Origin of the sequence: Streptomyces sp. NBC_00322 (genome assembly GCF_036147535.1) — a bacterium.
GTDB lineage: Bacteria > Actinomycetota > Actinomycetes > Streptomycetales > Streptomycetaceae > Streptomyces.
The window spans coordinates 8129355-8360040 of the sequence record NZ_CP108019.1 but is presented as its reverse complement, the minus strand read 5'-3'; the positions used below and the strand labels follow the sequence as shown (position 1 = coordinate 8360040).

General features: G+C 69.2%; 184 protein-coding genes and 5 pseudogenes (2 of these 189 only partly in view). 94 read left to right on the top strand and 95 right to left on the bottom strand.

Going from position 1 to position 230686, the window contains the following annotated elements:
- Window positions 1-1053, top strand: partial view of a CBM96 family carbohydrate-binding protein gene (locus tag OG905_RS38020; RefSeq protein WP_328681717.1) — the 3' portion only. Its footprint begins 348 nt before the window's first position; only the last 1053 of its 1401 coding nucleotides appear in the window; its start codon lies off the left edge, out of view; it ends in the stop codon at window positions 1051-1053.
- A gap of 264 nt (window positions 1054-1317) precedes the next feature.
- On the opposite strand, the pseudogene OG905_RS38015 reads toward OG905_RS38020, so the two are convergent.
- The 4 genes and pseudogenes from OG905_RS38015 to folE form a co-directional block, all read right to left on the bottom strand.
- Window positions 1318-2870: pseudogene (locus OG905_RS38015) on the bottom strand (ISL3 family transposase).
- Window positions 2871-2914: 44 nt separating this feature from the next.
- The gene (locus tag OG905_RS38010; RefSeq protein WP_328681714.1) at window positions 2915-3568 is read right to left on the bottom strand and encodes an NUDIX hydrolase; all 654 of its coding nucleotides are present in this window, start codon (window positions 3566-3568) and stop codon (window positions 2915-2917) included.
- 73 nt (window positions 3569-3641) lie between these two features.
- Window positions 3642-4865 (bottom strand): MFS transporter, encoded by a 1224-nt coding sequence (locus OG905_RS38005; protein WP_328682820.1) that lies wholly within the window; start codon window positions 4863-4865, stop codon window positions 3642-3644.
- Window positions 4866-5064: 199 nt separating this feature from the next.
- Complete coding sequence (folE, locus tag OG905_RS38000) at window positions 5065-5598, bottom strand: GTP cyclohydrolase I (RefSeq protein WP_328681712.1); 534 nt, start codon at window positions 5596-5598, stop codon at window positions 5065-5067.
- A 278-nt stretch (window positions 5599-5876) separates the two neighbouring features.
- Here folE and OG905_RS37995 point away from each other — a divergent pair, with 278 nt between their 5' ends.
- The 7 genes from OG905_RS37995 (at window position 5877) to OG905_RS37965 (ending at window position 11610) form a co-directional block, all read left to right on the top strand.
- On the top strand, window positions 5877-6002 hold the full coding sequence (locus OG905_RS37995) for a hypothetical protein (protein ID WP_328681710.1): 126 nt from the start codon (window positions 5877-5879) through the stop codon (window positions 6000-6002).
- 366 nt (window positions 6003-6368) lie between these two features.
- The gene (locus tag OG905_RS37990) at window positions 6369-7397 is read left to right on the top strand and encodes a serine/threonine-protein kinase (protein WP_328681708.1); all 1029 of its coding nucleotides are present in this window, start codon (window positions 6369-6371) and stop codon (window positions 7395-7397) included.
- The gene (locus OG905_RS37985) at window positions 7384-7839 is read left to right on the top strand and encodes a hypothetical protein (RefSeq protein WP_328681706.1); all 456 of its coding nucleotides are present in this window, start codon (window positions 7384-7386) and stop codon (window positions 7837-7839) included. The genes OG905_RS37990 and OG905_RS37985 overlap by 14 nt, the downstream gene beginning before the upstream one ends.
- Before the next feature lie 87 nt (window positions 7840-7926).
- Window positions 7927-8883: a hypothetical protein gene (locus OG905_RS37980; protein ID WP_328681705.1), complete on the top strand. Its 957-nt coding sequence runs from the start codon at window positions 7927-7929 to the stop codon at window positions 8881-8883.
- Window positions 8873-9637: a vWA domain-containing protein gene (locus tag OG905_RS37975; protein WP_324975816.1), complete on the top strand. Its 765-nt coding sequence runs from the start codon at window positions 8873-8875 to the stop codon at window positions 9635-9637. The genes OG905_RS37980 and OG905_RS37975 overlap by 11 nt, the downstream gene beginning before the upstream one ends.
- Window positions 9638-9652: 15 nt before the next feature.
- Entirely contained in the window at window positions 9653-10447 is a 795-nt protein-coding gene (locus OG905_RS37970) for a PP2C family serine/threonine-protein phosphatase (RefSeq protein ID WP_328681701.1), read from the top strand.
- A complete protein-coding gene (locus tag OG905_RS37965) occupies window positions 10444-11610 on the top strand; it encodes a hypothetical protein (protein WP_328681699.1) in 1167 nt (388 codons plus the stop codon). The genes OG905_RS37970 and OG905_RS37965 overlap by 4 nt, the downstream gene beginning before the upstream one ends.
- A gap of 133 nt (window positions 11611-11743) precedes the next feature.
- On the opposite strand, the gene OG905_RS37960 is transcribed toward OG905_RS37965, so the two are convergent.
- Window positions 11744-11983 carry an ArsR/SmtB family transcription factor gene (locus OG905_RS37960; protein ID WP_328681697.1) on the bottom strand — a complete coding sequence of 80 codons (240 nt, stop codon included), beginning with the start codon at window positions 11981-11983 and terminating at the stop codon, window positions 11744-11746.
- 911 nt (window positions 11984-12894) lie between these two features.
- Between OG905_RS37960 and OG905_RS37955 the strand changes: the two genes are divergently transcribed.
- Entirely contained in the window at window positions 12895-14292 is a 1398-nt protein-coding gene (locus tag OG905_RS37955; protein WP_328681696.1) for an alpha/beta fold hydrolase, read from the top strand.
- 242 nt (window positions 14293-14534) lie between these two features.
- On the opposite strand, the gene OG905_RS37950 is transcribed toward OG905_RS37955, so the two are convergent.
- The 4 genes from OG905_RS37950 to rph all read right to left on the bottom strand — a co-directional run bounded on the left by OG905_RS37950 (window position 14535) and on the right by rph (window position 20590).
- Complete coding sequence (locus OG905_RS37950) at window positions 14535-15314, bottom strand: calcium-binding protein (RefSeq protein WP_328681694.1); 780 nt, start codon at window positions 15312-15314, stop codon at window positions 14535-14537.
- A gap of 65 nt (window positions 15315-15379) precedes the next feature.
- The gene (locus tag OG905_RS37945) at window positions 15380-16030 is read right to left on the bottom strand and encodes a calcium-binding protein (RefSeq protein WP_328681693.1); all 651 of its coding nucleotides are present in this window, start codon (window positions 16028-16030) and stop codon (window positions 15380-15382) included.
- Window positions 16031-16990: 960 nt separating this feature from the next.
- On the bottom strand, window positions 16991-17707 hold the full coding sequence (locus OG905_RS37940; RefSeq protein ID WP_328681691.1) for a MerR family transcriptional regulator: 717 nt from the start codon (window positions 17705-17707) through the stop codon (window positions 16991-16993).
- Between the two features lie 282 nt (window positions 17708-17989).
- Entirely contained in the window at window positions 17990-20590 is a 2601-nt protein-coding gene (rph, locus tag OG905_RS37935; RefSeq protein WP_328681689.1) for a rifamycin-inactivating phosphotransferase, read from the bottom strand.
- A gap of 829 nt (window positions 20591-21419) precedes the next feature.
- On the opposite strand from rph, the gene OG905_RS37930 reads away from it, so the two are divergent.
- Window positions 21420-21617 (top strand): hypothetical protein, encoded by a 198-nt coding sequence (locus OG905_RS37930; RefSeq protein WP_328681688.1) that lies wholly within the window; start codon window positions 21420-21422, stop codon window positions 21615-21617.
- A 390-nt stretch (window positions 21618-22007) separates the two neighbouring features.
- On the opposite strand, the gene OG905_RS37925 is transcribed toward OG905_RS37930, so the two are convergent.
- Both OG905_RS37925 and OG905_RS37920 read right to left on the bottom strand, forming a co-directional pair.
- Window positions 22008-22523, bottom strand: a complete 516-nt coding sequence (locus OG905_RS37925; RefSeq protein WP_328681686.1) for a GNAT family N-acetyltransferase — start codon at window positions 22521-22523, stop codon at window positions 22008-22010.
- A gap of 346 nt (window positions 22524-22869) precedes the next feature.
- Entirely contained in the window at window positions 22870-23100 is a 231-nt protein-coding gene (locus tag OG905_RS37920; RefSeq protein WP_328681684.1) for a hypothetical protein, read from the bottom strand.
- A gap of 474 nt (window positions 23101-23574) precedes the next feature.
- Between OG905_RS37920 and OG905_RS37915 the strand changes: the two genes are divergently transcribed.
- Window positions 23575-24390 carry a DUF899 domain-containing protein gene (locus OG905_RS37915; RefSeq protein ID WP_328681682.1) on the top strand — a complete coding sequence of 272 codons (816 nt, stop codon included), beginning with the start codon at window positions 23575-23577 and terminating at the stop codon, window positions 24388-24390.
- A 123-nt stretch (window positions 24391-24513) separates the two neighbouring features.
- On the opposite strand, the gene OG905_RS37910 is transcribed toward OG905_RS37915, so the two are convergent.
- Window positions 24514-24951 carry a hypothetical protein gene (locus OG905_RS37910; RefSeq protein ID WP_328681680.1) on the bottom strand — a complete coding sequence of 146 codons (438 nt, stop codon included), beginning with the start codon at window positions 24949-24951 and terminating at the stop codon, window positions 24514-24516.
- 1272 nt (window positions 24952-26223) lie between these two features.
- Here OG905_RS37910 and OG905_RS37905 point away from each other — a divergent pair.
- Entirely contained in the window at window positions 26224-26361 is a 138-nt protein-coding gene (locus tag OG905_RS37905; protein ID WP_328681678.1) for a hypothetical protein, read from the top strand.
- Window positions 26362-26618: 257 nt separating this feature from the next.
- Entirely contained in the window at window positions 26619-27236 is a 618-nt protein-coding gene (locus tag OG905_RS37900) for a hypothetical protein (RefSeq protein ID WP_328681675.1), read from the top strand.
- Window positions 27237-27542: 306 nt separating this feature from the next.
- Here the strand turns inward: OG905_RS37900 and OG905_RS37895 are convergent, their stop codons facing one another.
- On the bottom strand, window positions 27543-27839 hold the full coding sequence (locus OG905_RS37895) for a hypothetical protein (protein ID WP_328681674.1): 297 nt from the start codon (window positions 27837-27839) through the stop codon (window positions 27543-27545).
- 104 nt (window positions 27840-27943) lie between these two features.
- Between OG905_RS37895 and OG905_RS37890 the strand changes: the two genes are divergently transcribed.
- Together OG905_RS37890 and OG905_RS37885 are read left to right on the top strand one after the other, a co-directional pair.
- Complete coding sequence (locus OG905_RS37890; RefSeq protein WP_328681672.1) at window positions 27944-29599, top strand: LuxR C-terminal-related transcriptional regulator; 1656 nt, start codon at window positions 27944-27946, stop codon at window positions 29597-29599.
- Window positions 29600-29711: 112 nt separating this feature from the next.
- A complete protein-coding gene (locus OG905_RS37885; protein WP_328681670.1) occupies window positions 29712-30026 on the top strand; it encodes a hypothetical protein in 315 nt (104 codons plus the stop codon).
- Window positions 30027-30208: 182 nt separating this feature from the next.
- Here OG905_RS37885 and OG905_RS37880 read toward each other — a convergent pair whose 3' ends face one another.
- From OG905_RS37880 to OG905_RS37865, 4 genes are all read right to left on the bottom strand, one after another.
- Window positions 30209-32158, bottom strand: a complete 1950-nt coding sequence (locus tag OG905_RS37880) for a diguanylate cyclase domain-containing protein (protein ID WP_328681668.1) — start codon at window positions 32156-32158, stop codon at window positions 30209-30211.
- A 381-nt stretch (window positions 32159-32539) separates the two neighbouring features.
- Window positions 32540-32845, bottom strand: a complete 306-nt coding sequence (locus OG905_RS37875; RefSeq protein WP_328681665.1) for a hypothetical protein — start codon at window positions 32843-32845, stop codon at window positions 32540-32542.
- Window positions 32842-33450, bottom strand: coding sequence for a SigE family RNA polymerase sigma factor (locus tag OG905_RS37870; protein WP_443044041.1), 609 nt, complete (start codon window positions 33448-33450; stop codon window positions 32842-32844). The genes OG905_RS37875 and OG905_RS37870 overlap by 4 nt, the downstream gene beginning before the upstream one ends.
- On the bottom strand, window positions 33447-35018 hold the full coding sequence (locus OG905_RS37865) for a sodium:solute symporter family protein (RefSeq protein WP_328681663.1): 1572 nt from the start codon (window positions 35016-35018) through the stop codon (window positions 33447-33449). The genes OG905_RS37870 and OG905_RS37865 overlap by 4 nt, the downstream gene beginning before the upstream one ends.
- A 172-nt stretch (window positions 35019-35190) precedes the next feature.
- On the opposite strand from OG905_RS37865, the gene OG905_RS37860 reads away from it, so the two are divergent.
- The 4 genes from OG905_RS37860 (at window position 35191) to OG905_RS37845 (ending at window position 38942) form a co-directional block, all read left to right on the top strand.
- Window positions 35191-35421, top strand: a complete 231-nt coding sequence (locus OG905_RS37860) for a DUF3311 domain-containing protein (protein ID WP_328681661.1) — start codon at window positions 35191-35193, stop codon at window positions 35419-35421.
- 58 nt (window positions 35422-35479) lie between these two features.
- A complete protein-coding gene (locus OG905_RS37855; protein ID WP_328681659.1) occupies window positions 35480-37600 on the top strand; it encodes a carbon starvation CstA family protein in 2121 nt (706 codons plus the stop codon).
- Window positions 37597-37785, top strand: a complete 189-nt coding sequence (locus OG905_RS37850) for a YbdD/YjiX family protein (RefSeq protein WP_328681657.1) — start codon at window positions 37597-37599, stop codon at window positions 37783-37785. Before OG905_RS37855 ends, OG905_RS37850 begins: the two co-directional genes overlap by 4 nt.
- Window positions 37786-38003: 218 nt before the next feature.
- Complete coding sequence (locus OG905_RS37845; protein ID WP_328681656.1) at window positions 38004-38942, top strand: glycoside hydrolase family 16 protein; 939 nt, start codon at window positions 38004-38006, stop codon at window positions 38940-38942.
- A gap of 112 nt (window positions 38943-39054) precedes the next feature.
- Here OG905_RS37845 and OG905_RS37840 read toward each other — a convergent pair whose 3' ends face one another.
- The 3 genes from OG905_RS37840 to OG905_RS37830 are packed head-to-tail and all read right to left on the bottom strand — an operon-like array spanning window position 39055 to window position 41737.
- Window positions 39055-40140 (bottom strand): DUF7405 family protein, encoded by a 1086-nt coding sequence (locus OG905_RS37840; protein ID WP_328681655.1) that lies wholly within the window; start codon window positions 40138-40140, stop codon window positions 39055-39057.
- Window positions 40137-40784 carry an NAD(P)H-binding protein gene (locus OG905_RS37835; RefSeq protein ID WP_328681651.1) on the bottom strand — a complete coding sequence of 216 codons (648 nt, stop codon included), beginning with the start codon at window positions 40782-40784 and terminating at the stop codon, window positions 40137-40139. The genes OG905_RS37840 and OG905_RS37835 overlap by 4 nt, the downstream gene beginning before the upstream one ends.
- 2 nt (window positions 40785-40786) lie before the next feature.
- Window positions 40787-41737, bottom strand: coding sequence for a zinc-binding dehydrogenase (locus OG905_RS37830; protein WP_328681649.1), 951 nt, complete (start codon window positions 41735-41737; stop codon window positions 40787-40789).
- 147 nt (window positions 41738-41884) lie between these two features.
- Here OG905_RS37830 and OG905_RS37825 point away from each other — a divergent pair, with 147 nt between their 5' ends.
- On the top strand, window positions 41885-42823 hold the full coding sequence (locus tag OG905_RS37825) for a LysR substrate-binding domain-containing protein (protein WP_328681647.1): 939 nt from the start codon (window positions 41885-41887) through the stop codon (window positions 42821-42823).
- Window positions 42824-42994: 171 nt separating this feature from the next.
- On the opposite strand, the gene OG905_RS37820 is transcribed toward OG905_RS37825, so the two are convergent.
- The 6 genes from OG905_RS37820 to OG905_RS37795 form a co-directional block, all read right to left on the bottom strand.
- A complete protein-coding gene (locus tag OG905_RS37820; RefSeq protein ID WP_328681645.1) occupies window positions 42995-44056 on the bottom strand; it encodes a 3-oxoacyl-ACP synthase III family protein in 1062 nt (353 codons plus the stop codon).
- Window positions 44057-44078: 22 nt separating this feature from the next.
- On the bottom strand, window positions 44079-44816 hold the full coding sequence (locus tag OG905_RS37815; RefSeq protein ID WP_328681643.1) for an HAD family hydrolase: 738 nt from the start codon (window positions 44814-44816) through the stop codon (window positions 44079-44081).
- On the bottom strand, window positions 44813-45898 hold the full coding sequence (locus OG905_RS37810; protein WP_328681641.1) for a ScbA/BarX family gamma-butyrolactone biosynthesis protein: 1086 nt from the start codon (window positions 45896-45898) through the stop codon (window positions 44813-44815). The genes OG905_RS37815 and OG905_RS37810 overlap by 4 nt, the downstream gene beginning before the upstream one ends.
- A 100-nt stretch (window positions 45899-45998) precedes the next feature.
- A complete protein-coding gene (locus OG905_RS37805) occupies window positions 45999-47009 on the bottom strand; it encodes a ketoacyl-ACP synthase III family protein (RefSeq protein ID WP_328681639.1) in 1011 nt (336 codons plus the stop codon).
- Complete coding sequence (locus tag OG905_RS37800; RefSeq protein WP_328681637.1) at window positions 47006-48565, bottom strand: FAD-dependent oxidoreductase; 1560 nt, start codon at window positions 48563-48565, stop codon at window positions 47006-47008. Before OG905_RS37800 ends, OG905_RS37805 begins: the two co-directional genes overlap by 4 nt.
- Before the next feature lie 87 nt (window positions 48566-48652).
- Window positions 48653-50047 carry an MFS transporter gene (locus OG905_RS37795; protein WP_328681636.1) on the bottom strand — a complete coding sequence of 465 codons (1395 nt, stop codon included), beginning with the start codon at window positions 50045-50047 and terminating at the stop codon, window positions 48653-48655.
- Window positions 50048-50269: 222 nt separating this feature from the next.
- Between OG905_RS37795 and OG905_RS37790 the strand changes: the two genes are divergently transcribed.
- Window positions 50270-50671 carry a nuclear transport factor 2 family protein gene (locus OG905_RS37790; RefSeq protein WP_328681634.1) on the top strand — a complete coding sequence of 134 codons (402 nt, stop codon included), beginning with the start codon at window positions 50270-50272 and terminating at the stop codon, window positions 50669-50671.
- A gap of 49 nt (window positions 50672-50720) precedes the next feature.
- Entirely contained in the window at window positions 50721-53198 is a 2478-nt protein-coding gene (locus OG905_RS37785) for an alpha/beta fold hydrolase (protein WP_328681632.1), read from the top strand.
- A 139-nt stretch (window positions 53199-53337) separates the two neighbouring features.
- On the opposite strand, the gene OG905_RS37780 is transcribed toward OG905_RS37785, so the two are convergent.
- Window positions 53338-54243, bottom strand: a complete 906-nt coding sequence (locus OG905_RS37780; RefSeq protein WP_328681630.1) for a helix-turn-helix domain-containing protein — start codon at window positions 54241-54243, stop codon at window positions 53338-53340.
- 390 nt (window positions 54244-54633) lie between these two features.
- Between OG905_RS37780 and OG905_RS37775 the strand changes: the two genes are divergently transcribed.
- From OG905_RS37775 to OG905_RS37765, 3 genes are all read left to right on the top strand, one after another.
- The gene (locus tag OG905_RS37775; protein ID WP_328681627.1) at window positions 54634-55467 is read left to right on the top strand and encodes a helix-turn-helix transcriptional regulator; all 834 of its coding nucleotides are present in this window, start codon (window positions 54634-54636) and stop codon (window positions 55465-55467) included.
- Between the two features lie 272 nt (window positions 55468-55739).
- Window positions 55740-56558: an alpha/beta fold hydrolase gene (locus tag OG905_RS37770; protein ID WP_328681625.1), complete on the top strand. Its 819-nt coding sequence runs from the start codon at window positions 55740-55742 to the stop codon at window positions 56556-56558.
- A 226-nt stretch (window positions 56559-56784) separates the two neighbouring features.
- Window positions 56785-57927: a N(5)-(carboxyethyl)ornithine synthase gene (locus tag OG905_RS37765; protein ID WP_328681624.1), complete on the top strand. Its 1143-nt coding sequence runs from the start codon at window positions 56785-56787 to the stop codon at window positions 57925-57927.
- Between the two features lie 197 nt (window positions 57928-58124).
- Here the strand turns inward: OG905_RS37765 and OG905_RS37760 are convergent, their stop codons facing one another.
- Window positions 58125-58526 carry a DUF4234 domain-containing protein gene (locus tag OG905_RS37760; RefSeq protein ID WP_328681622.1) on the bottom strand — a complete coding sequence of 134 codons (402 nt, stop codon included), beginning with the start codon at window positions 58524-58526 and terminating at the stop codon, window positions 58125-58127.
- Between the two features lie 409 nt (window positions 58527-58935).
- Between OG905_RS37760 and OG905_RS37755 the strand changes: the two genes are divergently transcribed.
- On the top strand, window positions 58936-60126 hold the full coding sequence (locus tag OG905_RS37755) for a damage-control phosphatase ARMT1 family protein (RefSeq protein WP_328681620.1): 1191 nt from the start codon (window positions 58936-58938) through the stop codon (window positions 60124-60126).
- 60 nt (window positions 60127-60186) lie between these two features.
- Here the strand turns inward: OG905_RS37755 and OG905_RS37750 are convergent, their stop codons facing one another.
- Window positions 60187-60843, bottom strand: a complete 657-nt coding sequence (locus OG905_RS37750) for an O-methyltransferase (protein ID WP_328681618.1) — start codon at window positions 60841-60843, stop codon at window positions 60187-60189.
- Window positions 60844-60909: 66 nt separating this feature from the next.
- Between OG905_RS37750 and OG905_RS37745 the strand changes: the two genes are divergently transcribed.
- The 3 genes from OG905_RS37745 (at window position 60910) to OG905_RS37735 (ending at window position 62768) form a co-directional block, all read left to right on the top strand.
- Window positions 60910-61539 (top strand): TetR/AcrR family transcriptional regulator, encoded by a 630-nt coding sequence (locus OG905_RS37745; protein WP_328681616.1) that lies wholly within the window; start codon window positions 60910-60912, stop codon window positions 61537-61539.
- 13 nt (window positions 61540-61552) lie between these two features.
- Window positions 61553-62014, top strand: a complete 462-nt coding sequence (locus OG905_RS37740) for a hypothetical protein (protein WP_328681614.1) — start codon at window positions 61553-61555, stop codon at window positions 62012-62014.
- A gap of 235 nt (window positions 62015-62249) precedes the next feature.
- The gene (locus OG905_RS37735; RefSeq protein WP_328681613.1) at window positions 62250-62768 is read left to right on the top strand and encodes a DUF3592 domain-containing protein; all 519 of its coding nucleotides are present in this window, start codon (window positions 62250-62252) and stop codon (window positions 62766-62768) included.
- A 188-nt stretch (window positions 62769-62956) separates the two neighbouring features.
- Here OG905_RS37735 and OG905_RS37730 read toward each other — a convergent pair whose 3' ends face one another.
- Window positions 62957-64705, bottom strand: coding sequence for a S8 family peptidase (locus OG905_RS37730; protein WP_328681612.1), 1749 nt, complete (start codon window positions 64703-64705; stop codon window positions 62957-62959).
- Window positions 64706-65441: 736 nt separating this feature from the next.
- Here OG905_RS37730 and OG905_RS37725 point away from each other — a divergent pair.
- From OG905_RS37725 to OG905_RS37715, 3 genes are all read left to right on the top strand, one after another.
- Window positions 65442-66662, top strand: a complete 1221-nt coding sequence (locus tag OG905_RS37725) for an MAB_1171c family putative transporter (protein ID WP_328681611.1) — start codon at window positions 65442-65444, stop codon at window positions 66660-66662.
- Between the two features lie 219 nt (window positions 66663-66881).
- A complete protein-coding gene (locus OG905_RS37720) occupies window positions 66882-68066 on the top strand; it encodes an MAB_1171c family putative transporter (protein WP_328681608.1) in 1185 nt (394 codons plus the stop codon).
- On the top strand, window positions 68063-69514 hold the full coding sequence (locus tag OG905_RS37715) for an FAD-dependent oxidoreductase (RefSeq protein WP_328681607.1): 1452 nt from the start codon (window positions 68063-68065) through the stop codon (window positions 69512-69514). Before OG905_RS37720 ends, OG905_RS37715 begins: the two co-directional genes overlap by 4 nt.
- Before the next feature lie 79 nt (window positions 69515-69593).
- Here the strand turns inward: OG905_RS37715 and dnaK are convergent, their stop codons facing one another.
- Window positions 69594-71474, bottom strand: coding sequence for a molecular chaperone DnaK (dnaK, locus tag OG905_RS37710; protein ID WP_328681605.1), 1881 nt, complete (start codon window positions 71472-71474; stop codon window positions 69594-69596).
- 360 nt (window positions 71475-71834) lie between these two features.
- Here dnaK and OG905_RS37705 point away from each other — a divergent pair, with 360 nt between their 5' ends.
- The 5 genes from OG905_RS37705 to OG905_RS37685 all read left to right on the top strand — a co-directional run bounded on the left by OG905_RS37705 (window position 71835) and on the right by OG905_RS37685 (window position 77898).
- Entirely contained in the window at window positions 71835-72830 is a 996-nt protein-coding gene (locus tag OG905_RS37705; RefSeq protein WP_328681603.1) for an ABC transporter permease, read from the top strand.
- 40 nt (window positions 72831-72870) lie between these two features.
- Window positions 72871-74634, top strand: coding sequence for an ABC transporter substrate-binding protein (locus tag OG905_RS37700; RefSeq protein ID WP_328681601.1), 1764 nt, complete (start codon window positions 72871-72873; stop codon window positions 74632-74634).
- 110 nt (window positions 74635-74744) lie between these two features.
- Window positions 74745-75755: an ABC transporter permease gene (locus OG905_RS37695; RefSeq protein ID WP_328681599.1), complete on the top strand. Its 1011-nt coding sequence runs from the start codon at window positions 74745-74747 to the stop codon at window positions 75753-75755.
- A 26-nt stretch (window positions 75756-75781) separates the two neighbouring features.
- Window positions 75782-76855: an ABC transporter ATP-binding protein gene (locus OG905_RS37690; RefSeq protein ID WP_328682817.1), complete on the top strand. Its 1074-nt coding sequence runs from the start codon at window positions 75782-75784 to the stop codon at window positions 76853-76855.
- 26 nt (window positions 76856-76881) lie between these two features.
- Window positions 76882-77898, top strand: a complete 1017-nt coding sequence (locus OG905_RS37685) for an ABC transporter ATP-binding protein (RefSeq protein WP_328681598.1) — start codon at window positions 76882-76884, stop codon at window positions 77896-77898.
- Window positions 77899-77950: 52 nt separating this feature from the next.
- Here OG905_RS37685 and OG905_RS37680 read toward each other — a convergent pair whose 3' ends face one another.
- Entirely contained in the window at window positions 77951-78790 is an 840-nt protein-coding gene (locus OG905_RS37680) for an alpha/beta fold hydrolase (protein ID WP_328681596.1), read from the bottom strand.
- Between the two features lie 129 nt (window positions 78791-78919).
- Here OG905_RS37680 and OG905_RS37675 point away from each other — a divergent pair, with 129 nt between their 5' ends.
- Complete coding sequence (locus OG905_RS37675; RefSeq protein WP_328681593.1) at window positions 78920-80422, top strand: DUF6056 family protein; 1503 nt, start codon at window positions 78920-78922, stop codon at window positions 80420-80422.
- On the opposite strand, the gene OG905_RS37670 is transcribed toward OG905_RS37675, so the two are convergent.
- The 3 genes and pseudogenes from OG905_RS37670 to bla form a co-directional block, all read right to left on the bottom strand.
- On the bottom strand, window positions 80397-81374 hold the full coding sequence (locus tag OG905_RS37670) for a glycosyltransferase family 2 protein (RefSeq protein WP_328681591.1): 978 nt from the start codon (window positions 81372-81374) through the stop codon (window positions 80397-80399). The genes OG905_RS37675 and OG905_RS37670 overlap by 26 nt on opposite strands.
- 212 nt (window positions 81375-81586) lie before the next feature.
- Window positions 81587-82147, bottom strand: coding sequence for an HAD domain-containing protein (locus OG905_RS37665; protein ID WP_328681590.1), 561 nt, complete (start codon window positions 82145-82147; stop codon window positions 81587-81589).
- Between the two features lie 65 nt (window positions 82148-82212).
- Window positions 82213-83134 (bottom strand): annotated as a pseudogene (gene bla, locus OG905_RS37660) (class A beta-lactamase).
- Window positions 83135-83348: 214 nt separating this feature from the next.
- Here bla and OG905_RS37655 point away from each other — a divergent pair.
- Window positions 83349-83864, top strand: coding sequence for an SAM-dependent methyltransferase (locus tag OG905_RS37655; RefSeq protein ID WP_328682815.1), 516 nt, complete (start codon window positions 83349-83351; stop codon window positions 83862-83864).
- A gap of 114 nt (window positions 83865-83978) precedes the next feature.
- On the opposite strand, the gene OG905_RS37650 is transcribed toward OG905_RS37655, so the two are convergent.
- On the bottom strand, window positions 83979-84503 hold the full coding sequence (locus tag OG905_RS37650; protein WP_328681589.1) for a GNAT family N-acetyltransferase: 525 nt from the start codon (window positions 84501-84503) through the stop codon (window positions 83979-83981).
- Window positions 84504-84643: 140 nt separating this feature from the next.
- Between OG905_RS37650 and OG905_RS37645 the strand changes: the two genes are divergently transcribed.
- Both OG905_RS37645 and OG905_RS37640 read left to right on the top strand, forming a co-directional pair.
- The gene (locus OG905_RS37645) at window positions 84644-85351 is read left to right on the top strand and encodes an NAD-dependent epimerase/dehydratase family protein (RefSeq protein WP_328681588.1); all 708 of its coding nucleotides are present in this window, start codon (window positions 84644-84646) and stop codon (window positions 85349-85351) included.
- Window positions 85352-85475: 124 nt separating this feature from the next.
- Entirely contained in the window at window positions 85476-86096 is a 621-nt protein-coding gene (locus OG905_RS37640; RefSeq protein ID WP_328681586.1) for an L-threonylcarbamoyladenylate synthase, read from the top strand.
- 18 nt (window positions 86097-86114) lie between these two features.
- Here the strand turns inward: OG905_RS37640 and OG905_RS37635 are convergent, their stop codons facing one another.
- The 6 genes from OG905_RS37635 to OG905_RS37610 all read right to left on the bottom strand — a co-directional run bounded on the left by OG905_RS37635 (window position 86115) and on the right by OG905_RS37610 (window position 94721).
- Window positions 86115-88187 (bottom strand): SpoIIE family protein phosphatase, encoded by a 2073-nt coding sequence (locus OG905_RS37635; protein WP_328681584.1) that lies wholly within the window; start codon window positions 88185-88187, stop codon window positions 86115-86117.
- Window positions 88188-88402: 215 nt separating this feature from the next.
- Window positions 88403-88795 carry a tetratricopeptide repeat protein gene (locus OG905_RS37630; protein ID WP_328681582.1) on the bottom strand — a complete coding sequence of 131 codons (393 nt, stop codon included), beginning with the start codon at window positions 88793-88795 and terminating at the stop codon, window positions 88403-88405.
- Window positions 88796-88814: 19 nt separating this feature from the next.
- Window positions 88815-89936, bottom strand: coding sequence for a flavin-containing monooxygenase (locus OG905_RS37625; protein ID WP_328681580.1), 1122 nt, complete (start codon window positions 89934-89936; stop codon window positions 88815-88817).
- Between the two features lie 126 nt (window positions 89937-90062).
- On the bottom strand, window positions 90063-91709 hold the full coding sequence (locus tag OG905_RS37620; RefSeq protein ID WP_328681578.1) for a helix-turn-helix transcriptional regulator: 1647 nt from the start codon (window positions 91707-91709) through the stop codon (window positions 90063-90065).
- Window positions 91710-91815: 106 nt separating this feature from the next.
- Window positions 91816-93747: an NAD-binding protein gene (locus tag OG905_RS37615; RefSeq protein ID WP_328682813.1), complete on the bottom strand. Its 1932-nt coding sequence runs from the start codon at window positions 93745-93747 to the stop codon at window positions 91816-91818.
- A 116-nt stretch (window positions 93748-93863) separates the two neighbouring features.
- On the bottom strand, window positions 93864-94721 hold the full coding sequence (locus OG905_RS37610; protein WP_328681576.1) for a type 1 glutamine amidotransferase domain-containing protein: 858 nt from the start codon (window positions 94719-94721) through the stop codon (window positions 93864-93866).
- Between the two features lie 102 nt (window positions 94722-94823).
- Between OG905_RS37610 and OG905_RS37605 the strand changes: the two genes are divergently transcribed.
- Both OG905_RS37605 and OG905_RS37600 read left to right on the top strand, forming a co-directional pair.
- Window positions 94824-96356 carry an HD domain-containing phosphohydrolase gene (locus tag OG905_RS37605; RefSeq protein ID WP_328681575.1) on the top strand — a complete coding sequence of 511 codons (1533 nt, stop codon included), beginning with the start codon at window positions 94824-94826 and terminating at the stop codon, window positions 96354-96356.
- Between the two features lie 237 nt (window positions 96357-96593).
- Window positions 96594-97028 (top strand): nuclear transport factor 2 family protein, encoded by a 435-nt coding sequence (locus OG905_RS37600; RefSeq protein ID WP_328681574.1) that lies wholly within the window; start codon window positions 96594-96596, stop codon window positions 97026-97028.
- A gap of 99 nt (window positions 97029-97127) precedes the next feature.
- Here the strand turns inward: OG905_RS37600 and fusA are convergent, their stop codons facing one another.
- Window positions 97128-99230 (bottom strand): elongation factor G, encoded by a 2103-nt coding sequence (gene fusA, locus OG905_RS37595; RefSeq protein WP_328681572.1) that lies wholly within the window; start codon window positions 99228-99230, stop codon window positions 97128-97130.
- A gap of 671 nt (window positions 99231-99901) precedes the next feature.
- On the opposite strand from fusA, the gene OG905_RS37590 reads away from it, so the two are divergent.
- A complete protein-coding gene (locus tag OG905_RS37590) occupies window positions 99902-100177 on the top strand; it encodes an isoamylase early set domain-containing protein (RefSeq protein WP_328681570.1) in 276 nt (91 codons plus the stop codon).
- A 226-nt stretch (window positions 100178-100403) separates the two neighbouring features.
- Here OG905_RS37590 and OG905_RS37580 read toward each other — a convergent pair whose 3' ends face one another.
- Entirely contained in the window at window positions 100404-101840 is a 1437-nt protein-coding gene (locus OG905_RS37580) for an amidase (protein ID WP_328681568.1), read from the bottom strand.
- A 306-nt stretch (window positions 101841-102146) separates the two neighbouring features.
- On the opposite strand from OG905_RS37580, the gene OG905_RS37575 reads away from it, so the two are divergent.
- The 3 genes from OG905_RS37575 to OG905_RS37565 all read left to right on the top strand — a co-directional run bounded on the left by OG905_RS37575 (window position 102147) and on the right by OG905_RS37565 (window position 106939).
- Window positions 102147-104276, top strand: coding sequence for a SpoIIE family protein phosphatase (locus OG905_RS37575; RefSeq protein WP_328681566.1), 2130 nt, complete (start codon window positions 102147-102149; stop codon window positions 104274-104276).
- Between the two features lie 2 nt (window positions 104277-104278).
- Window positions 104279-106714, top strand: a complete 2436-nt coding sequence (locus OG905_RS37570) for a SpoIIE family protein phosphatase (protein WP_328681563.1) — start codon at window positions 104279-104281, stop codon at window positions 106712-106714.
- 78 nt (window positions 106715-106792) lie between these two features.
- A complete protein-coding gene (locus tag OG905_RS37565; RefSeq protein WP_328681562.1) occupies window positions 106793-106939 on the top strand; it encodes a hypothetical protein in 147 nt (48 codons plus the stop codon).
- 34 nt (window positions 106940-106973) lie between these two features.
- On the opposite strand, the gene OG905_RS37560 is transcribed toward OG905_RS37565, so the two are convergent.
- The 11 genes and pseudogenes from OG905_RS37560 to OG905_RS37510 form a co-directional block, all read right to left on the bottom strand.
- Window positions 106974-108791 (bottom strand): hypothetical protein, encoded by a 1818-nt coding sequence (locus OG905_RS37560; RefSeq protein WP_328681560.1) that lies wholly within the window; start codon window positions 108789-108791, stop codon window positions 106974-106976.
- A 2-nt stretch (window positions 108792-108793) separates the two neighbouring features.
- A complete protein-coding gene (locus OG905_RS37555) occupies window positions 108794-114055 on the bottom strand; it encodes a hypothetical protein (protein ID WP_328681558.1) in 5262 nt (1753 codons plus the stop codon).
- Window positions 114048-117392, bottom strand: a complete 3345-nt coding sequence (locus OG905_RS37550) for a hypothetical protein (protein WP_328681557.1) — start codon at window positions 117390-117392, stop codon at window positions 114048-114050. Before OG905_RS37550 ends, OG905_RS37555 begins: the two co-directional genes overlap by 8 nt.
- Window positions 117393-117519: 127 nt before the next feature.
- Window positions 117520-120936, bottom strand: coding sequence for a DUF6603 domain-containing protein (locus tag OG905_RS37545; protein ID WP_328681555.1), 3417 nt, complete (start codon window positions 120934-120936; stop codon window positions 117520-117522).
- Window positions 120929-122590, bottom strand: a complete 1662-nt coding sequence (locus OG905_RS37540; protein WP_328681554.1) for a hypothetical protein — start codon at window positions 122588-122590, stop codon at window positions 120929-120931. The genes OG905_RS37545 and OG905_RS37540 overlap by 8 nt, the downstream gene beginning before the upstream one ends.
- A gap of 173 nt (window positions 122591-122763) precedes the next feature.
- A complete protein-coding gene (locus tag OG905_RS37535) occupies window positions 122764-124344 on the bottom strand; it encodes a hypothetical protein (RefSeq protein ID WP_328681552.1) in 1581 nt (526 codons plus the stop codon).
- A gap of 402 nt (window positions 124345-124746) precedes the next feature.
- Window positions 124747-125928, bottom strand: coding sequence for a 4-hydroxybenzoate 3-monooxygenase (locus tag OG905_RS37530; protein ID WP_328681550.1), 1182 nt, complete (start codon window positions 125926-125928; stop codon window positions 124747-124749).
- Between the two features lie 121 nt (window positions 125929-126049).
- Window positions 126050-126292, bottom strand: a pseudogene (locus OG905_RS37525) (dioxygenase family protein); the annotation flags it as partial.
- Window positions 126291-127481 (bottom strand): thiolase family protein, encoded by a 1191-nt coding sequence (locus OG905_RS37520; protein WP_328681548.1) that lies wholly within the window; start codon window positions 127479-127481, stop codon window positions 126291-126293. The pseudogene OG905_RS37525 and the gene OG905_RS37520, both read right to left, overlap by 2 nt.
- A 44-nt stretch (window positions 127482-127525) precedes the next feature.
- On the bottom strand, window positions 127526-128170 hold the full coding sequence (locus OG905_RS37515) for a CoA transferase subunit B (RefSeq protein ID WP_328681547.1): 645 nt from the start codon (window positions 128168-128170) through the stop codon (window positions 127526-127528).
- The gene (locus OG905_RS37510) at window positions 128170-128925 is read right to left on the bottom strand and encodes a CoA transferase subunit A (RefSeq protein ID WP_328681545.1); all 756 of its coding nucleotides are present in this window, start codon (window positions 128923-128925) and stop codon (window positions 128170-128172) included. The genes OG905_RS37515 and OG905_RS37510 overlap by 1 nt, the downstream gene beginning before the upstream one ends.
- 176 nt (window positions 128926-129101) lie before the next feature.
- Here OG905_RS37510 and OG905_RS37505 point away from each other — a divergent pair, with 176 nt between their 5' ends.
- Entirely contained in the window at window positions 129102-130769 is a 1668-nt protein-coding gene (locus tag OG905_RS37505; RefSeq protein ID WP_328681543.1) for an IclR family transcriptional regulator domain-containing protein, read from the top strand.
- Window positions 130770-130895: 126 nt separating this feature from the next.
- Here OG905_RS37505 and OG905_RS37500 read toward each other — a convergent pair whose 3' ends face one another.
- The 4 genes from OG905_RS37500 to OG905_RS37485 form a co-directional block, all read right to left on the bottom strand.
- Window positions 130896-131660 carry a YqjF family protein gene (locus OG905_RS37500; RefSeq protein ID WP_328681541.1) on the bottom strand — a complete coding sequence of 255 codons (765 nt, stop codon included), beginning with the start codon at window positions 131658-131660 and terminating at the stop codon, window positions 130896-130898.
- Between the two features lie 67 nt (window positions 131661-131727).
- On the bottom strand, window positions 131728-132744 hold the full coding sequence (locus tag OG905_RS37495) for an NAD(P)/FAD-dependent oxidoreductase (RefSeq protein WP_328681539.1): 1017 nt from the start codon (window positions 132742-132744) through the stop codon (window positions 131728-131730).
- Complete coding sequence (locus OG905_RS37490; protein WP_328681537.1) at window positions 132741-133268, bottom strand: isoprenylcysteine carboxyl methyltransferase family protein; 528 nt, start codon at window positions 133266-133268, stop codon at window positions 132741-132743. Before OG905_RS37490 ends, OG905_RS37495 begins: the two co-directional genes overlap by 4 nt.
- 13 nt (window positions 133269-133281) lie before the next feature.
- Window positions 133282-134337, bottom strand: coding sequence for a type III polyketide synthase (locus OG905_RS37485; RefSeq protein WP_328681536.1), 1056 nt, complete (start codon window positions 134335-134337; stop codon window positions 133282-133284).
- 120 nt (window positions 134338-134457) lie between these two features.
- Here OG905_RS37485 and OG905_RS37480 point away from each other — a divergent pair, with 120 nt between their 5' ends.
- Window positions 134458-135327, top strand: a complete 870-nt coding sequence (locus OG905_RS37480) for a UbiA family prenyltransferase (protein ID WP_328681534.1) — start codon at window positions 134458-134460, stop codon at window positions 135325-135327.
- 17 nt (window positions 135328-135344) lie between these two features.
- Here OG905_RS37480 and polX read toward each other — a convergent pair whose 3' ends face one another.
- A complete protein-coding gene (gene polX / locus OG905_RS37475; RefSeq protein WP_328681533.1) occupies window positions 135345-137078 on the bottom strand; it encodes a DNA polymerase/3'-5' exonuclease PolX in 1734 nt (577 codons plus the stop codon).
- A 225-nt stretch (window positions 137079-137303) separates the two neighbouring features.
- Between polX and OG905_RS37470 the strand changes: the two genes are divergently transcribed.
- The 3 genes from OG905_RS37470 to OG905_RS37460 all read left to right on the top strand — a co-directional run bounded on the left by OG905_RS37470 (window position 137304) and on the right by OG905_RS37460 (window position 142275).
- On the top strand, window positions 137304-139316 hold the full coding sequence (locus OG905_RS37470; RefSeq protein WP_328681531.1) for a serine/threonine-protein kinase: 2013 nt from the start codon (window positions 137304-137306) through the stop codon (window positions 139314-139316).
- 98 nt (window positions 139317-139414) lie between these two features.
- A complete protein-coding gene (locus OG905_RS37465) occupies window positions 139415-141163 on the top strand; it encodes a glycosyltransferase family 2 protein (protein ID WP_328681529.1) in 1749 nt (582 codons plus the stop codon).
- Window positions 141160-142275: a glycoside hydrolase family 26 protein gene (locus OG905_RS37460; protein WP_328681527.1), complete on the top strand. Its 1116-nt coding sequence runs from the start codon at window positions 141160-141162 to the stop codon at window positions 142273-142275. Before OG905_RS37465 ends, OG905_RS37460 begins: the two co-directional genes overlap by 4 nt.
- Here OG905_RS37460 and OG905_RS37455 read toward each other — a convergent pair.
- On the bottom strand, window positions 142205-143290 hold the full coding sequence (locus tag OG905_RS37455) for an ArsR/SmtB family transcription factor (RefSeq protein ID WP_328681525.1): 1086 nt from the start codon (window positions 143288-143290) through the stop codon (window positions 142205-142207). The two genes, OG905_RS37460 and OG905_RS37455, sit on opposite strands and share 71 nt — an antisense overlap.
- Window positions 143291-143483: 193 nt before the next feature.
- Between OG905_RS37455 and OG905_RS37450 the strand changes: the two genes are divergently transcribed.
- Both OG905_RS37450 and OG905_RS37445 read left to right on the top strand, forming a co-directional pair.
- Window positions 143484-143939 (top strand): peptidoglycan-binding domain-containing protein, encoded by a 456-nt coding sequence (locus OG905_RS37450; RefSeq protein WP_328681524.1) that lies wholly within the window; start codon window positions 143484-143486, stop codon window positions 143937-143939.
- A 225-nt stretch (window positions 143940-144164) separates the two neighbouring features.
- A complete protein-coding gene (locus OG905_RS37445) occupies window positions 144165-144557 on the top strand; it encodes a hypothetical protein (protein ID WP_328681522.1) in 393 nt (130 codons plus the stop codon).
- A 93-nt stretch (window positions 144558-144650) separates the two neighbouring features.
- Here the strand turns inward: OG905_RS37445 and OG905_RS37440 are convergent, their stop codons facing one another.
- A complete protein-coding gene (locus tag OG905_RS37440) occupies window positions 144651-145877 on the bottom strand; it encodes a PP2C family protein-serine/threonine phosphatase (RefSeq protein ID WP_328681520.1) in 1227 nt (408 codons plus the stop codon).
- A 390-nt stretch (window positions 145878-146267) separates the two neighbouring features.
- On the opposite strand from OG905_RS37440, the gene OG905_RS37435 reads away from it, so the two are divergent.
- On the top strand, window positions 146268-146630 hold the full coding sequence (locus tag OG905_RS37435) for a hypothetical protein (protein ID WP_328681518.1): 363 nt from the start codon (window positions 146268-146270) through the stop codon (window positions 146628-146630).
- A 235-nt stretch (window positions 146631-146865) separates the two neighbouring features.
- The gene (locus OG905_RS37430) at window positions 146866-147744 is read left to right on the top strand and encodes a C40 family peptidase (RefSeq protein ID WP_328681516.1); all 879 of its coding nucleotides are present in this window, start codon (window positions 146866-146868) and stop codon (window positions 147742-147744) included.
- A gap of 86 nt (window positions 147745-147830) precedes the next feature.
- Here OG905_RS37430 and OG905_RS37425 read toward each other — a convergent pair whose 3' ends face one another.
- Window positions 147831-148010, bottom strand: a complete 180-nt coding sequence (locus OG905_RS37425) for a hypothetical protein (protein ID WP_328681514.1) — start codon at window positions 148008-148010, stop codon at window positions 147831-147833.
- 164 nt (window positions 148011-148174) lie between these two features.
- Between OG905_RS37425 and OG905_RS37420 the strand changes: the two genes are divergently transcribed.
- On the top strand, window positions 148175-148783 hold the full coding sequence (locus tag OG905_RS37420; protein ID WP_328681512.1) for a GOLPH3/VPS74 family protein: 609 nt from the start codon (window positions 148175-148177) through the stop codon (window positions 148781-148783).
- A 483-nt stretch (window positions 148784-149266) separates the two neighbouring features.
- On the opposite strand, the gene OG905_RS37415 is transcribed toward OG905_RS37420, so the two are convergent.
- Window positions 149267-150253: a chitinase gene (locus OG905_RS37415; protein WP_328681510.1), complete on the bottom strand. Its 987-nt coding sequence runs from the start codon at window positions 150251-150253 to the stop codon at window positions 149267-149269.
- Between the two features lie 309 nt (window positions 150254-150562).
- Between OG905_RS37415 and OG905_RS37410 the strand changes: the two genes are divergently transcribed.
- The 4 genes from OG905_RS37410 (at window position 150563) to OG905_RS37395 (ending at window position 153848) form a co-directional block, all read left to right on the top strand.
- Window positions 150563-151075: a MarR family winged helix-turn-helix transcriptional regulator gene (locus tag OG905_RS37410; protein WP_328681509.1), complete on the top strand. Its 513-nt coding sequence runs from the start codon at window positions 150563-150565 to the stop codon at window positions 151073-151075.
- Window positions 151072-151737, top strand: a complete 666-nt coding sequence (locus OG905_RS37405) for an NADPH-dependent F420 reductase (protein ID WP_328681508.1) — start codon at window positions 151072-151074, stop codon at window positions 151735-151737. Before OG905_RS37410 ends, OG905_RS37405 begins: the two co-directional genes overlap by 4 nt.
- A gap of 74 nt (window positions 151738-151811) precedes the next feature.
- Window positions 151812-152870 (top strand): LLM class flavin-dependent oxidoreductase, encoded by a 1059-nt coding sequence (locus tag OG905_RS37400; protein ID WP_328681507.1) that lies wholly within the window; start codon window positions 151812-151814, stop codon window positions 152868-152870.
- A 114-nt stretch (window positions 152871-152984) separates the two neighbouring features.
- A complete protein-coding gene (locus OG905_RS37395) occupies window positions 152985-153848 on the top strand; it encodes an ATP-grasp domain-containing protein (RefSeq protein WP_328681506.1) in 864 nt (287 codons plus the stop codon).
- 109 nt (window positions 153849-153957) lie between these two features.
- On the opposite strand, the gene OG905_RS37390 is transcribed toward OG905_RS37395, so the two are convergent.
- A complete protein-coding gene (locus OG905_RS37390) occupies window positions 153958-154653 on the bottom strand; it encodes a L,D-transpeptidase (RefSeq protein ID WP_328681504.1) in 696 nt (231 codons plus the stop codon).
- A gap of 239 nt (window positions 154654-154892) precedes the next feature.
- Here OG905_RS37390 and OG905_RS37385 point away from each other — a divergent pair, with 239 nt between their 5' ends.
- On the top strand, window positions 154893-155297 hold the full coding sequence (locus tag OG905_RS37385) for a hypothetical protein (RefSeq protein ID WP_328681503.1): 405 nt from the start codon (window positions 154893-154895) through the stop codon (window positions 155295-155297).
- Window positions 155298-155534: 237 nt separating this feature from the next.
- On the opposite strand, the gene OG905_RS37380 is transcribed toward OG905_RS37385, so the two are convergent.
- Window positions 155535-156149, bottom strand: coding sequence for a TetR/AcrR family transcriptional regulator (locus tag OG905_RS37380; RefSeq protein ID WP_328681502.1), 615 nt, complete (start codon window positions 156147-156149; stop codon window positions 155535-155537).
- Between the two features lie 156 nt (window positions 156150-156305).
- On the opposite strand from OG905_RS37380, the gene OG905_RS37375 reads away from it, so the two are divergent.
- The 4 genes from OG905_RS37375 (at window position 156306) to OG905_RS37360 (ending at window position 159559) form a co-directional block, all read left to right on the top strand.
- Window positions 156306-156764, top strand: a complete 459-nt coding sequence (locus OG905_RS37375) for a cupin domain-containing protein (RefSeq protein WP_328681501.1) — start codon at window positions 156306-156308, stop codon at window positions 156762-156764.
- A gap of 57 nt (window positions 156765-156821) precedes the next feature.
- Window positions 156822-157622 carry an alpha/beta fold hydrolase gene (locus OG905_RS37370; protein ID WP_328681500.1) on the top strand — a complete coding sequence of 267 codons (801 nt, stop codon included), beginning with the start codon at window positions 156822-156824 and terminating at the stop codon, window positions 157620-157622.
- Window positions 157623-157635: 13 nt separating this feature from the next.
- Window positions 157636-159057: an MFS transporter gene (locus OG905_RS37365; RefSeq protein WP_328681499.1), complete on the top strand. Its 1422-nt coding sequence runs from the start codon at window positions 157636-157638 to the stop codon at window positions 159055-159057.
- Between the two features lie 76 nt (window positions 159058-159133).
- Window positions 159134-159559, top strand: coding sequence for a DUF3592 domain-containing protein (locus OG905_RS37360; protein ID WP_328681498.1), 426 nt, complete (start codon window positions 159134-159136; stop codon window positions 159557-159559).
- A 46-nt stretch (window positions 159560-159605) separates the two neighbouring features.
- On the opposite strand, the gene OG905_RS37355 is transcribed toward OG905_RS37360, so the two are convergent.
- From OG905_RS37355 to OG905_RS37345, 3 genes are read right to left on the bottom strand one after another with little or no spacing between them, the layout of a single operon-like run.
- Entirely contained in the window at window positions 159606-162146 is a 2541-nt protein-coding gene (locus OG905_RS37355) for an ABC transporter permease (RefSeq protein ID WP_328681497.1), read from the bottom strand.
- A 3-nt stretch (window positions 162147-162149) separates the two neighbouring features.
- Complete coding sequence (locus tag OG905_RS37350) at window positions 162150-162923, bottom strand: ABC transporter ATP-binding protein (RefSeq protein WP_328681496.1); 774 nt, start codon at window positions 162921-162923, stop codon at window positions 162150-162152.
- Window positions 162920-163168 carry a hypothetical protein gene (locus OG905_RS37345; RefSeq protein WP_328681495.1) on the bottom strand — a complete coding sequence of 83 codons (249 nt, stop codon included), beginning with the start codon at window positions 163166-163168 and terminating at the stop codon, window positions 162920-162922. The genes OG905_RS37350 and OG905_RS37345 overlap by 4 nt, the downstream gene beginning before the upstream one ends.
- Window positions 163169-163369: 201 nt before the next feature.
- On the opposite strand from OG905_RS37345, the gene OG905_RS37340 reads away from it, so the two are divergent.
- From OG905_RS37340 to OG905_RS37330, 3 genes are all read left to right on the top strand, one after another.
- Window positions 163370-164644, top strand: a complete 1275-nt coding sequence (locus tag OG905_RS37340; RefSeq protein WP_328681494.1) for a sensor histidine kinase — start codon at window positions 163370-163372, stop codon at window positions 164642-164644.
- Window positions 164632-165291, top strand: coding sequence for a response regulator transcription factor (locus OG905_RS37335; protein ID WP_328681493.1), 660 nt, complete (start codon window positions 164632-164634; stop codon window positions 165289-165291). The genes OG905_RS37340 and OG905_RS37335 overlap by 13 nt, the downstream gene beginning before the upstream one ends.
- 150 nt (window positions 165292-165441) lie before the next feature.
- A complete protein-coding gene (locus tag OG905_RS37330) occupies window positions 165442-166620 on the top strand; it encodes a serine hydrolase domain-containing protein (RefSeq protein WP_328681492.1) in 1179 nt (392 codons plus the stop codon).
- Window positions 166621-166665: 45 nt separating this feature from the next.
- Here OG905_RS37330 and OG905_RS37325 read toward each other — a convergent pair whose 3' ends face one another.
- The gene (locus OG905_RS37325; RefSeq protein WP_443044040.1) at window positions 166666-169299 is read right to left on the bottom strand and encodes a SpoIIE family protein phosphatase; all 2634 of its coding nucleotides are present in this window, start codon (window positions 169297-169299) and stop codon (window positions 166666-166668) included.
- 402 nt (window positions 169300-169701) lie between these two features.
- Between OG905_RS37325 and OG905_RS37320 the strand changes: the two genes are divergently transcribed.
- The 4 genes from OG905_RS37320 to paaN all read left to right on the top strand — a co-directional run bounded on the left by OG905_RS37320 (window position 169702) and on the right by paaN (window position 176046).
- On the top strand, window positions 169702-171591 hold the full coding sequence (locus OG905_RS37320) for an ABC transporter ATP-binding protein (RefSeq protein ID WP_328681489.1): 1890 nt from the start codon (window positions 169702-169704) through the stop codon (window positions 171589-171591).
- A gap of 247 nt (window positions 171592-171838) precedes the next feature.
- Window positions 171839-173332 carry an APC family permease gene (locus tag OG905_RS37315; RefSeq protein ID WP_328682811.1) on the top strand — a complete coding sequence of 498 codons (1494 nt, stop codon included), beginning with the start codon at window positions 171839-171841 and terminating at the stop codon, window positions 173330-173332.
- A gap of 35 nt (window positions 173333-173367) precedes the next feature.
- Window positions 173368-174342, top strand: a complete 975-nt coding sequence (locus tag OG905_RS37310) for a hypothetical protein (RefSeq protein WP_328681488.1) — start codon at window positions 173368-173370, stop codon at window positions 174340-174342.
- Between the two features lie 6 nt (window positions 174343-174348).
- A complete protein-coding gene (gene paaN, locus OG905_RS37305) occupies window positions 174349-176046 on the top strand; it encodes a phenylacetic acid degradation protein PaaN (RefSeq protein WP_328681487.1) in 1698 nt (565 codons plus the stop codon).
- A gap of 14 nt (window positions 176047-176060) precedes the next feature.
- Here the strand turns inward: paaN and OG905_RS37300 are convergent, their stop codons facing one another.
- Together OG905_RS37300 and OG905_RS37295 are read right to left on the bottom strand one after the other, a co-directional pair.
- Window positions 176061-177017, bottom strand: coding sequence for an aldo/keto reductase (locus tag OG905_RS37300; protein ID WP_328681486.1), 957 nt, complete (start codon window positions 177015-177017; stop codon window positions 176061-176063).
- Window positions 177018-177026: 9 nt separating this feature from the next.
- A complete protein-coding gene (locus OG905_RS37295) occupies window positions 177027-177794 on the bottom strand; it encodes a transglutaminase domain-containing protein (RefSeq protein WP_328681485.1) in 768 nt (255 codons plus the stop codon).
- Window positions 177795-177899: 105 nt separating this feature from the next.
- Here OG905_RS37295 and OG905_RS37290 point away from each other — a divergent pair, with 105 nt between their 5' ends.
- Entirely contained in the window at window positions 177900-178043 is a 144-nt protein-coding gene (locus OG905_RS37290; protein WP_328681484.1) for a hypothetical protein, read from the top strand.
- Window positions 178044-178086: 43 nt separating this feature from the next.
- Window positions 178087-179829: an ArnT family glycosyltransferase gene (locus OG905_RS37285; protein ID WP_443044039.1), complete on the top strand. Its 1743-nt coding sequence runs from the start codon at window positions 178087-178089 to the stop codon at window positions 179827-179829.
- Between the two features lie 15 nt (window positions 179830-179844).
- Here the strand turns inward: OG905_RS37285 and OG905_RS37280 are convergent, their stop codons facing one another.
- Window positions 179845-180576: a GntR family transcriptional regulator gene (locus OG905_RS37280; protein ID WP_328681483.1), complete on the bottom strand. Its 732-nt coding sequence runs from the start codon at window positions 180574-180576 to the stop codon at window positions 179845-179847.
- Between the two features lie 134 nt (window positions 180577-180710).
- Window positions 180711-183071, bottom strand: coding sequence for a collagenase (locus OG905_RS37275; protein ID WP_328681482.1), 2361 nt, complete (start codon window positions 183069-183071; stop codon window positions 180711-180713).
- A 208-nt stretch (window positions 183072-183279) separates the two neighbouring features.
- Here OG905_RS37275 and OG905_RS37270 point away from each other — a divergent pair, with 208 nt between their 5' ends.
- Window positions 183280-184644, top strand: coding sequence for an aminopeptidase P family protein (locus OG905_RS37270; RefSeq protein WP_328682807.1), 1365 nt, complete (start codon window positions 183280-183282; stop codon window positions 184642-184644).
- Here the strand turns inward: OG905_RS37270 and OG905_RS37265 are convergent.
- Together OG905_RS37265 and OG905_RS37260 are read right to left on the bottom strand one after the other, a co-directional pair.
- Window positions 184631-185776 (bottom strand): PP2C family protein-serine/threonine phosphatase, encoded by a 1146-nt coding sequence (locus OG905_RS37265; protein ID WP_328681481.1) that lies wholly within the window; start codon window positions 185774-185776, stop codon window positions 184631-184633. The two genes, OG905_RS37270 and OG905_RS37265, sit on opposite strands and share 14 nt — an antisense overlap.
- Before the next feature lie 143 nt (window positions 185777-185919).
- A complete protein-coding gene (locus OG905_RS37260; protein WP_328681480.1) occupies window positions 185920-186414 on the bottom strand; it encodes a peptidylprolyl isomerase in 495 nt (164 codons plus the stop codon).
- 259 nt (window positions 186415-186673) lie between these two features.
- Here OG905_RS37260 and OG905_RS37255 point away from each other — a divergent pair, with 259 nt between their 5' ends.
- On the top strand, window positions 186674-187252 hold the full coding sequence (locus OG905_RS37255; RefSeq protein WP_328681479.1) for a hypothetical protein: 579 nt from the start codon (window positions 186674-186676) through the stop codon (window positions 187250-187252).
- 45 nt (window positions 187253-187297) lie between these two features.
- Here the strand turns inward: OG905_RS37255 and hypE are convergent, their stop codons facing one another.
- The 8 genes from hypE to OG905_RS37215 all read right to left on the bottom strand — a co-directional run bounded on the left by hypE (window position 187298) and on the right by OG905_RS37215 (window position 197356).
- Complete coding sequence (gene hypE / locus OG905_RS37250; RefSeq protein WP_328682806.1) at window positions 187298-188374, bottom strand: hydrogenase expression/formation protein HypE; 1077 nt, start codon at window positions 188372-188374, stop codon at window positions 187298-187300.
- Window positions 188375-188405: 31 nt separating this feature from the next.
- Window positions 188406-189530, bottom strand: a complete 1125-nt coding sequence (gene hypD, locus OG905_RS37245; protein WP_328681478.1) for a hydrogenase formation protein HypD — start codon at window positions 189528-189530, stop codon at window positions 188406-188408.
- Window positions 189527-189850 carry a HypC/HybG/HupF family hydrogenase formation chaperone gene (locus tag OG905_RS37240; RefSeq protein ID WP_328681477.1) on the bottom strand — a complete coding sequence of 108 codons (324 nt, stop codon included), beginning with the start codon at window positions 189848-189850 and terminating at the stop codon, window positions 189527-189529. The genes hypD and OG905_RS37240 overlap by 4 nt, the downstream gene beginning before the upstream one ends.
- 53 nt (window positions 189851-189903) lie before the next feature.
- On the bottom strand, window positions 189904-192309 hold the full coding sequence (gene hypF, locus OG905_RS37235; RefSeq protein ID WP_328681476.1) for a carbamoyltransferase HypF: 2406 nt from the start codon (window positions 192307-192309) through the stop codon (window positions 189904-189906).
- Window positions 192306-193070 carry a hydrogenase nickel incorporation protein HypB gene (hypB, locus tag OG905_RS37230; protein ID WP_328681475.1) on the bottom strand — a complete coding sequence of 255 codons (765 nt, stop codon included), beginning with the start codon at window positions 193068-193070 and terminating at the stop codon, window positions 192306-192308. Before hypB ends, hypF begins: the two co-directional genes overlap by 4 nt.
- 3 nt (window positions 193071-193073) lie before the next feature.
- Complete coding sequence (gene hypA / locus OG905_RS37225) at window positions 193074-193469, bottom strand: hydrogenase maturation nickel metallochaperone HypA (protein WP_328681474.1); 396 nt, start codon at window positions 193467-193469, stop codon at window positions 193074-193076.
- Window positions 193470-193670: 201 nt separating this feature from the next.
- The gene (locus tag OG905_RS37220) at window positions 193671-195479 is read right to left on the bottom strand and encodes a fatty acyl-AMP ligase (RefSeq protein WP_328681473.1); all 1809 of its coding nucleotides are present in this window, start codon (window positions 195477-195479) and stop codon (window positions 193671-193673) included.
- 80 nt (window positions 195480-195559) lie between these two features.
- Window positions 195560-197356: a fatty acyl-AMP ligase gene (locus tag OG905_RS37215; RefSeq protein WP_328681472.1), complete on the bottom strand. Its 1797-nt coding sequence runs from the start codon at window positions 197354-197356 to the stop codon at window positions 195560-195562.
- Window positions 197357-197662: 306 nt separating this feature from the next.
- Between OG905_RS37215 and OG905_RS37210 the strand changes: the two genes are divergently transcribed.
- On the top strand, window positions 197663-198970 hold the full coding sequence (locus OG905_RS37210; protein WP_328681471.1) for a beta-ketoacyl-[acyl-carrier-protein] synthase family protein: 1308 nt from the start codon (window positions 197663-197665) through the stop codon (window positions 198968-198970).
- On the opposite strand, the gene OG905_RS37205 is transcribed toward OG905_RS37210, so the two are convergent.
- On the bottom strand, window positions 198954-199667 hold the full coding sequence (locus OG905_RS37205; protein WP_328681470.1) for a response regulator transcription factor: 714 nt from the start codon (window positions 199665-199667) through the stop codon (window positions 198954-198956). The two genes, OG905_RS37210 and OG905_RS37205, sit on opposite strands and share 17 nt — an antisense overlap.
- A gap of 199 nt (window positions 199668-199866) precedes the next feature.
- Between OG905_RS37205 and OG905_RS37200 the strand changes: the two genes are divergently transcribed.
- Both OG905_RS37200 and OG905_RS37195 read left to right on the top strand, forming a co-directional pair.
- Window positions 199867-200958, top strand: coding sequence for an AraC family transcriptional regulator (locus OG905_RS37200; RefSeq protein ID WP_328681469.1), 1092 nt, complete (start codon window positions 199867-199869; stop codon window positions 200956-200958).
- 173 nt (window positions 200959-201131) lie between these two features.
- Window positions 201132-201548, top strand: coding sequence for a VOC family protein (locus OG905_RS37195; RefSeq protein WP_328681468.1), 417 nt, complete (start codon window positions 201132-201134; stop codon window positions 201546-201548).
- Window positions 201549-201641: 93 nt separating this feature from the next.
- Here the strand turns inward: OG905_RS37195 and OG905_RS37190 are convergent, their stop codons facing one another.
- Window positions 201642-202220, bottom strand: a complete 579-nt coding sequence (locus tag OG905_RS37190) for a TetR/AcrR family transcriptional regulator (RefSeq protein ID WP_328681467.1) — start codon at window positions 202218-202220, stop codon at window positions 201642-201644.
- Window positions 202221-202286: 66 nt separating this feature from the next.
- On the opposite strand from OG905_RS37190, the gene OG905_RS37185 reads away from it, so the two are divergent.
- On the top strand, window positions 202287-203117 hold the full coding sequence (locus tag OG905_RS37185) for a class I SAM-dependent methyltransferase (RefSeq protein ID WP_328681466.1): 831 nt from the start codon (window positions 202287-202289) through the stop codon (window positions 203115-203117).
- Between the two features lie 71 nt (window positions 203118-203188).
- Here the strand turns inward: OG905_RS37185 and OG905_RS37180 are convergent, their stop codons facing one another.
- Both OG905_RS37180 and OG905_RS37175 read right to left on the bottom strand, forming a co-directional pair.
- Complete coding sequence (locus OG905_RS37180) at window positions 203189-204169, bottom strand: NADPH:quinone reductase (protein ID WP_328681465.1); 981 nt, start codon at window positions 204167-204169, stop codon at window positions 203189-203191.
- Between the two features lie 20 nt (window positions 204170-204189).
- Window positions 204190-204768 carry a PadR family transcriptional regulator gene (locus OG905_RS37175; RefSeq protein WP_328681464.1) on the bottom strand — a complete coding sequence of 193 codons (579 nt, stop codon included), beginning with the start codon at window positions 204766-204768 and terminating at the stop codon, window positions 204190-204192.
- A 572-nt stretch (window positions 204769-205340) separates the two neighbouring features.
- Between OG905_RS37175 and OG905_RS37170 the strand changes: the two genes are divergently transcribed.
- The 5 genes from OG905_RS37170 (at window position 205341) to OG905_RS37150 (ending at window position 213089) form a co-directional block, all read left to right on the top strand.
- Entirely contained in the window at window positions 205341-206549 is a 1209-nt protein-coding gene (locus OG905_RS37170) for an MFS transporter (protein WP_328681463.1), read from the top strand.
- Window positions 206550-207277: 728 nt separating this feature from the next.
- The gene (locus tag OG905_RS37165; RefSeq protein WP_328681462.1) at window positions 207278-207739 is read left to right on the top strand and encodes an ATP-binding protein; all 462 of its coding nucleotides are present in this window, start codon (window positions 207278-207280) and stop codon (window positions 207737-207739) included.
- A 336-nt stretch (window positions 207740-208075) separates the two neighbouring features.
- Window positions 208076-209590, top strand: coding sequence for a SpoIIE family protein phosphatase (locus OG905_RS37160; protein WP_328681461.1), 1515 nt, complete (start codon window positions 208076-208078; stop codon window positions 209588-209590).
- Between the two features lie 528 nt (window positions 209591-210118).
- On the top strand, window positions 210119-210592 hold the full coding sequence (locus OG905_RS37155; protein ID WP_328681460.1) for a hypothetical protein: 474 nt from the start codon (window positions 210119-210121) through the stop codon (window positions 210590-210592).
- Window positions 210593-210683: 91 nt separating this feature from the next.
- The gene (locus tag OG905_RS37150) at window positions 210684-213089 is read left to right on the top strand and encodes an NB-ARC domain-containing protein (RefSeq protein ID WP_328681459.1); all 2406 of its coding nucleotides are present in this window, start codon (window positions 210684-210686) and stop codon (window positions 213087-213089) included.
- On the opposite strand, the gene OG905_RS37145 is transcribed toward OG905_RS37150, so the two are convergent.
- The 4 genes and pseudogenes from OG905_RS37145 to OG905_RS37130 all read right to left on the bottom strand — a co-directional run.
- Window positions 213067-213597, bottom strand: a complete 531-nt coding sequence (locus tag OG905_RS37145) for a gluconokinase (protein ID WP_328681458.1) — start codon at window positions 213595-213597, stop codon at window positions 213067-213069. The two genes, OG905_RS37150 and OG905_RS37145, sit on opposite strands and share 23 nt — an antisense overlap.
- 1228 nt (window positions 213598-214825) lie before the next feature.
- Window positions 214826-216181: a chloride channel protein gene (locus tag OG905_RS37140; protein WP_443044038.1), complete on the bottom strand. Its 1356-nt coding sequence runs from the start codon at window positions 216179-216181 to the stop codon at window positions 214826-214828.
- A 400-nt stretch (window positions 216182-216581) separates the two neighbouring features.
- Window positions 216582-216866, bottom strand: coding sequence for a hypothetical protein (locus OG905_RS37135; RefSeq protein WP_328681456.1), 285 nt, complete (start codon window positions 216864-216866; stop codon window positions 216582-216584).
- 302 nt (window positions 216867-217168) lie between these two features.
- Window positions 217169-217319: pseudogene (locus tag OG905_RS37130) on the bottom strand (IS701 family transposase); the annotation flags it as partial.
- 189 nt (window positions 217320-217508) lie between these two features.
- Here OG905_RS37130 and OG905_RS37125 point away from each other — a divergent pair.
- Both OG905_RS37125 and OG905_RS37120 read left to right on the top strand, forming a co-directional pair.
- Window positions 217509-220124, top strand: coding sequence for a glycosyltransferase (locus tag OG905_RS37125; protein ID WP_328681455.1), 2616 nt, complete (start codon window positions 217509-217511; stop codon window positions 220122-220124).
- Window positions 220124-221575 carry a radical SAM protein gene (locus OG905_RS37120; RefSeq protein ID WP_328681454.1) on the top strand — a complete coding sequence of 484 codons (1452 nt, stop codon included), beginning with the start codon at window positions 220124-220126 and terminating at the stop codon, window positions 221573-221575. Before OG905_RS37125 ends, OG905_RS37120 begins: the two co-directional genes overlap by 1 nt.
- A 116-nt stretch (window positions 221576-221691) precedes the next feature.
- Here the strand turns inward: OG905_RS37120 and OG905_RS37115 are convergent, their stop codons facing one another.
- Entirely contained in the window at window positions 221692-222723 is a 1032-nt protein-coding gene (locus OG905_RS37115) for an HNH endonuclease (protein ID WP_328681453.1), read from the bottom strand.
- A gap of 1111 nt (window positions 222724-223834) precedes the next feature.
- Here OG905_RS37115 and OG905_RS37110 point away from each other — a divergent pair.
- A complete protein-coding gene (locus OG905_RS37110; protein ID WP_328681452.1) occupies window positions 223835-224185 on the top strand; it encodes a peptidoglycan-binding domain-containing protein in 351 nt (116 codons plus the stop codon).
- 281 nt (window positions 224186-224466) lie between these two features.
- Window positions 224467-224841, top strand: a complete 375-nt coding sequence (locus tag OG905_RS37105) for a hypothetical protein (protein WP_328681451.1) — start codon at window positions 224467-224469, stop codon at window positions 224839-224841.
- A gap of 52 nt (window positions 224842-224893) precedes the next feature.
- On the opposite strand, the pseudogene OG905_RS37100 reads toward OG905_RS37105, so the two are convergent.
- Window positions 224894-225084 (bottom strand): annotated as a pseudogene (locus tag OG905_RS37100) (transposase); the annotation flags it as partial.
- A gap of 99 nt (window positions 225085-225183) precedes the next feature.
- Entirely contained in the window at window positions 225184-226140 is a 957-nt protein-coding gene (locus tag OG905_RS37095; RefSeq protein ID WP_328681450.1) for a LysR family transcriptional regulator, read from the bottom strand.
- Between the two features lie 114 nt (window positions 226141-226254).
- Here OG905_RS37095 and OG905_RS37090 point away from each other — a divergent pair, with 114 nt between their 5' ends.
- The 4 genes in view from OG905_RS37090 to OG905_RS37075 are tightly spaced (at most 10 nt apart) and all read left to right on the top strand, a layout consistent with a single transcriptional unit that may run on beyond the window.
- The gene (locus tag OG905_RS37090) at window positions 226255-227127 is read left to right on the top strand and encodes an FAD binding domain-containing protein (RefSeq protein WP_328681449.1); all 873 of its coding nucleotides are present in this window, start codon (window positions 226255-226257) and stop codon (window positions 227125-227127) included.
- 1 nt (window position 227128) lies between these two features.
- The gene (locus tag OG905_RS37085) at window positions 227129-227650 is read left to right on the top strand and encodes a (2Fe-2S)-binding protein (protein WP_328681448.1); all 522 of its coding nucleotides are present in this window, start codon (window positions 227129-227131) and stop codon (window positions 227648-227650) included.
- Window positions 227647-230019 (top strand): aerobic carbon-monoxide dehydrogenase large subunit, encoded by a 2373-nt coding sequence (locus OG905_RS37080; RefSeq protein WP_328681446.1) that lies wholly within the window; start codon window positions 227647-227649, stop codon window positions 230017-230019. The genes OG905_RS37085 and OG905_RS37080 overlap by 4 nt, the downstream gene beginning before the upstream one ends.
- 10 nt (window positions 230020-230029) lie before the next feature.
- A protein-coding gene (locus tag OG905_RS37075; protein WP_328681444.1) for an XdhC family protein crosses the window boundary here: on the top strand, window positions 230030-230686 show its 5' portion. 270 nt of this gene lie beyond the right edge of the window; only the first 657 of its 927 coding nucleotides appear in the window; the start codon lies at window positions 230030-230032; its stop codon lies beyond the right edge, outside the window.

Genomic DNA, 230686 nt, shown 5'->3' with positions numbered 1-230686 from the left:
TCGGAGACCGGCACGACCTGGAACAACAAGCCTGCCATCGACGGAGTGACCCTTGGCAGCCTCGGCTCGGTCGCCAAGGACACGTGGTACGAGATCGATGTGACCGCGCTGGTCACCGACAACGGCACCTTCAGCATCGGTGCGACCTCCAGCAACGCCGACGGCGCCTACTACGACTCGCGGGAGAGTGGCGCCGACGCCCCGCAGTTGGTGATCACCACCGGCACCGGCCCCTCGCCGAGCCCCACCTCCACCCCGCCTCCCACGGGCGACCCGGTGCTGGTCGGCGCCGGTGACATCTCCAACTCCGGCTCCGGCGACACCGCGACCGCCAATCTGCTGGACGGCATCCCCGGCACGGTGTTCACCGCCGGTGACAACGTCTACGACAGCGGCACGGCTTCGGAGTTCGCCACGTACTACGACCCGACGTGGGGCCGGCACAAGGCGCGCACCAAGCCGGCGCCTGGCAACCACGACTACAACACCTCCGGCGCCACCGGCTACTACGGCTACTTCGGCGCCAGCGCCGGACCGTCCGGGCGGGGCTACTACTCCTACGACCTGGGCAGCTGGCACGTGGTCTCGCTGAACTCTGAGGTCAGCATGTCCGTCGGCTCGGCGCAGGAGCAGTGGCTGCGGTCAGACCTGGCCGGCAGCACCAAGTCGTGCACACTCGCCTACTGGCACAAGCCGCGGTTCACGTCGGGCGCCAACCATGCTCCTGAAACCTCCACCGGCCCTCTCGTCCAGGCGCTCTACGACAACAACGCCGACGTGATCGTCACAGGCCACAACCACCAGTACGAGCGTTTCGCTCAAATGAACCCGAGCGGCCAGCTCGACACCGCCCGCGGCGCCCGGCACTTCGTCGCCGGCATGGGCGGCGCCAGCCACTACAGCTTCGGCACCATCCTGCCCAACAGCCAGGCCCGCAACAGCGACACCTACGGCCTGCTCAAGTTCACCCTGCACTCCAACAGTTACGACTGGCAGTTCGTGCCCGAGGCCGGCAAGACCTACAGCGACAGCGGCACCACCAGCTGCCACTGAGCGATCACCTCTCGCACGACGCGGGGGCTGTCCGCAACCAAACCACGGACGGCCCCCGCTGACTGCTCACACGGCGTACATCCCCCGCTCTGGCCAGCCTCCTTGGTGGCCAAGCCGGTGGCCGTTCCCGCGGATTTCCGCATCGACCTGTAGGCGCATCAGACAACCCCGCTGCTTTACTGGTCACCGGCCGCATCTTCCATGATCAGGAGTTGCACCGTTCGCTTGGCCCTGGCTCACATTCGGTGGTGGCGGAGGGTGACGCTATCCGAGGAGGATGCGGTGGCGGAGGAGCGGGAAGCCTGCCCGGCCGTACATCTGCCGCGCGATCAGCTTGGTTTTGGTGTTGACGCCCTCGGTGGGTCCGTTGCTGTGCGGGAGGGTGAGAGCGGCGATCACAGCGTCACGGTCTCGCTCCAGCCCTCGGGTGAAGGCGTGCAGGTGCGGCAGATCGGCCGCGCGGACCTGGGCGATCCAGAACTCGAGCGTGTCGGCATTTCCTGGGTGTGGCTTCAGGAGCTGGGCGAAGGTCCGGATGTGGGCGGCCAGTTGTGTCACCTCGGGGCAGGCGGCGGTGAGCCGGGCGAGGAGGCCGTGATGCTCTGACGTGAGGTTGTCGGGCCTGGTGAGCAGCATCCGGGCGAGCCTGCGCGCGGAGATGTGGCTGCGTTCGGCGTCCGCGCGGCCTTGGTTGATGTACTTGTGAAGCAGGTTGACGCAGCCCGTGAACCCGAGGCTTTGATCTCTTCGAAGAGGTGCAGGACGGGGACGGCGAAGTCTTCGGCCCGGCGTTTTCGCAGGTGCTCGCGGTAGGGATCGACAAGGCTGGCCCGGTACTTGGGGACGCGGAGCATCCGCTCGGGTCGGTCGGCGCGGGCGTAGCGCTTGACGGTGTTCAGGGACAGTTGCAGGCGGCGGGCACATTCGAGCAGGCCCACGCCCGCCTCGAGGAGGTCGTGGACCTGGTGCCAGCGCTCCAGGGTGGTCTGGGCGCGGGGCCCGTCGTACAGGGGTGCGTCCAGCACGGTGGCCCAGCAGCCGCTGTGCGCCTTGACCTCGCTCAGGGCGCCTTCGCACAGGTTGTGCCACAAATGCCAGCGATCAGCGACCTGTGTTGCCTTGGGCAGGGCGCGGCGGATGGCCTCGGCGTAGGTGGCCGAGCCGTCGCGGCACACGATCTCGACGCCCGGATGGGTCCGCAGCCACGATTCCAGGGTGTCGGCCGTGCGGTCGGGCAGTACGTCGATCCGCTCATGGGTCTCGGCGTCGATCACCACGGTGGCATAGCGGTGCCGCCGGCGCAGAGCGAAATCGTCGACGCCGATCACGCGAGGCACCCGCCCGACGGCCAACGGGATGCGCAACAGGGCGCGCAGGGCAGTGTGACGCGACAAGCCCACCGCGAGTATCGAAAGCAAACGTGCCCCCGCCCGGCCCGCTAACTCTTTGACCACGGCCTTGACTTGCCTGGTCAGACGGGCTGTGCGTCGCTGGTATCGCTCCAGCACGCCAGGCACCTGCTCGCGGAAGGTGTGACGGCAGCCGCGCGTGGGACACACCAGGCGCCGCACCCGCACACGGACCACCACCCGCCGCCCGTCCACCGGTACGTCGGCCACGGTCCGCAGGTGAAAGCCGTGCACACGATCGGACGGCGCCCCGCAACCCGGACACGGCACCGGTTCCTCCGGCGTCCGTGCCCGCACCAGAATCCGCTCGGCCTCGTCGGTCACATCCTCGATGGCCAGCGGCGACAGACCCGAAAACACCACATCTACAAGCTCGTTGACATCACGCACGCCATGCCAACGACCCATCACAACCCTCCGTCACCACCGAATGTGAGACAGGGCCGTTCGCTTCACAGCCCCTCCCCGGGAGTGCGCCCGACGGCGTACAGGAGTCTGTCGGAATACCGATCGATCATGTGCTCCACGGCGAACGTCGGCTGGGCGGAGAGTGCTTGGTCAAGAGTGAGCCAGAGGGGCGCCTCACCTTCCTCGTTCACCGTCAATTCCCCCTGAGCTCCGGCTGCCCGGTGGTCGTCGACGTCCAGCAGATAGGCGTGCCAACGATGGGCGTCGGAGCCCCTCCTGCACATGTCTCCGTTGAGATGCTCGTCCGCCACGAGCCGGAGGTCCCCGTGCGCGTCGCGGATTCCTACCTCCTCCCAGAGCTCCCGCGCTGCCGCGCGCTTGGGGTCCTCTCCGCGTTCGACATGGCCTGCGGGCACGGTCAGACGGTAGGGAAAGGCAGTTCTCTGGAAGAAGAGAAATCTCCCTCGTGGGTCCCGTACGAATACGCCGGCACTCTCATGCCAGTACTCGCCGTCTGAATCGGTCCACCAGCAGATGCGGGGATCGACGACGACGGCTCTTTCGGCCTCGCGGCCGCACGAAGCGCAGGTGCACCGTTTCCTTCCGGCCACGACGATCCATTCGACGGTCTCGGCGTGGCAGTACAGGCAGTACTCGCCATGGGTGTCGTCCCGCAGTGGGAGGAAGTCGATTTTCATCCTGCCCCCCTTTCAAGGAGAAGGCCGCCGCCAGCCGAACGGCATTGAGGGAACCCCCACAGCCGTGGCTCGGTCAGATTCTGTTGCGGTTGGGCTTGCTGACGTCCGGCGCCTTCCGCAAGGGCTCCGATCCCTCCCCCACGTCCACACCGTCCCGTGCGTCGAGCGATCGGGACACGTCGTCTGCAGTGCCGGTCGCGGACGTGCGGGCGCCGGTCAGCAGAAGGACTGTGCCAAGTCCGCCGAAGACGAAGGTCACGGCTGCGACGGCGCCCCATCCCGCCGCAGCGATGGCCAGGCCGAAGACCGGTGGTCCCAACAGCATGCCGACACTTCCGAGTTGGTTGAGGATGCCATTGGCGACATCGACATGCTCAGCACGGCTCACCGCGGCGGGGACGGCAGCGAAGACTGCGGAGATCAGCAGTCCGTCGACGAGGAGAACAAGCGTGGCGGCGGCCCCGCTGACCGCGAGTGGGAATTCGGCCGAGAAGGCGGGGAGGCAGGCTCCCGGCATCAGTACGCCCAGCGGGACGAGCGAGGAGAGGCCCCAGCCGCGCCGCAGCAGCCAGCTGGCGGCAAGCCCCCCGACCGCGCTACCCAGGCAGACGAGTGCCACCACGGTACCGGCCACCGTCGGCGTTACCTCTCGGCGCTCGGTGAGGAAGAGCGGGAGGACCATCACCACACCGACGCCGACCAGCGACAGGCTTCCGTACGCCGCGCCGAGCCTCAGCGGCCCGTTCCACGTGCCGACTGCACGATGAGGGTACTGGACGGGCGTCCTCGGCAGCCGAGGCAGGACGGTGGTGAGCACTCCGGCCATGATCAACGGCCCGAGCGCTGTGAGGGCCAGCCATCGGTTCCACGTCCACTGGGATGCCAGGACACCGCCCATGGCCGCGGCGATGGCAAGACCCATCGGAACGCACGTCCCCCACAACGCGAGCGCTGCGGATCGGATGCCGCCCTGCGTCATGCGGGTGAGAACGACTGGACCCGCCACGAACACCAGCAGGTAGCCGACTCCTTCAGCGACACGCGACACCAGCAGCAGGCCCCAGGATCCGGCGGTCGCGCTCGTGGCGGTTGCCACCGACATGACGAACAGGCCCCAGGACAGGGCCCGGTGGGCGCCGAAGCGACGGATCCACCATCCCGCCGGAATGCCGAGGACTGCGCTCACGGCCGTAATGCTCGATGTGGCCCAGGCGAGCTCACCGGCTGACAACCCCAGTGACGAACGCAGGGCGGATCCCGCCGGTGAGACAGCACCCAGGCCGACTGCCGCCACCACGCCGGCGAGCCATGTCGCCACAACGTACTTCCAGGGTGACGTCGGCACGCGGCGGTGGCTGCCTCTCTTCCTGTCGCGCACGGGTTCTCCTTGTGGTGGCCGGCGTGTTGTCCCGCACGGCGGTCGTCCAGGGCCGGGTGACCGGTGTCGCGTGACGGGAGGGTCGTCCCTTGAGCACCTCCCGCCACGCGAGTCCGGATCAGTCGTCCAGGCCGAACTTGCCCAGCAACTCCTGATGGCCCGCCACATATGAGGTGTCGGTGATCACGGTCTGGTCGGAAGGACCGCGGCTGCACATGCACAGGTGGCGGCTACGGGAGGTGACTCGCACGGCTTTTGCGCCGCCGGAGGACATGATCTCTTCTGCGATCTCCTTGACGAGGTACTCCTGGATCTGGAAGCGCCGGCTGAACGCCTGGACCAGGCGAGGGAATTTCCCGAGTCCGAGAATGCGGTCACCGGGGACGTAGGAGATGTCGACCTTCCCGAAGAACGGCAGGAAGTGGTGGGCGCAGATCGAGAAGAAGTTGTTCTCCTGGACACGCACCACGCCGGTGTGCTCGCCGTTCACCAGGCAGGTGGTCTTGAGGATCTTTGAGGTGTCGATCTCATAGCCGCTCAGCAGCTCGCGATAGGCCCGGACGATGCGGTCTTCGCACTCCGGGCCGCTGTACCACCCGAGCGCCCTCGTGTCGGTGGTTACATTTGTTTTGAGCCAGTCTTCAATGGTCACCTGCGGCCTCCATTCCCACTTCCACCAAGGGCTCCGAAACCCGGTGGAGTTATTTCACTATCCACCCAGTTGCATTCGTTGAGAACATCGCCCGCATGGCTGACACTCGATCAGCCCAATGCGCGGGTGATATTCTAATACCTAAGTATTCAAAGCCGCGGAGAAAATTAACGTTTCCCCTATGCTTGAACCGGGTGGCTGGCGGGAACCCGGCGCCCGAATGGCAAAGAAAAGGCGCCTGTTGAGCGCCGGAGCACGGCCAGCTCATTCTGCCCGTCGTGCAATGCCTCAACACTGCGCCCCAGGGCAGCGTCAAGGTCACGGGGCACGGTGTGAAGGTGACCGTCACCGGCGACGCCGGTGACGACCTGACCATCAGCGTGGTCAACCCGTCGGCTCCCTGACGGCGCGGCGCCACGGTGACGGTCGCCGGGACATCCCCGCGGTGTCCCGGCCCCGGAGCCGACGGCAGGCGTCAGCCCAGGTCGCGGATCGTGCCTGGGAACTGGTTGATCAGGGACAGACCCCAGATGAACCGCTCCGCCAGCACAGGGACAGGTTCGCCGCGACGACCTCCGCGGGTTGACGATGCCGCCCCCAGCAGTCCGGCCTCGTTGCGGCGGCCGAAGAGGTTCTCCGCAGGTCCGGCCCCGCCTGTTCGCCCTGTCCGTCAACGGGCTGCTGGGCGGGAAGCGCTGACGCTGCGGCGAATATGCGCGTGGAGGGAACCCCGGCGGGGTTTTCGCGGAACAATCTGCCTATCCACGGCGGTGTGCGTAGGCCGCCGAAGCCTTGGAACGGGGGTGGCGGAGTTGCGCACACCAGTGAGCGATCCGCAGTGCGTCGGGCCCTATCGGATCGTGGGCAGGTTAGGTTCAGGCGGGATGGGCTGGGTCTATCTGGGGCGTTCAGCGAGCGGGCGGGCGGTGGCCGTCAAGGTCGTACGGCCGGAGCTTGCGGACGATCAGGAGTTCCGCACACGCTTCGCCCGCGAGGTGGCCGCCGCGCGGGCGGTGAGCGGGGCGTTCACGGCCGCGGTGATCGACGCCGATACGGACGGGCGGCTGCCGTGGCTGGCCACCGTGTATGTGCCCGGTCCATCCCTGGCGGAGGCGGTCACCCGGCACGGGCCGTTCCAGGAGTCGCAAGTGCGGCGGCTGGGCGCGGGGCTGGTGGAGGCGCTGCAGGTGATTCATGCCGCCGGGCTGGTGCACCGGGATCTGAAGCCGTCGAACGTACTGCTGGCCGAGGACGGGCCGCGGGTGATCGACTTCGGGATATCGCGGTTTGCCGGGTCCAGTGCGATCACCCGCCCCGGAGTGATGATCGGTACGCCCGCGTTCATGTCGCCCGAGCAGATGACCGGGGGGCCGGCCGGTCCGGCGAGCGATGTGTTCTCACTGGGCGGCGTGCTGGCCTTTGCCGCCACCGGCAACGGCCCCTTCGGAGGCGGTCAGGGTCTGCTGTACCGGGTCGTCCACGAGGAGCCCTCGCTGGACGCGGTCCCGGACGGGCTGCGCGATCTGATCGGGCGGTGTCTGGCGAAGAGACCGGAGCCCCGGCCTGCGCTCGCCGCGCTACTGGACGAGCTTTTGCTGCCACGCCCCACGCGGTCCAGTTGGCCGCCCCCGTCCGTCGCCGAGTCCATTCGTGTCCGTACGGGCGAACTGGCAGGACGCCGGGCCGGTTCGGCGGGCACCTCCATTCCGTCCTGTCTGCTGCTGCACGCCCAGGCGCTGCTGGACGCCGGGCTGACCGACCGCCTGGTGGTCGAGGCGGTGAGCCGTGCGGGAGGCTGAGACGGCAGCGGGCGGCGGACTCGAACTGGGCACCAACTGGCGGCGACTGGTGGACGGCTGGACGGCCGCGGGCAATATCCATTCCGTCGCGGACACCACGTCAGTCTCCATGGAATTCAATCTTCCAGAGGTGGGGCGGGTGGTGACGGTGAGGTTTATGACGACGACCAGACTGCTCGTCGCCTTCATGACGGACGGCCGTTTCCTCAAGCCCGAACAGCTGGCGCTGGCCGCCGCGGCGGCGAACGCCTGGAATACCGAACAGTTGCTGCCCATGCTGTCCGTCTGGGACGTCAGAGGGCCGCAGCCCTGCCTTGCGGGCGTCTGCTCCTTGCCGCTGACCTGCAGGATGACGCAGTCGGACTTCAACACACTGGCCGCGGACTGGGCTGGACGGGCCCGCCAGATGTTCACCCGCTGCCATCAGGTGTTCCGGCTCTGAGAGCGGTGAGTTATTACGCCAATACCGGTTTAAGAGCAGTCGGTTCACCGTAGAATCACGGTGAATTCCCGGGCCGTAGGGGGCAAGATGGGCCGGAAACGGGTGGGCGCGTCGCTGTTCACCGCATTCCTCGCGCTGCTGATCGCGACGGCGATTCCCGGCGCTTCTTCCTGGGCGGACCCGACGGCCACGTGCAAGGCCGACCGTCCCGGCCTCGGGGCCGACCTGCTGCGCTGCTGGTCCGACGCCGCGAAGGCCGGCGGCGGCCGCACGGTCGTCGTGACCCTGCATCAGCCGCTGCGTCTCGACGTCGCGGCGAAGGACTTGCAACTGGTCCGCCACAAAAAGGCCTTCAAGAGCGGGGAGTTGGTCGTCACCCTCCCGCCGAAGAGCGAGAGCGGCGCGGGCGGGACCGTGCTCCTCGTGCTGGCCGGCCATCGGATCGTGGGTGGGGACAGCGTCATCACGCAGCTGGACAGCGGGACCGTCGCGGCGCTGAAGAAGGCCGATGCGTGCGACGCCCTGTGCAACAAGGCAGCTTCCGGCACGGTCAGGGGCAGCGAACTCATCAAGGCGAAGCTGGCCGCCGACCGCTACGCCGTCATCACACCGGAGACCGAGAGCTCGGGTCCGTACTGGGTACTGGTCGCGCTCACCGCCGCGCTGGCCGCGCTGATACTCGTCTTCGCCTGGGCCGTCAGGCGCTCCAAGGGGCCGAAGGCAACGGCGTACAACTCTCACCCGCCCGTCCTCCCCACTGGTGGCCGCGCCGCCGCCCCGGCGCCGCTCCCACATCCCCCGCGGCGTGCCCGCCGCCCCGTAGTCGTACCGGGCGGTCCGCTGCGATCGGCCGTCGTACGCACGGAACTCCATCCCCAGGGGTACGTCGAGCTCGACCACTGCCTGCACCGGGCGACATGGGCCGACGACGACCGGTCGCCGTCGGCACTCGGCTGCCTCGTCGACGTGGCCGAGCAGGAGTCGGGAGTGCTGCTGGCCTTCCCGTCCGCGAGCCGTGAGACCAGGAGTAGCCATGCGAAGTGACCAGCCGCCCAAGACACTTCCGATGGAGTACGCCGACATCGAGTTCGAGAACAACGCGCAGCGCCTTCCCCTGGTGCTGTGTCTCGACATCTCCAGCTCCATGGCCGGCCCGCCCATACAGATGCTCAACGACGCGCTGCGGGGGTGGACGCAGGAGCTCCACGACGACGTCAGCCTCAGCTACAGCGTCGAGGTCGCCGTGGTCACCTTCGGCGGGCAGGGTGTGGGCGCCTGGAAGGGACCGCATCTGCTGGACCCCCGGACGCCGACCAGCCCGTTCGTACCGGCGCACATGTTCAGTTCGCCGCAGTTCGTGGCCTCCGGGGTCACGCTGATGACCGAAGCGCTTGAGCTGACCATGCGGATCGTGGCGTCGCGCAAGGCCGAGTTGCGGCAGAGCGGGCTGCAGTACTACCGCCCGCAGATCTGCATGGTGACGGACGGGCTGCCGACGGACGCGACGGGGCATCAGACCGAGGCGTGGCGGCGGCTGGTCCCCGTACTGAGAGCCGAGCAGGACGCTCGGCACTTCCGCTTCTACGCGATCGGGGTCGGCGGAATCACGGAGCGGGGCGAGGACGTCCTGCGGGCCCTGGCTCCGACGTTCAACGCCCGGCTGCAGGGCTTCCCGTTCCGGGAACTGCTGCAAATGATGTCGGCCAGTGCGAACGCCGAGCAGAAGGGCGCCGGCGACGAGGTCTTCGAGAAGATCTTCAGCCAGTTCAAGACACAGCGCCCGGCCTGGGAATCCTGAGCGGGGGCGGGGATCGTGGACGGGCGCGCCGGGTGGCGGCTGCACGGGATGAGCGTGGAGGGGTACCGCCACCGGCGGGAGGGGGTCCCATGCCAGGATGCCTGGCACCATGCCGTCACGGGCCCGCCCGATGCGCCCGTGGAGGTCCTGGCGGTCGCCGACGGGGCAGGCAGCCGCCCGCGTTCCGATCAGGGCTCGAAGCTCGCCGTACAACTGGCGACGGCACGGTTCGGGCGGCGGGCGCCCGGGCGTTCCGCGGAGAGCGGGAAAGCGGTGCGTGCGCTGCTGGCCGGCGCTTTCCGCGATGTGCGTGAGGAGTTCTTCCGGCAGACACGAGGCGAGGCTGATGACTTCGCCACGACGCTCACCGTGGTGGTGCTCACGCCGTCCTGGCTCGGGCATGTCAGCGTCGGCGACGGCTTCGTGATCCTGCGTGCGGGAACGGAGGACGGCGAGCCGCAGTTCCATTTGCTGCCCCAGCCGGACACCGTGAGCGAGTACAGCAACGAGACCGTGTTTCTCACCTCGCCCGACGCCGAGCACCGGACGCAGGTCGACTGTGTGCGCGACGACGGGATCGACGGTGTGCTGCTGTCCACGGACGGGCTGGCGCAGGCGGCGCTGTCCTGGTCCGGCGGGCGTCCGCAGGCTCCGAACGCCTCCTTCGCCTCGGCGGTGCTGCGCTCCCTCGACCAGCCGGGGCCCGTCCCGGAGGAGGATGACGAGGCATTGGCCACGCTGTTGCGCTCGGACCGGCTCACCGCCCTGAATGGCGACGACAAGACCCTGCTGAGGGCGGTACGGCCATGACCGGGCCACGGGTGTATCTGGGCGCGGAACACGTCGTACTCGCCGAGGAACCCCTTAAGGGGGGCGGCCAGGCGGCCGTGTTCCTCGTGCTCGGCCGCGCCGATCTCGTGGTCAAGCTCTACCGGGAGCCGCCTGGCGCGGAGCAGGAGCGGCGGCTGGAGAGCATGCTCACGGTGTCCCCGCTGGGCGGCCGTCCCACGGACCGCAGCCAGCCGCCGGAACTGGCCTGGCCCACCGCGCTGGCCCACGGGTCCCGCGGGGAGTTCCTGGGGTACGCAATGCGGCGGTTCGGCGAGCCGGACCATGTGCAGCTGATCGGGCTGTTCACGCGGTCGCAGCGGCTGCGGCTCTTCCCGCCCGAGACGGACTGGAAGTTCCTGCTGGGGGTGGCCTGGAATCTGGCGTTCATGACCGCGCGCATGCATCACCAGGGCCTGATCATCGGCGACTTCTCCAGCAACAACGTCGTCGTCGACAGGAACGGCTTCGTCACCTTCCTCGACTGCGACTCGATCGCGTTCAACGATCCGGCCTCGGGCGAGCTCTTCCCGTCCCTGATGCAGACCGCGGACTACTCGGCTCCGGAGCGGCAGGCCGGCGGCCCCGCCACCCGGTCCAGTGACGACTTCGCACTGGCCGTGCTCATCTACCAGTTGCTGACCGCCGGGAACCATCCCTTCGGCGGCGTACCGCACGACAGCGACTCCGAGGCCACGGTCAAGGACAACATCGCCGCCAGCTGCTCCTACGTGGTGTGGCCGGACCGGGTCCTCGTGCCGCGGGCCGTGATCGAACCGACCGTGCTGCCGCCCTCGCTGCTCGAGCTGGCGCGCCGCGCGTTCGGTCCCGGGGTGCAGAATCCGCCCGCCCGGCCGGCTGCGCAGGAGTGGCTCAAAGCGCTGGACGGCGAACGCTCACAGATACGCAACTGTGCCGAGCGGCCGCGTCACAGTTACGGCTCCCATCTGGGCGCGTGCCCGTGGTGCGCCCGCGCGGCGGCGACGGGCCAGGATGTGTTCAATCCGCCGTCGACAGTCCCCGGAGGCGCTGGAGGCCCGGCGGGCGCCGTGCCGCAAGGCCAGGGCGGGTGGAGGCCCTCGGCAAAGACCGTGGCGGTCCTCGTCGCGGTCCTCGTGCTGATCATCCTGGTGGCGGTGCTGTGAGGTAGCGCCCAGTCAGGAGCGAGCCGCGCGCCCCAATCCAGAGCGGGCGGCCATCGCCGAGCAGTCGCGCGTGGCACCACCGCACCCGCACCCGCAGGCGAACGTGGACGGGCGACGGCATCACCTGCCGTGTCTACCGGCTCCCGGACAGACGCGAACCCGCCGGCGTGCGGCGGTAGAGCACCGCCCGTCCGGACCGGGCGCGGACGACGAGGCCCGCCCGGTGCAGCACGCCCAGGTGGTACGAAACCGTGGCGGGACTGAGGAAGTGACGTGCCGCGAGCTGGGCGGTGGAAGCCGGTCGTGCCAGCGCCGCGAGCAGCCCGGCGCGGGTGGGTCCGAGCAGCCTGGCCAGTTCGGCGGAGGGTGCCACCGGCCACGGTGGCCTTGTCGCGCACGGGATAGGCCACCATCGGCGGCCTGCGTCCCGCCCGCACCGGATCCACGGCCACGGCCGGCTCCGGCGCAACCAGCGACGGCACCACGACCACCAAGGGCACGGTCAGCTCGATCGTGAACCGGCTGTCCACGCACAGCGTGCCGTCAGCCCACCGGATGCCCGGGTGCAGGGAGTTGAAGAGCCCGGCCGCGCCGCGCCGGGCCAGCACGCCGGCGCACCGGTCGACCTCCGCGTCGAGGGTGGTCTTCGCGGCCTCCCAGTGCGGGGCGAAGGCCAGGCCCCAGTAGCGCCGCAGTTCGTCCGCGGCCTGCCGCGCAACGTACTCGCCGCCCCGCGCCACCGCCCGCCGTACCGCTGCGGGCAGCTCCGATCCGGCCAGGCCGTTGCACGGGCGTCCGTCGCGCAGCGCCGCCAGCTCGCCCAGGACGCGCTCGGGCGCAGTGGACCGGACCCGCTCGAGCTCCTCCTCGACGGTGGGCGAGGGCCCGGACGGATGCGGACTGAGGAAATCCGGCACATAGCCGCCACCGTCCAGGGCCAGCTCCGACAGCAGCGGCAGCCGTGCACGGCGCAGCACGCGGCGGGCGCGTGTGACCCACGGATCAGCATCAGGGCCCGGGCGCAAGCCCCATGGCAGCAGCGTCGCGGTGACCTCGTGCAACGGTGAGACCGCGAAGCGGGAGTGAGCCAGCCCGGTGGCGTCCACGGTGAGTTCGATCATGGTCCTCCCCGCCGTCCCTTCGAACCTGCTCGAATCGTGGCACGGAAGCTCGCCGTAAGGAGCCTGCTCGGCGCAGTCTGGTGGCCGACGGAGACGAGGGGGCGCGGGCGTGCGACGGACACAGGGAATGCCGGGGATGCGGGGAACACCGGGCGTATGGGGGGTGCGGAGACCCAGAGCGCTGGCGACGGTCGCTCTGGCCGCCGTCAGCGTGCTGATGTTGTCGGGGACGTGCACGTCGACGGCGCAGGACCGGGCGGCTGCGGCGTCGGCCGGGGAGAGCGGGGGACTCTCCGGCGCCGCGGCCTGCCCTGGCTTGGAGGGCTACACCTGCGCCACGTTGACGGTCCCGCTCGACCACAGCGGCGGCGTGTCGGACCGGCTGGGCCTGAAGGTCGCGATGGCGGACAACGTGAAGGCCCCGAAGGGCGTGCTGCTGTTCCTGACGGGCGGTCCGGGGCAGCCGGGTGTGCCGTTCGTGGAACGGCTGAGCAAAAAGCTGACGCCGTTGCTGCAGGACTACCGCCTCGTCATGGTCGACCAGCGCGGCACCGGCGACAATGCGCTGCAATGCCCGCAGCTGCAGAAGGAGATGGGGTCGTCCGATCTCACACCGCCCACCGTGCGGGCGGTGACGGACTGCGCCGTGGCCATCGGCCCGGACCGCCGCTTCTACAGCACGAGCGACACGGTCGCCGACCTGGAGCTGCTGCGCCGGGCGCTGGGCGTGCCGAAAATGACGCTCGACGGTGTCTCGTACGGCACGTACACCGCTGAGCGGTACTCCCTGACGCACCCTCAGCACGTGGCGCGGCTGGTGCTGGACTCGGTGGTGCCGCAGACCGGCTACGACCCGATGGACCGCGCCGCGATGCGAGCAGCGCCGCGCGTGTTGACGGCGGCATGCGAGGCGAACGGTTGCGATACGGATCCGACGGCTGATCTGGCCAAGGTGGTGGACACGTACGACAACGGCGTCGATGTCCTCGACGCGCTGACCACCTGGGAGTTCGTGGACCCGGACTACGCGGCGATGATCGACGTTCTGCACAAGGCGGCGGGCGGCGATCCCGGACCGCTGCGGGGCCTGATCGCGGGTGTGCGGCAGGGAAGCGCGGCGACCGCGGAGGAGCTCAGCCAGGGGTTGCATGCCTCGACACTGTGCCTGGACGGGCGCTATCCGTGGGGCAGGTCGGACACGCCGGTGGCAGGGCGCCAGGAAGCTCTGGAGAAGGCGGGCGCGGAGCTGACAGCGGCCGACTACGGCCCCTTCGACGCCAATACGGCTACCGGCCTCGGCTCGATGCTCAGCTGTCTGCACTGGCCGCGCACGCCGGCGCCGCCGCTGCCGCCGGAGCACCGCCGACTCCCTGGCATACCGGTACTGCTGCTCGGCGGGGACCGGGATCTGTCGACGCCGCTGGAATGGCTGTACGACCAGAAGAAGCTGACGCCGCGAGCTCGGGTCGTGGTGGTGCCGGGTGCCGCGCACTCGGTGCAGACCAGGGCAGCGAGCGACAAGGGCCGTCAGGCGGTGTTCGACTTCCTCTTGCGGCGCTGACTGCGGGGTGGCTGAACGCGCGAGACGGACAACGACGGGGGACAACGACGGGGGCTCCGACCATCGATCCGGTCGGGGCCCTCGCCTGCCCTCGTGGGCGGCTGCCGAAGGGACGTTCGGCAGGATGCCCGGTCAGCGTCCGCGAAAGGCCGCCGTCACCACCCTGCGGTGTCGGGCCACGCAGCTGCGTGGCCCGACACCTTTCGGTCATCCGGCGGATCCGTCGGATGACAGGCGATTGCTCAGGGGCAGTTGATTGCCGTGTCGCCGGTATCGCGGTTGCAGGTGTCGAAGCCCAGGCCGCCGTCGAGGCTGTCGTTGGCGATCAGGTTGTCCACGGCGTTGAGGGTGTCATTGCCCTCGTTACCGTTGTGCGTGTCGTTGCCCCTGCCTCCGGTGACCGTGTCATTGCCCTGGTCGCCGTTGAGGGTGTCGTTGCCGTCGTCGCCGTTGAGGGTGTCGTTACCGGCATTGCCATTGATGGTGTCGTTGCCGGCCAGCCCGGAGATGGTGTCGTTGCCCGGGCCGCCGTTGATGGTGTCGTTACCCGGAGTCGCCAGCAGGCCGAAGGAGGCCGGGTCGTCGCCGACGAGCCGGTCCGCCCGAGGACCGCCGTTGAGCCGGTCGTCGCCCGCGCCACCGACCACCGTCCCCGTAACGTCAAGGTTCGGGGAGATGGTGACATCGTCATCGGCGTCCTTGGCGTTGACCCGAACCGCCGTGATGGGCAACGGGCACTCGGCTGTGTGTGCCGACGTCAGCTGACAAGGAGCGACGGCGGCCACAGTATCCCCTGTGTCCGTGACCACGACAACGTTGCCGCGCCGCCGGACGGTGATGTCGTTCGACACACCCTCGTCGGCTGTGACGACCAAGCTGTCGCCAACCTCCTCGACGACCGTGGTGCCGACGAGGACTTCGGCCCCCGGCTCCGCACCGGCCGCGGCGGAGGCGCCGACCTGCGGAGCGAGGACAAGTGCGCCGATTGCCACCATCATGGTGCAGATGCGCCGCGCTTTCATCGGTGTCCGCCTTTCGCTTCGTCCTGCCGCATGCCGGGATCTGGTGTGCTGCTCACACGCGCTCATCAGGGGCAACCGCTGACGTTGTCGCCCAGGTCGGCCCGGCAGTCGTCCACTTGAGGACCCCCTTCGACATAGTCGTTGCCGCTGACGTTGTCCACGGCGTCGATCGTGTCCCGACCGCTCCCGCCGTCGGCGTAGTCGTTGCCGGCGCCGGCGACGATCTGCTCATTGCCGCTGCCACCGTCGATCACATCGTTTCCGGCGTTGCCGTTGATGATGTCCGCGCCGCCGCGTCCCTCGATGGAGTCGTTGCCGCCGCCGCCGAAGATCCTGTCCGCTTCGGCTCCCCCGGTCAGCGTGTCGTTGCCTGCGCCACCCGAGAGGAAGTCGGAGCCCTCGTCGCCTTGGAGGGTGTCGTTGGCGGACCCGCCATAGAGGTAGTCGTCGCCCGGGCCGCCGATCAGCGTGACGCCGACGTTCGCCAGGGAGGAGGTGACATTGTCGGCCTGGTCGCCTGCGTTGACCACGAGTTCAGTGGTGTCGGCGGCCGGACACGCGACTTCGGTCGCGCTGATTGCGATGCAGTCGCCGGACGGTGCGACCGTGTCTCCGGTGTCCCTGATCCTGATGCTGGTGCCGGTCTGCCAGACGGTGATGGTGTTCCCCCGTCCCACGCCGGCGACGACAGTAATGGTCGTGCCGGTCTTGTTCACCAGCGTCGTAGCGAGAATGCCTGGCGGCGGTGCGGCGGAGGCCGCACCAGCCCCGCCCGTGAGGCACAGAATGGAACCGCACGTTGCCAGAAGTGCGACGGTGCGAAAAAGCCCTCTACTCATGGCCAACCCCCCTAAGAGTTGGGAACGTTGAATTCGGTACTGCGGCCGGCCGCATTGCGCGGGGAAATGTCAGGTTCGAAAGCGCTGGCGTGATGGATCCGGCCCATCCGGACTTCGATGCCCGGATGTCCTTGCAGCCGTCAGCAGTCGTCAGCAGTCGTCGATCATCCCCTCCCTCTCCTGCCCATGCGCCGGCGCCTACCCCGCCGATGAAGCATCAGGAACGTCCGGCCACCACAGCATGCCGGGATACGAAACCCAACCGAAGGCGAATTAACGCCATTACCGCATTCACTGTCTCCGCGCGTGGACCGCCATCCGGACCGGGCCGGGGATCAACCTTTGGACGCGCCGACGGTCGGATTCTCATCAATCGGGAGTGCAAACTGGACGGTTAGTCCGTACTGCATTGAACTATTTCCCGGCGCGGGGCGAGCGGCCTTCGAAAATGATCTGGAAGGTATTGAGGGGCGCCGTCCCATTCGTGGCCCCGGGCGGCGTCGGCCCTTGCCCAGTGGGGTGTCCGATGTCCCGCAGCAGACACACCGGCGGCAGCGGACTGAGCCTGTCCATCAACTCCGCGTACACGCTGACCAGTGGGTTGACAAAATCCGTCATACGACCGAACCCTAATGAGGCTTCAGCAGGCACATCCGGCGCAGGTGGCACTCTGAGGCGACCGCGATGCGCCCCGGCCTGGCCACGCCGATGGACTGGTCGAGTTGGAGCCTCGATGTGCTCCACAAAGGCGCTTGAGTCGCAGAGAGTCGTCCAACACGGTGTTGGGTCACTGAGGTACAGGGCGATAACGGCATGACGTCCAGGTCGCGTTGGGCGTCATCCGGTATGTCCGAGCTGGTTCAAGTAGGTATGCAGGGCCGCAGAGGCCCTGAGCCGGTCGAGACTTCGGCGGTGAAGGTCCCGTGCCCGATGGGTCAGCTCGCTGAGGACGCGCTCGGGGCTGCCGGTCGTGCGCAGTTCATTCAGGACTGCGTTGACGGTCGCGAGCGGGTAGTTGCCTCGTCGTAAAAGCGCGATGACGTGCGCTGCGTGCAGCTCCGAGCCGCTGTAGAGGCGGTATCCCGTGGACGGTTCGCGGTCCGGCCGCAGGAGACCGCGGGATTCCCAGAGCCGGAGTACGGGTGGCCGCACACCGACGGCACAAGCGACCTGGCCGATGCGCATGCCGCGATGCGCGGTGGCGGAGGAGGTCGCTTGCTGCGCCAGGACGGTTTCCAAGACGTCGTGCACTGCCGCCAGTTCGCTGCGTTCCCGGCTGAGTCGGGCATGGCTTGCATCGAGGGCGGCCAGTGCGCCTTCCAGATCGCCGTTGTGGACAGCAGACATGACGATCCGGGCGGTCGTCCAGCCGTGGCCGGCGGCTACCTCTCGGGCCGTGGCAAGGGCCTCAGCGTGTGCGCTGGTGAAGATGCGGTAGCCACTAGCGGTGCGTTCGACCGGCGGGAGAAGCCCCATCTCCACGTAATTGCGGACCTGCTGCACCGAGATCCCGGCGCTCCGCGCAAGGTCGATGACTCGCAGCCGGTTCCCCACATCGCCTCCCCCTCGCACACCGGACGCGCTCACCCTAGCCGCGGGCTATCACGAGGGGCGCTGTCCGGTAGGTGATCGAGAAAGCAGAAAGTGCCTCTGAGCTGCAACGATAGGACGTGCTGAGGGTCCTGTACGTGGTAGCGGAAGAGGCACTTCCCAGGTGAAGAACAATTACGGGTCGTGTCTGCGTGTGCGCGTTGCGGGCGGCGGTCGTGGGATGGTCATCAACTGCTTGGCGCTGTTTAGTCGGAAGTTACGGATGGGGCTTCTCGGTGTGGTCGGTCAAGGCAGGATCTCGACGTACCCGTCGGTTCCGTGCACGCGGATCCGCTGCCCGTCCCGGATCAGCCGGGTGGCCTGCTCCACGCCCACGACGGCCGGCAAGCCGTACTCCCGGGCGATCACTGCGCCATGGGTCATCAGGCCGCCCACCTCCGTCACCAGGCCCGCGATTCCGACGAACAGCGGCGACCAGCTGGGGTCCGTGAAGGTCGTGACCAGGATGTCGCCCGCTTCGAGATCGGCCTCCTCCATGTCAAGGATGACGCGGGCCCTTCCCTCGATGGTCCCGGCGGAAACCCCTAGGCCGATCAGGCCGCCGGCCGGCACGTCGTCGCGCCGGTACGCCCCGGTGACGGCCTCACCATCCGACGTGAGCACCCGGGGCGGTGTGAGCGCGTGGTACGACCGGAACGCGTCCTTGCGCTGCTGGATGAGCTGGTCATCCACCTGGTTCGAGCGCACGACGTCGTGGAGCTCCTGGAACGTGAGGTAGAAGATGTCCTCCTTCTCAGGAAGCACGTTGGCCTGCACGAGGCGCTCAGCCTCCTCCAGCAAGGCCTGCTTGTACACGAAGGAGCGGCTGACGATGCCGTACTTCGGGTACTCCCGGTACCCGATGAAGGTTCTGACCCGGTCGATCATCCGCTTGGCCTCGTCGGCCTTTTGGTCCCCGTCCGGCAGGGCCCGCAAGCGTGACAGCACGTCCTGTTCCTTCTTCTGCGCTTTCTGCCGCCCTTGCTCGAAGCGCCGCTCGGCGGCGCCCGGCTCGAAGTTCCTGACGTTGTCGAGGATCACGGGCACGAGCGTGGTGGGGCGCTCGCGCCAACGCGGCCTCGTGATGTCGATCTCGCCGACGCAGCGCATGCCGTACCGGTCGAGGTAGGCCTCGATGGCGTCGCGCGCTTCCGTCCCGCCCTCGAGCTTCGCCAGCTCGTCCAGGAAGCCCTCGTCCTCGACGCCGCCCTGCAGGAACGCCACCACCTCCGACTGCGGGCGGATGACGTCGGCGACGTCGAGCAGCGCCAGTCCCATCTCCGACGTGACGTTGTCGGGGGCGGACAGCGTGAGCGTGTCAGCCGCGTTCTTCTCGCCCAGCCACTCCTGCAGCTTGTCGTTGAGCCACCACGTGGCCTCCATCCCAGCCATGATCGCCTGCATGCTCAGCGGATCACTGAGGACTCGCTTGTGCTCCTGGAAGGCCTTCAGCAGGAAGTCGAACAGCGACGGTCCGGTCTTCGTCCGGATGTCGCGCTCCAGGGCGGCGATGGACACCTGGCTGCGCTCGATCAGCTCGGCGACGATGGCCGGATCGGTCTCGATCGGTGCGGGCGCGCCGCCGGCCGACGGCCCGCCGGGACCCGCGTCCGGGAGCGACGGGACGAAATCGTCGCGGTCGAGGACGGTCTCCAGAGCGTCCCTGATCAGCGGATCGCCTCTCCCCATGAGGTCCAGGAGGCCGGCGCGGCTCGCGGGCGAGGCCAGGCGCCGGGTGACGTCGACGAACAGCCTCCCGCCGGCCTCGTGCATCGGCACCATGGCTGTCAGCTGCCACATGGAGAACCCCAGAGGCTTCATGGGGTCGGTCATCATCTGCTGATGACCGACGGAGACGTAGACGTGATTCTCCTGGTCGTCGGTCTCGGGGATGGGGAACAGCGTCGTGATCGGCCGGCTCTGAACGATCTGGAAGTCGTCGTCGACCAGGCACCATTCGATGTCCTGTGGGCTGCCGAAGTGCGCTTCGATCCGCCGCCCGAGCTGCACGAGCCGCACGGCCTGCGCATCCGTCAGCGCCGGCTCCTCCTGCCGCTGCGAGTCGATCGCCACCTCCTGCGTACCGCCGGCCGACAGGGCGTGAACGGCACGCTGTTTGGCGGCGATCGCCTTGGCGACGACTTCGCCGTGCCGCACCTTGAAGACGTCCGGGTTCACCAGGCCGGAGACCAGGGCCTCGCCGAGGCCGAAGCCGGCGTCCACGGTGGCGACCTTCCGGTTGCCCGTGACGGGGTCGGCCGTGAACAGGATGCCTGCCGCATGCGGGAAGACCATCTGCTGCACGACCACGGCCATGTGGACCGTACGGTGGTCGATGCCGTTCCGCTGACGGTAGGTCACGGCCCGGTCGGTGAACAGCGAGGCCCAGCACCGGCTGACGTGCTGGAGGATCGCCGTCGGCCCCACGACGTTCAAATACGTGTCCTGCTGACCGGCGAAGGAGGCAGTCGGAAGGTCCTCTGCAGTCGCGCTGGATCGGACGGCGCAGGCGGCTTGCTCGCCGAGCTGGGCGGGCGCGCGGATGATCGCCGCCGCGACGTCGCCCGGGATGGCAATCCCTTCGATGGTCCGACGGATCTCCGCGCTGAGAGTGCGGATCGCCTCCCGGTCGTCCGGGTTCAGCCGCGACAGCTGATCGAGCCGATCGTCGATCGACGGCGCTTCCGCCATGACCCGCCGGAAGGCATCCGTCGTCACGCAGAAGCCGGCCGGCACGCGGATGCCTTCGATCCGCGACAGCCCGCCCAGATGCGCGCCCTTGCCGCCAACGACCGCGACCTGCATCTCGTCAACCTCTTGAAGATCCAACACGTACCGCTCAGTCATTGCGATACCTCCGAGGCAGCCGTGCTCCGTTGCACTGTGGTGGCCGATCGAATCACCGGCGCCTCCAACTCTGTCGAACCTCTTGTCGAGCACGTCCTCATCCCTGGTTGCCTTCCCTCCGACGCGTCGGCCGGCCGCTCCGCCCAGTCGGGCGGCGCGCACCCCCGCACCTCCGCGCCGAGCACTCGCAACTGCACTGCGGGTCCCACCACTGGTTCGACGTCACCGCGTCCCCCATACGTCGACAACAACACACGCACGTCGTGCCCTCATTTCCGCAGGTTGTGGCATCGGCCGACGATTCTGCGCCGTGACCCGGGTCTTGCGGCAAGCCCCCCAGCGCGCTATACGTTGAGAGTGGCAAGGAGAGAGCTCTCCTTGCCTTTGCCTTTTGCCGTCCCATGGGACTGACAAGCTTCTCGCGAAGCGGTGGCGCGCCGCGTACGGGTACGCGTCGTTGGCCCAGGCGGATGTCCCATCGGCCTACGGATGCAGCCGCGGAACCAGAAGTTCTTTCCCTTGTCGGCAAGGCCCGAACGTCGAGCGCGCCGCCATCTCCCGGAGGTCGTCCCGCCACGCGAGTGCTGAGCCAAGCTCGCCAAACGGACGCTTGACGGTCGCCGTGGCTCACATCGGGCGGCACCCAAGCGAACGGCCCCGCGCCACCCCTAGCGCCTCACCCCCGGTTGAGACTTTTCTGGCATATCGATGCACTGACCAGCAGTGGTGGTCTCCAAAGTATCCAATAGCGATTCAATGAAACAATTGACACCGCAGGGTCCTGTCCGATGGCCGGGCCGAACAGATCGCTGATTGGGAGGCGAGGAACGTGAAGTTCGTCCTCGAGGTCAACATGGTTGACGGGTGGTTAGCGGAGGATGCCGCAGGTGAGTTGGGCCGCATCCTCCGATACTGGGGCGGGAACCTCCACCATTACCCGCTGAAGCCCGGCGATGGTTCGGCCATCTACGACTCGGACTACCGCGAGGTCGGCCAGTGGTGCATTGTCGCGACCACCGAGACCTGATCCACTCGTCCGGATGGTCCCCGGGGCTTGCACCCAGCCTGCGGAGGGCGGAGTTGGTTGGTCCGTCAGGTCCGCCTGTCGCAGTGCGAAACGGTGCGGTGACCGCGCGGTTGGCGAACACCACACTTGACTGCTGGTCACCTTAGCCTTCAAGGAAGACGACCGAGCCCGTGAACGAGTCGGGAAGCCGACCGAGCGCAGGACCCGTCGCCATGAACCAGTCCAGGCTATTGGCGGAGTCCTGGTCGGCCGCCGGGGCCGCACCGAACCGGTCCCAGTCCTCTTCCGTAGGCGGGATCAGTGAGCGTCGACGCCGCCGACACCGAGAAACTCGCCCACTTCTGAGCCGAGGTGAGTTACGCCGTTCCCGCACAGGCCGTAGGGGCTCTGCTACAGCGGAATGTGGACGTCAAGGACTGGCCCGGGGGTGCGGACGGGCGGTACGTCCAGACTCTTCAGGACGTGAAGCATCGGTGTGTTGACCGCGGCGACCGCAGCGGTCAGGGTGTGGTGGCCGGCGCGGCGAGCCACATCGGCCGCATGTGCGGCCAGCGCGGTGCCCAGTCCCTTGGACTGCCACTCATCCTCGACCAGCACGGCGAGTTCGCCCACCCCCGGCCGGTCGGTCCGCATGACATTGGTCATGGCGATGATGCGGTCCCGGCACTCGGCCGTGGTGGTCACCAAGGTGGTACCGCGCTCCGGGTCGGACAGCAGCCGCCAGCCGGCCGGAGACAGCTCAGGCTTACCCGCGTGGTAGCGCAGGGCTCGGCTGCCGCGCGAGCAACGGCGATGCAGCGCCTGGACCAGTCCAAGGTCATCGGGCGTCACCTCCCGGGTCCGAGTGGTAGTGCCGTCGGTCAGCGTGATCGGGTGTGCGGTGCCTCGAGGCCCGGCGTCGGGCATTCGGCAGTCTCCTCAAATCGCGAACCAGACGGATGTGCCACGGAGTACACCGGAGCGCCCGTCCCCCGTTGGCACAGGGCAATCTTTTGCCACTTCCCCGGCCGCCTCAAGAGGGGTTCACGCCATACCGATCACACACAGCACACTCCGCATCACGGAACGCAGCGGAAGGGGACTCCCCGACCCAGCGTTCGCCTTGTTCTCTGCGTCGGCGAGGAGTCCGCGCCGCCCACCTAACACCCGGATCGGCAAGTGACGGTCGCCCAACTGGCCCTTTTCGCAACGCAGTCGGTGCTCCGGTAGGAGCGCACCCGGCAGATGCTCAGGGGAGAACCGTGACGGGCCTTCAGACCGTGGGGGCGCGCCCGTCAACGACGGGGCTGTGGTCGGCCGGGGCTTGCCGTCCGTCCGGGGGGACGTCCGCCCGAGCGACCGGGGCCCAGGTCGAGTCGCTCGCGGAGCCACCGTCCTGCGCGGCGTCCGCCAACCGCGACATCGCCCGGTGGTAGCCACGGCCCGATCCGGCACCCATCCGCACGATCAGCTCATCGACGAGCTGGGCCATCCCGGAGGACATGGCCACAAGCTGGAGGGCAGGTATCGAGGGCGGTAGGACGGGCCTCGCTGTCGAACATGCATGCCCGTCCGGGCAAACGTCACCGTCCGTCGCGAAGTAGCGGAAATCGCTGACTACGGGAACGGGGCGACGCGTCAGCGGACTCTCGGCCCCGGCCGGCGGGGAGCTGCCAGCGGCGTGACAGGCGGCCCAGCGTGATGTGGCCGAAACTGAAAACACGTAGACCTCGAGACGGGGTCCGACCGCGATTTCAAGATCTCCAGGGGCTTCCCAGCACCTGTCGGTCATCGTCGCCCGGTTCTGCCAAGCTTGAAGAGCCAGCGCGTCTGTGAACTTGTCGGCCCTACGTGGTCCGTGCAGGCTCGGCCGAGGGCCCCCCGCCGCGATGAGTTCCGGCCGGGTCGCGAGTCTGTTCTGGTGAGCCTCGTAGGACGTCGTACGACGCTGCCCGGCACGAGACACCACGGAGGACACATGACGACCACGCCCGGCAACGCAAGCAGCAACCTCCCCGGCAAGCCGCCAGTCGTCGACCTGGCCACCTGGCAGGCGGCGCGCGAGGAGCTGCTGGTCCGCGAGAAGGCGCACACCCGTGAGGGCGACGCGATCGCCGCGGCCCGGCGGCGGCTGCCGATGGTCGATCTCGACGGCGCGGTCGAGGTCATCGGCGTTGACGGGCCGGTCGCGTTCCTCGACCTGTTCCAGGGGCGCGACGAGCTCGTGGTCTACAAGCACATGTGGTACGACGACGCGCCGCACCAGGGGCAGTGCGAGGGCTGCACCACCACGGCCTGGCACGTGAAGGACGCCGTCTACCTCAACGCCCGGGGCGTCTCGTTCGCCGTCCTGACCTCGGGCCCCTGGAACGAGGTGGCTCCCTACGTCGAGTTCATGGGTTACACCCAGCCCTGGTACTCGGTGCGAGGCGCGGAGGCGCCGGTCGGCGGAGAAATGGGGCACATCGTCTGTTTCCTGCGCGACGGCGACCGCGTGTTCGTCACCTACTCCACGACGGGCCGTGGCAACGAGCCGGTCAACGGGTCCCTCGCCCTGCTCGACATGACGCCCTACGGCCGCGGCGAGGCATGGGAGGACAACCCCGAGGGCTGGCCCGTGATCGGCGATGTCGGCGAGGGGCACCCGTCCGAGGGCCGCCAGGCCTGCTGGTACTGGCGCTCGGACGCCGACGGCGTCGCCACCTGGGGCCCGACCAGCCGGCCCGTGCCGCAGTGGACCCGCCCCGGCGCGACCCCCGTGGAGACCCTCGGCCGGCACGGCCACCACCACTGACGCGCCTTCGTCGACAGTGTCGGTCGTTCCCGGTGAATCACCGCAGGCGGGCCGTCGTCGCAGGGCCGCACTTTGGGGGAAGCGCCCGGGTCGGCCGCCGACCCGGGCACCCAGTTCGCGCCTCTACTCCGTGAACTGGAAGGTCCATGCCTGACGTCGATCGTTAACGTCGAGTGGCCTCAGGGCAGTTCGGGGAGGGAAGATCCTCAGCAGGCTGAGGTCCAGGGCCAGTTCCTGGCCGTCGACGGGGCCTCCCGGGACGACAACGTGGAAGGTGTGTGGCTGCGCGCTCTGGTAGAGCGCCCACTCGCGGGGCTCGGGGTACCCGACGACCGGCTTGTTCATCTCCGGGTCGCCGTCGAAGGACAGATACGTTTGGGTCCTGAGATTGCGGATCGTGCAGTTGCCGTTGCTGAGCTCCTCAACCTGCCATTCCTGCTCGCCGGGGTTGCCGGTGGGCAGCAGCAGGACAACGGGTGTCTTGGGCTCCTCTCCGTCCAGCGTGAGCAGTTGCTCGCCAGGACGGGCGATCATGTAGAGGCCGTTCGGTACAGGCGACAAGGCCGACTCCACTTCTGACGTGCGGCGCCCCCCAGCGGGATGCCGCCGATCTTTTGGGCCTCCGAATCCCTTCCCCGCCAACGCACGCCAAAGGTCGGAAAAGCTCTGCGTCACCCTTCAGGAGTACACCGCATTCGTCCCGGCGTTCGACCAACATCGAAGGTGTCCTCGGGTGCCTTCAGCGGCGTGTCCGATGGCAGTTGCTCTGCCGATCCCATTTCCGCTGACAAATAGCGTGTCGATCCGGCGACAACTACGGTGCCTTACTAATGCGATAACGCAGGTCGACAGCTCCTCACCCACCAACTCGCCGCCGACTGGACGAACTACCGCCACCAGCGGTGGCCCGCCTCGACCAACCCCCACCTACTGGTCAGCCAGAAGACCGCCCTCGAACCCGACCACCGGGCCGTCAGCATCGGCCTCCTGAGCGGAGCCCTTCGCCAAGGGCTGCCCCTGAGCGGTCTTCGCCGAGACCGCATCTTCAACGAGGCGTCCGAAAGCGCCGACCCCCTCGGCGTGGCGAACTCCGACCCCGCGCTCTGGCTCCGAGACGCCCTGCTCGCCGTCGGCGCGCGGAACGTGAGGCGACGGCCCTGACGCGAGCGAGCAGGTAGCGCGAACTATCAGGAAACCAGCCCTCGAATGCGGTCGCGGCAGCCATCCGCCTGCCGCTGCCCGCTTCACCTGACCATGCCACTGAGGAAGCCACGCATCCGATCGTTGCCACTCCCCCAGACGCGTGAACGCTGCTCATCGTTCACCGGATACGCCACGTCTCGGCTTCCTCGTCGACTTCGTGGGTTTGCGGCCCGACGGGAGACCGCGGTGTGCGCGGTGCGGGCCCCTTCGACGCAGCGTCGGGGGGCCACGCCCTCCCTCCGCGGCCGGCGGACGGCCAGGGAGCAGCCCCGTTCCCAAGAGCGCAGTCATGTCAAGACGACGAAGGCCATGCGCGGGATTGCCCCGGGCACCCGGAGTAATCGCACACCTCACCCGTTAATCGTCGCGAGCACCATGGGAACGGAAATCAGAGCCCGCTGTGCCCGCTCCCCCTGTTCCATCGCGAACGGAGTAGTCCGCCATGCCCCTCGACCTCGCAAACAAATCGCCGATCGGTCCGAAGGGACGCCAGAGCAGCATCCAGAACCAGTTCGAGTTCATGCAGCAGTCCTGGTGCAACGATCCCAAGTTCCTGCGTGTCCCGAGGTGAGACCGAATCCGGCGGGCGCTCTGGATACCGGGCTCGACCCGATCATCGGGCAAGGTGAGGTGACAGAACAGGAATGGCCGCAGAAGCACGGCAACGACGAGCGGATCAGGGCCACTCTCAAGCAGTCGGTCACGATGATGGGCGGCGAGTACTTCTTCATGCCCAGCCTGAGTTTCCTCGAGAAGGCCGGCGCATAGCGCTGCACCCCCGCTCCGCTGCAGCAGCGGTGGCAGCAGGCGAAGCGGGGCTCCACTCGAGGTTCCGAGTGGAGCCCCGCAAGGGCTTGCCATCCAATCGCCGACCACCTCGATGACGCCTGACCGGAATGAAGCCGCGGAGCGACCCGACCGAAGGTCTGCCAACCGGGCGGCTCCCTGGATGGTCCACCAGTGCGTCAGGCTGAAGGTGCGATATGCGCGAACATCGGTGGCTCGGACGAGAGGGAGGAGAGACCGTGGACGAGCTTGACACTCAGGAATCCCGGAAAAGCACATCGGCCGGCACAGGCGACCATGGCGCCCCCGCCCAGGCAGGGGTCATTGGCATCGGGCTCGCCGCCGTGCTGACGTTCGCACTCGCTCAGGGCTCCTGGGAGTGGTTCGCCGCATACATCGGAGTGACGCTTCTCGCGGTGATCTTCTCCGCCTATCGCCTGCCGCCGTGGACGCCTGGGCTCCGCTCTGCGTACACGCAGAATCTGGTCGCATACTCGCTGGTGGTGGGCCTGTGCGTCGCGATCGCTCTGGCCCCGATGCTGCAGCGCTCGGCGTGGCTCCTTCCCATGCCACGGACCCGCAGCGACTGCCGGAACATGGGCAAGTACGAGAGCCTGCAGGCAGAGGCCGCGCTGGCCAACCTCGCCAGTCGCGACGGTGCCGCCCTGGCTTACGCGCAGGACAGGCAGAGCCATGAAGCCACTGCCGACTGCCTGGCATCCACCACGACCCGATGGCTGCCAATGTATGGACTCGGGGCGGCCGTACTGGCGGGTCTGGGAACGTGGTCTTTCGGCCGTACCCGGGTGCTGAGGGAAGCGGACCTGGCCACCCGAACACCTCGTCGTCGGAGCTGACCAGCTGCACGTCATCGAGCAGAACATCGGCATCGACACTTGCACCTTGGGGGGCCGGGAGATGCCCTGGGACGGTGTCCGTACTCGCCGACCCAGACCACAGAAGCCGCGCAGCCAGTTTGGTCAGCCGGGCAGTCACCCAATCAAGTTCAGTAGCAGGGCAGTAGGCGCCGCCCGCACCCACCGGGAGACCGAACGCGATGGCGCGGGACGGTCAGGTGCCGGATCGCGACGGGGGAGGCGCGACCCGGCACCCAGCTTCGAGCCTACGCCGCCAACTTCGCAGCGGTGGGGCGATGTGCTAGTTCAATACGCAAGGGCCGCGGCGAGGTGTGGTTGGTCGCAGACGTCGGTGCCAGCCCGTTGCCCGCTGACGAGCCGTGGGGGTATCTGGAGTGGGTGCGCTGCCGGCAGTCCGGCGAAGGATGGTGGGACTGAGCCCGGTCGGCGGTTGCTGTTGGCGGCCTGGTCGATCTTCTCCGGGATGACCGCCTTGGTCTTTCGTTTGCGCAGGTGGGCGCGGTTGGCGCCGCGACGAGTAAGCCTCGTCGCGACGACCGCGCCGGGCCGGGCGCGCGGGCGGCCGGCGCGGCCGCGGGCCATGACCTTCTCCAGGACCGGGATGATGCGGGGGTGTCGGCCGCGTGTCCCTCGGTCAGGTCGAAGGAGAGCGGGCGACAGCGGGGCGGCGGGTCGATAATCGACATGTGCCGGATCCCGACGTCCTGCTGGAGCAGGGCCGCGCGTGCGCGCAGCGCGAGGCGTGGCTCGAGGCGTACGACGCGCTGAGTCGCGCCCGTGCCGCGCGGGAGCCGGCCGCCGCTGACCTCGAGACGCTCGCCCGCGCGGCGTACATGCTGGGGCGCGACGAGGAATACGTGGCTGCGCTCGAGGCGGCGCACCGAGCCCATCTCGAGGCCGGACGCGCCCCCTCTGCAGCCCGGGCCGCGTTCTGGATCGGGCACAGTCTGCTGTTCCGCGGGCAGGGTGCGCGCGCAGCAGGCTGGTTCGATCTGGGCCGGCGGCTCGTCGACGAAGCGGGCGAGGACTGTGTGGAGCGCGGCTACCTGCTGATCCCCGTCTGGCTGCGGCAGATGGGGAGGGGCGACTGGGAGGACGGGTTCGCCACCGCCGTCGAGGCGGCGGCCATCGGCGACCGCTTCGGCGACGCGGATCTCGCGTGGCTGGCGAGGGACGACCAGGCCCGGGCGTTGGTCAAGCAGGGCAGGACGGAGGAGGGCCTCGGTCTCGCCGGTGAGGTCCTCGTGGTGGTCAGCTCCGGGGCGCTCTCCCCGGTGGTGAGCGGCATCGTCTACTGCAACACGATCGACTACTGCCACGACGCCCACGAGATCCGGCACACGCGCGAGTGGACCGACGCGCTCGCGGCCTGGTGCGCGGCCCGCCCACAGATGGTCGCCCACAACGGCCTGTGCCTGGTGCACCGCGCGGAGATGCTCCAGCTGGAAGGTGCCTGGGACGACGCGGCGCGCGAGGCCAACGTGGCCGCGGAGCGGTTCACCGACGGGATGCTCAACCGGATCGCGACCGGGAAGGCGCACTACCGGCAGGGGGAGATCCACCGCCTCCGTGGGGACGTCGACGCGGCGGAAGCGTGTTACCGCGCGGCCAGCTTGCTGGGCTGCGACCCGCTGCCCGGGCTGGCCCTGCTCAACCTCGTCCAGGGCCGGGTCGACGCCGCGGCTGCGGCGATCCGGCGGGGCCTGGTCGAGCAGGTGGAGGCGCTGCAACAGGCGGCCCTCCTCCCGGCGTACGTCGAGATCATGCTGGCGCTGGGCGACCTCGACGCGGCACGGGCAGCCTGCGAGCAGTTCGAGCTGATCCTCGGGCGCCATCGCACCGAGGCCCTTGTTGCCGCCCATGCCCACGCCCGCGCGTCGCTCGATCTCGCCCGTGACGAGGTCGAGCCGGCGCTGCGGGGCGCCCGCCGGGCGTTCGAGGCCTGGGCCGACCTCGGGGCGCCGTACGACGCGGCGCGGGCGAGGGTGCTGGTGGGCCGGGCCTGCCGGGCCCTCGGTGACGAGGAGTCGGCCGCGCTGGAGCTGGAGTCCGCGAGGACGGCCTTCGCCGGGCTGGGTGCGGCGCCCGACCTGGCCGCCGTCGAGGCGCTCGGCACTCCGTCTCGGGACCGGCACGGTCTGTCTGCGCGGGAAGTCGAGGTGCTGGGGCTGCTGGCGGGCGGGCTCAGCAACAAGGAGATCGGCGAGCGGCTCGTGATCAGCGAGCACACCGTGGCGCGGCACCTCCAGAACATCTTCGCCAAGCTCGACGTGGGGTCGCGGACCGCGGCCAGCGCGTTTGCGTTCGAACACGGGCTGGTCCGCGCCAGTGGTCGTTCCTGACCACGGGTCGGGTCACCGAATGGTGGGTTCGAGCGATGCCGGACCCCGCTCCGTCTCCGTAGCGTCAAGGCCATACCGGCCCCGCCGGGACCGCAGGACGAAGGAGACCGAGATGTACGTCGTGGCCCAGCATGCGATCCAGGACCCCCGCACCGCGTTCCCTCGTGGAGAGCGGCTGCAAATCGGGGACGGCGCTCCCGAGGGGGTCCGGGTCCTGCAGTTCTACCCCAGCACGGACGCCTCGCAGGTGGTGTGCCTCTGGGAGTCGCCCTCCTTGGCGACGGTCCAGGAGTACGTCGACACGACCCTGGGCGACTCGAGCACCAACAGGTTCTTCGAGGTCGCGGCCGAGCCGGCGTTCAGCGAGCGGCCGCTCGGTCTGGCTACGGTGCCGATGATGCATCGTCGAGAGGCCGAATCCCAGTGACCCACTTCCATTATCTGGCGCGGAGGAGCGGGACGAGGTGGGCGCCGCTGACGGCTCGCCAGCTGGCCAGGGCAGCCGCGATCAGCTCGCGGGGCACGCCTGGTCCGCTACGCCCCCCGGGCGCACGGGCAATCCACCGGCGACCCCAGCGTGGGCGGCGCCGAGCGCGTCCTCGTGTTCATCTACATTCTCGTGATGGCGGGAAGCGAGGTCTCGCAGTGGATGTAGCGCGGCTCCGGGCGGTGGATGCGGATGCGACCCTTCCCTGCGGCCTTGGCCTCGTACATGGCCAGGTCGGCGTTGTGCAGGAGTTCGTCGGGCGTGATCCCGGGAGTGGCAACAGCGATTCCGATGGAAGCCGAGACCACCGCATCAGTGCTGCCGATGCGGTATGGCTTCGCCAGGGCGGAGAGGATCCGCTCCGCAACTTCCCTGGTCCGGAACTGGCATGCTCCCGCCTCTCCCTCCAGCAGTGCGGCGAACTCGTCGCCGCCCAGACGGGCGGCCGTGTCTTCAGCACGTACCGATGCCTGAAGCCGACGGGCAGCCTGGACGAGCACGGCATCTCCTGCAGCGTGTCCGGCCGAGTCGTTGACTGCCTTGAAACCGTCAAGGTCCAAGAGGAGCAGCGCAGGCGGGGTCGTGGCAGCGGTCCTCTTCCGTAGTGCGTGCGTGACTCTGTCGGCGAACAACGCCCGGTTGGACAGGCCGGTCAGCGCGTCATGGAATGCCAGGTGCTCAAGCTGTGCCTGCACCGCGGCCCGCTCGGTCACATCACGGCTGTTGAAGATCAGCCCGTCGGTGTGGTGGCTGATCGTCGACTCGACGTGGCGCCATCGCCCGTCAGCGGCCAGAACCCGACAGGACACGTAGCCGCCCGGGCCGCGGGCACCCGACTCGGTCTCCTGGCGCAGTGTCTCGACGGCTTGCATCAGCTGGTCCAGGTCGTCGGGGTGGGTGTACAGCGGCAGGCGGGCGCCTACGAGATCCTCCGGCCGGTATCCGAAAACCTGGCGGACGGCCGGACTGACGTAGAGCACGCGACCCTCCAGACTGACGATGGTGATCACGTCGCTCGACCCATCGACCAGCGTGCGGTAATGGGCTTCACGTGCTGCGGCCTCTCGCGTGATACGCAGATGGTCGGCGTGGGTGACGCCTTGTCGGGCGCCGAGCCCAAGAAGCACGGAACCTGCCAGGACGACCATCACGACATCGGTGTGGCCGCCGGCAAGGGTGTGCGCCGCCATGGCCAGCACGCAGACGACCACAGGCACAAAGGCCGCCACTACCCCGACGACAGGCATCTCCCGCTGGTCGACTCCCACCACGCTGGCGCCGCCGGGCAGCCACGGCGCGGCGGCGACGAGGAACAGTCCGGTCATCGAGCATGTCGCCGCGAGTGGCATCCCGTACCAGATGCCAGGTGCGGTCAAGAGGATGCGCAGCATGTCGCTCATCGCCAGGAGGACGAGGGCCACGGCCGACACGGTGAGCGATGTGCGCTCCCCGCGTCTCAGGCAGAAGCGCAAGGCGACCAGGAGTCCCAGGACCAGGATGTCCGTCACGACGCGGGCGAGACCCAACAGCGACCCCGACACATCACCCCCTTGGTCGGCGCGATGCATGAGCAGCACCCAACTCAGCGTGAGCAGCGATCCTGCGATCATCCATCCGTCCAGGAGCCGCCGTAACCAGACCAGGGTCGGGCCGCCGTCCGCCGCTGCCACCACCAGTCCGGCGACACCCAGCCCAAGACAAACGGTGAGCCCTGCAACTGCCAGCAGCTCAACCACAGAAGAGAGAACAGAAGAGCGTCTTGCAGACGAAGCGAGCTGCCCCAGTACCAGGTGGTGAAGACCGCCCCCTGCCACCGAAGCAGCGAGCAACATCATGCGAGGACGCACCCTGTCCGGCGCCGTTCGGCTACGGGCAAGCAGCGAGAGGGCTGCCACCGCGTGCGCTGCCGGCACGCCAATGTCGGCCCCCAGCAAAGCGGCCGCCGTCACACCCGCTCCCCCTGCGGCGGTAACCGCAGACCCAAAGCACAGGGCCTTGCCCGCCCCTGCTACTTGCAGTCGGCCGACAGAGGTGGCGCGAATCGAACCACCCCGACCGGCCCCTCCCTGCATCAAGCGAACCCCCGCGGGTGATCGAGCTCAGAAGGGCAGACACAAGCTCCCTGGACAGCTCCGTGGACTACTCAAGTGCGATAAGAGGGTAGAGGGATCTATTGCCCGAGTCGTATGACCGCGTGGGAGTTTCACCTGAAATAACGACAGCTTCTGTGCGCCGATGACGTCGGCGACGTCGAGCTGGTAAGCAAGACCCGGCAGCGTCCCTTCTGCAAGTGCTGTACTGAGGCGAATCCTTTCTGGCGCCCCGTGGGTGACGCTCGGTCGATCCGGCGAGCAGTGACCGCTACCTCGGGCAGGTCTGCCGGGCTGCCCGGCCGGCGACACCGAACACCCCCTCTTGCACTACGTCCTTGCTGGTCCCTACGCACTACACGTTCAAGGGCTGATGACCTGCCGGACCGGCGTGTGGGGTGCGGAGGCGACCGGGCTGTGGGCACCGTTGAAGATCGCGCCCGAGCCGGAAGGCGTCTGGTTGAGTACCCAGAGACCGATCAGTACGGCGAGGGCGAAGACGACCGTGATGAGGACCGCCAGGACCAGGCGGCGCCTGCGTTCCCGGCGGAGCCAGTCGCCACGGGCGGTTCGATAGGCGTCGGGGGCGGGCCGCACTTGGTGGGCGAGGACCTCGAGAGTCTCGCGGAGCTGCTTCTCAGTGCCGGGGGCACCCGGGGTGGTGCTCATCGCCGTGTCTCCATCGCCTGGGTGAGAGCGGCGAGGCCGCGCGCCGTATGGGTCTTGACCGATCCTGCCGAAATACCCATCGCGTCAGCGATCTCACTTTCTTTCAGGCCCAGCCAGTGCCGCAGCACGAGGGCTTCGCGCTGCCGGGCGGGCAGTTGCTGGAGGGCGTCGACCAACACCCGCTGGTCGTCACGGAGCAGCGCCGAATTCTCGGCGGAGGCGACCGGGTCGGCCGGCGGTGCCTCTGCGTGCCGACGGGCTACCTGGAGATGACGTATCCGCATCCGGGTCAGATTGCAGACGGTGGAGCGCAGATACGCCTCCGCTGATTCGGCGTCACGCAGTTTCCGCCACCTCCGGTAGATCTGGTAGAACGCCTCGGCCACGATGTTCTCGGGATCGTCGGCGCCCAGCAGCGCGGCGAGGCGGAGCATCGAGGTGTAGTGAAGGTCGAAGAGCCGGGCTACGGCCGCCTCCCGCTCCGCTTCCGCGGTTCCGGCGGGATCGGCTGTACTTGCCGCTGACACGCCTGCCGGCCCGGCCACCTGCGGGGGTGGTGAGGGGACGCCGGCGGTCACGGGCCGGACTGTCCGTCTTATGCTCATGCCTTGCTCGCTCCCGTCTCCGGACGGCGCCTGACTGTCAGCCGACGTGGCAGCGCGGTGGAGTCCGCGCCCCGGGGTGTGCCGATCCGGTCCAGTACCGCCGTGCCGGCCAGCGCGACGGCCAGGTTGAGGATCAGAGCGGCCAGCCCCGCGTAGATCTCCATCGCATGACCGGACATGCCGGGCAGGCCGAGCGGTACGACGGGCGAGAAGCCCTCCCGTACGACCATGACCGTGCCGAACAGCATCCCGGCGGCCCACCCTGCGAGCAGCGCACGGTGGTGCAGCCGGCGGGTGAACAGCCCGATGGCCACCGCGGGGAAGATCTGGAGGATCCAGACACCGCCGAGGAGCTGGAGGTTGATGGCGTCCTGGTCCCGCAGCCCGAAGACGAACGCGACTGCTCCCGCCTTCGCCGTGAGGGAGACCGCCTTGGCGATCCGGACCTGACGCTTGGGCGTGGCGGTGGGGTGGAAATACTCGGTGTACACATTGCGTACGAACGAGGTCGCGGCCGCGATCGACATGACTGCGGCCGGGACCAGCGCCCCCACGGTGATCGCGCCGAAGACCAGACCAGCCAGCGGCGCCGGCATCAGGCGGTCCACCAGGATGGGAACCGCGGCCTCGGCGCCACCCTCGGGGGCCTCGACGCCCGAGGCGAGCGCCGCGATGCCGAGCAGCCCGAACAGTGCGAGCACCGCGGTCCAGGCAGGCAGGGCAACGGCGACCCGGCGCAGGACGCGCGGGCTGGAGGCGGCGAAGGCGGCGGTAAGGACGTGCGGGTACATCAGCAGGGCAAGCGCCGACCCCAGGGCCAGGGTGGCGAAGGCGGGCTGCTGGTCCGGTGAGAGGACGAGGGATGCGTGGCCGGCGTCCGGGCCGGAGAGGCGGCGGGCGGCCTGGTCGAAGACGGCACCGGGGCCGCCGAGGCGGGCCAGGACGAGCCAGCTGACGGCGAGTACCGAGCAGAAGACCGCCACGCCCTTGAGCGCCGATATGACGGTGGGCGCGCGCAGACCGTGCCGATAGGTGGCGACCGCGAGACCGGCGAAGATCGCGGCCATTGCCAGGTCGCCGGTGGCGGCACTCGGGTAGAGCCCGCCCGCGGTGAGTACGGCGCGGATGCCCAGGAGCTGCAGGGCGAGGTAGGGCATGGTGGCGAGGATGCCGGTGAGTGCGACCACCAGGGCCAGCGGGCCCGAACCGTAGCGTCCGCGGACGAAGTCTGCGGCGGTGACGTAGCCGTGGTCCCGCGCCGCGCTCCACATCCGGGGCAGCAGTACGAAGGCGAGCGGGCAGACGATCACGGTGTAGGGGAGGGCGAAGAAGGCGGGTGCCCCGTTGCCGTACACCAGGCCGGGTACGGCGGCGAAGGTGTACGCGGTGAAGATGGTGCCGCCCAGCAACAACCAGGTCCAGACGGTGCCGAGGCTCCGGTCGGCCAGCGCCCAGCCTTCCAAGGAGGGCAGGTCGTCGTTGGCGTGCAGGCGGCGCGCGGTGACGGCGAGCAGCGACGCACCGCCGATGACGGCGAGGAACGCCGCGGCCATGGGACCTTCGGTCATCGGTCACCGTCCTTGGTGTCCTGGGAGTGCGCGAGCCCTGTCGCATACGAGTTGCGCGAAGGGCCGGCTGCGATGACAGGAAAACCAGGGAAATCTCATCGAAATCTTCTGTCAACCGAATCACGGACGCCGGCAACTCTTGCACAGACCGACAGGAATGAGGAGGTCACCCGTGGTACGGATCACGCTCCCCCGCCACCACCACGTCTGGCGCCGGGCCGCGGCCGGTGTCTGCCTCGTCGCTCCCGTCGTTGCCCTGCTGTGGGTGCCCTGGTACGCGCAGGACCGGCCGCAGCTGGCCGGGGTGCCGTTCTTCTACTGGTACCAGCTCGCCTGGGTGCCGGTGTGCAGCCTCGCCCTGCTCGCGGCGTATCTGCTGACCCGGCGTCCGCCCAAGCCCTGACCCGTTCCCGCTTCTCCTCACCCTTCTCACTCCTGACCCGCCGAGCCGAGGATCCTCCATGCCAAAAAACATCCAAGTGCGTCCGAAATCGATTGTTTTGTGGACTTTTGTCGCCCTGCTCGGCGCCTTCGCCTGGGGCATGGTGGCCCTGGCCCGGGGCGAGGAGATCTCCGCCGTATGGCTGGTGGTCGCGGCCCTGGGGTCGTATGCCATCGCGTACCGCTTCTACTCACGCTTCATCGCCCGGCGCGTGCTGAAGCTCGACGACAGTCGAGCCACCCCCGCCGAGCGACTCGAGGACGGGGTCGACTTCCAGCCGACCGACCGCCGGGTCCTGCTGGGACATCACTTCGCGGCGATCGCGGGGGCCGGGCCGCTGGTCGGGCCGGTGCTGGCGGCCCAGATGGGGTATCTGCCGGGGACCATCTGGATCGTCGTCGGGGTGATCTTCGCCGGGGCGGTGCAGGACATGGTGGTGCTCTTCCTGTCCATGCGCCGGGACGGCAAGTCGCTCGGCCAGATGGCCCGTGAGGAGATCGGCAAGGTGGGCGGGGCCGCGGCGCTGATCGCGGTCTTCGTCATCATGATCATCCTGCTGGGTGTGCTGGCGCTGGTCGTCGTCAATGCCCTCGCGCACTCCCCGTGGGGCACCTTCTCGGTCGCCATGACCATCCCCATCGCCCTCTTCATGGGCTTCTACATGCAATACCTGCGTCCCGGACGGGTGACCGAGACGAGCCTGATCGGCGTCGCGCTGTTGCTCCTCGCCATCGTCGGCGGCGGCTGGGTGGAGAACTCCTCACTCGCCGACGCCTTCACCTGGAGCCCTACGACTCTCGTCTTCTGCCTGGCCGGCTATGGATTCGTCGCCTCCGTCCTGCCGGTGTGGATGCTGCTCGCGCCGCGCGACTACCTCTCCACCTTTATGAAGATCGGCACGATCGCGCTGCTCGCGGTCGGCGTGCTGGTGGCCGCGCCGAAGCTGCAGGCCGAGGCGGTGAGCGACTTCGCCACCTCGGGCACCGGACCGGTTTTCGCCGGCTCCCTCTTCCCGTTCCTGTTCATCACCATCGCCTGCGGCGCTCTGTCCGGCTTCCACTCGCTGGTCGCTTCCGGGACCACCCCGAAGCTGATCCAGAAGGAATCCCAGGTACGGATGATCGGCTACGGCGCGATGCTGATGGAGTCGTTCGTCGCGGTCATGGCCCTGATCGCCGCCTCCGTCCTCGACCCGGGGCTGTACTACGCGATGAACGCCCCCGCGGGGCTGCTCGGCACCACCGTCGAATCCGCCTCGCAGGCGGTCGCCGGCCTCGGCTTCACGATCACACCCGAGCAACTGACCGCCGCCGCGAAGGCGGTGGAGGAACAGACGCTGATCGCCCGCTCCGGCGGGGCGCCCACACTGGCGGTCGGCATGTCGGAGATCTTCTCCGGGGTCTTCGGCGGGGCGGCGCTGAAGGCCTTCTGGTACCACTTCGCGATCATGTTCGAGGCACTGTTCATCCTCACCACGGTCGACGCGGGCACCCGGGTGGGCCGCTTCATGCTCCAGGACATGCTCGGCAACGTCTACAAGCCGATCGGCCGCGTCAACTGGAAGCCGGGCATCTGGATCGCCAGCGCACTGGTCGTGACCGCTTGGGGCTACTTCCTCTACACCGGCGCCACCGACCCCCTGGGCGGAATCAACCAGCTCTTCCCGCTCTTCGGCATCGCCAACCAGCTGCTCGCCGCGGTAGCCCTCACCGTCTGCACCACCGTCCTGGTCAAGTCCGGACGGCTGCGCTGGGCCTGGGTCACCGCCGTCCCCCTGGCCTGGGTGGTCGCCGTCACCTTCACCGCCGGCTGGCAGAAGATCTTCTCCGACGACTCGCGCGTCGGCTTCTTCGCCCAGCGGCACAAGTACGCCGACGGAATCGACGCGGGCACGGTGCTTCCTCCTGCCAAGACCATGGACGACATGCACACCGTGGTCACCAACTCCACCGTCGACGGCGTCCTCATCGCCGTCTTCATCCTGCTGGTCGTGACCGTGATCGCCAACGCGGCCGTGGTGTGCGCCCGCGCCCTGCGCTCGCCCGCCCAGCTGCCCACCACGGAAGCGCCGTACGTTGCCTCGCAGCTCGAGGTACCGGTGCCGGGGCCCCGCAAGGAGCTCGCCGGAGTCCGCGAATGACGCTCCGTCACGTACTGGACGGACTGCGCTGGTACGTGCGGGAGTTCACCGGCGAGGCCGCATACGACCGCTACTGCGAACGTCACCGCCGCAACCACCCCGACGCCCCTGTCCCCACTCGCCCGGAGTACGAGAAGCTGCGCATCGCGCACCGAGAGGCTCACCCGAGCAGCCGCTGCTGCTGACCGACCCGGGGTGCCGCGCCGTTGCCCGGTGGCGGCACCCCACTCCCCTTGGTTCGGGGACCCGTTCGCGCAGCTGTCTCCGTAACGCGCACTGGCTTGAGCCAACCCGGCTGTCGTGGCGCGCCACGTACCAACCGGGCATCGCCGCACATAAGGTGCGGAAGCATGGATGTCGGAGCAGGGATCGGTCGCCACCACGGCGCGGGAAGCAGGTCTCGATGAAGCTGCCGCTGCGCAAGGGCCGCACACGCCGCACGGTGGGCGTCGCGCTGGCTGCCTGCTGCCTGAGCCTGGCCCCGCTGAGTGCGGGTGCCCCGGCGTCTGCCACGCGCGTGTGGAGGCTGGAGTTGGCCGACGAATTCGACGGGGCAGCGGGCAGTCTGCCCGACGCCGACAAGTGGATCATCGATCTCGGCACCGGATACCCCGGCGGTCCACCCCAGTGGGGCACCGGCGAGGTCCAGACCTACACCGCGGACCCGGCCAACCTCAGCCGCGACGGCAACGGCAACCTGCGGATCACACCGCTGCGGGATCGTGCCGGGCGGTGGACCTCCGGACGCATCGAAACCCGCCGCAGCGACTTCCAGCCTCCCGCCGGCGGAAGACTGCGCATCGAGGCCCGCATCCAACTCCCCGCCGTCACCGGCCCCGCCGCTGAAGGCTACTGGCCCGCCCTGTGGACCATGGGCGCGCCCTTCCGCACGGGCCAGGCACCCTCACCCGCTGCCGGCGAGTTCGACATCATGGAGAACGTGAACGGCCTCAACCGCATCTGGGGCGTCATGCACTGCGGCACCCCCACCGGCGGCCCGTGCAACGAAAGCACCGGCATCGCCGCAACCACCAACTGCCCCCGCACACGCTGCACCGGCCACTTCCACACGTACACCCTCGAATGGGACCGCACCACAGAGCCCGAGCGGCTGAGCTGGTACGTCGACGGCAGTCTCTACCACACCGTCAGCTCGGCACAGGTGGACGAGGCCACCTGGAGTGCCGCCACGGGCCATGGGCACTTCATTCTCCTCAACCTGGCCATCGGCGGCGGCTTTCCCAACGCTCTCGCCGGAAACAGCACACCCACCCCGAGGACCCGCCCCGGCAGTCCCATGCTCGTCGACCGCGTCACCGTCCTCACCAGCGGCACGGCCTGACGACCCTGGGTACGGATCCTGCCGTGCCTCGTTGTCAGCGCCACGGAACTCGGCCATGAGAACTCGCGAGGCGGCGGTCCCGATGACGCAGCTGACGCCATCCTGCCGGGTATCAGGGCGTGGCTGAGGTTCGTGCCGAGCGACAGGGAAATGACCTCGTGGCGCGCGGCGGAACGGCGAAGGTCGCCCGGCTGCGGACCTCGATGAAGCCGTTGATGCCGTTGCGGCGCCGGACTCCGACGGCGGGGTGGTGGGGAGGTGCGTCTGCCGCGTTCATCACCGCGCGGGTCGCGTGGAAGTCCTCCATCGTGCGCTGCAGGGACACGAAGTGTGTGCCGGGTGAGCCGTGGTCGAGGGTGGCGAAGTCCCTGCGGTTGATACGGGCGCGGCCGTTCAGGCGGGCCCGTCCGGTGGCCTGGGCGTGGCCGACGAGTCCGTGGGACGCGGCCGTGGCGGGCAGGTCGTCCGCGTCGCTCCGCGCGTCGTCCACCAGTTTCCCGGCGGCTTCGGCGCTGACACGGGGGGAGAACATGTGGGCGCTGCGGGTGTCCGCGTCCTGCTCGTACCAACTGTCGATGTCCAGCGTCAGATAGCTCACGTGCATCGTCGTCCCACCGGCGAGCGGCCCTTCGGTGATGGTGATGCTGTCCTCGTCGGCCTGGTTGCCCCGCAGACCCGAGTGGAAGCCGAGCATCAGCGGCGCGCTGTGAGGCAGGCCCGCGCCGGGCAGGCGCCGGGCAGGCAGGCCACGGCCCACGAATCCGGTGCGTACCTCGCGCAGCCGCAATCGGGTTCGCTGGTCGAGGGGGCCCGCTCCGAAGAGACGGCCGCTGATGTCGGCCAACAACTCCTCGTCGTCGCTTGCGAGATGAAGACAGGCATCGATCTCTTCGAGGACGGGATTCTCCCAACGGGCCATGGGCAGCGGCCGCCCCACCGGGGAGCGGCGCAGCGGGGTGTGCCGCTCGAACCAGCCGGGTCCCCAGGCCAGAGCGGTGAGCAGCCCGTCCGGGCCGTACGGGAACTCCGCCTCAAGACTCTGGAGCGCACCCTCCAGCCGGGCGGCGTCCTCCGGCGTCGGCGTACCCACGACGTCGAGCATCAGCAGCCGGTGGAACAGTGGTGCCAGCGGCCGGCCATCGGGATCCGTACGGAACGTCGACTCCCAGGCGTGCTGGGCTTCGGGGAGCGAGGTCATGAGAGGTCCTCGGGGTCGGGGCCCGGCTGGTCGTCCTTGTCCGGGCGGAGGCGGGCGAACGCCGCGGCCCAGTCCGCGACCGGCTCCCCGGGCTCGTTGTAGAGGGCGAAGGTGGTGGAGCGGGCCGCAGGAATCTCGACCGCCGCCACGAGCGTGGCGGCGATGTCGGCACGGGCCACCATGCCGTCGGGCCTGGGGTGCTGGGTGAAGGTCAGGGCGTGCGAACCCGGGGGGTCGTCGGTGAACCAGGTGGGCCGCACGATCGTGTAGGGCAGGCCACCGGCGCGCAGCTCCTCCTCCGCGGCGACCCGGCCCGGCAGCAGCGCGTCGTCGATCCGGTTGAGGGGGTGGGCCGGCCCGTGGCCGACGGCGAAGGAGCTGAGGAGCACCAGATGCGGCGGTTCGCCGACGGGCGTGGCCGCGGCCATCAGAGTGCGTACGGCCTGGTGCGTGTGGCGCCAGGCGTTGCCGCGCCGCGGGATGAGGACGATCGCGTCCGCACCGTCGAGTGCCCGGCCGACGGCGGGATCGTCCCCGAGATCGGTGAGTTCGACGACGCCATGGCCCCGCTCCCGGGCCGCGCGGGCGACCAGCAGACCGGTGGACCCGCGATAACCCGATGCGGCGACCACGATCCGGGCCACGGTCACGCACCTTCGTCGACGGTGAGCGCGGCCTTGCCTGCCACACGGCGCTCCCGCAGGGCCTCCATCGCTTCGGGGAGACGCTCCCATGAGCCCGTCCAGCCCACGACAGGATCCATCTGCCCGGCGGCCATCAGCCGCAGTAGTACGGAGATATCCCCGCCAACCGGTTCCCCGGAGCCGAACACCCAGAACGGGTGGAGCGTCTGACGGACATGCGGAACGAAGGAGGAGATCGTCAGAGCGGCCGGCAGCCGCGAGGACGTGCCCAGCAGCACGATGTGCCCCAGCGGGGCGAGCAGTTTGAGCGCCGTCGTCAGCACCTCGCCCCCGACGGACTCGACGATGAAGTCGAACTCCCCTTTCAGACTGCCGAGTTCATCGATGACTGTCCGTGCCCCGAGCGCCGCCACGTCCAGCGACCTGTGACTGCCGGTCAGTGCCGTCACCTCGGCACCCGCGGCCGCCGCGAGCTGGACCGCGAACGACCCGACGCCGCCGCTCGCACCGGTGATCAGCACCCGCTGCCCCAACAGCGCACCGCCGCGGCGCAGCGCGCGCAGAGCCGTCAGCCCGGCCACGCCCAAAGTCGCCGCCTGCGGCACCTTCACCGTGTCCGGCAGGGGCGCGATCCGGTCGGTGGGGACCGCCACGTACTCGGCCCAACCGCCGAAGTCGACCATCGCCGCCACGCGGGTCCCGGCCCCCGTACCACTTCCGTCGGCCGCGGCGCGGACCACGGTTCCCGCGAGGTCCTGCCCCGGGCGCCACCCCTCCTCACGCCGGGCGAACAGGCCCAGCTCCCCGCGGTTGACGGAGAAGGCTCCGACCCGTACCAGCGCTTCCGCGGGCCCGGGTATTGGCGCCGGTACGTGCCGGAGGTCCGGGCCTTCGGGCGTGCCGACGTAGGCGCGCATGGTCGCGGGGGCAGTGGGGAGAGGGGTTGGGTTCATGACGTTCACGCTAGGAGCGCGGGAGTGCCGGAGGGAAAGACCGGTGTGCTCTCGACTCATAGGCAACGCTTCTGAATCCCGGCCCCGATTCCCGATTCCGATGCCGTTCCCGATTCCGGCGACTTCCGCGTGCCTATTCTGGTGGCGATGACACCTGAGGCGAGATTGCTCCGCTACTTCCTGGCCGTTGCAGAGGAGTCCAATTTCACGCGGGCGGCCGAGCGGCTGCACATCGCGCAGCCCGCCCTGAGCGCGCAGATCCGTCAGCTCGAGGCCCAGCTCGGCGTGCGGCTGCTGGACCGTACGACGCGCAGGGTGGAACTGACTGATGCCGGACGAGCGGTCCAGGATCGTGGAGCCGCCGCGCTCGCAGCGCTCGACGAAGTCTGGGACGCCGCGCGGCGAGCGGGCCGCGGTGAGTTGGGCCGGCTGCGGCTCGCCTACAGCACGAGCACCGGCTACGGCACGGTCCCGCAGCTGGTCGAGGCCATGCGCGCCCGCCACCCCGAGGTGCGCGTGAGCGCCGAGCCGGTGCGTACGCCCGATATCGCGCGCGCGGTGCTCGACGGTCAGGCGGACGCGGGCGTCGCGCGTACGCCCGAGCCGGTCGCGGGCGTACGGCTGCACCCGGTGCGCCGGGAGCGACAAGGCGTGCTCCTCGCGGCCGGGCACCCGCTGACGGCCGGCGCGCCCGAGAAGGTGGAGCTCGCGGCCGTCGCGGAGTTCCCCGTGGTGGTGCATGCGCGGGAGGCGAATCCCGCGCACTACGACCAGGTGGTCGAGATGTTCCGCCGGGCCGGTGCGACGCCCCGGCTGATCGAGCGGTCGGTCTCGTTCGACCCCACACAGCGGGTGCTGCGTGACGGGCACACGGTGGGTCTGGTGGGTGAGGGGATGGCGGACGGCCTGGCCGACTGGCTGCGCTGGGCACCGGTGGCCGGCCCTGTGGACGAGCTGGTGACTCAAATCGTCTTTCCGGAGGGCGAGTTGCCTCCTGTGACGGCGCGCTTCGAGGAAGTCGCGGCCGCTGTCGCCGAAGAGGCAGGTTGGCTCACTTCGGCGGGCGGTGCGGGCGGGGCGGCCTGAACCGGATCCTCGGCGGCCATCCAGTGCCGCGTCGCTTCCAGGAGTGCAGCGATGACGGCCGCCCTCTCCTCCTCGTCCGGAACGCGGGGTGCTGTCTCGTACACAGTGGCTTCTCCCTTCTGAGTCGGGCCGCCCGATCCCGCACCCGTGGGCGCTGGACCGGGCGGCCTCTCACACGGCGCCCCTGGGGGCGGGGATGAGGCCGGCCAGGGACTGCGCCGTCCCGTGCCGTGCGTGCCGGGTCGGGGCCCAGTCGACCAAGGACGCCCCCACGGACATGCCGCCGCCGAAGGCAGCCAGCAGGACGCGGTCGCCGACGGCCAGTCGACCCTGCCGGTGCGCCTCGTCGAGGGTGACGGGGACGGAGGCGGCGCCGGTGTTGCCGTACCGCTCCAGCGTCAGATGCAGCGCGGCTGATCCGAGCCCCAGGTCGGGCCAGACCTCCGCGAGCATCACCCCGTTGGCCTGATGCGGGACGAAGTGGTCGACGGCGTCGCCGGTGACCCCTGCGGTGGCGAGCAAGTCCCGTACGGCCGCAGGCAGTTGCTCCTGCACGAAACCACGCACCCCTCGCCCTTCCATCCGGAAGTGGTGGTCGCCTCCGGCGAGAGTCGCCGGGGAGGCTGGGAGCCGGCTGCCGCCCGCCGTCACGCCGATGAGATGGTGCTGGTCGCCCCGGGTGAGCAGGCTGGTCCTGATGACCCCCTGCCCCTGGTCGACCGGCCCGATGACCGCAGCGCCCGCACCGTCACCGAAGAGGGCGGCGGTTCTGCGGTCGGAGTAGTCGAGGATGCGGGAGTAGATGTCTGCCCCCACGACCAGGCCGTATGACGCCCGTTCGTCCCCCTGGAGCAGCCGCTGGGTGACGGTGAGCGCGTAAATGAAGCCGCTGCACACCGAGTTGAGGTCGAAGCCCGCCGCGTTCCGCGCGCCGAGCAGATTCTGGACGATCCCGGCCGTCGCGGGCTGCGGCTGGTCCGGTGTCGAGGTGGCGACGACGATGTACGACAGGTCCGCCGGCCGCAGTCCGGCCTGATCCAGCGCCCGCCTGGCCGCCTCGGCCGCCAGGTCCGAGGTGGCTTCCCCCGGGGCGGCCCGGCGACGCTGACGGATTCCCGTCTTGCGGACGATCCATTCGTCCGTCACCCCGGCACCCCGTGCGATCTCCTCATTCCCCACCACGGTGGCAGGGAGGTAGGACCCTGTGCTCACAATCCCGATCGGGCCGTACATATCGCCTCCTGGAGTCGGGCGGTCATCGGACTGCGGTCGCTTCTGCCGGGGCGGGAGCCGGAGCCGGAGCCGGGGTGTGGCCGGGGACGATCCGCTGCCAGCCCGCACGAGCCGCGTGGTCCGCGAGGACGGGGTCCTCCCCTACGACGACCGGCCGGCCCACCGAGGCGAGGAGGTCGAGATCGCTCGAGTGGTCCCCGTAGGCACTGCACTCCGCGAGGTCGAACCCCCTCACGGCCGCGGTGGCCCGCGCGGCGCGCCCCTTGGCTGATCCGATCATCGGGGTGAGCACCTCTCCGGTGAGCCTGCCCCGGCGGATCACCGGCCGGGTGCCGATGGCCCAATGGGCGCCGAGATGTTCGGTGACCGGCTCCAGGCAGGCGAAGAACGAACCGGACAGCAGGACCACGAACTCGCCCTGCTGCAGGTGGCGTTGGAGCCGACTCCGCGTTTCGGGGATGAACAGACTCCCCTTCTCCTGCTCGGCGGTGAACCACTCGCGGCCGGCTCGGGCCAGCTGCTGTGCGCTGTGACCCGCGTAGAAGCGGTAGTAGTGGCGGTTGATGTCCTTACGGGGCACCCCCAGCCCGGCCGAGTGGCGCAGTTCGGCGAACAGACGCCCGTAGGTGGCCTCGGGCTCGCCCCGCCTGCGCAGATAGAACTCCAGGAAGCTGAACATGCTCTTGACGTTGATCAGCGTCTCGTCCACGTCGAAGAAGGCGGCGGAGGACTGGCGTACGGGCGGATTCAGGTACCTCATGACCGGAGCCCGAGGCGGCTGAGGGTGAGGGAGAAGACGCACAGTGTCTCGCCGTCCTGGTCGGCCACGACCCGCACCGGCAGCCGGCCGGCGGACCCGGCCGCGGCGCGGTCCACCTCCACGGTGCCGCCCTGCGTGTAGTACACGTCCTCGTCGGTGGCCGGGGCTTGGCGCTCCTCGCCCACTTGGGAGGTGATCACGGTCGTCTTCTCCAGCTCACCGAACTGGCTGAAGACCACGGACAGGGCTGTGGGGAGGGTCTTGGAGGGGGACATGCCGCGGGCCTCCAGCGCGGTCAGCAGGGCGATCTGCCGCGCGGCCTCCGCGATCACCATGCCGGGGAGGTGGTCCTGGGGGTGGTCGAACATGCTCGGGTGGTCACCCGGTATCCGCAGCACCGCCCGCGCGGTGTCGTCCTCGGTCTCGGCGTCGGCGAGCACCACATTACGAGGGTTGGTCCGGCCGACGAGGTACGGGTCCACGGCCGTGGCCGGCGTGGTGTCCTCGTGCGTACCCGATGACGGCAGCGGCATTCCGCCGCGGTTCTTCAGCCGCAACTCCACATAGTCCGCAGGTGACTTGAACCGCAGGCCCACGGAGGCGGTGCCGATCTCGATCCGCCCGACGAACAGGCCGATCTCGTAGTCCAGTCCAGTGGTACGGCCCTCTCGCCGACGGTGGGCGACGACCGTCACCCGCATCGACAGCGCACAGGGGGCCGCCCCCACGGCTATGCGTTCCAGGCGCGTCAGCTGGATGCGCAGATGAGTGAGGATGAACTTGTGGTCGGCCGGGACCCCGTAGAACTCATGGGCACCGGCCAGGCAGGACTGCCTGCACGCCTCCAGGAGCAGCACCGGGTCGTAGGCGCTGGGGCGCAGCAGATGGTCACCGTAATAGGCGTGGGAGCGCGGGAGTTGAGCGGCCGCCGCGTAGCAGGTGTCGCCGAGCGGCCGCAGATCGGTGAGGAACACCTCGCCCAGCGAGTCCCGGTGCACCAGTGCGCGGTCGACCGTGCGGGTGTAGGTCAGTTCGGCGTCCTCTGGTGTGAGGTCGTCCAGCGAGAGAGTCGTGGTCGTCATGGTCAGAGCCCTGCCTTTGTGAGGTGGGTCGGCCCTGTGCGGCGGACCGCCTGCGGTGATATGAGAGTTCGGTCGTGTTCCATAGGCCATGTCCGGATGTTCAGTCGTGTTCGAGGAGCATTCCTGTCCAGGTGAATCCGGCCCCTGCGCCGAGCAGCAGGACCCGGTCTCCGGCGGCGAACTCCTCGTCGGCGAGGTGGTCGAGACCGGCGATCTGGTCGCCGCTTCCCAGGTGTCCGACGGTCCGCCCGAAGTCCCAGAGCGACTTGGCCTCGCCGCCCGGGAACTCGGGAAAGTAGTTCTCCTCGAGCAGGCGCAGCCCCAGGTTGGGGTAGACGACCCGCCTCAGCCGGGGGTCGTCGCCGTCCGGCAGCAGGGCGCGGCCGATCTCGTTGACGGCCGCGCGGGTGGAGCGCTGCAGCCGGTCCGCGCCGTTCTCGCTCAGGAACCTCCGCTTGGCGCTGCGCACGTCATGCTCCGCGTCGAGGAGTTCGGGGTATTCGGGGCCCGGCGCGTTGTCGCGGTGGAGTCCTTCGAGGGCTGGATCGGAGACCGTACGGGTGCGCAGGACCCGCCATCCCGGTCCGGACGGCCCGGACGTCAGGACTGCTGCTGCGGCGGCATCGCCGTAGACGATGCCGTAGTCGGCGATGAACCGGTCGAAGCCCGAGGAGGCGAACTGGTCGGCCGCGACGACGAGCGCGCTCCCGCCGCTGCCTCCGGCCAGAAACCGGCTCGCCACGTCGAGTGCCAGCATCTGGGCGTTGCACCCCTGGTTGACGGTGAGGGGCAGCGCCTGGGGACAGCCGAGTCGGGACTGCAGCCAGGAGGCGGGTGACCAGAGTCGCTTGTGGCCGTGCCGGTGGATGGCGGTCACGAGCAGCAGTTGGAGGTCCTCGGGTTTGGTACCCGCCGCGGACAGTGCGCGCTGGGCCGCGATGAGCGCCATGTCCGCCGGGTAGAGGGTGTCTTCGGCGCAGACGGTGCGGTACCCGGTGGAGAGGATACGGTCGGCCTCCCCCTCGTAGCGCTCGGCGGCGTCGGCGACGTCCAGCCGGGTCTCGGGGAGGTAGCTGCCGGTGCCGGTGATCGTGAGAACGGGCGTGGTCATACGGCGACTCCCTTGGTGACGTCGTGGTGGTGCGCCTGCCGTGTGTGCTCCGCGTGTTCGCCTGCTGCCGGGCGGCCGCCGGGCGGCGGGATGAGCACGGTCGCGACATGACCGTCGGGCCGTACGAGTACGGCGGCGGGGACCGGCAACAGCGCGGCCTGGCGGGGCGTCTGTCCGGCGCTGAGCGTGCCTGCCGGGATGCCGGTCACCCAGGCGTCGGCCGAGGGTTCGCTGCCCGGCGGCAGGAGCAGGGTGAAGCGGCGCGGATCCGGGGTGTGGCCGGGGACCCGGGCGCCGGGCCGCAGCCGGTAGGTGTCGCGGTGCGGCCGCTCCTGGGCAGCTGCGCCATCGGAGGCGGCGGCCGGGTAGGTGACGTACAACTGGCTCCAGGCCTCGGCGAGTCCCGAGAGCGCGTCCTCCACGGCCTGCTGCGCGGCCGGGGTCACCGCGTCGCGCATGGCGTCGAGGAGCCCGAGCACTCCGGTGGTGCGGGCGACATCCGAGGCGACGGCCCGCCGCTCGCGTGCGTAGTCGTCGAGCGGACCGGGGCCGGCCGGGCCGGGGTCCGCGCCATCGAGGAGGTGGCCGAGCCGCCAGGCCAGCGCGGCCGCGTCGCCGAAGCCGGTGTTCATGGCCTGGCCGCCGGCCGGGGAGTTGAGATGGGCGGCGTCCCCGGCGAGTGCTGCCCGACCGGTACGGAAGCGGTCGGCGAGCCGCTCGTGCACCTGATAGTGGGCGACGCGGCGCGCGTCGGCCAGCCGTAGCGTGCTGCCGAATCCGAGGCGGTCCACCGTCGACTGGAACTCGGTCACTTCGAGGGTCGTATCGCGGTCGAGCTGGGCAGCGGAGACGGGGCCCGCTATGCGGACATCGCCGTCGGGGAGCGGGAGGAGGGAGACCGCCCCCGCCGGGCCGATGTACATGGCGGACTCGTCGCGGTCGACCGGGACTGCGGGTGTGCCCTCGGCAAGGAGGTAGCTCATGGGGTAGGTGACGCCGGGGAATTCGACGCCGAGCCGCTCGCGCACGGTGGATCCGGCGCCGTCGGCGCCCACCAGGTAGCGCGCCGTCACGAGGCGGGTGCCCGCCCCACCGGTCAGCTCGGCCCGGACTCCGTCGGCGTCCTCCATGTGCCGCTCGTAGCGCAGACCGCGGATCAGCCGACCGCCCATGTCCCGGTACGCGGCGGCCAGTACCGCCTCGGCCTCGGGCTGGGGCACATTGAGGTAGTACGGGTAGGCGGTGTCCAGTCCGGCGAAGCCGACGGTGTACGTGGCGCCGCGGTACGTGTGGAAGGAGATCCGCTGCTGGGGGACGCCCCGCGCCTCCAACTCCGCGCGCAGGCCCAGCGCTTGGAACTGTTCGAGACCGGCCGCGTGCACCATCACCGCGCGGGTGCGCCGGTCGATCCGGGTCTCCCGGTCGACGACGACACAGTCGATGCCCCGCCGCCGCAGCTCGCAGCCGAGCATGAGGCCGGTCGGCCCGGCGCCGATGATCAGGACGTCGGTCCCGGCGTGCGTGAGCGACCCGTGGTTCTTCTCTCGATGCATCATTTCCCCTGGGTGACAGCGGTGTTCATGGCGGGGGGTGTACGTCGGCGGCTGAAGGGCCGGTCGGCCGGCCCTTCAGCTCGTAGCCGGTCAGCTCAGGGCTGTCCTGCGCTTCTTGAGGAAGAAGCCGACGAGGAGGGCGACAGCGACGATCAGCAGACCATTCGCGAGGATCGCCACATTGATCCCGCTGAGCGTCGCCTCCCTGATCGGTGCGCCCGCCTGGGAGCGGATCCGGGCCGTGGCGATGGCACTCATGATCGGAATCCCGATGGTGATGCTGACCTGCTGGGTGAGCGTGGTGATACCGGTGGCCAGGCCCTGCTGCTCGTTCGGCAGTCCGGACGTCGCCGTGACCATGAAGCCCACGATGGCGGCCACATGGCCATAACTGCTGAGGAAGGCGAGGACCAGCACCGGAACAAGCCAGCCGCGCTCGGCTCCGGCGAAGAACAGCAGACCGACAGTGACACCCTGGACGATCAGGCCGGCCACCAAAAGCGCCTGGCTGCTGCCGAGGACACCGATCCAGCGGGGCGCGGTGACGCCGCCCAGGAACGCGCCGACACCCAGCACACCGAAGGTGAGACCTGTCGTCATCGCCGAGTAGCCCAGCACTTCCTGGAGGTAGAGCGTGAGCAGGAAGATCATGGCGGTGAACCCGATGAACGTCACAAAGCCGCCGATGTTCCCCCACGTCACGCTGCGCAGCTTCAACACGCGAAGCGGCGCGAGCGGTTCGGCGGCGTGCAGCTCGATGTACCCGAAGGCCGCGAGCAGCACCACACCGATCCCGAAGGCGAGCAGTGTGGTGGTGTCACCCCAGCCGTACTGGCCGGCGGCGGAGATGCCGTAGACGAGGGCGACGAGACCGGCGCTCACCGTGATTGCGCCGGGGATGTCCAGCTTGCTGCCGCGTCGTCCGCTGCCGCTCTGGAGGAGCATGGGGGTGACCACGATCAGCAGCAAGCCGATCGGCACATTGATGAAGAAGCCCCAGCGCCAGCTCAGCGTGTCGGTGAGCAGACCGCCGACGACGGCGCCACAGGTGAAGCCGGCGGAGAGCATGGCTCCGTTGAGTCCCAACGCACGCTCCCGCAGCGGTCCTTCGGGGAACGAGGTGGTGAGCAGAGCCAGGCCCGCGGGAGTCACCATCGCAGTGGCGAGGCCCTGCGCGACGCGGGCGGCCAGCAGCGGCCCCGAGGCGTCGACGAGACCACCGAGCAGCGAGGCGATCGTGAGCAGCGCCAGGCCCGCCAGGAACACCCGGCGTGCCCCGATCATGTCCGCGATACGGCCGAAGAGGAGGCTGAAGCCGGCCGCGCCGAGGGCGAAGGACGTGGCGATCCACTGCAGGTTTTCCTGGGCGACGTCGAGTTCCCGGCCGATGACCGGAACCGCGACATTCATGATCGAGAAGTCCACCGCGAGCGTGAACTGGGCGCCGAGCAGCAGCACAAGGGTCAGCGTCTGGCGCCGCGTCATGCTGGTCGGCGACGCGGCCGGCTCGGTGGCCGGAGCCGGCCTTGTCCCGTCCGCACTATTGACAGTTGACATGGGAGGCCTTTCGATTCCTGTCGGCTGATTCGGAAACGAGCATCCGAGTCGCGACGGAGGCCTAGCCAGTACCCGCGCCCTCATATGGCCCAGGTTCCTACCACTGTCAGGGTCTGTCTCATCCGGCCGAAACGTGAATACCTTCGGCGCATGCCAAACTCCACACGAAGCGTCGTCGAGGAATACTTCCGGCTGCTCGGCAGCGGTGATCTCGAACGTGCGACAGAACTGCTTTCCGAGCCGATCGACTGGTTCACTCCCGGCGACACCGATCTCATTCCCTGGATGGGCAGCAGGTCGAGCCACGAGCAGGTACGTGAATTCTTCCGGCAGGCCGGCGAGAACATGGAGCCGGAGAAATTTCAGGTTCACCGGATCGTGGTGGAAGGCGAGCTCGCCATCGCGCTCGGCCACTTCCAGTACAAGGTGAATGCGACCGGAAAGAGCTTCGCGTCGGACTTCGCCCTCGAACTCCGCGTGACCGACGGGCTGATCGACCGCTACCGCATGCACGAGGACAGCCACGCCATTTCGCTGGCCTTCCTCACCTGAAGCCGAGCAGTACCCCAGCCCCAGTGGCCGAGCACGTAGGAGGCTCTCCATGACCACCGAGAATGACTGCGATGTGCTCATCGTCGGAGCCGGGCCGACCGGTCTGACCGCGGCGTGCGAACTCCTGCGGCGCGGCATCAGGGTGCGTCTTGTCGACGCCGCTTCGCAGGCGAGTGTGCATTCCAAGGCGATGCTCGTATGGCCGCGCACCCTGGATGTCCTGCAGGATCTGGGCCTTGCCGGATCGGTGGACGAAGTCGCCGTGAAGCTGCGGCAGATGACGTACTACTCGGAGCGGCGCCCGGTCACCCGGATGCGGATGCCCGACGACCTCGCCCCGTACTGCCTTCCGCAGCGGCACACCGAGGAGATCCTCATCTCCGGCCTCAAGGGCCTGGGTGGCGCTGTCGAGCGCGAGGTGCGGCTGCTCGGGCTCCAGGGCCTCGACTTCAGCGGCCGGATCACACCCGGCCAACGGGTCACCGCCACACTGGAACATCCCGACGGCTCGGTCGAGCGCTTCACCGTGCCCTGGGTGATCGGCGCGGACGGGGCGGCGAGCGTCGTACGCAACCAGCTCGGCATCCCGTACGAGGGCGCGACGTACGAAAACCGCTTCCTCATCACCGACGCCCGGATCGCGAACAATCCCCTCGACCCCGACGAGATCCACTACTACCAGTCGCGGATCGGCGTACTGGCGATCGTCCCCCAGCCCTACGGCCTGTACCGCTTCTTCACCAATGCCCCCGCGGACCTGGAGAACGGCACGCTCGCAGACATGCAGAGCCTGGTGGACGTGCGCGGCCCCGGCGGACTGCGGCTCATCGAGCCGGACTGGGTCACCACCTTCCGGGTCCACCGGCGCCGGGCCGCCTCCTTCCAGCTGGGCCGGGTGTTCATCGCCGGAGACGCGGCGCACGCGCACAGCCCGATGGGCGGCCAGGGCCTCAACACCGGTATCCAGGACGCCCAGAACCTGGCCTGGAAACTGGCATCCGTCATCCGCGGTGACGCACGGACCGCACTACTGGAGAGCTACACCCCCGAGCGGGCCGCTGTGGCCGACGCCGTCGTCCGGGACACCGACCTGCAGACCCGCGCGGCCATGTGGAACAAGAGCACGCAGGTGGCGCTGCGCGACACCGCCATGCGCGCGCTGGACCGCACCCGGACCCTCGAGCGGTTCTACGTCCCCATCGCGGCCGGCCGCCGCTGGGTCTACCCCACGGCCCCGGCCACCACGCAGAGCCTCCGCCGACCGGTCCCCGCGGACTGGTGCGACATGAGGTCCTCACTGCGCCGTCACGCCAGGCAGGGCGCCGCGCTCCCGAGGGACCTGGCCCTCGGCCTGGGCGCCGCGGGGCCCGAAGCCGACCCCACGCGGTTCGCCCTCGTGGTCGTCCCGCCCGCCAAGGGCGGTGATGACGGCCGGCTCGCCGAGGCGGTACGACACCTCGCCCGGCCGTGGCACCGCCAGGTCCGGGTGATCGACGCCGGGGCCGGCCCCGCGGGCGGAGGGCGGCGCGGCACCGAACTGCTGCGCCGCGCGCACCGGGAACTGCGCTGCCGGCGCGCGGGATTCCACCTGGTGCGCCCCGACGGGCACATCGTCATGCACGGCCACCACGACGAACTCGACGCCCTGTACGGCGAGTTGCACCGGATCTTCACGGCTCCCGATCCGTCCCCCGACCTGGCTCCCGACCTTCAGGAAGCCACCACCCGTCCGACCGATTCCATGGAGGAAACCATGTCCGGCAACGGCCGCTACGTCCCCAACAGCCATGTCGTCGGCAATGGCCCGCACCGGGTCATCGTGCTGCACTCAATCTTCGGCGGACTCGAATCGTTCCGCGCCTGGTGGCCCTATCTGGACGGGACCCGGTTCACGTATGCGTTCATGGACGCCCGGGGCTTCGGCAAGGCGCTCGATGTGGCAGGCACGTACAGCACGGACGAGATCGCGTCGGACGCGCTCGCGCTGGCGGACAGCCTCGGCTGGCAGGAGTTCTCGCTCATCGGCCACTCGCTGGGCGGCATGCCGATCCAGCAAGTACTCCTCAAGGCGCCCCAGCGGGTGCGCAAGCTGATCGGCCTGAGCCCGGTGCCGGCCACCGGAATGCCCATACCCGACTCGGACTTCCCGCTCTTCGCCGACGCCGCCCACCAGGTGGAGAACCGGCGGATCATCGTCGATATGACCACCGGCAACCGGCTCTCCGCAACCTGGGTGGACGCCTGGGCGCAGCAGTCGATGAAGGAGGTGGGCCCGGTGGCCTTCCGCGGCTACCTCGACTCCTTCCGCTCCACGGACTTTTCGGCCCGCATCACCGGGGCCGAGGTGCCCGCGCTGGCGGTGGTCGGCGAGAACGATCCGGCGGTCACTGCCGACGCCATGAACGAGACCTGGATGAAGCACTACCCGAACGCCGAGTTGCTGGTCATGGGCAACTCGGGCCATTACCCGATGGTGGAGACCCCCATCGCGCTGGCCACTGCGCTGGAGAAGTTCCTCGCCGCGTAGTGCCGAGAACTCACGGCGGATACCTGATGGCCCTCCTGTCGGTGGCCGGGTATCCGCCGTGTCGGCGTTTCCAGAAGGCTTCAAGAAGGTTTCCCGAGGGACAGCGCTTGTCCGGCGTCCGGGCAGGACCCCGGTGCGCTCACCTCTCCCGCTTCTCCAGAAGCCTGCGAAGTGTGGCTTCGGAAGGCGATCCGGGCTCGGCCTGGTACAGCACGATGGCCTGGTCAGGAGCCTCGGGAAGCCTGAACGTCTCATAGATGAGCGTCAGCGCACCAACTTCGGGGTGGTTGAGCCGACGGGTGCCGTGGGACTTGTCCCAGACCCGGTGCTCCGACCACATCGCGGCGAACTCCCGGCTGTTCGAGGAGAGTTCGGTGATGAGGTCGGTCAGTTCGGGATCCCCGGAGTAGCGGCCGTGCATCAGTCGCAGATAGCCGACCAGGTCCTGGGCCTCGTACTCCCAGTCGGTGTAGAGCTGTCGCGCACCGGGGGCGCGGAACAGTAACCGGGCAAGGTTCGGCGGCTCGACGTCGCCGTCCCGGCCGGTGAGATCGATGTATCCGGTGAAGAGGATGCGGGCCAGGTGATTCCAGGCGAGCACCTTGGTCTGTCTCCCGAGGAGCACGGCGGGCCCGCTCTCGAAGGAGCCAATCATCCGCTCCAGGCCCGGGCGCACCCGCTCGGTCGTCCGCGGCGCCTTGGTGGCGTGGGTCGGCCGGACGAGGTCGTGCAGGTGGGCCCGCTCGTCGGGCCTGAGCCTGAGCGCGGTGGCAAGTGCGTCCAGCACTTCTGGTGAGGCGTTCCGGTTCTGTCCCTGCTCCAGCCGTGTGTAGTAGTTGACGCTCACTCCGGCGAGAAGGGCGACTTCCTCACGCCTGAGTCCGGCCACCCGGCGGCGCTTGCCGTCACCGGCGAGGCCGAGGTCTTCCGGGCGCAGCCTGCTGCGCACTGACTGGAGGAATCTCCCCAACTCTGTTCCTCGATCCCCCGTGGACCTCTGCAAGGCTGGTCTCCTTCCGCATGGTGATACAGGGGCGCGTGTCATGCCGTGCGGGCGGACAGACATCGAAAAGAAGCCATGGTGACGTAGGTCACTCTTGCCTGTGATGCACGTGCTTTGCTGTCTGCTGTGGTGTGAAATCCGTGTTTCGCGAAGGGTGATTCCACGCGGTGTCGACAAAAATGCCCTGGCCACGGGTCATCCGGGTCAGGCACACACGGTCCGATGATAATCGGCCAGTCGGCGCTCAAAGTCTCGCACTGTTCGGTCAATTGGGAGAGCGAAATAGAGCAAGATCCGGAAAGTGTCGGGACATTGTTGAACCGTCAGTCAAATTTGTGATTGCGCGGAGTGAGTGCCCATTCGCGGGGTGGGGCTGACAGGGGCAGGCTGGACCCCTCCCCCAACCTCCCTGGCTGTTGGAGACTTGCTCACATGGACGTACCTGCCGACCTGGGGGAGTTCCTGCGCACCCGGCGTGCCCGCATGCCCCCGGAAGAACCCACTCCCGCCGTTGGTTCGAGCCGCCGCCACAGTCCGGGGCTGCGGCGCGAGGATGTGGCGAGACGCGCCGGGCTGGGCCTGACCCACTACATCTGCCTCGAAGAGGGCCGTCACCGCGACGCCCCGCCCGACGTACTCGACGCCATCGCCCGGGTGTTACGGCTCAACGCCGGCGAACGCGACCACATGTACCGGCTCGCGCAGGGGGACGAACCGGCACCCGACGAATGCACCGGGCAGGGCGTCCGGCACCTGATGCGGGGACTGAAGGGCATGCCCGCCGTCGCCCTCAACCACCGCCACGACGTCCTCTTCTGGAATCCGCTGGGGCATGCGCTGCTCGCATGCCACCTCGACAGGGACAGCCCTCTCAGCGCACGCCACCGCCCGAACCTGTCGAGGATGCTGTTCCTCGACCGGCACACCCGCGAGCTGTATCCGCAGTGGGCGGACGAAGCCCGCCAGATGGCCGCCCGCCTCCGTCTCGCCTCGACGGACAATCCCCGGGACGGCAGGCTGGCCGCCCTGATCGGTGAACTCGCCGAATCCGACACCGGGTTCGCGGCGCTGTGGTCCCAACCGCCTGTGCGCGCCAGGGCCTTCGGCACCCGGCTCTTCCGGCACCCCGTGGTGGGGTGCATGGAGCTGGCCTTCGAGAACGTGGAGCCCCCGGACAGTCCGGGGCAGCAGGTGCTTGTCTTCAGCGCGGAACCGGACACCGCATCGGAGAAGGCCCTCAGCCGTCTCGCCGCCGGGTCGGCATGACCCGACGAGCCCACGGGGCGGCGTACCTCGTAGCCGCCCCGACCAACGAGAGGGTACGGGGTACCCCGGCGCCCCGTGGCAGGGCTGTGCCGCATCAATCAACCACCAGTCCTGGCGTGGCCGGCAGCCTGGTTGGGGGAACATCGCCTACTGTCCCCATCCGACAATCCATCCCGACGAGCCGCTGCCAGAGGTGGTCGGACGGGCGCTCCGTTCGCCGGTCCCGCCCGAAGAAGCTCCTGCGCTGACGCGGCCGAGACGAGGCGCGCGCTATGAGGGCAGTGGGAGGGCACACGGTCAGGGAAGGCCGCTTCTGGCATCGCCGCGCCGAGCTGGTCTACTACGACGCCGGTGAGGGACCCCTCGCCCTGTACGCGCACGGCGGGTTCGTCAGTCAGACCGTCGAGGACCGGATGGGCCTGTTCGACTGGGCGCCGCCACTGGACGCGGGGCAGCGCCTGGTCCGCTACGACGCCCGGGCGCACGGGCAATCCACGGGCGACCCCGTGGACGCCGACTACACCTATGCCGCGCTTGCCGACGATCTGCTGGCCCTGCTCGACCACCTGGGCGGCACCACCGAGCCCGTCACCGCCATGGGCGCGTCGATGGGATGCGGCACCGTGCTGCACGCCGCTGTCCATGCGCCCGACCGGTTCTCCCGACTGGTCCTGCTCATCCCACCCACCGCCTGGAGGACTCGCCAGGCACATGCTCAGGCCAACCGGGAGTCCGCCGACACCATCGAAAGAGAGGGAGTGGACGCCTGGCTCACCGCCAAGGCACAACAGCCTCGCCCCGCAGTCGTAGCCGATGTTCCCGAATTCCCGCCGACACCCACCGAGCGTCTACTGCCGTCCATCCTGCGCGGCCTGGCGCTGTCCGACCTGCCCTCCCCCACGGCGATCGCCGCGCTGCGCCAGCCGGCCTTGATCCTGGCCTGGGCGGACGACCCCGGCCACCCCTTGTCGACCGCGGAAACGCTGGCCCATTCGCTGCCACACGCCGACCTGCACGTGTCCCGGACGCGCGCCGATATCCGTACATGGGGGCAGCTCATCGCGGAGTTCCTGACCCGGCCCCGACGATAATCGGGGGCAGATCAGGACCCTTACGCTACGAGGCTGCGATCGCGCGGCGCTGCGCTCGACGCTGCCAACGGTCCGCCCCATGACCGGAGTCCGGGCGTCGTTGACGGATCCTCGCCGCGCGGGGCATCCATCGGACCGCTTCGGCTTGCGAGCAGCTCCCTTGCCATGATCACCCGTTTGTGAACGTGGCGATCTATGCTGGACAGCATCACTCAAAGGGGTTCACGTGCACCTTCTCACTCTCGGAGTGATGGCACAGTCGCGCAAAGAGAACGAGCGTCGACTGCCGATTCACCCCTCACACTTCGACCGGATCGACCCGGACCTCCGGGAACGTATTTTCCTTGAGCGCGGGTACGGGGAGCGCTTCGGCATCCCCGACGAGCAGCTGGCGCCCCTCGTCGCCGGGTTCCGCTCCCGTGAGCAGCTCATCACTGAGTGCGATGTCGTCCTGCTGGCCAAACCGCTGCGGGCAGATCTCGAGGAACTGCGCGATGGACAGGTCCTCTGGGGTTGGCCGCATTGCGTCCAGGACGAAAGGCTCACTCAGCTGGCGATCGACCGGAAGCTGACGTTGATCGCCTTCGAGGCGATGAACCACTGGACCAACGACGGCTCGTTCAACCTGCACGTCTTCCACAAGAACAACGAGCTGGCCGGCTACTCCTCCGTACTTCACGCCTTGCAGATCAACGGTTCGACGGGCGACTACGGCCGTCGGCTTCGAGCGGCCGTGCTCGGCTTCGGCGCGACCGCCCGCGGAGCCGTGACAGCTCTGAGCGCCCTGGGCGTGCACGATGTCGACGTCCTCACCCAACGTGGAGTCACAGCCGTCAGCTCGCCGATCCATTCCGCGCGAATCATCCAGTTCGACCGTGACGAAGCCGACCCCACCCTCAGTTACGTCCACTCCGACGCCGGCCGAGTACCACTGGCCGGATTCCTCGCCGAACACGACATCATCGTCAACTGCGTACTGCAGGACACCGCGGCGCCGCTGATGTTCCTCAGCGACGACGACCTCGGTCTGCTCGCACCGGGCACCCTCATCATCGATGTCTCCTGCGACGAGGGCATGGGCTTCAGCTGGGCGCGGCCGACATCGTTCATCGAGCCGACGTTCGTGGTCGGCGAGAACATCCTCTACTACGGCGTCGACCACAGCCCGTCCTACCTGTGGAACTCCGCGACCTGGGAGAACAGCGAGGCACTGCTCCCCTTCCTGCGAGCCGTGCTCACCGGACCCAGCACCTGGGAGTCTAACGAGACCATCCGCCGCGCCATCGAGATCCGCGACGGTGTCATCCAGAACCCCAGCATCCTGGCGTTCCAGCACCGTTCGGCTCAGTACCCGCACCTGCCCGACTGACAAGCGGTCGCAGACCCCGCAGCGACGCCCTCGACCCGTGGGACGGCTTCGCCGCCGGCAGCTCGCCAAGTGGTCTGTCGGACCTGGCTACTTGCATCGCCGACGGCGAGGTCGCCCCCGAGTTGGGATTCGACCCATGAGGTGGATCCGCACACAGTCCTGACAGTAGATCCCCGGCCAATCACCGCCGGGTCGTGTCAGACGGCCAAGGGGACGCGCTCGCCCTCTTCGAGGTGCTCGTACTGGGCCCAGATGCGGTTCATTTCTTGCTGGTAGTACAGCGGGTACAGGCCGAAGACAAATATGAGAATGACCCCGATCCACGGATTACAGGTGGGTTGCATCCCGGCTGTACGTTGCATTCGCGCGATTCGCTCACCCGTGTTGTAAATCGACACGAACGGGGGCACGATCACCACCCAACCCAGGGTGATGGCCAGAACAGCCATACCTGGCTTGACCTCAATACGCTCATCGAAGTCATGAGCTTCCCGGTTCACCTTGAAGTACCAGACCAGGTGATAGATGCCCAACGTGATCAATGGCCAGACGAGCCATACCAGAAAAATGTTCCTGGTCTTGCCTACGACGCCGGTCATGAGTATCTCCGCTCCGGTGGAGGCGGTGCACAGCGACCACAGCAAGGGGTCCCGAAGGGACCGTTGCAGCCACTTCGTCCACTCATTCCTCATGCATCTCTCAGGGATGATGCAATGTCCTACTCATCCAGTGCATCACGACCGGTCCTGTTGCGCGCGTCGGTGAGGTCCCTCGAAAGCCCTGGCCGACGCCTCGCGATGAACATCCTCAACGACAGCACGTTCGTCCTCGGCTTCGGCCAGCTGTCGAAAGCGGCCGAAGTGACGCAGCCGCTGGACCGGTCGACGCAAAGCGGGTGACGGCACACCCACCGTGAGAGTCGTCCTCCGAACGAGCACGGCGTTACGGTGACGCCGCTCGCGTGTGCGTCCGCACCGTCCGAGCCATCCGCAGAAGGGTCCGTCGAGCATGTCGCAGCCACACCCCGCCGACGCGGGCGACGCCCCCGTCGTCGTCAGCAACATCGTGGGCTCCTTCGCCTGGGGTGTACTGCATGAGCGGCACCCCGCCCTGATCGAGCGCGTACGCAAGGGGACCGCCTATCCCGTTGAAGCGCAACACGCACTGGATGCCCTGCTGCGCGAGATCGCCGAGGGCGGCGACATCGAGGCTCTCGACGACGCCGAACCGGATACCGCTCCGTGGCGGCAGTGGGGCGAGGGCCACATCGGGCGCCGCTGGGCAGACGTGCCGTTCCTGTGGGCGGAGAGCTACTTCTACCGGAAGCTGCTGACCGCGCTGGGCTACTTCGCTCCGGGACCGTGGCAGGGCATCGACCCGTTCGCACCCTTCAAACGCGCCGAACTCATGGGTGCGACCGTCGATTCGGAGCTCACTGCCCTGGACGAGACTCCCCGCCTTCCGAGACCACAGCAGGACACCGCACTACTGCGCGCGTCCTTGTGGGGGAACAGGGCCGACCTCGGTTTCCAACTGTCGACCGGCAAGTCCGGTCTGGGCGAGCGCGTCACAGGGCTCGTCGTCGACGACACGGCGACGCTCTGGGAGCTGCTGGAGAGCGGACGACCAGGCAAGGTATGCCTGGTCGCCGACAATGCCGGGCCGGAGCTGCTGCCCGATCTGGTGCTCGCCGACCATCTGCTCACCACGGACCGCGCCTCGTCCGTGAGCCTGCACATCAAGCCGTATCCGTACTACGTCTCCGACGCGACCACGTCCGACGTGCTCGACTGCCTGGCACGTATGTCCGCGGCTTCCGGACGAGCCGCGCAGATCGGTGAGCGGCTGCGGCAGGCGGTGACCGACGGACGTCTCGTCCTGCGCGCCCATCCCTTCGCGTGCGCTCCGCTCCCGTACATGGACATGCCGGTCGAGCTCCGGGAGGACTTCGCCTCTGCCACGTTGACCGTCATGAAGGGCGATCTGAACTACCGCCGACTCGTCGGCGACCGCCACTGGCCTGCCACCTCTCTCTTTTCAGAGGTCACCGCGTACTTTTCCGGACCGGTCGCCGCTCTACGGACGCTGAAGTCCGACGTCATCACCGGCCTCGCCCCGAACACGCTGACGGAGCTGGAGGCAACAGGCAGCGCCTGGCGTACCAGCGGCACACACGCCCTCGTTCAAGTCAGGGCATGAAGGTGCGTCACGTGAGCCGCACCGACCAGCCCGGTAGACACGTTGGGTCGATGTATGCCGTCAGAGGCGGCAGCTGATCTCCATGCCGTCCTCTACGGGGAAGGTCACGCTCTGGTAGCCGTTCGCCGGGGAGCGTACATAGTCGAGATAGGGCTGCAGGCTGCTCAGGTCGACGTCATCGGCGACGACGAGGGTGCCGGGCTTCATCTGTGGTTCGAGCAGGCGTAGTACGGGCAGGCACAAGTCCTTCCAGCCGTCGAGCAGGACGAAGTCCGCGGAGCCGTCGATGCCGCTGAGAGTCTCGCGGGCGTCTCCCTCCAGCACGGTGATCACGTCGTCCAGACCGGTCTCGGCGAAGGTGCGGCGGGCTGCGGCGATTTTGTCCCTGCTCAACTCCGTGGTGATGACGCGTCCGGTGCCGTTGTCCCGCACGGCGGCAGCCAAGTGCAGCGTGGAGATCCCGAAGGACGTGCCGAACTCGATGACGGTGGCCGGTCGGACAGCCCGGACCAGGTTGTAGAGCAACTGCCCGCCGGCGGCGGAGATCGGCATGTAGATCTCCGCCGCGGCGTCGGCGTGTTCCTGCGGCGTTCCGAAGCCGCCGGGCCGCTGCGCCTGCACGCGCGCCGCGGTGGCTTCGTCGTGCGCGGCTTGGGCGAACATCCTGCTGAGGGCGACCTCGACCCGGGGGTCGGCGAGCGTGTGAGTGATCGTCATGGACGCTAGAGTAGACGCACCGTTGCGTTGAATCTAGAGTCGCTAACCTGAATCCAGGGAGGCGACATGGGACCCGCAACAGGAACCACCGAGGACAGCTCCACCAGCCAGCCAGGGCGGGCTCACCACGGCAACCGGCACGGGCGCAGCGAAAAGGCCCGGCAGGCGATCCTGGAGGCGGCCGACGACCTGCTCGCCGAGAAGGGCTTCGCGGGCATCACCATGGAGGGCATCGCGGCAAGAGCCGGTGTCGCCAAGCAGACCATCTACCGCTGGTGGAACACCAAGACCGACGTCCTCGTCGACGCCTTCCTGCAGGACATGACCGAGGAGCTGATCCCGCCCGACAACGGCGACATCGCCCTCGACCTACGCGCCCATCTGCGTCAACTGGCCTGTTTCCTCAGCCAGTCCGACTCCGGGGCCGTCTTCAAGGCCCTGATCGCACAGGCTCAGCACGATCCGGCGTTCGCAGAGGACTTCCGGGCCAGGTACCTCGACGAGCAGCGGCGCCGCGACCGGCTGCCTCTGGAACGCGCCGTACGACGGGGCCAGCTGCCCGCCGACCTCGACCTGGCGGCCGAGACCGACCAGCTCGTAGGGCCCCTCTACTACCGCGTCCTGGTAACGGACGAGCCGATCGGCCCGGACTTCACCGACCGACTGGTCGAGGCTTTTCTCCGCCGCACGCAGTGACAACACTGATTTCATGAAGAGCGCAGACAGGAAGCAACGGGGTGGAGGGCGCGTGCACCAGAGTGAGGATGAGATCCTGGCCGAGGAACTTGCTACTCTGGCTGCGTTTGCTGGGGATGGCGGTCGCTTGACCAGGATCGTGGCCAAGCTGATGAGGAAGAACGTTCACGAGATCGACCTGGCCGTCCCGTTGCCATTCGAAGAGGCCGTCGAGCACGTCGGTCAAGTGCTCGGACGAGTGGGACGAACAGTCCATCCCGTGCCGGTTGAACCTGGCCCAGGCCAACAGACGATCCGTGTTCTCGCCCGCGGCGGGTTTGGCGGCATGAACCCTGTCCTGGTCACTGCGCTGGTGACCTACGGCGGGGAGACCAACTCGGAGGTCAGGCTTCGTGCGGCTGCCAAGGAAGGCTTGATCAAGCAGCGTGCGGGCGAGCAGACCGCCACCCGCCTTGCGGCGTTGCTGGCCAAGTAGACAGCAGATCAGGGCTTGCGAGTACGCGTCGGCCTCCTTGGCCCAAGCCTGGACCAGCGACCGCTGGGAACCCGACCCAGCCGATGCCCCTGACCTGTCGGCGCGATCTCTCAGGCCGTTCGTCACTCCGGCCCCGAAGGACGGGAACCGCTGCTCCCCCGCTGTCCATCTTCACAGGCGTCGTCGGCTCAGCCTGCGGGGTTGCGGGGCCGGCCCGTCAGTGGGGAGATGCGAGATGTCTGCAGTGGGTGGGGCGTTCGGGCTTGTATTCGGGGCGTTCGGGCTACTGTTTGCCGCCTTCGGGATCGGGATGCTCACCTGGATGGTGCGAAGGGCTTCGGAGTACAAGCGGACCCTGCGCGAAGGACTGGTGGCCGAGGCTCAGTGTCTGGACACGTTCGTTGTGCACCGCCGTTCCTCGGACGGGCCTGGGCACAGCCAGCGGCGGCTGATCCTCGGGTTCCGGACGTCGGACGGGCGGGATGTGCGGGCCGAGATCGCCTCGCAACAGCCTTATGTGGCCGGGGACATCGTGCCCGTGCGGTATCTGCCGCAGCGACCCGAGCGGGCGGTGCCGGCCGGGGCTCCGCCCGGGCTGGGAGTCGCCTCGTGCCTCGCCGTCGGGGTGCTCGTCGTCTTCACGTCCGTGGGCCTCTTCTTCGCCGCGATGGGCTTCGGTCTGGCCGTGTTCACGGACTCGTCGACCGATGACGGCGGGACCAGTCCCGGGCAGTACTGGACTTCCGAACCCTAGGTTCTGCCCAGCGGAAAGCCTTACGACCATGGAGTCGTCGGCGGCCGGAACCGGTCCAGAGATCGAAGGGTCCCGGGGGAACCGCGAACAGCTCCTCCCGGGACCCTGTGACGCGCGTGTGCCCCTAGGTCGTGTCTTCAAAGTCCCGTCTGCCTGCCGGGCGGACGACGCTACTTTGAAGACACTCCCTAGAAGGTCAGGTTCCAGGCGTCGATCTTGCCGATGTCCTGGGAAGCCACGTCACTGACGCGCAGCTTCCACGTTCCTGCCGCAACTTCCGAAGAGGCGTTCACCGTGTATGTCTTGGCGACGTTGTCGGTGCCGTCGCTGTTGGGGAAGTCCTCGAGGGTGTAGACCGTGCCGTCGGGGGCCACCAGGGACAGCACGAGGTCGCCGCGGTAGGTGTGCTTGATGTCCACGCCCACCTTGAGCGTGGCCGGGGCGTTGCCGGTGACGCCCGTCACGGTGATCGGGGACTCCACCGTGCTGTTGTCGGCGATGGCGACATCGGCGGTGTTCTCGAAGTACGCGCCGGGCGGCGGGGTGCCGCCGACGGCCTTGAGCGCGTCGACCTGGCCCTCGCCGAAGAAGCTGTTGGCGGCGGTCGTGCCCGTGCAACGGCTGTCGGAGGGGCAGGCGGTGTCGGTGGCCTGGGACGACAGCCTGGCCCGCAGGTCGGCCGGCGTGGCGGCAGGGTCGGTGCTCGCCAGCAGCGCCGCCACACCCGCGACGTGCGGGGAGGCCATCGATGTGCCGTTCATGGTGCCGTACTTGCCGCCGGGCAGCGTCGAGTAGACACCGGATGCGCCGTCGCCGCCCGGGGCCGCGACGTCGATGATGCTCCGGCCGAGGTTGGAGTACGAGGCCTTGACGTTGCCGTTGCCCATCGCCGCGACGGTCACCACGCCCGGCAGCTCGGTGGGGATGTCGATGCAGGCGTTGGTGATGGTGCGGGTGACCGGGGTGGAGTCGTTCGGGCTCGAGGTGTCGGTCCGCTTGTTGGCCAGGTCGTAGTTGGAGTTGCCAGCGGCCGCGATCTGCAGCGAGCCCTTGTTCTCCGCGTACTCCTGAGCCCGCTTGACGCCCTCGATGATGGCCGCCTGGTCGGCGTTGTCCGGGCAGTTGAACATCCACGGGTCGGTGTAATAGCTGTTGTTGGTGACCTTGAAGCCGTGGTCACCGGCCCACATGAACCCGCAGACGGTGTTCTCGGCGAAGAACATGCTGGTGTTCGGTTCGGCGATCCGGACCGAGGAGATCTTCACGCTCGGCGCGACGCCGATGACGCCCTTGCCGTTCTTGGCGGCCGCGATCGTGCCCGCCACATGCGTGCCGTGGTCGCCGACGGGTCGCCATGCGCCGGTGCGGGTGTCCGCCTTGCCGTAGGCGCAGGAGACGGAGTCGGCGGCGTTGAAGTTCGGCGCGATGTCCTGGTGGAGGTCGTCGACGCCGGTGTCCAGGACGCCGACCTTGACAGCCGACGAGCCAGTGGTGACGGCCCAGGCCTTGTCGGCCTTGATCTGCGTCATGTCCCAGCGGTTGGACTCGGTGAGGGTGGTCGTGGCCTGCGTGGGAGTCGCGGGCAGCGCGGGGTTGTAGGCATCGGCCGGTACGTCCGAGGTCCGGGTGGCGCCCACCATCTGGACGCCGCTGACGCCGCGCATGGTGCCCGCGAAGGCCGAGGAGGCCGAGTGCGCCACGATCACGCCGATGGCGTCGTAGTTCGCGAAGACCGTGCCGCCGTTGCTGGTGATGGCCGTCCGTACGGCCGAGGTGTCGCCCGGCGCAGTGACGACCAGGTAGGCGCGGGTACCGGCGGCCCACGCGGCGGGGGACGTTACGGAGGTCGCTGAGGTCTCGGACGCGATCGGGGCGGCGTGCGCCGCCCCGAGGGGAGTCGCGAACACCACGGCCGCTCCGAGGGCAGCAGCGGCCACGACCGAGCGTCTCAGTCGGCTGGATATGAGGGTATGCAAGGCATCCTCCGAGAGCCCGGTGGCGCTGGTGGCGCCTACCGGGCCGAGTGTGGGAAGTGGTGAACGCAAGATGTCAGAAATCGGCCCCGCATGGGAAGAGTTCGATCACACAAGTGCCCTTGCCGGAAGGGCGATTGGCGGCGCATCCACCGTCCAGCAAAACGGTGCGCGAGGTTCCGGTGCGGCCGGGGGCCCGGCTTCGACAGTGAGCGCCTGAGCGCGCCGGCCGGCTTCACGCGCTGACCGAAGTGAGCCCCCGGGCCACATTCATAACCGGTTCGGCGCGGCAGCGCAGGCGCCCGGAGCACTCAACTCGCCCGATCGGGGCTGCATGCGCGGTGTCGCCGCGTCGCAAAGGGTCGGCTCGCACTCCCATCGACGCGCATATGTCTCTCCATGTCACCCCTATCCACATACGAACCCCCTCAGGCTCTTGCACCGTCCCAAGATGACGTTTGTCGGAAGGTGACACGTGAGAGATCATCGTGCTCAGCCATGTCAAGTAGGCCAGAAGCAAAGGAAGCGGCGCCGCCGGGCGACGATCGTCTTTCTTCCGGGCCACGTGCAGGGCGCGATTGCAGAACGTGGACTCCGGTTGGAGGCTGCATCGTTGACGACGGCCATGGACGGGGAGACCGGTGAGCAAAGGGGGCGGAATCAAGCCTCCCTGGGGCGCCGCGACCTCTGGGGCTGAGGCATGAACGGTACGGACTACTACTATCCCGCCGCAGCTCTGGGCATCGCGTTCGCCGCGAAGGTGCCTGCGCTGTGGCACGGGTGGCGCAATCCCCTGGTGCGCTCGGTGTGCGCACTGATCCTGATGGCCAGCGCGGGGTTCTTCTTCGCCGCGCCGCCCACGATCACGGTCGTCAACCGCGTCACCGGCATCCCCAATATCTCCGCGCCGCTGGTCTATGCCATCTTGTGTGCCTTCAGCTGTGCCTGTCTGGTACTGCTGGTGAACTGGCGCGGCGGCCCTACGGAAAGAATCCGTCGCACCATCCGCGTCTGGATCGCCGGCTACAGCGTTGTCATCGTGGCTCTGTTCGTCCTGTTCGCGCTGGCAGACGCTCCCGAGGAGCGACTGCGGGATCTCGACACGTACTACGCCACGACGCCCTACATCCGCGAAATGATCCTGGTCTACCTGGCCGGTCACACGGTGGCCGCTGTCATGGTGACGGCACTGTGCTGGCGCTGGTCGCGCAAGGTCACCCGGTGGCTGAGGGCGGGCCTGGTGGTTCTGGTGGTCGGGTTCCTGCTCAACCTGGGCTTCGGCATCGCCAAGTTCATTGCTGTCATTGCGCGGTGGACCGGAGGCAATCTGGACATCTGGAGCACAAGCATCGCGCCACCGGTGGCTTCCGCCGGGGCATTGCTGACCACTGTGGGCTTCTTGCTTCCGCTCATGGCGCCCCGGCTGTCGGAGACTTGGCACGCCTGGCGCGCGTACCGATGGCTGGGGCCCCTCTGGCGCGAGCTGCGGGCCACATCAAGCGGCTCCACCGTGCCTCTGCGGCTGTCCCGCTGGTCGTCGCTGGATCTGCGCGTGACGCACCGCGAGGCGGCGATCTACGACATGCTGCTCGTCCTGGCCCCGTACTTCGACACCACGGCACGCGTCAGGGCCTACGACGCAGCGCTGGAGCGAGGCAAGTCCGCCGAGGACGCAGAGGTGATCGCCGTGGCCGCGATGGTGGCCGCCACCCTGCACGCCGGTCTCCGCCGGGAGCCGCACCCAAAGGAGACTGCGTCGGATGCTTCCCTGCCTGACCTGGATGCTTCCCTGCCTGGCCTGAGCGCGGCGATCGGCTCGGGACGCCGGCATCTGGCGCGGGTGTCGCGCGCCTTCGCGACGTCGCCCGTCGTCGCCGCTGCCCGTCGGCAGGCAACCGGTCCCGAAGGTCTGTCCGTATGAGACGGCTCAAGGGCGCGCCGCACGCCGGCGGACAGCGCCTTCCGATGCCGACAGGCCTCGTCCTACTCACTGCGCAGCGCCGGCCGGCGTCTTGAGGACAATCACGACGAGTGTGGTCCGGCCAGTAGCCCTGGCACCATTCAGACAACGCCCCACCGGCCAAGCAGAACAGGGCAGTTGGTCTCATCAACTACGATTCGCGGAGGAGGTCGGCCGACCATGGAGGGCTTGAGCTTCTACATACCGGGCGCGGTGATGCTCACGGCCTTTCTCCTGAAACTGCCCGCCCTGCGCCGGAATCCGGACGACACGCTCCTGCGCTCGGTGTCCGGCCTGCTCCTGGTCGCCAGCTTCGTCTTTCTCTTCGCCGCACCGTCCACGATCGCGGCAGTGAACCGCTTCACCGGGATACCGAACTTCTCCGCGCCGCTGGTCTACTGCATCTTGACCGCGTTCAGCGGCGCCTGCTTGGTCCTCATCATCAACTGGCGGGGCGGGCCTCCCGAGCAGACCCGACGCACCTCCCGCCTCAGCATTGCGGCATACAGCCTCGTGGTCGTGGCACTGATCGTCCTGTTCGCGCTCGGGGACGCGCCGGTGGAACGGCTGCGGGACCTGGACACGTACTACGCCAACACGCCGTTCATCCGCGAGATGATCGTCCTGTATCTGCTGGCCCACACGGTCGCGGCCGTCGTCATGACGGTGCTGTGCCGGCGGTGGTCACGGCGCGTCGGGCGCATGCTGCGGTACGGACTGAGGCTCATCGTCTTCGGCTATCTGCTCAACCTCGGCTTCGACGGCGTCAAGTTCGCCGCCATGGGCGCCCGCTGGGCCGGCCGCGACTGGGACGGGCTCAGCACCTACGTCGCCCCGCCCCTGGCGCAAGTGTCCGCACTCCTGATCGGCACCGGCTTCGTTTTCCCCCTCATCGGTCACCGGATCAGCGTCGGCTGGAGCACCGCCGTGCGCTACCGGCGGCTGGGATACCTGGCCCGCGCGCTGAACAGCGCGGCCAGCTCCATGTCGGCAAGCGTGACCATCGGGCGCTGGGCGTCGCTGGACCTGCGCCTCATGAAACGCGAGGCCGCCATCCACGACCGGATTCTCGCCCTGACGCCCTACTTCGATCACAGCATCCACACCGACACCTACGCCGCAGCGCTGGCGCAGGGACAGACAGACGATCATGCACAGACCCTCGCGGACGCCGCCATGATCGCGGCGGCCAGCACGGCACAGGCAGCGAACCCGGGCCGGAACGACCTCGCCGCGGCCGAGAGCACCCGGCAGCCGTCCAGGACAGCGGACGATCTCGTGCAGATGTCCCATGCCGTGCGCCGCTCGCCACTCGTCCACGAAGCGTGCCGCCGCGCGGCCCTGACTGAGAGCAGCACCCCATGAGCGAACCTTCCAGACCCCGCCGGGCCGGCGCCCCCCGCCGGGCCGTGGTGATCGGAGGAGGGCTCGGCGGCATGCTCGCCGCCGCAGCCTGCAGTTCCCACGTCGACGAAGTCACCATCGTGGAACGCGACTTGCTGCCCAGCCGGCCCGCCCCTCGAAAGGGTCTCCCCCAGGCACGGCACGCACACATGTTGTGGTCCGGTGGAGCCGACGCCATCGAGACCCTCGTCCCGGGCGTGATGGCCCAGCTGCGCGACTCGGGCGCCCGGCGCATAGCCCTGCCCACCGACATGGTGTCCCTGTCGCCGGAGGGCTGGTACCGGCGCTGGCCCGAATCGCACTATCTCATCGCCTGCAGCCGAGACCTCCTGGACTGGGCGATACGCGACCGGGTCCTTCGCGACAAGCGCATCCGGGTTCTGTCCCAGGCCGAACTGCTGGGCCTGACGGGCAGTGCGCGGCGCGTTGACGGAGTCCGCGTCCGGCTGGCGGACGGATCCGAGCAGCGCCTGGACGCCGACCTCGTCGTCGACGCCAGCGGCCGCTCCTCCCGCGGTCCGCAGTGGCTGAAGGACCTCGGGGTCGGCTCCGTGCGGGAGCTCACCATCGACGCGGGCGTGGTGTACGCGAGCCGGGTCTACCGGGCGCCGAAGGGCACCGAGGAATTCCCGGTCGTCAATGTCCAGGCCGATGCCCGTCTCCCCCAGCCGGGACAGGTCGCCACGATCATCCCGATCGAAGACCAGCGATGGCTGGTGAGCCTCTCAGGCACCCGCGGCGGTGAGCCCACCGCCGACGACTCCGCCTACCTCGACTTCGCCCGTGGCGTCCGGCATCCCCTGGTGGGTGAAATCCTCTCCCGGACCGAGCCCCTGAGCGACATAGTCGTGACGCGCAGCACCATCAACCGGCGCCGCCTCTTCGAGAAGCTCAGGAAGGCCCCCGAAGGCTACGTAGCGATCGGCGACGCGGTCGCCGCCCTCAACCCGGTCTACGGGCACGGCATGTCCGTCGCCGCGCTGGGCGCCCTTGCATTGCGCGCCGAGCTCCGGCGAACAGGAATCTCCGCCCCGGGCCTGGCCCGCCGGGCCCAGCGCGCCATCTCACGGCCCACGAGTGCGGCGTGGACTCTCGCCACCGGGCAGGACATCTACTTCCCCGGCTCGCGCGGCAAAACCCCCAACGCAGTCGACCGGCTCCTGAGCCGCTACGTCAGCCGCCTCATCGAGACGGCCACCGGCTCCTTCTACATGGCCAAGGCGCTCACCGACGTCATGACGCTACAGGCAGGCATCGAGCGCCTGGTCCGACCCGGTGTGATTCTCTCGGCCCTGCGCGGTCCCCGCAGACCGCAACTGGAGAAACCGCCCCTCACCAACGAGGAACTCGCATCGCTGGAACCCGGCGACCGTGATTCGGGCGCCACGCCGGTTGCGGAGAACCACTGAGTCGGCCGTGTGTGTTCACGTCTCATGAGGACGATGCCCGGCGGCGGGCCGGGGAAGCCATGAACGTCATCCGGGCGGTTCATCCTGCGCTCCCCTCCTGCTTGTCGTCGTCGACGATCTCTGCGTCGACGACCTCGTCCTCTGCCTGGGTCTCGTCCTCGGCCTTGGCCTGCTCGCCGGCCGGGGTGCCGGAGGCGGCGGCGCCTTCGGCCTGCGCCTTGGCGTACATCGCCTGGCCGAGCTTCTGGCTGACCGCGGCGACCTTCTCGGTCGCCGTGCGGATCTCGGCCGTGTCCTCGCCCTTGAGCTTCTCCTTCAGCTCGGTGAGCGCGGTCTCGACCTCGGTCTTGACGTCACCGGGGACCTTGTCCTCGTTGTCCTTGAGGAACTTCTCGGTCTGGTAGACGAGCTGCTCGCCCTGGTTGCGGGACTCGGCGGCCTCGCGGCGCCGGTGGTCCTCCTCCGCGTGCCGTTCCGCTTCGCGGACCATCCGGTCGATGTCGTCCTTCGGCAGCGAGGAGCCGCCGGTGACGGTCATCTTCTGCTCCCTGCCCGTGCCCAGGTCCTTCGCGGTCACGTGCATGATGCCGTTGGCGTCGATGTCGAAGGCGACCTCGATCTGCGGGACCCCGCGCGGGGCCGGCGGCAGACCGGTCAGCTCGAACATCCCGAGCTTCTTGTTGTACGCCGCGATCTCGCGCTCGCCCTGGTAGACCAGGATCTGCACGGACGGCTGGTTGTCCTCGGCCGTCGTGAAGATCTCCGAGCGCCTGGTCGGGATCGTGGTGTTGCGCTCGATCAGCTTGGTCATGATGCCGCCCTTGGTCTCGATACCCAGGGACAGCGGGGTCACGTCGAGGAGCAGGACGTCCTTGACCTCACCCCTGAGCACACCCGCCTGCAGCGAAGCGCCAATGGCGACGACCTCGTCCGGGTTCACACCCTTGTGCGGATCCTTGCCCGTGAGCCCTTTGACGAGCTCGGTCACGGCGGGCATCCGGGTCGAGCCGCCGACCAGAATCACGTGGTCGATGTCGCTGACCTTGATCCCCGCATCCTTCACCGCGCTGTGGAACGGGGTCTTGCAGCGCTCGAGGAGGTCCTCGGTGAGCTGCTGGAACTGAGCGCGCGTGAGCTTCTCGTCCAGGTGCAGCGGCCCCTCGGCCGATGCGCTCAGATACGGCAGGTTGATGTTCGTCTCGGTTGCCGCCGACAGCTCGATCTTCGCCTTCTCGGCGGCCTCGCGCAGCCGTTGCGTGGCCATCTTGTCCTTGGACAGGTCGATGCCGTAAGCGTTCTTGAACTGCTTGGCCAGGTAGTCCACGACGCGCTGATCCCAGTCGTCCCCGCCCAGATGCGTATCGCCATTGGTGGCCTTCACCTCGACGACCCCTTCGCCGATCTCCAGCAGCGACACGTCGAAGGTGCCGCCACCGAGGTCGAAAACCAAAATGGTCTGGTCGTTCTCCTTGTCGAGGCCGTAGGCCAGCGCGGCCGCAGTCGGCTCATTGATGATGCGCAGCACCTTCAGGCCCGCGATCTCGCCGGCCTCCTTGGTGGCGGTGCGCTGGGAGTCGTTGAAGTACGCCGGGACAGTGATGACGGCGTCCGTCACGTCCTCGCCCAAGTACGCCTCGGCATCGCGCTTGAGTTTCTGGAGTACCCGGGCGGAGATCTCCTGCGCCGTGTAGTGCTTGCCGTCGATGTCGCCGCTGTCGGGGAAACGCCAGTCCGCCTCGCCCATGTGACGTTTGACCGACCGTGCGGTGCGCTCGATGTTGGTGACCGCCTGCCGCTTGGCGACCTCACCCACCAGTACGTCGCCGCTCTTCGCGAACCCGACCACCGACGGGGTCGTACGGGCGCCCTCGGTGTTGGTGATGACGGTGGGCTCACCGCCCTCCAGAACACAGACCACCGAGTTCGTCGTTCCCAGGTCGATACCTACCGCGCGCGCCATGGCCTTCTCCTCACCCAGCCGTCCGTACAGGTCACAGGTGCTCTCACCTGCGGATATGGAGCAAACCTCCTCAGGATCCTGCTTAAGACGTCATCGTGCGCCTGTCAAGATATCCCCATTCAGGGCATATAGCCCACCCTGCCGCTTCGGCCCCTCGTACCGTTGGGCGCGCCTCGGGTATTTCTCTCCCCTTTTATTTACATCCTTATTGCCTTATTCGATCTATAATGAGGCGTTCTGATCCGCCCTGGTCTGGCGACCCTTCGGACCGGTGCTGGATGGATGATCATCGCCCACCGGGCCATCGTCCGTCATGGCTGCACCTGGAACCGGTCACCACCGGACAGGGGGTGCACGGCCATGACGGCCCCCATAGAGGTCACCGGCTCAGCCGCCGAGGCGCAGCCGGAGTCCGTGCTGTCCGGGATGGGCGAGGCGATCGAGGGCCGGTCGCTCGGGCAGATCGCGTGGATGCGGTTCAAGCGTGACAAGGTCGCGGTCGCGGGCGGCATCGTCGTTCTCTGCCTGATGGTGCTGGCAGTCTTCGCCAAGGTCATCGAATCCGTCTTCAAGCTTGATCCGAACGCCTTCCACCAGAATCTGATCGACCCGGTGCTGCTCAGGCCCAAGGGGGCTTGGGGCGGGATCAGCTGGGACCATCCACTCGGCGTCGAGCCGCAGTTCGGCCGCGACCTGCTCGCGCGGATCATCGAAGGCGCATGGGTGTCGCTGGCGGTCGCGTTCGGCGCGACGGTGCTGTCGGTGACCCTCGGCACGGTGCTGGGCGTGGCCGCCGGCTATTACGGGGGCTGGGTCGACACCGTGATCAGCCGCCTCATGGACATCTTCCTGGCCTTCCCGCTGCTGCTCTTCGCGATCGCGCTGTCCGCCTCGCTGCAGGGCGGCGCCTTCGGACTGCACGGGCTGACGCTCCACATCAGCGTGCTGATCTTCGTGATCGGTTTCTTCAGTTGGCCCTACATGGGCCGCATCATTCGCGGCCAGACGCTTTCGCTGCGCGAGCGCGAGTTCGTCGACGCGGCACGCACCCTCGGCGCCCGGGGGCCGCACATCCTGTTCAAGCAACTACTGCCGAATCTCGTCGCACCGATCATCGTCTACTCGACGCTGCTGATCCCGACGAACATCCTCTTCGAGGCCGGTCTGAGCTTCCTCGGCGTCGGCATCCAGCCGCCGCAGGCGTCCTGGGGCGGCATGCTCAACCAGGCCATCGGCCTCTACCAGGCGGATCCGTGGTTCATGCTGGTCCCGGGTCTGGCGATCTTCATCACTGTCCTGGCATTCAACCTGCTCGGCGACGGACTCCGGGACGCCCTGGACCCGCGGAGCAAGTGATGCGCGTACCGATTCCCGTCTCAGGCGAGGGGAGTTCGTCATGAGGACATCAAAGTCCACAGTCGTTCTTGCGGGGGCCGCAGTCGCGGCGCTCGTCGTGTCAGGGTGCGGCGGTGGCAATGGCGGTGGCGGATCATCGGAGAACGCCCCCGCCTACAACGCCGGCATCACCGGCGTGGTCAATCCCTCCGACCACAAGGGCGGGACCGTGGTGTACCAGCTGTCGAGCACACCGGACTCGATGGACCCCGGCAACACCTACTACGCCTTCATGTGGAACTTCTCCCGGGTCTACGCGCGGGCGCTGACCACCTTCCACCCGGCACCCGAAAAGGCCGGCCTGAAGCTCGTACCGGACCTCGCGGCGGAGCTCGGCAAGTCCAGTGACAACGGCAAGACCTGGACGTACCACATCCGTCCGGGGCTGAAGTTCTCCGACGGCACACCGATCACGACCAAGGACGTCAAGTACGCCATCGAGCGCAGCAACTACGCGCCCGAGGTGATGTCCAACGGGCCGACGTACTTCAACGCGTATCTGGTGGACAACACCCCTAAGTACCAGGGGCCGTACAAGGACAAGACCGGCGACCTGAAGTCCATCGAGACGCCTGACGACACCACCATCGTCTTCCACCTCAGCCAGCCGTTCGCGGACTTCGACTACCTGGTCAGCAATCCGCAGACGGCGCCGGTCCCCAAGGCCAAGGACACCGGCTCGAACTATGTGAAGAACGTGATCTCGTCCGGCTCGTACATGTTCCAGAGCTACCAGGACGGCAAGGGCGCCACGCTGGTGAAGAACCCGCATTGGAGTGCGTCCTCCGACCCGATCCGCAAGCAGCTCCCGGACAAGATCACCGTCCAGTTCAACATCGCCCAGACCACGGTCGACCAGAACCTGATCGCCGGCAACGCGACGATGGACATCGCAGGCGCAGGCATCGCGGCTCAGACCCAGGCCGCCGCCCTGAGCAATCCGACCCAGAAGGGACACATCGACGACGCGCAGAGCGGCGCGCTCGCCTATGTGGCGATCTCGACGGCCGTGAAGCCGTTCGACAATGTGCACTGCCGCAAGGCGGTGGAGTACGCGGTCGACAAGGTCTCCGCGCAGACCGCGACCGGCGGCGACATCCACGGCGACATCGCCACGACGATCCTGCCGCCGACGGTCTCCGGCCACGTCACGTACGACCTGTACAAGACCCCTGGCTACAAGGGAGCGAACTCGCCTGAGGGCCTCGCCACGGCCAAGAATGAGCTCAGCCAGTGCGGCCACCCGGGCGGCTTCTCCACCAACCTCTCCGCCCGGGCCGACCGGCCCAACGAGATCGCGATCGCCCAGGCCGTCCAGGCCTCGCTGAAGAAGGTCGGGATCAACGTCGGCATCCAGCAGTACCCGTCGGGCAAGTACTTCACCGACAACGCCGGCGCTCCGGCCTTCGTCCACTCGCACGGTCTCGGTCTGATGATGACGGCGTGGGCCGCCGACTGGCCGGACGGCTACGGCTTCCTCCAGCAGATCATCGACGGCACGGCCATCAAGGCCTCGGGCAACAGCAACCTGTCCGAGTTCAACGATCCCAGCATCAACCAGATGCTCGACTCGGCCATCGGCAACACCGACGCCGCGGCCCGCACCAAGGCGTGGGGTGACATCGACAAGGCCGCGATGGCGCAGGCGCCTTTGGTTCCCCTGCTGTACCGCAAGGACCCGCTGTACCGCCCGGACCACGCGACCAACGTGTTCGTCACCGAGGCCTACGGCATGTACGACTACCTGAACGTCGGCGTCAAGTAGCCCGTGGCGGTCGCGCGGACCGTACCGGAACGGAGGAGCTGAGGAGGTGAAGGGCGAGGCGCCCGCCGACCGGGCTGAGGTCCGGCCGGCTGGGGCCCCGCCGCCCAATAGTGGGTGCGTACATCATCCGGCGCATAGCGGCGGCGGTGATCCTGCTGTTCGTCGTGACGGCCATTACCTTCGCGATCTTCTTCCTGGTGCCACGGCTGGCCGGCGAGACCAGCACCCAGCTGGCGGCTCAGTACGTCGGCCGCGACCCCAGTCCTGAGGCGCTGGCCGCCGTCCAGAAGAACCTGGGCTTCGACCAGCCGCTCTATACGCAGTACTGGCAGTTCGTGCACGGGATCTTCGCCGGCCGCACGTTCCACTTCGGGCCGGACGCCTCCTACTGCCAGGTGCCTTGCTTCGGCTACTCGTTCAAGAGCCACCTGCCGGTCTGGCCACAGATCACCGAACGCATCCCCGTGACGCTGTCGCTGGCCGTGGGAGCGGCGATCATCTGGCTGGTCAGCGGTGTGTCGATCGGCGTGCTGTCGGCGCTCAAGCGCGGTTCGATCTTCGACCGGCTCTCCATGGGCATCGCGCTCGCAGGCGTCTCGCTGCCGATCTTCTTCACCGCGCTGGTTTCGCTCGCACTGTTCAGCTACAAGTGGCCGATCTTCCCGAACCTGCACTACGTGCCCTTCACCTCGGACCCGCTGATGTGGGCGAAGAATCTGGTGCTGCCCTGGGTCACCCTCGCCTTCCTGTACTCGGCGCTGTACGCCCGGCTCACCCGGGCAGGCATGTTGGAGACGATGAGCGAGGACTACATCCGCACCGCACGGGCCAAGGGCCTCAGCGAACGGACGGTGGTCGTCCGGCACGGTCTGCGCTCCGCGCTCACCCCGATCATCACGATCTTCGGCCTCGACATCGGTCTGCTGCTCGGCGGGGCCGTACTCACCGAAACCGCCTTCTCGCTGCCCGGCGTCGGGCAGTACGCGGTGCAGGCGATCACCGACAACGACCTGCCGAAGATCATGGCCGTGACCACGCTGGCCGCCTTCTTCATCGTCGTGGCCAACCTCGTGGTGGATGTGCTCTACGTCGCCGTCGACCCCCGGGTGAGGTACTCATGAGCCGCAAACCTCGCGAACAGCCGCCGATGGAGGCGCCCATCGGCGGTGTAGAGGCGGGCCGCGGCGCCCCGCGCGGTACCGGCTTTCTCCAAATACGCGACCTGCGCATCCACTTCGACACCGACGACGGCCTGGTCAGGGCCGTGGACGGCATCTCCTTCGAGCTCGAGCGCGGCCGGACGCTGGGGATCGTCGGCGAGTCCGGCTCCGGCAAATCGGTGACCTCGCTGGGCATCATGGGCCTGCACCGCACGCTCAAGGCCAAGATCTCCGGCGAGATATGGCTGGACGACGAAGAACTCATCTCCGCCCCTCCCGAACGCGTGCAGCACCTGCGGGGCCACAAGATGGCGATGATCTTCCAGGACCCGCTGACCGCGATGCACCCCTTCTACACGATCGGCGCCCAGATCACCGAGGCCTACCGGGTGCACCACCCGAAAGCGAGCCGCAAGGAGGCCCGCCTACGGGCGGTGGAGATGCTCGAACGGGTGGGCATCCCGCAGCCCGCCACCCGCGTCGACGACTATCCGCACCAGTTCTCCGGGGGTATGCGCCAACGCGCCATGATCGCCATGGCTCTGGTCAACGACCCCTCGCTGCTGATCGCGGACGAGCCGACGACCGCGCTCGACGTCACCGTCCAGGCGCAGATCCTGGACCTCATCCGCGAGCTGCAGCAGGAGTTCGGCTCCGCGGTGATCATCATCACCCACGACCTGGGGGTGGTGGCCGAGTTGGCCGACGACATCCTGGTGATGTACGCCGGCAAGTGCGTGGAGAAGGGCGAGGCCAAGCAGCTGTTCACGGCGCCCGAGCATCCGTACACCTGGGGCCTGCTGGGCTCCATGCCGCGCATGGACCGCGAAATGCAGGCGCGGCTGATCCCGATCGCCGGGAACCCGCCGAGCCTGATCAGACTGCCGCGCGGATGCGCGTTCCACCCGCGCTGCCCCTTTGCCGACCGCAATGGTGACAAGTCCCGCACGGAGGTCCCCGAGCTCACCGACGCGTCGGGCACCGGCCATCTCGTGGCCTGCCATCTGCTGCCAGAGGACCGGCGCCGGATCTTCGCCAAGGAAGTGGCGCCCCGGCTGTGAGGCCGGACGAAGGAGGTGGAGGACTCATGGGATCCACGCAGACCACCGATCACGAGCCCCTGCTGAACGTCCAGGGGCTGGTGAAGCACTTCCCCATCACCCAGGGCCTGCTGCGCCGTCAGGTCGGCGCGGTCCGGGCGGTGGACGGCATCGACTTCAGCGTGCTGCCCGGCGAGACGCTGGGCGTGGTCGGCGAGTCGGGCTGCGGCAAGACCACGACCGGGCGGCTGATCATCCGGCTCCTCGAGCCCACTGCGGGGAAGATCGAGTTCGAGGGGCACGACATCACGCACCTGTCGCCGGGCGCGATGCGACCCCTGCGCAAAGACATCCAGATGATCTTCCAGGACCCGTACTCCTCCCTCAACCCCCGGCACACCGTCGGCACGATCGTCGGCGCCCCCTTCCGGCTGCAGAAGGTGGAGACCGAGCACGGAGTGAAAAGCGCCGTCCAGGAACTGCTGGAACTGTGCGGGCTCAGCCCCGAGCACTACAACCGCTACCCGCACGAGTTCTCCGGCGGCCAGCGGCAACGCATCGGCGTGGCCAGGGCGCTGGCACTGCGGCCGAAGATGATCGTGGCCGACGAGCCGGTATCGGCGCTGGACGTCTCCATCCAGGCCCAGGTGGTCAACCTTCTGGACGATCTCCAGGAGGAGCTGGGCCTCACCTACGTGATCATCGCGCACGACCTGTCGGTCATCCGGCACGTCTCCACGCGGGTGGCGGTGATGTACCTGGGAAAGGTGGTGGAGATCGGCGGCAGGGAGTCGCTGTACAGCGGGCCCATGCACCCCTACACGGTGGCACTGATGTCCGCGGTCCCCGTCCCCAACCCCGAGCGCCGCACGAACCGCGAACGGATACTCCTCACCGGCGACGTGCCCTCGCCCGTGAACCCACCACCCGCGTGCCGTTTCCACACCCGTTGCTGGAAGGCGCAGGACATCTGCCGGATGCAGGAACCGCCGCTGCGAGAACTCAGGTCGGGACACCTGGTGGCCTGCCACTTCCCGGAGAACATCTCTGGCGAAGCCGACTAGAATCCCGTCCGCTGCGTCACGATCGGGCGGATGACGCGCAGCGGGCGGTCGCCTATCCCAGGAACGCCGCGGTGGTCGCCACGAAGCGGTCGGGATCGTGGAGCCACGGGAAGTGTCCGGCTCCGGGCTGAATGACGAGCTGGGTGTTCGGGAACAGCCCGGCGAACTCGGCCATCGCGGGAGGCGGAGAGTTCAGATCGCCCTCTCCGGCGAGCAGCAGCACCGGCGCCTCGAACAGTGCGAGCGCAGCACGTGTGGCCTCGGGGTTGTAAGCGCCTTCGGCGCCGAAGGCAGCCGCCGCATCCATGTTCTTCTGCCCGGCCTCTGCAGCCTGGTGGGCTTGAGCCTCCTCGTCCCAGCGGCCGTAGGCGAAGGGTGCGATGGCCTGCCAGCAGTCGTCCGTCGCCTTGCCGGTAACGATCGCTTCCAAGGCCGCGAACGCCGCGGGGAACCAGGGCTCATCCTTGCGGAGCTGCGCAGTCTCGCGCCGGACGTCTCCTGAGACCGCGACCCCGACGGCCATGGGACCCGGCGTGATCAACGCGAGCTTGCTGACGCGTTCCGGGTGGCGTTGCACGTACAGCGCGGCCAGATTCGCGCCGCCGGAATGCCCGAGCATGTCCATCTTCTCCAGGCCGAGGTGCTCGCGCAGGGCGTCCACGTCATCGACGAGGTGGTCGCAGCGGTAGGAGGCGGCGTCCTCCGGTATCGCGGACTGGCCGGTGCCCCGGAGATCCAGCATGATCAACTGCCGGTGTGCGGAAAGGCCGCCGAGGTCGCCGAGGTATACGGAGGCCTGCATCGGCCCCCCGGGCAGGCAGACCACAGGAGCGCCGATTCCGGACACGTGGTAGGCAAGCTTGGTCCCGTCAGGGGCGGAGAAGGTAGGCATGCCACGACCCTGTCAGCAGCCTTCGGACCGAGCAACTGGGTTGCCCGCTGCCCGCTGGCAATGGAACGGCACATCCCGGAATCGCCTCTAGGGTTTCGCACCAGTCTTTTCCCGAAAGGCAACGTTGATATGGCCGTCGACGCATCGAGCGTCACACAAGAACGGGACCACGAGTCACGCGATGACCGAGCCATCGGCGGCCGAGCCACCTCGTCGTCATGGCGGACCGCCTGGCCCCTGGCTCTGTCGCTGCTGCCGCTCGGTCTGCTCGTCATGGCGTCGTGGATCGGCCGGCACGTGCGCCCGAGTGCGGACGAGTGGTGCTTCCTGCCGAGCGTGCGCGACCACGGCATATCCGGGCTGATCGGAAAGTTCTACTTCACCGACAACGGACGGGTCGGCAACGGTCTGCTGGTCGGTCTCTACGCCCAGTTCCCGGTCGCCGGGCACCAGTGGTTCGGGCTGATCAGCGGTGTGCTCATGCTGGCGCTGCTGTGGGCGCTTGCCGTTCGACTCCTGCACTGGGCAGACCTGGAGGTGCCGCGCGGTCTCCCGCTGCTCGCGGCGTCCATGATCACCGCGGTGTTCCTCTTCGCGACCCCCAATACGTACAAGACGTTCTACTGGCCCGCCGCCTCCGTCTCGCACACCGTCGCACCGGTGCTCGCCTGTGCTGTCGTCATTCCGCTGCTGCGCGCAGGTGGCCGCCGCAGCCGTACGGCCGCCCTGGCCGTCGTGTTCACGGCAGGCGTCTTCATGGGGACGCTCTCCGAGGAGGCGTCGGTCGTCGCGCTGGTGGTGCTGTCCTGTGTGGTGCTGTTCGCGCACCGCGTCTTCGCCGTGCGGGTCAGGGCCTTCGCACGGCGCTGGTCGCTGCTCGGCATGGCCGGAATCGTCATCGGCACCGTCGTGCTGATGACATCTCCCGGGTCACGCAACCGCCGCGAGCACTACGGCGCCGACCGCGCGTCCATGCTCGCCCCCGAGTCGCTGCTGGGTTCCCTGCGCGGATACGGGCAGATTCTCGAGACGATCCTGACCACCTGGCAGTACACCGGAGCAGTCGCCGCGGGCGTACTCCTCGGTCTGCTGGCTCGCGGCCACGACCGGCGGCCCGCCGCCCTGCTCCCCTGCCGCCCGGTGCTGCTCACCACGCTCGGTGCCGCGGCCTTTCTGGTCTCCGGCTACCTGTGCACTGTCATCACGTACCCCGTCTTCGGAGCGGACGTCGTGACGACGGAACGCACGTGGAACGACTACCTCCTGCTCTACGTGATGCTGCTGGTCGGCGCCGGTGCCTTCATCGGGCGCTCGCTTCGGCAGCATGTGCGCCGTACGGGCGTGGCGGCCTTTGCGGCCGCGGCGGTGTGCGCCGCGGCGGTATTGGGACTGGTCGGCCCGTTGAACGGCCTCGGGGACGCGATGCAGGTACGGGCCGAGAAGTGGGACCGCCAGGACCGGTATCTGCGCGAGCGGGCGGCACACGGCGCCAAGGTCGCGCCGTACACGCCCGTTTCGGTCGCCCAGATGCTGGAGCCGTTCAGCAACCAGGGCCGCAGGATCTGGCCGGCGCAGTGCGTCGCCGACTACTACCACCTGGACAAGATCACTGACGCGACGCAGCGTCCGTGAGCTCGCGGGCGGAGGCGCCCGCGTGGGAGGTGTTGGTCTCCCGGACCACATAGTGGGGCCGCCTCTTCGCCTCGTGGTAGATGCGGCCCACGTACTCGCCGATGACACCGAGCGTGGCAAGCTGGATGCCGCTGAGGGCGACGATGGCGGTGATCAGGGTCGCGTAACCGGGCGTGTCCACACCGTCGAGCAGGACGTTCGCGATGATCCACAGTGCGTAGCCGACGGCGGACAGGAAGAGCCAGAGTCCGGTGTGGATCGCCATGCGCAAGGGGCGGCTGTTGAAGGAGAGCAGCCCGTCGATGCCGTAGTTGAGCAGGCGTCGGCCGCCCCACTTGGACTGCCCGGCCGCTCGCTGCACATTCTGGTAGGTGAAGCTGACGGTGTCGAAGCCGATCCAGGAGAAGAGCCCCTTGGAGAACCGGTTGCTCTCCGGGAGGGAGAGGACGGCGTCGACAGCGCGGCGCGACAGGAGCCGGAAGTCGCCTGCCCCGTCGACGATTTCGACCTCCATGAACCGGCGCACGAGACTGTAGTACGCCCGGCTGAGCGTCCTGCGGACGGGGCCTTCTCCGGCCCGGTCGCGCTGGGCGATGACCTGGTCGAAGCCGTGCCGGTGCAGCTCCAGCATGCGCGGCACGAGCTCCGGAGGGTGCTGCAGATCGGCGTCCATGAGGACGACCACTTCGCCGCAGGACATCCTCAGCCCGGCGAGCATCGCCGGCTCCTTGCCGAAGTTGCGGCTGAAGGAGGTGTAGCGCACGCGGGGGTCCGCGGCGGCAAGGTCCTGCAGGCGGATACGGGTCCGGTCGCTGCTGCCGTCGTCGACGTAGCAGATCTCGAAGACCGTCCCGGTGGGCTCGAGAGCGGCGACAAGTTCCGTGTGAAAGGCGTCGATCACCTCACTCTCGTTGAAGCAGGGTACGACGACCGATGTATGGACCGTTGTCATCTCTCTCCATGCGCTGAGGTGCGGGGCGGGCTGCGTGACGGTGCAACTCGTCGCGTATGGAGGATGGCCGGCGGGCCGCAGAGGTTGCCTCCCGCACCCACCGTGGGCGCCGATGCCACCACGGCTGTCGTCGGACTGGCCCTCGCCCCGCTGGCCCGGGCCGAGGGAACTATTGCCGACCCGCCGGCGGACAGCCTGCCTCTCGGGCGGCCTTACGTCGCGCCACGCGACGTCGGCGTCCCGTGAGTTCCTCGCAGCCACTCGTCGAGGGCGACGAAGTCCGCGTCGGTGAGGCCTCGGCGCGGGTCGACAAAATGAAGCAGGGCTCGTCCTCGATGGTGTGCGGACACCCAGACGCGATCGGTGTCAGTGATCTCGTCGTCGACCCAGACGAATGAGCGCCCTGCTGCCCAGTCGACAAGGGCGCGGGTCTTCCAGTGCAGCCCTTCCCTCTCGTCCTGCTCATCGGCCTCGGACGGCTCCGGCCAGATCACCACCGGCAACTGCGGCAGGCCGATCCGCGGGGCGATGCACTCGTTCGCGTCGCGCATCCATGTCGTGGCCCAGACCAGTTCGCACGGCAGCGCCGTCAATCGGGGCCCGTGCTCGGGATTGATCCTGGCCACAAGTGGATTGGAGTCGGCGCCCAGTGGGTCGGAACCCGAGCGATAGGTCGGATACCCGTCCGGATACCGCTCCGGTGCCGCGCCGAATGGAATAAGTGGTCCGTCCACATCGAGGAAGAGCAATGGGCTCTGGGCAGAACCGGTCACGACCGCACGATATCTCGGGCGCGGTGTCTCCGATGTGAGGCGCAGGGTGGCCGCCGCGCCGCCCGTCACGCGAGTGCTGCCGCCAGCAATTCCGCGGTCTTGGCGACGAGCGGCTCGTCCGCCCGGGAGCGGGCGTCGTGTTTGGTGGAGAGGACAGCCAACACGATGGGTGCCCCGTCCGGCGTCCAGGCGACGCCGACGTCGTTGGTCGTCCCGTAGTCGCCGGTGCCCGTCTTGTCCGCGAGGGTCCAGTCCTTGGGGAGGCCTGCGCGGAAGCGAGACCCGCTGGTGGTGTTGGCGAGCAGCCATGCGGTCAGCTGCTGCCGGTCCCGGGGTGCAAGTGCGTTGCCGAGTACGAGCTTGGCATAGGTCCGCCCGATGGCGCCCGGACTCGTGGTGTCTGTCACGCGCCATGGTTCGGCCGAGTTCAGCCTGGGCTCCCACCGGTCGAGCCGGGTCGTCCGGTCCCCGATCGAGCGGCAGAAGCACGTGACGGCCGTCGGGCCACCGAGCTCGTGGAGAAGGAGGTTCCCCGCGGTGTTGTCGCTGTATTCGACGGCGGCCGCGCACAGCTCGCCGACGGTCATGCCGTTTGCCAGGTGCTCGGGCGTGCCCGTGATGGGGGCATAGCCGGACTCGGCGACATCCTTCTCCGTGTACCGGATGCGCTTGGCGAGGAATTCGCCGTGCCGGTCGAGGTCTCTGAGGACAGTCAGCGGCGGCGATCGTCTTGAACACCGAGCAAATCGGGAAGAGTTCGTCCGCGCGGTGCAGCACGCTCCTGCCTGTGACCGTGTTGCGCGCGAAGACACCGAGCCGAGCGGAATGCTCCCGTTCAAGCTTGCCCAGGGCCCGGGAAATGTCGTCCTCCGCGCCGGGCGGCACCGCCGAGGCCTGAGCGTCCGTGGACACAGCAACAGCCAGTGCCGTCGCGGCACCCAGGGTCAGAATCGCGCGGCGGCTCGGGCGCGTTGTGAAGCTCTCCAAGATCGCTCTCTCCTCTGACGACGACCAGCGTTCGTAGATCCATACAGTTCGTAGAGCCAGACTGCTCGACAGCTCCTTCGGTTCCGCCACAGGTGCCATGTGACGTCATTGCGCCCCCGCTGGCCGAGACCCATCACCTCACACCGATCCTCCTTGCTGAAACGGCAAGGAACATTGCCGCGTCCACCGCGTCGGACGCAGGGTGTCGGCATGACTGAGCAAGGCGCTCGACCTGGGCTGCGGAGAAGGCGGAGACGCCGTCTGGCTCGCCCGCCAGGGCTGGCGGGTCACCGCGGTCGACGTCTCCTCAACTGCCCTGCAGCGCACCGCCGATCACGGCAGCGCGGCCGGAGTCGGCGACCTCGTCACGACCGAACGGCACGACCTGGCCCACACGTTCCCCACCGGCAGCTTCGACCTCATCTCCGCCCAGTACCTGCACACACCCCTGGAATTCCCCCGGGCACGCATCCTGCGCACGTCAGCCCAGGCGCTGACCGCCGCCGGCCTCCTGCTCATCGTCGACCACGGCTCGGTCCGCCCCTGGGCACGGAACCCCGACCCGCGCACCCACTTCCCCACCCCCGAAGACGTCTACAACAGCCTCGAACTCAACCCCGCCCACTGGCACGCCGAACGCCTCGACCGCCCGCAACGCCTCGCCACCGGCCCGGACGGGCAGACCGCTACCGTGACTGACAATCTCATCGCCATCCGCCGAACCACCTGACGGACGGCGGTGCTTGCGTTCGCCTGGACACTCCGCACCCGGCGGCGGCCGCCACGTTCGGCGTCGTCGTCGCCTTCGCGTTGGGCGTTGCGTTGCTCGCGCTTGGCGCGCTCGTCATCTGATCACGCCCGGCGCCGGGTTGGCGCCGAGGCAAGCGTCCTGCAGGTTCCGTACAAAGCGGAGGCCTGGGCGACCGTCCAGCTCGATCTCGCCGGTAGGCGCGAATCCCGTACGGGCCAGCACGGCTCGCGAACCGGGGTTGTCGAGTGTCGTGACGGCCCGCAGCGCGGTCAGTCCGTACTCTGCGGCAGCCAGGGCGCAGACCTCATCAACGGCGGCAGTAGCCAGTCCCCGCCCAGCGGCCTGCTCCGCGATCCGGTATCCAAGCTCGGCCGAACCGTCCTCCACATCAACCAGGTTGACCCGCCCCAGGACCTCACCGCTGCTGCCCACCAGTAGATGGAAGAAGTGCAGCCCGGCGGCCTGCTCGGCCATCAGCTCACGGTGCCGCACATCGAAGTGGGCGAAGTAGTGGTCGCCACGGTCGGGAACCGACGCGGCGAAGTAGGCCCGATTTTCCTGCTCGAACTGGAGCAGCGCCGGGGCATGGTCGAAGCGGAGGCGTTGGAGTTGAGCCATGCCGTGATGTTACGCACGCTCGTGCAGCGTCGCTTCGGTGAGGGCTTGCAGGATGCCCGCGACGGTGGGGACCAGGTCGGCCGGAATGTGGTCGAGGACGCGGCGCCGGGCGCTACACCTGGCGCGGCCACCTGGACGGCGTGGACGCCGTCGTGCACCTGCTCATGGACATGAGCGACCCCTTCGGCGCCGACCAGCGCCTGTTCGCCGAACTCCGGGCCGCGCAGGAGCGCGACGGGCGCCGTCGCCATCTGGTGTTCACGACCGGCATCTCCTCCTACGGCCGTACCGGCGTGCCCCTGATGGACGAGAACACCCCCGGCAACCCCGACAGCCCCATCGCCTTCCGCTTCCAGCTGGAGAAGGAACTCGCCGCCACCGGCCTCGCCCACACCGTCGTCCGGCCCGGCTTCATGTACGGCGGGACCGCCACGACGTCGATGACCGGCCAGTGGTTCGCCGCCGCCCAGGCCGGCCACCCGGTCTTCTACGGAGACACCGAAAAGCGCTGGAGCTGGGTCCACGTCGACGACCTCGCCCAGGCGTACGTACGCATCCTCGACAACCCCGCCATAGTCGACGGCGAGACCTTCGTCGTCGCCGACGAACAGCGGCTGCGCGCCCTGGACGTCCAGTACGCCGCCGTCCGCGCTGCCGGCCACACCGGCGAGATCTCCCTGGAGAGCACCGAAGCCGGCGGCATGATGCAGATGGCCGCCGACCAGGACGAACTCGTCACCAGCGCCAAGGCGCGCCGCCTGCTGGGCTGGACGCCCCGCCACGCCTCCCCCACCGACGCGATCGACGTCCACTACCGCGCCTGGAAGGCCGCGCAGCCCACCAACTGACCGGTCCGTTGAACCCGGAGCGTGCCACCGGACTTGGCGCGGCCACCGTCCGGATCTGAGACCCCGGCCCGTACATGAAGTCCAGTCGGAGATCATTTACGGGACGGGCCTCTAGACTCGGCGAATGGCGAAGTATTTCGACGTGCACCCCGACAATCCTCAGCGGCGCACCATCAGCAGTGTGGCTGACAGCATCCGGTCCGGCGCGCTCGTCGCGTACCCGACGGACTCCTGCTACGCCCTGGGATGCCAACTGGGCAGTCGTGACGGCATCAGCCGGATCCGGTCGATCCGGAACCTCGACGATCGTCACCACTTCACCCTCGTGTGCCAGAACTTCGCGCAGCTGGGTCAGTTCGTGCACATCGACAACGACGTGTTCCGCGCGATCAAGGCGGCGACGCCTGGCAGTTACACCTTCATCCTGCCCGCGACCAAAGAGGTGCCGCGCCAGTTGCTGCACCCGAAGAAGAAGACGGTCGGAGTGCGGATTCCCGACCACGCCGTGGCCCAGGCTCTCCTCGCCGAGCTCGGAGAACCGCTGCTCTCCAGCACCCTGCTCCTGCCCGACGAGGACGAGCCGATGACACAGGGCTGGGAGATCAAGGAGCGACTCGACCACGTGGTGGACGCCGTGGTCGACTCGGGCGACTGCGGCACCGAGCCGACGACCGTCATCGACTTCTCCGGCGGCGAACTCGAGATCGTACGCCGAGGGGCGGGCGACACCGCGCGCTTCGAGTAGCCGCGTCGATAGTAAGCCTCACTGGTTACGTGAAGTGCGGCGGACGCGGGCGAGGACGAGCACCGTGTCGTCGTCCGGCGGGTCGGGCAGCAGGCTCGCGAGCATGCGGTCCGCCGTCTCTTCCAACTGGCCCGATGCCCCTCGCAGTTCGGCCCGTACCGCCGCCAGGCCCACTTCGATGTCCTTGCCGCGTGTTTCGATGAGGCCGTCGGTGTACAGGGCGAGAACGGCGCCCTCGGGCAGAGTGATCTCGATCGTTCTGTAGCGGTGACCGCCCACCCCGAGGGGAATTCCCAGGACCTCTCTGATGGTCTCGACCGTGCCGTCCGGATGGCGCACGAGAGGCGGGGGGTGCCCGGCGCTGGCGATGCGGGCGCGGCCGGTCGTGGGGTCGTACACGATGTAGAGGCAGGTCGCCAGCTCGATCCCTGCCTCCTGGGCACAGGCGTCCAGTTCGGCGAGTAGGTCGTCCGGTTCCTGGTTGTGCCTGGCCAGCGCCTTGGCGGTGAGACGCAGCCTGCCCATGGCCGCGGCTGCCGGTACTCCGTGTCCCATCACGTCACCGACGACGAGGGCGACCCGGTCGCCCGACAGGTTGATCACGTCGTACCAGTCGCCGCCGACCTCGGTGATGTGGCTGCCGGGCAGATAGCGGTGGGCGACCTCCACGTAAGGGCTGGTCGCCAGCGCACTCGGAAGCAGCGCGCGCTGGAGGGTGAGGGCGATGTCCTGTACTCGGCTGTAGAGGCGCGCGTTGTCGAGGCAGAGTGCGGCGCGGGAGGCGAGCTCACCGGCGAGGCTGAGGTCCTCGTCGGTGAAGGCGGGCCGGGCGGCGGAGCGTCCGAAGATGGTGATGCCCTGGACCGTGCCCCGGGCGATGAGCGGGGCGATGATCATGCCGACCAGACCGCTGTCTCTCAGCAGCTGGGCGCGCGCCTGGTGAATGACGGTCCGGGTCATGAACTCGTCGTTCACCAGGACGGAGACGGGACGGCCCGTCTGCAGCATCCGGTGGATGGCCGAGCCGGGCGGGTAGGTGACGGTCTCCAGCCCGCTCACGAGTTCGGTGGCGGGCGGGGGCAGGACGGTGCCGGAGGCGATCCGGCGGGTGACCAGCGGAAGTTGCGGGTTGAACACCTCGGGTTCGTCCATCCACTCCACGACTTCGACGACGGAGGCATCCGAGAAGTCGGGCACGGCGGCCGCGACCAGTTCCCGGGCGGTGACATCCACGTCCAGGGTGGTTCCGATGGAGGCCGTGGCACGGTCCAGCAGAGCCAGCCGCTGACGGCCGGCGGTTGCCTCCATGATGGCCTGCTCCCGGTCGGTCACGTCCACCAGCAGTCCGCCCACTCCCGAGCGGGAGCCGACCGCGCCGCTGAGCGGGAAGAAGCTCACCGACCGCACCTGGTCGCGATCCGGGTGCCCTGGTGTGCGTACACCCACCAGCGCGCCTACGACGGGCCGTCCCTGAGCGGCGACGGCACGCAGCATCCGCTGGTACTCACCGCCGTCGGACGTGATCATGATCTCTTCCATCCGCCGTCCGAGGTGCTCCTCGATGGGGAGGCCGTCCATGTCGGCGAGCGCCTGGTTGAGGTGGACGTAGCGCAACTCCTCGTCGAGCATGACCAGGCCGATGGGGCACGTCACGAAGAGGGCATCGAGGAAGGCCAGGTTGGTCTTGACCCGATCGAGCTCGTCACTGCGGCTCGCCAAGGCCATGACCACCGAACGGCCCCCGGCGCCGGTCACGGGAAACACTCTGAATCCGCAGTCGAAATCTGCGCCGTCCCGGTGCCGTGCCGTCAGCCGGCCGCGCCAGTACCCCAGCCTGCGGCCCCGCTCCGCCAGCCGGACCGACGCGTCGGGGGCGCCTCGCGGCGGGTCGGCGAAGAGAACGCCGGCAGGCTGGGACAGCACAGCCGCGGCGTCGTGCCCGAAGAGGTCCTGCGCGCCGGGCCCCCAGTAACAGACCCGGTCGTCCTCGTCGATGGCGAAGACGGCGATGGACACGTGCTCCAGCAGTGTCCCGGGCTCGGACCAGAGCGGACCAGGAGCCTTCTCGCCCTCCGACCGAACGGACGCCACCGACCATCGCCTTCCACCCGCGGCACGCACCCCCTCGACCGCGCAGGGAAGCCGGACGAGGATCAGGCGCCTTTGTCCTACATTGTGCAGCCATGAGGGCGACTGTGTACGGGTGGCGCCTTCCCGCCCGGGCCGGTCACGACGCTCCTGGTTCGACCTCGGCTGAGCGGACGTGGGCCGCATCGGCCTTCAGAGCGCTGAGCCGGGGGCGCAGGTCAGGTCGCCGTGCTGGTCATGATGGCGATGACCCGCAGGTAGAGCCGTTCTGCCTCGGTCAGGTCGCCGCGTCGTTGGCGGACGGCGCCCAGAGCGTTCAGCGGCCGGGTGAGGCGAGGGTCGTCGGGGCCGTAGATCCGCTCGTAGATGTCCACCGCGAGGCGCAGGGTTCCTTCGGCGTCGGCCGGTCTGCCCACTGATTCGAGCAGGATTCCGAGGGCCGACGCCGCGTCGGCCACCTCGGCCGAGGCCGGGCCGGCCGCGCTTCGGGCGACCCGGAGCGCCGCGCGCAGTTCGCGCTCCGCCTCGTCGTACCGTCCGCCTGCCCGGTGCAGCTGTGCGCGGGCCAGGTGGTCCTGCACACGGCGCCGCCCGGCTGTCGTCGCGTCCACGACGTCCGCCCGCGGGACGCTAGGCGAGGGCTTTCGCCCTGGGCCAGCCGCGTACGGCACTTTCCGTGAGGTGCTTCACGACATGCTCCGAGTCCCTGCCCGCACCTCCGATGAGCATCGATGCGAAGGCGTACTGGAAGGCCAGGCCGACGAAGTACAGCCCCGGCGAGGAGGGCACCACACCACGCTCCTCGACCGGCCAGCCGTCGTCACCCGTGACCGGGAGGTCGATCCACGAGAAGTCCTGCCGGAAGCCGGTGCACCACACGACGTTCGCGACGTCCAGCACACGCCCGCCGTCGAGGACCGGAAGACCGTCGCTCACACCGACCGTGCGGGCCGGAACCATCTCGACACCGACACGGGCGAGGTCGGCCCGCTTGATCCGGATCAGCGGCCCGCCGTGGGCTCTGACCTCGGGACGCATCTTGCGGCCGATGGGGGTACGGAGAGTCAGCAGGTGCTGGGCCAGGAACCACAGGACAGGGAAGACCACGTGCGCCGCCCGGCCCTCGATGTCGACGGGCACCTCGCCGTGGATGGGGCCACTGAGCACGGTCCCGTGTCCGGCCGAGCCCGCCTCGAAGGCGATGTCCCCGCCGGAGTGTGACGCTCCCACCACCAGCACGCCGCCGGGGCGGAGCTGATCCGGGTTCTTGTAGGCACTCGAGTGCAGCTGCACGATGCCGGGGCCGAGCTTGTCGGCGAAGTCGGGGACGTAGGGGGTGCGGCCGAACGTACCGGAGGCGACCACGACGTTGTCGCACACGAAGGAGGACCGGTCCGTCGTCACGACGTACTTCCCGTCGTCGCGGCACAGCCGGGTGACCCGGTGGCCGCCTCGGACAGGCAGCGCGAAGGCCGCCGCGTACGTCTCCAGGAAGTCGGCCATGGCGTCCTTGGTGGGAAACGACATCGGCGGCGCCGGGAAGCGCATCCCCGGCAGCGAGGCGACACGCGCCGGGCTGAACAGGCGCAGCGAGTCCCAGTGGCAGCGCCAGTTGTCACCGACCCGGGCATTGGCATCCAGGATGACGAACGGCCGGCCGCGCCTGGCGAGGTGGAAGCCGGCCGCAAGACCTGCCTGACCAGCACCGATGATGACCGTCTCGATGTGGTCGGCTTTGTGTGTGTCGTTCATCGTCGTCACCTTCTCGCGTTCTTTGAGATCGACATTAGGAACGCGAGGGGCGGGCCCGCATCGGGAGAACGATCCAAACGCGGAGCCCGAGGACGATGGGTATTTCTGTGCAGCCGGGCGCCGCCGTCAGACCAGGCCGTGCTCGTACGCGTACGCCGTGGCCGCGGACCTGGAGGAGAGCCCGAGCTTGACGAAGATGTTGCTCACATGCCTGGCCACCGTCTTGTCGCTGAGAACCAGTTCGACGGCTATCGCGTGGTTGGTCTTGCCGGCGGCGACGAGCCGCAGGACCTCGACCTCACGAGGACTGAGCCCGGTGTCAGTGTCGCGGCGGCCGCTGGTCAGCGCGTCGAGCCGGGCCAGGTCGGGGGCCGCGCCCAGCTCACGGAACACGTGGCGGGCCGCGTCCAGATCCAGCTGAGCGGTATCGGCGTCGCCGAGCTGTTGCCGCGCCAGTCCCACCAGGGCGCGGGAGCGTGCCCGGTCGTACGGCGCTTCCAGGTCCCCCCATGCCCGGCACGCCTCGCGCAGCACATCGAGCGCCACCGCGGTCTCGCGCTCGGCGAGGAGCACGGCTCCGCGCGTGTGGGCGGCGATCGCACGCAGCAGCGGGGCCCCGATGTCGGCGGCGATCTGCGACAGCTCGTCCGCCGCGGCCCGGGAGGCGACCACGTCACCGGCGGACAGCATGATCTCCACATACGCGGCCAGCACCTTCGCCCTGCCCAGCCGGTCCGGCATCTCGTCCGCAGCGCCGCGGATCGCTGCGACGGCCGCGTCGACCCGGCCCTGGGCCAGCCGCAGCTGTGCCAGTCCGGGCTGCGCCGGGTGACCGCACAGGCTGGCCCGGCGGTAGGAGTCCTCCGCCTTCGAGAACGCACCGCGCACCCGGTGCAGCTCCGCCTGCTGGTACAGGGCCATGCCGAGCGCGGGCTGGCCCGGTGGGTCGGAGAGCCGCTCGCACGCCCTCTGTGCCTCGTTCATCGCATCCGGCCATGACCCTCGTACCTGCAGGACCTGGGAACGATGGACCAGGCACTGACCGCGGTAGGGCACGAGATCCGGCTGGGAGGCACACCAGTCGGACAGCGCCGCCGTCCACTCCTGCGCGCGGCGCAGGTCGAAGATCTCCTGACAGGCCTCTATGACGCTGCAGTAGATCAGCCCGGTCATGATCGGCGACAACTCGCCGCCCGTGACCGCGACCATCGTCTCGTCGAGCAGCGCCAGCCCCGCGACGGTCTTTCCCATGCTGATGAGCGCCCGGCCCTGGCCGTGCCGCGCGATGGCCACGAGGTCCGGGTCCCCGAAGCGATCACCGATCTCGACGGCCTCGGTGAATGTGGCGTACGCCGCCGCGAAATCGCCCTCGCCGACAAGGCGAAGCCCAGAGGGAAACCGCAGGTAGCCCTGCTCCACGCAGTCCAGCTGCCGGTCGTCGATCAGCCGCTGCCCTCTGGCGAGCCAGCCTCCGCCACGGGCCGCCTCGCCCTTCAGGAGAAGCGGAACAGCCAGCCAGAACGCGCACCGCACAGCTTGGGCCGCCTCGCCCAGACGCAGGTACTCGTGATGTGCCCGCTCCAGAGCCGCAGCGCTCTCGGCGTCGTATCCGACCAGATAGGCGGCGACAGTGAGCCGTACAAGGTCGTCGGGCCCGAGCGGCTCTTCATGATCGGTGTGCGAGAACCGCGTGTAGGCGTCCCGCCAGGCCTGGCGACCGTAGGAGTCCCGAGCCTGTTCGAGTTCCGCGACCACATTCATGGCGCCTCCCACGCCTATTGCACCTCGCAACGACGGGCTTGTCAGGCCCGCGCGCCCTGGCTGCGGCGGCTCGGCCGTCGGCGCCCGCCGATCGAGCCCGCCAAGGATCTCCGAGCGCTCAGGCCGAAGGCGGGCCGGGGCGGGATCCGGTGCGCCGTCCCAGGAGTTCCGCCAGCCCGCGGCGGGTGGCGGCGAGAACGACACGGTCCTGGGGCCGCAGGACGTAACCGGGGTGGAGGTCCCACAACAGCCCCGCGCCAGTCCGGTCGGCCCCGTACGGACGGGATGCGCCGAGGTCGGGCCGGCGCTCCGCGGGCTCCGCCGTGTCCAGAGCGATCACCCGCCACGCGCCGGGCCGAAACGCCTCGGCGACGGTGCGGCCCTCGAACTGCGGATGCCCGGCGACATCGAGCACGGCAAACAGCAGAACCTTGCGCTCCACCGGGATGGCGCCGAGGATCTGACGGCCCATCATCGCCCCGGCGAACGCGGGGGCCGCGAGCGTGGAAACACTGCGGCTGCGGGTGAGCGCGTCGGGGTGCGCGGCCCGCAGGGTGCGGTAGACGGCGGTGGCGAAGTCGTCCTCGTACAGCCGCAGCCCGACCCGCAGATCCGGCTTGACGGTACGGGCGTACAGCGCCGCTTCGAGGTTCGTGGTGTCGGCACTGGTCAGCGCCAGCAGGGCATGCGCCCGATGGATCTTGGCAGCTTCCAGCACGCCCTCGTGGGTGACATCCCCCAGCACCACGGGCACGCGCAGCCGGCGCGCGAGCGGGATGCCCCGCGCCTCCGGATCCTCCTCCACGCACACCACGGGGATGCCGAGTTCACGCAGCCGGGCCAGCACCCGCGTGCCGACCTTGCCCAGGCCGAGCAGCACGACATGCCCGGACAGTCCCCGCGGCGGGCGCAGCAGTCCCGCCGCTCCGCGGAACGCGCCGAGGGCCTCCAGTGATCCGGCGACCAGGACCGGCAGCAGCGCAAGACCCACCAGTCCGGACAGGAGCTGGAGCACCTGGCGGGCGGTGGGTTCGCCGACGGCCGGGTCCCCGATCGCGAACAGGTCGAGCAGCGTGAGGTACGCGGCGTGCAACGGATGGTCGCCGGTCGTGAGCCAGGACGCGACGGCGAGGGCGACCACGGCCGCGGCGGCACCGGCGAGCGCCCGGCGCAGCCGACGCGAGAAGATTTCCCTGAGTGGGGCGCCCCGGCCGGCCAGACGACGGGACGGCACCGGCAGCCCGGCGTACGAGATCGTCTCCAGCACAACAGTCCCCCGTCCGGTGGCCGCCGCGACCGTGGCGTCGTCGGGCAGCAGACTCGGACCGTGAGGGCCGCTGCTGTCCGAACCCTCGGCGCCCGCAGGGTCGTTGGTGGTGGACGACAGCAGGGCGAGCGTGCACAAGCCGGGATCGGGTATCTCGCCGCGCCCCGGCGGGGTGCGCTCAACGGCACGCAGCAGCAGCCCGTCCGCCTGCACGACCTTGCTCGTACCGGCCACCGCTGTGGCTGCCAGGGCGGGCGCTGCCGTGTCCGCGTCGGACAGCACGGTGGTGGAGGCGTCCAGCGCGGTGACGTCCAGACCCGGCATGGCGACGACGGCAGCCTGGTCGAGCAGACCCTCCAGGTGCTGGCCCAGCTTGCGGTTGTAGAGCCGGATCACCAGCCGCAGCCGGGGGTTGAGCCGCCGGGCGGCCAGCGCGGCCCGGATGTTCGTCTCGTCGTCGTCATACACGAGGGCCAGGGCTGCGGCCCGCTCCACACCGGCCTGACGCAGTGCCTCCTCCGAGGGCTCGGCAGCCTCCACCTCCCGTACCGGAAGAAGGAATTCGCCACTGGAGCCGACCTCGTCGGCACCACCCGGCCGGTTCATCGCAGCGGACACCCGCCCGAAGAGCGCAGAAGTCCGGATACGGTTCGGCGCCACGGCAGGCTGCCCACCTGTCGAGGAGCGGGCGGGCGGGACGACCAGCGTCACCCGCTCCCCGTAGACGTCGTGCAGTTCGGAGGCGAGACGGGCAGCCAACGCGTCGTCACCGCAGACAATCATCTGCCCTGCGGGGAGCCCGTGTTGAGCCTGCTGAGGAAGAAGTGAGGACACAGCCCCAAGACTCCCTTGCCGGGCCGGCGAAGTGGTACCCGGGGTATGGGGGTCGGCGACGCGTCTCAGCGAGGGAGCGTGGCGGCGAATCGTCGGGCGAGGGTGTGGACGTCGCCCGGCCACCGGGCGGACAGGTAGTTCCCGTCCTCGACGACGAAAGCGGGTCGCTCGTCGCTCAGAGTGTCGCGGCTGCTGCCGCCGGCCTTGCGCCGGTAGTCCGCGGTGCCGGGCACGACATCGAGGAAGTCGTCCGGATGCGCCAGATTCCGTGTCACCTCTTGCTGTACGGACATGTAGCCCTCAGGCCGGCCCGGCTCCTCCCGGTAGGTGCGGTAGTAATCGGGGTCCCAGTAGCGGGTGCGCCGGGCGATCCGCCACGCCGTCCTCTCCAGGCGCCATGTCAGCGCCGTGGTGCGGCGGCCGTACAGAACCGAGCGGCCGCTGTCGGGGTCAGTACTGCGCGCGGCGAGCAGAACGCCGTGGCAGATCGCGGCAACCGGCAGGTCGCGCCGGAATGCCTCCACGACCAGGGCCTGCAGAGTCCTGCTCTCCAGATACGGGCGCATGCCCCGTGCCCGGTGGCCGCCCGCCAGATACAGGCCGTCCGCGCCCTCGACAGTCACCGCATCCCACGGCTCCGGGGCATGGAACTCCTCGGACTGGACCATCTCCGTGTAGGCGGACCGGGCATCGGCGTTGGCCCGCAGGGCCCACCCGATGCCGAGGAACCGCTTCAGTCCCGGAACGCGTCCCCACGGATCGAGCCCCTGCCCCGTGAGCATGACCTCGTCCCCCCTCGCGGTCCTGCCGCCGGGCGTCGCAAACACCACGCTGTGTCCGGCTCGGGTAAGGACCTGCCACCCCACCGCGACCTCGCTGGGGTCGAAGTCCTGCGCGGGAATGGGCATCAATACAGTTGCCATGGTTACCTCCCTCGATGCTGGCATCATCTTGCTCCTGGGCGGCTTTCGCCTCCCGGCCGGGCTCTTCTTCGCTGCCGGTCAGCCCGTCGTTACGATGCGCTGATGCAGAAGATCCGTGTGGCCGAGGTGCTCGCAGCCCTGTCGCTTACCACCGATGTCGCCGCGGGAATGTCCTTCGAGAAGGGGCTGCGCGTGTGCGCGGTTGCCACGGCGTTCGCGGATTCTGTGCTCGGTGTCGACTCCATGACCCGCCGGGTGGTCTTCGAGGTGGCATTGCTGCGTTCGGTCGGCTGCACGTCGTTCGCGCCGGAACTCGCGGACGTCTTCGGTGACGATGTCGCGTTCCAGGCTGCTCTGAAGCGGCTGGACCACGGCGACGAAGCAGTGTTCGCATCGCAGTTGCGCACCTTCGGCGACTGGGCGGGCGCCGAAGGGCCACGTCTGGCACGGACTTTCGTCGACGTTTTCCCCACAATGGGGGTCGAGGCCATGCGCAGCGGTTGCGAGACCAGCCGCGCCCTCGGCACCGGGCTGGGCCTGCTACCGGACTCAGTGGCGGCACTGGACGACGTGTACGAGCGATGGGACGGACGCGGCATCCCCGAAGGCCGCCGCGGGACGCAGCTGTCGCAGGCCGCGCGGATCGTGCACGTTGCGGAACAGGCAGTCCTCGCACATGACCTGGGCGGTGAACCGGCCGCGGTCTTCGAGATCCGTCGGCGCAGCGGGGGCCATCTCGACCCGGACCTGGCTCGGGCGTTCGTCGCCGATACCTCGCTCGCACTCAAGCCGCTGGAACAACCGAACGCGCTCGCCGCGGTTCTCGACATCGAGCCGATGCCGCATGTCACCGTTCCGTTCGGTTCGCTTCCGCAGTTGTGCGCGGTGCTTGCCCAAGTGGTGGATCTCAAGAGCCGATGGCTGCTCGGGCACAGTGAGCACGTCGCAACGCTGGCCGCGGACGCCGGCGCCATCGCGGACCTGGACCGGGCCGCGGTAAGCGAGTTGCGTTGTGCGGCTCTGGTGCACGACCTCGGGCGGGTCGGGATTGCGACCAATATCTGGGACCGGCCCGGTCCACTGGGAATAGCCGAGGTCGAGAAGGTTCGCATGCATACCTACTGGACCCATCGGATCCTGGAGCGGGTGCCCGCCCTTGCGGGGCTGGCGCCGACCGCCTCCGCTCATCACGAGCGGGTGGAGGGCGGTGGTTACCACCGCGGAGATCCCTCCCGACACCTTCCCTTCGCCGCCCGCATCCTTGCTGCGGCAGACGTTTTCGCCGCACTCACCGAACCGCGCGCACACCGGGAGGCGCACACCGTGCCTGCCGCGGCCGATCTGCTGGTGCAGCAGGCCGAGACCGGAGGACTCGACCGGGAGGCGTGCGCGGCCGTCATCGAGGCGGCGGGTCTCCCGAAGCCTCGCCGAGTGCTGCCATCCGGCTTGACGGAGCGAGAGGTAGAGGTGCTCTGCCTGGCGGCCCGGGGCCTGAGCAACCGGCAGATCGGCGAACGGCTGTCGATCTCGAACCGGACCGTGGGGCACCACCTGGCCCACATCTACGACAAGACCGGACGGCGCAGCAGAGCCGGCGTCGCGGTGTTCGCCATGGAGCATCGGCTGCTGCCCTGATCCGCGCGTTGTTGATCGCTTCCGCACATCCCCGTCGCCGGATAGGTCAGTTGACCGATGCCGCCCTTGCCCGGCCCTGGTGACCATGGGTGCCGCAGCTCCTCCCGGCTGACCATCAGCCAGGAAGGTCACGAGGAGTGTCGGGCCGGGGCACCACGTCTCGGGCTGCGATCGGACCTGTCGACGCCCACGCTTGCGACGCCAGGCCGCGCAAAGGAATGAGGAACGGGAGCACCAATGACTGCCATTGTGAACTTGCAGGACGCCCGAGCGTCGAAGGACAGGGACGTCGTGGCGCAGATGTACACAGATCTGAGCCGCGGGAACGGTGAGGCGGTCCTCAACACCCTGAGTGACGGGATCGAGTGGGTGGTCACCGCCGGGCTGCCGTACGGGGGAACCTATCGCGGCCGTGACGAGGTGCTGGCCAACGTCTTCGCCCGGTTCGACACCGAGTGGGAGGACTTCGCGGTCGCCCCGACAGAGCTCATTGCCGTTCCGGACCTGGTGGTCGCCCTCGGCCACTATCAGGGGCGAGGCCGTGCGACGGGTAAGGCGATGAAGGCACGCTTCGCGCATGTGTGGCGTTTGGAGAACGGTGTGCCGGTCGCCTTCGAGACCATCGCGGACACCGGAGTCATGGTCGACGCCATGGTCGGCGCCATGTCGTAACCGGCCCGCCGCGGCGCGCGGCGTTGCCGCCTCGGCGGCTCAGCAGCCGGCGCTCCGGTGGTGGCCCCGCCCGTACAAGGGCGGGGCCACCAGTGCGTTCTACCGTGACGGCATCGCGCTCAACACGCCGCTCGGTACCGGGGCGTAGCCGGTGGCCCGGCTGGTGAAGGTGCCCCGGCCCTGGGTCCGGCTGCGCAACCGGGATGCATAGCCGAACAGTTCGGCCAGCGGCACGGTCGCGGTGATCACTGCCGTGCCTGCCCGGGCGGTCGAGCCCGTGATCCGGCCGCGTCGTGCCGCCAGGTCGCCGAGGACTCCGCCGACGGCGTCTTCGGGCACCGTGGCCGTGACCTCGGCCACCGGTTCCAGCAGCACCATCGCGCAGGCGCGCAGTGCTTCCCGCAGAGCGAGCCGACCGGCCGTACGGAACGCCATCTCCGAGGAATCCTTGGGATGGGTGGCCCCGTCCGTCAGGGTGACCCGCAGCCCGGTGACCGGGTTGCCGCCCAGGGGCCCTTCAGCCAGGGCGTCCCGGCATCCGGCCTCCACCGCCCGGACGTACTCCGCCGGCACGCGTCCGCCGGCAACGGTCGACTGGAACTCGAAGTCGACCTCCCTGCCGCTGCCGCCACCGTCGAGCTCCGCGGCGTCCAACGGCTGTGCGTCGAGGACGACATGGGCGAACTGCCCGGCGCCACCATCCTGCTTGACGTGGCGGTACACCATCCCGGACACCCCACGGGAGACCGTCTCCCGGTAGGACACCTGCGGCCGGCCGACGCTGACATCCAGTCCGTGGGCACGACGCATCTTCTCCGCCGCGACCTCCAGATGCAGCTCGCCCATGCCCGAAAGCACCGTCTGGCCGGTCTCACGGTCGGTGCGGACCCGCAGCGACGGATCTTCCTCGACCAGTCGTGCCAGCGCCGACACCAATCGGTCGGTGTCGATGCTCCTGCGAGCCTCCACCGCCACGGAGACCACCGGATCCGCCACCGTCGGCGGTTCGAGGATCAACGGCGCCCCGGGTGCGCACAGCGTGGCACCGGTGCGTGCCGCCTTCACTCCGACCACGGCGACGATGTCCCCGGCCACTGCCCGTTCCACCTCCGCGTGCCGGTCCGCCTGTACGCGCAGGATCCGGCCGACCCGCTCGGTGCGCCGCGCCTGCACGTCCAACACCGCCTCTCCTCTGCTGATCGTTCCCGAATACACCCGCAGGTAGGTCAGCCGTCCCGTGGCCGTCGCGTTCACCTTGAACACGAGCGCGGCGAACGGCGCGGCCGGGTCGGCGGCCCGCTCCTGCTCCGAGCCGTCGACGGTGCCGCGCACCGCCGGTACGTCCAGCGGCGAGGGCAAGTAGGCCACGGCAGCGTCCAGCAGCGGCTCGATCCCGCGGTTGCGGTAGGCCGATCCGCACAGCACGACCAGGGCGTCACCGGCGAGTGTCAGGTCCCGCAGCGCTGCCGTCAGTGTCTGCGCGGAGACCGTTGACTGTGCACAGAATTCCTCCAGTGCGATCGGGTGGAGTTCCGCCACCGCCTCCTCGAGCAGCCGACGGCGACGGCGTGCCTCGTCCTGCAAGTCCTCCGGTACGGGACGGTCCTCGAAGGTGTCGCACCCGTCGGACCAGACCAGCGACCGCATACGGAGCAGGTCCACCACGCCGGTGAACCCCTCCTCCTGACCGATCGGCAGCTGGACCACCAGCGGAACCGTATGCAGCCTTGCCCGGATCGACTCGACCGCCAGGTCCAGGTCGGCACCGGTACGGTCCAGCTTGTTGACGAATGCGATACGCGGCACCCCGTAGCGGTCGGCCTGTCGCCAGACCGACTCGCTCTGGGGCTCGACCCCGGCGACGGCGTCGAACACCGCGATGGCGCCGTCGAGCACGCGCAGCGAGCGCTCCACCTCGTCGGCGAAGTCGACGTGGCCGGGAGTGTCGATCACATTGATCCGGTGGCCGTCCCAGTCACAGCTCACCGCGGCAGCGAAGATCGTGATCCCGCGATCTCGCTCCTGCGAGTCGAAGTCGGTGACGGTCGTACCGTCATGGACCTCGCCACGCTTGTACGTTGCGCCGGTGACATACAGGATCCGTTCGGTGACGGTCGTTTTGCCGGCGTCGACGTGGGCGAGGATGCCCAAATTGCGGACGCCAGTGAGCGGATTGTCGAAGTGACGGATTTCGGTGCGCACAACTCTGGCCTTTCAGGAATGACCGACAACAAGTCAGCGCGATTTCCCGGACGGACCACGACCTGCACTCAGGCCAGGCACAAACCCTCAAGGCGGCGCAACGTCCCGTGATGTTTCCGAGGCGTTGGTTCAGGCCGAACAGACAGGGGGTCAGGTGTTCGTCGCGGAGATCCGGCGTGGGCCGCGCAGCCGACGCCGGACAGACGAAGACACCAGGATCACCTCGTACCGTGACGGGGGAACAACGACAGCGGTGCGGTCACGCACGGCCCGGCTCCCCTCACTCGTCAAGGCGCGCGCTGCGATGTCGTAGCGCGCGATTCCTGGTGAGTGTAGGGAACTTGGTATGGCGGGAGCACCGGGTTTTCCGCGATGCGGCCGCTGCCCCGCTCGCCTTGACAGGGACACGAGGCGGATACGACTCGCGGATCACGCTTCGTCGGCGAGAGAGCGGGGTCGCCGACCTCTGCGCCCGCAGCGACCGCCTCACGCGCCCGCCCACCCGGTCGAGAACACTGGCGCGAGCCCAAGGCACTCCACGGCGGGAAAGACACCGTGTCGCGGGGGCCATACGGGCGACCGGCGGCGCCGTTGGCGCAGCCGGGCGCGACGGAAGAGCACGAACAGGGCAATGCTGGCCCCCACTGCTCTCCGAAGAGGAAGGTTTCTCCATGCTGGAGCGTTCCCGCCGCAAGAACGACACAGAGATCACGTTCGTCATCCCCGCGGACCAGCCTTGCGGCCAGGTCAGTGTCGTCGGCGACTTCAACGACTGGCAGCCCGGCGCCCATCCTCTGGTGGCGAGAACGGACGGCACCCGCGCCGTCACCGTCAACCTGCCCCCTGAGCACAGCTACGGATTCCGCTACCTGGCAGCCGGCGACTACTGGTTCGACGACGAATTCGCCGACGCCCACGACGGCCACAACAGCATTCTGCACACCTGATCCCCGCCGCCCGCTGTCCCCGCCGTCGCGAAATCGCGGGTGCGGCGAAGTCCGGCCACCGTCGGTAGGTGGCCGGGAATCGCCCCACGGGCTCGGCCGAAGGTCAAGGCACTGGCGGCCCTGCTTCTGCTGCGCGAAGTGCGTGCACAGCCGGCCGAGTGGGAACCGGGACTGATCGAAGCGGCCCGCGAGGCGCTCAACGCCCGGCGCCTCGCCGCGGTCCTCGTCACGGCGTGGCCGCCCGGCCGTCCTGGATGCGGCGCCAGGGCTGGTCGGCCTCCAGCGCGAACGCGATTTCCAGCAGCGTGCGTTCGTCGCCGTTCCGGGCGGAGAACATCACCCCGATCGGCAGGCCGTCCTCGGTCGCCATGCGCGCGGGCAGGGAGATCGCGGGACTGCCGACCACATTGTTCAGCGGGGTGAAGGCGACGTAGGAGGTGAGCCGCTCGATGAGCGTCTCGTACGGCACACCGGGGCTGAGGTGGCCAAGGCGCGGCGTGGTGTGTGCAAGGACCGGCGAGAGGACGAGGTCGTGGTCACGGAAGGCAGCAGCGTACGCCTCGCGGGAGCGGCCCAGCCGGCGCAGCACCGCCGGGGTGCTGCCCAGCCGGCGCCGGTAGTGGTCGCGCAGGCCGCGACTGAGACCGTCCATGCGGCGCCGGTCGAAGTGGCGGTCCAGCCGCTTGCCCGTGGCGCCCACGAGGAAGGACAGCAGGCCCCAGTAGGTGATGAAGTCCTCGGCGAAGTGTTCGTCCAGCACGATCCGTACCGGCTCCACGGTGTGGCCCAGCTTCTCCAGCGCTGTCGCGGTGTCCGTCACGGCAGCGCGGGTGGCGGCGTCCGCGGCAATACCGGTCGGGGAATCGAGCAACAGCCCGATGCGCAGACGGCGTTGTGACGGGCCCTCGACCAGGCCGAGCGGTGGCAGCTTCGGGTTGCGCCAGTGCTGCTCCGCGGCAGCGAAGAACGCGGCGGTGTCCCGTACGGATCGGCTCAGTATCCCGTCGCTGACCAGGTTGATGGGCAGGGTGCGGCCCTCTTCGTTGGCGACCAGCCTGCCGCGGGTGGCCTTGAGGCCGACGAGCCCGCAGCAGGCGGCGGGGATGCGGATGGAGCCGCCGCCGTCGTTGGCGTGCGCGATCGGCACGGCGCCGGCGGCCACGAGCGCGGCGCTGCCGCCCGATGAGCCGCCCGCAGAGTGCCCCGTGTGCCAGGGGTTGCACACCGGTGGCGCGTTCTCGTACTCGGTGGTGGCGTTGAAACCGAACTCCGGCAGCCGGGTCTTGCCGAGCACCGTCACGCCGGTGCTCAGGAACTGGCGGGCAAAGGGCGCGTGCCGCCGCGCGGGCCGCGCCACGTACGCGGAGCTGCCGAAGCCCGTGGGCAGACCTCGGTAGTCGATGTTGTCCTTGATGAAGGTCGGCACCCCCGCGAAGGTCCCCGGCCCGCCCGTGGCGGAGGCCACGGCCTGGTCGTACGCCGGTACCTGTACGGCGTGCAGATCCCCGTCGACCTTCCGCACCCGCTCCACGGCGGCCCGCGCCACCTCGACCGGATCGGCTTCCCCGTCGCGGATCAGCCGGGCCAGGCTCACGGCGTCGTGCTCTCCCAGCACGTCGTCACCAAAGGCATGGACAACGGTCGCGCTCAGGGGATCGCTCACACAGGCCTCCGCCACGGTTGTCGGGACGCAATCAACGCTATGCCGCGCCTGCGTCCGCCACAACGAGTCCCAAGCCTCTTGGCCGAAGGCGACTGCACCGGAACCAGTACCGGCACCGATCGACTGTGCACGCCTCGGATAGGCTGATATGTGGACAACGGCACCCGAAAGATGCACCCCATAAGCTGCGCCCAGAGTCGCCAAATCCGAAGACGCTGCAACGACAATGCGTCAGCAGCGCTCGGCCGGAAGATCGCCAGGGAGTGGTCGGCAGGCAGAGGCCGCACCCCGGTGTGAGGTCATCGCGTGGACACACACCAGTCGACGAGTGATGTGCCGGACGACCCCCTGTCGGCGGTCGGATACGCGGGTGTGCTCCGTGACCTGCTTCCCATCGCGCTGTGGAGGGCGGATGCGCAAGGCCGCGTCGTGGAGTGGTCGCTCGCAGCCCGGGAGCTGCTCGGTTACTCGCCGGAACAGCTGCTGGGCCGGTACGGGATAGCGGTACTGGTCCCCGAGGCCAACTGGGACCTGGCCGATCAACTGACGGAGAAGGTCCTGGCGGGTGAGGCGGTTGTCGGAGCCCTCCCTCTGGTGCACCGCGACGGGTACCTGGTGCCGATGGAGATGTGGATCTGCCCGAGTGCGGACCCGCAGGGCGGCACGGGCATTCTGGCCATCGCGGTGGAGACCTCCGCGGTGTTGAGAATGCGGGATTCGCTGGCGGCCATGGAAGGCCTGTTCACCCAGTCCCCCATCGGTCTGGCCATGGTCGACCCCGAGCTGCGATTTCTGCGGGTCAACGACGCGCTGGCGCGGATGAACGGCGTCTCCGCGGCCGAGCATCTCGGCAAGCGGCTGACGGAGGTCGCACCGGGGGTCAACGCCTCCGAACTGCAGAAGGTGATGCGGCAGGTGCTGGACCGCCGCAAGGCGGTGGTCGACGTGCGCCGCACCGGTCGCACCCCGAGCGATCCCGATCACGACCGCACCTGGTCTTGCTCCTATGCCCCGCTGCTCGGCAACGACGGGCGGCCCCTGGGACTGATCGCTTCCCTGATCGACATCACCGACGGACAGCAGGCGCATGCCGAGGCAGAGCGGGCGAGGCAGCGCTTCGCCCTGCTGGCCGAGGCCGGCGAGCGCATAGGAACCACCCTGGACCTGCGCCAGACCGCCGAAGAAGTGGTGCAGGTGCTGGTGCCCCAGCTGGCCGATTCGGCCGACGTACAACTGCTGGAAGCGGTGCTCGACCCCGATGACGCCGCCGCCTCCACTCAGGGCGTCGTGCGTCGTATGGCGGCCGCCTTCCCCGATCCGTCCGCCCCCACCGCGAAACTGGCGCCGGGCATGACCTTCCAGGTCCCCCTCGGCTCGGTGTACGAGCAGGTCATTGCGGACGGGCGCCCCATGAACCTCTACCAGGCCGACATCCCCGAGCTGATCCCCGATCCGCAGGCCGAGCGACTGCGGGCCTATCTCAGTGCCCGTATAGGCTGCGCGCGGTTGATCCCCGTGGTCGCCCGCGGCAAGGTGCTCGGCGCGGTCGTGGTGACACGCACCCGCGACCGTGAGTCGTTCGACGAGCAGGACTGCGTACTCATCGACGAACTGGTCGCCCGGGCCGCGCTGAACATCGACAACGCCCGCATGTACACCAGCCAGCGGGAGGCGGCCCTCACTCTGCAGCGCAGCCTGACGAACTATGCGCTGCCGGACGTGACCGGCCTGGAACTCACCGGGCGCTACCTCCCGGCCAGCGACCACGAGGTCGGCGGCGACTGGTTCGACGTCATCACCCTGCCCGAGGGCAGGACCGGTCTTGTCATCGGGGACGTCATGGGGCACGGAATCCATGCGGCGGCTGTCATGGGCCAGCTGCGCACAGCGGTGCGAACGCTGGCGCGCCTCGACATCCCCCCGGCTCAGATGCTCCGTTCCCTGGACGCCGCCGTGGCCGATCTGGGCGAGAACGAAATGGCGACGTGCGTCTACGCGGTCCACGACCCGGCCGCCGGCGGCTGCCTGATCGCCAGGGCGGGCCATCCACCTCCGGCACTGGTCGACGCCCGGGGGACGATCGCGTTCCTCGACGGCCCCTCGGGTACGCCCCTGGGAACGGGCGGACAGGACTTCCGGACCGAGGAGGTGCCCCTGCCCCCCGGAAGTCTGCTGGTGCTCTATACCGACGGCCTCATCGAGGCCCGCGACAGAGACCTCGACCAGGGCATGCAGGAGCTCGCCCAGGCGCTGCGGCACCTCGACCATCCTCTGGAGGAAATCTGCGACCGTATCCTCGGCCGACTGCTGCCCTCCACGGCGCAGGACGACGTGGCGGTGCTCCTCGCGAGGACACTCACTCCACCGGAACCGGCGAGGAATCACCGCAAGCCCCATCGCATGGGCGGTCCCGCCCGGGAAGTGCCAGGGTGGTAGTGATGGAGACACCGGTGACGACGTTCAGCGAGGGCCCGGACGACCCGTTCGCGGTGCGGCGTGCCGCCTGCGGGGTGCTGGACGACCGCGGGAGGGTCGTCGGCTGGAGCGAGCGGGCCGAGGAGCTGCTCGGCTATCCGCCCGAGGAAGTGCTCGGGCGGCCGGCGGTCGGTTTCCTGCTCGATCCCCGCGACTACGAGGTCGTCATGGACGCGGTGGCGGAATGCGTACGGGACCTGGGGTGGTACGGGATCGTGCCCGTCCGGCACCGCGACGGCCGTCGCATGGAATTCGGCTGTCGCGCCAGGGTCATCGCCAGGGGCGACGACTCCCCACGCGAGTGGTTCCTCGTTGCTGCGCCCGCCGAGCAAGTGGTCCAGTGGGAGATGGACCGGTCGGTCCTGGACGGGCTGTTCCGCCGTTCACCCATCGGTCTGTCCGTCCATGCCCCGGACTTGTCGATCCTGCGGGTGAACCGTGCGATCGCGAGGTTCAGCGAGATCCCGGTCGAGCAGCACCGCGGGCTCCACACCAGCGACTTCCTGATCCAGCAGGACACCGACACGGTGGAGAGGCAGTTGCGGGAGGTCCTGGAGACGGGCCAGTCGTCGATCTTCACCGAGCAGCCCTGCCGTCTGCGGCGGGATCCCGGCCGTGAGCTGGTCGTATCGATATCGGCGTTCCGGATGCACGACTCCTCCGGGCGGATCCTCGGAGTGACGCAGACGGTCGAGGACGTGACCGACCGCTACCAGGCCCGGCGACGGCTCGCCCTGCTCAACGAAGCCAGTGCCCGCATCGGAACCACGCTGGATGTGGCGAAGACGGCGGACGAACTGGCCGGCGTGGCGGTCCCGGGCCTCGCCGACTGCGTCTCCGTGGACCTGCTGGAGCCGGTGACCCGCGGCGAAGAGCCCACTCAGGGAGGAGTGCTCGGCCCCCTGCGCCGGACGGCGGTCCGCAGCATTCTGTCGGACACGGCGGAGGTGATGTATCCGCTGGGACACACGATTCACATCCCGCCGGAAACCATGCAGGCGAGGTGCCTGGCCGAACGACGTCCCATCCTCGACGCGCATCTGGAGGGCGCCAACACGTGGCTCACCATGGACCCGGACCGGGCTGAGCGCGCTCTCGCACTGGGCATCCACTCGCTGATGGTGGTGCCGCTGGTCGCGCGAGGGCTCGTGCTCGGCCTGATCAGTATGTGGCGGTCTCGGCGGCTCGAGCCGTTCGAGGAGGACGACCTCACTCTCGCTGAGGAGTTCGCCTCCCGCGCCGCCGTCTGCATCGACAACGCGCGCCGCTACACCCAGGAACACGAGGCGGCGCTGACCCTGCAGCACAGCCTGCTCCCCCACGAGGTTCCCGGGCACCCGGCGGTCGAAGTCGCCCACCGTTACCTGCCTGCCGACGCCACGACCGGTGTCGGCGGCGACTGGTTCGACGTCATCCCGCTTTCCGGGCTTCGCGTCGCCCTCGTCGTCGGCGACGTGGTCGGCCATGGCATCCACGCAGCGGCCACCATGGGCCGGCTGCGCACGGCCGTACACACCCTGGCCAATCTCGACCTCACCCCGGACGAGGTCCTCTCCAACCTCGATGATCTCGTGGACCGACTGGCCGCCGAGCAGGAGCCGACCGACGAACGTTCCCCTCAAGTCATCGGCGCGACCTGCCTGTACGCGGTCTACGACCCGGTCTCGCGGCACTGCGCCCTGGCCCGGGCGGGCCACCCGCCGCCCGCGGTGGTGACCCCGGACGGGCGCGTACACCTCGTCGACATCCCCGCAGGTCCGCCGCTGGGCCTGGGCGGGCTGCCGTTCGAGGCCGCCGAGCTGCAACTGGCCGAGGGCAGCCTCCTGGCCCTGTACACGGACGGTCTCATCCAGGGCCGAAAGCGAGACGTCGACGAGAGTCTGGCCGATCTGTCCGGGGCGCTGGCGGCGCCGGCCCGCTCATTGGAGGACACGTGCAGGGCCATCGAGGTCGCGCTGCTGCACGACCGGCCCACCGATGACGTCGCCGACGACGTGGCTCTGCTCATCGCCCGTACCCGCGTCCTGGCGGCGGAGAAAGTGGCCACGTGGGAGCTGCGCGTCGAACCAACCGCCGCCGCTCGGGCCAGGGCGCTGGTGGCGTCCCAACTGGCCCAGTGGGGACTGGACGAGATGGCCTTCACCACGGAGCTGATCGTCAGCGAACTGGTCACCAACGCCTATCGGTACGGCGGCGGGCCGATCACCCTGCGGCTCATCCGTGACGGCCACCTCATCTGCGAGGTGTCCGACACCGGCAGCACCTCACCACACCTCCGCCGGGCCCGATCCACCGACGAGGGCGGCCGCGGACTCTTCCTGGTGGCCCAGCTCACGGAGAGGTGGGGGACGCGGTACACGCGCGACGGCAAGACGATCTGGACCGAGCAGCCGGTGTGAGGGCCCCCATTTGCATGCCTATGCACCTCATGGCATAGTTTTGCTACGCATAGCCCTCTACCCGAGGAACATGACCTGATGAACACCGGAGCCCACCCCAACGCTCCTGCCCCCCGCGCGAACATCGCCCTGGCACGCGACTGCGACGAGTGCCGCGGCTGGGGGAGCGTGGTGAACGATGGCCGCTACGAACTCTGCCCCTTCTGCCAGGACCTGTACGCCTGACCACGGACCCCGCCGCCGTCTCGCAGGTTGCGGATTACTCCTGTTCCGCCGCGGGCTGGTCCACCAGGCGGTCCCAGTCCAGCGAGCTCGAACCCTCTCCCCGGCCGGTCGAGCGCCGGACGCCGTACCAGATCACGACGCGTCCGTTCGGCATGCGGGTCCGGTTGTAGGCGGCGGAGAGCCGGGTCCCCGCGCGAGGTACCTCCTCCTCGTGGACGAAGTACGGCTGCCCGGCGCTCAGGCCCTCGCCCAGCAGCGTGGTCCGCGGCCGCACGGGCACCGGCGGCGCCGTGGTGCCGTCGAGCACACGGGGCATGGCACCGCGCTGCAGCTGGATCTCCCGGTTGTCGCCAGGCACGTGCACCGGGATGAACGGGATCCAGTTCTCCGGCACCGTGTTCATCGCCTCGTACGCGATCGGCGCCGACGGGGCCGGTGGCGTGTGGGGAGGGGCGAGCAGTCGACGGTGTGCCAGGGTCTCGCGCGCCGCCTCCTCGCCCCGCAGTGAGTCGCCAGTGGCGAGCAGCACCGAGCGTTCGACGCCCCACACCATGTTGGCGGTTTCGTCGCGGATCAGCACGACCTCCTCGACTGTCGGTCCATCGGCCACTGAGGGCACGCTCGGCGGCAGGAAGAAGCCGGTGTCGGCGGCGACCGGCGCCTCGCCCTGGATGTCCAGGTTGAACATCGACCATCGCTGCCAGTCGTCGTCGGGGCCGGCACCCGCGGGCTCGACCCAGAACCGCCGTCCGAAGACATCGGTCACGACCATTCCGTCGACGCGGGCCAGCGTCCCCGTGTCGAGGTCGCACGGCAACACGAACCAGTCGTTGCTGTAGACCAGCGCGAACTCCATGAACAGCAGCCGGATGAGGTCGGTGGTGTCGGCGGTGATGGCGCCGAAGTCGGTGCGCCCGTCCTCCATCGCCCACAGCCGGGGCAATGGCATACCGGAGAACCGTACGGTGCCCGGCACCGCGGTACGAATCACCTCGCCCGGCACGCCGGTGGCGCCCAGCGTCAGTCCGGACTTGTCATAGGAGAAGGCGTGCCAGTCGAGGTGCCCGCCCGGGTACTCCTCCGCGGCGAGCACGGTTTCGCCGGATGCCTCGGGCGCGGCCAGGTCGAAGCGATGCTCGAGCCGGGACGGGTCGTACGCCTCGGCGGCGGGCGGCTGTGCGATCAGGTCGTCGAACCATCCGACGAACCTCGGGATCAGCGCGTCGAGCTGCTGCTTCTGGAACGGGGAGACCACGCCCTGAATGCCGTCCCAGGCGTGCCCGCCGTTCTTCAGGTGCACATAGAGCTCGTAGCCGTCCATGGCCCGCCCGGCCACCGCCTGCATCGTCGCCCACACCTCGGGGTGCGCCACCAGCGAGGTGTCCGCCTCGGCCACCGGGTCGGGCAGCCGGATCGGCCAGCGCTGGACGTAGGAGCCGCGGTGCTGCAACGGCGCCAGCTTCTGCCACCTGCGTCCCATGGCCAGCCGCAGATCGAAGGAGACCCGGTCGGCGCCGATCCGGAACGGCAGCGGGCGGCGCTCCACCACGGTCTCCAGCGGCAGGCCGCCCGGCAGGTCGCCGGGCGGGGTCTCCCGGGGGCGGTAGCGGCCGGGCTTGGTGGTGCGCATGTGGTACTTCGCGGTGACCGGGGTGCCGGCGTCCTCCCCCTGGAACTCGCCGAACTGCCACTGCCGGGTGAGCATCCACAACGGGTCGCGGACCTCGGCCCTCAGCGCGCGCCCGAACTCGGTGCTCCGCGGCCTGCCTTCCAGCCGGTTCCACACCGTCACCGTGGGGAATTCGCGGGCGGCCAGCGCGGCCCGCATGTCCTGGATGGGGGTACGAACCATGGTCAGCCCCTCGCGGGTCGCAACGGGCCGCTCGCCGGCGGCTGATCGTTGTTGATGGAGAGATCGGTGGAGATCGTGATCGGCGACGCGGTCGCCGTCATGACCGTGGCGGGCAGCAGCTGCGCGTACGCCGTCCCGTCGATCTGGGTGGGTTCGACGGCGCGCGACCGGGCCAGGTCGAGTGTCTCGTGCAGCGCGGCGACCAGGTCGTCCCAGTTCCAGGCGCCCGTGCGCTTGGGCGGTGCGACGAGCAGCATGGTCTGCGGCGGCTCCGAGCCGGGTCGGTCGTAGTGCAGGGCGATGCCGGTGGTCTCCGCCTTCGCGGGGAGCGTCTCGGTCCATTCGTCGATCAGCAGCGCGCAGAAGGTGTCGTGCGGATTCGGCTGGTCGCTGTAGTGCGCGGTGTAGAGCAGCCGGTCGCTCCTGAGCTGGTAGCTCGCGGGCAGCTCCATGGCCAGCCAGGGGGCGTTCTCCTCGAACGGGAACTGTACGGGGAGCAGTTCGGGCTCGTGCCCGTCGAGCGCGTCGGTCAGCAGCGTGACCCGCTCCCACACGCTCAGCCGGGGCCGGACCCGGGCCACGCCGTGCAGCCAGTCGTCCACGGGGAAGTCACGGTCCAGATGGTCCGTGAGCTCGCCCCGCCTGGATGCGAGGTACCCGTCGCGCCAGCCGTCGCCGAGGTCGTCGGGCACGGTGAACTCGTGGACCGCGAGCGCGTCCGGGCCGATCAGCGCCCGGATTGCGGCCACCGCGGCGGTGACCCGGTCCTTGCCGGCGGCCACCGCGTCGTAGCGGGCGAGCTCCGCGTCGGCCGCGGTCAGCCGTTCGCCGACGTCCGCCCGCAGATCCGCGGCGCGCGCGGCGAGCCCGGTCAGGAACGCGATCACCGCGTCCTCGGTCGGTGTGAGATCCAGGCCCTGCGGATCGAACGCGGTGATCGGTTGCAGGGCGCTCACGTCGTGCAGCAGCCCGGACAGGGTCGGGCGGTTCGTCCTGGCGATCGCCTCCAGCCCGGAAAGGCGGACGTCGAACGTGGCGCGGCGGCCGGCCACGATCCCCCGCAGTTGCTGTGGCATGCGCGGCCGTGGGCTTGTCGGCGTGGTGGTCAGCAGCCGCTCGGCCTGCTGCAGCAGGCCGAAACTGACCTCGGCCGGCGTGCCCGCGGGCAGCGCGTCGTTGGCCGCGATCTTGGCGTCCGCCGCGGCCAGCGTGGCCGTCATACGGTCGGCCACCACGTCCACCGCCGCGAGCACCTCGCGGAACCGGTCGCGCCGCCACTGAGCCAGCTCGCCCCAGCCACTGCGCACCATGCCGAAGCCCGCTGCGGTGATCGCGAGCTCGGCCAGCCTGACCAGGTAGTCGTCGACGTCGGAGAGCAGCTCGGCGCGGTTCTCGACCGGATCGGCCAGCGGCGCGCCGAGATCCTCGATGAACTCGTCCAGTTCTTCGGCGAAGTCGTGCATGGCCTCGCGTACGGCGGCGGGCCGGGCCCGGGGCAGGTCCACGTTCTCGTCGAGCGCGGAGCCGGTCGTCTCGGTGCCCGACTGCGGCACGAGGTCGCTCGGCCGGAGCGGGCGGGCAGTGAGCAGCAGCTGCCGCAGGGCGGAGATGAGCGGGGACAGCTCGAAGAGCGTGATCTTGCCCTGGACGCGCTCGGTGTACCGGATGAGCGGCTCGGCGTCGGGGCGGATGTTGCCCAACTGCATCACCCGGCCGAGGATCCGGTCGTCCAGGTCGGTCATCGCCGCGGCGTCGTTCGGCCGCAGCGCCCACAGCAGATCGATCGGCTGCATCCCGAGCTCTGACAGATTGACCACCCGGTCGCGGTCGTCACCGGTCCGCGGGTCCGTCCAGGTCACCCGGCAGGCCACCTGGCCATGACCCGGCAGCAGCCGGGCCAGCCAGTCGTTGATGCCGGGCTCACCGCGGCCCCGCGGGGTCATGTGCCCGCCGGCCACCGGCGAAATCTTCGGCGGGCGCCCGGCACGAACGTGCAGACCGACCCGGTGGTTCAGGCTGACGCCGCTGCGCGGTGTCGCGGTCACGACCGGTTCGGGCGGGAAGCCCGACTTGGTGTAGGCCTCGAAGACTGCGCCGGCGCGGTCGGGATTGCCGAGTACGGCCTGGTGCACGCCTTCCGCGACGGCCAGGTCGGCCAGCGCGTCGTGGATCTCCACGAGCCGCTGGACCTCCTCCTCGATGGCCTGGGCCTGTGCCGGTTCGGCCGGCGGCAGCTCAGGGTGCCCGAACGGGTAGGTGGCCGGACCGGTGCGCGTGACGTGCCGTACGAGCTCCAGCCCGTCGATCACATTGCGCGCCTCCACCTGCTCGATCGCGGTGCCCGCGGGCGGCTCGGTGCCCGGGAGCTTCGTGGCAACGAGCGGGAACGCCGTGCGCAACGCGGCGATGAAGAAGTCGACTTCGGCTACGTCGTGCTTGTCATGCAGCCCGCGCTCGAACCGGTAGCCGAGCAGCGCGCCGAGTGACTGACCGGAGCGGATGCCCTCGATGAACGACAACGCGATACGTACGCGCTCGGAGCTGAGGTTGACCGCCATGGTGCCCGGGTTGTCGGGGCCTCCGTTGGCCAGGTAGCCGGTGCGCAGCAGCGCTGCTGTCGTGGCGTGGTTCAACGAGGGCGTGTGGATGTGCCCGCCGCTCGCCGGGTCGCGCAGCAGCGGGCCGCTCCCCGGCGGGGTGAAGACCTGAGCGAGCCGACCGGAGAGCTGTACCTGCTCGAACGCGCCGCGGGGGCGGATGTTCTCCAGCCAGCCGAAGGCGCCGAGGTGCAGCCCGGTCGTGGCAGGACCGCTGCCGGTCGCCCCGTACCGCATGGTGAACAGCCGCTCGGTGGCAAGTCCCAGCCGCCAGGCGTCAAGCCGGTAGGTGGAGCAGTCGATGTGTTCGGCGAGAGCGCGCTCCAGCCGCGCGGTCGGCACCTGCGCCAGCAGGTCGACGGCAACTAGCTGCTCGGCCAGGTCGACCGTGGCCGGGCGCTGCCCGATGACCTGAGGGATGAAGTCGGCGATCAGTGTGTTGGGCGCGCCCGTCACGTCGGGGTCGGGGGCGTACAGCCGTCCGTACCGGCTCTCGCTGACCTGGGTCCGGGTGCTGATGTGCACGAACGGCTGCTCGCGGCGCGCCGCGAGCAGTTGGGCCTCGTCGGCGCCGTGCGCGGCCGCCGACAGCCGCAGCGCCGCCTCGTCGTACGCCGTGAGTACGGCATGCCGCAGCAGCAGGTAGAGCAGCGCGGTGGGTTTTCCGCCGCTGAATCCGTCCTCGCGGCGTACGGCGTTGAAGTCGGCACGCGCGAAGTGCGCAAGCCAGGCCAGGTAGTTGCGGCCGTCGTCGGAGGAGACATGTACCGGTCGGCCCTCCGACATCGGAAGGTCGTCCACGATCGGGCCACGCAGAGCGTGCTGACGGCCGGTGAACAACCGCGTGGACGCGTCGGGATCGGGCCGCTGCGGGTCGTAGCCGAGGTGGGTGAGCAGCGTGCGGATCCGCCCCCGGACGTTGAGCGTGTCCAGGGCCGCGATGACGTCCGTGCCGGAGCCCTCCAGGTTCAGCCGGTTGAAGTAGTCCTCGGCGCTCTGCCCGTAGCGCTGGTGGAACTCCACCGAGGCCGGGTGCGCGGCGAGCAGGTCGAGCAGCAGCTGGTGCGGGTCTGCGTCCTTGCCCAGGTGCGGCACGTCGGCCGCGAGCTGCTGCCAGTCGCCGGCCATGGTCTGCAGCACGGTGTGCATGCGCCTGCGGTGCGCTGCGGCGGTGTCGTTGTCGGCCCAGGCCATTCTGGAGAAGGCGGTCGTGACCAGCAGCCCGTACGGCTGCCTGCCCACCTGCACGGTGGGCAGGGGGCCGCGCCCGCTGACGTACCGGGTGAAGAAGGACCGGGTGGCGTCCACGGCGGCGGTCCCGAAGACCGGGTTGAGCATGGTGTGCAGGTGGTAGCCCCAAGTGGCGGGCCACAGTGCGGTGTTCATCGCCCGCGCCTCACGCGCGTCGGTGCCGTCGGCACCGATCAGCTGCCGGGTCACCTCGGGGTTGATGCCGAGCAGCTCGGCCAGCAACTGGCCGTCGGTCTTGCCCCGCCAGTCCCCCGGTGGCGCGGGAGATGCCGGTCCCTCGAACACGGCGGTGTAGCTCTCCTCGGCCTCGTCGCCGGTGCCGTGACCGGACTGCGCGTCACCCGTGTTGTTGGTGGGCGTTCCCTGGCGCAGCAGCCGGTAGCCTGCACGGCTCTGCGACTGCCGGGCGATCAGTCCCTCCAGTTCTGCCTTGGCCTGTGTGGGGCCGGACTTGACGCGTACGCCGATCGCGATGAGCCGGTCGAGGCCTCCCCTGATCGCGTCGGTCAGCGGGATGCGGAATCCCATTCCGGCCTGGACCGCGCTGTTGAAGTCGGTCAGCCAGGCGAGCGCCGGCGGCACCTTCAGGTCACCGTTCTGTGCTCGCAGCTGGTCGGCGGGCGGCGTCGAGGGGTCGGGGCTGACGGCGAGTTCGTCCGGCACGGCGTTGCCCGTGACGTTCACGACCAGTTGGCCGCCCGCGTATCCGAGCAGGGTGAACCGGTCGGGCAGCAGTCTGGCCTTGGCTGCCACCGTCCACGACGAGCCCTTGGTCTCCCCTGCCTGAGCCTTCGGCATGTCCAGGAAGGCCACCGTGACCTGGGCGGTCGCCACACCGCCCGGAGGCACATGGGTCATACCCGCCGGCCGGCGAGCGCGGATCCGGGCGGCGCGGGTGGAGCCGACTGCCGACTGCAGGGCCGAGTCGGCGGCCTGCACGGCGGCTTTGGCGCCGGCGGCGCGGTAGATCGCCGTCCAGTAGGTGCGGGCGGGCGGCCGGTCGGCTGCCGGTAGCGGATCGTCATCCGCGATCACCAGGATGACGTGGTCGGGCCCGCTACGGTGCGGCTCGTCCTGTGGGTTGAGCGGTTTGCGGTTCTCCGCGATCCACTTGGCCCGCCCGGCGCCCGCGCTGTTCACCAGGTCGCGCCAGGCGGACAGGCGCAGCGCGCGGTCGCCGCCGGCCTGCCACACCTTGCGCCAGTAACCGAAGGCGAGCTCGTGTTCGTGGTCCGTGCGCTTGGGTTCGAACGCGTCGACGGCCCACTCGTCGGGGAACACCCGCACCAGCAGCTCGGTGGGGGTGAACACCGTCTCCAGGCGAACCGGTCCGAGCAGCATCGGGTAGGCGTCGCTGAGGTTGCCCGGGATGGGGGCCACGGCCTGCTGGATTCGCCGCGTGTGTGGTTCAGCCATCGCGGAGCATCTCCCTCGCGTGCACGGCGACCAACACGGGCGCCTGGTAGAGGATGTAGGCCAGGTCGCCGGCGCCGATCTGGGCGCTCCAGAGGATGTCCTTGTCCTCCGCGTACTGCTCCTGCTTCGGGGCGTCCGCCGGAGCGGTTGGCGCCTCCAACGCGAGCGCCGGGGTACTCGCGTCGAGTTTCAGGTAGCGCGGCGCGCCGCTGGGCGGCCCGGTGAGCACGTCGGGCCAGGCCAGGTCGTTCCAGACCTGTAGCTTGCCCTCGCGGTTGATGTCCAGGCCGAACCTCGGGTCGCCGGGACGTTCCTTGAGTACGAAGAACCATCCGGCGTCGTCGTTCGGATGCTCGCCGGAATCGCCCCTGGCCTCGTCCTCGTTGAGGTCGAAGCCGAAGAAGTAGATGTCGGGCGCGGCCTTGGCCTCGTACAACGGCAGCTTGACGATGTCCTCCGACGGCTCGGTGGCGGCCGGGTCGAGATCCATGAGCTTGCGCCCCAGGGAAGGGTCAGGGGTCCCGCCGGGGCCGGGGAGCCACTCGGCTCGGTGCGCGTAGACCACCGTTGTCGGGTACTTCTTCAGCAGCTCACCGCGGATCACCAGCACGAGTTCGTCGTCCTTCTCGCCGTTGATCTCGCGGTTGTCGTGGTCCCCCAGCTCCGATTCCGCGGTCCAGGTGTCGATCGGCGGGATGTCGAGCAGCCGCTCGCGCCGCTCCTCGGTCAACTCGCCCGGCTTGGAGCGGACTCCGCGTACGTCCCAGAACTGCGCGAAGGGTGTGCCGCGCTGGTCGGTCGGGTACTCGCGCCACAGCAGTTCGCGGGCCATCTCGTGGTTCAGGCCGACCATGTAGGACTCGATGAACCGCTGGTTGGCCTCCAGCAGTGTGATGCTGTCGCGCGGCACCAGGTTCAGGTTCGGCAGGAAGAACTCGTTGGACAGGTCGATCAGCGGCTGGAACATCGGCAGGTCGATCACCGGGTAGGCCATCGCCTCGACCATCGTGGCCGGGGTGGGGAGCAGTGCCCGCAGCCGGGGCGCAGGCGACGCCCGGTCCGACGCAGGCGACAGGTCCATCTCGTTGGAGTGCGGGTGGTGGATGCCGGCCAGGACCCGGCGCGGGATCGTGCGGTCGGGGTGCAGCCCGTCGAGTGTCCCGGTGCCGATCGCGGTCAGGTTCACGGCCTTGCGCTCCGGCGTCTGCCCGGCGATCGCGGAGCCGTTGAACACCCCGTACGCCGCGTTCAGCGCCTGCTTGAAGCGGGTTGCCTCGGGGCTGTCCGCGCCACCCGCGTGCGGAGTGACGCCCTCGCCGGGCAGCGAGATGACGAAGTCCGAGCTGTGCGGCAGTCCCGGCACCGGGTTGGGGACGAGGACGGTGCCGCCAGTGGCGTTCATGCCGCCGGGCCCCCTCGCGCCTGATACGCCCTCGTCGGCGTTGGTGACGCCGATGATGGGGCCCTCGAGCTCCGACTCCAGCTTGTCGACGGTGGTCACGCCGGGCGGCGCCACCTTGCGCGGCGCGGCCCGTACCTGGTCCCGGTTCATCCGGTCGAGCAGGCTGGGCGGCGGGCCGCCGTCCTGGACGAGGTCCCCTCCGCCCCCGCCCCCGAGGGGAGGCAGGCGCCGCATGAGCCGCGAACCCGGCCGGGTCTGCCTGCGCATCGCCGATGACACGGGCGCTCCGGCGATGCGGCTGCGGGCGAACTGCGCGGCCACGCTGACCAGTTCGGCGGTATCCAGGGGCGCCGCGTCGTCTCCGGCCACGCCGGAAACGGCGATGGCGGCGTCGGTGACCACGCGGGAGTGCACGGGCGCAGTCATCGCAAGGACCTGTGCGGGAGCGACCTGGTTCAGCGTCTTCAAGTGCCCGCTGTGCAGCGCGTGCGACACCTCGCGGGCCACTTGGGCGCCGCGGATCCGCTTGTTGGCCTCCAGCACGTCGCCGATCTGCGCCCACGCGGCCTGCATGTACTCCTCTTGGTGCTCGCGTACGACGCGTGCGCCGATGCCCGCGGCGGCCCGGAACCGCGGGTCGAGGTTGAGCTCGTGCACCCAGTTGCGCGGGTGCGGCAGCGGACTGCCGCTCTCGTTGGTGAGCAGCCGTGAGGTGAGCGCGTGCCAGCGCCCGTACAGCGGCGGGGTCACCAACGGGTCGGGGCCGGCGTCGGCGACGCTCGCCAGGTCCACCGGGCCCGCGGCGATCTGCTGGTGCGCGGTGAGGGGCTGTTCTTGGGTGTAGGTCTGGCTCAGGTTGATCAGCGTGGCGAGCGCGGTCTGGAACGGGTGTGGGTACGGCTCGTCCCAGTTCTCGTACTTGTTCTGCTCGTCGAGCTCCTCCGGGGACAGTGACGACTCGGGGACCTTGAGCGCGCCGCCCAGCCGCAGCACGCGGTCCAGCCCGGGGTCCGTGGGAGTGGCCGGCGGCAGCCCGGCGCCCGGCTCCTGGGTGTCCATGTCGCGGTTGCCTACACGTGCGTCCGGGGGCCGCGGTTTCAGCAGCCTGACCAGATATTCGAAGTCGCCGGTCGGCGCCGTACGGAACGACCACCGGTGGTAGACGGGGATGTTGCCCGGCTCCGGCTGCCCGGAGTACGGGGACCAGCTCGAGTGCAGCGCACCGGGCGCACCCGCCGGGTCCCGCCCGAGCCCGGCCAGCCGTCCGGTCTCGAACGCCGGGACCAGGAACGCGTGGTAGGCGACCACCGGGTCCAGCCTGCGCGGGCACATCAGGCGTGAGCAGGCCAGGTCGGGGTTCTCTCCGAGGGTGGCGGCGAGCTGCGGCAGAACCGCGGCCATGTCGTTCGTGCCGGTGTGCCCGGACGTGATCTCGCGGTTGACGTGGACGTGGGCGAACGCGCCCACTTGGTCGGGGGGCGGCAGCATGGCGAGGTCGTCGACCGTGATGAAGGGCAGCGGGCGGCCGGGCGGCATGCCCGCGTCCTCGAACTCCTCCTCGGTGAGCACGATCAGCGCCAGCCAGGGCGCCAGCCGGCCAGTGGTGCCATTGGGCACTGCCGGGCTGTAGCGCCAGCAGTAGTCCTCCTCGTAGAACTCGATGAACGCGAGGTAGTTGGGGTCGAAGTTGGTCACCCAGTCACGCGGCTCGGTGCGGACGATGGCCCGCGGGTCGATCCCGATCACGTCGCCCGGCCCGTAGAGCTGGACGTTGTGCCCCACCTCCTGGGTGAGGGTGGGGCCGGCCGTCCGTGGGGTGCCGTCGATGCGCAGCTTGACCTCGATGCCGGCGCGGGCTGCCGAGCCCGGGTCCGCGCTGATCTGGGTGGCGATGCCACGGCGCAGCCAGGGCAGGAACGAATATGCGCTGCTCATCGGTTGCTCGCCTTCCTCACTTCGGTCGTGGCGGAGGTGCGCGGACACGCACCGAGCGAGAGGAGCAGGAGGCCCTGCGCGAAGCGGTATCCCCCACTCGGCTCGCTGCGTTCGGGTCGCTCCGCGCTCATGACAGGGCCTCCGAGGCGGGGATGACGTGCAGAGTGCCGTCCAGCGCGGGGGCATCGGCCACGCGGTCGGCCAGATCCTGGGCGGCCAGGGCCTGGCTGGTGAACGGGCCGCTGAGGCGGCGGTTGTTCAGCGTTCGCGCGACCACGTACGAGTCGCCGGTGACGGTCAGCCGCTGGCCGGCGGGTTCGCGCAGCGTCCGCTGGGCGGCGGCCAAAGGCGAGCGTGCCACGCTCGATCCGGCCATGAAGTGGTTGAACAGGGTGCCGTTGTAGTTCACGAACGACTCGGACGGCTTGTCCGGCTGGGTGATGGTGTCGATGACGCTCTGCTCGTACCGGGCGCTGCGGCGCACCGCGCGCTGCGACGCCATCGCCACGCCGTCCGGGCTCAATTCCAGCCCGGCGTGCTGCCGCTCGAAGGCTCGGCGCGCCAGCTTGGCCGCGTCGTCCATGTTCTGGAACTGCGCGAGCGCGAACATCTCCTCCGCGTCGGACAGCTTGGTCAGCCCGGTGCCCACCGGGCTCACCGCCAGCTTCGAGACGTCGGCTGCGGCCTCCGAGCCGACCTTGTCGACCTGGATGTCCAGCGGCACGGCGCGCTGGCGTACGAACAGCGTGCCGAGCGGGTGAAGCACGAGCTCCGACTCGGCCTCGGGCAGCGCGCGCAGCGTGACCAGCGGCGCTCCGCCGGCGGGCGGCCTGGCCTGCCAGCCTTCCGGTTTGAGCAGCTCGGCGGCGAGCAGCGGCATGACGTTCACCGGCGGCAGGACAGTGTCGCGTTCTTCGCCCCAGGTGATGTCGAAGTCGGCGGAGATCTCGAAGAAGAAGAACGAGATCGAGCCGGTGCCCCTGGCCCGCCATGGATTGGGGCCGGACAGGGCGAACCGCAGCGAGATCGAGAACACCCCGACGCCGAACGCCTTGAGCGACACCGAGGCGTGCACCTCGATGATGAACATGAAGGGCGAGAACTGGAACAGGGCATCGAACCCGATGTGGCCCTCGATGCCGAACCCGCCGAACCCGAAGAACAGGTCGGCCTGCGCGCCGAACTGCGCCGTGTTGCTCGTGACGGCGAAGTAGCCGGAGATCGTGATGCGCCCGATGCCACTGTTCAGTACGTCCACCGACACTCGGCGCGGGCTGGGGAAGGGCAGCGGCGGCGGCGCGAACGACGGGTGGAAGCCGCCGACGCTGAGCACGAAGTTGGGATCCGCGCCGTACGCGACGAGCAGGCCCATCTCGCCGTTGATGGACATGGTCAGCACGCGGGAGCCGAAAAGGGAGGCGAAGAAGAAGATCCGCTTCCTGTCGAATTCGATGGCGCCCGCGAAGTTGACCTGCAGGATCAGCAGCGGCAGTTCCTCGGTGGGCAGCGCCACCTTGAGCACGCCGACGATCGCGATATTGCCGGGGATCTCGATGATCACCCCGAGGGCGACGCTGACCAGGGTCGGTGTGCCCCAGCCGAGCTTGGCCATCGGGCCGATCAGGAAGGTACCCTCCTGCGGCGGGAAGAACGCCCTCAGGTCGCTGAGGATGCGCGGAGCGTTCGCCACGATGTCGCGCGGGAACATCACCGACTCGATGGCGCCGGTCCGTACGCCCTCCATCAGCGCGTCGAGCCGCATCGTGCGGTTGAGGCCGATGATGCCGCCGACCCCGATCAGCTTGAACCCGTAGCCGAGCTGCAGCCCGCCGCCGCCGAACTCGGCGGTGAGCACCAGCAGTAGCGAAAAGCCCGACGAGCCGTCCGGCATGCGGGTGGTGATCAGGCCGATCGCCTTCACCGCGAGGAACTTCGCGAACTCCAGTTGCAGCACGCCCGCGTACTCACCGCGATCGGGGTCGGCGAACAGGTACCCGCCGCCGGTGACGACACCTACGTCGAGCGACAGACCGACGCCGGTCGGCGGTTTGAAGGCGAAGGCCAGGTCGGCGGGGCCGAGGTTGCCACCGTTCCCCGGGAAGCTCAGGTCGGCGCGGACCCCGATCCGGTCCACCGCTGCGGAGATCGGGCCGAGCTTGGCGGTGAGGCCGGCGGACAGCTCGATCGGCAGCTTCCCTGCCTCGATCGTGGCGAGCAGATAGATCGCCTGGAGCTGCACCGGGCCGAGCTCGATGTGCACCGGAACCTGGATCTCAAGTCCGCCGCTGCCGTGGAAGCGCAGCCCCTGCTCCGGCGTGAAGGAGAACCCGACGTCGAACCGGCTCTCGAGGTGCAGTTGGCCGAGCAGCGTCGAGATGAAGCCGTCTCCGCCGGCGGTGTCGATGATCAGTTTGCCGCCGGTGACCTCGCCCTCGGCGACGGGCCCGCCACCGGCCTTGCCGGTACTGGGGTCGAACGTCAGCTTCATCCCGCCGGTGGCGCTCAGCCCGGCGAACTCCAGCCGACTGCCGCCCGCCGTACCGAGCAGCAGGAACGGGGCGGGCGGTGTGGCCTTCAGCCCGGCGGTGATGGACGCCTCGAACGGGCCTGCGGGCGGGGTCAGTTCGATGTCCAGCGGGGGTCGCAGCTCGCCGGACGCGCCGGCGGGCAGCGTGCCGGAGAGGCCGATCTCCGCATTCCAGGTGGGCGGCGAGACGGGGAAGGTGAAGGTGGTGGTCAGCGCGCCGCGCAGCATGACGGCGACCTTGAGCCCGGAGCCGTCGGCGGTGGGCTCCAGGTCGAAGGCGAAGATTTGCAGCCGGGGAGGCTCGGTGGCGGTACCGGGGGTGAACAGGACGGGCAGTCCCAGGCCCGCGACCATCGCCTCGATCACCAAGAGCAGCCGGCCCGCGTCGAAGTGGTCAGTGCCCCAGCCGTAGAGGGTGCCGAGGTGTCCGACCGGGTTGGTGAGCGCGGGCAGAATCCGGTCCAGATGAACCGAGACCCGCTCGTGCGGGGGCTTCGACGGGTTTGTGTCGTCGCCGGGTACGAAGGTGCGCTCGAGGATCCCGAAGACCAGTAACAGCGCCGACGCCGGAGCGGAGAGCTGGAGGATGTCGGCGAGCAGCAAGTCGACGATCTTGCGCGGCAGATTCTCGTTCAGCTCGGCGATCTGCGCCGCGGTGATACCGGGCAGCGTGGGGCCCGCGGTGGCCAGTGCGTTCGCCAGCTCGGGCAGCGCCTCAACCACCCGCCCGAACTGGGTGATCAGAGCGAACGAGGCAGCGGCGACCGCAGCCTGGTCGCCAGAGGCGATCGCGGCGGCCAGCTGCTGGGTGAGCGGACGGAGCTCGGCCCCGCACCCGTACACGGTGAGCCGGGCCGCGCTGATCGTCGGCTCGGCCAGAAACTCGTCGGGGAAGTGCACCCCGAGCTGCTCGAACGTGTCGATCGCGGAATCGTCTCCGAGTTTGTTCGTGATCCGGGTGAACACCCCGGCGAGCTCGGTGGCGACGCGCTCGATGCTTCCCGCGGCCTCAGCCATCGCCGCCGACCTCCTGTCGTACCGCGCCGAGCGCAAAGATGATCTCTTCCAGGGTGCGACCGCCGATGTCGGGAAGGACGCGGCGTACGCGTTCCAGGTCGGTGCGGAGCGCGGGAGTCCCGCGAGCGGAGAGGACCGCGGCGAGCTCGTCGGCGCACTCGAGCAGTGGGCGGCCGTCGATGGTCTCGGGCAGCGCCAACTCGGCGCGGCTCACGATGTGCATGAGCAGCTGAAGGAGCGCGGCGCCGCCGCGGTGGTGCCAGACGATGGTGACCCGGCGATCCCGGCGGATGAGCCGGACCACTTCCTCTCGGTGGTCTCGCCAGAAGGCGATCAGGACCCGCCCCGCGTCAGATGCCTCCAGCCCGGCCCGCAGGGCCACGAGGCCCTCCTCGGGCGGGCGGCCCTCGGCGAACCATGCACCCGCGACCGGAGCCCGCAGGCCGCCCTCGCCATCGCCGTCACCGGTGAACGCGGCGCGGGCCGCCGGCTCCTCGGCGATCCGCTGGGCGACCTCGGCCGGTACGGCAACGCTGCTGCCGCCGGGCACCGTGTGCACCTGACCGGGCGCGGACGCCGTGGAGATCACCGTCTGAATGTTCTCGATGTCCTTCAGCCGCTTCAGCGCCTTTGTGACAGGCATCGCGTACGCATTCACGAGTTCGACGCCGGCCGGGGTCAGCGGCCCCGGCGGCTTCCCCTCCGCCACCAGCTCGGCGTTTGTCTTGCCACGGCTGCGGACGATCCCCGTCACCTGGCAGGACCCCACTGCCGTGTCGTCCACCAGCGCCGATCCCGAGTCGCCCTCGGCGGCGAAGAACACGACGCTTCCCGACGTCGCCGCCGGGTTTGTGTTCGGACGGATGACCAGCAGGTTCTCGACATCGGGACCGGTGGCCCCCAATCCGATGACGACCCCGCCGGTGAGTCGCGTGCGCCCGCCCCGCTTCCGTACAGGGAACGACTGCGTTTTGGCCTCGGCAAGTGTGATGTCGTGGATGCCGGTGACGAAGCCGATGTCGGCGATTTCGCAGAGAAACTTCAAGCCGGGCGAGAGCGCGATCAGGGCTTCGTCGCGGTCCGGCCTGTGCTCGAGCCCACCCACGTACTTCCCGATGGTGTCCTCGCAGCAACCGCTCGAACCGCCGGCCGACGGCTGGCCCACCTTCGTGAAGCCCGACGTGGGCGGCGAGATATCCGGGGAGAAGATCACGTGACCACACGTGAGCCCGTACGCAATGTTGATGTCGGCAGGGTCGGAGACGAAGCAGCCGAGCGTCCCGACGTACTTACTCCCCGGCATCAAGATGAGCGACCCGCCGATCACCGGCCGGTTGCGGGACTCGTCGAACTTCACGTCCTCGGGGAGGAGCGCACCGTCCGCGACGAGGGGCACCATGTCCCCGCCGACGTAGACGTCGGTCTTGACGCCGTCGATCTCCTCGGGGATCCGATGCTCCGGTGGGATCTCCGAAAGCGGGAGCTTGGCATCTACATACACCTGGACGGCCAGTTCGCCTGTCGGTCGGCCGTCGGTCTCCTTGCCGCCGACGGCGACCAGATTCACGCCCGGCAGCGAGAGCAGCCACGCGGTGGACTCCTCCTTGACCCTGGCCACTTGGGCGATGGCCTCGCGATCGGATGCGTCACTCATGAGCGGGTACCCCCTTGTCCGCACCGTGCGCGAACGCCGGTGACGTGCGCCCGCCGAGGTCGGCGTGCGTGTTCCAGATCGGTACGGAGCGAGGGACCCCCGCGCCCCGGCATCACGCTGATAATTCGTCGGCGCATTTCGACTCCGGTTCGCTCGGTGCCATCGCCGAGCCCCTACTCCGGCCGGAACGCGATCAGAACCTGCGGATATGTCATTCCACCCATGTCGGGCAGTGTTGCCCGGGCCGCCGTCAGGTCGTGCTGCAGGCCGGGGCTCGCGTACGGCGCGAACGCATCGGCGATCCGGCAGACGGCCTCGGAAAGCGGCCGGCCGTTTATCGTCTGCGGCATCGCCAGCGTGTGATCGGCTGTCATCCGGAAGAACATCTGCATCAGCGCGGGCCCACCGCAGCGATGCCAGACCAGGGCCACCCTGCGGTGACTTTCCACCAGCGCGATCAGCTCGCTGCCATGCCTCAGCCACAACGTGATCAGCCGGCGCCCTGCCCGCGTGGAGTCGAGCTGCTGCTCAAGTCCCGTGAGCAGATGGGGCGTTGGCAGTGGCACCCCGGGCAGCCATGATGCCTCCACCGGCACCCGTACCGTCTCGCCTGCGGGTAACCCGGCCAGCGCCGGGACGAGTTCCTGGGGCAGGGCGACGGTGGTGGCGCCGGGGACCGTGAAAACCACCCCGGTCGTGGTACCGGTGGCCATCGCGATCTGGAACCCCTCCGCCACGAACGTCGCGATGATCTGCTCGATCGGCAGCTCGAGGCCCTTGTTCATCTTCTGCGTGGCCACGAAGTCGCCCGCGAAGTGCAGCGTCACGGCCTGGCCCTGGTCGTTGACCAGGACGCTGCCGGAGTCGCCGCTGTCAGAGAAGTACAGCGGCTGGCCCGCGGGCACGGCGACGTTGGGGTTGGGCTTGACGACGGTGATGTTGGTCCTGGTGAACCCGTCAGAGGTGGTGTGCGTCGTGTTGATGGCTTCGACCACACCACCGGTCAGCCGGGTCCGGGCGCCACGCTTGCGTACGGCGTACCGCTGGGTCTGCGCCTCCTGCTGGGTGATCGTGTGCGTACCGGTGATCACGCCGATGCCGATGAGCTCCTTGCGGTACTCCATTCCCGCATCGAGCTGGATCAGCGCCGCGTCCCTCACGGTGTCGCGGCCGCCGCCCACAAACGTGCCAATCATGTGGGAGCAGCACTTGGTGGGACTGGAGGACGCCTCGGACTGCCCGACCCGAGTGCTCCCCGCGACGGCGGGCGGGCGGTTTTGCCCCCCGCCCACGATCACGTGGTAATTGGTGATGGCGTACACCTTGTTCGGGTCGGTCCCGTGCAGCAGGAAGCAGCCCAGGGTGCCGAAGCCGACGCCGGACATGTCGCTCTGTACCCGGCTTCCGCCGATCAACGGTCGGTAGCGCTCGTCGTCGGTGTCGTGGTCGGAGGTCAGCGGCGATCCGGGGACCGTGGCCGGCGTGGCCTCCTCGATCGGGGGCGCGGTCTCCAGCCGGCCGATGCCGAGTTCGCTGACGTCGATGCCGACGCCCTCGAACCGGGTGGGCAGGGTCTCGCCGGGGGTGAGTTCGGCGAGCGGACGTTTACGCTGGACGAAGACCTTGATGACGAGCTCCCCGGTGGGGCTGCCGTCGCGTTCGCGCCCGCCGATGCCGACGCCGGTGACGCCGGGGATCTGCATGAGCACGTCGGCGGCGCGTTCCTTCACCGCAAGAAGATCCTCGTCTGGCATGGCGTGCCTCCTCGCTCCCGACGTGCGGGTACACGGGTGGCCCGCAACCGCGGGCCCTGTGATTGCGAAGCAGACCTCCGCCGACGGCGTACGCCACCCGGCCGAAGGAGACCTGATTAGCCTAATTGGTACTTTAGGTTCCCTGCCTGACGGGTAGCCAGCATGTTCACTCGAGTGGGTTACCGGCCGGTCAGCTTTTCGGTGCATCCCAGTTCGTGTGCGGGTCGGACGACACGGGATTCGAGCCCAGCCTCAGACTTCGATGCCGATGGAGCTCGCCGGACGTACCGCCGACCGGTTCGACGCGGTCAGGGTCTCAGCGATCTGGTTCCGGCCGGTCTCGTCCGGCGGGGCCGGGCCGCATAGCAGGTGCGGGACGGCAGGCACCGGGGCACCCGACCCTTACGCGATCGGCAACCCCGTGTAGTTCTCCGCCAGTTCCGCCGCCGCGTGCCGCGAGTTCGCCACGCGGTGCAGCTGGGACAGCTGCAGACGGGAGTCGAATGCGGACTGCGCCGGATCCGTGTGGAGCATCGTCGTCATCGAGTACGAGAAGTGTTCCGCTCGCCAGACCCGGCGCAGGCACGTGTCGGAGTAGGCGTCGAGCAGTTCCGTCGAGCCCGTGTTCTGCTCGTGGATCAGTGCGCGGGCCAGCACGATGACGTCGGATGCCGCCAGGTTGAGGCCCTTCGCGCCCGTCGGCGGGACGATGTGGGCCGCGTCCCCGGCCAGGAAGACGCTGCCGAAACGCATCGGCTCGGTCACCGAACTGCGCATCGGGAGAACGGACTTGGAAGAGACGGGGCCTCTCTCCAGTTTCCAGCCGGGGTCGGTGTCGATGGCGAAGCGGGCGTCCAGCTCGTCCCACACGCGCTCGTCCGGCCAGTCGGCGGGATCCGTGCCGCTCGGGACTTGGAGGTAGAGGCGGCTGACGGCGGGCGACCGCATGCTGGCCAGGGCGAAGCCCCGCTCGGAATGGGCGTAGATCAACTCGTCGTAGACCGGGGGTGCTTGGGCGAGAATCCCGAGCCAGGAGTAGGGATAGGTCCGCTCGTACGTCGTGCGGACCGACTCCGGGACGGCGTTGCGCGTCACCCCGTGGAAGCCGTCGCAGCCGACGACGTAGTCGCAGGTGAGTGTCTGCTCCCGCCCCTCGTGGAGGTAGCGGATGAACGGCCGGTCGCTGTCGGCATCCTCCACCGAGCGCACCTGGGCCTCGAACAACAGCGGTCCGCCGTCGCTGAGCTGGCGGGCTATCAGATCCTTGACCACCTCGGTCTGCGCGTACACCGTCACGCTCCTGCCGCCCGTGAGGGCGAGGAAGTCGAGCCGGTGGGCGCCGCGGTCGAAGCGCAGCTCGATGCCGTCGTGGACCATCCCCTCGCGGTCCATGCGCTCGGCGACTCCGGCGGAGCGCAGAGCGTCCACGGTGCCCTGTTCGAGGATGCCTGCCCGCTGGCGGTTCTCGACGTGGGCGCGGTCGCGTGATTCGAGGGTCACGCTGTCGATGCCGGCGTTGCGCAGCAGGCGGGCGAGCAGCAGTCCGGCGGGGCCTGCGCCGATGATGCCGACGGTGGTGTGCATCAGCAGCCTTCTTTCCGGGGGGTTCACATTGTGCCCCCATCTCCGGGCACTGATGTGCGTACTGCCATGCCGTCGCGGGCGCGGTCCGGCCGGGCGCCGAGGTGGGTGAGCTGGGCGCCGAGTACGGCGCGGGGCTGCTCGACGTCGGCCGGACGGGCGGCATGCGGAAGTTCGCCCGGTAGTGCCCCTCGTCGTCGGTCTGACAGCGGCCGGCGCCGGTGAAGTTCGCGTCGAGCAGCGCCGGGTGCTGGTCGCGCTGCTGGGCGTACCGCCCGGAGGCGCCTGCCTGCCACACCTCGACGAGCTGCCCGCGCACCGGCCGGCCCGCCCGGTCGAGTACCCGCCCGGTGACGGTGATCCGGTCACTTCTCCAGTACGAGTGCCAGGCCCTGGCCGACGCCGATGCACAGTGCGGCGATTCCGGTGCCGGAGCCTACCGCGGCGAGCTGGTGGGCGACGGCTCCGGTGATGCGGGCGCCCGACGCGCCGAGCGGATGGCCGATGGAGATGGCGCCGCCGCGCGGGTTGACCACGGCCGGGTCAAGTCCGGGCCACTGTCCGATGCAGGCGAGCGCCTGGGCCGCGAACGCCTCGTTGAGTTCGAGGGTGTGCAGGTCCCCGAGGCCCCGGCCGGCCTTCTTGAGTGCGCGGTGGACCGCTTCGACGGGTCCGGCTCCGAAGTACTGCGGCTCGATGCCGGTCACGGCCGTGGCGCCGATCCTGGCCAGCGGCTCGCGCCCGGTGGCGCGCAGGCCGTCCTCGTCGGTGAGCAGCAGGGCCGCGGCGCCGTCGTTGAGCGGTGAGGAGTTGCCGGCGGTGACGGTGCCGCCCTGGCGGAAGACGGGCTTGAGCTTGGCGAGGGCCTCGGTCGACGTGGTGTCGCGGATGCATTCGTCCCGGGCCAGATCAACGCCGTCGACCAGGGCGATTTCCGCGTCGTACAGTCCCGCGTCCCAGGCACGCGCGGCCTTCTGGTGGCTTTCGAGGGCGAAGGCGTCCTGTGCCTCGCGGTCGATACCGTAGCGGTCGGCGACCAGTTCGGCGCCTTCGCCGAGGGCGACCGTCCACTCCTTGGGCATGCGCGGGTTGACCATGCGCCAGCCGAGCGTGCTCGAGAACATCTCCTGGTGGCCGGCGGGGAAGGCGCGTTCGGGCTTGGGCACCACCCAGGGCGCGCGGCTCATCGACTCGACGCCGCCCGCGACGGCGATGGACGCGTCCCCGACGGCGATGGCCCGGGCCGCCTGGATGACCGCTTCCATGCCGGAGCCGCAGAGCCGGTTGACTGTGGCGCCGGGCACGGTGACGGGGAGCCCGGCCAGCAGTACTGCCATGCGGGCCACGTCGCGGTTCTCCTCCCCCGCGCCGTTGGCGTTGCCGAAGAAGACGTCGTCGATGCGGGCCGGGTCGAGGTCGGGCGTACGGGAGACGAGCGCGCCGAGCACATGGGCCGCGAGGTCATCGGGGCGTACGCCGGACAGGGCGCCGCCGTACTTGCCGATCGGCGTGCGGACGGCGTCGACGACATAGACATCACGAAGGCGGTCGGTCATGTCAGCTCCTGGTGCGGGCGGAGGGAGATGGCGGTCAGGGGGTGTCAGCTGGTGGGGAGGGGAGTGCGGACGGGCGCGGCGGTCTTGTCCCGCACCTCGTCGGGAGTGACCCCGCGGGCGGTCTCGACGAGGTGCAGTCCGTCCTCGGTGACGTCGAGGACGGCGAGGTCGGTGATGATGCGGTGCACGCAGGCCTTGCCGGTGAGCGGCAGGGCGCACTCCTGGACGATCTTCGGGGAGCCGTCCTTGGTCGTGTGGTCGGTCAGGACGATGACGCGGCGGGCTCCGTGGACCAGGTCCATGGCGCCTCCCATACCCTTGATCATCTTGCCGGGGATCGACCAGTTGGCGAGGTCGCCGGTGGCGGAGACCTGCATGGCGCCAAGGATGGCAGCGTCGATATGGCCGCCGCGGATCATGCCGAAGGAGAGTGCGGAGTCGAAGAACGCGGCTCCGGGCCGGACGGTGACGGTCTCCTTGCCCGCGTTGATGAGGTCCGGGTCGATCTCGTCGGGTGTCGGGTAAGGCCCGACACCGAGGATCCCGTTCTCCGAGTGGAGCACCACATCCACGCCTTCGGGAAGGAAGTTGGGGACGAGAGTGGGCAGCCCGATGCCGAGGTTGACGTACGAGCCGTCGGTCAGCTCGGCGGCCGCGCGGGCAGCCATCTCGTCTCGTGTCCAGGCCATCAGCCTCGTACCGTCCTCTTCTCGATCTGCTTGTCGCCGGCCTGCTCGGGGGTGAGCACCACCACGCGCTGGACGAACACCCCGGGCAGATGGACGGCATCGGGCTCGATCTCGCCGGGTTCGACGAGTTCCTCGACCTCGGCGATGGTCACGCGGCCCGCCATCGCGGCGAGGGGGTTGAAGTTACGGGACGTCTTGTTGAAGACGAGATTGCCGTGGCGGTCGCCCTTTGCGGCCCGTACGAGCGCGAAGTCGGTGGTGATGCCGTACTCGAGGACGTGCTCGAGTCCGTCGAAGGTGCGGATTTCCTTGGCGGGGCTCGGCACGGCCACCTGGCCGTCCGCTGCGTACCGGCGGGGCAGGCCGCCGTCGGCGACCTGGGTACCGACTCCGGCGGGGGTGAAGAAGGCGGGGATGCCGCAGCCCCCGGCCCGCAGCCGCTCGGCGAGAGTGCCCTGGGGGACGAGCTCGACCTCCAGCTCGCCGCCCAGGTACTGGCGGGCGAATTCCTTGTTCTCGCCGATGTACGAGCCGGTGACGCGGGCGATACGGCCCGCGGCGAGCAGTGTGCCGAGCCCGGCGCCGTCCACCCCGCAGTTGTTGGAGACCACCTGAAGCCCTCGGACACCACGAGCCAGGAGCGCCGCGATCAGCGTGTCGGGCACACCGCTGAGCCCGAAGCCGCCGACGGCCAGCGAGGCGCCGTCGCCGATGTCGGCGATCGCCTCGGCGGCGCTCTGCTTGACTTTGTCCATGGAGGGGTTCCTTGTCACCAGCCGACAGAACCTGCGCGGGGATGCAGTTGTTCGCCAGATGAACTACAGTTCATTTCCACTCGAGAGTGTGCGTTCACCGGCCACGCAATGTCAACGGCCGCACGGAACGCCGGGGGACGCAGAAGGACCCCGCTCCACAACCGCACGGAGGGCCGATGGCCGTCACGACGCCGACCCACGACACGCCCGCCGAAGCCGTAGGGCCGCTGATGCGCGGCATCTCCGTACTGCGTGACATGAGCGAGGCCGGCGGCGTGATGACCATGAGCGAGCTCGTACGCTCCACCGGCCTCGCCCGCTCCACCGTCGACCGGATCGCCGCCACCCTGGCACGCATGGGCTACCTCCGGCTCGACGGGCACCGCGTCGTCCTCGCGCCCCGCCTGATGGAACTCGGCAACGCCTATCTGGCCGCCATCCGGCTGCCGGGACTGCTCGGCCCGCTCGCCGAGAAGCTTGCCGACGAACTCGACGAGTCCGTGTCCCTGGCCGTGCCGGACCGTGACGGCATCCGCTTCGTCCATCAGACCACCCGGCGCCGGGCCATGTCCCTCACCTTCCGCATCGGGGATTTGCTGCCCGCCGAACGCACCGCGCAGGGAACGGTGTTCGCCGCGTACTGGAGCGAGGAGGAGTGGGCGCACTGGCACGCGCGGCGGGCCGCCGACCCGCACGGCCACGCCTTCCTGCCCGCGCTGCCGCCTCCCCACGCGGCCGAGGACGGCCCCGCCTTCGAAGAACGCGCGGCCGATGCGCGCGCGCAGGGCTGGGCCGTGGACGACCAGCTGATCGAGCCGGGACTGAACGCCCTCGCCCTGCCGGTCCGGGCTCCAGGCGGCGAAGTGGTCTGCGCCGTGAGCCTGGTGAGCCACACGAGCCGCCACAGCGCCGAGTCGCTGCGGGAGTCACTGCTGCCACGGGCGCGCGATGCCGTTGCCGCGATGGAAGAGCGACTGAGTCACCCGGCTGATGAAGAGCGGGCCGACGAGCCGCCCGCCGGTGGACTCGCCGACTGGACCAACGCCTCGAAGCAGGAACTCGGCGCGGAGTTCGTGGAGTCGCTCGCGCGCGGCCTCACCGTGATCACCGCCTTCGGGGACGGCAGGGCGGAACTCACTCTCGCCGCCGTCGCCGAGGCCACCGGTCTCGCCCGTGCCACCGCCCGCCGCGCCCTCATCACGCTGGAGCACCTCGGATACGTGGAGGCGCGGGAGCGGACCTTCCGCCTCACCCCGAGCGTGCTGGCACTCGGCTGTCCGCCGCTGTCGCGCACCACACTCTCCGAGATCGCCTCGCCCCATCTGGCCACCCTCGTCCAGCAGGTGCACGACTCGGCGTCCCTGGCCGTGCTCGACGGCGACGCCATCCAGTACACGGCCCGCGTCGCCACCGGCCGCATCATGAGCGTCAACATCCAGATCGGTACGAGATTTCCGGCGTACGCGGCGTCCATGGGCCGCGTCCTGCTGGCCGGGCTTCCCCCGCAGGAACGCGCCGCCCGGCTGGAGCGCACCGAACTGCGGGCGCTGACACCCCGGACCGTCACCGGCCTGCCGGAACTCGAAGCGGTCCTGGAGCGCGTGGCACACGAGGGGTACGCGCTTGTCGACGAGGAGCTCGAGGAGGGCCTGCGCTCACTCGCCGTACCGGTGCGCGATCTCGACGGAAAGTCGGTCGCGGCCGTGAACGTCGCCATGCACAGCAGCCGCCGCACGGTTCAGCAGTGCCTGGCCGAGGTCCTTCCCGAGCTGCGGGCGACCGCCGCCGGGATCGAGGCCGACCTGCACATCGCGGGGCGCTTCACGAGGATCCCGACGGCCTGAGCCGGGCTTGGGGCGCGCCTACGGGGACGCTCAGGTCCTGTCCGGTCGATCAGCCGGATCAGTGAGCGGGGTCGGCGAGCGTGCGCGCCAGGGCACGCGAGTCCGGCAAGATCGGCCGAACAGGACCTAAGGGGTCGGGATACCGCCGGGGCGGGCCGGGCGGCCGAAGCGTACGGGGACCCCCGGCGAATACAGCACGCTCACCGGCTCTCCCTCCGGTTCGGGCAGTCCCGCCGCCCTCACCAGGTCCTCGTCGCACTCGATGAGCTCGCCGCGGTGAAGGGGCCAGCGCGGATGCGTGTTGGGCAGGTATACCGAGCGGCCGAGGAACGTGTTGTGCATGCCCCAGCGGGCGGTCAGGAAGTGTTCCAGCTCGCTGGGGTCCTCGACCCTCTCACCGATCCGCAGGGCAATCCGGCTGTGCGCGCCCCGCGGTCCGGGCCAGCGCCGCGTGCTCGTGTAGGTGAGCACGTCGCCGTCCCGCCGGATCGACATGCGAGACCACAGGTACGGCAGCCGGAAAGCCGCTCGTGCGACAGCCACCGGGATCAGCCGGGAGGCGTCGAGCGACCGGAAGACCACCCCGCGCCGCCCGTGGGCATCGCGCGAGTAGAGACGGACGTTGGTCTCGGGAAAAGTGCCCAGGTAGGGGACGCCGGGCAGGCGGAACCAGCCGACGCGGTGCATCCGGAAGGCGACAAGTCCGATGTAGGTGACCCCGTGGAGAGTGTCGGGAGTCGTGCCGGGCGGCAGGAGCGGTGCCACGTCCGCCGGGTCGGCGGCCCAGTGCAGGAACGCCAGGTCCAGCCAGGACTGGGTGAGCAGGGGGCTCACCTCGGGGTGGGGTGAGTCCGCGGTTATGGACTGGGGAGGACGTGGTGTGTGCAGCACCCTGTCAGCATCTCAGAGTCCCCCTCGGCAGCCGGGCCGGGGGCGCGGCCGGGCTCCTGGCCTGTGCCTACTGCAGTGCGTGCACCGCCGCTCTGAAAGCAGCCGGCACGCGGTGGGCCGCGGGAACGATCAGGCGTGCTGTGCCGGGGTACCGGGCGGCTCGCAGCAGGCCCTCGGTGAGCAGACGGTGGCGCCGGGTCAGCCGCGCCCACTGCGCGGGGTAATCCTGAGGACGGGCGGCGGACAGACACCGAACGGCGGCCGCGGCCGTCGCCAGTGCCAGGGCGACGCCTTCACCCGTCAGGGCATCGACATAGCCGGCCGCGTCACCGACGAGCAGGGCCCGCCCGGACCACTGGGTCCGCGCCCGCTGCCGCAACGGTCCGGCGCCGCGCACGGAATTCGCCTCCCGGTCCCGGAGCACCTCGGCGAGTACGGGAAATCCCGCCATGTGCTCTTCGTAGGAGCGACGGTGGCGGCTTAGCACGGCGACCCCAACCAGGTTGTCACCGACCGGCGTCACGTACGCCTCACCGTGGCGCGACCAGTGGACTTCCACGAAGTCGGCCCACGGCGCGATGAGGTAGTGGCGCCGCAGGCCGTAGCGACGGTGTCCTGCGCCCCCGGGACTGTCCAGGCCCAGCGCGCGGCGCAGCGGTGAGTGCAGGCCGTCGGCGGCGATCAGCCAACGCGCCGTCAGCCCCGCCGCCCTGACCCGGTCGTGGCTCTGGTGGATCTCCCCCACCTTGCCCGGCACGATCTTCACCCCGATGTCCAGGGCCCGTTGATACAGGGCCTCGTGCAGCTCCGTCCGCCGTACGCCGAGCCCAAAGCGGTCCCGGAACGTTGCCTCCGCACGACAGGCGCCGTCGAGGTAGCGGATCCCGCGCAGGTCACGGCCCGACACGTCGACACCCAGCGAACGCAGCGCCGCCACGCCGCTGGGCATGATTCCCTCGCCGCATGCCTTGTCGACGGGAGCGGGGCGCGGCTCGACGACCACGGCTTCCATCCCGGTCCCGGCGGCATGGATCGCGGCCGCCAGGCCGGCCGGGCCTCCACCCGCGACCAGCACGTCGATCACGTCCGTACTCCTGCGGCTGTCGCGAGAGCCAGGGCCCCGTCCTCGCACCGGATGCGGACCGCCATGAGCACGGAGTTGAGCGCCGTGAAGGCGAGGGCGGTCACCCACGCACCGTGGACCAGTGGCAGGGCAAGCCCCTCGGCGGCGACCGCGACATAGTTGGGGTGGCGAAGCCATCGGTAGGGCCCGCCGCTTACCAGGGGCAGGCCCGGGACGACGATGACGCGGGTGTTCCACTGATGTCCGAGCGTACGGATGCACCACCAGCGCAAGGCCTGGGCGGCCACGACCACGGCCGCCATGGTCCAGCCGAAAAGCGGCAGGAACGGGCGGTCGGCCAGCCGGACTTCGGCGAGAGCGCCCGCGAGCAGGGCGGTGTGCAGGGCGACCATGGCGGGGTAGTGGCCTCTGCCGGTTTCGATGCCGCCGCGTGCCCGGCTCCAGCGGGTGTTGTGCAGCGCCACGGCGAGTTCGGCGAGTCGCTCGGCCGCGACGGCCAGCACCCCGGCGGTGTACCAGATCATCGGTTTCTCCGAACTACCAGCGCAGCAGCACCAGTTCGCAGCAGAATCCTGGGCCCATGGCCAGCAGCAGACCGGGCGTTCCCGGTTCGGGACACTTCTGCTCGAGCGTGTCCCGAAGGACATGAAGGACCGAGGACGAGGACAGGTTGCCCACGTTGGCAAGCGAGCGCCAGGTGACGTCGAGGGCGCCGTCGGGCAGGGAGAGAACTTCGGAGACGGCTTCCAGGACTTTGGGGCCGCCAGGATGGCACACCCAGTGAGCCACGTCCTTCGGCTTGAGGCCGTGCTCCTCCAGGAATCCCTCGACGTCGCCTTTGAGATGGCGGCGCACGACGTCGGGGATGGCCGCGTCGAGCACCACGCCGAAGCCGGAGCTCCGGATGTCCCAGCCCATGAGGTGTTCGGTTTCCGGGTACATGCGGCTGCGAGTGGCCACCACCTCGGGGCCTGCCGCCCGGGCCGCGTTGCCGCCGACGGCAACCACGGCCGCTGCCCCGTCGCCGAACAGCGCGGTCGCCACCAGGTTGGCGGGCCGCGTGTCATTGCGCTGGAAGGTGAGGGAGCAGAGTTCGACGGACAGGAGCACGGCCACGTGGTCGGGCCGGCCGAGCAGGTAGTCGTGCAGCCGGGCCACGCCGGCCGCCCCGGCGACGCAGCCGAGACCGAAGACCGGCAGCCGTTTCACATCGGGCCGCAGGCCCAGACGCCCGACGAGCCGGGCGTCGATGGAGGGCGCGGCCACTCCGGTGACGGAGGTGAACATCAGCAGGTCCACATCGGTGGGCCGCAGCCCCGCGGTCCGCAGCGCGCCACGGACCACCTCGGCACCCATGTTCGTGGCCGCGGTGATGAACACGTCGTTGGCGGCGCCGAGGCCGTCCAGCTCGCCGTAGCGTTCCAGGGGCAGCACCGTGTGCCGCGTGCGCACCTGGGCGTTCTCGTGAAGGCGATCGAGGACACGGCGGTCGGCGCCCGGTGGCAGGCAGGTCCGAGCCACCATGTCGGTGATGTCGCGCTGGGTGTAGCGGTGGGGTGCCAGGGTGCCGTGAACAGCTGCGATCCGGGTCATCCGGCTTCCCGCCTTGGAGGCATCATGGGCCCATTCCTAGCCCGCGCGCGGGCACGGGACACCTGAAGTAGCCCGTGCGGCTGTCACACCCGTGCGCCTCGGAGTGCCTACGATCACACGATGGGCACCACGGATCGGTCACCCGCATACGCCCCGGCCTCGTGGCCCCTGCGCCGCGCCGTCGGGCTGGCTCTGTCCTGCCATCCGGGACCAGTGGTCGCGGTGACGGTCCTGGCAACCGGACTGGCCGTCAGCGCCCGGCTCAGCGGCGCCCGTTGCGCGCTGATCGGCGCGGCCGTGCTGGCCGGCCAGCTCTCGGTGGGCTGGTGCAACGACGCCTTCGACGCCCGGCGCGACGCCGCGGTCGGCCGCCGGGGGAAACCGGTGGCCGACGGTTCCGTGGGCGGTGGCGCGGTATGGGCCGCGGCGTTCGCCGCCCTCCTGCTGTGTGTGCCGCTGTCGCTGGCCTGCGGCCCTGTCGCCGGTGCGGTGCACCTCGCCGCGGTCGCTGCGGCATGGGCGTACAACGTGAAGCTCAAGGCGACGGTGCTGTCCTGGCTCCCGTACGCGCTCGGATTCGGCAGTCTGCCGGCGGTCGTCACCCTGAGCATGCCCGGCCGTCCCTGGCCGGCGTGGTGGGCCGTGACGGCCGGAGCACTCCTCGGTATCGCGGCCCATCTGGGTGACGTACTCCCCGACATCCCCGACGATCTGAGGACCGGGGTGCGCGGACTGCCGCACCGGCTGGGCGTCACCGGCACCCGGCTGCTGCTGCCGGTCCCCCTGGTTGCGGCAACGGCGGTACTGGTGCTGGGCCCCGCGGGGCCGCCGGGCGCATGGGGAGCGGCCACGCTGTTCGCGGCAGTGCTGACAGCGGTCGCGGGGCTCGCACTTGGCCCCTACTGGCGCAAGGCGGCGTTCGCCGGGACGGTCGCCGTGGCGGCGACCGATGTGGCACTGCTCCTGGCGCGGGGCACCGCCTTTTCGTGATTTCCGTATCGTCGCCTCTACGTCCCTGCGCCGCCCTTGCGCAGGAACCGGCGCAGCTTGGTGAGCGGCCAGGTGTTGATGACGTCGTCCTTCGTCAGCCATCCGCGCTGCGCCGTGCCCACCCCGTAGCGCATGTAGGGCAGATGCGTGGTGGAGTGCGCGTCCGAGTTCACCGCGAACTTCACGCCGTACCGCTTCGCGCGCAGGATGTCCTCGTCGCAGAGGTCGAGACGCTCAGGATGCGCGTTGATCTCCAAGGCGGTGCCCGTTCTCGCGCAGGCGTCGAAGACCGCGTCGAAGTCGGCGTCGATACCGGGGCGCTTGCCGATCCGGCGAGTGGTCGGGTGGCCGATGACGGCCACGTGCGGGTTCTCGCAGGCACGGACGAGACGGCGGGTGAGCGCCTGCCTGCTCTGGTTGAAGTGTGAATGGACGGAGGCCACGCACAGGTCGAAGCCCTCCAGGAAGTCGTCGGGCCAGTCGACCTCCCCGTCCGGGCCGATATTGAGCTCCGTTCCGTGCAGAAGCCGCATCCCGTGGTGCTTCCGGTCGAGTTCCCGTACGCGCTCGCGCTGCGCGAGGATCTTCTCGTCGGTCATGCGCTGCATATAGAGGTTCGGGGCGTGGTCGGTGATCGCGTAGTACGCGTAGTCCCGGGCGGCAGCGGCGGCGACCATGTCCTCCAGCGGGGCGAGGCCATCGGTGAGGTCGGTATGGGTGTGCAGGTCGCCCCTGATGTCCTTCTCGGCGAGCAGGTCGGGGAGTTCGCCGCGCATTCCTGCCGCGATCTCCCCCCGGTCCTCACGCAGGGGCGGCGGGATCCAGGGCAGGCCGAGCCTGTCGTAGATGTCCTCCTCCGACTCCGAGGTGATCAGCTTGCCGCTCTTGGCGTGGAAGAGCCCGTACTCGGAGAGCTTGAGCTTGTGGCGTACCGCGATCTCACGGGTGCGGATGTTGTGCGCCTTGGATCCGGTGAAGTACTGCAGTCCCGCTCCCCAGGATTCGGGCGGAAGGACTCGCAGATCCACCTGGAGGCCCTTGGTGGTACGGATGGAGGTCTTCTTCTCGCCGTGCGCGATGACCTCGGCCGTTTGGGGAAGGCCGCTCAGGGCCTCCATGAACGGCGCCGATTGCTCCGCCGCCACCAGGATGTCGATGTCCCCGATCGTCTCCCTCATGCGGCGCAGCGATCCCGCGTAGGTGCACCGTTCACATCCGGGGATGCCCGACAGGTCGGAGACGATCTGTTCGGCGATGTCCATGGCCGCGCCGATGAGGATCCGGCCGCCACCGGCCTTCTGCATCAGGGAGATGCCGTGGAGGATGTTGTCCTCGGTCTTCTCGCCGAAGCCCTTCAGGTCGCGCAGCTTCTCCTCGCGGATGGCGTCCAGCAGCTGGTCCACGGAGGAGATGCCCAGCTCCTCGTAGAGGACCATGGCCTTCTTGGGCCCGAGCGTGGGGATGGTGATCAGCTCGCGGACGCCGGCGGGAATCGACGCCCGGGTCTCCTCGATGGTGGCGACGTGGCCGGACTGCAGATACTCGGCGATCTTGTCGGCGATCGACTTGCCGACGTTGGGGATGTCCCGCAGAGCCTTGGCGTCGAGCTTCGAGACGTCCGCGTGGTAGCCGCCGACGGCGCGGGCGGCCTTTTCGTAGGCGCGCGCCTTGAAGGCGTCCCCGCCACTGATCGCGATCAGGTCGGCGTACTCCTGGAGGAGTGATTCGACCTCCTCGTTGGCTCGGACCATACCTTCATGGTGCTCCGGTACGGCCGGGGAGGCACGCCTGGGCGTGGCCACGCCCGTTCACCTGCCCCCGTACCCGGCAGATTGAACACAAGATCCCTGCATCTCATCATACTTATTAAGATGATCGCCTTCGACATCTGATGTCCATGAATACCCGATACACTGCCGCCGCAAGTGACACGGTTGTTTGTCCAGGATGTGACCCGGGGGGGCGCCTTGGAGCCATTGGGACCTGACGACCCCACCGTCGTGGGGCCGTACCGGCTGGTCGCCCAATTGGGCAGTGGCGGCATGGGACGCGTCTACCTCGGGTACTCGCCGAGCGGTCGGCGGGTCGCGATCAAGGTCATCCGTCCCGACTACGTGCAAGAACCCGCCTTCCGGCAGCGCTTCGCCCGCGAGGTGATCGCCTCGCGTGCCGTGAGTGGTTTCTTCACGGCCGGGGTGGTCGATGCGGACCCCGACGGAAGCCGGCCGTGGCTGGCGACCGCGTACATTCCCGGCCCCTCGCTCCAGCAAGCGGTGCACAAGGGCGGCCCCTTCCCGGAGCGGTCCGTGCGGGCGCTCGGTGCGGCACTGGTGGAAGCACTGACGGCGATTCATGGCGCGGCTCTCATCCACCGGGATCTCAAGCCCGCCAATGTGCTGCTGGCCGAGGACGGGCCACGCGTCATCGACTTCGGGATTTCCCGGCTCGCCGAGCACAGCGGACTGACGCTCACCGGCACCACGATCGGGTCTCCGGGCTATATGTCGCCCGAGCAGATCCAGGGACTGCCGATCGAGCCCTCGTCCGACGTGTTCTCGCTCGGCTCGGTTCTGGCCTTCGCCGCGACGGGTGCCGGTCCCTTCGGCGAAGCCTCCATACCGGCGCTGTTGTTCCGCGTGGTGCACGAGGAGCCCAAACTCCAGGCGATACCGGCCGGGTTGCGCGAACTGATCAGTTGGTGCCTGTCGAAGCGGCCTGCCGACCGCCCGGCCCTGTCCGCCCTGATGCCCGCTCTGACCGGCGGCCGCTCCCCGGTGGAACTGCTCGGCGCGGGCTGGCTGCCCAAGCCCTGGCAGGACGAAGACACGTCGGGGACGCTCGCTTTCCCGGACCTGCCGACTTCGGCTTCGGCGGACCACTCCCCCGTGCCCGAACAGCAGCCGAGCCTGCCGGAACCTCCCCCCGAGCCATTGCCGGAGCGGCCGGTCAGCCGTCGCCGACTGCTGTACGCCGCGGCCGGTGCCCTGGGGGCCGGCGGGCTGGCAGCCGCCGGCTGGGGCCTCACGCGGGATCGCGAGTCGCCCGCCGCGGGATCTCTGCGCTGGCGGTTCACCACCACCGGCACGGTGCTGTCCTACCCGAGAGTGGCCGGGGATCTGGTCTACGCGGCCAGCAACGACGGCACGCTGTACGCGCTGACCGCCGCCGACGGACAGCAGCGATGGAAGTACACCACCGCCGCGGCCATCGGCTCCGCACCCACCGTGCTGGGCGGCAGCGTGTACCTCGGCAGCGACGACCGCACCCTCTATGCCTTCGACGCGCGTTCGGGCAAGGTCCGTTGGCGGTTCACCACCGGGGGCATCGTCCATACCCCGGTCGTGACAGGGGGCGTTGCCTACGTCGGCAGCGCGGACCACCGGCTGTACGCCCTCGACGCGGCCGACGGAAAGCGCCGTTGGACCTTCGCCACGGGCAACGACATCCACTCCCCCGCCGTGTCCGGCGAGACGGTGTACGTGGGCAGCAGCGACACCAGCCTCTACGCGGTGAACGCGAACACCGGCGAGAAGCGGTGGGCCTTCACCACTCGCGGGGCCGTGTCCGGCATCCCGACCGTAGCGGGCGGCCTCGTCTACTTCGGCAGCACCGACGGCGCTCTCTACGCGGTCGACGCAGGCACTGGAAAGCAAGTCTGGCGATTCGAGGGCGCCTCCGTCGGATCCAACCCGGCGATCGCCAAGGGAGTGGTGTACGTGGGGGGCGGCAAAACGCTGCACGCGCTGGACGCCAACACCGGCAAACCCACATGGGAGTTCACAGCCACAGGAGACGTCCACGCTCCGGTCGCAGCAGGCGCGGTGGTGTACGTGGGCAGCACCGACACCAAGCTCTACGCGGTGAACGCCGCGGCAGGAGAGCAGCTGTGGGCCTACTCCGCCTCCGCTCCGGTGCACTCTCCGGCCGTCACCCAGGACGCGGTGTACTTCGGCAGCGACGACAGCACGCTCTACGCCGTTCGGATTTGAACCAACCGGGAACCGGGCGGGCGACGCAAGCAGTCCTACTCACCGCAGGTAGCGGCTTATTCACGACTGAGTGACGCTGTTGGTCAGCAAGGGGGGAAATGTCTAGATATTCATGCCGCCTGGACCGGCGCGTCGAAAAGAGGAATCGCCGCAACGCCTCAGCCGTCGCTGCCTACGCGCGTGCCGCACGGGAATGCGGCCCGCTGGCCAACCCGGGCCGGAAAGTGGAGTACTGCTCCGTGCTGCGTCCGGGCCACCGGGTGTCGCTCACCGCTCTCACCGTCGCCACAGCCCTGGCCGACCTCGCCTTCATCGGCTGGCTGCTGCTGCCCGAACACGTCCCCGGCCCCGGGATCACCGGCGTCGGCAACGGCTGGCTGTTCCTGGCCCGGACCGGTTTCTGTCTGGTCATCGCGGTCGAGACGATAAAGATCGTGCAGGCGGTGGCGATCTGGGTGTTCGCCTTCCGGGCGAAGGACCCGATCCCCATGGTGCCGCCGCAGGGGCTCCGGGTCGCCATGCTGACCACCATCGTGCCGTCCAAGGAGCCCATAGCCGTCGTGCAGCGGACGCTGCGGGCCATGCTGGAGGTCGAGCGCTGGGACTGCACCGTCGACGTCTGGATCCTGGACGAGGGAAACGATCCGACCGTACGTCAGATGGCGGCGCGCCTGGGGGTCCATCACTTCAGCCGCAAGGACCGGCCGGAGTACAACCAGCGGTCCGGCCCCTTCCGCGCACGTACCAAGTCGGGAAACCACAACGCCTGGCGCGCCGAGCACGAGAACAACTACGACGTGGTCGCCCAGATGGACCCGGACCATGTGCCGCTGCCGTGCTTCCTGGAGCGGACCCTGGGCTACTTCCACGACCCGGACACCGCGTTCGTGGTGGCCCCCCAGGTGTACGGAAACGCCTACGACAACTGGGTGGCCCACGGCGCCTCGGTGCAGCAGTACCTGTTCAGCAGCATCGTCGAACGGGGCGGCAACGGTCTGGACGCCCCCTTGCTGATCGGCACCAATCACCTCTACCGGGTCGCCGCATGGCAGCAGATCGGCGGCTACCAGGACTCGATCATCGAGGACCATCTGACCAGCATGAGGATCCACGGCACGGTCAATCCCGCCACCGGAAACGGCTGGAAGGGCGTCTACACCCCCGACGTCGTGGCCGTGGGCGAGGGCCCGACCACCTGGACCGACTACTTCAACCAGCAGAGGCGCTGGGCCTATGGCATCTGGGAGATCAAGCTCAACCCGCGGCTGAGGCAGGGCATCCGGCTCCGGCCCCGCCAGCGGCTGCTGTACGACCTGGTTCAGTTCTACTACCCGAGCGTCGCCATGAGCCTGGCGCTCGGCACCCTCGCCACCGCCCTGTACATGCTGCTCGGAGTCTCCTCCATCCAACTGCCCGGGCTCCCCTGGTTCCTGCTGTGGTCGGCGGGCATGGGCGGCTCCTTCGCCCTCTGGCTGTGGCTGCGCCGGTTCAACCTCGCCGAGCACGAGAGGCGGGAGATCGGCATGGCGGGCATCCTGCTGTCGCTCTTCGCCGGGCCCGTCTACATCGCCGCCGCGGCGAACGCCCTGCTGCGCCGGCCGCTGGCGTACGTGGTCACCGCCAAGGGCGAACTGCGCAGCTCGGAGTCCCTGCGCACCTTCCGGCTGCACCTGATGTGGGCCCTGCTGGCCGGGTGCCTGCTGATCGTCAGTTTCCTCAACAACCATGACTACACCGGCATGCGGATCTGGACGCTGCTGGCTCTTGCGGCCGGCTCGGCCCCGCCGCTGCTCGCGCTGGCGCAGGATGTCTCCACCCGCTTGCGCACGGCGAGGGCAGACCAATGAGGATCACCACGCCACGGGTGCTCGCGCTGCTGTGTGCCGCCCTGCTGTCCTGGTACACCTTCCAGGTGGCGCCGGGTCTGGCAGACCGCGAACGCCGAGCGGCCGCCGCACGCGCCGACGCCGTGCTGCCCCCGACGACCGTACTGCCGGACGAGCAGCCGCACCCCACCGCCAAGCGGCCCACGGTCGCTTTCCCCGCCGCGGGAGGGGCGTTCATCGGCGTCTTCACGTCGGCGGGCGCCCATGACTTCACCGAAGCGGCCGGCTTCGCCCGGCAGACCGGGCACCGCCCGCAGGTGTACGAGTTCTCGGCCGACTGGGAGAGCGATCAGTTCGACGCCGATGCCATCAACCGCGTCGCCAGGCGGGGCATGCTGCCCCTGGTCGCCTGGGAGCCGTGGGACCACAAGGCCGAGGCCGAGGAACCCACGCTGCGCGGAGAGCAGTCCGAGTACCGGCTGTCGAGAATCATCCACGGCTCCTTCGATCCGTACATCCGGTCATGGGCGCGGGGCATCAAGTCGCTCCACTACCCGGTGGCCATCCGCCTCGCACACGAGATGAACGGCTACTGGTACCCCTGGTGCGAGCAGTCCAACGGCAACCGCCGCGGGGACTACGTCCGGGCGTGGCGTCACGTCCACAAGATCTTTGACGAGGTGGGAGCACGTAACGCCCTGTGGGTGTGGAGCCCCAACGTCAGCTACACCAACTCCACGCCGCTCACCCGGCTCTACCCGGGAGACGCGTACGTGGACTGGGTGGGCCTGTCCGGATACTACGGCACCGTGGGCAAGGAGAACTACCAGTCGTTCGAACGCCTCTTCACGCCGACGAGGACCGAGATACGGCGCTTCACCCGTAAACCGCTCGTCATCACCGAACTCGGCGCCACGGACGCCGCCGGACGCAAGGCAGAGTGGATCACCGAGATGTTCCGCTCGCTGCCGCGCCACCGCGACATCATCGGCATCATCTGGTATCAGGCCGTGAAGGAGATCGACTGGCGCGTGGGCACGTCCCGCGCATCCTCGGCGGCCTTCACGGCAGGGGCGTCGGCGAGCCGGTACCAGCAGAAGTGGGAGCCGGGTATGACGCCACGCGTTCGCTGAACCCTGATACGGCAGTGGGTGATCGGGCCGGAAGCGCCGCGTTTCTTCGCAGGAGGGCAGCGCCGAGGGGGGTCAGGGAGTGGAGTGCCGAGCCCTTGTGGCGCCGGCTGAGGATGAGGCCCGCATCGCGCAGCGCGCGGGTGTGGAAGCTGACCGAGCCCGGCGACATGCCTGTTGTCCGCGCAAGCTCCGACGACGTCGCGCCGACAGCGCATCCCGCAAGCATCACGGCGCGGGTGCTGCCGAGCAGCGCCCGCAGCGTCGGCGAGTCCTCGCGGGACCGCGGCTCGTGCGGGCGAGGGTGCTGGAGTGGATAGACCAGCACCTGCGGGAGTTCGGCATGGGCAACGGTGACCGGGTTGTGCCAGCAGAAGTACGACGGAATCAGCAGCAGGCCGCGGCCTCGTAGGTGCACACTACGGTCGCTGACGTGGTGCACCAGCTCGAGCACGGGCGGACGCCACCGCATCTCCGGCGCGAAACTGCGCAGGAGGCCGTCGATTCCGCCCTCCAGCAGCGCCCGGGCACGCACAACACGCTCCCCGTCGATCAGATCCTGCATGCACTCGCTGTACGGCTCTATCACGGCCTCGTGGTACGCCCGCAGCGCCTTGACCAGCATGCCGCGTTCCTCGGCGTCGGCCAGCCGCAGCAGGGAAGGCTGGTCCACGCCGACGGGCTCCACCCTGCTGAGTTCCCGCAGCACCCGCTGCCGCGGAGTTGCCAGTACGGCATCGAGCCCCGCATCGAGCCCTTCGCTGCCCTCACGGGGAGTCAGGAAGTCCGGGAAGTAGGAGGCACGCGGACAGGCGGGAATCAGGAGTCTGCGCACGATGCCCCCGAGCTCGCGCTCGCGTAGTCGCGGCACCGCGGCGCGATGCCACTGGGCGTAGGCCCAGCGTCCGCGGCGGGTCTGGAAGCGGTGCAGGCTGGACGCCAGCTCCCACAGGGGATCAGGCGCCGCAGCCAGGCGCGTCCTGGCCAGGTCCAGCTCGGTGAAATGGATTCGGAGCATCGAACTCCCCTCTGTGACCTGCGCACTTCAATCCAGTTTGCAGAGCCTGATGCACCCCCTGCGGCTGCTGGCAGGATGCGAGCGCCTCGACCGTGAGGCGGGGGATCCGATGCCGGCGAGCCGCCGTTACCTGCTGGGACGCCGCGGCCGGTTCCCGGGTTCCGCACGGCATCTCTCGTAGGTGAGGACACACATGAAGCAGAAGATCACAGCGTTCCTCGCTGCCATCGGGCTGGCCACCGGACTGGTCCTCGTGTCCAGCGGCCCCGCGGCGGCAAGCCCCGTATGCCCCAACTCCATCTGGCTTCCCGGTAAGTACACGGGTCAGTTCATCAACATCCCGGCCGACGCCAACTACAACACCTACTGCCACCTGCAGCTGGGTGCCGGCGGCGTAGGGGTGAAGGCCCTCCAGCAGTCGATCTACTGGTGCTACTACGTCAGACCCAACGGGGCCTGGGGTTCGGTGTTCAACATCGCACGCGACGGAAGCTACGGACCCAGGACCCAGGCCGCCGTGAGGGCGGTCCAGTCGTTCCACCACATATCCGCGGACGGTGTCTACGGCCCGCAGACCCGCAACACCATGCTGCACTTCGGCCAGTTCGAGGATGGAGATCCCGATACCTGTGACTACTTCAAGCCCTAGGGCCTGTCGTTTGGATCAGGCCGGATCAGTGAGCGGGGTCTGGTGCGTGCGATCGCAAGGCGGAGGAAGGAGCCGACGCGGAGCGTCGGCGACTGACGACAACGCAGCGAGCGTGCGTGCCAGGGCACGCGAGCCCGGCAAGATCCGAACGACAGGCCCTAGGAGCCGACCAGGTGGCACCGGGACCACCACACCCAACAGGCCGATTTCATCGGGGAGTTCATCATGAGGAAGACCCACAAGATCGCGGGGATCGTCACTGCGCTGACTGCGCTCATGGCCATCGTGCTGGGCGCTTCTCCCGCCTCGGCCGAGTCCTACAACGGCTGCGCCTGGCCACGCGTCTGCTTCTACCTCACCCTCAATGACTGGTGGGCCGGCGCTCCCACCGCCTCGTTCCAGGACGTGACCAGCTACTACCAGAACCTGGGCTCGCGAAGCCGCGGCTCGGACCGGGTGTACAACTCGCGCAACGACGACCGGGTCTGGCTGCGCTATGTCGAGAACAGCACCGGCCAGGTCGGCTACCTGTGCCTCAACCCCAACACGCTCGGGATCTTCGAGGCGGGGTACACGGTCACCGGAGTCAAGATCGAGTGGGCGGCGAGCTGTCCCTGACGGGCGGCGCATCATCGGCTGACCGCCATCACGGGTGGGAGCGTGAGCTCCCACCCGTTTTCTTCGTACCACTCTCCTTGTGGCCCGCCACGGTCAGAGCCGCACGATGACCAGGGCGGTGTCATCGGTGACGCCGCCGGCCGGAAGCAGCTCCAGCAGGAGGGCGTCGGCCAGTGCCTCGGTGTCGGCTCCTTGGTGGCGGGTGAGGGAGTCGGCGAGACGGCGCATTCCGGTGTCGATGTCCTCGCGGCGGCGTTCGATCAGGCCGTCGGTATAGAGGACGAGGGTTGCACCTTCGGTGAAGACCGCGGTGGCCTGCGGTCTGGGGACATGGTCGGGGCGGGCGCCGAGCGGAGGGTCGGTGGCCTCGTCAAGGAACTGCACGGTTCCATCGGCGCGCAGCAGCGCGGGCGGCGGGTGGCCCGCGCTGCTGTAGGTGATGGTCCTGCTGTCCCAGTCGATGAAGGTCTGCACGGCGGTGGTGTTCTCGGCACCGTCGACCGAGCGGGCGTACAGGCCGAGGACGTCCAGAGCCCGGGCGGGGCCATCGGCGACGCGGGAGGCGGCACTGAGCGCGCTGCGGAGCTGACCCATGACGCAAGCGGCCGCCAGGCCGTGGCCGACGACGTCGCCGACCGCGACCCCGATCCTGTCGCCGGGCAGGTCGACCAGGTCGTACCAGTCCCCGCACACATTCAGGGCACCGGCGGCGGGGCGGTAGCGCACGGCCGTCCGGTGGTGCCCCATCGGGCTGGGGGCGGGCAGCATCGCCGTCTGGAGAGCCAGGGCCACCTCGCGTTCACGGGCGTGGGCCTGGCGCAGACGTTCGTTGACCTCCTGGAGTTCGCGAGCACGGGTGTAGAGCTCGGCCTCCAGCACACGGGCGCGGTTCCCGCCGGGACCGCCGCGGGCCCGGATGAGTTCGGTGACCTCCTCCACCCGGTGCGCGAGCAGGACGACCCTGCCGTCGGAGTCCTTCACGGGCGCATTGACCGGACTCCAGTACCGCTCCTCCCACTCGCCGGGCCGCTCCAGCGATGCGACGTCGTAGCGCTGCAGCGCCATGGCGTCCCGCTCGCCGGTGGCCAGCACGCGCAGCAGCGACGCCTGAAGGTTCCGGGCACCGGTCGCGGCCGGGTTGTTCGGGTTGTCGGGAAAGACATCGAAGAGGTAGCGGCCCACCAGCTGCTCGCGGCTGCGGCCCGACACGCGCAGGAACTCCTCGTTGGCGTCGGCGTACACCAGCTCCGGGGTCAGCAATGCCACCATGCCGGGCAGCGCCTGGAACACCGCTGAATAGTCGATCGCTGTGTCCGTCATCGTCCGCCCGCTTTCGCCGCCATCGTCTGGTTCCCTCACGATAGGAGCGCGCGGGGGCTGCGGCGGTGATCCGCTCGCCGAGAAACGGGCAGGTCACGGTTGCGGTCCGGCTCAGTGCTCGGTTCGGAGCCGCACGGCCTTGGTGGTGCACGGCCTTGGTGGCGGCGCCCAACGTGGCGCATTCACCCCGGGGACGGAGGCGGGGGCCCGGCCTCGCGTGCGGGCCGTACGACCCAGCTCGGGCTGTTGACCTTGATCCGGTGTCCGGCCTGGTCACCGGCGGTTTCCCGGCTGCTCGCCCGACGGGCAACAGGAAACCCGTCGACCCGGTGCGCACCCGGCGACAGGCTGAAGTCGTCAGCACGCAACAAAACCTTCCCAGGGGGAATCGTGCGCAAGATCAAGATGATGAGGACCGCCGCGGCGCTCGCGCTCGCTGTCGGCACGATGACGACGCTCACCGCAACCCAGGCCCAGGCGGCGTCCAGCCACGGGTGCCAGTCCGGGTACGTCTGCATGTACCCGGGTGCGGGCTGGAACAACGACCGTCCGACCCACACGTTCTACACCTACGGGGCCCACAACCTCAGCAACATGTACGGGACATACCGCATCTTCAACAACCAGACCGGCGGTGCGACCATGCGGACGTGCACCGGGTACAACGGCACGGGCTGTCAGGGCTACCTGCCCGCCGGCTGGTACATCGACAAGGACATGACGCCGATCAACTCGATCACCCTCCAGCCGTAGTCCCTCCCCGCGTGGACACCTTCCGGAGCCGCCGAATGGCGGCTCCGGAAGTTCGCGCATTCCCCGCCCCGGACAAACTCCCGCGGCAAAGTGCCCTGCTCGGCAGGGGTTTCCCAGGTGTTTCCCGTTGCCCGTCCAGATGGGGCGACGCCGGACCCTCGACGAGCGCGACCACGGCACCGCAGGCTGCTTTCTGCGTACGGAACTCAACGCAACAAGAAACGAGGGTCCCTGCATGCTCCGCCGATCCGGTCTCATCGGCTCACTCATCGGATTACTGGCCTTCCTCTTCTGGGCGCCCACGTCCGCGGCGGCCTCAACCGCGCCCGCAGCCACCGCCGTTCGTACGGCAGCCGCCGGCGAGTGTGCCGTCCTGGCGCCGGGAGGCTCCGCGGCGGCCGAGCGCGCCGTCGCCGCCGCGTGCGCGCAGGTCGCGGCCGACGTCTGGTACACGTGGGGCGGCGGCCACGGCCCGCAGCCCGGTGCCACGTACGGGCAGGTGGATCCCTCCGACCCGGCCAGCGAGCACGATCCCGAGCGGCTCGGCTTCGACTGCTCCGGTCTCGTCCGATACGCCTACTCCCAGGCCACCGGGTCTGACATCCTCAACGGCGTCGCCAGCGCCCAGTACTACACACATCGGGCGGCCGAACGCTTCACCGCCGCCCAGGGCCTCGCCCCGCTGCTCCCCGGCGATCTGCTGGCCTGGGGCAGCTCCCGGCAACTGCACCACATCGCCATCTATCTCGGCGCGGGCAAGATGGTGGAGGCCAAGCAGTCCGGCACCAAACTCATGGTCAGCGACGTGCGGCTGAACGGCGATTACTACGGAGCCGTCCGCGTCAACACCGGACCGGTGAGCGGGCACATCTTCCAGACCTGGGGCACCGGCGTCTGGACCAAGGCCCAGCCGTCCACCAAGGCCGCGCGCGTCTACGCCTTCCCGCGGGCCACGACCATCCGCGTCGAGTGCCAGAAGCACGCAGAACTGGTCACCTCCGACGGCTACACCAACGATGCCTGGTCCTACCTGCCCGACTACAAGGCATGGGTCACGAACATCTACATCCAAGGGCCCGCGTGGCTGGACGGTGTCCCGACCTGCACCTTCTGACGCCGCGCGCTGTTCGCACCAGTGACCGTCACGGGGGTCGGCCACTGGTGCGAACGGCGTTGGACGGCCGGGCACACCGAGCTGCGCTACAGAGCGTTACGAGTGAGCCACTCGTCGGAGTTGTACGTATCCTTCGCCGGGTCCGGTGCTGTGGCCGGGAGCTCTTGAATGGTGTCTTCCAAACGGATTCGATCCGGCAGACTGCCGAACCGAGCACGACGCGCCATCTCGGCGGCATCCTGAACGTTCTTCTTCGTCGTCGTCATCGTGCCCCTTCCCTCACTCGCGTAACGTCGTGCTGAGGATGGGTGTTCCGCACTGCCGGGAGGACAGGCAGGTCCTGCTGTGGGACGTTGAGGGGGTAGACGAGATTGTGGGCGAAAGACAGAGACAGGCCGGTGGCTGATGCCCCGGGCCTGGGGAGCCATTCATGACCACACCGCGGGACCTGTTGATCATTGCCATGGATCAGGCCTCCGGTCGCCCTGTGGAGCAAGGCGATCTCTCCCTTGCGCTCGCAGGAGCCGAGGTGATCGACCTCCTGGGCGCCGAAGCCATCAGGCTGGACGACGATCACATCGTGCCGAGCCTCCGGCCTGCGATCCCCGATCGCCTGCTGGATGAGGCCGCGTCGTCCATTGACGTCGAAGCACCGTACGAGTCGGTCGACGACTGGCTGTGGCGCCGGGGGCGCGGGCTGTCCGCGGCCTATCTGGCCGCCCTTGAAGCGGAAGGGCAGTTCACTCAGCCACGCCGCCACCGTTGGATGCCCTCCCGGCACAGTCCGACGGAGCTGCTCGATTCGGCCGCCCGTCGCCAGGCGGCGGAACGCTGGTCATCAGGTGATCCCGTCCTCGCCGCCCTTGCCGCGGCCGTCGGGATCCGCGACGAGAGGACCGCTGACTCCCCGGGCGTGTCCGACGACGCGGTGGCGACAGTGCTCGCCGCCGTCCACGACGCGGTAAGGGAACTGGACGGCGAACGTCAGCGGCGAGTCATCGAGGACGCGGCCTTCGACAACATCTGGCGAGGCGAATGACGACGGCGCGTCAGTAGTTTGCGTTCCTCGGGCCTCGAAACGCTGCCGCTTCTCACGGTGCCCGCTTCTTCATCCAGGATGTGTCTTCGCCGCAGTGTCCCAGAGATCCAGCCTCCCAGGCGCGCGCATCGCGGCGGGCATCCCGCACATCCCGCGACATGGCTGTTCCGTCGCGGATCTGCCTCCTGCGGCGCCGCGCTCTCCAGTCGATCCATGAGGCGAGCGCGAGAAGCGATATGAGGGGCACGAGTAAGAACCACATACCGCGATCGTGCCGTGAAGCAGCAGGGATTGCCAGGCACATACCCGTGAGCAATCACGGGAACTCGATTCCCGCAGCGGCACTCGGTCGGCTCATGGCGCCCAGCGACCCCATCGTGCCCTCGACGCCCGCGATGTCGGAGCCATCTGATGGTCCCCCCGACCGTGCAGCAGCGCCGCCGGGTGAGCGGCGGCACTGCTGACCCGGACGGCTCTCCTGCCTTACGGCAGACTGTGGACGTGCGGCCCGACGGCGTTCGACCAGGCGCTGCCCGCGGCCGCGTCCCAGTTCGTGGACCAGGTCATCGCACCGCGCAGTCCCGGGTAGGTCTTCGACGGCTTGAACGAGCCGCAATTGGTGCCCTGCGTCAGGCAGTCGAGCGCGTTGTTCACCACCGACGGCTCGACGTAGCCGCTTCCCGCGCCCCGCGCGGAGGCGGGCACGCCGATGCCGACCCGGGACGGGTCGAGGCCGCCTTCGAGCTGGATACAGGCGAGGGCGGTGAGGAAGTCGACCGACCCCTGTGAGTAGACCTTGCCGTCGCAGCCCAGCATCGAACCGCTGTTGTAGTACTGCATGTTGACGACGGTGAGGATGTCCTTCACGTTCAGCGCCGTCTTGAAGTACTCGTTCGACGTCGACTGCATGTCGATGGTCTGCGGCGCCATCGTCAGGACGAAGCCGGAACCGGCCTTCGCAGACAGCGACTTGAGTGCCTGCGTCATGTACGTGGAGTTGAGACCGTTCTCCAGGTCGATGTCGACGCCGTCGAACCCGTACTCCTGCATCAGTCGGTACGCCGAGTCGGCAAAAGCCCCTGCGGAAGCATCGTCGTTGACGGCGACCGCGCCCTTCTCGCCGCCGATGGAGATGATCACGGACTTTCCGTCGGCCTTCTTCGCGGCGAGGTCCGCCTTGAACTGCTCGACGGTGTATCCGCCGAGACCGGCCGAGTCGAGGTTGAAGGTGACCTCGCCGGGCGTGCTCGTCGCATCAGCGAAGGAGACCGCGATGATGTCGTACTGGTCCTGGACCTCCGCGAGGGTCTGGATGGTCGCTCCGTTGTTGAAGTTCTGCCAGTAGCCGGTCACGGCGTGCGCGGGGACGGCGGCGGGAGCAACCGAAGTGTCGCGAGGCGTCGACTCCTCCGTCGCATTGGCGGCGGGCACGGCGATACCGGCGGCTGCGAGAACGCCGACGGCAAGCATGGCTTTCAGCGTGCGGGGGCGTACTTTCCTGTGCACTGCATGGCCTCCGTGGGGGGAGAGCACACCGCGGCACGCGGAAGGCGCACTGCGTGAACGCGCGGTGTGAGTGGGGGGATTGCACATCGGAACGGTGGCCACCGCTGGACATACAAGTTGGTCCAGACCATTGGTCACTGTCAAGGCCCCGCACACGATTCCCGGCCGCATTTTTCGATGTCCACACATCGGGGAACGTAATTGACACGTCAACATTGACATGTCAACCACATGAGTTATCGTTGACATGTCAACAAGACGAGGAGTGGTGTCGTGACAGCAGGCAAGGCAGCTGCCGGTGCGGCGGCCCGGCGGCGGATGACGGTGCGGGAGCTCGCGATCTGGCGATCACTGCTGGACACGACAGCCGAGCTTCGGAGAATTCTCGGCGCGCAGCTGCAGGAAACCGGTCTCTCACCCGCCGACTATCACGTGCTACTGGCCTTGAGCGAGGCAGCGGGCAGACAGCTGCGATCCTCCGTACTGGCGGCGAGCATCGACTGGGAGCGAAGCCGGCTGTCCCACCACCTCGGCCGGATGGAGCGACGCGGCCTGATCCGCCGCGACGACTGCGCCACCGACAACCGTGGTGCCGAGGTGTCGCTCACCGAGGACGGCGCGATCATGTTCCGGCGTGCGACTCCGCCCCATACGAGGGCGATCAAGAAGCACTTCGCGGACGCCCTGACGCCCGAGCAGTTCGAGGCGCTGGCCGACATCCTCCAGGCCCTGCAGAACCACCTCCACGCACAGCCGTCTCCTCGCGCCCGAGGCGGTGCGTCATGACCGGCGGAAGGCTGTCACTCGTACAGTCGCCACGGATCGCCGTGCTCGGCGCGGGGCACGTCGGCCCCGTGATCGCGCGGGTGGCGATCGAAGCCGGCTACCAGGTGTCGATCGCGGCCTCGGGTGACCCGGACAAGATCGCACTCATCAGCCAGGTTCTGGCGCCGGGAGCCGAGCCACGCTGGGCGGCCGATGCTGTGGCGGACGCCGAGATCGTGGTGCTGGCGATCCCGCTCCACAAGTTCGCGACACTCGACCCTGCCTTGGTGGCGGACAAGCTCGTCGTGGACACGATGAACTACTGGCCGCCCGTCGACGGCGTTCAGGAGATGTTCGAAGACTCCCGGTACGGCAGCAGCCAGATCGTCGCGCACCGGCTTGCCCGGTCGACGGTCGTCAAGACTCTCAACCACATCGGCTACCACGAACTCGACGACGAACGCCGACCCGTCGGCTCGCCACAACGCCGCGCTCTCGGCATCGCGGGCGACGACCCCGGCGCCGTGGACCTCGTGGCGGAGGTCATCGAGCGCATCGGCTACGACGCCGTCCGGCTGGAAAGCCTCGGCGCCGGCAGCCTCCTCGAACCCGGAGGCCCAGTCTTCGGCGCATTCCTGCGCCGAACCCAGTTCGAGCGGGCGGTGCGTGCCGAAGCCGCATAGGGCACCACCGCCCACCCGTTGCCCACCCACATCCAGACAGGAGGCTTGCCGTGACGACAACACCTTCAAACCCCGTGGGAGCTTCCGCAGGTGAAACTGCGCGGTTCCCCCTTGTCCTCGGGCTCGACACCTTCGGCGACGTCACCTACGCCGATGACGGCCGCCCGCTGTCACACGCCCAGACGATCCGCAATGTCGTCGAAGAAGGCGTCCTCGCCGAACAGGTCGGCGTGGACTTCTTCGGGATCGGTGAACACCACACCGACGACATTCCGATGCCGGCCGCCGACGTGGTGCTCGCCGCGATCGCCGCGCGCACGACCCGTATCCGTCTCGGGTCGGCGGTGACCGTGCTGAGCTCGGACGATCCGGTGCGGGTGTTTCAGCGTTACGCCACGCTCAACGCGATCTCCGGGGGCCGGGCAGAAGTCATCCTCGGACGAGGGTCCAGCATCGACTCGTTTCCGCTGTTCGGTTACGACCTTGCCGACTACGAGGACCTCTTCGAGGAGAAGACGAACCTCTTCGCCGAGCTGCTCAAGGGCGGTCCGGTCACCTGGCAGGGCAAAACCCGCGCATCGCTGAGTGACCAGGACGTCGTGCCGCACACCGAGTCCGGGCCCTTCCCGGCGTGGATCGGCGTCGGCGGCAGCCCCCAGTCGGTCGTCCGCGCCGCGCGGTACGGCTTCTCGCTGATGCTGGCCATCATCGGCGGCAACCCCGCGCGTTTCGCACCGTTCTCCCAGCTCTTCCAACAGGCCCTCGAACAATTCGGACAGGCGCCCCTGCCGGTCGGAGTGCACTCCCCCGGTCACGTCGCCGAGACCGACGAGCAGGCCCGCGAGGAGTTCTGGCCGCACTATCTCGAGGTCATCCGGCGCGTCAGCAAGACCCGCGGATTCGCCGTCCCGACCAAGGAGTCCTTCACGTACGAGACCGGGCCGGAGGGAGCGCTCCACGTCGGGTCGCCGGAAACCGTCGCCACGAAGATCGCGGCAAATCTCACGGCTCTCGGCGCGACGCGCTTCGACCTGAAATACGGGATGGGAGGCCTCACGCACGAGGCGCTCATGACCAACATCGAGCTCTACGGTACGTACGTCATCCCTCGTGTCCGCGAACTGCTCGCGTGAGCGTGTACTCACCAATAAAGGTGTGACGACCGCCGAGTCGTGTATGGAAGAGTGCCCTGTCCGGAGTTGGTGTATCGACTGGAGAGTTGCATGGGCGCTGCCAGGATCGCGGTCGTGACGAGCGACGCCGGCGTCGACCATGACGTGGATCTCCCGCTGATCGTTGACGCACTACGCGCTGACGGCTTGGCAGCAGAAGCCGTCGCGTGGGATGCGGACTCTGTGCGGTGGGACAGATTCGATCTGGCGGTCATCCGGTCCACCTGGGACTACGCCGAACGGCTCGGCGAGTTCCTGGCATGGGCCGACACGACGGCTCGCGCCACCCGGCTGTGGAATCCAGCGCCGGTGGTGCGCTGGAACAGCGACAAGCGCTATCTGCTGAATCTCGCCGAGCGCGGTGTCCCCGTCGTGCCGACGCAATGCGTCGAACCGGGAGGGAGGTTCGGCGAAGGGGACTTCGACTGGCCTGAAGGAGTCGTGGTCAAGCCCTCGGTTTCCGCGGGTGCTCGGGACACCGCGCGCTACGAGCCCGGCCGGCACGCGGATGCCGTGCGCCATGCCCGAACGCTGCTCGACCAAGGCCGCAGCGTGCTGATCCAGCCGTATCTGCGCCTCGTGGAAGAGGGCGAACGCGCTCTGGTCTTCTTCGGCGGCACCTTCAGCCATGCGATCCATAAGGGACCCGTACTGACCGAGCCAGGGGTGGTCGACAACTTCAGAGTGGCCCACCCGGGTGTCGCCCCTTACCGGCCGACCGATGCGGAGATCCACACGGCGCTGGCGGCGCTGGACGCGATTCCGTCGCCGGCGGCCCCGCTGTTCGCCCGGGTGGATCTGGCGCTGAACCAAACCAGGGAACCCGTGATCATGGAGCTGGAACTCATCGAGCCGAATCTGTTCCTCCAGACCAACCCGCAAGGGCTCGTGCGCTTCGTCGAAGCCGTGGCGGCCGAGAGCCGAACAACTACGCTCTAACTGCGGCATCGACGCGGTCATGTCCGCCCTCACCCTTGCCAGAATCGCCGTGGCCGCTCCGGCGACGGCGACCGTCACGGTCACTGCCGCCGGAGATTCGGCGAGCGGATCAGGTTCCGGGCTTGCGGCCGTAGACGAAGACGTCGTCGCCGTTGCGGAGCAGGCTCCAGTACTTGGCGGCGTCGCTCTTGGTCATGTTCACGCACCCGTGCGAGCCGGGCGGCGCCCAGACGCTGATGCCCACGGAGTGGAAGGCCTGGCCGCCGTCGAAGAACTGGCTGTACGGCATCGGCACGTTGTACAGGTTCGACACGTGGTCGATGTCCCGCAGGTAGATCTCCTTCAGGCCGGTGCGGGTCTCGTAACCGTCGCGGCCGGTGCGCACCGCCACCGGTCCGTACACCAGCTTGCTGCCGTCCTGGATCCAGCTGAGCTGGAGCGTCAGGTCGACGCAGGCGATGCGGCCCTTGTTCACCGGGCACTTGCCGGCCTTGTTCGGGTTCTTCCCGACGGCCTTCTGCTTGTTCATCAGATCCATGACGCCCCAGGTGATGGGGCCCGCAAGACCGGCGTTCGGGCTGATCGAATGCTTCGTCTGGAAGGCCTGGATCGCCTTGCAGTCGGCGGCCGACTGCTTTCCGTCCACCGGGCGGCCGAGGAACTTCTCGACCTGCTTCTGGTACGGCCCTGTCTGCGTCGTACACGACGCCGCCTGAGCGGTCGTGCTCCCCATGGCCAGAGTGAACGGGGTCACCAGTGCGGTGATCCCGAGTGCGACGACTCCTCGTCGGCGAATGTCCCCCACGTTTGTCGGCTCCTTGTCCGTGCGTAGTCCGAGTTCGCCTGGTAGACGGTCATGGGGACCCGGTAGTTGCACGCGAAAGGAAGACGGTTCCGTAACAGCCGCAGGGGAAGGTGGTGCCGGGGGGACCCGGCCGCCGTCGGCTCCGGTCGGCCTCCGCTTGACGGCAGGAGGCTTCCGGCGTAGTCCGGGATGAGGGGGCGGATCAGGAGTTCCGAGAGGGTTTCGAGAGGAGTCCGATCATGCTCGGCGATCTGCTCGGTGAAGAACAGGGCGAGACCACCGGAATGCGTGTCCTGCCCAGCGACAACGGCCAGCCCGCGATGGAAGCCTCCTTCCAGGCGGTGGGCACACTGCTGAACGCAGCGGTCAGGGACATGGGGACGTACGAATCGTTCGTACGGCCCGACGGCACGCTCTTCGGCGACGGCCAAGGGATCATCATGACCCATGAGGGAGAGACGGTCACCTGGCACGGTCAGGGCGTCGGGCACTTCACCGACGCCGGCGGAGTGAAGTGGCGGGGCGCGATCTACTACGAGACCGCCGCCGCCAAGTTCGCGGACCTCGCAGGGGGCGTAGGCGTGTTCGAGTTCGACACGACCGAGGACGGAAAGGTAACGGCCAAGGTCTTCGAGTGGAAGTAGCCCCCGCGGTCGGGGCGCAGTGGGCGCACGACGGCGGCATGCCGCAGAGCGTGAAGAACTGCTGTGCCGCGGCGTGGTCCCCGGTCACCTGAAGGACGCCCGCGTCTATGGCCGCTGCGACGCACGGTGCTCGCGGTGGGTGCAACCGTTCGTGCGCTTCATGGACGTGCGCCAGGACAAATTCACGTACCGGCGTGATACCCGTCCGACAGGCCAGGCCGGCCGCCCGGCTCCCCTCTACCCCTGCGAGGCCGCGCGTACCGCGGCCTCGGTCAGGGTCGTCGCGGTTCGTACGGCGCTCGCGACGGCCTCGTCGGGGGCGAGCCCGCACAGATCGGTGAGGCTGAACAGGGCTTCCGCGCTGACGACCACCGCGAGGTCCCGCTTGAGCTGGGCGAACGCGTCCGGATCCGTCGCCCCCAGCGTGTCCTCCAGGGGCAGAAGCGCGTGGTCGATGAGGCCGAAGCGGATGCCGGGCCGCTCCGTCGCCGTCTCGGGGCGGGTGATGGTGGCGGCGATCATCGCGCGCACCGCGCCCTGGCGGACGAGGACTCCGCGGAGCAGGAACTCACAGGCGAAGGCGACGCGTTCGACGGGATCGCGGGAGCCCGCGACCGGGCGGAGTGCGTCGGCGGGGGCCGGCCACACGCCGGCGAGGGCCTCGCCGATCAGCGACGGAAGGTCCGGGAAGTACCGGTAGGCGGTGGCGTCGGAGACCAGGGCCGCGCGGGCGATCGCGGGCATGGTCACTTCGCCACCCGCGCCGATGAGCTCGCGGGCTGCCTCGACGATCGCCGTACGCGTGCGCTTCTTCTGGTTGCTGCGGCCGGTGTCCGTCTGTGTCGTCGCCATCGGTACGTCACGTCCCCATTCCCGCTCATTCCTGCCGTCCCTCCGCGGGCACCTTATCACCGCTCACTCTCGTCGTGAGACTTCACTTGCATAACGAGAGCTGGCCACCTACTCTCGTGAGAGCAAGCTCTCACGAAGGATGTGAAGGAGACGGCAATGAACGAGGTTTCCGTGGTCGGCCCGGACGGCGGCGAGACGATCCGTCTGGGCCCGACCCAGATGCGCATCCTCGAGGACGGCAGCACCACCGGGCACCGGATCGGGATCGGGGAGATCACCCTCGCACCGCACACCCAAGGCCCGCCGCAGCACCGTCACGCCCAGCACGACGAGGGCTTCTACGTCGTCTCCGGCACCGTGCATTTCACGGTCGGGGAGACCATTCACGTCGCCCCGGCCGGCACGCTCGCGATGATCCCGCCCGGCGCCCCGCACACCTTCGCGAACCCCGGCCACGAGCCGGCGGTGATGCTCAACACCTTCACGCCCGACCTGTACGTGCAGTACTTCCGCGACCTGCGGGACATGATCGCTGGCGGCCGGGAGATGAACGCCGAGTCGACCGCCGAGGTGATGAGCCGTTACGCCACCGTTCCCGCCACCGACTTCGCTTGACCGCCCAGCCCTCTGACCGCCCAGCCTTCTGACCGCCAAATCCCTTGAGGACACCCCATGACCAGCACCGTCCACACCCTCTCCCTAGCCTCCGGCGACCTCGACATCACCGTCGACGACCAGGGGCAGGGCCACCCCTTCCTGCTGCTGCACGGCGGCGGCGGTCCGCAGACGGTCGCGCCTTTCGCCGGGCTGCTCGCCGAACAGCGGCCGGCCCGGGTCATCACCCCGGTCCACCCCGGTTTCGGCGGCACCGCCCGGCCCGACTGGCTGACCGACGTCCCCGCCCTCGCCCAGGCCTACATGCGACTGCTCGACGAACTCGGCCTCACGGACGTCACCGTCGTCGGCAACTCCATCGGCGGCTGGATCACCGCCGAACTGGCCCTGCTCGGCAGCGACCGGATCAGCAGCGTCGTCCTCGTCAACGCCGTCGGCATCAAGGCCCCCGGCCACCCCATCGCCGACACCTCCTCCCTCACCCCCGCCGAGCTGTCACGGCTCGCCCTCCATGACCCCGCGAAGTTCGCCGTCGACCCCGCCACCCTTCCGGAGGCCGCCCGCGCGGTCATGGCCGCCAACCGCGCCGCACTGCAGGTCTACTCCGGGCCGTACGTCATGGAAGACCCCACACTCCGCGAGCGGCTGGCCAAGGTCCCGCACCCGGCCCTCGTCGTGTGGGGCGAGAGCGACGAGGTCGTCGACGCCGAGTACGGACGCGCCTATGCGGCGGCCATGCCGGAGGCCCGGTTCGAGCTGCTCCACCACACCGGGCACATGCCCCAGATCGAGACCCCCGAGCAACTCCTCACCGTGGTCTGGGACTTCGCCGACTCCCACGCCACGAACCGGCCCTGAACGGAAGCGTCCCGTGCACCGACCCCGTGGCGGCCGACGGACGTTGGTCCTGGCCGTCTGCTGCCTGAGCGTCCTGCTCGTCAGCCTCGACACCACCATCCTCAACGTCGCCCTGCCCTCGATGCAGCAGGACCTTCACTCCTCGGTCTCCGGCCTGCAGTGGACGCTGGACGCGTACACCATCGTGCTGGCCGCGCTGCTGACCCTGGCCGGCTCCACGGCCGACCGCGTCGGGCGGCGTCGGATCTTCCAGCTCGGTCTGGTGCTGTTCACCGCCGCTTCGGCGCTGTGCAGTCTGGCGCCGACCACGGGGTGGCTGGTGGTCTTCCGCATGGTGCAAGCGGTGGGCGGTTCCATGCTCACCCCGGTCGCCATGGCCATCCTCACCAACACCTTCCCGGAGCCCCGGGAACGGGCGCGGGCGATCGGCGTGTGGGGTGGAGTGGTCGGCATCAGCATGGCGGCCGGGCCGGTCCTCGGCGGCGTACTGGTGCAGTCGGTCGGATGGCGGTCGGTGTTCTGGCTGAACGTGCCGATCGGGCTGGCCGCGCTGGTCCTCACCGCGCTGGTCGTCCCCGAGTCGCGCGCGGCACGAGCCCGCCGCGCGGACCCGGTGGGGCAGTTGCTGGTGATCGTCCTGCTCGGCGCGCTGACGTACGCCGTCATCGAGGCCCCCGGCAAGGGCTGGACCTCACCGCTGATCGTGGCCTGCCTGATCGCGGCGGCGGGCACGCTGGGCGGGCTCGTACCGTACGAGAGCCGGCGCGCCGAACCCCTGATCGACCCGCGGCTCTTCCGCAGCGCACCCTTCAGCGGGGCCACCCTGACAGCCGTCTTCGCGTTCGCCGCACTCGGCGGTTTCCTGTTCGCCAACGCGCTCTATCTGCAAGGGGAGTTGGGGCTGAGCCCGCTGGCGGCCGGGCTGCGCATGCTGCCGATGGCGGTGCTGTCGCTGGTGTGCCCGCCGCTGTCCGGGCGGATCGTGGGCAGCCGGGGCCCGCGGGTGCCGCTGCTGATCGCCGGTGCCGGTATCACCGCCAGCGGTGTGCTGGCCGTGGTCGTCACCGGCTCGGCACACCCCTCGTACGTCCTGCTGGCCCTGGTCTACGCGCTGTTCGGCCTCGGCTTCGGCTTCGTCAATGCGCCGATCACCGACACGGCGGTCGCCGGCCTGCCGCGCGACCGGGCGGGGGTGGCCGCCGCGGTCGCCGCGACCAGCCGGCAGGTCGGCTCCGCGATCGGCATCGCGGTGATCGGTGCCGTGGTCGGCGCCGGGGTGAGGGCGGCAGCCTGGTGGATCATCGCCGGGTGCGGGCTGGCCGTCCTCGCCCTGAGCGCCGTGACCGCCGGCCGCCGCTCCCCCGGCGGCGCCGGACGTGTCGCCGCCGACGTCGGCTCCGAGCAGTCAATGCCTGTTTCCCGTACCGGCAGGTAGATCCAGGCGGCCCCTGGCGGAGGCCGCAACCGAACACCAGATCACTGCGTCCCTTGCGTCCGAGGCGCAAAGAGGCGTGAGCAAGGAAGAGGTGGCGGCATTGTTGCCCATCGGTACTCTGGCGTGCGGGGCGGCCGCCCTGCTGATCCTTGGGGCCGCGCTGCGGGAGACCGTGGTGGTACGGCGGTTGCGGCAGCGCGGGACGCGTACGCAGGGCCTCGTGGTCGAGAACGTGCGGTCCAACGACTCCGAAGGGCCGACGTGGGTGCCGGTCATCGCCTTCACCGACCTGCGCGGGTACCGGGTGGAGTTCACACCGCGGGCCAGAGGGACAGGGATGGGGCTGGCGACTGGGCGGGAGGTGGGCGTGGTGTATCTGCCTCACGACCCGCAGACAGCTCGGGTGCTCATGTGGCGGCACATGGTGGGGCCGGTGGTGTCCCTGTTCATCGGCGGCATCGTTTTCCTGGGCTTCGCTGTGTGGATCGCCTTGACGGGCTGACCGTGCGGACGGCGACCGGTACCGCCGCCGGGCCGAGAGCGGGCTCTCACTGTGCGCGGATGGCGTCCGCGGGCGGCGTACGCAGTGCCTGGCGGGTCGGGAGTTCGATGGTGAGGAAGGCCGTGACGGTGACCGTGAGCGCGAGGGCGGGCAGGAGCCAGACGGGCCCGGCGGGCCAGGGGCGGCCGAGGAAGCCCTGGCCCAGGAGGGCGAGGGGCAGCGCGGACAGCAGCAGGGCGGTGGTGAGCGCGGTGGCGGCGGTCACCGCGGCCTCGCGTCGCATCATCGCGCGGACCTGACGTGGTGTGGTGCCGTTGAGGCGGAGGGCCCCGATCTCGACCCGGCGCTGGGCGGTGGCGGCGACGAGCTTGTTGGCGATGCTGAGCAGGAGGTAGACGAGCAGGACCACGATCGTGACCAGGTTGATCCACACCTCGGGCGGGGCGTCCTTCAAGCTGCCGACGGACCCGGCGTTCGTTTTCTCGAGTGCCAGGCCGGAGCGGGAGGCGGCGAAGGCGGTCAGCCCCTGCAGGGCCTTGTCCGTGCCGTCGGTGCGGATGAGGATGCTCTGGTCGAGGCCCGTGGTGGTGTGTCCGGCCGCCAGGTCGTGGGAGAGGACGACCGTGCCGAAGCCGAGGCCGCGGGCGTAGACGGCGACGACCGTGACGTCGACCCGTGCGCCGTCGCCGAGGACGAGGCTCACCCGATGGCCCACTCCTGCGGAGCGCGAGCGGGCGACATCGCTGCTCACGGCGATGGTGGCGCCGGTGAGGCGGTCCAGGTTCCCGTCCCGTACGTCGAGGTCGAGGACATCCGACGCGTCCCTGGTGAGGATCATCGCGGAGCCGGACTCGGTCTCCGTGTCGCCGAACTGCTTGTAGGGCCACACCACGGTGGTCGTGCCGACCGGGGCCGCCGCCCGTACACCAGCCGTGTTCCGTACGGCGGCGAGCGTGCCGTCGGGCAGTCCGCCCAGGCTCGGCGCGCTCAGGCGCTGCTGGGCGAGGGTGCCCGTGCGGGTGTCGTGCGCGGTCGCGGCCAGCACGGTGGTCTGGGTGAGGGTGTACGTCAGGACGAACACGACCGCCATGGCCAGGGTGCTGACGATCCCCGCGTTGCGCAGCGCGTAGGCGCGGACGTTGGCCATCGCCAGCCAGGTCGGGGCGGAGACGCCGGACCGTGCGCGCCGGGCCGCCGCGTTCCCGATGCCCCGGACAAGGGCCGGGCCGGCAAGGGCCAGGCCGATCGCCCCGAGGATGCCCGCCATGGACGTGGCCGTCGCACCGATGACAGTGCGGGAGAAGAGCGGTAGGGCCGACATGGTGCTCGCGGCGACGATGACCAGCAGGCCGATGCGCGTCCGGATCCTCGACGGGTTGCGCGGCTCGCTGCGTGATTCGGCGACCGCTTCGGTGGCCGGCATCCGGGAGGTGCGCCACGCGGAGCCTCGGGCCGAGATCTGCACGGCCGCTGCCATCAGGAGGACCGTCGCGAGGGCGGGCAACGGGCTGATGGTCAGGGGGAGTTCGGACGGGACGACCCCTCGGTCGGCCAGCAGCCGGCGGAACTGCCCGGCCAGCAGGTAGCCGAGCGCCACGCCGGGTACGAGGGCCACGGCCGCGACGACGGTGGACTGGGCGGCGGCCAGGCGGCGGATCTGCTTCGGGGTCGCGCCTACAGCCCGCATCAGCGCCAGGTCGCGGCGCTGTCCTGCGATCGACACGGCCAGCGCGCTCGCCATGACGAAACCGGTGATCAGCAGGATGATCCCGGCGAGCGAACCGGCGAGGAGGATCAGCAGCGAGCGGGACGCGCCCGCGCCGGGCGACACGAGGTCCCCGCGGCCCGCGCCGGTCGTCACCTCAAGACCCGTGCCCTTCAGCTTCGTACGGACCTCGGCGGCGACCCGTTCCCCGGCGCCGGGCGCGGTACGCAGGCCGATCAGGTCGACGGTGCCTGCGTGCGAGCCGCCGTCACGCCCCGACAGTCGCACGGCCGTCGTATCGGCGAAGAAGACACCGGCGCCCGGCGCGTCGACCACCGCCGAGACGCGGTAACGGGCGGCGGGCCGGGCGCCCGCGACAACATGGACCCGGTCGCCCACCTTCACCCCCGCCGCTGCGGCGGTGGCGCTGTCCACGGCGAGCTCGCCGGAACCGGCCGGACTGCCGCCGTAGACGTGCGTCCCGTCCAGCAGCCGCGTCGAGGACCATCCGTGCCCCGCCGCCTGGGGATCCCCGGCCGCTACGACCTGTCCGTGGGCGTCGACGAGGGCGGCGGGGAAGCTGATGTCGCCGACCGTCGCGGTGACACCCGGCAACTCGGCAAGTTCACCGACCAGTCGGGCCGGGACCGTACGACGCTCCGGAAGCGCGATCGGCAGGTCCCCGATCGGATGGAACTCCTGGTCGGCCGCGACCACGACGGCCGCGCCGCCGAGACGGCCGGCGGGCAGGTGGGAGCGCAGGCCGGACTCGGCCAGTACGCCGGTGCCGGTGATCAGGGCCGCGCCGCCGAGCACCGCGCAGGCCACGGCGATCAGCGCCGTGATCCGGTGCCTGACCATCTGTATCGCGAGACGAAACATGACTCAGACCTCTCCCAGCGCGACGAGACGGCGGGCCAGTTCGGGGGCGGTGGGTGTGTCGAGGGCCTCGACCACACGGCCGTCGGCCATCACCAGAACCCGGTGCGCGCGGGCCGCGGCCGCCGGGTCGTGGGTGACCATCACGACCGTCTGGTGCAGTTCGTTCACGAGATCCCGCAGCAGGTCGAGCACTTCGTGGGCGCTGCGCAGATCCAGCGCGCCGGTCGGCTCGTCGGCGAACACGACGGCCGGCTTGGCCACCAACGCCCGTACCACTGCTGCTCGTTGCTGCTGGCCGCCGGAGAGCTCGGCCGAGCGGTGGGTCAGCCGGTCGGCAAGACCGACCCGCTCCACCAGCGTCCGCAGCCAGTCGCGGTCCGGGGTGCGTCCCGCCAGCCTCAGCGGCAGCGTGATGTTGTCCTGGATGCTGAGCGAGGGGATCAGGTTGTACGCCTGGAACACGAAGCCGACGCGTTCCCGGCGCAGTTCGGTGCGGCGGGTCTCGTTCAGGCCGCCGATCTCGTGGCCGTCGATGCGGACGCTCCCCGACGTCGGGGAGTCCAGCCCGGCGGCACAGTGCATCAGCGTGCTCTTGCCGGAGCCCGACGGCCCCATCACTGCGAGGAACATGCCGCGTTCCACGGTCAGCGACACGTCGTCGAGGGCACGTACGCCTCCCGGGTACGCCTTGCTGACCCGGTCCAGGGCGATGGCGGGCGCGGGCATGTCGTCTGCGGTGGCCGCCGAGCGGCGGGTCCGGGCGAAGGCGGCGCTCATCGACGGCCTCGCAGGTTGCGCACGACGAGGGTCCCGGCGCCGAGGACGGTGACCGCGCCGCAGGCCAGGTGCACCCAGGTGTCGGCATTGCCGTAGGAGGCCGCCATGTTGGAGACCGCGCTGATCACCACCACGATCCAGAGCAGGGTGCGGACAACCTCCCCACGCGTGAGGGCGGGCGACGGCGCGCTGTGCGTGTGGTCGGCCGGGGTGGTGGTGAGGTGGCAGGGGTCAGTGGTCGTCATGGGGGCTTCCTCCCAGGGTGCTGAGCGGTGGGTCCGTTGCGGTCCGGCTGTCGTCACCGACGCTATGGATCAGCACCCCTCCCGGCCGATCCCGCAGACCGCCCGGTTGAGGTACAGCAGGCTGTACTCCCCCTCCCCTCGGCTGACGGCAAACAGGCGCGCGGCATAAGGTCGTTCGCGAAGCAGAGGCAAGGAGGGCGGATGGCGATCCAGCAGGACGCGACGGCCGGTGACCGGCGGGAAGGCTTCAAGGACACCGTCGTACGGACCACGAATGCTGCGGGCGCCGCGATCGCGCAGCTCGCCTCCGGGCTCAGTACGGCTCTGCTGGCCCTGTCCGTGCTGCTCTGGCTGGCCGTCACCGCCATGGCGAGCCTGGTCGGGGTGGGGCTGCTCATGGCGCCCCCCGTACTGCGCGCTCTGCACACCCTGGCCGGCCGGGAGCGCCACCGGCTCGGCCGCTGGGGGCCCGAGGTCCTCGCCCCGGAACCTCCGCCGACGCAACTGCGGCTCGCCCTCCTCGACCCCACCACGCGACGGGAGCTGCGCTGGCTGGTCCAGCACGCCACCGTGGGGTTCCTCTTGGGGTTCCTCGGCGTCCTCCTGCCGATCTCCGCCGCGCGCGACAGCCTCTTTCCGCTGTACTGGAAGCTCGTGCCCAAGGACACGACCGCCACGTCCGTGGGGCTCGGCAACGCGCACTCCTGGCCGGACGCCCTCGCCGTGGCCATGCTGGGCGTGGGCTGGATCGCCATCATCCTGGGGCTCATGCCGGGCATGGCCCGGCTGCAGGCCCGGCCAGGACGCGCGCTCCTCGCGGCCGGCCCCGACACCGACCTCTCCCTGCGCATCGCCGAGCTCACCGCCACGCGCGCCGCGGCCCTGGACGCCCACGCCACCGAACTGCGCCGCATCGAGCGCTCCCTGCACGACGGCACCCAGAACCGGATCGTCTCCGTGACCGTCCTGCTCGGCGCCGCCCGCCGCATGGTGGCCCGGGACCCCGCCGGCGCCGACGAACTCCTCGAACGTGCCCAGTCCGCCGCCGAGCAGGCGCTGGCCGAGCTGCGTACGGTCGCGCGCGGCATCCTGCCGCCGGTGCTGGCCGACCGCGGGCTCGCCGGCGCGCTCGCCGGTCTTGCCGCGAACTGCGCGGTGCCCTGCCGGATCGACGTGGAGGTACCCGAGCGGTGTGCCGCCTCCGTCGAGGCGACCGCCTACTTCATCGTGGCCGAGGCCCTGACCAACATCGCCAAGCACAGCGGCGCCGCCCACGCCACCGTCACGGCGCGCAGCCGCGGCGGCCGTCTCCACCTGTGCGTCGAGGACGACGGCCGGGGCGGCGCGGACGAGGACGGCGGCTCCGGTCTCAACGGCATCCGTCGCCGGATCGCGGCCCACGACGGCAACCTCTCCCTGGCCAGCCCGCCCGGCGGCCCGACAACCCTGAAGGTGGATCTTCCATGCGGATCGTGATTGCCGAGGACGACCCGTTGCTGCGCGAGGGGCTCGCCCTTCTGCTGCGCGCCGAGTCCCTCGACGTGGTGGCCACCGCGGGCACCCCCGACGAGGCGCTGGACGCCATCGACGTACACAAACCGGACGTCGCCATCCTCGACGTACGGATGCCGCCGACCCACACCGACGAGGGGATCGTCGCGGCGGTCGAGGCCCGGCGCCGGCGGCCCGACCTGGCGGTCCTCGTGCTGTCCGCGTATGTCGAGCAGACTTTCGCCACCGAGCTGCTCACCGGCGGTGTGGGCGGCCTCGGCTATCTGCTCAAGGAGCGCGTCGGGCGGGTGGAGGAGTTCCTGGACGCGCTGCATCGGGTGGCGGCCGGGGGCACCGCCATCGACCCCGAGGTCGTCGCGCAGCTCTTCACCCGCTCCCGTCAGGACACCCGGCTCGACCGGCTCAGCCCCCGCGAGCGGGACGTACTCGCCCTGATGGCACAGGGGTTGGGCAACACCGCCATCGCCGAACGGCTCGTCGTGACCGAGGGCGCGGTCCACAAGCACATCCGCAGCATCTTCGCCAAGCTCGACCTGTCCCCCACCGACCAGGTGGACCGCAGGGTCGCCGCCGTCCTGCGCTATCTGGAGGATCTCCGCCGACTGACGTGAGCTGAGCCGTGAGTACGACCGAGGCGGGTACAGCAGGCTGTACCGCCCAGTGGCCCGCTGGCTTGATCGTGGTCCGGGCGTCTTCTTTCTACGTTGGTGATCGCACCGCTCGCCGCGATGCGACACCAACTCCCAAGGAGACAACAGCTCATGATGAACCGCCATCTCACGAACACGACGCTGGTGGCCGCGCTGGCCGCACTCGGCCTGGGCCTCGCGGCGCCCGCCGCGAGCGCAACCGAGACGACACACGACAGGCCCCAGAACAGGCTTCAGGACAGCGTGAACGCGATCCAGAAGACCGGCACCGTCGGGGTCCTGGCCCAGTCGACGGGCCCGGGCGCCAAGCGGTACGCCACCGCCGGGGTGGCCGACACCGCCACGGGGGAAGCGGTGCGCGCGGGTGACCGGTTCCGGATCGCCAGCACCACCAAGACGTTCGTCGCCACCACGGTGCTGCAACTGGTCGGCGAGGGGCGGCTTTCGCTGGACGACACCGTCGAGGACCTGCTGCCGGGCGTGGTGAGCGGCAACGGCAACGACGGCAGCAAGATCACCGTACGACAGCTGCTGAACCACACCAGCGGGCTGTTCAACTACACCGCGGACTTCCCCGAGATCAACAGCGTGGACGGCTTCCAGGCCGACCGCTACACCACCTGGACACGCTCCCAGCTCGTCGCCATCGCGATGAAGCATGCGCCGGACTTCGAGCCCGGCACCAAGTGGGCGTACTCGAACACCGGCTACATCCTCGCCGGAATGATCATCGAGAAGGCCACCGGCAACAGCTGGCAGCAGGAGGTGAAGCGGCGCATCATCCGGCCACTGGGCCTGCGAAACACCTTCGCCCCCACCTCGTATCCCCGCATTCCCGGCCGGCACCTGCACGGCTACTCCAACTTCGGCAACTCCGGCCCGACGATCGACGTCACCGACCTCAACCCGACCGCGGCAGGCCCGGCCGGTGCCATGATCAGCACGACCGGAGACGTGACCCGCTTCTTCTCGGCGCTCCTGGGCGGCCGACTGCTGCACCCGGCCGAGATGGCCGAGATGAAGACGACCGTACGGGCGCCGGAACTGGACCCCGTCTGGCCCGGCGCGAGCTACGGCCTGGGCCTGATGCGGATCCCGCTGTCGTGCGGCGGGGTCTACTACAGCCACGCCGGCGACCTGGCCGGCTACACCACCCGGGACGGGGTGAGCGCCGACGGCCGCCGGGCCGTCGTCCTGGAGGCAACGGGCGACGGGGCGAGTGACCTCTCCACGGAGCTGGCACAGAACGCGCTGATCGACAAGGAACTCTGCGCCACCGACGGGAAGTAGCAGGGCGCCGGCGGCCGATGGTCCGGTGACGGCGGCGCCGACTCGTCACCAGGGCACATCGTCCAGCAGCAGCTCTGCCGCCGGCTGCCGGCCGTCGGCAAGAGACTGTTCGGTCCACATGACCTTCCCGGTGGGCGTGTATCTGGTGCCCCACCGCGAGGCGAACTGGGAGACAAGGAACAGGCCACGCCCGCCCTCGTCCGTCGTGGCCGCGCGGCGCAGGTGGGGGGATGTGCTGCTGCCGTCGGACACCTCACAGATCAGACGGCGTTCGTGCAGCAATCTCACATGGATCGGCTCGGATCCGTAGCGGATCGCGTTGGTGATCAGCTCGCTCAGCATCAGCTCAGTGGTGAAGCCGATCTCCGCCAGACCCCATGTCTCCAGCTGACGGCCGCACGCGGCGCGGACGGGAGCGACGGCCGCGGGGTCGAAGGGGACGTCCCATTCGGCGACCTTGGCGGAGTCCAGCAGGCGGGTCCTGGCCACGAGCAGTGCGATGTCGTCCCTGCGGTGCGCGGACTCCATGGCGCCGAACACGGCCCGGCATGTCTCCTCGGGCGTACGGTTCGCGTCCTCGGCCAGGGTGGTGCTCAGCAGGCGCAGTCCGGTTTCGATGTCGCGGTCGCGGTGCTCGATGAGTCCGTCGGTGTAGAGAACGAGCCTGCTGCCCTCGGCCAGTTGCAGTTCGGCGGTCTCGACGGGCAGTCCGCCCAGGCCCAGCGGTGGGCTGACGGGCACCTCGGGGAAGTCCACCGTGCCGTCCGGGCGGACCAGCGCGGGGGCGAAGTGCCCCGCCCTTGCCATGCTGCACTTGCCTGAAACCGGATCGTAGATGGCGTACAGGCACGTGGCTCCCGTGATGCCCTCGGCGTCGCCGCCCTCTTCCTGGTCGATACGGGAGACCAGTTCGTCGATGTGCCCCAGGATCTCGTCCGGTGGCAGGTCGAGGGCGGAGAAGTTGTGGACCGCTGTGCGCAGACGGCCCATGGTGGCCGCGGCGTGCAGGCCGTGGCCCACGACGTCGCCGACGACCAGGGCGACCCGGGCTCCGGGCAGCGGGATGACGTCGAACCAGTCGCCGCCCACCCCGGCCGCCTGCGCGGGCAGATAGCGGTAGGCGACATCCAGGGCGTTCTGCTCGGGCAGGACGCGGGGCAGCAGGCTGCGCTGGAGGGTTACCGCCATGGCGTGTTCGCGGGTGAACCGGCGAGCGTTGTCGATGGCCACGGCGGCGCGGGCGGCCAGTTCCTCGGCGAAGGACAGGTCCTCCTCCTCGAAGCGTTCGGGACGCTCCGAGCGCCAGAAGTTGGCCATGCCCAGGACGACGCCACGAGCCTGCAACGGCACTGCGACCAGCGAGTGGACGCCGTATGCGAGGGCCTGGTCCGCTCCTGCGGGATCCTGGGCGCGCCAGCCGTGGGCGACGGTCAGGTCGGCCTCGAGCACCGCATGGCCGCCGGCCAGAGCCACCGCCATCGGCGTGCTGGGGACGACGAACCGGACCACGTCGCCCACCGGCTGGAACGGGTGGTCGTCGTGGATGCCGCTCACCGCCGTCCGGCGCATTTCCGTGTCGGCACCCGAGGGTTCCTCGCCGCGCACCACAGGGTCCAGCAGCTCGACCGTGACGAAGTCCGCGAACCGCGGGACCGCCACCTCCGACAACTCCTCGGCGGTCCGCGTCACGTCCAGCGTGGTGCCGATCCGTACCCCGGCCTCGTACAGGATCTTCAGGCGCTCCCGGGCCACCTCGGCCACGCCGGACAGTGCGCGCAGCTCGGTCGTGTCCCGGAGCGTCGCGACCTTGCCGGAGCTACCGCCGTACAGGTCCGTGGGCCTCGTGTTGACGGCCAGCAGGCGGTCCCCGGCCAGGTGCACCTCGTCGGTCACGGCACGACCCGAGGCAAGCAGCTCCGCGGTGTCGGTATCAAGGCCGAGATCGGCGACGTGGCGCCCCTCCGCGTCCGGCGGCAGCTCGAGGAGCCTGCGCGCCTCGTCGTTGACCAGCATCAGCCGGCCGTCGCCCCCGATAATGAGCACGCCTTCCCGCACGGCGTGCAGGACCGCGTCATGGTGCTCGTACATCCGGGTCATCTCGGTGGGGCCAAGACCGTGCGTCTGGCGTCGCAGCCGCCTGCTCACCAACGCGGAGCTCACTGTTGCCAGGGCCAGCGCGGCGCCGGCGCAGCCGAAGAGCCACGGCAGCTGCCGGTCCACCGCGCTCCCGACGTGTTCGATCTGGACGCCGGCGGCCACCAGGCCGACGACGGAGCCCTGCGCGTTGATGACAGGGACCACGGCCCGGGCCGCGTCGTTCGGGTCTCCCTCGAAGATCTCCGTGAAGGCTTCTCCGGCCGCCGCGCGCTCGATGCCCTCGGCACGACGGCCGATCAGGCTCGGATCGGTGTCGGCGTAGCGCATACCGTCCCTGCTCATCACGGCGATGAAGTCCACTCCCGATCCCCGCCGGGCCTCTTCGGCATGGGACTGCAGCGCGGCGGTGCGATTGAGGGCTCTCAGCGCCGCTGCGGTGCCCGGGGCGTCCGCGAAAGACTCCGCGGCAGCGAGCGAGCGGTTCTCGGCGTCCCGCTCGCTGTCGAACCGCGCCTGGAAGACGAGCGCCACCACGGCCCCGGCGATCAGCAGTACCGCGACCACGATCTGCAGGAGCAGCACCTGACCGGCTGCACTGTGCGGACCCAGCCGGGAAGGCCGGGGCGACGGCAGATGCTGCGGCGCAGAGGGCGCTCTGCGGGCTCCTGCGCTCCGCTCACCTTCCGGAACGGGACGTCCGCTCCGGCCGCGAAGCAGCCGACCGACGAAGGTGCGGCTCGACGAGAGCCAGAATCGCAGGGAATATCCCTTCATGTCCCATTTCTAGCATCGGACGACGTCCGGCAATGTTCCGCGACCACCGGACCACCGACGCCGCGGCGGGTGGCTGACCGGTCCGGGCCATGGCCGTCTTGAGGAATCCATTGACCTCAAGTTTGGTTCAGGTCATAGCGTTCTGGGTGCGCCCCGGGCCACGCCGGCCGACGGGTACCGCGTCGGCCCACGAGAATCCGGAGTCACCGCATGGACATGGAAGTCACCGCATGGACATCGCTCCACAGTGCGATGAACGCCCAACAGGAGCGCAGGCCCTTCTCCCGGGCCACCTTGCGCCGCATCGCCTCCTTCGCCCGCCCGCACCGTCGGCAGCTCTACCGCTTTCTGCTGCTCAGCGTGGTCACCGCTCTGCTCGCCGTGGCCACACCCGTCCTCGCCGGCCGCGTCGTCGACGCGATCGTCAAGGGCCAGGACACCGGCACGGTCACCCGGCTCGCGCTGCTGATCGGTGTCATCGCCATCGCGGAGGCAGCGCTCGGTCTGCTCACCCGCTGGCTGTCGGCCACCCTCGGTGAGGGGCTGATCCTCGATCTCCGCACGGCGGTCTTCGACCACGTCCAGCGGATGCCGGTCGCCTTCTTCACCCGCACCCGCACCGGCGCCCTCGTCAGCCGGCTCAACAACGACGTCATAGGGGCCCAACGAGCGTTCAGCAACACCCTGTCCGGCGTCGTGTCCAACCTCGTCACCCTGCTGTTGACGCTGGCCGTCATGCTCAGCATCTCCTGGCAGATCACCCTGCTCGCCCTCCTCCTGCTGCCGGTGTTCGTCGTCCCCGCCCGCCGGATGGGCTCCCGCATGGCCAAGATGCAGCGCGAGGCCGCCAACCACAACGCGGCCATGGGCACCCAGATGACCGAGCGGTTCTCCGCCCCCGGCGCGACCCTCGTCAAGCTCTTCGGGCGCCCCGCCGACGAGTCCGCCGAATTCGCCGCCCGCGCCCGCCGGGTGCGCGACATCGGCATCCGTACCGCCATGGCCCAGTCGGTCTTCATCACCGCGCTCACCCTGGTCTCCGCCCTGGCCCTCGCCCTGGTCTACGGACTCGGCGGCTACTACGCGCTGCGCGGCAGCCTGGACCCGGGCGCCGTCGTCGCCCTCGCCCTCCTCCTCGCCCGCCTCTACGCCCCGCTGACCGCACTGGCGGGCGCACGCGTCGAGGTGATGAGCGCCCTGGTCAGCTTCGAGCGGGTCTTCGAGATCCTCGACCTCAAACCACTGATCGCGGAGAAGCCGGACGCCCGCCGGGTGCCGGACGGGCCCGTGTCCGTGGAGTTCGACGGGGTCCGCTTCGGCTACCCCTCCGCCGACAAGGTCTCCCTCGCCTCCCTCGAAGAGGTCGCCACCCTCGACTCCCGCGGCGGCACGGAGGTTCTGCGCGACATCTCCTTCCGCGCCGAACCCGGCCGGATGGTCGCGCTGGTCGGCTCATCCGGCGCGGGCAAGTCCACGATCGCGCAGCTCATGCCGAGGCTGTACGACGCCGATGCCGGTTTTGTGCGGCTGAACGGCATCGACGTTCGCGACCTGACCTCGGAGTCGATCCGCGAGACGATCGGCATGGTCACCCAGGACGGCCATCTCTTCCACGAATCCGTCCGCGCCAACCTGCTCCTCGCCCGGCCCGCCGCCACCGAGGACGACATCTGGGACGCTCTGCGCCGGTCCCGGCTGGCCGATCTGGTGGCCTCGCTGCCTGACGGCCTGGACACCGTCGTCGGCGAGCGCGGATACCGGCTCTCCGGCGGCGAGCGGCAACGGCTGACCATCGCCCGGCTGCTGCTCGCCCGCCAGCGGGTCGTCATTCTCGACGAGGCGACGGCCCACCTCGACTCGACCTCCGAGGCGGCCGTGCAGGAAGCCCTGGGTGAGGCACTGGAGGGCCGTACCGCCGTGGTGATCGCCCACCGGCTCTCGACCGTGCAGGCCGCCGACCTGATCCTGGTCGTCGAACAGGGCCAGGTCGTCCAGCGCGGAACCCACGACGAACTCATGGCCGCCGGCGGACGCTACGAGGAGCTGTACCGCACCCAGTTCGAGCGCCCGGGAGCGGAGGAGGCGCACCCCGTCCACTGACCTCGGTGCGACCATGTCGCATGAATGTGGATATTCCCCTGCTCGAAGTCTTGCAAATTCACATTCATTTCGGCAGGATCTGCCGAGTCCGCGCCGGTCAACCGCACATTCTGGCTGCCCGTGGGCCCCTGCGTCGTTGAATCGACACACCCTGACCTCTTCGTCAGCCCCTGACGGGTCTGCTCTCCCCCGGGGGCGCCGTGGGCTGCGCCGTGGTGGTTTCTCTTGAAAGGCACGTCCGTTGAGCATGAGATCCGGCACCGGAGGCGGTCTGCGGGCGGACGCCCTCAGCACGTGGGACATGGTGGTCATGGCCGTCGCGGGATGCGGTCCGGCGTACACGGTCGCCGGAACCATTCCCGCGCTGATCGCCGCCGTCGGTGTGGCGAGCCCCGCCGCCCTGCTCTACTGCGCGATACCCGTGATCGGCATCGCCCTGGCCTACCGGCAACTCGGCCGTGTGGACCCCAATGCGGGAGCCGCGTACAGCTGGGTCGCCCGGTCGCTGCACCCCTTCCTCGGGTTCCTGTGCGGCTGGTCGCTCGTGGTCGCCTGCACCGTCTTCATGGCGTCCAGCACGGTGCCCGCCGGCAATGCGACGTTGTCCCTCATCGCGCCGAGCCTGGTCGGTGACCCGGTCCTTGCCGCGCTCGTCGGCTCGGGCTGGTTCCTCCTGATGGCAGGCGTGGTGGCGTTCGGAGCCCGGATCGGAGCCCGCGCGCTGACCGTCATCACGGCGGTGCAGGTGGTCCTGCTGATCGGCTTCGCGGTGGCCGCGCTGCTGTCCGACGGCAGCGGGACGGAGTTCTCGTTTTCCTGGTTCGGCTTCAGCCACTTCGAGGGGCAGGAGTCCTTCGTGACGGGCGCGCTGATCGCCACGTTCGCGTTCTGGGGCTGGGACGTGACCAGCAATCTGGGCGAGGAGACCCGGCGCGGCTCGCGCGGATCGGGGTTCGGCGGGGTCATCGGTGTGGTCCTGGCGTTCCTGCTGTTCGCGCTGGTCGCCGTGGCGGTCAATGTCCTCATGACGCCGGACGCCGTGTCGCACAGCCCGGAGGGCATTCTGATCGAGCTCGGCCAGCAGGTCTGGCCGGGTGTGGGCGGCACCCTGTTGGTGCTCGCGCTGCTGCTGTCGACGGTCGCCATGCTGGAGACCGCCCTCATCCAGGCCGGCCGTACCCTGTTCGCCATGGGCCGGGACAGGACGCTTCCCCCCGTCCTCGGCCGTATCCACGCCAAGCGGCACACGCCGTGGCTGGCCACCGTCGTCATCGCCGTGGCCTCAGGCACGCTCGCCATCGTCGAGGCCGTGCGACTCGAGCCGGGCGAGTCGATGCTCTCGGACGCCGTGAGCGGAGTCTGTCTCCTCGTCACCTTCTACTACAGCCTCGCCGGACTGGGCGCCGTCGTCGTACACCGCAAACTGCTGCGAGCCTCCGTGTCCAACTTCCTCCTCATGGGACTGTGGCCGCTGGTCGGCGCGCTGTTCATGCTGTGGATCATGATCGAGTCCGTGGCCTCCCTGACCACCGCAGCGTTGGTCATCGGGTTCGGCACGCTCGCCCTGGGGCTCGTACCGATGCTCGCCGCGTGGCTGAGGCAGCGACCGTACTTCGAACCCGGGCGTCTCGACGCCGACCGGGCGCGCGTCATGGACGACTCCTTCGGGGGCGCGGACTCCGGCGAGACCCAGGCCGTCAACCTGGCCAGGAGTCAGGACGAACTCCTCACCGACTTCTGACACCAGTTCCGCCTTCTGATCAAAGGACGCCTGCCATGGCCCTGGCCTGGAACCGAAGACGCTCCGCGGCACCTCATTACGACCAGACCTTCGGCGACAAGGCCCTGTCCGCCGCGTGCGAGGACATGGTCATGGGCCGCTGGGAAGGCGCACACGAGCTGCTGGCAACCACACCCCACAGGGACTGGGACCGTCGCAGTCACCGCATCCGGCTGCTCGCCCACACCGCCGCCGACAAGAGGATCGCCGAAGCCTGGCAGACCGCGCAGCCGCACAGCGCGGACGCCCTCGTACTGCGGGCGGACACCGAGGTGATGCGGCATTTCGCAGCCGCCCGTACGGGGACCATTCCGGGCCCGGACGTCCTGGACCGCACGGCCCATATCTGTCTCAACGCCTCGGATGTCTTCCCCCAGGACCCCCATCCCTGGGTGTCGCTGATCACCCTGGGCAGGCTGTATGAGAACGGTGCCCAGTCGATGAACCGGTGGTGGCCGGAACTGCTGGCCCGCGATCCGTACCACCGCGAGGCCCACCATCAGGCGCTGCGCTACATGACGGCTCGCTGGCACGGCTCGCACGGCCAGGCCTACGCCTTCGCCCGCGACTGCGCGGTCTACGCCCCGGCCGGCTCCCCGCTGTTGGTCATGCCGCAGGTCGCCCGCGCGGAGGAGTTCCGTCACCGCACCGAGACCGAGGGCGTCAGCCCGCACGCGATGGTCGGCTACTGGGCCGGGGAGCGCTGGGACCTCATGGAGACCATGGAACGCTGGATCGCGGTCCGGTCCCCCGTCGAGGCGGCACAGGACGTCGCCGACCTCAACCATCTCGCTCACGGTCTCGCCCAGGCAGGACTTCTCGCCGAGGCCGCGACGGTCTTCGACCTGCTCAAGGGACGGGCCACCCGGGTGCCGTGGTCGTACACGGGCGAGGCGGAAGCGGAGTACGTGCGCTGGCGCGACCGGTCGTCCCGTGCGGCCGCGGAGCACGCGGATCCGCGGAAAGGCTGACCACTGATGCGTACCGGCTCCTTCGACGAGAGCAACCTGCTGGAGCAGGCCGTCAAGGCTGCGGCGACCGGTGCGGGTTTCGCTCCGTTCACCGAGGGGCCGGCCGGTGCTGTCGACCGTCGCAGAGGGGCTGCGCACAGTGGCGGAGCGGTGTTCCGGTCGATGCTCGGGAAGGACTTCGGCCTGGGGCAGCCCGGCGCCCGAGAACGGGTCGGGACCGAGTGCTCTCCGTACGGCCTCAGCCTGGGCGTGCGCTATCTCCGCTCCGAACCAAGCGAGTTGGTGGAGGCGGCGGTGCGGGCGACGGCGGGCTGGCGTGCGGCAGGACCGCGGCGCAGGGCCTTGCTCGCCGTGGAGATGCTCTGCCGGCTCCACGACCGCAGCCATGAGATCGCGCACGCGCTGCACCACACCACGGGGCAGGCGTACACCACGGCCCACCGCTCGGGCGGTCCGCAGGCGCAGGACCGGGGGCTTGAGGCCGTGGCCCGTGCGCTGGCCGAGTCTGTACGCAATCCCGCCGAGCTGTCCTGGCAGCTGCCCGGCAAGCTGGGCGACCCGGTACATATGGACGGCACGTGCACCGTAGTCCCGCGCGGCGTCTCACTGCTTATCGGCTGCCCCGACTTCCCCACCTGGAACGGCTATCCGGGCCTCTTCGCCAGCCTGGTGACCGGAAATCCGGTGATGGTCAAGCCGCACCCTCGGGCGGTCCTCCCGCTCGCGCTGACCGTCCAGGTCGCCAGGGACGTCCTGGCGAAGGCGGGGCACGATCCCAACGTGGTGACACTGGCGGCGGAAGAGCCCGGCGAGAAACTGGCGTCCCGGCTCGCGACCGACCCCGCGGTCCGGCTCATCGACTTCACCGGCTCGGCCCGCTTCGGCGACTGGCTGCGGCGCAACGCCCGCCAGGCCGACGTGTTCGCCACAGCGATCGGGGCCAACACCGTGCTGGTGGACTCCACCGACGACTACCGCACCATGCTGCGCGAGCTCGCGCTGTCCCTGTCACTGTGCAGCGGCCAGACCTGCACAGCGCCGCAGAACATCCTGGTGCCTTCCCGCGGGATCACGACCAACGAAGGCCACAAGCCCATAGGGCGGTTCGGCGTCGACCTGAGCCGCGCCGTGAAGCGCCTCCTGGCGGAACCGCGGCGTGCGGCGGGGATTCTCGGGGCGATCGGCAGCGACCGTATCCGCAGCTCCCTCGCGCATGCGGCCGGATGCGGGGTGGTGGTGCACGCATCCGTGCCGGTCGACCACCCCGACCATCCGGCGGCGGACATCCGTACACCACTGATCGTCCGGCTGGAGGCACACGACGAGAGGGTGTACTCCCGTGAGTGGGCCGGTCCCGTCTCCTTCGTGATCGCCACCGAATCGACCTCGCAGAGCCTGGACATCTTCCGCCGCACCGCGCGCGGCCACGGCGGCCAGTACGCCTCCGTCCACTCGACGGACCCGCTGGTCCTGGGGGCGGCCGAGGCAGCGGCCCTCGACGCCGGAGTGCATCTGTCGGAGAACCTCGCCGGGAATGTCTTCGTGGACCAGTCGGCGGTGTACGGCGATTTCTGCGAGGCAGGCACGCCCGCGGGTGCCCAAACCGCCCTTGCGGACCCCTCGTTCATCACCGGGCGCTTCCGCCTCGTGCAGGCCCGCCGTCCTGCGGCCCGGGTGCGGGACATGAGCTCCGTCGGAGCGTAAGAAGTGTGGCGCCGTCAGGGAAGAGGCGCGCCGCGGGCGGTGAGCCAGAGTTCGTACCATTCCTCCCGGCTGAGGTCCGGTTCCCGCTGCGCGGCGTCACGGCAGGCACGGATACGTTCAGGACGCGCGCTGCCGACCACCGGCACGATCGCGGCCGGATGCCGCTGCAGCCACCACAGCAGAATCGTCTCCGGCGTCGTGCCCTTCTTGTCGGCCAGTGCCGAGATGAGCTGAGCGGTCGCGACCTCGCCCGGCGTTTCCTGGCGGCCCGTGAAACGACCCTGCGCGAGTGCCCCCCACGCCTGCAGGGAAATACCGTTCGCCCGGCAGAACTCGACCGTCCCGAACGGGAAGCCGTTGGCGGCTGCCTGCGGGGTGTTCACGAGGACACCGGCTTCGAGCCAGTCCCGCCGCTGCAGGCTCATCTCCAGCTGATTGGCGACCAGCGGGACGTCGAGACGTGCCTGAAGGGGGGCCATCTGTACGGCGCCCATGTTCGACACACCGAACCGTCGCACCAGACCCTGCCGGTGCAGCGACGTCAGCGCCTCGGCGATGTCGTCCGGGTCTGCCAGGGGATCCGGGCGGTGCAGGAGCAGCACATCGATGACGTCGGTCCGCAAACGGGCCAGGCTCTCCTCGACCCGCCGGGCGATGGTCGGCCCACTCAGGTCGTAGATGCCGGGCCGCTCGGCGTCCGCGAGTCGGATGCCGCACTTGGTCTGCACGACGATGCGCTCACGCAGCCCCGGGGTACGGGCGAGAACCTCACCGAAGACTGCCTCGGCCTTCCCGTGCCGGTAGATGTCGGCGTGGTCGAACGTGGTGATCCCACTGTCCAGTGCCGCCTCGATCGCCGCCTCGGCATCCGCGATGTCCCGCGCACCGTAAGGCTCGGTGTCCCAACTGCCGCCGAGCCCCATGCACCCGTACAGCAGCCGCCCACCGCTCGTCCCCGTCTTCGTCGTCACCTGGTCACCTTACGACGGGGTATCGGCAGCACCTGCCGAGCGACGGCCCAGCAGCGCACCGCCGATGATCCTGGCCGGCGGGCACAAGGTCTGGCCGTGCGCGGCGAAGAGCTCGTCGCGCGAGGACAAGCGCCCGAGGTCCTCGCGCACCAGCGCCGACAGGTCGAAGGACGAGCAGTTGTCCGAGCCGCAGGTCGAGCCGTCCCAGTCCACGGCGGTGGAGGCCAGGGCCTCGAAGAGCGTCTGCGACCCGGTGTTGGTGAAGCCCCGGGGGTTGGCCGCACTCAGCGCGTCGAGCGGCGCGTACAGCTCGGATACGTTCAACCAGGTCCGCCCGATACGGAACTCCGGCCAGGCGAGGAGGACCGTGTCGGGCACCAGGCGGCGGAGCCGTGGGAAGCGCGAGTACCAGAACGAACCGTCCACCAGAAGGCCACGCACACGGGTGGAGATGCCGCCCGCGCGGGCGACCGCTTCGAGCACGGCCAGCCGCTGGCTGCACGAACCGACGCCTCGCGCCAGTGTCCGGGAGACGGGCTGTGTGTCGTCGAGTGCGTACACCGGCCGGACGGTCTCACTGATGAGACGGTGCGCGGCCTGCAGCAGTGCGCGCTCCCCCGGCTGCGCCGCGTCCCGGGCGGCTGCGAGCAGGTGCTGCACTTGAGGGTGACGCCAGTCGAGGATCGGGGTGGGGTCCGCGGACCCGAGGTCGTCGACGCCAACGGTCGTTGCGGGTCGCCGGTGTCGCCACCACGGAGTCAGCACAGCGCTTGTCATGCCCTGAATGCTACGAGCCTTGTGATTCTGGTGCGTGAGTAGCCTGGTGTTCCGCGATCGAGTGAGCGGCCGATCCACCTGTTCAAACGATAGGGGTTCCTGGCTATGGGAGTACCCGGCGAGGCCACGCGCGCCAGCTATGACCGCGTGGCCGAGGCGTACGCAACCCAGTTCTCCGAGGAGCTGCGCGGCAAGCCGCTGGACCGCGCGCTGACGCACCCGTCGGGTCACGGTGACGGAAGCGGATAGGGGAAAGTAGGGCCATGACGTCGCTCTCCGGAATACACGGCCGATGACGCAAGATCAACCCTCGGTCCTCGAACCCGCCGCTGCCGAGCACGCCGCTCCGCCCGCTGTGCCTCACCCGCGAACGCCGCCGACCACCGGGAAACCGCCGAGCCGATTCGACGGCCTGCGGCGCCACCGGCAGTGGCTGTTCGCACTCGCCGTGGTCGCGCTCCTCTCGCAGATGGCCATCGCCATGGTCACCACCGCGGTTGAGCAGACCCCGACCATCGACGAGCCCGTGTACGTGGGCACGGCTGTGGTCTACGTACAGCAGCACAGCCTGCGGTACAACCCTGAGCACCCACCGCTGGGCAAGCTGATCATCGCGACCGGACCCGCATTGGCCCACCCTCATCTCGACCCTGCCTTCGTCGGCAACCAAGGGGCGCTCGGGCGGCATCTCCTGTACGAGTCGGGCAACGATCCGTGGCGAGTGATGCTGTGGGCGCGACTGCCGGTGATCGTGATGACGCTGCTGTTCGGGCTGGTCGTCCTCGCGTTCGCCCGTGATCTCGCAAGCTCCGTGGGCGGGTTGACAGCGCTCGCCCTGTACGCGTTCTCGCCCGACGTCATCGCGCACGGGTCGCTCGCCACGCTCGACGTACCCATGGCCGGCTTCCTGCTGACGTTGGTCTGGTTGCTGTGGCGGGCGCGGCTGCGGCCGCGCCTGTATCTCCCGCTCGCCGGGGCGGCGCTCGGCGCGGCCGTGTCCACGAAGATGAGCGCGCTGCCCGCCGTTCCGGTGCTGCTGCTCCTGGTCGTCCTGTCGGTCTGGTACACCCGCCGGAAGCGCGGCACCGGCAGGCGGGAGACGGCGCGGCTGCTTGCCCTCGGCGTGGCGGCGGCGGTCGCGGTGGCGCTGGTCATGGTCGCCGTGGTGTGGGCGACCTATCTCGCCGTCGACCCGCGGTTGCGCTGGGCTGCGCCCGAGAACGTGCCGGTCGCCCACGGGCTGCGAGGACTTGCCGTCGACTGGCTACCGTTCCCGCAGCCGTACCGGGACGGGATGCGCGTCCAGTTCGCCTTCGAGGACGCGAAGTGGACCGGCTTCCTGCTGGGCAGGCATTACAGCGGATCGCTGTGGTACTACCTGCCGACCGCGCTGCTGATCAAGACCCCGCTGGGCATGCTGGCGCTCTGGCTCGCCGGTGCTGTCGCCATCGTGGCGCTGCCCCGGCTGCGACCCGCGGCACCGTATGTGCTCGTCCCCCCGGCCGTACTGCTGGCCGCGGCGCTCAGCGGGTCCCGCGACTTCGGCGTCCGCTACGCCGTCTTCCTGCCGATGTTCCTCGCCGTCGCGGCGGCCTGCCTGGTCGCCTTGAAAAGGCGGTGGGCACACGTCGTGACAGCGGTGTTGGTCCTGTTCGTCGCGGTCGGCTCGCTGCGGACGTACCCGTACTACCTGCCGTACTCCAACGAGGCGTTCGGCGGGCCGTCGAAGACCCACCTGCGTCTGCACGACTCCAACGTCGACTGGGGCCAGGACCTGGGGAGGCTCGCCGACCGCCTGAGGCAGCGGTATCCCGGCGAGAAGATCTGGCTCGTCTACAAGGGCAGCGGAGTGCCTGCCTTCTACGGCATCGACGCGTCCGACCCGCGCACGGTGCCCCCGGACCAGGTTCACGGGCTGCTGGTCGTGTCGGACTCATCGATCGCCAAGGCGGACGGCCGGCTCAAGGCGCTGATCGACAACAGCAGGCCGATCGAGGAGGTCGGCCACTCGATCACGATCTTCCGCCGGTCGTGACCATGTCGGTGCCGGTCAGCGGGCCTGGCGGCCGATGACAGCTGTGCCGAGGGTGCGCTTGGGGCGCGGCTCGACCGGCTCGTCGCGGGCCTGGGCCCACAGGGAGCGGACATGGCCCAGGTGGCGCGCCATGCAGGCCTCGACTGCGGCTTGGTCACCCGCCACCATCAGGTCCAGAAGTTCCAGGTGTTCCTGGGCGGAGGAGATCAGCTGGCCGCGTTCGTCGAGCCGGGTCAGACCATAGAGGCGGGACCGCTTGCGCAGCTCGCCGACTGTCTCGACGAGACGGTCGTTGCCTGCCAGGGCGAGCAGGCCGAGGTGGAAGCGGCGGTCGGCGTCCAGATACCCGATGAGGTTGTGCTCCCGCGCCTGGGCCACGATCTCCTCGGCGATCGGGCGCAGCGCCTCGAGCTGCTCCGTGGTCGCGGTCCGGGTGACGTTGCCGACGGTCGGGACCTCGATCAGCGCGCGCAGTTCGGTGTACTGGTCGAGATCGCGTTCGCTGACTTCGGTGACCCGGAAGCCTTTGTTGCGTACGGGCTCGACCAGGCCCTCGCGGGCGAGGTCAAGCATCGCCTCGCGTACGGGGGTTGCGGAGATGCCGAAGTCGGCGGCGAGGCCGGGGGCGGAGTAGACACTGCCGGGACGCAGTTCGCCCGCGACGAGTGCGGCGCGCAGCGCGTGGGCCACCTGGTCGCGCAGCCGTTCCTGGGCCGTGATCAGGTTGCGCTGCTTCAGGTCGCCCATGGCATGTCCTCCGGGATGGCGCGGAGTGCCAGCGTACAATGTCACCTTTTCAATGCCCGGGCGGGCTGGGGGGCATTAGGTTCGGGCGGTCCCGTCGCGCGCACCACGACGGGACCGCCCAGGAGCGGAGCGCGTCAGCTGCGCAGCGGCCCCTCGCAGCGGTACGTCGACGAGCCTGCGAGCCGGTTGCTCCAGATCTCCACTGGCCCGAAGGAGCAGTTCATGTCAGCAAGGTTGTTCGACGCCGCCCCCGCACGGTCGAGGATGAAGTAGTCGACCGTCTCGGACATGTCCTTGAAGACGCGGTCAGGGCTGCCCGCGTCGGAGAGATTCGCGGTGATCCTCCCCGTGCACGTAAAGCGCCGTTTGCCGGGTTCGCCGCCCTCGGAGCACACCGGGTCGGCGTACGTGGCGGTGGCGAAGGACTGGCGTACGGCTTCCGAAGTGGCGTCCCTGAGCTGATCGTTGGGTGTGAAGGTCGTGTTGGGCACGTACAGGTCGTCGACCTTGGCGATCTGTACGTCGAGGAAGCTGTCGTACGCCCGTTGCAGCGCCGCGTCGCCGCCGAGGCGGGTGCGCCAGGCGTCGAAGCCCGCGGGGTCGTCCGCCCGCAGGTATCCGTACATCTCGCGGAGCAGGGCGGGGCGTTCGGTCCACAGGTACTCGAAGAAGGTGCCCGCGTAGTTGTAGAAGCGGAAGCCGTCCCCGTCGTACGTGGCGTGCAGCAGCTGGTTCACGGTCATCCGGGGTCCGCCGCCCGCGGTGTCATTGATGATTCCGCGGACCAGGGACTTGCGTACCTTGATCCCGTCGTCGCGGGTGGAGCCGTCGAAGAACTCGGCCGTCCCCTCGTCCATCGCGGTGGTCCGGTCGCCGCTGTACCAGGGCCCTTCGCCGAAGTAGCCGGGGACGGCCCAGCGACCGTTGAGGTAGTGCACGTACTCGTGCCGGAAGAGCTCCTCGAGGGTGAGCGAGGAGTCCTGCGGGACCCGGCGCTGATAGGTGTAGAAGGTGGCGCCGCGCTCGATGTAGATGCCGCCGTTCTGGGTCCCCATCCCCGTCAGGATCGGGTGGTAGACCTCGTAGTCGGCGCGCGAACCGTAGAGCACGATCGTCAGCGAGGTGTTGGTGTCGCCGGCCAGCGGCTGCTCGGTGCCGAGGACCCGGTGGAACTGCGCCCTGACCTGCTTGCTCGCGTAGTAGAGCTGGTCGACGGTGGCGCGGTCGAGACCGGTGCGCACCTTGATGGCGCCGTTGTCGTAGGTGTACGTGTACGGGAAGATCTTCCGCTCGATGTCCTCCTTGCACACGGCGTAGGGCTTGCACGCCTCGTAGAAGTTGAGCCACGACACGAGTGAGGCCCACGGGCGGCTTCCGTCGCCGAAGTTGGTGCGTGCGACGGGCAGCAGGGCTCCGAGGTCGGGAACGATCCGCGCCTTCAGGGCGTCAACCTGGCCGAAGCGGCCGTATTCACCGAGGGCGTCGCGCACGACCCATTCGTTGACGGTGCCCTTGAGGTGCGTGTAGTCGGCGAAGGCCCGGAAGGAGGTGCGGTACGAGGCGTTCTCGGTGACCACGTTGTGGAAGGCCGAGTCCCGGTTGCCCGGGTAGATGCCGAGGTAGTTCACGGAGAGGGCGGCCAGGGCCGCGCCGCCCCAGGAGGCGTTGTCGTACTGACCCTTGTGGTAGTGGTCCATCGTGGCGAGGACTTTTCTGATCAGCCCGAGCTGGCTGTGCCGCAGGCCGGGGGCGCTGCCCGTGTAGAGCGCCTCGCGCAGGGTCTCGGCGTTGGTCCGCGTGACCTGGAAGGTGCGGGTCGCGGTCCCGAAGTCGTAGATCGCGCGCCGGAGGACCTCGGTGGTCGGGACGTCGGTGATGTCTATCTCGGGGCGTGAGAAGTCGTGGTACACGACGGCATGGAGATAGGTGAACATCTCCAGCAGGTGGGTGCCGTTGCGGCCGTCGTGGGCGGCGGCGAGCGAGGAGATCCGGCGGCCGACGGCCTGGACGTGGGCGTCGGACATCACCGGCGTCAGCCGGGCGTCCCAGGTCCAGATGAGATCTCGGAGGCAGCCGTCGGCGGTGACGGCCGGGTCGGCGAGGAAGTCGGCGAGCTGCTCGGGCGCGAGGCGCGTGATGCCGTCGAAGGTGCAGGGGACTCCTGCGGCGCTGACCGGAGCGCTCAAAGAAGCCTTGCTCTTGCCCGGGCTCTGGCGGCCGGGTGTACGGCCTTCCGCCAATCCGCCGGGTGCGGAGGCCGGCTTGAGAGCGGGCTTGGGCGTCTTGGCAAGGTGTTCGACCTCGTCGAAGGGGTTGTCGGCGCCTGCGGTCGCGGGCGTGGCGACCGGGCCCGGCCGGGCGGCGAAGGTGGCGGGTGCCTTGGAGGCCGTCGGTTCCCTGTCCACGGCTTGGGCGGTCTGCCCGAGCGCGGCGAGCAGGGCGACGGCTATTGCTCCGGCGAGCAGGGGTCTGCGCGCGGATCTGAGCTGGGACACCGGTGACTCCTGATGTGGGAGGTGGGAGGTGGCTGTGCGGTGTGACAGCGGTGCGGTCATCGCGAACCGGCCGAGCACGGACGGGAAGCGCTTCCGGACTCGGATGGTCTACGATGTGACCCGTAACATAGTAATGTGAAATTGCACTGACAACCCCTCAGAGTCCGTTCGTCTTCGAGGAGTTCCCGTGACTGCCGACGAAACCTTCATCCACCAGCCCGCGCGCCCCGGCACGGGCAGCCATGATTTGCCCGTTTCACCCGAGTTGGCGTCCTTCATGCGCACCGGCTGGGCGGCCACCCCGCTTCCGGCCGACACCCGCGTGCCCGCCCACGCCGTCACACCGGCCCGCCGCGCCCGGCTTTCCGCGCTCTTCCCGGGCGAGCGACTGCTGATACCCGCCGGGCAGTTGAAGGTTCGCTCCAACGACTGCGACCACCGTTTCCGCCCGCACAGCGCCTACGCCTGGCTGACCGGCCTCACCGGGGAGGACCAGCCGGGTCACGCACTGGTCCTCGAACCGTCCGGGCCGCACGGCCACGAGGCGGTCCTGTATCTGCGCCCCCGCTCCCCCCGCGACGGCGACGAGTTCTACCGTGACCGGCGGTACGGCGAATTCTGGGTGGGCCGCCGTCCCGACCTCGCCGAGACCGAACGCCTCACCGGGATCCGCTGCGCGCACCTGGACGGCCTGGACCGGCTGCCGCCGGCCCGGGACGCATCCAGCGACACCGCACTGGCCACCGCGCTGTCCGAACTGCGCCTCGTCAAGGACGCCTGGGAGGTCGGCCAGCTCCAGCTCGCCGTCGACCACACGACCGACGGATTCGAGGACGTGGTCCGCGCCCTGCCCCGGGCGCTGACCCATCCCCGCGGCGAACGCCACATCGAGGGCGTCTTCGGACTGCGGGCCCGCGCCGAGGGCAACGGCACCGGCTACGACACCATCGCCGCGTCCGGTGCGCACGCCTGCGTCCTGCACTGGATCCGCAACGACGGCGCCCTCGACCCGACTGAGCTCCTGCTGCTCGACGCGGGCGTAGAGACCGACACGCTCTACACCGCGGACATCACGCGCACTCTTCCGCTGTCCGGCCGCTTCTCCCCCGTGCAGCGTCAGGTGTACGAACTGGTTCTCGCCGCCCAGGACGCGGGCATCGCGGCCCTCAAACCGGGCGCGAGCTTCCGGGACTTCCACCGCGCCTGCATGCGGGTGATCGCGGAGGGCCTGACGGAATGGGGCGTCCTGACGAGCCCCGAGGGCGACCTCCACCGCCGCTACACCCTGTGCAGCAGCGGCCATATGCTCGGCCTCGACGTCCACGACTGCGCCAAGGCACGCGCCGAGACCTACCTCGACGGCGTACTGGAGGAGGGCCAGGTCCTCACCGTCGAGCCGGGCCTCTACCTCCAGCCCGACGACCAGACTCTGCCGCCGCAGCTGCGGGGCATCGGCGTACGGATCGAGGACGACCTGGTCATCACCGCGTCCGGCGCCCGGCTGATGTCCGCGGCGCTGCCGCGCACCCCGGACGCGATCGAGGAATGGATGGGCACACTCACCGCGGGCTGATCCCGGCCTCCCCCATGCCCGGCATGCGCTCGATCGCCACCATCGCCGCATCGTCGCCCAGGCTTCCGCCGACGTGACTCAGGAGGTCCTGGCAGAGGCGGCTGAGGAGCGCGTCAGGATGTTCTCCGGTCCACGGAGCCACCCGCTCCGCAAGGGGGTAGAAGGTGCCGGACCGGTCCCGGGCCTCGATGACTCCGTCCGTGTAGAGCAGGACGATGTCGCCCGGCTCGAAGGCGAAGGTCTCGGGGGCGACGTCGGAGTCCATGAATTCGGTGAGGCCCAGGGGTGGTGCCGGGCGGCGGACCTCCAGCGCGGTGATCTGCCCACCGCGCAGCAGGAGGGGCGACGGGTGCCCGCAATTGATCACGTCAAGGGTCGACTCCTTGTCCGGGACGTCGAGGACGGCCGCGGTGATGAATGCTTCGCCGTGATCGTCGGGGTCGTCGGGGTCGGCCCAGGGGTCGTCCAGGTTCGAGGAGACGGTTCCCTCCAGATAGGCCACCAGCGCCGGTAGGTCGGCCTGCCGGTGGGCAGCGGCCCGGAAGGCGCCGAGGAGGAGAGCGGCGTCCCCGATCGCCTCCAGCCCCTTGCCCCGGACATCCCCGATGATGAGCCGGGTCCCGTGTGCCGTGCGGGCTGCGGCGTACAGGTCGCCGCCGATCTGCGCCTCCGCTTCGGCTGCGAGATAGACGGAGGCGATACGCAGCGGACCGATCCGCTGCGGCAGCGGCCGTAGCACCACCTGCTGCGCCGCCTCGGCCACGGAGCGGAGCTGGATGAGTTCCTTCTCGTGCCGTTCTCGCAGGTAGGCGAAGAAGGTCACGAAGACCGAGATCAGGATCAGCGCGATGATCTGGAAGGTGTGGTTCAGGTCGGTGAGGGTGGTGCGGGCCATCGCGACCGCTGACTGAGCCAGGACGGCGACCGCGCCGATGAACGCGGTCGTCCGAGGCCCGGCGAAGGACGCCGTGACCGCGGGAGCGGCGACCAGGAAGGGGCCGAGGTGGACGTCGGGGGGAGCCAGGACGTCGACCGTCGTGACGATCGCGATCATCGCGAGGGGAACGGCCACAAGGGCGTGACCCGGCTCCCATGACCAGCGAGTGCTCCCGCGGAGTCGTCCATGACTCATAGGTCCTGCATACACCGCGCCATGGCTCCGTGCTCACGCCGCCACGGTTGCACCACGAAGTGTTCGGGTCGGGGCCGGGCGGCCGCTGTGGAAACGATTCGCCCGGCCCCTGACCTCGCGCGGCGGTCGCCGCGCAGACGGGATCAGCCCTCGACGACGCCCGACTTGGCGATCGTGACCTTCGCCTTGGGGGCACCGCTGCGGGAGCCCAGGCCCTCGATCCGCTTCACGAGGTCCATGCCCTCGACGACCTCGCCGAAGACGACGTGCTTGTTGTCCAGCCAGTCGGTGACGATGGTCGTGATGAAGAACTGCGAGCCGTTGGTGTTGGGGCCCGCGTTGGCCATGGAGAGCTGCCCAGGCTTGGTGTGCTTGAGCTGGAAGTTCTCGTCGGCGAACTTCGCGCCGTAGATGCTCTTGCCGCCCGTGCCGTTACCAGCGGTGAAGTCACCGCCCTGGAGCATGAAGTCCGGGATGACGCGGTGGAAGGAAGAGCCCTCGTAGCCGTAGCCGTGCTCGCCCGTGGCGAGTTCGCGGAAGTTCCTCGCGGTCTTGGGGACCACGTCGTCGAACAGCGCGAAGACGATCCGGCCGGCGGGCTCGTCGTTGATGGTGATGTCGAAAAACACGTTACTCATGGCTTCATCCTGACACCCCCAGTCACCGGAGCGCACACCAGACCCGCCCTTCGCGGAGAAACACGTCTGTCTGCTGTTCTTTCGGGCCGGTCCGCCGGGCCGCGAATGGCCGTCCCGTGCATGGAAGTTGAGAGCACCTGTACGTGTCTTGGCATGTTCGGGTGGTTCCGACAGGGATATGGCCGCATTGACCAGCAGCGGCCAGACAAGGTAAGCCTTACCTAAATTCTAAGTACAATCTCAGCCATCGGAGCCGTCGATGTCCAGCCACCCCTCCATCCCTTCGATCGGCCGCCAGGCCGACCGGGACAACGCCGGCCCGCTGCCGGTTTGGTGGACGTCGGCCGCAGGTGCGCTACTGATCTGCCTCGGCTGGACGGCATGCGTATGGATCTCCACGCACCTGCGGGCCGACCCCGCCCTGCACACAGCGGCCCTCTTCGTGCACCTGGCATCCCTGATCCTCGGCTTCGGAGCCGTTCTGGTGGCCGACTACTACGGAATGCTGTGGCTCACCGGCCGGTGCGAACTGGGCGAGGCGGTCGCGTGCGCTGCGCGCCTGCACACCCCGATCTGGGCCGGGCTCGCAGGACTCGTGGCCAGCGGCATCATGCTCAACCCCGACCTCGCCTCCCCTCTCACCCGGATCAAACTGGTCCTCGTACTGCTCCTCAGCCTCAACGGTCTGCAGGCCGGGATCCTGCGACGCCGGATCGCCGGAGCAGCGGCGGCCTCCCCACCGGCGCGCACGCTGATGTGGGGCGCCGCCACTGCCCTCATGTCCCAGCTCTGCTGGTGGGGCGCGCTGGCCATCGGCTTCCTCAAGAACCAGGGATAGGAGCGACAGGTAGACCCCCCGCATCCCCTGTGCGGCCGACAGGCATCAGCAGATCCGCGGCAGCTGCTCCCCGATCGGCAGGTCCACCACCCGTGTGCCGCCGAGTCCGGTACGCGCCACCACCATGCCCGGGTGCGCCTCCACGGCCTCGCCGATCACCGTTGCGTCAGCGCCCAGAGGGTGCGAGCGCATCGCTTCAAGGACCGGCTCCGCGTGCTCGCGCGGGACGAACGCCACGAGCTTGCCCTCGTTGGCGACGTACATCGGATCCAGCCCCAAGATGGCGCAGGCGTTGGCCACGGGTGCCGGGACAGGAATGCTGCGCTCCTGGATGACGACTCCGACGCCGGAGGCCGCCGCGATCTCGTTCAGCGTGGCTGCCAGGCCTCCGCGCGTGGGATCGCGCAGCACATGCAGGTCCGGGGTGACAGCGAGCATCGCCTGCACCAGACCGCCGAGCGCCGCGCAGTCGCTCTCGATCTCGACCCCGAACTCAAGGCCCTCACGGACGCTCATGATCGCGACGCCATGGACGCCGATCGCGCCGCTCACGATCACCACATCACCGGGGACGACGCGCTGCGGCCGCAGATCGACGCCCGTCGGGATGATGCCGATCCCGGCGGTGTTGATGTAGATCCCGTCGCCGTGGCCGGCCTCGACGACCTTGGTGTCGCCGGTCACCACTTCGACCCCCGCGGTGCGTGCGGCGCTACCCAGCGCCCCGGCCACGCGTGAGACCACCGCGAGCTCGACCCCCTCCTCCAGGATGAACCCGCAGGAGAGATACGCGGCTTGGGCACCGCTCATGGCAAGGTCGTTGACGGTGCCGTTGACGGCCAGGTCGCCGATACTGCCGCCGGGGAAGAACAGCGGCCGCACCACGAAGGAATCCGTGGAGAAGGCCAGCCGGACCCCGCCGAGCGAGAGCGCCGCGCAGTCACCCAGTTGCCGCAGCACCTCTCCCCCGAAGGCGGGCGCGAAAATGTGCTGGACGAGCTCGGCGGAGAGGGCGCCGCCACCGCCGTGGCCCATCACCACCCGGCTCTGGTCCCGCAGCGGGGCCGGGCAGGTCCACGCCGTGGGGTCCGGCAGCTCGGTGGTCTGCGGCGAGCCGTTCACCGGCGTATCGATCGAGGGCGCTTGTGTGGTCTCAGACAACGGGGCTCGCCTCCAGCGATGCGGTTTTGATGTCCAGTCGCCGGTAGAGGTAGTACGCGGCGCACGCGCCCTCACTGGAGACCATGGTGGCGCCGAGCGGGGTCCGGGGCGTGCACAGCGTGCCGAAGGCCTCGCACTCATGGGGCTTCAGCAGGCCCTGCAGGACCTCGCCGCTGCGGCACTCCGCCGGCTCCCTGGTCTGGATGCCGGAGACCGAGAAGCGGTACTCGGCGTCGTAGTCGCGGTACCGCGTGGACAGCCGCCAGCCGCTGCCGGGGATGGTTCCGATACCGCGCCAGGCGCGGTCGGTGACCTCGAAGACATCCGCCAGCATGGCCTGGGCCGCGGGGTTTCCCTCGGGGCGGACAGCACGCGGGTAGGCGTTGTCGACGGTGTGCTCGCCGCGTTCCAGCTGCCGTACGGTCCTGCGTACTCCCTCAAGGATGTCCAGCGGCTCGAATCCGGTCACGACGATCGGGACACCGAACCGATCGGCAAGCTCGGGATACTCCGACACGCCCATCACGCTGCACACATGCCCGGCCGCGAGAAAGGCCTGCACCCGGCAGCTCGGGGACTGCATGATCGCCTCGATCGCGGGAGGCACCCTGACATGGGACACCAGCAGGCTGAAGTTCCGGATCCCGAGCCTGCGCGCCTGATACACCGTCATGGCATTGGGCGGCGCGGTCGTCTCGAATCCGATGCCGAAGAACACCACTTCCCGGTCCGGGTTCTGCTGAGCGATCCTCAGGGCGTCCAGGGGCGAGTAGACGACCCGCACATCGCCGCCTTCGCTGCGGACCTGGAACAGGTCACGGCCGGTGCCCGGCACGCGGAGCATGTCACCGAAGGAGCAGAAGATCACCTCCGGGCGGGACGCGATCTCCAGGGCCTTGTCGATCACTTCCAGCGGGGTGACACACACGGGACAGCCGGGTCCGTGGATCAACTCCACGTGATCGGGCAGCAGTTGGTCGATGCCGTGCCGGATGATCGTGTGCGTCTGTCCCCCGCAGACCTCCATCAGCGCCCACGGTCTGGTCACGGTGGAGTGGATGTCATCCAGCAGGCGCCGCGCCAGATCCGGATCCTGGAACTCGTCGATGTACTTCACTTCTGTGCCTCCTGGGGTGTGTCGATACCGGCGGCGGGCAGCGGGGATCCACCCGCTTCCGCCGCGAGCTCCCACGGATCGCCGAACTCCTCCTGGAGCATCCCGAGCGTGGCGAAGAGCTCGAGCGTCTGCTTGGCCGACTCCTCGTCCAGGCGCTGCAGGGCGAACCCCACGTGGACGATGGCGTACTCGCCGACCTGGAGGTCCGGCAGATACTCCAGGCACACCTCCTTGACGACGCCGCCGAAATCGACGCTGGCCATACGGGTGCCGTCGCGTTCCTCGATGTCCAGGACTCTCCCGGGTACCGCCAGGCACATGCGCTTCTCCTCGCTGTGGTGGGTTTCGTGGCCCGCTCTTCCCGGGCGCATCGTCAGTCGCTGTTTGACCGCTGGGCCACGGCGGCGTGTGCGGCCACCATCAGTTGCCCGAGCGCCAGTCCCCCGTCGTTCGGCGGGACGTGCCGGTGGCGCAGGACGGTGAAGCCCTCCTCGCGGAGCATCCGCGCGCACGCCGAGGAGAGCAGGGCGTTGGCGAAGACACCGCCGGTCAGCGCTACGGTGTCCAGCCCGTGCTCCTCGCGCGCCATGACGCACATCGTGTGTACGAGACCGGCGACGGCGCTGTGGAAGCGCGCGGCGACGAGGGCCGGGGATGTACCGGCCCGTACGTCGGCGACGACCGCTGCCAGAACGGGAGCGGGGTCGGCGGCTGCCGCAGCCCGGCCGTCACCCGCAGGCGGCACGGCGAACGCGTAGCCCGCGACGTCCTCGGCCACTGCCGTCAGGGCGGCCGCCTCCAGCTCGATGGCTGCCTGAGCTTCGTATCCGGACCGATGGCAGACGCCGGCGAGCGAGGACACAGCGTCGAACAGCCGCCCCATGCTGGAGGTGGGCACACAATTCAGGTTCCGCTCCAACTGCTGCTCCAGGACCCGGAGTTCGTCGGGCGGGCAAGCGGCGGTGCAGGGCAGGTCCTGGGACCAGGCGATGCCTGCTGCGCGCAGATGGGCGAGTGCCATGCGGTACGGGCGGTGCACCGCGGCGTCGCCGCCCGGCTGGGAGACGTGGGCGAGGTGTCCGAGGCGGCTGAACCTGTCGTAGTCGGCAAGCAGGAACTCCCCGCCCCACACCGCGCCGTCGTCACCGTAGCCAGTGCCGTCGAACGCGACCCCGATGACCCGGCGGCTGCCGTCCAGTCCGTGCTCCGCCATCGCGGAGGCGATGTGCGCGTGATGGTGCTGGACCCGTACGACCGGCCGTCCCGCCGCGTGCCGGGTGGCCCACTGCCCGGAGCGATAGCCGGGATGCCGGTCTGCCGCCAGCAGCGCCGGGTGCACTCCGGTGATCGACTCCAGCTGCGTCTCGGCGCGCTCGAAGGCCTGCTGTGTGGCGAGGTCGTCCATGTCCCCGATGTGCGCCGACAGCCAGGCCCTGCGCCCTTCCGCGAGACAGAACACGTTCTTGAGGTCGCCCCCGACAGCGAGAGCCGCGGGCACGGGTACGGGCAATGCGACGGGCAGCGGGGCGTAGCCACGAGAACGGCGGACGATCAGCTTCTCCCCGTCGCACACCCGCACCACGGAGTCGTCGCACGGCACATGGATCCCGCGGTCGTGCATGAGCCAGGCGTCGGCCAGGTGCGCCAGCCGGGTCAGCGCGTCGGTGTCCTCCGTGACGATCGGCTCCCCCGCCAGATTGCCGCTGGTCATCACAAGCAGGCGTGGCCCGTCGGCATCGCCGGGCAGGCCAAGGAGCAGATGGTGCACGGGTGTGTACGGAAGCATCACGCCGAGATCGGGACTGCCCGGGGCGACCTCCTCCGAGGGCCTGGGAAATCCCGCGTCGGTACGCCGCCGCAGCAGGACGACGGGCCTGACGCCGCCCGTCAGCAGGCTTCGCTCCTCGGGGCCCAATTGCACGAGGTGCTCGACGTCGGCGACGGTCCTGGCCATCAGGGCGAACGGCTTGGTGCCGCGGGCCTTGCGCCGGCGCAATGTGGCCACGGCCCGGGAGTTGGAGGCGTCGCAGGCGAGGTGATACCCGCCAAGGCCCTTCACTGCCAGGATCGCGCCCTGGGACAGCAGCCTGCGGGCCTCGGCAACGGGGTCCGCGGCGGAAACGGGCCGGGGTGAGCCTTCCGTATCCGCTTGTGCCACGAACAGACGCAGGCGGGGGCCACAGGCGTGGCAGGCGACCGGCTGCGCGTGAAAGCGGCGGTCGGCCGGATCGGCGTACTCCCGGGCGCAGTCGGCGCACATCGGGAAGTCGGCCATCGTCGTGTGGTCCCGGTCGTACGGAAGACCGCGGACGATCGTGAAGCGGGGCCCGCAGTGCGTGCAGGTGATGAACGGGTGGCGGTGACGCCGGTCGGCCGGATCGGCCAGTTCGGCGAGACATGCCTCGCAGGTCGCCATGTCCGGCGAGACCAGGGTGCGCGCGGGGCCTCCGGTCGTGGAGGGGGCGATGACGAACCCGTCACCTCCGGTGGCGGGGACCTCATGGTGGTCGACGGACTCCACGCGCGCGAGAGGCGGCGCCTGCGCCCCGATACGGTCGCAGAACAGGGCGACGTCGGCGGGCGGTCCCTCGACTTCCGCGACAACGCCCTCACCGGTGTTGGTCACATGGCCGACCAGGTCGAGCCCCGTGGCGAGCGTGTACAGGAACGGCCGGAACCCGACGCCTTGCACCACGCCCCGGACGGTGACCCGCCTGCGCTGCACCGCCTGATCGACGACGGCGACGGCGACGCCGGCGGCACGCTGCGGACCGCTCACGAGCCGGACTGCGCCATGGCGCCGGAGGCCGCCGCACGGGTCTGCGTCCCGTGATCGTGGTGATGATGCCGGTCCTGACGGGCCATCACAGGCTCGTGCACCGGCTCGCCGTCGGCCACCGCCGTCGCCCGGTCCAGCAGCGCGCCCACGCCGTCGCCCCGCCGGGCCGACGTCAGCAGCACTTCCACCCCGGGATTGACCTGCGCGACATTCGCCCGGAACGCCGCCTCGTCGAACTCGACGGCCTCCGCGATGTCGGTCTTGGTCACCACCACCAGGTGCGCCAGACCGAAGGCGGTGGGGTACTTCAGCGGCTTGTCCTCCCCTTCCGTTACGGAAGCGAGCACGACCCGCAAGGACTCACCGAGGTCGTACGAGGCCGGACAGACGAGGTTGCCGACGTTCTCCACGAACAGCAGCCGGGTGTCATCGGGCAGCCATCCCTCCAGGTGCCTGCCCAGCATCCCGGCCTCCAGGTGGCACAGACCGTCGGTCAGCACCTGCTTGACCGGGACGCCTGAACGGGCCAGCCGCACGGCGTCGTTCTCGGTGGCGAGGTCGGCGGTCAGGGCCGCGACCCGTACTCCCCGCTCCCGTGCCAGCAGCAGCTCCCCCTCCAGCAGAGCCGTCTTCCCACTGCCGGGGCTGGACAGCAGATTGACAACCGTCGTGCCGCGGGCGGCAAGGCCGGCGCGCAGCGCGTGCGCGGTCGCGTCGTTCTTGGCGAGGACCGCCTGTTGCAGATCGACCACACGGCACATGCTTCAGCACTCCTCGGAAATGGGTTCACGGGTGTGTTGGTGCCCCTGGCCGTCCTCCACCTGCACGCTGACGATCTGCAGTTCGCGGCCCGAGAGCAGTTCGTCGGTCGCCTTTCCGCACACCGGACAGCACAGCTGCGGCGGCATGCCGACCGCCCACTCGTCGGCGCACATCTCGCAGCGGGCACGACCAGGCACAAACTCCGTGACCAGCTCGGCACCTTCCAGAACGGTCCCGGCACAGGCCAGTTCGAAGCAGAAGGAGAGGGCGTCGGGAACCACTCCGGCCAACTCGCCGACGTGGAGCCGTACGGACGTCACGGCGGTGACGCCGCCCGCCTCGGCGGCCGCCTGCTCCACCTGGTCGACGACAGCCACCGCGATGGACATCTCGTGCATCGCTCTCCGTCCTGGCGCAGGCCGACCGCGGTCGAACGCTCCGGGCCCGGTGGGTGTCGCCCGCCCGTGCATGCTGAGGCTGGGGCCGTTCGGCACCCATTACAGGCCGGGACCACGTGGCCCGGAGCCCGGCGCGCCGTTGCGACCGGGCTGCGTACGCCGTTCGGGGCAGCGGCGCACGTCGCCGCCAACGACTGGTCCCTACTCGATCAGGGCGGCCTCGAAGGAGCCCCCGAGGTAGCGCTCCCGACTGTCGCGCCGTTGCAGCTTGCCGGTCGTCGTCAGCGGCAGCGTCCCCGGCTTGAGAAGGACGACATCGTGAACCTGAATGCGATGACCTGCATGGACGGCGCGCCTGATCTCCCGCTTGATCTCCTGGGCGTTCACCGGATCGTCATTCTCGCCGCCGGCTGCGGTCGTCGTCTCGGCGAGCACGATGAGCCGCTCGTGTGCGCCGTCGTCGACCGACACCGCGCACGTACCCAACTCGCGGACTGCCGGGTGGCTGGCCTCAACGGTGGCTTCGATGTCCTGCGGGTAGTGGTTGGCACCGGCGATGATGATGACGTCCTTCGCCCGACCGGTGATGAACAGCTCCCCGCTGTGCAGAAATCCGAGGTCACCGGTACAGAGAAACCGCTCGCCCGGCTGGTCGGGAAGGGTCCCCATGAAGGTCTCGGCACTCTCCTTGGGAGCGTTCAGGTATCCCGTCGCGACGCTCGGGCCGGACACGAAGATCTCGCCCACCTCGTCCTCCTCGCAGGGCTTGCCTGTCTCCTGGTCGACGGCAATGGCCGTGCTCAACGGATGGATCGGGCCGCAGCCGACCAGCTCCCGACTGTCCTGTGCCGACGCGGCTGGGCGCACCTTTCCGGCGGCGAGCGCCTCGGAGTCCACCCGCAGGACTTCCGGGCTCTTGCCGACTGGACAGGCCGTGACCATCACTGTCGCCTCGGCGAGGCCGTACGCGGGGGACAGCGCCTCGCGCCGGAAGCCGGCCTCTGCGAATGCCGCGCTGAAGCGGTCGAGCGTATCGGCGCGGACGGGCTCACCTCCGACCAGAGCCATCTCCCAACGGCTGAGGTCGAGTTCACGGCGCTGGGCGTCGGTCACCCGGCGGACGCACAAGTCGTAGGCGAAGTTCGGCGCGCAGCTGTCCGCGCGTCCGAGGCGGGAGATCGCCCGCAGCCACGTGAGCGGACGCTGTACGAATGTCATCGTCGGCAGCAGTGTGACGTCGCGGCCGGAGAAGAGGGGGTCGAGGACGTTGCACATGAGGCCCATGTTGTGATGCGGCGGCAGCCACGACACCGACGACGGGCGGGGCAGCCCGGCGTCGTCGGCAGGCCGGCGCGTGTTGCCGTATATCAACGACAGGTTGTGCAGCACATTGCCGTGAGTGATCGCGACGCCTTTCGGCACGCCGGTCGATCCCGAGGAGTACTGCAGGTAGGCGACCATCTCGGCAGCGGCCACAGGCGGGGTCCATTGCACGGCCAGGTCGAGGCAGACCTCGTCGGTCGCCACCCGTGTGAGTCGGGCGAGCCCGTCGATGCCGGTGAGAACCGGCTCCGCGGCGGCAAGCATCGGGCCGGTGGACAGGAACAGGGAGGGCTCGGCACTCGCGGCGATCGACTCCACCCGGGTCCACTTGGCATTGCCCCGCGTGCCGTCGAGCGGAGCCACCGGCACAGGGATCAGACCCGCGTAGATGCAGCCCAGGAAGGCTGCGTGGAAATCCAGTCCGGGCGGGTAGCTCAGCAGCGCGCGTGCGCGCGTGGTGGGAACCAGCTTTCGCAGCGTCACGGCGATCGCCCGTGCGTGGTGGTCGAGTTCGGCAAGGGTCAGTGAGTCCGATTCCGCGACGCCATCGCCCAGGAACACAAAGCTCTTCCGGTCCGGCTCGGCCGCGGCACGAGCGCGGCACAGGTCGGTCAGCGTCGGCAGCTCGCCGTACTCGCCGGCCACCCCCTCGGGCAGTCGGACACCGTGCTTTTGATCGGTACGCATGAGACCACTCCAAACGGAGGAAGGAGGAAGGCGGAAGGAGACGGCGGCAGGGTGCACGCTCTCCCTTCGTGGAGCGAGGTTCAGACCGTCTCGAACACCCGCGCCCGGTACCTGGACCGGCACTGGGCGCGCTGCAGCTTGCCGCTGGTGGTGAAGGGCAGGGAACCGGCCTTGAGGAGGAGAACGTCGTCGGCCCGGAGGCCGTGGCCTGCGAAGACGGCCTCACGGACGGCTTCTTCGACCTCATCCGCCTTCACGGTCGCGCGCGCACCCGACGGGGTGTCCGGGGCATTGCCCGCCGCCAAGCGGAATCGGCTGTTGATCTCGGCCAGGACCACGAGGCGCAGGCGGTCGCCGTCCTCGACGGTGAAGACACAGCAGCAGCCGTCCCGTATCGCGGCGTGGCTTCCTGCCGCAGTCGCCTCGATGTCGTACGGGTAGTGCTGCATGCCTTCCACGACGATGAGATCGGCCACCCGGCAGGTGACGAAGAGCTGACCGCCGTCCAGAAAGCCGAGGCTGCCGGTGCGCAGGAACCGGCGGCCCTCGTGTCCGCGCACGGCGGCGTTGAACGTACTTGCGGTCTCCTCGGGGGCGTTCCAGTACGCGGTACCGATACTCGGTCCGGAAGCGAGGATCTCGCCCGTCTCGTCCGGGGCGCACGGTTCGCCGGTGGCCGGATCCACCACTGCGATGGTCATGGACGGGTGCAACTGGCCCAGGCCGACCAACCGACGGGCCTCGTCCTGGGGCGCGGCCGGCTGCACCTTGCCTTTCGCCAGCGCCACCGCGTCGAACCGGCGGACCACCGGTTCGGGCTCCACGGGCCCGCCGCTCAGCATGACGGTGGACTCGGCGATCCCGTAACTCGGAAAGAACGCCTCGCGGCGGAAGCCGAAGGGGGCGAGCATGGCGCTGAACTGGTCGATCATCTCTGCGCGCACCGGCTCGTCCCCGACCACCGCGATCCGCCAGCCGCTGAGATCGACGTAACGCAACTGCTGCTCGGACACCCGCCGCAGGCACAGTTCGTACCCGAAACCGGGTGCCGAACTGATGCCGGCCCCACGGTCCGATATCGCGCGCAGCCAGTTGGCCGGCTGCTGAGTGAACGCCGTGGGCGGCATCAGCACGGCGTCGTACCCGACATAGATCGGCTGCAGAACTCCGGAGATGAGTCCCATGTCGTGGAACACGGGCAGCCAGGACACGACGGGCGGCTGCCGTGCGAGATCGTCCGTGGCCCGGGAACCGTTGGCCAGGATCAGCGAGAGGTTGTGCAGGACGTTGCCGTGGGTGAGCACAACGCCCCGGGGCGGACCGGTCGTGCCGGAGGTGTACTGCAGGTAAGCCACCGTATCGGGGCCGATCCGGGGGGCGTTCCAGCCATCCGCGTCCGCCTCACCGATCTCGTCCGTCGCCACACAGGTCGGCCGGTGCGATGTGGACATGTCCTTCAGCAACGCCTCGACACGGCTGAGCCTGGACCCGTTCGACAGCAGCAGATCCGGTCGGCAGCTGTCGACGATCGCCCGGAAGCGCGGATAGCGGTCGTCGACGCCGACGCGCAGCACCGGAGGCGCGGGCACGGCGATCAGGCCGGCATACAGGCACCCGAAGAAGGCGGACACGAAGTCCAGGCCGGGCGGGAAACTCAGCACGGCGCGGGCGCCCGGCGGGGCGTGCCTGCTCAGACGCGCGGCAATCGCCCTTGCGCGGGCGTCGAGTTGGGCGAGGCTGAGTGAGTCGGACTCGTCGAGGCCGTTCTCCAGGAAGACGAACATCCGTCGATCGGGCTCCCTGGACGCGCGATACCTGCAGAGCTCGACCAAGGTCGTCGGCTCGGGTCGGGAATCTGTGAGGGCATCCTCTGACATCGTGGTACTCCTGTTCGGCCTGGCCATTGGCGTTGCCTTTGCCGTTGCACTCGAAGAGATGCTAAGTCGGCTGAGGAATATGGGGTATTCGCCGTCGGACGGGTATCCCTCCCTACCGGAGGCCATTGTCCAGTAGCCCGGAAGGCGGACAGAAATTCAGCCTTCGGTCGCCCTCACGCTTCCGTCCGTCGGCCGTTACGGAAAGCGCCTCGTACTGGCTACCGTCATGACCAAGGGCAGTGGACGACAAACGGCCCATGTCCAAGGGAGAACATTCCCCCAGAAGGCTTCAGAAAGGGAACCGTGATGTCCTACGAAGCATCTGACGACCACTTCTCGGCTTATCCGAAGCTCTCGGATCTCCCCGTTCTCCCCGGTCTCCCGAACGGAACAGTCATCGGTACGACCGGCGTTGTGGTCACCGGCTTGGGAATGACCACGCCCCTGGGCGCCGACGTCCACTCCACCTGGACGGCGCTGCTCGCCGGTGAATCCCCGATCACCGTGCTGGACGAGCCATGGGCCCGCGACCTGCCCGTACGGCTGGCAGGCCGGCTGAGTCAGGAACCGACCGAGGTACTGGGCCGGGTCGAGGCGCGGCGCATGGACCGCTGCCAGCAGATGGCCATGGTCGCCGCCCGACAGGCGTGGGCCGACGCCGGCGCACCCGAAGTGGCGCCGGAGCGGCTGGCCGTGGTGATCGGCACCGGCCTCGGCGGAGGACAGACGCTGATCGAGCAGCATGACGTGTCCTCGACGAAGGGGCCGGACCGTGTGTCGCCGTTCGCGGTGACGATGCTGATGCCCAACGGTTCGGCGGCCGCCGTGAGTCTGGACCTGGGCGCCCGCGCCGGCGCCCACGCGCCGACCAGCGCCTGCGCTTCCGGAGCGGAGGCAATCGCCATGGGGCTCGCCATACTGCGTGCGGGGCGTGCCGATGTCGTTGTCGCCGGCGGCACCGAGGCGTGCATCGGCCGGCTGTCCATGGCGGCCTTCGCCCGTATGGGAGCCCTGTCCAGCCGTCATGAGGACCCCCAGGCCGCATCGCGGCCGTTCGACAGTGCCCGCGACGGATTCGTGATGTCCGAGGGCGCCGGTGTCGTCGTACTGGAGCGAGCCGAATCCGCACGGGCCCGCGACGCGCGTACGTATGCCACGCTCGCCGGTACGGGCATGAGCTCCGACGCGCACGCCATGACAGCTCCTTCGACGGACGGTCAGGTCCGGGCCATCCGCCGGGCCTTGCGTGCCGGTGGCCTCAGCCCGCAGGACATCGTCCACGTCAACGCGCACGCTCCCGGTACGCCCGTCGGGGACCGCATCGAAGCAGCGGCATTGCTGGAATCAATCGGACCGCATGCCCTTGTGACGGCGACCAAATCGGCAACGGGCCATCTCATAGGCGGGTCCGGCGCGATCGAGGCCGTCTTCACGGCCCTGAGCGTGTTCACCGACGTGATTCCCGCGACCAGGAACCTCGACTACAAGGACCCCGAGGTGAAGGTGGAGCTCGTCACGGAACGTCCGCGGCACACCCAGGTCACCGCGGCGATCTCCAACTCCTTCGGCTTCGGCGGTCACAACGTGGTCCTCGCGTTCACCAAGCCCGCCTGACGGCGGGCGCAGGACGGCCGGGAGGCCGGGGCGACTCGACGAGGCCGCTCCGCTGAGCCATCAGCGCCGCGTGCATCCGGTTCGGCAACTCGAGTTTGGCGAGGATGCGCGAGACGTGGGACTTCACGGTGGCGGGCGACACATGCAGATCGAGGGCGATCTCCTGGTTGGACCTGCCCATGGCAATACCCCACAGGACTTGCCTCTCCCGGCCGCTCAGGGCAGCCAGAGCGGCCGCGTGAGAGCGCTCGTGCGGCGGCGGGAGGATCTCGAACCGATCGATCAGCCGCCGGGTCATCGTAGGGCAGATGAAGGCCGCGCCGCGGGCGACCGCCCGGACGGCCGAGGTCAGTTCCTCCTGGCTTGCACTCTTGAGCAGAAACCCGCTCGCACCGGCCTTGAGCGACCCGAACAAATGACTGTCAAGGCCGATGCTGGTCAGGACAATGATTCCGGGCGTGATTCCTGCTGCCGACGCCCGGGCAGGCCGAGCGAGTTCCTGAATGAATTCGTATTCGGCATCGACGAGTACGACCTGCGGTCGCCGCAGCTCGACCGTTCGCAAGGCCACCTCGCCGACCCTCGTATCGGCGATCACGGTGATGTCCGGCGCCTCCCCGAGGGCCTGACAAAAACCCCGGCGCACAAGATCCTCATTGTCGACCAGCATCACTTCCACCGTGCTGAATTCGTCCATCAATCACTCCGCCTGCGCGATTCGGAAATTCCAGTACAGCGGTTGCACACGCTATGGCTGTGGGATGCGCCGAGCCCAGGGTGACCATGGCTGATACCACCTACGCACCCTGGCCCGCACACGCATCCCGGATAGTCTGAATGGCAGCTCGCGGCGGGATACGCCGCATCGATCCCTTCCGATGCTAGGGGGATTGGCCGTGCTGGTTTCAGGCAATGGCAGCCATGCTGTTGGCCGTTCCGGACACACGGCGGCGGCCGAAGTCTCCACCAGTCCGCGGCAGTTCCAGCGAGGCATCGCAGGCGTCCGCGCGATGGTCGACGTCGGGGTCGAGCACGGAGTGCCCGTACTCGCCTGCCTCGACGGCAGCGGCGTGGACCGGAACGCTCTCGCCGACGACACCGCACGTGTCCGAGCCTGGCAGGAGCTCGTCGTGGCTCGGAACCTGGTCCGCGCCACAGGCGATGCTCCCGGCTTGGGCCTTGAGGTCGGCAGCCGGATTCCGCTGCGCACGTACAGCGTGTGGGGCTTCGCACTCCTCGCCAGCCCGACGCTTCGCGAAGCGGCGGCTGTGGGACTGCGCTATCTGGACCTCACCTTCGCCATGGTCGGGATCCACCTTCAGGAAGACAGGGACGAGGTCCGCCTCGTCCTGGACGACAGGCTCGTGCCCCAGCCCGTCCGGCACTTCTTCGTCGAGCGGGAAATGGCCAACATCCGCACCATCCTGGACACCATTGTGGGCCGGCCCTTCACACCCCTCCGGCTGGACCTGCGCTTCCCACAACCTGAAGAGCCTTTACCGTACGAGGCGTTCGCCGACACGCCGATCGCCTTCGGGGCGCCGCGCAACGCGATCGTCACCCGCGCAGCGGCACTGGATCAGTCGCTGCCGCAGGCGGACAGGCACACAATGCGGGTATGCGAACGCGAGTGCGACATCCTGCTGGCCCGCCGCGCCGACACCGGATTCGCGGCGCGGGTACGGGAACTGCTCACGCAGTGGCCGGACGGGATCCCCGACATGGGTGTTGCCGCAGCCGAGCTGTACGTCTCCACCCGCACGCTGCACCGCCGTCTGGCTGTGGAAGGCACGACTTACCGGCGCCTGGTGGACGAAGCGCGGCACGCTCGGGCTGTCGAGATGCTGTCCACCCGCGGACTCGGAGTCGACCAGATCGCCGCACGGCTCGGCTACGCCGATGCGGCGACATTCATCCGCGCGTTCCGCCGGTGGACGGGCGCGACCCCCGGCGCTTACCGGACCAGCGTGCCCACCCGGCGCTTCTGATCATTTCAGGACGGCCTTCGGAGCGAAGCCCCGGAGACTGAAGGCGGCGGGGACCGGGCGGAATGGCGGGGCGGCATCAGGCCGACGTTCATGTGCCGGGGAGTCGCCCCGATGACCGGCAGCACGCGGCCTAATCTGCCAGAACTGACGCCTCATCACGAAAGGAACAGCTCGTGCCCTCTCGCCTCAACCCGTACATCGCCTTCGACGGCGACGCCCGGCAAGCCATGGAGTTCTACAAGGGAATTTTCGGCGGCACCCTGACGGTGAGCACATTCGGCGACTTCGGCCAGAAGGAAGCCGGAGACGCCGCCGACAAGATCATGCACAGCATGCTCGAGACGGACAGTGGCTTCACGCTCATGGCCGCCGACACCCCACCGGGGATGGAGTACAAGTACGGCAACAACATCTCCGTGAGCTTGAGCGGAGACAACGCCGCCGAACTGCGCGGCTACTGGGACAAGCTCTCCGGCGGCGGCACGGTGTCGGTCCCGCTGGAGAAGCAGATGTGGGGCGACGTCTTCGGCATGTGTACGGACCGCTTCGGCATCACCTGGCTCGTCAACATCAGCGAGCAGCAGGCCTGAACGGGCACCGACGCGTCGGCCTCCCCCGAGGCGGCCGGCGCGTCATTCGCACCGGCGGACTGGAGCTGCCGCCGCCAAGCTGCACAATCCCGCTTACCCGGCGATGACCGTGGTCACGACCCTGTGGACGGCTCCAGCCTCCGGCGGAGCGCCTTTCCGGTCGCCGAACAGCATGTGCACGGCCCCGATCAGCGTGGGAGCGAGCGTGTCGACATCGGCATCCGCCGCGATGCGGCCCAGTTCGCGCTCGGCGGTGAGGTACGAGACGATCATGGCGGCAGCCTCCGTCAGGACCGGGATGCCGGTGGGCGTGGTCTGGCGGAGCCGGCCGCGCAGGTCGTCCCGAGAGGTGACAAGGCCGACGATCGCCACCGCGACCGACCCGAACAGGTCCGTCAGGGCGCCGGTGAGGTTGTCCGCGACGGTGCCGGTCCCGGCGGAGTTGCGCAAGGCGGCGGCCTGGTTGTCGATCCGGCCTACGCGGTCGAGCACGAGCTCGGCGAGAAAGGCGTCGAAGTCGGCGAAGTGCCGGTGCAGGACTCCCTTCGCGCAGCCTGCCTCCGTGGTGACCGCCCGGCTGGTCAGCGCGCTCGGCCCGTCCCGGAGCAGGACACTCTCAGCGGCGCCGAAAAGCTGCTCGCGCGCGTCGTTGATGGCTACCCCTGTTGGCACCGTGCGTCCCTCCTCCCGGGGCCCGACCGGTTGACGAGTGGGCATGTGCCCACTAATAGTGGGCACATGCCCACTATACCGCCGGAGCCGGCGCCTCACTCCGAACACGAGCCTCATGAACGCCGACAGGTAGCGGAGTCGTTCGGCTCGGATGCCGAACGCTACGACCGGGCCCGGCCCCGCTATCCCGACGCCATGGTGGAGCGGATCGTCGCCGGCAGCCCCGGCCCCGACGTCCTCGATGTCGGCTGCGGTACCGGAATCGCCGCCCGGCAGTTCCGGGCGGCCGGCTGCAGGGTGCTCGGGGTGGAGCCCGACGCCCGGATGGCCGACCTGGCGCGGCAGCTCGGGGTCGAGGTTGACGTAACGACGTTTGAAGCCTGGGACCCGGCCGGCCGGGAGGTCGATGCGGTCGTCGCCGGCCAGGCCTGGCACTGGATCGACCCGGTTGCGGGAGCGGCCAAGGCCGCACAGGTGCTGCGGCCCGGCGGCCGACTGGCAGCGTTCTGGAACGTGTTCCAGCTTCCGCCCGACGTGGCGGAAACCCTCGCCACGGTCTACCGGCGGGCGATGCCCGACTCGCCGTTCAGCCTCCAGGCGATGACGAAGCAAGCCGTGGACGGGTACCAGGTGCTGTTCACCAAGGCCGCCGACGGAATCCGAGACGGGGGCGGGTTCAGCGACCCCGAGCAGTGGCGATTCGACTGGGAGTGGTCCTACACCCGGGGTGCGTGGCTGGACCAGATGCCCACCCTCGGAGCCCTCGCCCAGCTTCCGTCGGACAAGGTGGCGGAGGTGCTGGAGGGCGTCGGCGCCGCCATCGACGCTATGGGGGGCAGCTTCACGATGCGTTACGCGACGGTGGCGGTCACCGCGGTGCGAACCGGCCCCTCCTGACCCGGCCCACGTGCGAAGACGCCTCGAAGCATCGTGGGCTCGGGTAGCCGGAGACGCATTTTGATGCCCCGTTACCGGGGAATGGTGACCTGGACTCGGCCGCGGCCACCGGCGTCGACGCGGGCGTGGGCCTTGGCGATCTCGGCCAGTGGGTAGCGGTCGCCGATGTCGACGGTGAGAGCGCCGACGGCGGCTGCGGCGGTGAGGTCACGGGCGGCCTGCTGTTTCGCCTGGACGGGGAAGTCGTCGCTGCCGAGCAGGCGCAGGGTCACGTTGGCGAACAGCATCGGCCAGAACGGCAGTTGGGGCCGGTCCGCCCGGGTGGCATAGGCGGCGACAACCGCGTCGTCGGCCACCACCGCGGCGTCGAGGTCACCGTTGTCGGACAGTGCGACCTCGACGATGCGGTCCACGCCCCGCGGCGCGTGGGCGCGAATGGCCTTCGCCGGGTCGGCCTGATCGAGGGCCACGGCGTGGGACACCATGGAGGGATCGACGCTGTCCAGGTCCTTGCTGCGCACTACGGTGGCGAGCACCGTTGCTCCGCCCCAGCGGGCAAGCTGGGCGGCCAGCGAGCTGACGCCGCCGAGCACGCCGTGCACCAGCACGATCTTGCCGTCGACGGGGCCGTCGCCGAACACCGCCCGGTGGGCGGTGATCCCGGGGATCCCGAGGCCGGCACCGGTCTCGTCGCTGAGCTGCTCGGGCAGCACTACGGCCTGGTGGGCGGGGACCACGGTGTACTGGGCGGCGGTTCCGAACGGCCGGTAGGACTGTGCGCCGTACACCCACACCCGCTGCCCGGTGCGGCGTTCGTCGACACCCTCACCGACGGCGTCGACCACGCCGGCCGCGTCGCTGTGCGGAATCACCCGCGGGAAGGGCATGGCCGAGCCCAGCCAGCCACGCCGCTTCTTCGTATCGCCGGGATTGACGCCCGACACGGTGACGCGCACGCGTACCTCACCCGGGCCGGGCTGCGGGTCGGGAAGTTCGCCCACCTCCAGCACCTCGGCTGCCGGGCCTTGTCGGTCGTACCAGGACGCAAGCATGTGCAGACCTCCGCAGCCTCTCAGCCGACGCGCTCGTCGAGCGTCAGTGGATCATTTCCTGTGCGTGCGGCGCTCGGGCCGCGGTCCTCGTCGCCCAGGACCTCGCGCAGCCACGCGCGTTCGGCGCGGCTGGTGGCGCGGGCGGTGAGCATCATGCCGCGACGGTAGGGGTCGGTGACGTCCTCCGCGCGCAGCGGGCGGTCGCCCTCGTAGAAGAAGCTCGCAGGCGCTTCCAGGAACTCCAGCCGTCGGCACAGCACCGCGTGCTGGTCGGCGACCTCGGGGAGCCGGGAGAGGAACGCCAGGATCGTGAAGAACCGGCTGCTGTCGGTGATCTCGTGATCGGCGGGTCGACGCAGGCGCTTGAGCATCTCGGTGCGCCCCGCCTCGGTCAGGCTCAGCACGTACCGCGGTGCGCCGGCGCCCGGCTCGGTGCGCCGCTCCAGCAGACCCGCCTTCGTCAGGCGATTGATCGCCGGGTAGAGGCTGCCGTCGCTGACCGGCCGCGTGTGGCCGGACAACTGGGCGACGCGGCGGCGCAGTTCGTACCCGTGGAGCGGGCCGTCGGCGAGGAATCCCAGGATCGCGAGTTCCAGCATGGCGCCAGCTTCTCACATCGAAACGATGTATGCATCGAATCGATGTGAAGTTCCTGACGCGTCGGCGCGCGAGCAGCCAATGACATCCGGCACGATGGAACGGCCGACCGGGCCGTCACCACGACGTCGGCAGCGACAGCCCGGAATTCGGCATCGAGCACGAGCAGGAAGCCAGCGCCGCCGCTGCCGCGGCAAATGCGATCTAATGGGCTTGCGCACGCGGAGCAGACAGATTCCGATCATCACCGGTCGGCAGCTCCGCCTTGGTCCGCGCGGCCCTCAACTCCGGATGGTTGTACATGACTGCTGCCTCTCCCCACCTCGATCCTGCCCAGCCCATACAGAACACAGCAGGCTCGCCGACTGCACCGCAGCATCAGGGACTGTTCCTCCAGCCGCGCTACACCGTCGAACTGCCGCCACTGGACGAGGAGGAAGACGACTCCTATCCGGCTTCCCCCCTTCCCGCACACCGGCGGCGCGGAGCAACCCGCGGACGTTGACCGGCGCGCCCGGCCGACCGGGTCGTGAGGAACGATGCGAGCCGTGACACCGCTCGTAAGGTGACCTGCGTGATCGTTCGCAAGGGAGCAGTGAACGCAGTCGGCGGTTGGCGACCGGGCTATCCGGCTGCGGCTGCGGTGTTCGCCATCGGGATGGCCGGGACCACTCTGCCCACACCGCTGTACGGCCTCTACCAGGAACAGATCGGGTTCTCCGAGCTGATGGTGACCGTGGTCTTCGCGGTATACGCGGTCGCGGTCATCACCGTGCTGCTGGTGGCGGGAAACTACTCCGACGAGGTCGGCCGCAGACCGGTGCTCCTGTGCGCCATGGCTTTGTCGGCCGCGAGTGCGGGATGTTTCCTCCTGCAGAGCGGTCTGCCTCTGCTCTTCGCGGGGCGACTGCTGTCCGGCGGCGCGGCCGGTCTGTTGAGCGGTGCGGCGACAGCGGCCGTCATCGAGCTCGCCCCTCCCGGAAAGAAGGCGCGAGCCGGATTCGCCGCCACTGCGGCGAACATGGGTGGTCTGGGCTGCGGGCCACTGCTCTCCGGGCTGCTCGCCCAGTACGCGCCGTGGCCGCTGATGCTGCCCTTCTGGGTCCACCTGGGGCTGGTGGCTGTGGCCAGTGGCATCACCTGGTTCCTGCCGGAGACCGTGGCGGAACCGAAGCGATGGCCGCCTCTGAAGCCGCAGGGACTCAAGGTGCCTCCGGAGGTGAAGGGTGTCTTCGCACCTGCCGCGGTGGCGGCGTTCGCCGGCTTCGCGCTCCTCGGTCTGTTCACGGCGGTCGCGCCGAGCTTCGCCTCGCAGACGCTGGGCGTGCACAACCTGGCCGTTGCGGGCGGGCTGGCGTTCTCCGTGTTCCTGGCCTCGACCGTCGGGCAGTCCCTGACAGAACGGATCGGCACGCGCCTCGCACTCCCCGTGGGGTGCGGCATCCTCGTCGTGGGCCTGATGTTGGTGGCGTCGTCACTGATCGCCGAATCCCTGGTGCTTCTCGTCCTGGGCGCCCTGTGCGGCGGCAGCGGCCAGGGACTGGCCTTTCGCGCTGCACTCACCCTGGTCAGCGGCGCGGCCCCGGCACAGCAACGAGGCGGCACCATTTCGGCGTTCTTCGTCGTTGCCTACGCCGGGATCTCACTGCCGGTGGTCGGTGTCGGCGCCATGGCCACATGGATCGGGCTGCGCGAAGCCGGGCTGATTTTCACGGGTTGCGTGATGCTGCTGGCGGCGGGCGCGGGAACGTACGCCGCACTCCGGCCGCCGGCGGGGGCGTAATCCGGGCGCCCGGTGATATCCGCTCTGCACCGCCCGCCTGCCCGAAGGGGAGCCGCCGGAGAGGGAGTTGGAGGCCGCCTCGAGAACCGGTCACCTACCGCCGATGTGCACGGGTCTGAGGCAAGGGCGTACAGGTCCAGTGCGGTTGTGAAGCGTCTGAGCGCGCTGTCTGCGTCCTTGGCCGGCCTGCCGCGACATCGCGCCAGTGCCGCTCGCACCGTGCTGGGTACTGACGGGCCGACATTGTTAGTGGGCGATCAAGTCGGCGCAACTGCCACGTCTCCGCTGACGGACGCCCTTGATCACGTCCCACAACGCAGTGGTGGGCTCTGACCGCTCGGCTTCAGATCTCCCGTGACGCCTTCGTCCGTGCGCGACGCCTGGACTGCCCAGTGGAGACAAATGCCTTGAACGGGCCCTTGTCCCATCATCGAAACCCGATTAGGGTTCGGCAATGTCGAACATCGGTCGGTAGCACTCCCACTCCGCTCCCGCGGAACCGACCGTGAGCAGCGGTCGACTCAGCGTGGCCGGCCGCTGGTCACAGACCGCGCCTTCAGGAGGGCGCAATTCAACAGTCGCCGGTAACCCTGCCGGGCAAACCACCGGGAATCGCCATGCGAACCACCGTCTCGAATCCGTCCGCGGCACGGCGCCGTACCCACACACACCGCGTCCCGGCCTCTCGCCCAAAGCCGGGCAACGCTGTTTGCGTCTACGGTTTCACCGTGCTCGCGGTACCCGCGGAGGTCCCGGTCGCCCGAAAGAGGGCGACACGCGTCCTGCGGGACTGGGGGCTGCACGAGGACGGGTTGCACACGGCCTCGCTCGTGATCTCCGAGCTGGTCGGCAATGCCGCACGGCACGCCGTCCCGCAGTCGGCCAGGACCACGGTGACACTCACCAGAACCGGGACGACGCTGGCGCTGGCCGTGCATGACGACCACCCCTTCCTGCCGCTGCCGCAGCTCGAAGCCGATCCCGGACGCGACTGCGGGCGAGGCCTGATGATCGTCGACAGCCTCGCCCGCGAGGCCGGCGGCGCGTTGCACGTACGCTCGATGCACATGCGCGGCAAGGAAATCCAGGCGGTCTTCCCCGCCGCCGACTCCGCGGACAGCGTGGACCTCGCGGCATGCCTGGCCGCCGCCTGCCCGGTGATGCACTTTGAGCGCAAGAGGCCCAGCTGACCCAGTCCGCGCGGAGTTGGCGCTGAAGGCATGGCCGCACCTGCGCGCAACGGACGTGTGGTACCGATGAAAACGGCCTCCGCCCTCTTCGCCCGAGGGCGGAGCCGCGGGGCATCTTCCCAGGTCAGCCTCTGATGGCAGCGCATCCTGCCGCGCCTCCGTCGGCTCCGGACCCACGCATCTGCTCACCCGGCGGGCAGTCCGGGCAGCGCAGGCTGGGGGGTGCGTGGCCGGTGGGTGCGGGGCGACGATGGAGTAGCCCAGGCGATGGGCGACAAGGCGCGGGCCCGAGCCGTGGCAGGCAATGTGCGGCGGCGGGCGGAAGGAGTGCCTGCGATGAGTCCAACCGGATCCTTCGGGGACGACCTGGAACGGACTGGGTCTGCCTCCGTCGCGTCAGGCGGTCTGCTGGACGCGCTGGGCGTCGCCGCCGTCGTACTGGATGCCGAGGGCAGGATCGATCTCTGGAGCCCGCAGGCCGAGGACCTGTTCGGCTACAGCGCCGAGGAGGCCCTCGGCCAGTTCGCGGGCCCCTTGCTGGTCCATGAGGAGCAGATGGAGGTCGTACTGGGCGTGTTCGCCCGGGTCATTGAAGAGGGCGGCAGCTGGGCCGGCATCTTCCCCGTGCGGCACAAGGACGGCAGCACGCGGCTGGTGGAGTTCCGCAACATGCGGCTGCAGGACGACCAGGGGGACAACTACGCCCTGGGCCTGGCCGCGGATCAGGCAACGCTACGGCAGGTCGAACGGGATCTGGCACTGTCCGCCCGACTGGTGTCCCAGTCGCCGATCGGACTGGGTGTACTTGACACCGACCTTCGGTACGTCTCGGTCAACCCGGCGGAGGAACGGATGAACGGCGTACCTGCCGCCGAGCATGTGGGCCGGCACGTCCATGACGTGCTGCCCTTCTTGGACGAGTCCTTCGAAGCGACGATGCGCGAGGTTTTGACTACGGGCACCCCGGTCTCGGACCAGTACACCGTCGGCCGCACACCGGCCGACCCGGAGAACGAGCATGCGTGGTCGATCTCTTTCCACCGGCTCGAAGCGCCCAACGGGAAAGTGCTGGGGGTGGTGACCTCCAGCGTGGACGTCACCGAGCGGCACCGTGCCGTCCAGGAACAACGCCGCACCGTTCTCACCCTCCAGCGCAGCCTGCTGCCCCACCCGCCACCGCAACGGCCTGGGCTGGCTGTCGCCTCCCGGTACCAGCCCGCCCAGGCAGCCAGCGAGATCGGCGGCGACTGGTTCGACGTCATTGCGCTCGGCGGCGACAAGACCGCCCTCGTCGTCGGAGACGTCATGGGCAGCGGCGTCAGCGCCGCCGCCACCATGGGCCAGCTCCGCACTGCCACCCGCACCTTGGCCGGCCTCGACCTCGACCCCGCCCAAGTCCTCCAGCACCTCGACCACATCACCGAGGACCTGGACACCATCGCCACCTGCGTCTACGCCGTCTACGACCCCCACAGCGCACAGTGCCACGTCTCCCTCGCGGGGCACCTGCCGCCCGTCATCCTCCATCCGGACGGCAAACGCGAACTTCTGGACCTGCCCACCGGCGCACCGCTCGGCGGCTGCGGCGTAGCCTTCCGCACGACCTGCCTCGACGTCGTGTCGGGCGACCAACTCGTCCTCTACACCGATGGGCTGGTCGAGACCCGCGACCAGCCCATCGACGCACGCCTGGACACCCTCCTCGAATTCCTCGACGACCCCGATCGCTCGCTGGACGACACCTGCGACATGCTTCTGCGCTCCCTGCGCCACCCGGGAGATCACGACGATGTAGCCCTGCTCATCGCCCGGGCCAGGCCCTGTCCAGCAGGCGAGGAGACTCCTGCCTGACCTCGCCGACGGCAGCCGTTGCAGGAGCGGCGCCGGCGCGCGCGGACACCGGCCGGCAGGCATTCGTCCAAAAGGCGCGGCACACGAAGACGCCCGCCCGATCCCCGTCCGCGATCAGGATTCGTCACACACGGATCGACTTGCAGGCGATTTCGACTGACATTTGCCTTTCTGGCACAACTTGCATTCAACCGCTGCGCTGGGCGAGTTCAGCCGGAATGATGCGTTTGTAGGACAGGGTTGGATCCGGGCCGGGCAGTTGACGCCGGCGTCGGGCGCTCGGACTCCCGGAGTTCTGTGCTGGGCAGCGAACTATGAAGGCCGCCCCGGTACTGAGTCGCTTCCGCGCTTGTGGGTGTTCTCCTCTGACCCCGCCAGATCCGCTGCCCTGTTTCACCGCAGTCGACCACCGAGGGGCCACCACTCGTGGACTGATGCCCCGCCACCGGCGGATCCCCTCGGCGAGATCCAGTGAACGCGCCGGACCTATGCGTCCGGTGAGCACCCGAACCGGATTGAAGGAGAACCTTGGACACGGATCCCTTGACGACCCTGGCGATGACCGGCGCGCACACCATCGTCGCGGCGATGGCCACCAATGCGTGGGAGTCCGCCCAAGCCGCCGCGGCCCGGCTGTTTCATCGCCGCGGCCACCCGCTGGATGCCGTCGAGGCGCAGCTGCGCGGTGATGCCGCCCTTGTGGAGGAGGACGACGATGCAGACGGCGTCCGCCGGGAGTTGGTGGGGCCCTGGAGGCGGCGACTGGCGGCGCTCCTGCGCGAACACCCCGAGGCCGAAGACGACCTGAGAGCAATGGTGGAGGAGGTGTGCCATGAGCTCCCCCGGAGCCAGCAGAGTTGGGTGCAGGACAACACCGCCTGCGATGGCGGTCAGCTCTTCGCTGTCCAGGGCGGCGGCAGCATCCATGTGAGTCAGGTGTCCCCCTCGCAGTCGGGGGGATGCGCCCCCGGCGCCGGAGCGGACAGCGGCGGTGACCGGTGAACCAAGGAGCAATTCCCGGCGAGAGGCGCAACGTCACGGCGGACGCCGGCCGACAGCCGTCAGGTCCGGCCACAGGGTGCGGTGGTCGGCTGTGAACGTGTCTCCAGGGGCCGAGCACGGCGGCCCGCATCCGAGCATCGTGCCCGGTTCGAGTTACTCACAGACGAACAGAGCCGGCACGTCGTTCCTCGTGCAGCACGGCGACATGGAGGTCAACTACCGGGTCGCAGAACGGCCCCAGGAAACGGGTGACTGCCAGAACACGGAAGCTGGAGGCGCCGGCTCCCAGCCTCTCTTCACGAACGACTTTCTGCCGTGCCCTCCCAGCCGCACCGTCTTCACCGGCAGGAACCACGAACTGGCCGCGATCCGCGCAGAAGTGGACCGGTTGGAGCGGGAAAGGCACGGCGTAGCTGTCGTCGTGCTGTGGGGCATGGCAGGTGTGGGCAAGACCGCTCTCGCCCTGACCGCCGCGCACGAACTCAAAAGCCGTTTCCAGGGACCGAAGGAACTCCTCAACCTGCGCGGCTACTCCGACACCAGGCCCACGCCCACCGAGACTCTGGCTGCCCTCCTGGGCCAGGTGGCCAAAATCAGCGCAAGCCAGATACCGACCAGCCAAGTCGAACGGGCTAGGCTCTGGCGCAGCTGGACGTCAGGCCGGCAGACGCTGCTGGTACTCGACAACGTCCAGGACTGCGCCCACGTTGAGCAAGTACTGCCCGGTGACGGCAAGCACCTCCTCTTGGTCACCACACGTCACAGGACCGGGCTCCACCTCCTGGACGGCACCCCGCTGCACTTGGAGCCGCCACAGGCAGCCGACGCCATGCTCATGTTCCACCACGCAGCCGGCCAGGATGCCGATCACATCGAGCAGGATGCCTTGGCCGGTCTGCTCAAGCAGTGTGGGCATCTTCCGCTGGCCATCCGAATCCTGGCTGCGCGACTGCGCGGCAGCACCGCCGACCTCCACCGGATCCTGGCCGAGACCAGCCAGGCCGAGAGCCCTCTCCAAGGCCTCGACGACCTCTGCTCCTCGGAGAGCTTGGCCGTCTCCGCTCTCTTCGAGGCGTCCTACCGGCATCTGCCCAGGAACACACAGCGGGTCTTCAGGCTGCTGGGACTCCATCCGCTCGGCTCCGACTTCAGCGTCCGCGCCGCGGCCGCACTGGCCGGTCTGTCACCCATGCTCGTCGGCAGGAAGAAGGAGTCCTGCATCGGCACCCACCTCCAGCGCCTGTGCGACGCATCCCTCCTCGACATCGTCGCCCTGCCTTCAGCCCACCATGCCGATGTCAGGTACGCCATGCACGACTTGCTCGTTCCCTTTGCCAGGGGGAAGGTCCGCCCGACCACGACACACAAGGTGATCGACGAAATGTTGGGCCACTACTGGCGCACCGCCCTTGAGAGGTCCGCCAGCGCCGAGCCGTCGCTGACCCGCCACCTCCGCCCCCGCGTCGAACCGCACCAGCCCCCGCCGCGCCCCGGACTTACCCCAGGAAACACCACGACCGCTCCCGTCACCTCCTCGAGAACTGAGGCTCTGGAGTGGTACCAGCGGCACCGGACGCACCTGATGGCATGCCTCGACATCGCACGACTGGAGGACGAGGCCCGGCGCGAGGACAAGGAGTGGAGCGACTGTCTGGACCGCTGGACCATCCGACTCACCAGTGCGATGGCCGGCCCGCTGCGCAGCCACGGGCCCTGGGACCAGGCGGCCGAGCGACACGCTGCGGCGGCGGACGCGGCCCGGCGCCTCGGTGACCGGCCCGCGCTCGCGCTGGCCCTCAACGACCTGGGCATCACCAACCGACTGCGCCGCCTCCACGCCGACGCCCTCGAGGCACTGAGCGAGGCGGAGGACATCTTCCGTGGCGAGCTGCCGGACCACATCACGCCCGAGGACAAGAAGCTCGGACAGGCCAACGCCCTCAACGAGCAAGGCATCGTGCACAACGAGGAGGGGATCGCGCGCAACGACGAAGGCCTCTTCCGCCGCGCCGCAACCTTGCTCCAGCGGGCGCTGGCGCTCTACCACACCATCGGTGACGGCATCGGCTCCGCCAATGCCACCAAGAATCTCGCAGTCTCCCTCTTCCATGTCGGCTTGCTCCAACAGGACGCCCGACTCAGGGATACGGCGCTCGGCCACCTGGACAAGGCCGGGGATGGCTACAAGGACGTCGGCGACGAACTCGGAGTCGTAGAGGTGCTCAACCACAGGGGCATCCTGCTGGAGAAGGCAGGTGACCGTCATCAGGCTCTGGCCAACTTCAACGCGGTCCTCGAGCCCGCCGAGCAGGTGGGCAGCCGACTGGAGCTGGCGAAGGCATGGGACGGCATCAGCCGCTGTCGGGAGACGGTCGGCAGCACCTCTGACATGGTCGTGCACGCTCTGGAAACGGCCGCTGAGATCTACGCCGAGATCGGTGCCACCGCCGCGCGCCAACAGGTCGCGGCAAGGCTCATACGGTTCCGGCGCCACTGAGGCGCGCGACGGCTTTCCGCACGATTTCCTCGGGCGTGGCGGACGCGTCGACCGCCACGCCCGGCTCGTCGGGCTGCAACGGCTCCAACGCCTGGAACTGCGAGTCCAGAAGGGAGACCGGCATGAAGTGGTCGCTGCGAGCGGCGACCCGCTCCCCCACGAGTGCGCGCTCCACGGTCAGATGCAAGAACCACACCTGTGACCCGGCCTCGCACAGCGTGTCCCGGTAGTGGCGCTTCAGCGCCGAGCACGAGACGACCCCGCCCTCCCCTGCTCGGCTGCGGTCCCGGATCCAGCCCGCGATGGCCGTCAGCCAGGGGCGCCGATCGTCATCGTCGAGAGGCTGTCCCGCGGCCATCTTCGCGATGTTGGCGGGCGGATGGAAGTCATCGGCCTCCGCGTAGGAGACACCCAGCTTCTCGGCGAGCAGCCGACCGATCGTGCTTTTCCCGCAACCGGCCACCCCCATGACCACCACGACGCCTCGCGGACCACTGTCCCTGCCCATGCGTCACCCCTCGTAGCCGGACGGGCACAAGGGTAGCCAGTGCTCAGTGTCTTTGACGTGGTCCTTCAGAGGTCTGTGCAGATGCCTGTGTCCGCACCGCCGTCGAAGACGGCTCTGTACATCACAGGGGCGAAGAGCAATACCGTGCCGCAGAGGACGTTCGGCCCCAGGATCTGAACGCAGTTGACTCGGAGTGGGCCGTGGCTGTCGGCCCGGACGGCGAACCGGGGGCGCTGGTGTGACCAGCCGCAACCTCCAAGGAAGTTGCGTGCCCCACGTTCCAGCCGCTGATTGAACGCTGACTCTCTCAGGCCCGTTGACCTCGGTAACCGGTGCCCGCCTGCAGACCGGTCAGTGAGTGAGGTTCGCACATGCCAAGGGTCCTTCCGAAAGACACCGAGCGGCGCCTTCCGGCAGCCGGCTGCCCCGCAGCCTGGTCGGCCGACTGCGGTTCCGTCCAGCGAATCACGTACTGAGCGGTCGAGCCCATGGACTATTGCCTTCCCTGCCGCCGCGCCCTCAACGGCGCCGTGACGTGCCCGGAGTGCGGGGCATACGACTCCGACATGGCAACGCCGAGCGATCGGAGCGGCGGTGCTCGGGCAGCCGACCTGGCGTCGCTGGATGCCCTCGTCATCGAGGGACCGGGCTCTTTCGAGTCCCCCGACGTTTCCTGGTCGCCCGCTCCCTCAGCCGATGTGCCGGCAGCCCGGCGCCGCTGTCCGCCGCGACTGAAGAAGTACGGCGGTCGGACTCTTGCCGCGGCCACCTTCGCCATGCTCGGCGGCCTGGCCGCTGCATCGTTGCTGTCCCAGCACTCCGCCGGCCCCCCAGTAGCAGCGCCGAGCCCGGAACAGGCATCCTCCGACGAGCCCCACGTCCCCGACACCGAATCACCTGGAGCCTCACGTACACCGGAACGTCCGGCCACGCACCCGGCCAGAGGAGGTGCCCGGGACCGGAACAGTGATGCGACTCCGCGCCCTCGTCCGACGGCCACTCACCGGGAATCCCCGGCTGCCCGAACTCCCGCAGCCCCCACCGGTCCACCCGTGAAGGCCAGGCCGACGCCCCGTCCCTCCAGCGGCCGCCCCAGCCAATCGGCCTCGCCGAAGCCGACCCCTTCCGCAAGTCCTACCGGCAGTGCCAGCACCTCGCCCACGAGCAGTCCTGCGCCCAGCACCACAGGTGCGCCATGACCGACGCAGCACATCCACCGGACGCGTTTTCAGGGGTGCTGCAGACTCGGCTTTTCCTCCCGACCCGGCTCCGGGGCAGGAGGAGGTGTGAGCCTGGCAGACGCGACGTAGGAGACCACGACTGCGACGATCACCAACGGCATGACGGTGAGCCCCTGTGACCCGATCAGCAGTGTGGCGAGCAGGACGGAGACCAGCGGAAGTCTCAGCATCGCGACGCTCATCGCTCCGATGCCCATCGCGAACCCCGCGGTGAGGGACAGCCCCGGGACGTGGGAGAGCAGCATGCCGCCCGCCGCTCCCACGAACATAGCGGGAAAGATGGGGCCTCCCCGGAAACTGCTGAGCGATGCGCAGTAGGCCAGGCCCTTGCACAACACCAGCAGCAACAGCGTTCCCACCGAATACGCGGTGCTGTCCGAGAGAAGGGGAGCCATCGCCACCTGGCCGGAATACAACACGTCGGTCGCGGGCTTGTCCGTGCTCTCCGCATAGCCGATCGCCAGCCCCGCCACGACCAGCCCCAGGACCACCGTGGCCGGCACGCGCCGACGTTCGACGTGCGTCTTCAGGCGAACGGCAAGCCATCGGATTCCCACGCCCAGGAATGCGGCTGACAGGCCGACGACAAGCGCCCAGCCGAATTCAGCGGCTGTGGGGGTCGTGGCCGTCGGCACGTCCGGGATTGCCAGCGAGTAAGTGCCCAGGCCCGTCCAGGATCCCAGGCCGATGAAAATGAGCGCACCGATGCCCGCAGCGAGCAGCCCCGGCACCAACACCACGCCCAGCATCGGCCCGCCGAGCCCCGAGGCCTCCATCAGGAGGAACGCTCCCAGCAGTGGCGATCCCAGCAGCGAGCTGATGGCCGCGAAACTGCCCGCCGCTCCCATCACGGCGCTCGCTCGCTCCGGGAGGTCCCGCTTGACCAGGCGCGCGGCGCCTGCGGCCAGCCCGCCGCCGAGGGCGAGGAGAGGCGATTCCGGTCCGAGGACCGCACCGAAGGCAAGGGTCGCCAGGGCGGCGAAGAAGATCCCGGGAAGCTCGATGGGCTTGGGCGTGCCGGCAGCCTTGAACCCTCCTGTCGGTTCATGGCCTCCGTGTCCCGGCAGGTACTGCACGGCCAGCCCAGTGAGCAGTCCCCCGACGGCGAGCAACGGCAGCGGCCACCACGGTGGCGTTCCATGGAACCCCAGCGCCTTGGGCAGATCGGTATAGATCCACGGCTGGAGCTCGCCGACCAGCGCGAGGAATCCGAACGCCGCCGCTGACACCGGCGCTCCGACCAGTGCGGCCATCACCAGAAGCGCCAGATAGCTGCGGCTCCGGAGAAGTGTCATTGGATCCTGGGGTGACGCGTCCGCCGGTCCTGCCTTGGCGACGGGCATGCGCACTGCCTCCTCGCGATGCGGACCTGATGTGTGGTCTCACAGGTTGTTCCCAGCGAATGCCCCAATGCCCGCCACCTGCTTAGGGCGGCGCTTTTCCACCCTGGCACGCCGTCCTGACGCCGGCACTCCGGAGCCACCCAAGCGTGTAGCCCTGGCGTTGACCGGATTCTTCCGCGCCCGGAGACCTGCCCGCGTCGGCGGAGCCTGGGTCGGCTCACTGACTTTCTTCGGCGACCCGGACGGCGCCGAGGACGATCCGCGGAGAGCACCGGCCGGCATCGCCGCCGGGTAACCCGGCCAAGCCTGGCGCCGGGTCGGCGCGTAGTCCCCGACAGCAGGCATCGCTCCACCTACACCGGGCCCGGGACCCGGTGTAGGTGGAGCGGCTTCGCCTGACCTAGCGGGCGAGCGACCCGTTCTGGGCTTCGGACGCGGACTGCCACGCCTGCATGCCCGCTCGGGACGCCTCCTTGGCCTGCCGCCACTTCATGGCCGCCTGCTGGGCCGGGGGCACGTCCAGGTCGCGAATCATGCGCCGACCTGCCGTGAACACAGCGAAGGCCGCGATGGCCATGCCGGTGCACGCGACCATGGCTCCGGCTGCGGTGAGCACGGCACCGGTCGTGACGAGCCGGGTGTCGATCTCGAACGTCCCCTGGGACTGGTGGTGGTGATGGTTCATGACTCCACCATCCAACGGGGGGAACCACCTCGCATCCCGGCCAACGGCTTCAGGACGCCGTACCACCCAAGTGGTCGTACGTGTAGCCGTGGTGTCACGCGAGGAGGCAATCGGGTCCGGCGGCGATGTGCCGACGATCGGCGTGGTGCCGAGGTGCCAGGCTCCGGAATGGCATCATCGGCCCCCGACGAGGCTGGTCTGAGCGACACCGTGAGCGCGGCCTGCGGCTGCCGGGGTCCGGCGCTAGGGTCTTCACGCTCTGCTCGGCGACCACCCGGCCACCGCCCACCGAGTCGTTGTCCGTACTCGCGCACGTCGTCGCGGACAGCATCGGCATCCCCAGGCCGCCCGGGACAGCAGATGCCGCACGCCATGCGGATTCGCATCCCCGGCCCACTCCGCGATCGTCCAGCAGTTCTTGCGCGGCAGGTCCACCGGCAATCCCAGCACCAATCGCCCAGCCCGCCGCCGAGGTTCGACCCGTGAGGACCGGCCCGCGCGGCTGGAGGACGAGACGGCGCCGGAGCCGGCTCAGGGAGCCATCGTTTTCGCAGGTCATGGACGTGCTCTCGCCGGTGGTCGCCGAGCGCGCTAGCGTCGAAGAATCGGCAAGGTCCGACAGCGGGCAGGGGTGGCGATTCCATGACCGTTCTGTGGGGAGTCTCCTTCGACGCCACTCCGATTTCCGGCGTGGTGGTGGAGTTCGTGAAGACCGCGCTGGCGTTCCGGGATCAGGGCTATCGCGCGTATCTCGACCTCGGTTACGACATCAAGGCTGACAAGAATTCTTTCTTCAGGCCATACACCGACGAAGCCGCGCTGCTCCCGGACTGGGTCCGACTCGACCGGATCGACGGCATCGACGAGATCCCGGGCTACGACCAATCGTTCGTTGCCGCCGTCTTGCACGAGTACATTCACGACGGCCTGGGCGAGCAACTACTGCCGCGGGTGGACGCCGTCGCCGAGGTGCTGGGTCAGCGGATCGTGGAGCACTGGCAGCGCCTCGACGTGACCTTCGTGATGGTCGAAAACGGCACTCTGCCGGAGAACATCGTGTACACGAAGGCGCTCTACCGGGCCATCGAGCACTACGGGCGGCGGAAGAAGCTGGGCCGCTTCGTACTGTGGCGGGACCACGATCTGATGTGGCAGAGCGAACCGGGAATCAAGAAGTACGGTGATTTTCCGTACTCGCGCACTGTGGCGCCCGTGAACTCACCACACATCTACTATGTCGTGCCGCACGAGGAGGCACGGCGTAAGACTCTTGAGTGGATTCCAGGCTTGGAGAACATCGGTGTCTTCCCCAACAGCTTCACGCACGTGCCAGCAGTCGTTGACCAGTGCAACGCCGGTTTTCGCCACGAGCACGGAATCCCAGAAGATGCCGTGCTCATCGCCCGTTGTACCAGGATCATCCCGCAGAAGCGGATCGACCGGGACATACACCTGGTGGCCAAGCTCTCGGACCTCGCGGACGTCTATCTCTTCGTTGCCGGCGACACCTCAGAATCGCCGGAGGAGCACGCGAGCCTTATCCGTCTCGCCGAGACGCTCGGAGTGCGCGATCGGGTGGTTTTCGGCGGTTGGCTCGCGCCGCACGAAGCCCATGTCGGATGCCCGTCCGGGCGCGGATACTCGGTGCGGGACTTGCTTGCCCACGCCAACGTGATGTCGTTCCTCACCTCCTATGACTACGAAAGCTATGGGAACCCGATAGGGGAGGCGATCGCCTCGCGCGTCCCCTACATCACCAGTCGCTACGCACTGTACGACACGGTGTACGGCGACAAGGGCTTCCGCGCCCCCGTCATGGAACTCACCACAAATGATCTGCCCACTCAGTCATTTGTTGACAGTGTGGCCGAGTTGGTACTGGACGAGCAGAAGAGCGAGGAGACGGCGGAGTTCAACTACCGGCTCGGCAAGGACCAGTTCGATACCTCCCGTGTCGATGAGGTGCTGGCCCAGCTTCTCCCGGCCCCGATGGACGAGCGGACACGACTCAGCGTCGTACTGCCGGTGTACAACGAAGCGGACAATCTGCCTGCCGTGCTGAGCTCACTCCACGAACAGCGTGGGGCATATGGGCCGCTCGACAAGACGCTGTACGAGATTGTGCTGGTGGACAACAACTCCACCGACGACACAGTGAAGATCGCGCACCGATTCGCCGCCGACCACCCCGATCTGGCGATCCACGTCGTCCCGGAACACGAGCAGGGCGTCGCCTGCGCACGGAAGAAGGGCATGGACTTCGCGTCGGTGCGCAGCAGAAGACGCGGGCGCCGCGCCGCCGAGGAGAGGTTCTACCTCGTCTCGGCCGACGCCGACTGCCAGGTGGATGAGTATTGGTTGTGGGAGCTGTTCACCGCCATGGAGTCGAGCAAGGCCGCCATCGGTGTCTGCAACTACTATTACGCCGCCGAGCACTTCACCCGCCGGCCACGGCTGTGGACAGCCATCCAGCGCACGCTGCGCTGCCGCGCCGTGACGTTCGGGCTGTTCGGTGGCTTCCCGGACGGCAAAGGATTTGCGGTCGATAGGGACGCCTACGAGAAGGTCGGCGGTATCGAGATCCTCTACCAACTGCAGGATGGGTGTCTCGTGAACCACCTTTCCGACGATTGGGACTTCGGGATTCTGGTTCGCAACTCCGGGGAGGACATCACCTATGTTCCCGCGTCTCGAGTTCAAATCAATCCGCGGAGGGTCAACCACGCCATCGATGAGGTGATCACCGGTCGGGCCTACGGATCTGACGGGATCATCGTCATGCGGGACATCCGGGTACAGGACGCAACGCTGGACCGCGAAGGAGATCTCACTGAGGACGAAGCGCAACAAGCGTGGGATTTCTCCGTCAAAGACTTCACGCCGAAGAACACCATCCTCCCGGTACTGCTGACCCCCTCCCTTCTCGACAACGACGCAGTCATCCAGTTCTTCGGACCCTCTCTCGCCCATCGACTCGCGCACCGGATCGCGGAGATCAAGAACGAAATGCGGCTGATTGACTTCGCCGCGATCCACTCCTACAAGACCCCGTCCTACCGGTTGTACTTCGAGTTCGCCGACGAGCTGTTCGCCAGGCTGCGCGCCACTGTGGGTGAGGACATCGGCTATCCACCACCGCTGCCGGCCTGCCTGCGCGAGGTGCCGCCCGAGCGGTTCTCCGAGTTTGTCAGGTACTTCTGCGAGGACAGGGAATCCGGCGAGGCACACAACTACTTCGGAAATGGAGGGGTGTTCTGATGAGCCTGAGCAATGGACAGGAGGTGGCCTCTCTGTACGAGGTTGATCCGCGATATCCGGTGCCTTCGGTGCTGGAGGTGCTGGCTGCCCCAGCGAATCGACACCTGCTCGAATACGTGACGGAGGATCCCTTCGGCGCCCACGTGTTCCCTGGCAACATCCCGGACTATTCACCGTCGGACTTCCTGACCGACCTCAACCGGCAACTCGCCTCGACTGCGCCTTTCCACCTGTGGTGTTACATCCCCACCTGCGCGTACCGGTGCCGGTTCTGCCAGTACCCAGTGGTGTTGATCAAGGGAAGGCCGGATGCTAGCGAACGCAAGGCCAGCCAATGGGTCGACTGGAACATCCGAGAAGCTGAAATGTGGCTGCGTGAGGTACCCCATCTGGGGTCAGCGCCGATCGGCGAGTTCAACGTCTTCGGCGGCACTCCATCGTTGCTCCCACCGCGCGCCATCAGCCGATTGATCCGCTTCTATCGCGAGAATTTCAACTTCACGCCGGACACGGCCATCCGCTTCGAGGGGGATCCGAGCACCTTCACCGTCGAGAAATTGGAACTGCTGGCCGAACTGGGCTGCACCAAACTGTCCAGCGGGGTGCAGTCGTTCGACGACCTGGTGCTCCAGCAGTGTGGCCGCGAGCACACCGCGCAGATGTGTGTGGACTTCATTGGCAACGCACAACGCGTCGGCTTCGAGTGGATCAGCATCGACCTCATGTACGGGCTGCTTGACCAGAGCGTCGACAGCGTCCGCCGGGACCTCGACATAGTCGCTGAGCACGATCTGACGGCCGTGGTGTGCGCCAAGCTGCATCTGAGGTCCTACAGCGACACCAGAACCGGAGTGTCCGGGGAGAAGCCTGCGGCCTGGCAGCTGCCCGCCTACCGGAGCAAGCTGGCCGAAACCGGCCATCGCTGGCCATCCCTCGGGGAGCAGTACCAGATGCGCGAGGTCCTCACCGAGGGCCTGACCCGCGGAGGCTTCCGTGAGCACCCCACTATGTACTTCGCGCGAGATGGCCTCGGCCCGGAAAAGTGGAAGTCCATCATGGTCGACCAAGACAAGCAGGAGGCCGAAGTCGCGATCGGACTGGGTGGTAGTTCCAGTTGCCGGACGTCGGAGGCGATCGCCAATGTGAATCCGAAGACGTACTCCGCCGCGTTGGAGGCCGGCCGACTTCCGCTGGAGTCGGCGACACGGTTCTCCGAAGACGCTCAAGAGGCCAGGTCGATCAAGATGGCGCTATCGACGCTACAGCCACTGCGAGACGAGCTTCACCAGCGCCGTTTCAGCGGACGGTCCCTGCTGGATGAGCCGTGGCGGCACATATTTCGTTCGCTGGAGGAACGCGGCCTGACTGCCGTGGACGACAGGGCCAAAGAGATCAACATGACGCCGGAGGGCAAAGTCCTGATCGAGGCGATCATCAACACCGAGCTCTGACGTTCTGGCCCCCGGCCGAGTTGAACCGGACAGGGCGTCACTTTGCCGAGGCCTGCCGTGGCAGCAATCAACCGTCGACCATGATTCTCAGTGCGCTGGCCAGAGCCCGGTCTTCACTACTTGTATGTGGGGCGTGGCGGGTGGCATTCCGGCGGATCTGCATGTCCGTGCTCAGCAGCGCCGGGGGCTCGGCTCAGCCAGGCCGCGTGTGCCTCCTGCGCGACACCGAGCAGCCGGTCGCGCAGCGCCTCCCGGGTCGTCCCGTACGTTTTCACCGCATGGCAGTTCGGACACAGGGCAATCATCTGCTCGGGGTCGTCCCGGCCACCCTTGGCGATGTCGTGGATGTGGTCAACCTCCAGGATCGGCCGGCCAGAGTCCTTCACATCGCTTGGCGCACCCTCGCATCCCGGGTTTTCGCAGGCGCCCTCGCAGCGCGTCAGCACAGCATCCCGGGCCTTGGCACGGCGGACCGGAGCGGTGACCGTATGTGCCGCCCGCACCCCATGTGTGTCGTGTTCGGTCGCAGCGAGCTCGGCGCACAGCCGCGTGTAGCGGAACGCAGGGTCGGCGGCGAGTACTGCCCGGCCGCCGGTTGGGAAGGACGACGAAGAGTGGCCCTCCGGCGCTCCGAACGCGCTGAAGTACTCCGCCGCTTCCTTATCCAACCGCGAGAGCGTCGCCTGGCCGGCCATCAGCTGCTCGCGTACGCCCTCGGGCAGATCGTAGAGTGCCAGGGGCGCGTTGGCGGTGAGCCAGCTGACGTTGTGACGCCGGGCCAGACGCTTCTCGCCCTCGGCGTCGTAATAGTGAGGGCCCTCCACGATGCCGACGTGTACGGGCTGCCCCTGCTTCGCAGTCACTACCACGTCCCCGGTATCCATGACGGACGCGAACCGGTAGAGGGCACCAGCCACATGGGCAATGCGCCCCTGCGGCCCGCCGGGCATCGCCGCGGCGACGATCTCCCGCGCCTCCGCCCGTGACGCATCGGTCGGTACCTCGGGGACCTCCCACCAAGACACAGAACAGAATCCGTCCTTCAACCAGTACCGCACCAGGCTCTCGCTCAAGTCACCGTCGTAGCCGCGGATCAGCCAGCAGCGGCAGGCAGTATCAGTTGTCGTCTCATGTGCCACAGGAGCCATGAACGCCAGGCTAACGGCCCCGGCCAGGACAGGCTGCGGCCTGCGGGTAGGGCAGAGCCCGGTGTTCGGGCTGCTTCAGGCCCAGCCCCTTCGTCTGCTCTGCATCCACGACCGAGTCAGCGCCCGGCACGTTGCCGCAGGCCGTCAACTCCTCGACGAATTCAATGAGATGCGCGCTACATACAGGAAGGCGCGATGAGACAAGCCCGCACGGGCCGCGTATCGCCTCACAACAGAACAGCGAAGCCTGATCCCGCGCAGCCCAGCCCCTCGTCACAAACCCCCTGCCACCCAACATTCTTGGCACGTATCCACACAGGAAGGGCATTGCTGGTCTGTCCGAGACACGACATTCCACGGACGTTGATTGAGGAGTATGCCAGTGGGATTCAACGACACCGAGCCGCAGCGAACTCACGGTCCAGGTACCGACTTTGCCCAAGAGATACGGGACTCGTTTCAGGCCGTGCTGGACGCCTTGGACGCCGCACGCGCCGACCTCTACAAGTTCGACGAGCAGGAGGGCTGGACCGAATGCCCGCCGCTGTCCTGGCGTCAAGGCAGCGAACCGGCCAGGGACGCCGGCTCCACTCATCCGACCCCCTCCCTGCCCTCGCCCCAACGGACACAGCCGGCGAGGCGTGGGCCCGAGTGCCTGGATCTTGAGCCTCCGCACGCCATCTCGCCGCCTGTCGTGGAGCCGCCCCGTACCGATGGCCTACGCCAGGTCGATGCTCCGCAGGATGTGGTGGTGGAGCCGCTTTGGTTGCGCGGCACACATCTGGAGCCTGTGCCGCTCCCGAGGGCGGGAAAGCCAGCAATAGCGAGTGGCTCAGGCCCAACCCACGCCACGCCGCCGGTGACCTTCCTGCCCCCGGCTCCCCCGCAGGAGGGCGCGCTCCGCGGAACAGGCCCACGCACGGACGCCACTCGGCCGGCTGCCCCCCACCGCCCGGCCCCGCCCTCGGATCAGCTCATCGCCCCGCCCTCGAAGGCATCACCGTCACCCATCCGCACCCACGCGAGGAACAGCCGTGGGGGATGGTGGCCCTCCATCGACCGGCTGGACACTCGTCTCGCCGGAACCTTCGGGGGCATCGCCGTCAGCGGATTGATCCTCGCCTCTGCGCTGCTGGTCAACGACAACCCCGCACCTGCGGTCCCCTCCCCGCCCTCCGGGCAACTGGAACGGCCACTGCCCGACAATCCGGCAACCACGCTCCCCGAGATCCCAGGCACGGGCGTGCTGCGCCAGGGCGACAGCGGCCATGGCGTATACGAGTTGCAGGTACGTCTGCTCCAGATCCCGAACATCTACGAGGGCGGCGCGATCAGTGGCCGATACGACATGGAGGTCCGGGAAGCCGTGGCCAGATTCCAGAAGCGGTACAGCATCAGCGGCGACCAGACCGGCATGTACGGCGACCACACTCGCCTCGCCCTCATGCTGCGAACCAAATAGTCAGCGGGGCTCCGCATCCCAGGGGGCACCTCAGAGAGACTCCCACTGGCCACCCGACCAAGCAGGCCGGGGGCAAAGCATGCAGCGCCGACTCGGGCAGCCGTAACCGCCTATGACGTACAGCACGGCGTCACGGAACACCCCGCGTCCGCGGGGAGGACGCCGGCACCGTCGGCGGACGCCTTACCGGAGCCGGAACACCCCCGAGCGCTCGGCAAGCTTCCCACCGAGGCAGTCGCCGGTTTCCACGCGGTTCTGCGGGCGCTGACAGAGGTGTCCGCATGACCCAGACCAGCCCCGAACCGCACGGGAAGAAAACAGCCGCCTTCGAGGACCTGATGGCCGAGGTGATGGCATCCGCCGAGCATTTCGGCCACCGACAGAGTGAAGGCATCCAGCGCACCGCGCGCTATGCGGGAGCGCCCCAAAAGTACAACGCCACCGTAACTCGGGCCTGGGTGGAGTTGGTGGGGTACCACGTGGCCGAGCAGGACACCGACACCTTCTCAGCCTTCGCCGAACACCACCCTCCTCTGCTCGACAAACGCCTGCTCACCCGCTTCTACCGCCCTGCGACGCTGGCGAGTGCGCCTGCTCGGACCGGCTGGGTCGAACCTGACCTCGCCCCGTTCCCCTGGCAGGACGCCAACCACTAACGGGCTTCGACGGGCCAGCCGCGACTGGCCCGGAAGCTCGTCGCCGCATCCCCTACGCCGCGAGTGCCATCGGTGCTGTTGGGTCGAGTCTTCGCACGGTGCGGAAGGCATGTGCCGCGGTGCCCAAGGTGACGTGGTGGTGCCGGCCGCGCCAAGTGCGGGCCCATAGTGGTCCAGGCCCAGGCCGTGTTTGAGCTCGCGGTAGTCGTGCTCAATCCGCCAGCGGATCTTCGCCGGCCGCACCGGATGCGGCATCCAGCGCGGCGACCACGTCGACCCGGCGCAGCGCCGCCACGGGGGCCGATCGTCTCCCTTGTGCCCGTGGGGCGTTCCTGCCGCTTCTCAACCGCCCCAGAGCGTGACGTACACCGGGGGCCGGAACTGGGAGGGCGGGACGCCCGCGCCGGGCGCGCGCATGATGCGGGTCGCCCCGGGGGTGTGCAGGAAGTACAGGAATGCGTCGGTGGCCGGGGAGCGGTGCTCGGGCTGCAGGAAGGTGGCGTGCCACGTGGCGTCCGACGGTGTGGCCGAAGTCTCCAGCATGCGCAGCTCGTCACGCCGGATGCGGGGCGACACCAGATGGGCCAAGGCCGGAGCCACACCCGCGCCCTCGGCGGCGGCAGCCCAGGTCGCGGTCTGGTTCGGGAACACCAACACGTGCCGTTCGGGCACGTCCAGCCGACGCAGCAGCCGCCCGGAGTCTGCTTCCGGATCGGTGCCGGAGGAGTCGACCAGCCACGACCACAGCGGTGGCGGACCGGGAGGCCGCGGCGCCCTGGCGCCGGTCACCACGACCAGCTGGGTGCGGAACAGCGGCTCGCTGACCAGTTCGCCCCCGCGGACGGCACTGAGATCCGGCCCGAGCGCGACATCGGCCAGCCGGTTCTCCACCAGCACGCGCATCTCGTTGCCGACGGCCACCCCGAAGGAGGTCTCGGTCCTGCGCCCCGCACGGACGGCGAAGGCTTCCATGAGCGACGGGAGTACGAACTCGGCCAGCGTGCTCGTGGCGACGACGCGCAGTTCGTCGGGCGCACCCCGCGCCGCCCGTACCGCGACCTCGGCATCCGCGCTCAGCGCGACCATGCGCGACGCGACCGGCAGGAGCCGCGCCCCCGCGGGCGTCAGGCGCATGCCACCGCCGCTGGTGCGCCGGATGAGCGCATCGCCGAAGTGGGTGCGCAGCGCGCTGATCGCCTGCGACACGGCGGACTCGCTCACGCCCAGGGTCCGCGCCGCAGCTGCCACCGACCCGAGCCGGGCCACCAGCACGAAGGTGCTGAGCTGTGTGACGGTCACTACATAATTTTCCCGCGTTTGTGGTGATAAGTGAATGCTTATTCTCCCCTTGTACGGCAGGTGCCGACGAGCGCAGCATCGCGACAAGGCGGGGGCAGCGTCCTGGGAGGCCCGATGCAGGTTCCAGCCGCGTTCCAGTACGAGAAGGCCACCAGCCTCGATCATGCGATCGAGCTGCTCACTCAGTACGGCCCCGAGGCCCGGGTGGTGGCGGGCGGCCACAGCCTGCTGCCGATGATGAAGCTGCGGCTGGCCCGGCCCGAGGCACTGATCGACATCAACGCCCTCGATGAGCTGGCGCTGATCCGGGTGGACGGGCACGAACTGGCCGTCGGAGCGATGGTCCGCCACGCGGAGCTGCTGGCCTCGCCGGTCGTCGGCGAGCACTTCCCCGTCCTGCGGGACGCGGAACGGGTCATCGCCGATCCGCTCGTGCGCAACCGCGGCACAGTGGGCGGCTCGCTGTGCCAGGCCGATCCGTCGGAGGACCTGTCGGCGGCGTTCTCGGCGCTGCGCGCAACCCTTGTCGCCCAGGGCCCAGGAGGCAGACGCTCCATCGCGATCAGGGAGTTCTTCCTCGGCCCGTACGAGACCGCGCTGGACGAGGCGGAGCTTCTGGTGGAGATCCGGGTACCCATCCGTTCGCACGCCAGCGCCTACCGCAAGGTCGAGCGCCGCGTCGGCGACTGGGCGGTCGTCGCCGCAGGAGCGGTGCTGGAGATCTCGGGCGGGGTGATCACCGAGGCCGGTATAGGGCTGACCGCAGTGGGCGCCCCACGGTTCGTGGCCGAGCAGGCCGAGGACTTCCTGCGCGGCGGGCGGCCGGACGAGGAGGCCTTCGTCGAGGCGGGCCGGATCGCCTCGCAGGAGTGCCGGCCGACAGCCGACCAGCGCGGCCCGGTCGACTACAAGCGGCATCTGGCCGGGGAGCTCACCACGCGGGCGCTGCGCGCCGCCGCAGCCCGCGCCCAGGGGCAGGAGGCGTGACATGCGGATCACCGTGACCGTGAACGGCGAGCAGCACACGAGGGACGTGGAGCCGAGGCTGCTGCTCGTGCACTTCCTGCGCGACGAACTCGGGCTCACCGGCACCCACTGGGGCTGTGACACCTCCAACTGCGGGGTGTGCGCCGTCTGGTTGGACGGGACGCCGGTCAAGTCCTGCACCGTGCTCGCGGTGATGGCCGACGGCCATGAGGTGCGGACCGTCGAGGACCTGGCGCACGGTGCCGAACTCGACCCGGTGCAGCAGGGATTCGTCGCCTGCCACGGGCTGCAGTGCGGCTTCTGCACGCCGGGAATGATGCTGACCGCCCGCTGGCTGCTCGACCACAACGCGGATCCGTCCGAGGAGGACATCCGCGAGGCCATCTCCGGACAAGTGTGCCGCTGCACCGGTTACGAGAACATCGTGCGCTCCATCCGCTGGGCAGCCGAGCACGGCGGCGGGGCGCGGACCGCCGACGCGGGCACCGAACAGGTGCCCGGCCGCGAGGAGGTGCGGGCATGACGACCACCGAGGAACGGCCGGTCGGCTTCGGACGGATGCCCCGCAAGGAGGACGCGCGGTTCGTCCGCGGCCACGGAACCTACGTCGACGACGTCCGACTGCCCGGGATGCTGCACGGAGCCGTCCTGCGCAGCCCGCTCGCGCACGCCCGGATCGTGTCCGTCGACACCAGCGCCGCCGAGGCGCACCCGAAGGTCAAGGCCGTGATCACCGGGGAGACTCTGGCCGGTCTCGGGCTGGCCTGGATGCCCACACTCTCGTACGACACCCAGGCCGTGCTCGCCACCGACAAGGTCCGCTTCCAGGGCCAGGAGGTCGCCTTCGTCGTCGCCGAGGACCGATACGCGGCCCGCGACGCCCTCGAGCTGATCGATGTGGAGTACGAACCGCTCCCGCCGGTCGTCGACGCCCGCAGGGCGCTCGACCAGGACGCACCGGTGATCCGCGACGACAAGGAAGAGCAAACCGACAACCACATCTTCGACTGGTCGGCGGGCGACAAGGAGCGCACCGAAGAGGTCTTCGCAGCTGCCGAGGTCGTGGTGGAGCAGGACATGCTCTACCCACGGGTCCACCCGGCGCCGCTGGAGACCTGCGGCACCGTTGCGGACATGGACGCCATCACCGGCAAGCTGACGGTGTGGTCCACCACCCAGGCCCCGCACGCCCACCGCACGCTCTACGCGATGGTGGCCGGTATCCCGGAGCACAAGATCCGGATCATCTCCCCCGACATCGGGGGCGGTTTCGGCAACAAGGTCGGCATCTACCCCGGTTACGTGTGCGCGGTCGTCGGCTCGATCGTCACCGGCAAGCCGGTCAAGTGGGTGGAGGACCGCTCGGAGAACCTGATGAGCACCTCCTTCGCCCGCGACTACCACATGCACGGCGAGATCGCGGCGACGAGGGACGGGAAGATCCAGGCCTTGCGCGTCCATGTGACCGCCGACCACGGCGCCTTCAACGCCACCGCGCAGCCGACGCAGTTCCCGGCCGGCTTCTTCGGCGTGTTCACCGGCTCGTACGACCTGACGGCCGCCCACTGCACCGTGACCGGCGTCTACACCAACAAGGCGCCCGGCGGGGTCGCCTACGCCTGTTCGTTCCGCGTCACCGAGGCCGTGTACCTGGTCGAGCGGATGGTCGACCTGCTCGCCGCCGAGCTCGGCTCAGACCCGGCAGAACTGCGGATGCGCAACCTGCTGCGACCCGAACAGTTCCCGTACCGGTCCCAGACCGGGTGGGAGTACGACTCCGGCGACTACCCACGGGCCCTGCGGCTGGCGATGGACATGGCGCACTACGAGGACCTGCGCCGGGAGCAGGCCGAGAAGCGCGAGCGCGGCGAGCTGATGGGCATCGGAGTCAGCTTCTTCACCGAGGCCGTCGGCGCCGGCCCCCGCAGGCACATGGACATCCTCGGGCTGGGCATGGCCGACGGTGCCGAGCTGCGCGTTCACCCGACCGGCAAGGCGGTGCTGCGGATCTCCGTACAGACCCAGGGCCAGGGCCATGAGACGACCTTCGCGCAGATCGTCGCCGAGGAGCTGGGCATCCCGCCCGAGGACGTCGAGGTGGTGCACGGCGACACCGACCAGACCCCGTTCGGGCTCGGCACCTACGGATCGCGCTCGACGCCCGTGTCAGGGGCGGCGACCGCGATGGTCGCCCGCAAGGTGCGCGAGCGCGCGAAGATCGTCGCCTCCGCGATGCTCGAAGTAAGCCCGGACGACCTGGAATGGGAGAAGGGCCGCTGGTTCGTCACCGGCGACCCCGACCAGGGAAAGACCATGGCGGACATCGCCCTCGCGGCGCATTCCACCCTCGAACTGCCGGAGGGCGTCGAGGGCCAGTTGGACGCGACCTGCGTCTACAACCCGCCGAACCTCACCTTCCCCTTCGGCGCCTACATCTGCGTGGCCGATGTGGACGCGGGCACCGGCCAGGTCAAGGTCCGCCGGTTCATCGCCGTGGACGACTGCGGCAACCGGATCAACCCCATGATCGTCGAGGGTCAGGTGCACGGCGGGCTCGCCGACGGCGTCGGCATGGCGCTCATGCAGGTCATCGCCTTCGACGAGGACGGGAACTGCCTCGGCGGCTCCTTCATGGACTACCTCCTGCCGACCTCGGTCGAGTGTCCGTCCTGGGAGCTCGGCGAGACCGTCACCCCCTCCCCCCACCATCCGATCGGCGCGAAGGGTGTCGGCGAGTCGGCCACCGTGGGCTCGCCCGCCGCGGTGGTCAACGCTGTGGTCGACGCACTGAAGCCGCTCGGCGTACGACACATCGACATGCCCCTGACCCCCGCCGCGGTATGGCGGGCCGCCCAGGGCCGGCCGCTGCGCACCGACTTGGCGATCACCTGAGGTCCGCCTGATGACGAGCACCGAACTGCTGACCCGCGCGGACGCACTCCGGCACGGCCGGACCCCGTTCGTCCTGGCCACCGTCGTCCGCGCGGAACGTCCCACGAGCGCCAAGCCGGGGGACAGCGCCCTGGTGCTGCCCGACGGCACCGTCGAAGGCTTCGTGGGCGGGAGCTGCGCCGAGACGACGGTGCAACTGCAAGGTCTGCGGCTGCTGCAGACCGGCGAGTCGCTGCTGTTGCGGATCACGGCCGCCGCGGACGCCGGGACCGAAGACACGGAGGCGACGGGCCAGGGCCTGGTGACGGTGGCCAATCCGTGCCTGTCCGGCGGGACGCTCGACATCTTCCTGGAGGCCAACCTCCCGCCGGCACTGGTGTACGTCTATGGACACGCGCCCATCGCCCGAGCCCTGCTCGACGTCGGTCGCGTGCTCGGGCTCGACACTCGGCCCGCATCGCCCGGGGAGCCGTTGCCGCCCGATCTGGACGTCGTCGTCGTTGCCTCGCACGGCCGCGACGAGGAGCCCGTTCTGATCGAGGCCGTGCGCGCCGGGGTCCCGTACATCGGGCTGGTGGCCAGCCGAAAGCGCGGCGCGGCGGTACTTGCCGGGCTGGGCCTCACCGAGGAACAGCGCGCGCCCGTCCGGACGCCGGCCGGCCTGGAC

Excerpts from the sequence above, each read along its gene's own strand:
- OG905_RS37515 (WP_328681547.1), bottom strand. The coding sequence starts at position 128,170 with ATGGCCTGGACACGAGACGAGATGGCTGCCCGCGCGGCCGCCGAGCTG.
- OG905_RS37535 (WP_328681552.1), bottom strand. The coding sequence starts at position 124,344 with ATGCCAGACGAGGATCTTCTTGCGGTGAAGGAACGCGCCGCCGACGTG.
- OG905_RS37975 (WP_324975816.1), top strand. The coding sequence starts at position 8,873 with ATGCGAAGTGACCAGCCGCCCAAGACACTTCCGATGGAGTACGCCGAC.
- OG905_RS37380 (WP_328681502.1), bottom strand. The coding sequence starts at position 156,149 with ATGGCGACGACACAGACGGACACCGGCCGCAGCAACCAGAAGAAGCGC.
- OG905_RS37330 (WP_328681492.1), top strand. The coding sequence starts at position 165,442 with ATGATGAACCGCCATCTCACGAACACGACGCTGGTGGCCGCGCTGGCC.
- OG905_RS37120 (WP_328681454.1), top strand. The coding sequence starts at position 220,124 with ATGAGCCTGAGCAATGGACAGGAGGTGGCCTCTCTGTACGAGGTTGAT.
- OG905_RS37320 (WP_328681489.1), top strand. The coding sequence starts at position 169,702 with ATGGACATGGAAGTCACCGCATGGACATCGCTCCACAGTGCGATGAAC.
- OG905_RS37700 (WP_328681601.1), top strand. The coding sequence starts at position 72,871 with ATGAGGACATCAAAGTCCACAGTCGTTCTTGCGGGGGCCGCAGTCGCG.
- OG905_RS37610 (WP_328681576.1), bottom strand. The coding sequence starts at position 94,721 with ATGGCAACTGTATTGATGCCCATTCCCGCGCAGGACTTCGACCCCAGC.
- OG905_RS37625 (WP_328681580.1), bottom strand. The coding sequence starts at position 89,936 with ATGAACGACACACACAAAGCCGACCACATCGAGACGGTCATCATCGGT.
- polX (WP_328681533.1), bottom strand. The coding sequence starts at position 137,078 with ATGGTCCGAGCCAACGAGGAGGTCGAATCACTCCTCCAGGAGTACGCC.
- OG905_RS37560 (WP_328681560.1), bottom strand. The coding sequence starts at position 108,791 with ATGGTTCGTACCCCCATCCAGGACATGCGGGCCGCGCTGGCCGCCCGC.
- OG905_RS37870 (WP_443044041.1), bottom strand. The coding sequence starts at position 33,450 with ATGAGCATAAGACGGACAGTCCGGCCCGTGACCGCCGGCGTCCCCTCA.
- OG905_RS37335 (WP_328681493.1), top strand. The coding sequence starts at position 164,632 with ATGCGGATCGTGATTGCCGAGGACGACCCGTTGCTGCGCGAGGGGCTC.
- OG905_RS37920 (WP_328681684.1), bottom strand. The coding sequence starts at position 23,100 with ATGTCCTCCGGGATGGCCCAGCTCGTCGATGAGCTGATCGTGCGGATG.
- OG905_RS37810 (WP_328681641.1), bottom strand. The coding sequence starts at position 45,898 with ATGACGACCACGACTCTCTCGCTGGACGACCTCACACCAGAGGACGCC.
- OG905_RS37420 (WP_328681512.1), top strand. The coding sequence starts at position 148,175 with ATGACCACACCGCGGGACCTGTTGATCATTGCCATGGATCAGGCCTCC.
- OG905_RS37430 (WP_328681516.1), top strand. The coding sequence starts at position 146,866 with ATGCTCCGCCGATCCGGTCTCATCGGCTCACTCATCGGATTACTGGCC.
- rph (WP_328681689.1), bottom strand. The coding sequence starts at position 20,590 with ATGACTGAGCGGTACGTGTTGGATCTTCAAGAGGTTGACGAGATGCAG.
- OG905_RS37550 (WP_328681557.1), bottom strand. The coding sequence starts at position 117,392 with ATGAGCAGCGCATATTCGTTCCTGCCCTGGCTGCGCCGTGGCATCGCC.
- OG905_RS37490 (WP_328681537.1), bottom strand. The coding sequence starts at position 133,268 with ATGATCTGGTACACCGCCGGGGTGCTGGCCGTCGCGGCCGAGCGACTC.
- OG905_RS37770 (WP_328681625.1), top strand. The coding sequence starts at position 55,740 with ATGAGGGCAGTGGGAGGGCACACGGTCAGGGAAGGCCGCTTCTGGCAT.
- OG905_RS37705 (WP_328681603.1), top strand. The coding sequence starts at position 71,835 with ATGACGGCCCCCATAGAGGTCACCGGCTCAGCCGCCGAGGCGCAGCCG.
- OG905_RS37375 (WP_328681501.1), top strand. The coding sequence starts at position 156,306 with ATGAACGAGGTTTCCGTGGTCGGCCCGGACGGCGGCGAGACGATCCGT.
- OG905_RS37715 (WP_328681607.1), top strand. The coding sequence starts at position 68,063 with ATGAGCGAACCTTCCAGACCCCGCCGGGCCGGCGCCCCCCGCCGGGCC.
- OG905_RS37345 (WP_328681495.1), bottom strand. The coding sequence starts at position 163,168 with ATGACGACCACTGACCCCTGCCACCTCACCACCACCCCGGCCGACCAC.
- OG905_RS37815 (WP_328681643.1), bottom strand. The coding sequence starts at position 44,816 with ATGAGGTACCTGAATCCGCCCGTACGCCAGTCCTCCGCCGCCTTCTTC.
- hypB (WP_328681475.1), bottom strand. The coding sequence starts at position 193,070 with ATGTGCCGTGTGGTCGATCTGCAACAGGCGGTCCTCGCCAAGAACGAC.
- OG905_RS37210 (WP_328681471.1), top strand. The coding sequence starts at position 197,663 with ATGTCCTACGAAGCATCTGACGACCACTTCTCGGCTTATCCGAAGCTC.
- OG905_RS37965 (WP_328681699.1), top strand. The coding sequence starts at position 10,444 with ATGACCGGGCCACGGGTGTATCTGGGCGCGGAACACGTCGTACTCGCC.
- OG905_RS37160 (WP_328681461.1), top strand. The coding sequence starts at position 208,076 with ATGAGTCCAACCGGATCCTTCGGGGACGACCTGGAACGGACTGGGTCT.
- OG905_RS37280 (WP_328681483.1), bottom strand. The coding sequence starts at position 180,576 with ATGGGCGACCTGAAGCAGCGCAACCTGATCACGGCCCAGGAACGGCTG.
- OG905_RS37690 (WP_328682817.1), top strand. The coding sequence starts at position 75,782 with ATGGAGGCGCCCATCGGCGGTGTAGAGGCGGGCCGCGGCGCCCCGCGC.
- OG905_RS37485 (WP_328681536.1), bottom strand. The coding sequence starts at position 134,337 with ATGACCCGGATCGCAGCTGTTCACGGCACCCTGGCACCCCACCGCTAC.
- OG905_RS37465 (WP_328681529.1), top strand. The coding sequence starts at position 139,415 with ATGTCTAGATATTCATGCCGCCTGGACCGGCGCGTCGAAAAGAGGAAT.
- OG905_RS37600 (WP_328681574.1), top strand. The coding sequence starts at position 96,594 with ATGACTGCCATTGTGAACTTGCAGGACGCCCGAGCGTCGAAGGACAGG.
- OG905_RS37545 (WP_328681555.1), bottom strand. The coding sequence starts at position 120,936 with ATGGCTGAGGCCGCGGGAAGCATCGAGCGCGTCGCCACCGAGCTCGCC.
- OG905_RS37105 (WP_328681451.1), top strand. The coding sequence starts at position 224,467 with ATGACCCAGACCAGCCCCGAACCGCACGGGAAGAAAACAGCCGCCTTC.
- OG905_RS37290 (WP_328681484.1), top strand. The coding sequence starts at position 177,900 with ATGGGAGTACCCGGCGAGGCCACGCGCGCCAGCTATGACCGCGTGGCC.
- hypA (WP_328681474.1), bottom strand. The coding sequence starts at position 193,469 with ATGCACGAGATGTCCATCGCGGTGGCTGTCGTCGACCAGGTGGAGCAG.
- OG905_RS37505 (WP_328681543.1), top strand. The coding sequence starts at position 129,102 with ATGGCCGTCACGACGCCGACCCACGACACGCCCGCCGAAGCCGTAGGG.
- OG905_RS37685 (WP_328681598.1), top strand. The coding sequence starts at position 76,882 with ATGGGATCCACGCAGACCACCGATCACGAGCCCCTGCTGAACGTCCAG.
- OG905_RS37215 (WP_328681472.1), bottom strand. The coding sequence starts at position 197,356 with ATGTCAGAGGATGCCCTCACAGATTCCCGACCCGAGCCGACGACCTTG.
- OG905_RS37795 (WP_328681636.1), bottom strand. The coding sequence starts at position 50,047 with ATGACGCGGCGCCAGACGCTGACCCTTGTGCTGCTGCTCGGCGCCCAG.
- OG905_RS37725 (WP_328681611.1), top strand. The coding sequence starts at position 65,442 with ATGAACGGTACGGACTACTACTATCCCGCCGCAGCTCTGGGCATCGCG.
- OG905_RS37520 (WP_328681548.1), bottom strand. The coding sequence starts at position 127,481 with ATGACCGACCGCCTTCGTGATGTCTATGTCGTCGACGCCGTCCGCACG.
- OG905_RS37740 (WP_328681614.1), top strand. The coding sequence starts at position 61,553 with ATGAAGAGCGCAGACAGGAAGCAACGGGGTGGAGGGCGCGTGCACCAG.
- OG905_RS37780 (WP_328681630.1), bottom strand. The coding sequence starts at position 54,243 with ATGACACGCGCCCCTGTATCACCATGCGGAAGGAGACCAGCCTTGCAG.
- OG905_RS37745 (WP_328681616.1), top strand. The coding sequence starts at position 60,910 with ATGGGACCCGCAACAGGAACCACCGAGGACAGCTCCACCAGCCAGCCA.
- OG905_RS38010 (WP_328681714.1), bottom strand. The coding sequence starts at position 3,568 with ATGAAAATCGACTTCCTCCCACTGCGGGACGACACCCATGGCGAGTAC.
- OG905_RS37090 (WP_328681449.1), top strand. The coding sequence starts at position 226,255 with ATGCAGGTTCCAGCCGCGTTCCAGTACGAGAAGGCCACCAGCCTCGAT.
- OG905_RS37785 (WP_328681632.1), top strand. The coding sequence starts at position 50,721 with ATGACCACCGAGAATGACTGCGATGTGCTCATCGTCGGAGCCGGGCCG.
- OG905_RS37980 (WP_328681705.1), top strand. The coding sequence starts at position 7,927 with ATGGGCCGGAAACGGGTGGGCGCGTCGCTGTTCACCGCATTCCTCGCG.
- OG905_RS37260 (WP_328681480.1), bottom strand. The coding sequence starts at position 186,414 with ATGAGTAACGTGTTTTTCGACATCACCATCAACGACGAGCCCGCCGGC.
- OG905_RS37570 (WP_328681563.1), top strand. The coding sequence starts at position 104,279 with ATGGAGACACCGGTGACGACGTTCAGCGAGGGCCCGGACGACCCGTTC.
- OG905_RS37880 (WP_328681668.1), bottom strand. The coding sequence starts at position 32,158 with ATGCAGGGAGGGGCCGGTCGGGGTGGTTCGATTCGCGCCACCTCTGTC.
- OG905_RS37135 (WP_328681456.1), bottom strand. The coding sequence starts at position 216,866 with ATGAACCATCACCACCACCAGTCCCAGGGGACGTTCGAGATCGACACC.
- OG905_RS37340 (WP_328681494.1), top strand. The coding sequence starts at position 163,370 with ATGGCGATCCAGCAGGACGCGACGGCCGGTGACCGGCGGGAAGGCTTC.
- OG905_RS37680 (WP_328681596.1), bottom strand. The coding sequence starts at position 78,790 with ATGCCTACCTTCTCCGCCCCTGACGGGACCAAGCTTGCCTACCACGTG.
- OG905_RS37445 (WP_328681522.1), top strand. The coding sequence starts at position 144,165 with ATGAGGAAGACCCACAAGATCGCGGGGATCGTCACTGCGCTGACTGCG.
- OG905_RS37175 (WP_328681464.1), bottom strand. The coding sequence starts at position 204,768 with ATGCTGGAACTCGCGATCCTGGGATTCCTCGCCGACGGCCCGCTCCAC.
- OG905_RS37565 (WP_328681562.1), top strand. The coding sequence starts at position 106,793 with ATGAACACCGGAGCCCACCCCAACGCTCCTGCCCCCCGCGCGAACATC.
- OG905_RS37950 (WP_328681694.1), bottom strand. The coding sequence starts at position 15,314 with ATGAAAGCGCGGCGCATCTGCACCATGATGGTGGCAATCGGCGCACTT.
- OG905_RS37185 (WP_328681466.1), top strand. The coding sequence starts at position 202,287 with ATGCCCACTATACCGCCGGAGCCGGCGCCTCACTCCGAACACGAGCCT.
- OG905_RS37355 (WP_328681497.1), bottom strand. The coding sequence starts at position 162,146 with ATGTTTCGTCTCGCGATACAGATGGTCAGGCACCGGATCACGGCGCTG.
- OG905_RS37415 (WP_328681510.1), bottom strand. The coding sequence starts at position 150,253 with ATGCTTGCCGTCGGCGTTCTCGCAGCCGCCGGTATCGCCGTGCCCGCC.
- OG905_RS37895 (WP_328681674.1), bottom strand. The coding sequence starts at position 27,839 with ATGGCCCGCGGCCGCGCCGGCCGCCCGCGCGCCCGGCCCGGCGCGGTC.
- OG905_RS37115 (WP_328681453.1), bottom strand. The coding sequence starts at position 222,723 with ATGGCTCCTGTGGCACATGAGACGACAACTGATACTGCCTGCCGCTGC.
- OG905_RS37915 (WP_328681682.1), top strand. The coding sequence starts at position 23,575 with ATGACGACCACGCCCGGCAACGCAAGCAGCAACCTCCCCGGCAAGCCG.
- OG905_RS37775 (WP_328681627.1), top strand. The coding sequence starts at position 54,634 with ATGGACGTACCTGCCGACCTGGGGGAGTTCCTGCGCACCCGGCGTGCC.
- OG905_RS37865 (WP_328681663.1), bottom strand. The coding sequence starts at position 35,018 with ATGACCGAAGGTCCCATGGCCGCGGCGTTCCTCGCCGTCATCGGCGGT.
- OG905_RS37180 (WP_328681465.1), bottom strand. The coding sequence starts at position 204,169 with ATGCTTGCGTCCTGGTACGACCGACAAGGCCCGGCAGCCGAGGTGCTG.
- OG905_RS37845 (WP_328681656.1), top strand. The coding sequence starts at position 38,004 with ATGAAGCTGCCGCTGCGCAAGGGCCGCACACGCCGCACGGTGGGCGTC.
- OG905_RS37675 (WP_328681593.1), top strand. The coding sequence starts at position 78,920 with ATGGCCGTCGACGCATCGAGCGTCACACAAGAACGGGACCACGAGTCA.
- OG905_RS37925 (WP_328681686.1), bottom strand. The coding sequence starts at position 22,523 with ATGCCCGACGCCGGGCCTCGAGGCACCGCACACCCGATCACGCTGACC.
- OG905_RS37265 (WP_328681481.1), bottom strand. The coding sequence starts at position 185,776 with ATGAGTCATGGACGACTCCGCGGGAGCACTCGCTGGTCATGGGAGCCG.
- OG905_RS37440 (WP_328681520.1), bottom strand. The coding sequence starts at position 145,877 with ATGACGGACACAGCGATCGACTATTCAGCGGTGTTCCAGGCGCTGCCC.
- OG905_RS37530 (WP_328681550.1), bottom strand. The coding sequence starts at position 125,928 with ATGCACACCACCGTCGGCATCATCGGCGCAGGCCCCGCCGGACTGCTG.
- OG905_RS37080 (WP_328681446.1), top strand. The coding sequence starts at position 227,647 with ATGACGACCACCGAGGAACGGCCGGTCGGCTTCGGACGGATGCCCCGC.
- OG905_RS37735 (WP_328681613.1), top strand. The coding sequence starts at position 62,250 with ATGTCTGCAGTGGGTGGGGCGTTCGGGCTTGTATTCGGGGCGTTCGGG.
- OG905_RS37285 (WP_443044039.1), top strand. The coding sequence starts at position 178,087 with ATGACGCAAGATCAACCCTCGGTCCTCGAACCCGCCGCTGCCGAGCAC.
- OG905_RS37370 (WP_328681500.1), top strand. The coding sequence starts at position 156,822 with ATGACCAGCACCGTCCACACCCTCTCCCTAGCCTCCGGCGACCTCGAC.
- OG905_RS37315 (WP_328682811.1), top strand. The coding sequence starts at position 171,839 with ATGAGATCCGGCACCGGAGGCGGTCTGCGGGCGGACGCCCTCAGCACG.
- OG905_RS37855 (WP_328681659.1), top strand. The coding sequence starts at position 35,480 with ATGCCAAAAAACATCCAAGTGCGTCCGAAATCGATTGTTTTGTGGACT.
- OG905_RS37450 (WP_328681524.1), top strand. The coding sequence starts at position 143,484 with ATGAAGCAGAAGATCACAGCGTTCCTCGCTGCCATCGGGCTGGCCACC.
- OG905_RS37670 (WP_328681591.1), bottom strand. The coding sequence starts at position 81,374 with ATGACAACGGTCCATACATCGGTCGTCGTACCCTGCTTCAACGAGAGT.
- OG905_RS37555 (WP_328681558.1), bottom strand. The coding sequence starts at position 114,055 with ATGGCTGAACCACACACGCGGCGAATCCAGCAGGCCGTGGCCCCCATC.
- OG905_RS37875 (WP_328681665.1), bottom strand. The coding sequence starts at position 32,845 with ATGAGCACCACCCCGGGTGCCCCCGGCACTGAGAAGCAGCTCCGCGAG.
- OG905_RS37510 (WP_328681545.1), bottom strand. The coding sequence starts at position 128,925 with ATGGACAAAGTCAAGCAGAGCGCCGCCGAGGCGATCGCCGACATCGGC.
- OG905_RS37650 (WP_328681589.1), bottom strand. The coding sequence starts at position 84,503 with ATGGCTCAACTCCAACGCCTCCGCTTCGACCATGCCCCGGCGCTGCTC.
- OG905_RS37850 (WP_328681657.1), top strand. The coding sequence starts at position 37,597 with ATGACGCTCCGTCACGTACTGGACGGACTGCGCTGGTACGTGCGGGAG.
- OG905_RS37350 (WP_328681496.1), bottom strand. The coding sequence starts at position 162,923 with ATGAGCGCCGCCTTCGCCCGGACCCGCCGCTCGGCGGCCACCGCAGAC.
- OG905_RS37825 (WP_328681647.1), top strand. The coding sequence starts at position 41,885 with ATGACACCTGAGGCGAGATTGCTCCGCTACTTCCTGGCCGTTGCAGAG.
- OG905_RS37220 (WP_328681473.1), bottom strand. The coding sequence starts at position 195,479 with ATGCGTACCGATCAAAAGCACGGTGTCCGACTGCCCGAGGGGGTGGCC.
- OG905_RS37805 (WP_328681639.1), bottom strand. The coding sequence starts at position 47,009 with ATGACCACGCCCGTTCTCACGATCACCGGCACCGGCAGCTACCTCCCC.
- OG905_RS37205 (WP_328681470.1), bottom strand. The coding sequence starts at position 199,667 with ATGGACGAATTCAGCACGGTGGAAGTGATGCTGGTCGACAATGAGGAT.
- OG905_RS37590 (WP_328681570.1), top strand. The coding sequence starts at position 99,902 with ATGCTGGAGCGTTCCCGCCGCAAGAACGACACAGAGATCACGTTCGTC.
- OG905_RS37830 (WP_328681649.1), bottom strand. The coding sequence starts at position 41,737 with ATGAACCCAACCCCTCTCCCCACTGCCCCCGCGACCATGCGCGCCTAC.
- OG905_RS37820 (WP_328681645.1), bottom strand. The coding sequence starts at position 44,056 with ATGTACGGCCCGATCGGGATTGTGAGCACAGGGTCCTACCTCCCTGCC.
- OG905_RS37310 (WP_328681488.1), top strand. The coding sequence starts at position 173,368 with ATGGCCCTGGCCTGGAACCGAAGACGCTCCGCGGCACCTCATTACGAC.
- OG905_RS37605 (WP_328681575.1), top strand. The coding sequence starts at position 94,824 with ATGCAGAAGATCCGTGTGGCCGAGGTGCTCGCAGCCCTGTCGCTTACC.
- OG905_RS37425 (WP_328681514.1), bottom strand. The coding sequence starts at position 148,010 with ATGACGACGACGAAGAAGAACGTTCAGGATGCCGCCGAGATGGCGCGT.
- OG905_RS37455 (WP_328681525.1), bottom strand. The coding sequence starts at position 143,290 with ATGCTCCGAATCCATTTCACCGAGCTGGACCTGGCCAGGACGCGCCTG.
- OG905_RS37720 (WP_328681608.1), top strand. The coding sequence starts at position 66,882 with ATGGAGGGCTTGAGCTTCTACATACCGGGCGCGGTGATGCTCACGGCC.
- OG905_RS37750 (WP_328681618.1), bottom strand. The coding sequence starts at position 60,843 with ATGACGATCACTCACACGCTCGCCGACCCCCGGGTCGAGGTCGCCCTC.
- OG905_RS37145 (WP_328681458.1), bottom strand. The coding sequence starts at position 213,597 with ATGGGCAGGGACAGTGGTCCGCGAGGCGTCGTGGTGGTCATGGGGGTG.
- OG905_RS37840 (WP_328681655.1), bottom strand. The coding sequence starts at position 40,140 with ATGACCTCGCTCCCCGAAGCCCAGCACGCCTGGGAGTCGACGTTCCGT.
- OG905_RS37460 (WP_328681527.1), top strand. The coding sequence starts at position 141,160 with ATGAGGATCACCACGCCACGGGTGCTCGCGCTGCTGTGTGCCGCCCTG.
- OG905_RS37760 (WP_328681622.1), bottom strand. The coding sequence starts at position 58,526 with ATGACCGGCGTCGTAGGCAAGACCAGGAACATTTTTCTGGTATGGCTC.
- OG905_RS37085 (WP_328681448.1), top strand. The coding sequence starts at position 227,129 with ATGCGGATCACCGTGACCGTGAACGGCGAGCAGCACACGAGGGACGTG.
- OG905_RS37125 (WP_328681455.1), top strand. The coding sequence starts at position 217,509 with ATGACCGTTCTGTGGGGAGTCTCCTTCGACGCCACTCCGATTTCCGGC.
- OG905_RS37640 (WP_328681586.1), top strand. The coding sequence starts at position 85,476 with ATGGCGAAGTATTTCGACGTGCACCCCGACAATCCTCAGCGGCGCACC.
- OG905_RS37540 (WP_328681554.1), bottom strand. The coding sequence starts at position 122,590 with ATGAGTGACGCATCCGATCGCGAGGCCATCGCCCAAGTGGCCAGGGTC.
- OG905_RS37615 (WP_328682813.1), bottom strand. The coding sequence starts at position 93,747 with ATGATTGTCTGCGGTGACGACGCGTTGGCTGCCCGTCTCGCCTCCGAA.
- OG905_RS37755 (WP_328681620.1), top strand. The coding sequence starts at position 58,936 with ATGTCGCAGCCACACCCCGCCGACGCGGGCGACGCCCCCGTCGTCGTC.
- dnaK (WP_328681605.1), bottom strand. The coding sequence starts at position 71,474 with ATGGCGCGCGCGGTAGGTATCGACCTGGGAACGACGAACTCGGTGGTC.
- OG905_RS37240 (WP_328681477.1), bottom strand. The coding sequence starts at position 189,850 with ATGTGCCTGGCGGTACCCGGGAGAGTCCTGGACATCGAGGAACGCGAC.
- paaN (WP_328681487.1), top strand. The coding sequence starts at position 174,349 with ATGCGTACCGGCTCCTTCGACGAGAGCAACCTGCTGGAGCAGGCCGTC.
- OG905_RS37790 (WP_328681634.1), top strand. The coding sequence starts at position 50,270 with ATGCCAAACTCCACACGAAGCGTCGTCGAGGAATACTTCCGGCTGCTC.
- OG905_RS37405 (WP_328681508.1), top strand. The coding sequence starts at position 151,072 with ATGACCGGCGGAAGGCTGTCACTCGTACAGTCGCCACGGATCGCCGTG.
- OG905_RS37295 (WP_328681485.1), bottom strand. The coding sequence starts at position 177,794 with ATGACAAGCGCTGTGCTGACTCCGTGGTGGCGACACCGGCGACCCGCA.
- OG905_RS37885 (WP_328681670.1), top strand. The coding sequence starts at position 29,712 with ATGTACGTCGTGGCCCAGCATGCGATCCAGGACCCCCGCACCGCGTTC.
- OG905_RS37385 (WP_328681503.1), top strand. The coding sequence starts at position 154,893 with ATGCTCGGCGATCTGCTCGGTGAAGAACAGGGCGAGACCACCGGAATG.
- OG905_RS37255 (WP_328681479.1), top strand. The coding sequence starts at position 186,674 with ATGTCCAGCCACCCCTCCATCCCTTCGATCGGCCGCCAGGCCGACCGG.
- OG905_RS37480 (WP_328681534.1), top strand. The coding sequence starts at position 134,458 with ATGGGCACCACGGATCGGTCACCCGCATACGCCCCGGCCTCGTGGCCC.
- OG905_RS37800 (WP_328681637.1), bottom strand. The coding sequence starts at position 48,565 with ATGATGCATCGAGAGAAGAACCACGGGTCGCTCACGCACGCCGGGACC.
- OG905_RS37140 (WP_443044038.1), bottom strand. The coding sequence starts at position 216,181 with ATGCCCGTCGCCAAGGCAGGACCGGCGGACGCGTCACCCCAGGATCCA.